The 227,839-nt window shown below is 61.6% G+C and carries 198 protein-coding genes, 2 tRNA genes, 1 other RNA gene and 4 pseudogenes (2 of these 205 cut by a window edge); 114 read left to right on the top strand and 91 right to left on the bottom strand.

Translation table 11 applies throughout. The annotated features are described in order from the left end of the window. Positions 1-328: the start of a tRNA epoxyqueuosine(34) reductase QueG gene (gene queG / locus AC3RCM_RS24910; RefSeq protein WP_492629236.1), read on the bottom strand. Its footprint begins 737 nt before the window's first position; the window shows 328 of its 1,065 coding nt (coding positions 1-328); the start codon lies at positions 326-328; the stop codon falls past the left edge of the window. 65 nt (positions 329-393) lie between these two features. Between queG and AC3RCM_RS24905 the strand changes: the two genes are divergently transcribed. From AC3RCM_RS24905 to AC3RCM_RS24845, 13 genes are all read left to right on the top strand, one after another. Then, positions 394-1,254, top strand: coding sequence for an NAD(P)H-hydrate dehydratase (locus tag AC3RCM_RS24905; RefSeq protein WP_064492376.1), 861 nt, complete (start codon positions 394-396; stop codon positions 1,252-1,254). Beyond that, complete coding sequence (tsaE, locus tag AC3RCM_RS24900; protein ID WP_003249523.1) at positions 1,242-1,715, top strand: tRNA (adenosine(37)-N6)-threonylcarbamoyltransferase complex ATPase subunit type 1 TsaE; 474 nt, start codon at positions 1,242-1,244, stop codon at positions 1,713-1,715. Before AC3RCM_RS24905 ends, tsaE begins: the two co-directional genes overlap by 13 nt. 11 nt (positions 1,716-1,726) lie before the next feature. Beyond that, on the top strand, positions 1,727-3,157 hold the full coding sequence (locus tag AC3RCM_RS24895) for an N-acetylmuramoyl-L-alanine amidase (RefSeq protein ID WP_010955485.1): 1,431 nt from the start codon (positions 1,727-1,729) through the stop codon (positions 3,155-3,157). After that, complete coding sequence (gene mutL / locus AC3RCM_RS24890; RefSeq protein WP_104886985.1) at positions 3,157-5,055, top strand: DNA mismatch repair endonuclease MutL; 1,899 nt, start codon at positions 3,157-3,159, stop codon at positions 5,053-5,055. The genes AC3RCM_RS24895 and mutL overlap by 1 nt, the downstream gene beginning before the upstream one ends. A gap of 1 nt (position 5,056) precedes the next feature. Next, on the top strand, positions 5,057-6,028 hold the full coding sequence (gene miaA / locus AC3RCM_RS24885; protein ID WP_010955483.1) for a tRNA (adenosine(37)-N6)-dimethylallyltransferase MiaA: 972 nt from the start codon (positions 5,057-5,059) through the stop codon (positions 6,026-6,028). A gap of 94 nt (positions 6,029-6,122) precedes the next feature. Further along, positions 6,123-6,383, top strand: coding sequence for an RNA chaperone Hfq (gene hfq / locus AC3RCM_RS24880; protein ID WP_003249532.1), 261 nt, complete (start codon positions 6,123-6,125; stop codon positions 6,381-6,383). A gap of 12 nt (positions 6,384-6,395) precedes the next feature. Beyond that, complete coding sequence (gene hflX / locus AC3RCM_RS24875; RefSeq protein WP_492629235.1) at positions 6,396-7,697, top strand: ribosome rescue GTPase HflX; 1,302 nt, start codon at positions 6,396-6,398, stop codon at positions 7,695-7,697. Positions 7,698-7,793: 96 nt separating this feature from the next. Next, a complete protein-coding gene (gene hflK / locus AC3RCM_RS24870; protein WP_014592593.1) occupies positions 7,794-8,975 on the top strand; it encodes an FtsH protease activity modulator HflK in 1,182 nt (393 codons plus the stop codon). Beyond that, on the top strand, positions 8,975-9,844 hold the full coding sequence (gene hflC / locus AC3RCM_RS24865; RefSeq protein ID WP_003249538.1) for a protease modulator HflC: 870 nt from the start codon (positions 8,975-8,977) through the stop codon (positions 9,842-9,844). The genes hflK and hflC overlap by 1 nt, the downstream gene beginning before the upstream one ends. A gap of 301 nt (positions 9,845-10,145) precedes the next feature. Further along, complete coding sequence (locus AC3RCM_RS24860; protein ID WP_010955481.1) at positions 10,146-11,333, top strand: ATP phosphoribosyltransferase regulatory subunit; 1,188 nt, start codon at positions 10,146-10,148, stop codon at positions 11,331-11,333. A gap of 56 nt (positions 11,334-11,389) precedes the next feature. Next, positions 11,390-12,682, top strand: coding sequence for an adenylosuccinate synthase (locus AC3RCM_RS24855; protein WP_003249542.1), 1,293 nt, complete (start codon positions 11,390-11,392; stop codon positions 12,680-12,682). A gap of 331 nt (positions 12,683-13,013) precedes the next feature. Beyond that, complete coding sequence (locus AC3RCM_RS24850; RefSeq protein ID WP_020193403.1) at positions 13,014-14,948, top strand: methyl-accepting chemotaxis protein; 1,935 nt, start codon at positions 13,014-13,016, stop codon at positions 14,946-14,948. Positions 14,949-15,107: 159 nt separating this feature from the next. Then, positions 15,108-15,575, top strand: coding sequence for a DUF2867 domain-containing protein (locus tag AC3RCM_RS24845; RefSeq protein WP_104962642.1), 468 nt, complete (start codon positions 15,108-15,110; stop codon positions 15,573-15,575). An 84-nt stretch (positions 15,576-15,659) separates the two neighbouring features. On the opposite strand, the gene AC3RCM_RS24840 is transcribed toward AC3RCM_RS24845, so the two are convergent. From AC3RCM_RS24840 to AC3RCM_RS24825, 4 genes are all read right to left on the bottom strand, one after another. Next, complete coding sequence (locus AC3RCM_RS24840; protein ID WP_409320337.1) at positions 15,660-17,225, bottom strand: ABC transporter permease; 1,566 nt, start codon at positions 17,223-17,225, stop codon at positions 15,660-15,662. Further along, a complete protein-coding gene (locus tag AC3RCM_RS24835; protein ID WP_003249550.1) occupies positions 17,225-18,238 on the bottom strand; it encodes an extracellular solute-binding protein in 1,014 nt (337 codons plus the stop codon). Before AC3RCM_RS24835 ends, AC3RCM_RS24840 begins: the two co-directional genes overlap by 1 nt. A 170-nt stretch (positions 18,239-18,408) precedes the next feature. Further along, a tRNA-Leu gene (locus AC3RCM_RS24830) sits at positions 18,409-18,495 on the bottom strand. Between the two features lie 88 nt (positions 18,496-18,583). After that, positions 18,584-18,670: transfer RNA gene (locus tag AC3RCM_RS24825), tRNA-Leu, on the bottom strand. Between the two features lie 272 nt (positions 18,671-18,942). Here AC3RCM_RS24825 and rnr point away from each other — a divergent pair. The 7 genes from rnr (at position 18,943) to dnaB (ending at position 26,109) form a co-directional block, all read left to right on the top strand. Next, entirely contained in the window at positions 18,943-21,516 is a 2,574-nt protein-coding gene (gene rnr, locus AC3RCM_RS24820; protein WP_064492370.1) for a ribonuclease R, read from the top strand. After that, positions 21,513-22,259: a 23S rRNA (guanosine(2251)-2'-O)-methyltransferase RlmB gene (gene rlmB, locus AC3RCM_RS24815; RefSeq protein WP_003249554.1), complete on the top strand. Its 747-nt coding sequence runs from the start codon at positions 21,513-21,515 to the stop codon at positions 22,257-22,259. The genes rnr and rlmB overlap by 4 nt, the downstream gene beginning before the upstream one ends. Before the next feature lie 290 nt (positions 22,260-22,549). Continuing rightward, positions 22,550-22,975: a 30S ribosomal protein S6 gene (gene rpsF, locus AC3RCM_RS24810; RefSeq protein ID WP_003249557.1), complete on the top strand. Its 426-nt coding sequence runs from the start codon at positions 22,550-22,552 to the stop codon at positions 22,973-22,975. A gap of 28 nt (positions 22,976-23,003) precedes the next feature. Next, entirely contained in the window at positions 23,004-23,234 is a 231-nt protein-coding gene (gene rpsR / locus AC3RCM_RS24805) for a 30S ribosomal protein S18 (protein WP_003249563.1), read from the top strand. Positions 23,235-23,267: 33 nt separating this feature from the next. Further along, positions 23,268-24,131 carry a hypothetical protein gene (locus AC3RCM_RS24800; protein ID WP_003249565.1) on the top strand — a complete coding sequence of 288 codons (864 nt, stop codon included), beginning with the start codon at positions 23,268-23,270 and terminating at the stop codon, positions 24,129-24,131. Positions 24,132-24,151: 20 nt separating this feature from the next. Next, positions 24,152-24,598: a 50S ribosomal protein L9 gene (rplI, locus tag AC3RCM_RS24795; protein WP_003249568.1), complete on the top strand. Its 447-nt coding sequence runs from the start codon at positions 24,152-24,154 to the stop codon at positions 24,596-24,598. A gap of 113 nt (positions 24,599-24,711) precedes the next feature. Beyond that, the gene (dnaB, locus tag AC3RCM_RS24790; protein ID WP_003249571.1) at positions 24,712-26,109 is read left to right on the top strand and encodes a replicative DNA helicase; all 1,398 of its coding nucleotides are present in this window, start codon (positions 24,712-24,714) and stop codon (positions 26,107-26,109) included. Positions 26,110-26,133: 24 nt separating this feature from the next. On the opposite strand, the gene AC3RCM_RS24785 is transcribed toward dnaB, so the two are convergent. Both AC3RCM_RS24785 and AC3RCM_RS24780 read right to left on the bottom strand, forming a co-directional pair. Further along, positions 26,134-27,789: an ATP-binding cassette domain-containing protein gene (locus tag AC3RCM_RS24785; protein ID WP_104886987.1), complete on the bottom strand. Its 1,656-nt coding sequence runs from the start codon at positions 27,787-27,789 to the stop codon at positions 26,134-26,136. A gap of 1 nt (position 27,790) precedes the next feature. Continuing rightward, positions 27,791-28,945, bottom strand: coding sequence for a YcaO-like family protein (locus AC3RCM_RS24780; RefSeq protein ID WP_492629234.1), 1,155 nt, complete (start codon positions 28,943-28,945; stop codon positions 27,791-27,793). A 627-nt stretch (positions 28,946-29,572) separates the two neighbouring features. On the opposite strand from AC3RCM_RS24780, the gene AC3RCM_RS24775 reads away from it, so the two are divergent. Together AC3RCM_RS24775 and AC3RCM_RS24770 are read left to right on the top strand one after the other, a co-directional pair. Then, entirely contained in the window at positions 29,573-29,788 is a 216-nt protein-coding gene (locus tag AC3RCM_RS24775; RefSeq protein ID WP_019438726.1) for a DUF3077 domain-containing protein, read from the top strand. A 284-nt stretch (positions 29,789-30,072) separates the two neighbouring features. Then, complete coding sequence (locus AC3RCM_RS24770; protein ID WP_014592586.1) at positions 30,073-32,373, top strand: YgiQ family radical SAM protein; 2,301 nt, start codon at positions 30,073-30,075, stop codon at positions 32,371-32,373. Positions 32,374-32,494: 121 nt separating this feature from the next. On the opposite strand, the gene AC3RCM_RS24765 is transcribed toward AC3RCM_RS24770, so the two are convergent. Next, positions 32,495-33,082, bottom strand: a complete 588-nt coding sequence (locus tag AC3RCM_RS24765; RefSeq protein ID WP_003249578.1) for a cytokinin riboside 5'-monophosphate phosphoribohydrolase — start codon at positions 33,080-33,082, stop codon at positions 32,495-32,497. Positions 33,083-33,430: 348 nt separating this feature from the next. Here AC3RCM_RS24765 and azu point away from each other — a divergent pair, with 348 nt between their 5' ends. Then, entirely contained in the window at positions 33,431-33,880 is a 450-nt protein-coding gene (gene azu, locus AC3RCM_RS24760) for an azurin (RefSeq protein WP_003249580.1), read from the top strand. A 102-nt stretch (positions 33,881-33,982) separates the two neighbouring features. On the opposite strand, the gene nadE is transcribed toward azu, so the two are convergent. Beyond that, complete coding sequence (gene nadE / locus AC3RCM_RS24755; RefSeq protein ID WP_003249583.1) at positions 33,983-34,810, bottom strand: NAD(+) synthase; 828 nt, start codon at positions 34,808-34,810, stop codon at positions 33,983-33,985. A 3-nt stretch (positions 34,811-34,813) separates the two neighbouring features. Then, complete coding sequence (pncB, locus tag AC3RCM_RS24750; protein ID WP_049586710.1) at positions 34,814-36,019, bottom strand: nicotinate phosphoribosyltransferase; 1,206 nt, start codon at positions 36,017-36,019, stop codon at positions 34,814-34,816. 512 nt (positions 36,020-36,531) lie between these two features. On the opposite strand from pncB, the gene AC3RCM_RS24745 reads away from it, so the two are divergent. The 5 genes from AC3RCM_RS24745 (at position 36,532) to AC3RCM_RS24725 (ending at position 41,625) form a co-directional block, all read left to right on the top strand. Then, positions 36,532-37,668, top strand: a complete 1,137-nt coding sequence (locus tag AC3RCM_RS24745; RefSeq protein ID WP_003249588.1) for a branched-chain amino acid ABC transporter substrate-binding protein — start codon at positions 36,532-36,534, stop codon at positions 37,666-37,668. Positions 37,669-37,821: 153 nt separating this feature from the next. After that, positions 37,822-38,736, top strand: coding sequence for an ABC transporter permease subunit (locus AC3RCM_RS24740; protein WP_003249590.1), 915 nt, complete (start codon positions 37,822-37,824; stop codon positions 38,734-38,736). Positions 38,737-38,738: 2 nt separating this feature from the next. Beyond that, positions 38,739-40,040 carry a high-affinity branched-chain amino acid ABC transporter permease LivM gene (livM, locus tag AC3RCM_RS24735; protein ID WP_104886990.1) on the top strand — a complete coding sequence of 434 codons (1,302 nt, stop codon included), beginning with the start codon at positions 38,739-38,741 and terminating at the stop codon, positions 40,038-40,040. Beyond that, positions 40,037-40,912: an ATP-binding cassette domain-containing protein gene (locus AC3RCM_RS24730; RefSeq protein WP_010955466.1), complete on the top strand. Its 876-nt coding sequence runs from the start codon at positions 40,037-40,039 to the stop codon at positions 40,910-40,912. The genes livM and AC3RCM_RS24730 overlap by 4 nt, the downstream gene beginning before the upstream one ends. Continuing rightward, complete coding sequence (locus tag AC3RCM_RS24725) at positions 40,909-41,625, top strand: ABC transporter ATP-binding protein (protein ID WP_004576969.1); 717 nt, start codon at positions 40,909-40,911, stop codon at positions 41,623-41,625. The genes AC3RCM_RS24730 and AC3RCM_RS24725 overlap by 4 nt, the downstream gene beginning before the upstream one ends. A gap of 64 nt (positions 41,626-41,689) precedes the next feature. Here AC3RCM_RS24725 and AC3RCM_RS24720 read toward each other — a convergent pair whose 3' ends face one another. Further along, entirely contained in the window at positions 41,690-42,193 is a 504-nt protein-coding gene (locus tag AC3RCM_RS24720) for a hypothetical protein (RefSeq protein WP_155741817.1), read from the bottom strand. A 25-nt stretch (positions 42,194-42,218) separates the two neighbouring features. On the opposite strand from AC3RCM_RS24720, the gene AC3RCM_RS24715 reads away from it, so the two are divergent. After that, the gene (locus tag AC3RCM_RS24715; RefSeq protein ID WP_003249597.1) at positions 42,219-42,983 is read left to right on the top strand and encodes an SDR family oxidoreductase; all 765 of its coding nucleotides are present in this window, start codon (positions 42,219-42,221) and stop codon (positions 42,981-42,983) included. 48 nt (positions 42,984-43,031) lie between these two features. Here the strand turns inward: AC3RCM_RS24715 and AC3RCM_RS24710 are convergent, their stop codons facing one another. The 4 genes from AC3RCM_RS24710 to AC3RCM_RS24695 form a co-directional block, all read right to left on the bottom strand. Continuing rightward, positions 43,032-43,280 carry a hypothetical protein gene (locus tag AC3RCM_RS24710; RefSeq protein WP_064492504.1) on the bottom strand — a complete coding sequence of 83 codons (249 nt, stop codon included), beginning with the start codon at positions 43,278-43,280 and terminating at the stop codon, positions 43,032-43,034. A gap of 105 nt (positions 43,281-43,385) precedes the next feature. Continuing rightward, complete coding sequence (locus AC3RCM_RS24705) at positions 43,386-44,486, bottom strand: AGE family epimerase/isomerase (protein ID WP_492629233.1); 1,101 nt, start codon at positions 44,484-44,486, stop codon at positions 43,386-43,388. A gap of 52 nt (positions 44,487-44,538) precedes the next feature. Beyond that, on the bottom strand, positions 44,539-45,174 hold the full coding sequence (locus AC3RCM_RS24700) for a TetR family transcriptional regulator (protein ID WP_003249603.1): 636 nt from the start codon (positions 45,172-45,174) through the stop codon (positions 44,539-44,541). Between the two features lie 122 nt (positions 45,175-45,296). Then, positions 45,297-45,794: a hypothetical protein gene (locus tag AC3RCM_RS24695; RefSeq protein WP_010955463.1), complete on the bottom strand. Its 498-nt coding sequence runs from the start codon at positions 45,792-45,794 to the stop codon at positions 45,297-45,299. Between the two features lie 340 nt (positions 45,795-46,134). Between AC3RCM_RS24695 and AC3RCM_RS24690 the strand changes: the two genes are divergently transcribed. Then, positions 46,135-48,201: an AsmA family protein gene (locus tag AC3RCM_RS24690; RefSeq protein ID WP_198747889.1), complete on the top strand. Its 2,067-nt coding sequence runs from the start codon at positions 46,135-46,137 to the stop codon at positions 48,199-48,201. A gap of 39 nt (positions 48,202-48,240) precedes the next feature. Here AC3RCM_RS24690 and AC3RCM_RS24685 read toward each other — a convergent pair whose 3' ends face one another. Beyond that, complete coding sequence (locus AC3RCM_RS24685) at positions 48,241-48,771, bottom strand: ferritin-like domain-containing protein (RefSeq protein ID WP_020192925.1); 531 nt, start codon at positions 48,769-48,771, stop codon at positions 48,241-48,243. Positions 48,772-48,813: 42 nt separating this feature from the next. Continuing rightward, on the bottom strand, positions 48,814-49,155 hold the full coding sequence (gene osmE / locus AC3RCM_RS24680) for an osmotically-inducible lipoprotein OsmE (RefSeq protein ID WP_003249613.1): 342 nt from the start codon (positions 49,153-49,155) through the stop codon (positions 48,814-48,816). Between the two features lie 123 nt (positions 49,156-49,278). Here osmE and AC3RCM_RS24675 point away from each other — a divergent pair, with 123 nt between their 5' ends. Beyond that, a complete protein-coding gene (locus tag AC3RCM_RS24675) occupies positions 49,279-50,169 on the top strand; it encodes an esterase/lipase family protein (RefSeq protein ID WP_064492500.1) in 891 nt (296 codons plus the stop codon). A 1-nt stretch (position 50,170) separates the two neighbouring features. Here AC3RCM_RS24675 and AC3RCM_RS24670 read toward each other — a convergent pair whose 3' ends face one another. Continuing rightward, positions 50,171-51,052: a DMT family transporter gene (locus AC3RCM_RS24670; RefSeq protein ID WP_010955459.1), complete on the bottom strand. Its 882-nt coding sequence runs from the start codon at positions 51,050-51,052 to the stop codon at positions 50,171-50,173. Between the two features lie 225 nt (positions 51,053-51,277). Between AC3RCM_RS24670 and AC3RCM_RS24665 the strand changes: the two genes are divergently transcribed. The 3 genes from AC3RCM_RS24665 (at position 51,278) to AC3RCM_RS24655 (ending at position 53,494) form a co-directional block, all read left to right on the top strand. Continuing rightward, complete coding sequence (locus tag AC3RCM_RS24665; protein ID WP_064492499.1) at positions 51,278-52,066, top strand: AraC family transcriptional regulator; 789 nt, start codon at positions 51,278-51,280, stop codon at positions 52,064-52,066. 63 nt (positions 52,067-52,129) lie between these two features. After that, positions 52,130-52,417, top strand: coding sequence for a PsiF family protein (locus AC3RCM_RS24660; protein WP_014592571.1), 288 nt, complete (start codon positions 52,130-52,132; stop codon positions 52,415-52,417). Between the two features lie 69 nt (positions 52,418-52,486). Next, entirely contained in the window at positions 52,487-53,494 is a 1,008-nt protein-coding gene (locus AC3RCM_RS24655) for an AI-2E family transporter (RefSeq protein WP_014592570.1), read from the top strand. A 656-nt stretch (positions 53,495-54,150) separates the two neighbouring features. Here AC3RCM_RS24655 and AC3RCM_RS24650 read toward each other — a convergent pair. Beyond that, the gene (locus AC3RCM_RS24650) at positions 54,151-55,422 is read right to left on the bottom strand and encodes an Hsp70 family protein (protein WP_492629232.1); all 1,272 of its coding nucleotides are present in this window, start codon (positions 55,420-55,422) and stop codon (positions 54,151-54,153) included. A gap of 164 nt (positions 55,423-55,586) precedes the next feature. Here AC3RCM_RS24650 and cbpA point away from each other — a divergent pair, with 164 nt between their 5' ends. Together cbpA and AC3RCM_RS24640 are read left to right on the top strand one after the other, a co-directional pair. Then, positions 55,587-56,543, top strand: coding sequence for a curved DNA-binding protein (gene cbpA / locus AC3RCM_RS24645; protein WP_064491164.1), 957 nt, complete (start codon positions 55,587-55,589; stop codon positions 56,541-56,543). 2 nt (positions 56,544-56,545) lie between these two features. Beyond that, positions 56,546-56,851 (top strand): chaperone modulator CbpM, encoded by a 306-nt coding sequence (locus tag AC3RCM_RS24640; protein ID WP_020191746.1) that lies wholly within the window; start codon positions 56,546-56,548, stop codon positions 56,849-56,851. 135 nt (positions 56,852-56,986) lie between these two features. Here the strand turns inward: AC3RCM_RS24640 and AC3RCM_RS24635 are convergent, their stop codons facing one another. The 17 genes from AC3RCM_RS24635 to cbiE form a co-directional block, all read right to left on the bottom strand. After that, on the bottom strand, positions 56,987-57,502 hold the full coding sequence (locus tag AC3RCM_RS24635; RefSeq protein ID WP_064491163.1) for a GNAT family N-acetyltransferase: 516 nt from the start codon (positions 57,500-57,502) through the stop codon (positions 56,987-56,989). 31 nt (positions 57,503-57,533) lie between these two features. Next, positions 57,534-58,232 (bottom strand): urea ABC transporter ATP-binding subunit UrtE, encoded by a 699-nt coding sequence (gene urtE / locus AC3RCM_RS24630; protein ID WP_003249634.1) that lies wholly within the window; start codon positions 58,230-58,232, stop codon positions 57,534-57,536. Between the two features lie 153 nt (positions 58,233-58,385). After that, positions 58,386-59,243 carry an urea ABC transporter ATP-binding protein UrtD gene (gene urtD / locus AC3RCM_RS24625; RefSeq protein ID WP_010955450.1) on the bottom strand — a complete coding sequence of 286 codons (858 nt, stop codon included), beginning with the start codon at positions 59,241-59,243 and terminating at the stop codon, positions 58,386-58,388. Next, positions 59,240-60,319, bottom strand: a complete 1,080-nt coding sequence (gene urtC, locus AC3RCM_RS24620; RefSeq protein WP_064491162.1) for an urea ABC transporter permease subunit UrtC — start codon at positions 60,317-60,319, stop codon at positions 59,240-59,242. Before urtC ends, urtD begins: the two co-directional genes overlap by 4 nt. Further along, on the bottom strand, positions 60,319-61,806 hold the full coding sequence (urtB, locus tag AC3RCM_RS24615) for an urea ABC transporter permease subunit UrtB (RefSeq protein ID WP_064491161.1): 1,488 nt from the start codon (positions 61,804-61,806) through the stop codon (positions 60,319-60,321). The genes urtC and urtB overlap by 1 nt, the downstream gene beginning before the upstream one ends. 140 nt (positions 61,807-61,946) lie before the next feature. Further along, entirely contained in the window at positions 61,947-63,212 is a 1,266-nt protein-coding gene (urtA, locus tag AC3RCM_RS24610; RefSeq protein WP_003249642.1) for an urea ABC transporter substrate-binding protein, read from the bottom strand. A gap of 250 nt (positions 63,213-63,462) precedes the next feature. Beyond that, positions 63,463-64,869 (bottom strand): D-serine/D-alanine/glycine transporter, encoded by a 1,407-nt coding sequence (gene cycA, locus AC3RCM_RS24605; protein ID WP_104886997.1) that lies wholly within the window; start codon positions 64,867-64,869, stop codon positions 63,463-63,465. A 203-nt stretch (positions 64,870-65,072) separates the two neighbouring features. Further along, positions 65,073-66,440: a PepSY-associated TM helix domain-containing protein gene (locus tag AC3RCM_RS24600; protein ID WP_198747892.1), complete on the bottom strand. Its 1,368-nt coding sequence runs from the start codon at positions 66,438-66,440 to the stop codon at positions 65,073-65,075. 55 nt (positions 66,441-66,495) lie between these two features. Continuing rightward, positions 66,496-68,562, bottom strand: a complete 2,067-nt coding sequence (locus tag AC3RCM_RS24595; protein ID WP_064491158.1) for a TonB-dependent copper receptor — start codon at positions 68,560-68,562, stop codon at positions 66,496-66,498. Positions 68,563-68,628: 66 nt separating this feature from the next. Beyond that, the gene (locus AC3RCM_RS24590; RefSeq protein WP_014754592.1) at positions 68,629-69,060 is read right to left on the bottom strand and encodes a DUF2946 domain-containing protein; all 432 of its coding nucleotides are present in this window, start codon (positions 69,058-69,060) and stop codon (positions 68,629-68,631) included. Between the two features lie 22 nt (positions 69,061-69,082). Then, positions 69,083-69,568, bottom strand: coding sequence for a copper chaperone PCu(A)C (locus AC3RCM_RS24585; protein WP_003249653.1), 486 nt, complete (start codon positions 69,566-69,568; stop codon positions 69,083-69,085). Between the two features lie 47 nt (positions 69,569-69,615). After that, positions 69,616-70,005 carry a DUF2946 domain-containing protein gene (locus AC3RCM_RS24580; protein WP_010955443.1) on the bottom strand — a complete coding sequence of 130 codons (390 nt, stop codon included), beginning with the start codon at positions 70,003-70,005 and terminating at the stop codon, positions 69,616-69,618. Positions 70,006-70,126: 121 nt separating this feature from the next. Continuing rightward, a complete protein-coding gene (locus AC3RCM_RS24575; protein WP_104887000.1) occupies positions 70,127-70,981 on the bottom strand; it encodes an SPFH domain-containing protein in 855 nt (284 codons plus the stop codon). Between the two features lie 26 nt (positions 70,982-71,007). Next, positions 71,008-71,445 carry an NfeD family protein gene (locus AC3RCM_RS24570; protein WP_003249659.1) on the bottom strand — a complete coding sequence of 146 codons (438 nt, stop codon included), beginning with the start codon at positions 71,443-71,445 and terminating at the stop codon, positions 71,008-71,010. A 128-nt stretch (positions 71,446-71,573) separates the two neighbouring features. Continuing rightward, entirely contained in the window at positions 71,574-72,293 is a 720-nt protein-coding gene (locus AC3RCM_RS24565; RefSeq protein ID WP_064491157.1) for a cobalt-precorrin-6A reductase, read from the bottom strand. Next, entirely contained in the window at positions 72,290-73,384 is a 1,095-nt protein-coding gene (locus AC3RCM_RS24560; protein WP_003249663.1) for a cobalt-precorrin-5B (C(1))-methyltransferase, read from the bottom strand. The genes AC3RCM_RS24565 and AC3RCM_RS24560 overlap by 4 nt, the downstream gene beginning before the upstream one ends. Next, positions 73,377-74,588 (bottom strand): precorrin-6y C5,15-methyltransferase (decarboxylating) subunit CbiE, encoded by a 1,212-nt coding sequence (gene cbiE / locus AC3RCM_RS24555; protein ID WP_492629231.1) that lies wholly within the window; start codon positions 74,586-74,588, stop codon positions 73,377-73,379. Before cbiE ends, AC3RCM_RS24560 begins: the two co-directional genes overlap by 8 nt. A 243-nt stretch (positions 74,589-74,831) precedes the next feature. Here cbiE and cobG point away from each other — a divergent pair, with 243 nt between their 5' ends. The 7 genes from cobG (at position 74,832) to AC3RCM_RS24520 (ending at position 81,340) form a co-directional block, all read left to right on the top strand. Beyond that, positions 74,832-76,163 carry a precorrin-3B synthase gene (gene cobG / locus AC3RCM_RS24550; protein WP_081273153.1) on the top strand — a complete coding sequence of 444 codons (1,332 nt, stop codon included), beginning with the start codon at positions 74,832-74,834 and terminating at the stop codon, positions 76,161-76,163. Continuing rightward, positions 76,156-76,782 (top strand): precorrin-8X methylmutase, encoded by a 627-nt coding sequence (locus AC3RCM_RS24545; RefSeq protein WP_003249670.1) that lies wholly within the window; start codon positions 76,156-76,158, stop codon positions 76,780-76,782. The genes cobG and AC3RCM_RS24545 overlap by 8 nt, the downstream gene beginning before the upstream one ends. Further along, positions 76,782-77,513, top strand: a complete 732-nt coding sequence (locus AC3RCM_RS24540) for a precorrin-2 C(20)-methyltransferase (protein ID WP_047604704.1) — start codon at positions 76,782-76,784, stop codon at positions 77,511-77,513. Before AC3RCM_RS24545 ends, AC3RCM_RS24540 begins: the two co-directional genes overlap by 1 nt. Then, positions 77,501-79,198: a precorrin-3B C(17)-methyltransferase gene (gene cobJ / locus AC3RCM_RS24535; RefSeq protein WP_492629230.1), complete on the top strand. Its 1,698-nt coding sequence runs from the start codon at positions 77,501-77,503 to the stop codon at positions 79,196-79,198. The genes AC3RCM_RS24540 and cobJ overlap by 13 nt, the downstream gene beginning before the upstream one ends. A gap of 92 nt (positions 79,199-79,290) precedes the next feature. Continuing rightward, complete coding sequence (locus AC3RCM_RS24530; protein ID WP_012053823.1) at positions 79,291-79,971, top strand: hypothetical protein; 681 nt, start codon at positions 79,291-79,293, stop codon at positions 79,969-79,971. 59 nt (positions 79,972-80,030) lie between these two features. Continuing rightward, positions 80,031-80,720 (top strand): hypothetical protein, encoded by a 690-nt coding sequence (locus AC3RCM_RS24525; RefSeq protein ID WP_012053822.1) that lies wholly within the window; start codon positions 80,031-80,033, stop codon positions 80,718-80,720. Continuing rightward, entirely contained in the window at positions 80,717-81,340 is a 624-nt protein-coding gene (locus tag AC3RCM_RS24520) for a hypothetical protein (RefSeq protein ID WP_012053821.1), read from the top strand. Before AC3RCM_RS24525 ends, AC3RCM_RS24520 begins: the two co-directional genes overlap by 4 nt. On the opposite strand, the gene AC3RCM_RS24515 is transcribed toward AC3RCM_RS24520, so the two are convergent. From AC3RCM_RS24515 to AC3RCM_RS24475, 9 genes are all read right to left on the bottom strand, one after another. Continuing rightward, positions 81,337-81,933, bottom strand: coding sequence for a MarC family protein (locus AC3RCM_RS24515; RefSeq protein WP_012053820.1), 597 nt, complete (start codon positions 81,931-81,933; stop codon positions 81,337-81,339). The two genes, AC3RCM_RS24520 and AC3RCM_RS24515, sit on opposite strands and share 4 nt — an antisense overlap. A gap of 75 nt (positions 81,934-82,008) precedes the next feature. After that, positions 82,009-84,780 (bottom strand): hybrid sensor histidine kinase/response regulator, encoded by a 2,772-nt coding sequence (locus tag AC3RCM_RS24510; protein WP_492629229.1) that lies wholly within the window; start codon positions 84,778-84,780, stop codon positions 82,009-82,011. A gap of 135 nt (positions 84,781-84,915) precedes the next feature. Continuing rightward, entirely contained in the window at positions 84,916-86,211 is a 1,296-nt protein-coding gene (gene purD / locus AC3RCM_RS24505; protein WP_003249685.1) for a phosphoribosylamine--glycine ligase, read from the bottom strand. Between the two features lie 146 nt (positions 86,212-86,357). After that, a complete protein-coding gene (gene purH / locus AC3RCM_RS24500) occupies positions 86,358-87,965 on the bottom strand; it encodes a bifunctional phosphoribosylaminoimidazolecarboxamide formyltransferase/IMP cyclohydrolase (RefSeq protein WP_003249687.1) in 1,608 nt (535 codons plus the stop codon). 81 nt (positions 87,966-88,046) lie between these two features. Continuing rightward, the gene (fis, locus tag AC3RCM_RS24495; protein ID WP_012274390.1) at positions 88,047-88,367 is read right to left on the bottom strand and encodes a DNA-binding transcriptional regulator Fis; all 321 of its coding nucleotides are present in this window, start codon (positions 88,365-88,367) and stop codon (positions 88,047-88,049) included. Further along, on the bottom strand, positions 88,364-89,377 hold the full coding sequence (gene dusB, locus AC3RCM_RS24490) for a tRNA dihydrouridine synthase DusB (protein WP_003249695.1): 1,014 nt from the start codon (positions 89,375-89,377) through the stop codon (positions 88,364-88,366). Before dusB ends, fis begins: the two co-directional genes overlap by 4 nt. 207 nt (positions 89,378-89,584) lie before the next feature. Beyond that, positions 89,585-90,940, bottom strand: a complete 1,356-nt coding sequence (locus AC3RCM_RS24485) for a DUF3426 domain-containing protein (RefSeq protein WP_064491152.1) — start codon at positions 90,938-90,940, stop codon at positions 89,585-89,587. Positions 90,941-90,982: 42 nt separating this feature from the next. Then, complete coding sequence (gene prmA, locus AC3RCM_RS24480) at positions 90,983-91,861, bottom strand: 50S ribosomal protein L11 methyltransferase (protein ID WP_492629228.1); 879 nt, start codon at positions 91,859-91,861, stop codon at positions 90,983-90,985. Positions 91,862-91,977: 116 nt separating this feature from the next. Then, on the bottom strand, positions 91,978-92,433 hold the full coding sequence (locus AC3RCM_RS24475) for a MaoC family dehydratase (protein ID WP_003249703.1): 456 nt from the start codon (positions 92,431-92,433) through the stop codon (positions 91,978-91,980). 143 nt (positions 92,434-92,576) lie between these two features. Between AC3RCM_RS24475 and AC3RCM_RS24470 the strand changes: the two genes are divergently transcribed. The 3 genes from AC3RCM_RS24470 to AC3RCM_RS24460 are packed head-to-tail and all read left to right on the top strand — an operon-like array spanning position 92,577 to position 94,252. Continuing rightward, positions 92,577-92,939 (top strand): CidA/LrgA family protein, encoded by a 363-nt coding sequence (locus tag AC3RCM_RS24470; RefSeq protein ID WP_049586734.1) that lies wholly within the window; start codon positions 92,577-92,579, stop codon positions 92,937-92,939. Further along, positions 92,936-93,652, top strand: a complete 717-nt coding sequence (locus tag AC3RCM_RS24465; protein WP_492629227.1) for an LrgB family protein — start codon at positions 92,936-92,938, stop codon at positions 93,650-93,652. Before AC3RCM_RS24470 ends, AC3RCM_RS24465 begins: the two co-directional genes overlap by 4 nt. A 9-nt stretch (positions 93,653-93,661) precedes the next feature. Then, the gene (locus AC3RCM_RS24460; RefSeq protein ID WP_003249708.1) at positions 93,662-94,252 is read left to right on the top strand and encodes an LON peptidase substrate-binding domain-containing protein; all 591 of its coding nucleotides are present in this window, start codon (positions 93,662-93,664) and stop codon (positions 94,250-94,252) included. Positions 94,253-94,362: 110 nt separating this feature from the next. Here AC3RCM_RS24460 and AC3RCM_RS24455 read toward each other — a convergent pair whose 3' ends face one another. After that, positions 94,363-95,679, bottom strand: a complete 1,317-nt coding sequence (locus tag AC3RCM_RS24455; protein WP_492629226.1) for a bifunctional DedA family/phosphatase PAP2 family protein — start codon at positions 95,677-95,679, stop codon at positions 94,363-94,365. Between the two features lie 2 nt (positions 95,680-95,681). Continuing rightward, positions 95,682-96,350, bottom strand: a complete 669-nt coding sequence (locus tag AC3RCM_RS24450) for a DNA-3-methyladenine glycosylase (protein WP_010955424.1) — start codon at positions 96,348-96,350, stop codon at positions 95,682-95,684. A 305-nt stretch (positions 96,351-96,655) separates the two neighbouring features. On the opposite strand from AC3RCM_RS24450, the gene AC3RCM_RS24445 reads away from it, so the two are divergent. The 13 genes from AC3RCM_RS24445 to AC3RCM_RS24385 all read left to right on the top strand — a co-directional run bounded on the left by AC3RCM_RS24445 (position 96,656) and on the right by AC3RCM_RS24385 (position 109,039). Further along, positions 96,656-97,927, top strand: a complete 1,272-nt coding sequence (locus AC3RCM_RS24445) for a glutamate-5-semialdehyde dehydrogenase (RefSeq protein ID WP_064491148.1) — start codon at positions 96,656-96,658, stop codon at positions 97,925-97,927. Beyond that, complete coding sequence (gene nadD / locus AC3RCM_RS24440; protein ID WP_064491147.1) at positions 97,896-98,588, top strand: nicotinate-nucleotide adenylyltransferase; 693 nt, start codon at positions 97,896-97,898, stop codon at positions 98,586-98,588. Before AC3RCM_RS24445 ends, nadD begins: the two co-directional genes overlap by 32 nt. Positions 98,589-98,631: 43 nt before the next feature. Continuing rightward, the gene (gene rsfS, locus AC3RCM_RS24435; protein WP_009685825.1) at positions 98,632-99,051 is read left to right on the top strand and encodes a ribosome silencing factor; all 420 of its coding nucleotides are present in this window, start codon (positions 98,632-98,634) and stop codon (positions 99,049-99,051) included. Between the two features lie 10 nt (positions 99,052-99,061). Continuing rightward, on the top strand, positions 99,062-99,529 hold the full coding sequence (gene rlmH / locus AC3RCM_RS24430; RefSeq protein ID WP_003249722.1) for a 23S rRNA (pseudouridine(1915)-N(3))-methyltransferase RlmH: 468 nt from the start codon (positions 99,062-99,064) through the stop codon (positions 99,527-99,529). 16 nt (positions 99,530-99,545) lie between these two features. Beyond that, the gene (mrdA, locus tag AC3RCM_RS24425; protein WP_492629225.1) at positions 99,546-101,435 is read left to right on the top strand and encodes a penicillin-binding protein 2; all 1,890 of its coding nucleotides are present in this window, start codon (positions 99,546-99,548) and stop codon (positions 101,433-101,435) included. Positions 101,436-101,473: 38 nt separating this feature from the next. Further along, positions 101,474-102,577 carry a rod shape-determining protein RodA gene (gene rodA, locus AC3RCM_RS24420; protein WP_050545941.1) on the top strand — a complete coding sequence of 368 codons (1,104 nt, stop codon included), beginning with the start codon at positions 101,474-101,476 and terminating at the stop codon, positions 102,575-102,577. Between the two features lie 17 nt (positions 102,578-102,594). Continuing rightward, positions 102,595-103,605, top strand: coding sequence for a lytic murein transglycosylase B (gene mltB / locus AC3RCM_RS24415; RefSeq protein ID WP_014592536.1), 1,011 nt, complete (start codon positions 102,595-102,597; stop codon positions 103,603-103,605). Beyond that, positions 103,605-104,606: a septal ring lytic transglycosylase RlpA family protein gene (locus AC3RCM_RS24410; RefSeq protein WP_064491146.1), complete on the top strand. Its 1,002-nt coding sequence runs from the start codon at positions 103,605-103,607 to the stop codon at positions 104,604-104,606. Before mltB ends, AC3RCM_RS24410 begins: the two co-directional genes overlap by 1 nt. Before the next feature lie 220 nt (positions 104,607-104,826). Further along, the gene (locus AC3RCM_RS24405) at positions 104,827-105,987 is read left to right on the top strand and encodes a D-alanyl-D-alanine carboxypeptidase family protein (RefSeq protein WP_010955418.1); all 1,161 of its coding nucleotides are present in this window, start codon (positions 104,827-104,829) and stop codon (positions 105,985-105,987) included. 73 nt (positions 105,988-106,060) lie between these two features. Then, complete coding sequence (locus AC3RCM_RS24400; protein WP_010955417.1) at positions 106,061-106,336, top strand: DUF493 domain-containing protein; 276 nt, start codon at positions 106,061-106,063, stop codon at positions 106,334-106,336. Further along, positions 106,336-106,983 (top strand): lipoyl(octanoyl) transferase LipB, encoded by a 648-nt coding sequence (gene lipB, locus AC3RCM_RS24395; RefSeq protein ID WP_003249738.1) that lies wholly within the window; start codon positions 106,336-106,338, stop codon positions 106,981-106,983. The genes AC3RCM_RS24400 and lipB overlap by 1 nt, the downstream gene beginning before the upstream one ends. Before the next feature lie 2 nt (positions 106,984-106,985). Next, positions 106,986-108,002: a lipoyl synthase gene (gene lipA, locus AC3RCM_RS24390; protein ID WP_003249742.1), complete on the top strand. Its 1,017-nt coding sequence runs from the start codon at positions 106,986-106,988 to the stop codon at positions 108,000-108,002. 98 nt (positions 108,003-108,100) lie between these two features. Further along, positions 108,101-109,039, top strand: a complete 939-nt coding sequence (locus AC3RCM_RS24385) for a S66 peptidase family protein (RefSeq protein ID WP_064491145.1) — start codon at positions 108,101-108,103, stop codon at positions 109,037-109,039. A 33-nt stretch (positions 109,040-109,072) separates the two neighbouring features. Here the strand turns inward: AC3RCM_RS24385 and AC3RCM_RS24380 are convergent, their stop codons facing one another. From AC3RCM_RS24380 to leuS, 5 genes are all read right to left on the bottom strand, one after another. After that, complete coding sequence (locus AC3RCM_RS24380; RefSeq protein ID WP_010955414.1) at positions 109,073-110,389, bottom strand: lytic murein transglycosylase; 1,317 nt, start codon at positions 110,387-110,389, stop codon at positions 109,073-109,075. A 60-nt stretch (positions 110,390-110,449) separates the two neighbouring features. Next, positions 110,450-110,614 (bottom strand): alternative ribosome rescue factor ArfA, encoded by a 165-nt coding sequence (gene arfA, locus AC3RCM_RS24375; RefSeq protein ID WP_003249747.1) that lies wholly within the window; start codon positions 110,612-110,614, stop codon positions 110,450-110,452. 350 nt (positions 110,615-110,964) lie between these two features. Next, positions 110,965-112,002, bottom strand: coding sequence for a DNA polymerase III subunit delta (holA, locus tag AC3RCM_RS24370; RefSeq protein ID WP_003249749.1), 1,038 nt, complete (start codon positions 112,000-112,002; stop codon positions 110,965-110,967). 39 nt (positions 112,003-112,041) lie between these two features. After that, positions 112,042-112,647: an LPS-assembly lipoprotein LptE gene (locus AC3RCM_RS24365; protein ID WP_020193850.1), complete on the bottom strand. Its 606-nt coding sequence runs from the start codon at positions 112,645-112,647 to the stop codon at positions 112,042-112,044. Positions 112,648-112,708: 61 nt separating this feature from the next. Further along, the gene (gene leuS / locus AC3RCM_RS24360; protein ID WP_064491246.1) at positions 112,709-115,315 is read right to left on the bottom strand and encodes a leucine--tRNA ligase; all 2,607 of its coding nucleotides are present in this window, start codon (positions 115,313-115,315) and stop codon (positions 112,709-112,711) included. A gap of 227 nt (positions 115,316-115,542) precedes the next feature. On the opposite strand from leuS, the gene AC3RCM_RS24355 reads away from it, so the two are divergent. Both AC3RCM_RS24355 and AC3RCM_RS24350 read left to right on the top strand, forming a co-directional pair. Further along, positions 115,543-115,857 (top strand): hypothetical protein, encoded by a 315-nt coding sequence (locus tag AC3RCM_RS24355; RefSeq protein ID WP_010955411.1) that lies wholly within the window; start codon positions 115,543-115,545, stop codon positions 115,855-115,857. Between the two features lie 134 nt (positions 115,858-115,991). Further along, the gene (locus AC3RCM_RS24350; RefSeq protein WP_492629224.1) at positions 115,992-116,753 is read left to right on the top strand and encodes a YdcF family protein; all 762 of its coding nucleotides are present in this window, start codon (positions 115,992-115,994) and stop codon (positions 116,751-116,753) included. A 146-nt stretch (positions 116,754-116,899) separates the two neighbouring features. Here the strand turns inward: AC3RCM_RS24350 and lnt are convergent, their stop codons facing one another. From lnt to AC3RCM_RS24330, 4 genes are read right to left on the bottom strand one after another with little or no spacing between them, the layout of a single operon-like run. Next, entirely contained in the window at positions 116,900-118,417 is a 1,518-nt protein-coding gene (lnt, locus tag AC3RCM_RS24345; RefSeq protein WP_019437045.1) for an apolipoprotein N-acyltransferase, read from the bottom strand. A gap of 8 nt (positions 118,418-118,425) precedes the next feature. Then, positions 118,426-119,265, bottom strand: a complete 840-nt coding sequence (locus AC3RCM_RS24340) for a CorC family transporter (RefSeq protein ID WP_003249762.1) — start codon at positions 119,263-119,265, stop codon at positions 118,426-118,428. A gap of 25 nt (positions 119,266-119,290) precedes the next feature. Further along, positions 119,291-119,764, bottom strand: a complete 474-nt coding sequence (gene ybeY / locus AC3RCM_RS24335) for an rRNA maturation RNase YbeY (RefSeq protein WP_010955408.1) — start codon at positions 119,762-119,764, stop codon at positions 119,291-119,293. Next, a complete protein-coding gene (locus AC3RCM_RS24330; protein ID WP_014592526.1) occupies positions 119,757-120,755 on the bottom strand; it encodes a PhoH family protein in 999 nt (332 codons plus the stop codon). The genes ybeY and AC3RCM_RS24330 overlap by 8 nt, the downstream gene beginning before the upstream one ends. A gap of 256 nt (positions 120,756-121,011) precedes the next feature. Here AC3RCM_RS24330 and AC3RCM_RS24325 point away from each other — a divergent pair, with 256 nt between their 5' ends. Then, entirely contained in the window at positions 121,012-121,338 is a 327-nt protein-coding gene (locus tag AC3RCM_RS24325; RefSeq protein WP_104887007.1) for a DUF1820 family protein, read from the top strand. Between the two features lie 3 nt (positions 121,339-121,341). On the opposite strand, the gene AC3RCM_RS24320 is transcribed toward AC3RCM_RS24325, so the two are convergent. The 4 genes from AC3RCM_RS24320 to AC3RCM_RS24305 form a co-directional block, all read right to left on the bottom strand. Next, positions 121,342-121,887 carry a tetratricopeptide repeat protein gene (locus AC3RCM_RS24320; RefSeq protein ID WP_004576914.1) on the bottom strand — a complete coding sequence of 182 codons (546 nt, stop codon included), beginning with the start codon at positions 121,885-121,887 and terminating at the stop codon, positions 121,342-121,344. A 244-nt stretch (positions 121,888-122,131) separates the two neighbouring features. Then, positions 122,132-123,415, bottom strand: a complete 1,284-nt coding sequence (hemL, locus tag AC3RCM_RS24315) for a glutamate-1-semialdehyde 2,1-aminomutase (protein WP_492629223.1) — start codon at positions 123,413-123,415, stop codon at positions 122,132-122,134. Between the two features lie 16 nt (positions 123,416-123,431). Next, positions 123,432-124,055, bottom strand: coding sequence for a thiamine phosphate synthase (gene thiE, locus AC3RCM_RS24310; RefSeq protein ID WP_064491243.1), 624 nt, complete (start codon positions 124,053-124,055; stop codon positions 123,432-123,434). Positions 124,056-124,068: 13 nt separating this feature from the next. Next, positions 124,069-124,866 carry a hydroxymethylpyrimidine/phosphomethylpyrimidine kinase gene (locus AC3RCM_RS24305; protein ID WP_010955404.1) on the bottom strand — a complete coding sequence of 266 codons (798 nt, stop codon included), beginning with the start codon at positions 124,864-124,866 and terminating at the stop codon, positions 124,069-124,071. Between the two features lie 265 nt (positions 124,867-125,131). On the opposite strand from AC3RCM_RS24305, the gene AC3RCM_RS24300 reads away from it, so the two are divergent. From AC3RCM_RS24300 to AC3RCM_RS24285, 4 genes are all read left to right on the top strand, one after another. Beyond that, the gene (locus AC3RCM_RS24300; RefSeq protein WP_020192284.1) at positions 125,132-127,120 is read left to right on the top strand and encodes a sensor histidine kinase; all 1,989 of its coding nucleotides are present in this window, start codon (positions 125,132-125,134) and stop codon (positions 127,118-127,120) included. A gap of 422 nt (positions 127,121-127,542) precedes the next feature. Further along, positions 127,543-129,195 (top strand): acyl-CoA dehydrogenase family protein, encoded by a 1,653-nt coding sequence (locus AC3RCM_RS24295; protein WP_409263381.1) that lies wholly within the window; start codon positions 127,543-127,545, stop codon positions 129,193-129,195. A gap of 105 nt (positions 129,196-129,300) precedes the next feature. Next, complete coding sequence (amn, locus tag AC3RCM_RS24290) at positions 129,301-130,764, top strand: AMP nucleosidase (RefSeq protein ID WP_014592520.1); 1,464 nt, start codon at positions 129,301-129,303, stop codon at positions 130,762-130,764. 6 nt (positions 130,765-130,770) lie between these two features. After that, the gene (locus AC3RCM_RS24285) at positions 130,771-131,403 is read left to right on the top strand and encodes a pseudouridine synthase (protein WP_492629222.1); all 633 of its coding nucleotides are present in this window, start codon (positions 130,771-130,773) and stop codon (positions 131,401-131,403) included. A gap of 113 nt (positions 131,404-131,516) precedes the next feature. Here AC3RCM_RS24285 and AC3RCM_RS24280 read toward each other — a convergent pair whose 3' ends face one another. Beyond that, positions 131,517-131,720 (bottom strand): DUF2788 domain-containing protein, encoded by a 204-nt coding sequence (locus AC3RCM_RS24280; protein WP_003249787.1) that lies wholly within the window; start codon positions 131,718-131,720, stop codon positions 131,517-131,519. Between the two features lie 53 nt (positions 131,721-131,773). Further along, positions 131,774-132,250 carry an Lrp/AsnC family transcriptional regulator gene (locus AC3RCM_RS24275; RefSeq protein WP_003249795.1) on the bottom strand — a complete coding sequence of 159 codons (477 nt, stop codon included), beginning with the start codon at positions 132,248-132,250 and terminating at the stop codon, positions 131,774-131,776. A gap of 395 nt (positions 132,251-132,645) precedes the next feature. Between AC3RCM_RS24275 and AC3RCM_RS24270 the strand changes: the two genes are divergently transcribed. Beyond that, on the top strand, positions 132,646-133,482 hold the full coding sequence (locus AC3RCM_RS24270) for a DUF6515 family protein (protein ID WP_064491241.1): 837 nt from the start codon (positions 132,646-132,648) through the stop codon (positions 133,480-133,482). Between the two features lie 619 nt (positions 133,483-134,101). Here AC3RCM_RS24270 and AC3RCM_RS24265 read toward each other — a convergent pair. The 3 genes from AC3RCM_RS24265 to AC3RCM_RS24255 form a co-directional block, all read right to left on the bottom strand. After that, positions 134,102-135,160, bottom strand: a complete 1,059-nt coding sequence (locus AC3RCM_RS24265) for an IS110-like element ISPpu11 family transposase (RefSeq protein ID WP_104887826.1) — start codon at positions 135,158-135,160, stop codon at positions 134,102-134,104. Between the two features lie 153 nt (positions 135,161-135,313). Then, entirely contained in the window at positions 135,314-136,186 is an 873-nt protein-coding gene (locus tag AC3RCM_RS24260) for a cation diffusion facilitator family transporter (protein WP_010955399.1), read from the bottom strand. Positions 136,187-136,208: 22 nt separating this feature from the next. Further along, a complete protein-coding gene (locus AC3RCM_RS24255) occupies positions 136,209-136,628 on the bottom strand; it encodes a hypothetical protein (RefSeq protein WP_014592516.1) in 420 nt (139 codons plus the stop codon). A 116-nt stretch (positions 136,629-136,744) separates the two neighbouring features. Between AC3RCM_RS24255 and AC3RCM_RS24250 the strand changes: the two are divergent. After that, a pseudogene (locus AC3RCM_RS24250) lies at positions 136,745-137,125 on the top strand (DEAD/DEAH box helicase); the annotation flags it as partial. 393 nt (positions 137,126-137,518) lie between these two features. Then, positions 137,519-138,628 carry a hypothetical protein gene (locus tag AC3RCM_RS24245; protein WP_492629221.1) on the top strand — a complete coding sequence of 370 codons (1,110 nt, stop codon included), beginning with the start codon at positions 137,519-137,521 and terminating at the stop codon, positions 138,626-138,628. 128 nt (positions 138,629-138,756) lie between these two features. Here AC3RCM_RS24245 and AC3RCM_RS24240 read toward each other — a convergent pair whose 3' ends face one another. Next, positions 138,757-138,972, bottom strand: a complete 216-nt coding sequence (locus AC3RCM_RS24240) for a hypothetical protein (protein WP_492629220.1) — start codon at positions 138,970-138,972, stop codon at positions 138,757-138,759. Then, complete coding sequence (locus AC3RCM_RS24235; RefSeq protein WP_492629219.1) at positions 138,965-140,158, bottom strand: hypothetical protein; 1,194 nt, start codon at positions 140,156-140,158, stop codon at positions 138,965-138,967. Before AC3RCM_RS24235 ends, AC3RCM_RS24240 begins: the two co-directional genes overlap by 8 nt. Before the next feature lie 116 nt (positions 140,159-140,274). Between AC3RCM_RS24235 and AC3RCM_RS24230 the strand changes: the two genes are divergently transcribed. The 10 genes from AC3RCM_RS24230 to AC3RCM_RS24185 all read left to right on the top strand — a co-directional run bounded on the left by AC3RCM_RS24230 (position 140,275) and on the right by AC3RCM_RS24185 (position 152,221). Further along, on the top strand, positions 140,275-140,466 hold the full coding sequence (locus AC3RCM_RS24230) for a hypothetical protein (RefSeq protein ID WP_492629218.1): 192 nt from the start codon (positions 140,275-140,277) through the stop codon (positions 140,464-140,466). Positions 140,467-140,592: 126 nt separating this feature from the next. Continuing rightward, entirely contained in the window at positions 140,593-141,066 is a 474-nt protein-coding gene (locus tag AC3RCM_RS24225; protein WP_492629217.1) for a hypothetical protein, read from the top strand. Then, on the top strand, positions 141,063-142,091 hold the full coding sequence (locus tag AC3RCM_RS24220) for a serine/threonine-protein kinase (RefSeq protein ID WP_253230380.1): 1,029 nt from the start codon (positions 141,063-141,065) through the stop codon (positions 142,089-142,091). Before AC3RCM_RS24225 ends, AC3RCM_RS24220 begins: the two co-directional genes overlap by 4 nt. Before the next feature lie 676 nt (positions 142,092-142,767). After that, on the top strand, positions 142,768-144,639 hold the full coding sequence (locus AC3RCM_RS24215; RefSeq protein ID WP_253230381.1) for a KAP family P-loop NTPase fold protein: 1,872 nt from the start codon (positions 142,768-142,770) through the stop codon (positions 144,637-144,639). Further along, complete coding sequence (gene qatB / locus AC3RCM_RS24210; protein ID WP_492629216.1) at positions 144,620-145,531, top strand: Qat anti-phage system associated protein QatB; 912 nt, start codon at positions 144,620-144,622, stop codon at positions 145,529-145,531. Before AC3RCM_RS24215 ends, qatB begins: the two co-directional genes overlap by 20 nt. Beyond that, entirely contained in the window at positions 145,528-146,796 is a 1,269-nt protein-coding gene (gene qatC / locus AC3RCM_RS24205) for a Qat anti-phage system QueC-like protein QatC (RefSeq protein WP_492629215.1), read from the top strand. The genes qatB and qatC overlap by 4 nt, the downstream gene beginning before the upstream one ends. Positions 146,797-146,856: 60 nt before the next feature. Next, entirely contained in the window at positions 146,857-149,391 is a 2,535-nt protein-coding gene (hrpB, locus tag AC3RCM_RS24200) for an ATP-dependent helicase HrpB (protein WP_492629214.1), read from the top strand. 191 nt (positions 149,392-149,582) lie between these two features. Further along, entirely contained in the window at positions 149,583-150,236 is a 654-nt protein-coding gene (locus AC3RCM_RS24195; protein WP_492629213.1) for a hypothetical protein, read from the top strand. 39 nt (positions 150,237-150,275) lie between these two features. Next, the gene (locus tag AC3RCM_RS24190; protein WP_492629212.1) at positions 150,276-151,772 is read left to right on the top strand and encodes an SIR2 family protein; all 1,497 of its coding nucleotides are present in this window, start codon (positions 150,276-150,278) and stop codon (positions 151,770-151,772) included. Between the two features lie 140 nt (positions 151,773-151,912). Then, the gene (locus tag AC3RCM_RS24185; RefSeq protein ID WP_492629211.1) at positions 151,913-152,221 is read left to right on the top strand and encodes a hypothetical protein; all 309 of its coding nucleotides are present in this window, start codon (positions 151,913-151,915) and stop codon (positions 152,219-152,221) included. A gap of 136 nt (positions 152,222-152,357) precedes the next feature. Here AC3RCM_RS24185 and AC3RCM_RS24180 read toward each other — a convergent pair whose 3' ends face one another. The 4 genes from AC3RCM_RS24180 to AC3RCM_RS24165 are packed head-to-tail and all read right to left on the bottom strand — an operon-like array spanning position 152,358 to position 158,942. Continuing rightward, positions 152,358-153,791: a tyrosine-type recombinase/integrase gene (locus tag AC3RCM_RS24180; RefSeq protein WP_492629210.1), complete on the bottom strand. Its 1,434-nt coding sequence runs from the start codon at positions 153,789-153,791 to the stop codon at positions 152,358-152,360. A 3-nt stretch (positions 153,792-153,794) separates the two neighbouring features. Continuing rightward, complete coding sequence (locus AC3RCM_RS24175; protein WP_132844285.1) at positions 153,795-154,418, bottom strand: hypothetical protein; 624 nt, start codon at positions 154,416-154,418, stop codon at positions 153,795-153,797. Continuing rightward, positions 154,415-156,520: a site-specific integrase gene (locus AC3RCM_RS24170; protein ID WP_492629209.1), complete on the bottom strand. Its 2,106-nt coding sequence runs from the start codon at positions 156,518-156,520 to the stop codon at positions 154,415-154,417. Before AC3RCM_RS24170 ends, AC3RCM_RS24175 begins: the two co-directional genes overlap by 4 nt. Beyond that, complete coding sequence (locus AC3RCM_RS24165) at positions 156,498-158,942, bottom strand: hypothetical protein (RefSeq protein ID WP_492629208.1); 2,445 nt, start codon at positions 158,940-158,942, stop codon at positions 156,498-156,500. The genes AC3RCM_RS24170 and AC3RCM_RS24165 overlap by 23 nt, the downstream gene beginning before the upstream one ends. 1 nt (position 158,943) lies before the next feature. Between AC3RCM_RS24165 and hrpB (AC3RCM_RS24160) the strand changes: the two are divergent. Further along, positions 158,944-161,091 (top strand): annotated as a pseudogene (gene hrpB / locus AC3RCM_RS24160) (ATP-dependent helicase HrpB); the annotation flags it as partial. A gap of 69 nt (positions 161,092-161,160) precedes the next feature. Here hrpB (AC3RCM_RS24160) and AC3RCM_RS24155 read toward each other — a convergent pair. Together AC3RCM_RS24155 and AC3RCM_RS24150 are read right to left on the bottom strand one after the other, a co-directional pair. Beyond that, on the bottom strand, positions 161,161-161,679 hold the full coding sequence (locus tag AC3RCM_RS24155) for a hypothetical protein (protein WP_336090070.1): 519 nt from the start codon (positions 161,677-161,679) through the stop codon (positions 161,161-161,163). An 85-nt stretch (positions 161,680-161,764) separates the two neighbouring features. Next, a complete protein-coding gene (locus AC3RCM_RS24150; protein ID WP_010955396.1) occupies positions 161,765-162,421 on the bottom strand; it encodes a YciC family protein in 657 nt (218 codons plus the stop codon). Positions 162,422-162,588: 167 nt separating this feature from the next. On the opposite strand from AC3RCM_RS24150, the gene AC3RCM_RS24145 reads away from it, so the two are divergent. The 5 genes from AC3RCM_RS24145 (at position 162,589) to rhlE1 (ending at position 167,055) form a co-directional block, all read left to right on the top strand. Next, positions 162,589-163,347, top strand: coding sequence for a DUF2076 domain-containing protein (locus tag AC3RCM_RS24145; RefSeq protein ID WP_104962605.1), 759 nt, complete (start codon positions 162,589-162,591; stop codon positions 163,345-163,347). A 160-nt stretch (positions 163,348-163,507) separates the two neighbouring features. Continuing rightward, positions 163,508-163,987 carry a LabA-like NYN domain-containing protein gene (locus AC3RCM_RS24140; protein ID WP_004576858.1) on the top strand — a complete coding sequence of 160 codons (480 nt, stop codon included), beginning with the start codon at positions 163,508-163,510 and terminating at the stop codon, positions 163,985-163,987. Between the two features lie 9 nt (positions 163,988-163,996). After that, the gene (locus AC3RCM_RS24135) at positions 163,997-164,608 is read left to right on the top strand and encodes a 3'-5' exonuclease (RefSeq protein ID WP_020192908.1); all 612 of its coding nucleotides are present in this window, start codon (positions 163,997-163,999) and stop codon (positions 164,606-164,608) included. A gap of 139 nt (positions 164,609-164,747) precedes the next feature. Then, complete coding sequence (gene yedA / locus AC3RCM_RS24130) at positions 164,748-165,668, top strand: drug/metabolite exporter YedA (protein WP_014592487.1); 921 nt, start codon at positions 164,748-164,750, stop codon at positions 165,666-165,668. A 55-nt stretch (positions 165,669-165,723) separates the two neighbouring features. After that, a complete protein-coding gene (rhlE1, locus tag AC3RCM_RS24125; RefSeq protein ID WP_492629207.1) occupies positions 165,724-167,055 on the top strand; it encodes an RNA helicase RhlE1 in 1,332 nt (443 codons plus the stop codon). A 104-nt stretch (positions 167,056-167,159) separates the two neighbouring features. Here rhlE1 and AC3RCM_RS24120 read toward each other — a convergent pair whose 3' ends face one another. The 3 genes from AC3RCM_RS24120 to pmrG all read right to left on the bottom strand — a co-directional run bounded on the left by AC3RCM_RS24120 (position 167,160) and on the right by pmrG (position 170,263). Beyond that, positions 167,160-168,398, bottom strand: a complete 1,239-nt coding sequence (locus AC3RCM_RS24120; protein ID WP_104887014.1) for a TIGR03862 family flavoprotein — start codon at positions 168,396-168,398, stop codon at positions 167,160-167,162. 148 nt (positions 168,399-168,546) lie between these two features. Then, the gene (locus tag AC3RCM_RS24115; protein ID WP_064491237.1) at positions 168,547-169,461 is read right to left on the bottom strand and encodes a histone deacetylase family protein; all 915 of its coding nucleotides are present in this window, start codon (positions 169,459-169,461) and stop codon (positions 168,547-168,549) included. 115 nt (positions 169,462-169,576) lie between these two features. Continuing rightward, entirely contained in the window at positions 169,577-170,263 is a 687-nt protein-coding gene (gene pmrG, locus AC3RCM_RS24110) for a lipopolysaccharide core heptose(II)-phosphate phosphatase PmrG (RefSeq protein WP_064491236.1), read from the bottom strand. A gap of 179 nt (positions 170,264-170,442) precedes the next feature. Here pmrG and AC3RCM_RS24105 point away from each other — a divergent pair, with 179 nt between their 5' ends. The 4 genes from AC3RCM_RS24105 (at position 170,443) to AC3RCM_RS24090 (ending at position 173,940) form a co-directional block, all read left to right on the top strand. Next, the gene (locus AC3RCM_RS24105; RefSeq protein WP_019438917.1) at positions 170,443-171,012 is read left to right on the top strand and encodes a GNAT family N-acetyltransferase; all 570 of its coding nucleotides are present in this window, start codon (positions 170,443-170,445) and stop codon (positions 171,010-171,012) included. A 149-nt stretch (positions 171,013-171,161) separates the two neighbouring features. Then, positions 171,162-172,031, top strand: a complete 870-nt coding sequence (gene tesB, locus AC3RCM_RS24100) for an acyl-CoA thioesterase II (RefSeq protein ID WP_014859384.1) — start codon at positions 171,162-171,164, stop codon at positions 172,029-172,031. Beyond that, positions 172,028-172,618, top strand: a complete 591-nt coding sequence (locus AC3RCM_RS24095) for an HAD family hydrolase (protein ID WP_003249853.1) — start codon at positions 172,028-172,030, stop codon at positions 172,616-172,618. The genes tesB and AC3RCM_RS24095 overlap by 4 nt, the downstream gene beginning before the upstream one ends. A 311-nt stretch (positions 172,619-172,929) precedes the next feature. After that, complete coding sequence (locus AC3RCM_RS24090; protein WP_064491234.1) at positions 172,930-173,940, top strand: zinc-dependent alcohol dehydrogenase family protein; 1,011 nt, start codon at positions 172,930-172,932, stop codon at positions 173,938-173,940. 71 nt (positions 173,941-174,011) lie between these two features. Here the strand turns inward: AC3RCM_RS24090 and AC3RCM_RS24085 are convergent, their stop codons facing one another. Next, complete coding sequence (locus AC3RCM_RS24085; protein ID WP_336089509.1) at positions 174,012-174,713, bottom strand: FadR/GntR family transcriptional regulator; 702 nt, start codon at positions 174,711-174,713, stop codon at positions 174,012-174,014. A 259-nt stretch (positions 174,714-174,972) separates the two neighbouring features. Here AC3RCM_RS24085 and AC3RCM_RS24080 point away from each other — a divergent pair, with 259 nt between their 5' ends. The 3 genes from AC3RCM_RS24080 to AC3RCM_RS24070 all read left to right on the top strand — a co-directional run bounded on the left by AC3RCM_RS24080 (position 174,973) and on the right by AC3RCM_RS24070 (position 179,603). Further along, complete coding sequence (locus AC3RCM_RS24080) at positions 174,973-176,325, top strand: MFS transporter (RefSeq protein WP_003249859.1); 1,353 nt, start codon at positions 174,973-174,975, stop codon at positions 176,323-176,325. Between the two features lie 19 nt (positions 176,326-176,344). Then, positions 176,345-177,691 (top strand): glucarate dehydratase, encoded by a 1,347-nt coding sequence (gene gudD / locus AC3RCM_RS24075; RefSeq protein WP_409319892.1) that lies wholly within the window; start codon positions 176,345-176,347, stop codon positions 177,689-177,691. A gap of 520 nt (positions 177,692-178,211) precedes the next feature. Beyond that, entirely contained in the window at positions 178,212-179,603 is a 1,392-nt protein-coding gene (locus AC3RCM_RS24070) for an amino acid permease (RefSeq protein ID WP_003249863.1), read from the top strand. 199 nt (positions 179,604-179,802) lie between these two features. On the opposite strand, the gene AC3RCM_RS24065 is transcribed toward AC3RCM_RS24070, so the two are convergent. Next, positions 179,803-180,672: a LysR family transcriptional regulator gene (locus tag AC3RCM_RS24065; protein WP_104962597.1), complete on the bottom strand. Its 870-nt coding sequence runs from the start codon at positions 180,670-180,672 to the stop codon at positions 179,803-179,805. Positions 180,673-180,911: 239 nt separating this feature from the next. Here AC3RCM_RS24065 and AC3RCM_RS24060 point away from each other — a divergent pair, with 239 nt between their 5' ends. The 7 genes from AC3RCM_RS24060 to AC3RCM_RS24030 all read left to right on the top strand — a co-directional run bounded on the left by AC3RCM_RS24060 (position 180,912) and on the right by AC3RCM_RS24030 (position 190,565). Next, entirely contained in the window at positions 180,912-182,453 is a 1,542-nt protein-coding gene (locus AC3RCM_RS24060) for an MFS transporter (protein WP_492629206.1), read from the top strand. Between the two features lie 189 nt (positions 182,454-182,642). Beyond that, a complete protein-coding gene (locus AC3RCM_RS24055; protein WP_104962595.1) occupies positions 182,643-183,128 on the top strand; it encodes a hypothetical protein in 486 nt (161 codons plus the stop codon). A gap of 138 nt (positions 183,129-183,266) precedes the next feature. Further along, the gene (locus AC3RCM_RS24050) at positions 183,267-185,660 is read left to right on the top strand and encodes a TonB-dependent siderophore receptor (protein ID WP_492629205.1); all 2,394 of its coding nucleotides are present in this window, start codon (positions 183,267-183,269) and stop codon (positions 185,658-185,660) included. A gap of 620 nt (positions 185,661-186,280) precedes the next feature. Then, the gene (locus tag AC3RCM_RS24045; protein ID WP_492629204.1) at positions 186,281-187,996 is read left to right on the top strand and encodes an HsdM family class I SAM-dependent methyltransferase; all 1,716 of its coding nucleotides are present in this window, start codon (positions 186,281-186,283) and stop codon (positions 187,994-187,996) included. Between the two features lie 47 nt (positions 187,997-188,043). Then, positions 188,044-189,072 (top strand): BsuBI/PstI family type II restriction endonuclease, encoded by a 1,029-nt coding sequence (locus AC3RCM_RS24040; protein WP_492629701.1) that lies wholly within the window; start codon positions 188,044-188,046, stop codon positions 189,070-189,072. A 240-nt stretch (positions 189,073-189,312) separates the two neighbouring features. Next, the gene (locus AC3RCM_RS24035) at positions 189,313-190,293 is read left to right on the top strand and encodes an integrase domain-containing protein (protein ID WP_492629700.1); all 981 of its coding nucleotides are present in this window, start codon (positions 189,313-189,315) and stop codon (positions 190,291-190,293) included. Further along, the gene (locus AC3RCM_RS24030; RefSeq protein ID WP_492629203.1) at positions 190,290-190,565 is read left to right on the top strand and encodes a hypothetical protein; all 276 of its coding nucleotides are present in this window, start codon (positions 190,290-190,292) and stop codon (positions 190,563-190,565) included. Before AC3RCM_RS24035 ends, AC3RCM_RS24030 begins: the two co-directional genes overlap by 4 nt. Positions 190,566-191,092: 527 nt before the next feature. Here the strand turns inward: AC3RCM_RS24030 and AC3RCM_RS24025 are convergent. Genes AC3RCM_RS24025 through AC3RCM_RS24015 form a run of 3 tightly spaced genes read right to left on the bottom strand, consistent with a single transcriptional unit; the run spans position 191,093 to position 195,128 of the window. Continuing rightward, positions 191,093-192,703: an arylsulfatase gene (locus AC3RCM_RS24025; protein WP_492629202.1), complete on the bottom strand. Its 1,611-nt coding sequence runs from the start codon at positions 192,701-192,703 to the stop codon at positions 191,093-191,095. Between the two features lie 14 nt (positions 192,704-192,717). Then, positions 192,718-193,533 carry an ABC transporter ATP-binding protein gene (locus AC3RCM_RS24020; RefSeq protein ID WP_492629201.1) on the bottom strand — a complete coding sequence of 272 codons (816 nt, stop codon included), beginning with the start codon at positions 193,531-193,533 and terminating at the stop codon, positions 192,718-192,720. Beyond that, on the bottom strand, positions 193,530-195,128 hold the full coding sequence (locus AC3RCM_RS24015) for an ABC transporter permease (protein ID WP_492629200.1): 1,599 nt from the start codon (positions 195,126-195,128) through the stop codon (positions 193,530-193,532). The genes AC3RCM_RS24020 and AC3RCM_RS24015 overlap by 4 nt, the downstream gene beginning before the upstream one ends. Positions 195,129-195,510: 382 nt before the next feature. Here AC3RCM_RS24015 and AC3RCM_RS24010 point away from each other — a divergent pair, with 382 nt between their 5' ends. Beyond that, the gene (locus tag AC3RCM_RS24010) at positions 195,511-196,524 is read left to right on the top strand and encodes an ABC transporter substrate-binding protein (RefSeq protein WP_492629199.1); all 1,014 of its coding nucleotides are present in this window, start codon (positions 195,511-195,513) and stop codon (positions 196,522-196,524) included. Between the two features lie 73 nt (positions 196,525-196,597). On the opposite strand, the gene AC3RCM_RS24005 is transcribed toward AC3RCM_RS24010, so the two are convergent. Further along, positions 196,598-197,518, bottom strand: a complete 921-nt coding sequence (locus AC3RCM_RS24005) for a LysR family transcriptional regulator (protein ID WP_492629198.1) — start codon at positions 197,516-197,518, stop codon at positions 196,598-196,600. A gap of 182 nt (positions 197,519-197,700) precedes the next feature. Between AC3RCM_RS24005 and AC3RCM_RS24000 the strand changes: the two genes are divergently transcribed. After that, complete coding sequence (locus tag AC3RCM_RS24000; protein WP_492629197.1) at positions 197,701-198,621, top strand: TauD/TfdA dioxygenase family protein; 921 nt, start codon at positions 197,701-197,703, stop codon at positions 198,619-198,621. Between the two features lie 107 nt (positions 198,622-198,728). Here the strand turns inward: AC3RCM_RS24000 and AC3RCM_RS23995 are convergent, their stop codons facing one another. Together AC3RCM_RS23995 and AC3RCM_RS23990 are read right to left on the bottom strand one after the other, a co-directional pair. After that, complete coding sequence (locus AC3RCM_RS23995) at positions 198,729-200,345, bottom strand: alkaline phosphatase family protein (RefSeq protein WP_492629196.1); 1,617 nt, start codon at positions 200,343-200,345, stop codon at positions 198,729-198,731. A gap of 231 nt (positions 200,346-200,576) precedes the next feature. Continuing rightward, positions 200,577-201,521, bottom strand: coding sequence for a LysR family transcriptional regulator (locus tag AC3RCM_RS23990; protein WP_492629195.1), 945 nt, complete (start codon positions 201,519-201,521; stop codon positions 200,577-200,579). A gap of 166 nt (positions 201,522-201,687) precedes the next feature. On the opposite strand from AC3RCM_RS23990, the gene AC3RCM_RS23985 reads away from it, so the two are divergent. From AC3RCM_RS23985 to AC3RCM_RS23965, 5 genes are all read left to right on the top strand, one after another. Continuing rightward, positions 201,688-204,060 (top strand): TonB-dependent receptor, encoded by a 2,373-nt coding sequence (locus AC3RCM_RS23985; RefSeq protein ID WP_492629194.1) that lies wholly within the window; start codon positions 201,688-201,690, stop codon positions 204,058-204,060. 23 nt (positions 204,061-204,083) lie between these two features. Continuing rightward, the gene (locus AC3RCM_RS23980; RefSeq protein ID WP_492629193.1) at positions 204,084-205,427 is read left to right on the top strand and encodes an aryl-sulfate sulfotransferase; all 1,344 of its coding nucleotides are present in this window, start codon (positions 204,084-204,086) and stop codon (positions 205,425-205,427) included. A 273-nt stretch (positions 205,428-205,700) separates the two neighbouring features. Further along, entirely contained in the window at positions 205,701-206,510 is an 810-nt protein-coding gene (locus AC3RCM_RS23975; protein WP_492629192.1) for an energy transducer TonB, read from the top strand. 44 nt (positions 206,511-206,554) lie between these two features. Next, on the top strand, positions 206,555-207,280 hold the full coding sequence (locus AC3RCM_RS23970) for a MotA/TolQ/ExbB proton channel family protein (RefSeq protein ID WP_019691759.1): 726 nt from the start codon (positions 206,555-206,557) through the stop codon (positions 207,278-207,280). A gap of 1 nt (position 207,281) precedes the next feature. Continuing rightward, positions 207,282-207,683, top strand: coding sequence for an ExbD/TolR family protein (locus AC3RCM_RS23965; RefSeq protein ID WP_008055381.1), 402 nt, complete (start codon positions 207,282-207,284; stop codon positions 207,681-207,683). 391 nt (positions 207,684-208,074) lie between these two features. Here the strand turns inward: AC3RCM_RS23965 and AC3RCM_RS23960 are convergent, their stop codons facing one another. Beyond that, positions 208,075-209,031, bottom strand: coding sequence for a LysR family transcriptional regulator (locus AC3RCM_RS23960; RefSeq protein ID WP_492629191.1), 957 nt, complete (start codon positions 209,029-209,031; stop codon positions 208,075-208,077). Positions 209,032-209,344: 313 nt separating this feature from the next. Between AC3RCM_RS23960 and AC3RCM_RS23955 the strand changes: the two genes are divergently transcribed. From AC3RCM_RS23955 to AC3RCM_RS23930, 6 genes and pseudogenes are all read left to right on the top strand, one after another. Further along, positions 209,345-211,804, top strand: a complete 2,460-nt coding sequence (locus AC3RCM_RS23955; protein WP_492629190.1) for a beta-glucosidase — start codon at positions 209,345-209,347, stop codon at positions 211,802-211,804. Between the two features lie 227 nt (positions 211,805-212,031). Beyond that, positions 212,032-214,230 carry a TonB-dependent receptor gene (locus AC3RCM_RS23950; protein ID WP_492629189.1) on the top strand — a complete coding sequence of 733 codons (2,199 nt, stop codon included), beginning with the start codon at positions 212,032-212,034 and terminating at the stop codon, positions 214,228-214,230. A 24-nt stretch (positions 214,231-214,254) separates the two neighbouring features. Beyond that, positions 214,255-215,079 (top strand): TauD/TfdA family dioxygenase, encoded by an 825-nt coding sequence (locus tag AC3RCM_RS23945; protein WP_492629188.1) that lies wholly within the window; start codon positions 214,255-214,257, stop codon positions 215,077-215,079. Beyond that, a complete protein-coding gene (locus AC3RCM_RS23940) occupies positions 215,076-216,149 on the top strand; it encodes an ABC transporter substrate-binding protein (protein ID WP_492629187.1) in 1,074 nt (357 codons plus the stop codon). The genes AC3RCM_RS23945 and AC3RCM_RS23940 overlap by 4 nt, the downstream gene beginning before the upstream one ends. Further along, positions 216,146-217,150 (top strand): L-glyceraldehyde 3-phosphate reductase, encoded by a 1,005-nt coding sequence (gene mgrA / locus AC3RCM_RS23935; protein WP_492629186.1) that lies wholly within the window; start codon positions 216,146-216,148, stop codon positions 217,148-217,150. Before AC3RCM_RS23940 ends, mgrA begins: the two co-directional genes overlap by 4 nt. A gap of 76 nt (positions 217,151-217,226) precedes the next feature. Next, positions 217,227-217,498 (top strand): annotated as a pseudogene (locus AC3RCM_RS23930) (hypothetical protein). Positions 217,499-217,627: 129 nt separating this feature from the next. Here the strand turns inward: AC3RCM_RS23930 and AC3RCM_RS23925 are convergent. From AC3RCM_RS23925 to AC3RCM_RS23900, 6 genes are all read right to left on the bottom strand, one after another. Then, positions 217,628-218,884, bottom strand: coding sequence for an integrase domain-containing protein (locus AC3RCM_RS23925; RefSeq protein WP_492629185.1), 1,257 nt, complete (start codon positions 218,882-218,884; stop codon positions 217,628-217,630). Between the two features lie 186 nt (positions 218,885-219,070). Beyond that, positions 219,071-219,462, bottom strand: a transfer-messenger RNA (tmRNA) gene (gene ssrA, locus AC3RCM_RS23920). Positions 219,463-219,561: 99 nt separating this feature from the next. Beyond that, positions 219,562-219,852 (bottom strand): PA2433 domain-containing protein, encoded by a 291-nt coding sequence (locus AC3RCM_RS23915; protein WP_004576166.1) that lies wholly within the window; start codon positions 219,850-219,852, stop codon positions 219,562-219,564. Positions 219,853-220,628: 776 nt separating this feature from the next. Then, positions 220,629-223,439, bottom strand: a complete 2,811-nt coding sequence (locus AC3RCM_RS23910) for an FAD-binding and (Fe-S)-binding domain-containing protein (protein ID WP_492629184.1) — start codon at positions 223,437-223,439, stop codon at positions 220,629-220,631. A 75-nt stretch (positions 223,440-223,514) separates the two neighbouring features. Then, positions 223,515-224,660, bottom strand: coding sequence for an FMN-dependent L-lactate dehydrogenase LldD (gene lldD / locus AC3RCM_RS23905; RefSeq protein WP_003249907.1), 1,146 nt, complete (start codon positions 224,658-224,660; stop codon positions 223,515-223,517). A gap of 62 nt (positions 224,661-224,722) precedes the next feature. Then, a complete protein-coding gene (locus tag AC3RCM_RS23900; RefSeq protein ID WP_010955372.1) occupies positions 224,723-226,393 on the bottom strand; it encodes a lactate permease LctP family transporter in 1,671 nt (556 codons plus the stop codon). Positions 226,394-226,649: 256 nt separating this feature from the next. On the opposite strand from AC3RCM_RS23900, the gene AC3RCM_RS23895 reads away from it, so the two are divergent. Both AC3RCM_RS23895 and AC3RCM_RS23890 read left to right on the top strand, forming a co-directional pair. Continuing rightward, the gene (locus tag AC3RCM_RS23895; RefSeq protein WP_010955371.1) at positions 226,650-227,417 is read left to right on the top strand and encodes an FCD domain-containing protein; all 768 of its coding nucleotides are present in this window, start codon (positions 226,650-226,652) and stop codon (positions 227,415-227,417) included. 172 nt (positions 227,418-227,589) lie between these two features. After that, a pseudogene (locus AC3RCM_RS23890) lies at positions 227,590-227,839 on the top strand (IS3 family transposase); it runs 1,105 nt beyond the window's last position.

Genomic DNA, 227,839 nt, shown 5'->3' with positions numbered 1-227,839 from the left:
CCCGGCCAAGCGCGTAGCGTGACACGTAGGCCTTCTCGGGCTGGGCCAGGCGCTGCGCCATCTGCGTGTCGCCTGGCAGGTAGTCCATACGTAGCGAGACCACGCGTACTGTGCCGGGGATCAGCTGGTCGGGATGTGACCTTTTGCTGCCGTGGGCGCCCAGGTATTCCATTTCACCCTGATAACCGGCGTCGAGCCAACGCTGCAGGTGGTGTTCGTGTTCGCCAAGGTCGACCCCGGCGATGCCAACATGGGCAAAACCGAGTTCCTGGCCCCACATCTTGATCGATTGGGCCAGTTGGGCGAGGTCAGGTGTAGAGGCGGACATGGATGGGCAAGGCAATACGGGCTCAGGTGCGTATAATTCTGCCAGACATTGGAGCCTTTGACCCCATGCCGCAGACCAAACACCCCAGTAATGCCCCACAATTGCTCAGCAGCGTGACGGTTGCCCGCCTGCCGGCACGGCAGGCGCATGCCCACAAAGGCGACTTTGGCCATGTACTGGTGGTCGGGGGCGACCTGGGTACCGGAGGCGCTGTGTTGCTCAGTGCCGAAGCCGCCCTGCGTTGCGGCGCCGGGCTGGTCAGCGTGGCAACCCGGCCCGAGCACGTGTCGGCCAGCCTGGCGCGCCTGCCCGAAGTCATGTGCCTGGGTGTCTGTTCGGCCAACCAGCTGATGGGCGTGCTGGAGCGCGCCTCGGTGCTGGTAGTCGGGCCCGGCCTGGGACAGGCGGCGTGGGGCCGCAGCCTGCTGTCGGCGGTGGCCAACGCCGAGCGGCCGCAAGTGTGGGATGCCGATGCCCTGAATTTGCTGGCGCGCACCCCGCTGGCCCTGCCCAGTGGCAGCATCCTTACTCCACACCCGGGGGAGGCGGCGCGGCTGCTGGGGATTGCCACCGAGGCGGTGCAGGCCGACCGCCCTGGTGCCGCGCGCAAGCTGGCGCGCCGTTATAACAGCGTCTGTGTGCTCAAAGGTGCTGGCACACTGGTGGCAGCCCCGAGCGGGCAGCTGGCGTTGTGCGAGCGCGGGCACCCGGCGATGGCCGGCGCCGGCCTGGGCGATGTGCTGACTGGCGTGCTGGCAGCCCTGTTGGCCCAAGGCCTGGATGCCTGGGGCGCGGGCTGTCTGGGGGTGTGGCTGCACGCCTGTGCCGGCGAGCGCCTTGGGAAAAAAGGTAGAGGCCTGGCGGCCAGTGATCTGGCGCCGGCCATTCGTGAGTTGTTGGAGGAGCATTCTGCGTGTCTGGCTTAAATCTGTTTCTGGCCGATGAAGAGGCCACGGTCAAATTCGGTGCAGCACTGGCTGAGGTGACCGGCGGTCGCGGCGTGATTTTCCTCGAGGGCGACCTGGGCGCGGGTAAAACTACCCTGTCGCGTGGCCTGATCCGTGGTCTGGGCCATACTGGTGCTGTGAAAAGCCCGACGTTCACCGTGGTCGAACCCTATGAAATCGGCGAGGTCCGAGCCTTTCACTTCGACCTGTATCGCCTGGTCGACCCGGAGGAGCTTGAGTTCATGGGCATTCGTGACTATTTCGAGGGCGACCCGCTGTGCCTGTTCGAATGGCCACAAAAGGGTGCGGGCGTTTTGCCAAAGCCTGACCTGACCATTACCATAAGCCCCCAAGCGAGTGGACGCTCGCTGAACCTTTCGCCGCAGGGGGCTCGCGGCGAGGCTTGGTGCGTGGCACTGGCCGAACACTATAAACAGTAAGTGGGGTAGGTATGCGCATACGCGCACTGGTCGCCATCGTTGGGCTGCTGCTGACAACGGTGACCGTTGAGGCTCTGGCCGTCACTCAAGTCAAGAGCATGCGCCTGTGGCGCGCACCGGACAACACGCGGCTGGTCTTCGACCTGTCTGGCCCCGTGCAGCATAGTGTCTTCACCCTGAGCGCACCCGATCGCCTGGTCATCGACATCAATGGCGCAACACTGGCCGCGCCACTGAATGTGGCCACCTCCAACACGCCGATAAGCAGCGTACGTTCGGCTCAGCGTACGCCAACCGACCTTCGGGTTGTGGTCGACCTGAAAAAGTCGGTTACCCCGAAAAGCTTCACCCTGGCGCCCAATGCACAGTACGGCAACCGCTTGGTGGTCGACCTGTATGACCAGGAAGCTGACGCCATCGCGGCCAGCGCGCCGCCACCTGCTCCGGCCCCGGTACAAACGCCTGCGACCACGCCGGCGGTACCAGTGACGCCGGCCCAGCCGGCGATCAAGCTACCACCGGTACCCAGTGGCAAGCGTGACATCGTGGTTGCCATCGATGCCGGGCACGGCGGCGAAGACCCTGGCGCTTCCGGCTCGCGTGGCCAGCACGAAAAAGACATCGTGTTGCAGATCGCCAAGGAACTGCAGCGTCAGATCAACAGCGAAAAAGGTTTCCGTGCAGAGCTGACCCGCACCGGCGATTACTTCATCCCGCTGCGCAAGCGTACGGAAATCGCCCGCAAGAAAGGCGCCGACCTGTTCATTTCGATTCACGCCGACGCGGCCCCGTCGCGCGCAGCCTTTGGCGCCTCGGTGTTCGCCCTGTCCGATCGTGGCGCCACCTCCGAGACGGCGCGCTGGCTGGCCGACACGGAAAACCGTTCTGACCTGATCGGTGGTGCGGGTAATGTCAGCCTCGACGACAAGGACCGCATGCTCGCTGGCGTGCTGCTTGATCTGTCGATGACCGCTACGCTCAGCTCCAGCCTCAACGTGGGGCAAAAGGTGTTGGGCAACATGGGGCGGGTGACTTCGTTGCACAAGCAGCGCGTGGAGCAAGCCGGGTTCATGGTGCTGAAGTCGCCGGATATTCCGTCGATCCTCGTTGAAACCGGGTTCATCTCGAACAACAACGAAGCAGCCAAGCTGGCCTCGTCGAGCCACCAGCAGGCGCTGGCCCGTTCGATCCGCACCGGGGTGCACCAGTACTTCCAGCAGAACCCGCCACCTGGCACCTATATCGCCTGGCTGCGTGACACCGGCAAGATCGCCGCCGGCCCGCGTGAACACACCGTACGCCCTGGCGAAACCCTGGCGATGCTCGCCGTGCGTTACCAGGTCAGTGTGGCCAGTCTGCGCAGCATCAACAGCCTGAAGACCGATGAGCTGAAGGTTGGCCAGCGCCTCGATGTACCCGCCACAACCTTGGCCGCGCAATGATGAGTGGCGGTTCGCGAATTCAGCTGCTCAGCCCGCGGCTGGCCAACCAGATTGCCGCCGGCGAGGTTGTCGAGCGGCCGGCGTCTGTGGCCAAGGAACTGCTGGAAAACAGCCTGGACTCCGGTGCCCGGCGCATCGATATCGAAGTCGAGCAGGGCGGCGTCAAACTGCTGAAGGTGCGGGATGATGGCAGCGGCATTTCTGCCGACGACCTGCCGCTGGCCCTGGCCCGACACGCCACCAGCAAGATCCGCGAGCTGGAAGACCTAGAAGGGGTATTGAGCCTGGGCTTCCGTGGCGAGGCCTTGGCCTCGATCAGTTCGGTGGCGCGCCTGACCCTGACCTCGCGTACCGCCAGTGCCAGTGAGGCCTGGCAAGTAGAAACCGAAGGCCGCGACATGACGCCGCGGGTGCAGCCGGCGGCGCACCCGGTCGGTACCTCGGTGGAAGTGCGCGATTTGTTCTTCAATACCCCGGCCAGGCGCAAGTTCCTCAAAGCCGAGAAAACCGAATTCGATCACTTGCAGGAAGTGATCCGGCGGCTGGCGCTGGCCCGTTTCGATGTTGGCTTCCACCTGCGCCACAATGGCAAGAGCATCCTCAGCCTGCACGAGGCCCACGACGAAATCGCCCGTGCACGGCGGGTGGGTGCCATCTGCGGGCCGGGCTTCATGGAGCAGGCACTGCCGATCGACGTCGAGCGCAACGGCCTGCGCCTTTGGGGCTGGGTCGGCCTGCCGACGTTCTCGCGCAGCCAGGCAGACCTGCAGTACTTCTTCGTCAATGGCCGGGCAGTGCGCGACAAACTGGTCGCCCATGCCGTGCGTCAGGCCTACCGGGACGTGCTGTTCAACGGCCGCCACCCCACGTTCGTGCTGTTCCTGGAGCTGGAGCCCAACGGCGTCGATGTGAACGTGCACCCTACCAAGCATGAAGTACGGTTCCGTGAAGGGCGCTCGGTGCATGACTTCCTGTATGGCACCTTGCACCGTGCCTTGGCCGATGTACGTCCGGAAGACCAGCTGGCCGCACCTGCTGCCGTACCTGAGCTGGTTCGCCCCACCGGCCAGCAGGCCGGTGAGTTCGGGCCCCAGGGTGAAATGCGCCTGGCCTCGCCGGTGCTTGAACAGCCTCGAGCCCCGCAACAGTCGTTTTCCAATGGTGGCAGTGGCGCCGGTTACCAGTATCAGTACACCCCACGTCCCTCGCAGCCGCTGCCGGCCGCAGAGGCACAGGCGGTGTATCGCGAGTTCTATAAACCGCTGGAAACCGGTGCAGCGCCTGCGACGGCACTGCCCGAAAGCCAGGGCGACATTCCCCCGCTAGGCTATGCCCTGGCGCAGCTCAAGGGTATCTACATCCTGGCCGAGAACGCGGTTGGCCTGGTGCTGGTGGACATGCACGCCGCCCACGAGCGGATAATGTACGAGCGCCTCAAGGTGGCCATGGCCAGCGAGGGCCTGAGTGGCCAGCCGCTGCTGGTGCCGGAAACCGTGGCCCTTAGCCAGCGTGAAGCCGACTGTGCCGAAGAGCATGCACAGTGGTTTCAGCGTCTGGGCTTCGAATTGCAGCGCCTGGGCCCTGAGACCTTGGCGATTCGCCAGATCCCGGCCTTGCTCAAGCAGGCTGAAGCCAACCGCCTGGTGCAGGACGTGCTTGCCGACCTTATGGAGTACGGCACCAGTGATCGCATTCAGGCGCACCTCAACGAACTGCTCGGTACCATGGCCTGCCACGGTGCCGTGCGCGCCAACCGGCGCCTGGCAATTCCCGAGATGAACGCCCTGCTGCGCGACATGGAAAACACCGAGCGCAGCGGCCAGTGCAACCATGGTCGTCCTACCTGGACCCAGATGGGTCTGGACGATCTGGACAAACTTTTCCTGCGCGGTCGATGAAATGAGCGGCAAGCCCCCTGCAATATTCCTGATGGGTCCGACGGCGGCCGGCAAGACCGACCTTGCCATCGAACTGACCACAGTGCTGCCGTGTGAACTGATCAGCGTCGATTCGGCACTTGTCTACCGGGGCATGGATATCGGTTCGGCCAAGCCGTCGAAAGAAGTCCTCGCTGCCCACCCGCACCGGCTGATCGACATTCTCGACCCGGCCCAGAGCTATTCCGCCGCGCAGTTCCGTGCCGACGCGCTGGAGGCCATGGCCGAGATCACCGCGCGCGGCAAGATCCCGCTGCTGGTCGGCGGCACCATGCTCTATTACAAGGCGTTGATCGATGGCCTGGCCGACATGCCGGCCGCCGATGCGACGGTGCGCGCCGAGCTGGAAGCGCAGGCTGAAGCCCTGGGCCTGGCCGAGCTGCACCGCCAGTTGGCCGAAGTCGACCCGGAGTCCGCGGCACGTATCCACCCCAATGACCCGCAGCGGCTGATCCGGGCATTGGAGGTGTACCGGGTGAGCGGCGAGAGCATGACAGCTCATCGTCGGCGTCAATTCGCGGAAAGTCGCGGCGCAGACGCAGGCGCCGGCGGACATTTGCCCTATACTGTCGCCAGTTTGGCGATCGCTCCTACAGATCGTCACATTTTGCATCAGCGAATTGCGTTACGATTTTCGCAGATGCTGGAACAGGGCTTCGTTGACGAGGTCCGATCGCTGCGAGCCAGAAGTGACTTGCACGCCGGGCTGCCGTCTATACGGGCAGTGGGGTATCGGCAAGTCTGGGATTACCTGGATGGCAAGCTGACTGAGAATGAGATGCGTGAACGCGGTATCATCGCTACCCGGCAGCTGGCCAAGCGGCAGTTCACCTGGTTGCGTGGCTGGCCTGAAGTGCACTGGCTTGACAGCCTGGCCTGCGACAATCTGTCCCGCACCTTGAAATACCTTGGGGCCATCTCCATATTGAGCTGAGTCCCTGCTGATTGCCGTCTATTCTTGCGAAGGGGCGGCCTAATTTATCGATTTTATTGATTTTCTATTATTTATCCTTACAGGAGTGCGGCATATGTCAAAAGGGCATTCGCTACAAGACCCTTACTTGAACACCTTGAGAAAAGAAAAGGTCCCGGTATCCATTTACCTGGTCAACGGTATCAAACTGCAGGGCTCGATCGAATCGTTCGACCAGTTCGTGGTGTTGCTGAAGAACACCGTCAGCCAGATGGTCTACAAGCACGCCATCTCGACCGTAGTTCCGGCCCGTCCGGTCCGCCTGCCAAGCCCGACCGACAGCGAGCACGGCGACAGCGAGCCAGGCAACGCCTGATAGGAGCCTGCATTGTTCTTTGAGCGCCACGGTGGTGGTGAGCGGGCGTTGCTCGTTCACTTGGAAGGTCAGAACCCTGAGGCGCGCGAAGACCCGCAGGAGTTTCAGGAGTTGGCATTGTCGGCCGGTGCCGACATCGTCTCGCTGGTCACGGTGACAAGGCATCAGCCTTCCGCCAAATACCTGATTGGCAGTGGCAAGGTCGAAGAGCTGCACGACCTGGTCCATGCCGAACAGGTAGACCTGGTGATTTTCAATCACACCCTCACGCCTAGTCAGGAGCGCAACCTTGAACATGTGTTCGAGTGTCGTGTGCTCGACCGTACCGGGCTGATCCTCGATATCTTCGCCCAACGGGCGCGTACCCATGAAGGCAAGCTGCAGGTCGAACTGGCCCAGCTGGAGCACATGAGCACGCGGCTGGTGCGCGGCTGGACTCACCTTGAGCGACAAAAAGGTGGTATCGGCCTGCGCGGCCCGGGTGAAACCCAGCTGGAAACCGACCGCCGCCTGTTGCGGGTGCGTATACGCCAGATCAAGTCACGCCTGGAGAAAGTGCGCAGCCAGCGTGAGCAGGCGCGTCGCGGGCGCAAGCGCGCGGATATCCCCTCGGTGTCGCTGGTGGGTTATACCAACGCCGGCAAGTCCACGCTGTTCAACGCCCTGACCGAATCCGAGGTGTATGCCGCGGACCAGCTGTTCGCCACCCTCGACCCGACCCTGCGCCGGCTCGAGCTCAACGACCTGGGGCCGATCGTGCTGGCCGACACCGTAGGCTTCATTCGCCACCTGCCGCACAAGCTGGTCGAGGCATTTCGGGCTACGCTCGAAGAGTCGAGCAACTCCGACCTGTTGCTGCATGTGATCGACGCCCATGAGCCAGAGCGCATGGAGCAGATCGAGCAGGTGCTGGCGGTGTTGGGCGAGATCGGTGCCGAGGGGTTGCCGATCCTGGAGGTGTACAACAAACTCGACTTGCTCGAAGATGTCGAGCCACAGATCCAGCGTAATGCCGATGGCAAGCCGGAACGGGTCTGGGTATCGGCACGCGATGGGCGTGGCCTGGAGCTGGTTGGCCAGGCGGTTGCCGAGTTGCTGGGGGATGATCTGTTTGTCGGTACCCTGTGCCTGGAGCAGCGTTTTGCCCGCTTGCGCGCGCAATTCTTTGCCTTGGGTGCCGTGCAGAGTGAAGAGCATGATGAAGAAGGGCGCAGCCTGCTGAGCGTGCGACTGCCCATGGTCGAACTGAATCGCCTGGTCAGCCGCGAAGGCATGGAGCCACAAGTGTTTGTCGAGCAACACACTTTGCAATAAATGCTCGTCGAGGTCGCCGGGCAGCAGTGACAGGCATTCTGTAGCATTGGACGGCGCGCCGTGGGCGCGTCTTTGCTTTATCAGATGGAGAGCGCTATGGCTTGGAACGAGCCGGGTGGCAACTCGAACAATCAGGATCCCTGGGGCGGCCGCCGTGGTGGCGGTGGCGGCGGTGGTGACAAGAAAGGTCCACCGGATCTGGACGAGGCCTTCCGCAAACTGCAGGACAGCCTGAATGGCATGTTCGGCGGCAGCAAGAAACGTGGCGGCGGTGATCGCAATGTCGGCAAGGGCGGTGGCCTGGGCCTGCTGGGCATCGGCCTGGCGGTGCTGGCTGCAATCTGGCTGTACAGCGCCGTGTATGTGGTCGACGAGCAGGAGCAGGCGGTTGTGCTGCGCCTCGGCAAGTACTATGAGACGGTCGGTCCCGGCCTGAACATCTACTTCCCGCCGCTTGATCGCAAGTACATGGAAAACGTCACGCGTGAGCGTGCCTACACCAAGCAGGGCCAGATGCTGACCGAAGACGAGAACATCGTCGAGGTGCCTCTGACCGTCCAGTACAAGATCAGCAACCTGCAGGACTTCGTGCTCAACGTCGACCAGCCTGAGGTGAGCTTGCAGCACGCGACCGAGAGTGCTCTGCGTCACGTGGTGGGTTCCACTTCGATGGACCAGGTGTTGACCGAGGGTCGTGAGCAGATGGCCGTGGATATCCGCGAACGCCTGCAGCGCTTCCTCGACACCTACCGTACCGGTATCACCGTTACCCAGGTCAACGTACAGAGCGCGGCAGCCCCGCGTGAAGTGCAGGAAGCCTTCGACGACGTGATCCGCGCCCGCGAAGACGAGCAGCGTGCCCGCAACCAGGCCGAGTCCTATGCCAATGGCGTGGTGCCGGAAGCCCGTGGTCAGGCCCAGCGCATCATCGAGGACGCCAATGGTTACCGCGACGAAGTCATCGCCCGGGCCAAGGGTGAGGCAGACCGCTTCACCAAGCTGCTTGCCGAGTACCGCAAGGCACCTGACGTAACCCGTGAGCGTCTGTATCTGGAGACCATGCAAGAGGTCTACAGCAACTCGAGCAAGGTCATGGTGGCAACCAAGGACGGGCAGAGCAACCTGCTCTACCTGCCACTGGACAAGATGGTCGAAGGCAGCCGCAAGCCGTCCATGCCAACCACCAGCGCGTCGCCATCGGCTAACGATGCGGCCGCTCGTGCCGCGCAGGACATGCAACAGCAACAGCAGCCGCTGCGTACTAGGGAGAGCCGCTGATGAGCAATAGATCGCTGATCGCCCTGATCGCCGCCGTGGTCCTGGCCATTGTGGCCTGGAACAGCTTCTACATCGTGTCCCAGACCGAGCGGGCGGTACTGCTGCGTTTCGGTAAGGTGGTCCAGGCGGATGTTCAGCCAGGCCTGCACGTGAAGATTCCGTACGTGAACCAGGTGCGCAGGTTCGACGCTAGGCTGATGACACTCGACGCTCCTACCCAGCGGTTCCTGACCCTGGAAAAGAAAGCGGTGATGGTCGACGCCTACGCCAAGTGGCGCGTCAAGGACGCTGAACGCTTCTACACCGCCACGTCCGGCATGAAGCAGATCGCCGACGAGCGTCTGTCGCGTCGTCTGGAAAGTGGCCTGCGCGACCAGTTCGGTAAGCGTACCCTGCACGAAGTGGTTTCCGGTGAGCGTGATGCACTGATGGCTGACATCACTGCATCGCTGAACCGCATGGCGAGCAAGGAACTGGGCATCGAGGTGGTCGACGTGCGCGTCAAGGCCATCGACCTGCCGAAGGAAGTCAACCGCAGCGTGTTCGACCGCATGAGCACCGAGCGTGAGCGTGAAGCCCGCGAGCACCGTGCCAAGGGTAACGAGCTGGCTGAAGGTATCCGTGCCGATGCCGACCGTCAGCGCCGTGTGCTGCTGGCCGAGGCTTATCGCGAAGCAGAAGAGACCCGTGGTGATGGTGATGCCCAAGCGGCCGCTATCTATGCCAAGGCTTACAGCCAGGACGCTGATTTCTATGCGTTCCACCGTAGCCTGCAGGCATACCGCGAGAGTTTCTCGAGCAAGAGCGACGTGATGGTCCTGGACCCGAAGAACGAATTCTTCCGTTACCTGGACAAGAGCAGACCGTGATGCTCAGGCCCTGATTTTCATGCAGCGGCACCCCGCCTGGCAGCTAATGCACCAGGCGGGGTGCATCCTGAATGAAAAGGGGTGTATGATGAGGCAGCCGGGAAATTTCCCGGCTTTTTTGCGTCTGCAAGGTTGATTGGCACAGCGCCGGTTGACAGTTTGGTCAGCTCGCAAGGCAATTTGAGGGTGTCGGGTACGGTGGCTGCGCTGGGATCAGTGCTGCCCGCTGCTGTGCGCGATACCGGCTTTTCTGACGGTTTGCCTGCTGGCAAGCCGCCCGGACCAGAGGGGAAATGGCGTAATGGCAACGGTAGACCGCTGGCTGCTGCCAGATGGCATCGAGGAAGTACTGCCACCTGAGGCTGCGCGCATCGAGATCGCGCGCCGCCAGGTGTTGGACCTGTTCCAGAGTTGGGGCTACGAACTGGTCGTCACCCCGCATATCGAGTACCTGGAGTCGCTGCTTACCGGCGCCGGCCAGGACCTGGATCAGCGCACCTTCAAGGTAGTGGACCCGCAGTCCGGCCGCCTGATGGGCTTCCGCGCCGACTTCACCCCGCAGGTAGCGCGTATCGATGCGCACACACTGCGCCGTGAGGGCCCGAGCCGCCTGTGCTATGCCGGCAGCGTGCTGCACGCCCAGCCGCGTGCCCTGTCCACCTCGCGCAGCCCGATCCAGCTGGGTGCCGAACTGTACGGCGATGCCAGCCCTACCAGCGACGTCGAAGTCATCAGCCTGATGCTCGCCACGCTGCAACTGGCCGATGTGCCGGATGTGCACATGGACCTGGGCCACGTCGGTATTTACCGCGGCCTGGCCCGTGCCGCCGGCCTGTCCGGCGCGGTCGAACAGCAGCTGTTCGACGCCATGCAACGCAAGGCTGTCGATGAAGTGCAGGCGCTGACCGCCGACCTGCCGAAAGACTTGGGCAGCATGCTGCGCGCCCTGGTCGAGCTGTGTGGTGGTCGTGAAGTACTGGCTGAAGCCCGCGTGCGCCTCGGTCGCGCCCCGGCCAGCGTGCTGGCGGCGCTGGACGACCTGCTGGCGATCGCTGATCGCCTGGCGTCGCGCTACCCGGACCTGCCGCTGTATTTCGACCTCGGCGAGCTGCGTGGTTACCACTACCACACGGGCGTGGTGTTCGCCGTGTTCGTGCCAGGCGAAGGCCAATCGATCGCTCAGGGCGGGCGCTACGACGATATCGGCGCCGACTTTGGCCGGGCGCGCCCGGCCACTGGTTTCTCCACGGATTTGAAGACCCTGGTCACACTGGGGCGAGCGGAGGTCGTATTGCCAACTGGCGGCATCTGGATGCCGGACAGTGGCGATGCGGCCCTCTGGCAGCAAGTCTGCCAGTTGCGCAACGAGGGCCAGCGTGTGGTTCAGGCTCTGCCTGGCCAGCCGTTGAGTGCTGCTCTCGAGGCGGATTGTGATCGGCAATTGATTCAGCAAGACGGGCGCTGGCAGGTTCTGCCGCTGGCCCAGTGAGTTTCTGCGTCGGCAACAGGCCGGCAACCAAGTTTGCGTGAATGAGGACCAATGTAATGGGTAAGAATGTCGTCGTCCTGGGCACCCAGTGGGGTGATGAGGGCAAAGGCAAGATCGTCGATCTGCTGACCGAACATGCTGCCGCCGTAGTGCGCTACCAGGGTGGCCACAATGCGGGTCACACCCTGGTGATCAACGGTGAAAAGACCGTTTTGCACCTGATTCCGTCCGGCATCCTGCGTGAAGGCGTACAGTGCCTGATCGGTAACGGCGTGGTCGTTGCCCCGGATGCACTGATGCGTGAAATCACCAAGCTGGAAGAGAAAGGCGTACCGGTGCGCGAGCGCCTGCGCATTTCCCCGGCTGCGCCGCTGATCCTGTCGTACCATGTGGCCCTGGATCAGGCCCGCGAAAAAGCCCGTGGCGAAGCCAAGATCGGCACCACCGGCCGTGGTATCGGCCCAGCTTACGAAGACAAGGTGGCACGTCGCGGCCTGCGCGTGGGTGATCTGTTCCACCGCGAGCGTTTCGCTGCCAAGCTGGGTGAGCTGCTGGATTACCACAACTTCCAGCTGGTGAACTACTACAAAGAGCCAGCCATCGACTTCCAGCAGACGCTGGACGAGTGCATGGCTTACGCCGAACAGCTCAAGCCGATGATGCTCGACGTCACCGCCGAGCTGCACAACCTGCGTCGCGCCGGCAAGGACATCATGTTCGAAGGCGCCCAGGGCTCGCTGCTGGACATCGACCACGGCACCTACCCGTACGTCACCAGCTCCAACACCACTGCCGGTGGTATTTCCACTGGTTCCGGCGTCGGCCCGATGTACCTCGACTACATCCTCGGCATCACCAAGGCCTACACCACTCGCGTAGGTTCCGGTCCGTTCCCGACCGAACTGTTCGACGAGACCGGTGCTACCCTGGCCAAGCGTGGCCACGAGTTCGGTTCCACCACCGGCCGTGCCCGTCGTTGCGGCTGGTTCGATGCCGTGATCCTGCGTCGCGCCATCGACGTCAACAGCATCTCGGGCATCTGCCTGACCAAGCTGGACGTACTGGATGGCCTGGAAACCATCAACATCTGCGTTGGCTACAAGAACGAGAACGGTGCCGTCATCGACGCGCCTTCTGATGCCGACAGCTACATTGGCCTTGAGCCGGTGTACGAAGAGATGCCAGGCTGGAGCGAGTCGACTCTGGGTGTGAAAACCCTGGAAGAGCTGCCGCAAGCTGCGCGTGACTACATCAAGCGCATCGAAGAGTTGGTTGGCGCGCCGATCGACATCATTTCGACCGGCCCGGACCGCAACGAGACCATCGTGCTGCGTCACCCGTTCGCCTGATCTGCCCTCCAGGCTGATCTGACGCCGCGGCCCTGAGAAGGGCCGCGGCGTTTTCATTTGTGGGCATGTCTGTGCTGGCCATTATCCACCGGCAATCCACCGTTGCTGCCGCTACTGTATTCGCGGGTAAACCCGCTCCTACACGGGGCACACAACGGTGGTTGGGCGCAGGCCGTTGTAGGAGCGGGTTTACCCGCGAATGGGCCTGCACACGAAACCCCTTTGCTAGACCTTGGCGCATTTCCCTGCTGCCTACGGCACAACCCTTGCTGTAAGAAGTTTCTGTAGATGCCATCAAAATAGTGGCGCCAGAAAACACGAGGGTTACACCGTGTCTGCCATCCTCTCACTGTTACGAAGCCGCCTATTGCGGCCTGTGTTTGTTGCCCTTGGTATCGCTCTTTTGGTGCAGGTGCTGGTTGCCGTTGCGCTCACCCGAAGCACGGTCACCGCTCTGGAGGCCGACCTTGGCGAACGGCTGGGTAATGACAGCCGCCAACTCGCAAGCGATCTGGAGCAAGCCGGGCAAGATGTGCGCTCTGGGCTCGACGGCCTGTCCAGCAGTACCCGTCAGCGCCTGAGCGCAGGGTTGTCGGAGCGCCTGCAAAGCGAACAGCAGCAACTGCGCAGCACCCTGGAAAAGAACCTGAAGGACTCCGCCAACGATATGGCCGAACTGCTGGCTTCGGTTGCGCCGCGGGCGATCTGGGACAACGATGTGCCAGTGCTCTCGGATTTCGCACGACGCGCTCAGCGCAACCCGAACGTGCTGTTCGTGGTGTACGACGACGCTCAAGGTCAGCACCTGACTCGCTACCTCAACCGGCAAAACCCGATCAACCAGGCTTTGATGGAAAAGGGCCAGGGCGAGCGTGCGCTGGACAAGGTGATTGATGCTGCCCGGCGTGACCCGGCGGTGTACTTCGTCGAAGCCTCGATCAGCCCCAATGGCACGGAAATCGGTAAGGTGGTGATGGGGGTTTCCACTGCCGGCATCGACCATGAGCTAAAGGCGTTGGACCAGCGCTTCGCAGCGCTGATCGCTAGCGGAGAGCAGTTGGTTGGCGACAGCCTGGTCGGAGCTGCTGCCGATAGCGGCAAGACCCTGCGTGAACGCCTGGAGAAGGCGCAGGGCAGTGCTGCCGCCATGCAGGCCAATACCGCGCAAACCGTGCGCGATGCCGCTGCAGAGCTGCGCTGGCGTATCGGTCTGGGCCTGGTGCTGGTCGGCCTCGGGGTGCTGGTAGTGGTGGCTTTGGTGCTAGGCCGCCGGGTACTGAGCAAGCTGCGCCTGTTGATTGCCGCTCTTGATGACCTGGCGGCCGGCGAAGGTGACTTGACCAAGCGCGTGCCGCTCGACAGCCGAGATGAAATCGGCGACATGGCCTCGGCAGTGAACCGCTTTGTCGACAAGTTGCAGCCGATTGTGCGCGAAGCCGGCGAGGTGGCGCAGCGCACGGGTGTGGAGATTGGCGCGATGGCCCAGCGCAACGCTGGCGCAGATGCTGCCGCCGCATTGCAGCGCGATGAAGTGGCCGCCAGCCTGCGCGACCTGTCGAGCATGGCCGATGAAGCACAAGCCGAAAGTCATGCGATGCAGGCGGCGTTGCAGCAAGTGGTGGATATCCGCCAGGCGACCGATGAAAACAGCCGCACCTCGACCCAGCTTGCCGGTTTGATCGAGAACCTGGCTGGGCAGGTGGATGCCGGCTCCCAGGTGATCGAGCGCCTGGCCAAGCAGAGCGAGCAGATCGAAGTGGTGCTGACGGTGATCCACGGTATCGCCGAGCAGACCAACCTGTTGGCCTTGAACGCCGCCATCGAGGCGGCCCGTGCTGGCGAAACCGGGCGCGGCTTTGCCGTGGTGGCCGACGAGGTGCGCGCGCTGGCGAGCAAGACGCAAAGCTCTACGGGCGATATCCAGGCGCACATCGCAGCATTGCAGAAGGGCGCCAAGGAAGCTGTGGCCACCATCAGCCAGGCTGGGCTCAAGGCTAGCGAAGGCTTGCTGGTGCTGCGTGACAACGAGCGTCGGCAGCAGTCAGTGCAGGCGGCGGTGGAGCAGGTGCATGCGGCCATTGGCTTGGCTACCCGTGCGGCCGAGCAGCAGGCGAATGGCGCGCAGGCGGTGCGTGGGCGGGTGGAGACTATCCATGCTCAGGCTGAGCGTTCGGCTGAGGTGGTGATGCAGACTACGGCCAGCAGCAAGGTGCTGGATGATCTGGCGGCTCAGCTGCGCGCCAGCCTGGGCCAGTTCCGGGCCTGAATCCTGCGCGGTCTCTTGTGAGAGCAATTGTCTTGCTCAATTTCTAAAAGCTGGCGCGATCCCTGTGGGAGCGGGCTTGCCCGCGAACACGGGCGAAGCCCGTGCCATCCACCACGGTGTTGCTATGCTGTCGGCGACACATGGCAAAAGGAGTTGCTAATGTCCGCCCAACTAATCGCCGCCCAGGCCGACCTGAATTTCCTGCACAGTGACAGCGTAAAGCTCACTGACCCGATGACCGCCCTGCAAGCCTACTGCGCTATGACCTCGGACGTCCCCTACTGGCTGGCCCGGGCCTTCCGCATTCGCGACTTCATCTCACGCCGTTTCAATGTCGCCGATATCCACGGCTTCACTCGCGGCGATCCAACGCATGTGCCAGCCGTCGGTGAGCGCCTGGACTTCTTCACTGTCGAGGCCATCAGCGACCAGCAACTGGTCCTGACCTCGCGTGACACGCACCTGGCTGTGATGGTGAGCGTAGATCTAGATGAGCAGTGGGAAGGGTGTCAGCGCTTGAGCGTGACCACCTCGGTGCAGTGCTTCAACACCTTCGGTCGGCTTTACATGTTGCCGGTCGGCAAGGCCCATGGGCCAATTGTGCGGCGCATGCTGCGTAACATCTGATGGCCTGATCACCGGCAAGCCCCCACAGGTACAGCGCAGGCCCTGAGACCGGTGCTGTACCTGAGGGCAAGCCCGCGAAGAAGTTCATGCCTTGTTCAGATACATCCGCGTAGTGAGCAGATATACCGGCAACCCCGACACCACGATCAGCAATGCCGCATACGGCGCCGCCGCCGCGAACTCGACATTGGCCGTATGCGCCCACACTTCGGTGGCCAGGGTTGTCATGCCGGTCGGGCTGAGCAGCAGGGTAGCCGTCAGCTCTTTCATGGCATCCAGGAACACCAGTGCAAAGGCCGCTGCCATGGCCGGGAAGATGATCGGCAAGGTCACCCGGCAGAATGCGGCAAAGCTACTGGCGCCAAGGGTGCGCGCAGCTTCTTCCAGCGTTGGTGAGGCCTTGTTCAGTGCGGTGCGCACCGGCGACTGGGCCAGCGGCAGGAACAGCAGTGCATAGGCCAGCAACAACAGTGCCGTGGTCTGGTACAGCGCCGGCACGTAGTGCAGGGCGAAGAAAACCAGGGTCAGGGCAATCACCAGGCCGGGCAGGGCGTGCAGGAGGTAGGGCAGACGCTCAGCCCAAATCGCCAGGCGGCCTTTGTAGCGCACCACCAGGAAGCTGATAGGCAGAGCCAGCAGCACACAGAAGCCGGCACCGCCCAGCGACACCGACAGCGAGGTGAACAACGCCTTCGAGATGGCCGCCACCGGGAATGCCGCCGACGAACCCACGCTCAGCCAGTAACCGAGCATCGCCAGCGGAATGCCGCTGCCCAGCACCGCCAGGCCCACGCAGAACAGTTGCGCCAGCACCGCCCAGCCGTGCAGCCGCACCGGTTGCGCACGCCGCGCTACGCCCTGGCCGATGCGTACATGGCGGGCTTTGCCGCGCACCCGCAGTTCCAGCCACAGCATTGCCAGGCACATCGCCAGCAGCACGGCAGACAGCATGGCCGCGTTGGCGTTGCTGAACTCCAGTTCGAACTGCTGGTAGATCGCCGTGGTAAAGGTTTGAAGGCCGAGTATCGACAGCGCGCCAAACTCCACCAGCATATGCAGGGCAATCAGTAGCGCACCGCCGAGCATCGACGGCCACAGCAGTGGCAGGGTGACTTTGCTGAACACGCCCCAGCGGCTGCAACCCAGAGTGCGTGCCGACTCCTCCAGCGAGGTGTCGAGGTTGCGCAGGGTCGCAGCAACGGGCAGGAACACCAGCGGGTACTTGGACAGGGCCATGACCATGATCGCGCCACCCAGGCCTTCAAAGTCCGAACTCAGCGACACCCAGGTGAAGCTGCTGACGAACGACGGCACGGCGAATGGCAGGCATAGCACCACGCCCCACAACCGGCGGCCGGCCAGGTTGCTGCGCTCCAGCAGCCAGGCCAGTGCCAGGCCGACCACCATGCAGGTCAGCGTCACCCCGACCATCAGCAGCAGGGTGTTGCGCATCAGCCCCCAGACAAAGGGCCGCCACAGCAGGTGCAAGGCTTCGCGCCAGCCGGCTTCCCAGGCTTTGATGGCGACATAAGCCAGTGGCAGCAAGCTCATTGCCACTAGGAACAGCACAGGCAGCACTACCCAGATGGAAGGGCGCTTGCGGCGCGGTACGAAGCGTACCGGCACCGGTTCGGACAGGGCGGCAGTCATCAGAGCAAGCCGACCTCACGCTCAAGTTCGATGGCTTCCTCGGCATTGCCCAAGTCAGCTGGCGAGATCTTCGGCGGGCGCAGCTCGTCGAACGGTTTCAGGCCGCGGTCAGAAACCATGCCCTTGTGCAGCGGGTACTCGGCGGTGGTCTGGGTGATCACGCGCTGGCCTTCTTCGCTGGCCATCCAGTTGAGCAGGGCCTGGGCTTCTTTCGGGTGTTTGCTGGCCTTGACCACGCCTGCGCCGGAGATAGTGACCAGGTTGCCAGCATCGCCGTCGGCCAGGTAGTAGAGCTTGGTGTCCAGCTTGCCGCGTTCGCGTTCAAGCGCGTACCAGTAGTAGTTGTTGACCAGTACCGCAGCCACTTCACCTTTTTCCACGGCTTTGAGGGCGACCATGTTGTTGGTGTAGGTCTTGCCGAAGGCTTTCAGGCCGGTCAACCATTCTTCGGTGGCTTCGCGCCCGTGCATCTTCAGAATGGCCACGGCCTGCTCCTGGAACGCACCACTGGTAGGGACGTAGCCGACGCGGCCTTCCCACTCAGGGTTGGCGAAGTCCATCACCGTGGTCGGCAGGTCTTTCTCGTCGACTTTCTTCGGGTTGTACACCACGATGCGCGTACGGGCGGTGATACCCATCCAGGTGCCGTTCGCGCCAACGTACTCCTTGGGCATCATGTTCAGCGTGGCGTCGTCAATCTTGGCCAGCAGGCCCAGCTCGCCCAGGTTGTTCAGGGGCGGGGACTCTTCGGTATAGATGATGTCGGCCGGCGAACGATCACCTTCCTCGATGATCTGGCTGGCCAGCTGGTTGCTGCTGCCTTTGCGGATGTCGATGTGAATGCCGGTCTTGGCCTCATAGGCCTTGGCAATGGCTTCACCAATTTCCTTGTGCTGACCGTTGTACATGGTCAGCGTGACCGGTGCGTCTGCCATGGCGGCCGGAGCGCCGATGACCAGGCTCAGCACTGCGGCGGCCAGGGTACGCATCAGCGGTTGCGGGCGGATCGTCATGCGGGTACTTCCTCGCTTACGGCTACATATTTGGAAACAATGGTAAACGAAATTGTTTCTCAAGTGGCCGGGTGACGAGAAATTCATGGTCAGACCATGGTGCAAGGGGGGAGGGGGCACAAAAATCGCAGGCAAGAAAAAACCCACTAGCAAGCTAGTGGGTTTTTGTATGGTGCCCAGGAGAAGACTCGAACTTCCACGACCTTGCGGTCACTGATACCTGAAACCAGCGCGTCTACCAATTCCGCCACCTGGGCAAAGCTTTACATCATCTGCAGAAGGCGACTATCGTTCGCTTTCACACAGTAGTAACAGATCCTTGGTCATCTGCTACTTGAAAATACTTGGTGCCCAGGAGAAGACTCGAACTTCCACGACCTTGCGGTCACTGATACCTGAAACCAGCGCGTCTACCAATTCCGCCACCTGGGCACACATTCGAGGTTACTTGATGCTTTACAGCGTCGTTCATCTCTACTACAACTTCGGGGTTGTCCGTCGTTGTGGTGCGCACTATACGGACGCTCCCCAAGGCTGTAAAGCCCCCAATCGAAAAAAAATTCAAAAAATTCAACTTGTTGATTCCACAAGCCTATTTCTGCTGTTTATGCACTGCAGCGGGGGCTGTCCAAGGCAGACATTTCCGGTTTCAATACGCCTATGCCAGAATTCCTATCTATATACCCCAAGGTGAACCCCTTCTGATGGCCGATTGGCAATCCCTCGATCCCGAGGCCGCTCGCGAAGCGGAAAAATACGACAACCCCATTCCCAGCCGTGAGCTGATCCTGCAGCGTCTCGCCGACCGAGGCGAACCTGCTGCCCGCGAGGAGCTGGCAAAAGAGTTCGGTCTGTATGAAGAAGACCAGATCGAAGCCCTGCGCCGCCGCCTGCGTGCCATGGAGCGCGATGGCCAGCTTATCTATACCCGGCGCGGCACTTATGCCCCGGTAGACAAGCTGGACCTGATCTGTGGTCGCGTTTCCGGCCACCGCGACGGCTTCGGCTTCCTTATTCCCGATGACGGCAGCGAAGACCTGTTCCTCAGCCCGTCGCAGATGCGCCTGGTGTTCGACGGCGACCGCGGCTTGGCCCGCGTCTCCGGTGTCGACCGCCGTGGCCGCCGTGAAGGCGTGCTGGTCGAAGTCATCTCCCGTGCCCACGAAAGCGTGGTCGGCCGCTATTTCGAAGAAGGCGGCATCGGCTACGTGACCCCGGACAACCCGAAGATCCAGCAGGAAGTGCTGGTGACCGCCGGGCGCAACGGCGGTGCCAAGATCGGCCAGTTCGTCGAGATCAAGATCACCCACTGGCCAACGCCACGCTTCCAGCCGCAAGGCGATGTGGTCGAAGTCATCGGCAACTACATGGCGCCGGGCATGGAAATCGACGTTGCCCTGCGCAGCTACGACATTCCGCACGTCTGGCCCAATGATGTGGTCAAGGAAGCACGCAAGTTCCGCTCCGAAGTCGAGGAGAAGGACAAAGAGAAGCGTGTCGACCTGCGCCATCTGCCGTTCGTCACCATCGACGGTGAAGACGCCCGCGACTTCGACGATGCCGTTTATTGCGAACCGTTGGGCAAGCTGCGTCTGTTCTCCGGTGGCTGGCGTCTGTACGTGGCCATCGCTGACGTCTCCAGCTACGTGCGTCTGGGCTCTGCCCTGGATGTCGAAGCCCAGCAGCGCGGTAACTCGGTGTACTTCCCCGAGCGCGTGGTGCCGATGCTCCCCGAAGAGCTGTCCAACGGCCTGTGCTCGCTGAACCCGCATGTCGACCGGTTGGCCATGGTCTGTGAAATGACCATGAACAAAGCCGGCCAGATGGTCGACTATCAGTTCTACGAAGGCGTGATCCACTCCCATGCCCGCCTGACCTACAACAAGGTCAGCAGCATGCTCGAGCACTCGCGTACCCGTGAGGGCAAGGCGCTGCGCGAAGAGTACAGGGAGGTCGTGCCGGACCTGAAGAACCTGTACAACCTGTACAAGGTGCTGGTGGAGGCGCGCCACACCCGGGGTGCCATCGACTTCGAGACCCAGGAAACCCGCATCATCTTCGGCGAGGAGCGCAAGATCGCCGAAATCCGCCCGACCGTGCGCAACGACGCCCACAAGCTGATCGAGGAATGCATGCTGGCGGCCAACGTGGCCACCGCCGAGTTCCTGCAGAAGCACGGCGTACCGGCCCTGTACCGCGTGCACGACGGCCCGCCGCCGGAGCGCCTGGAAAAACTGCGCGCCTTCCTAGGCGAGTTGGGCCTTAGCCTGCACAAGGGCAAGGACCCGTCGCCGAAGGATTACCAGGCCCTGCTGGCGAGCATCGCCGGTCGCCCGGACTTCCACCTGATCCAGACGGTGATGCTGCGCTCGCTGAGCCAGGCCGTGTACAGCACCGAGAACAACGGCCACTTCGGCCTGAACTACGAGGCGTACACCCACTTCACCTCGCCGATCCGTCGTTACCCGGACCTGCTGGTGCATCGCGCCATCCGCAGCATCATCCGCTCCAAGGTCGATACTCCGCACGTCAAGCGTGCCGGCGCCATGAGCATTCCCAAGGCGCGTATCTACCCGTACGACGAAAACACCCTGGAGCAACTCGGCGAGCAGTGCTCGATGACCGAGCGCCGGGCCGACGAAGCCACCCGTGACGTGGTCAACTGGCTCAAGTGCGAGTTCATGAAAGACCGCGTGGGCGAGACCTTCCCGGGTGTGATCACTGCGGTGACCGGTTTCGGCCTGTTCGTCGAACTGACCGATATCTATGTAGAGGGCCTGGTGCACGTCAGTGCGTTGCCGGGTGACTACTACCACTTCGACCCGGTACACCATCGCCTGGCCGGCGAGCGCACCGGTCGCAGCTTCCGCTTGGGCGACACCATCGAAGTCAAGGTCATGCGTGTTGATCTGGATGAGCGCAAGATCGACTTCGAAGTGTCGGAAAAGACCCTCGCCGCACCGATCGGCCGCAAGCAGCGTGGCGCCGCGCCGGTTGCCGAAAAAGCCGAGCAGCAGCCGGCAACCGAAGCGAAAGCCACGCCCAAGCCGCGCAGCCGCAAGAGCGAAGCGTCCGAAGCGTACTTCCCCAAGGATGCTGTGCAGCGTAACGCTGAAGTGCGTAAAAGCCGCGAGATGAAGAAAGCGCTGATGACCGACGCGCGCAGCAGTGCTGGCAGCAAATCGGAGAAAGGTGGCAAGCCGTCCGGCAAACCGACCAAGCACCGTAAAGGCCCGCCGAAGTCCGGCGCACCACGCAAAAACAAGAGCAATTCATGAGTCAGCTGGAAAAAATCTACGGCGTACACGCCGTGCAGGCATTGCTGCAGCACCATCCAAAGCGGGTCAAGCAGATCTGGCTGTCGGAAGGGCGCAGCGAGCCACGCCTCGAGACCTTGCTGGCGCTGGCCGCGGAAAACCGCGTGCCGGTCGGCCAGGCCGAGCGCCGTGAGATGGATGCCTGGGTCGAAGGCGTGCACCAAGGCGTTGTAGCCGAGGTCAGTCCGAGCCAGGTGTGGGGCGAGCTGATGCTCGAAGAGCTGCTTGAGCGCACAGAAACGCCGCCGCTGATCCTGGTGCTGGACGGCGTGACCGACCCGCACAACCTCGGCGCTTGTCTGCGTACCGCGGATGCGGCCGGTGCCACGGCAGTGATCGTACCCAAGGACAAGTCCGCAACGCTGACGCCGGTTGTGCGAAAGGTGGCTTGTGGTGCGGCCGAAGTCATTCCGCTGGTGGCTGTGACCAACCTGGCGCGTACGCTTGAGAAGTTGCAGCAGCGTGGCCTGTGGGTAGTGGGTACTGCTGGCGAGGCCGAGCAGGAGATCTACCAGCAGGACCTGACCGGGCCACTGGTGATGATCATGGGGGCGGAAGGCAAGGGCATGCGTCGGCTCACCCGTGAGCATTGCGACTTCCTGGTGAAGTTACCGATGGCAGGTAGCGTCAGCAGCCTTAACGTGTCGGTGGCGACCGGGGTTTGCCTGTTCGAAGCCGTGCGTCAGCGTCAGGCCAAGCGCTGATTCTCAGGCCTGTTCCGGCCTCTTCGCGGGTGAACCCGCTCCTACAGGGTGATTGCGTTCCCCTGTAGGAGCGGGTTCACCCGCGAAGAGGCCCGCAGCCTGTAAATATGTTTCAGGCTGTTCAAATATTCACCAATCACCTTGCTTGTGCGCCCCGGCTTCTCTACAATTGCGCCCCTTGCCGAGCTGGCAGGCGCTCATGTGCCTCCCCTCCGTGCAAGACATACAGTGTCATTCACTCCTTGTCTGACCAGATTCACTGGCAGACTACTAACCCGTAAGGAGCATTCATGCGTCATTACGAAATCATCTTCCTGGTTCACCCGGACCAGAGCGAACAAGTCGGCGGCATGGTTGAGCGTTACACCAAGCTGATCGAAGAAGATGGTGGCAAAATCCACCGCTTGGAAGACTGGGGCCGTCGTCAACTGGCCTACGCAATCAACAATGTTCACAAGGCTCACTACGTGATGCTGAACGTTGAATGCACCGGCAAGGCCCTGGCCGAGCTGGAAGACAACTTCCGCTACAACGATGCCGTTATCCGTAACCTGGTCATCCGTCGCGACGAAGCCGTTACCGGCCAGTCCGAGATGCTGAAGGCTGAAGAGAACCGCAGCGAGCGCCGTGAGCGTCGCGAGCGTCCTGAGCATGCTGACTCCGCCGAAGGCGACGACAGCAATGACAGCGACTCCAGCGATAACGCTGACGAGTAATCCACGGACCTTTAGAGGAGCCTATTAAATGGCACGTTTCTTCCGTCGTCGTAAATTCTGCCGCTTCACTGCTGAAGACGTGAAAGAGATCGACTTCAAAGATCTCAACACCCTGAAAGCTTACGTATCCGAAACCGGCAAGATCGTTCCAAGCCGTATCACCGGTACCAAAGCTCGTTATCAGCGTCAGCTGGCTACCGCTATCAAGCGCGCCCGCTTCCTGGCCCTGCTGCCCTACACCGACAGCCACGGCCGCTGAGACCGGGTCGTCGACAAGCAGTAAGGGATTAGCATGCGAGCGTTAGCAAGTTTCATCATGCGCGGTCGTGTGCAGGCCACCCTCGTGGTGGTCATCAGCGCGGTACTGCCGCTGCTGTTCTGGTTGAGTGCCGCTGCCGGCAGCCTCGTGCTGCTGCGGCGTGGGTTCAAGGATGCTACATCGGTCATCGCCGGCGGCTTGCTGGCCGGGCTGGCCGTGTGGGTCATGGGCGATCCCATCACCTTTCTGGTGATCGCGGGTGCCTTGGCCTTGGCCGCCATGTTGCGTGCCGAGCACCCCTGGAGCCGGGTGTTGCTCGCCAGTGCCGTGTTCGCCGTGGCTTTCAGCCTCGTGCTTGATCTGGCGCTGGCGCAAACCTTCGATGTGCTGGCCAAGGCGTTTGCCGAAGCCATGCCGAAAATCGAAGGGCAACCGGTGCTCTCCGGTGAGCTGATCCGCCCTGTGCTGGTCGCTTCCACAGCAGTGACGGTGCAATTGTTCAGTGTGCTGGCGTTGATGCTGGCGCGCTATTGGCAGGCAGCGTTGTACAACCCTGGAGGCTTCGGTCGCGAATTTCGCGAACTGAAGTTGCCGAAACAGACCATGGCGGTCTTGGTGGCAGTGATGGTGGTGGCGCCGTTTATCGGCCCGCAGTTCATCATCCTGGCATCGGCTTCCAGCCTGGTACTGGTGCTGGCCGGCATCGCCTTGATGCACGGGCTGGTGGCACAGGGCCGACTGGCCGGTTTCTGGCTGGTGGGGATGTACGTGACGCTACCGCTGATCATGCAGCTGATTTATCCGTTGCTGATGGTTTTGGCCATTGTCGACAGCCTGATTGATTTTCGCGGTCGCAAGTCCCCTCCGGGGAAAGACTCCGCGAACGGTGAAGGTTAAAAGTTAAGAGGTTTTACCAAATGGAACTGATCCTGCTGGAAAAAGTCGCTAACCTGGGCAACCTGGGCGACAAAGTAAAAGTTAAGGCTGGTTACGGCCGTAACTTCCTGCTGCCATTCGGCAAGGCCACCGTTGCCAACGCCGCCAACCTGGCTGCGTTCGAAGAGCGTCGTGCCGAGCTGGAAAAAGCAGCCGCTGACAAGAAAGCTTCGGCTGAAAGCCGCGCTGCCCAACTGGCCGAGCTGGAAGTGACCATCACTGCCACCGCTGGCGACGAAGGCAAGCTGTTCGGTTCGATCGGCACCCACGACATCGCTGACGCCCTGACCGCCTCCGGCGTTGAAGTGGCCAAGGCTGAAGTTCGTCTGCCGAACGGCACCATCCGTCAGGTTGGCGAATACGACGTAGCCGTGCACCTGCACAGCGACGTTGAAGCCACCGTACGCGTGGTCGTCGTAGCTGCCTAAGCTGCGCTAACTGGCTGGCTCCTTGCGAGTCAGGCGGTTAACATCGGGCACGGTCCTGTTTTCGACAGGCCGTGCCCTTTGTCTTTTTCATCCTCCAGAATTCTTTCGTGGCCATGAACGAGATCACCACCTCCGAACAGCTTGACCTGCAAACCGCAGCCCTGAAGGTACCGCCGCATTCCATCGAGGCCGAACAGGCCGTGCTCGGTGGCCTGATGCTGGACAACAATGCCTGGGAGCGGGTGCTGGACCAGGTGTCGGACGGCGATTTCTACCGGCATGACCACCGGCTGATCTTCCGCGCTGTGCACAAGTTGGCCGACGCCAACCAGCCATTCGACGTGGTGACCCTGCACGAGCAGTTGGACAAGGAAGGCCTGTCCTCGCAGATCGGCGGTTTGGCTTACCTGGCCGAGCTGGCCAAGAACACCCCTTCGGTGGCCAACATCAAGGCCTACGCCGCGATCATTCGCGAGCGGGCCACGTTGCGCCAGCTGATCAGCATCAGTACCGACATCGCCGACAACGCGTTCAACCCGCAGGGGCGCAACGCTGCCGAGATTCTCGACGATGCCGAGCGGCAGATCTTCCAGATTGCCGAGGCGCGGCCAAAAACCGGCGGCCCGGTGGGCGTCAACGAACTGTTGACCATGGCCATCGATCGCATCGATACGCTGTTCAACTCCGACAGCGACATCACCGGTATTTCCACCGGGTACACCGATCTCGACGAAAAGACCAGCGGCCTGCAGGCGGCGGACTTGATCATCGTCGCCGGCCGTCCGTCGATGGGTAAGACCACCTTCGCCATGAACCTGGTGGAAAACGCCGTACTGCGGACCGACAAGGCGGTGCTGGTGTTCTCCCTCGAGATGCCAGGGGAGTCGCTGATCATGCGTATGCTTTCGTCTCTGGGTCGTATCGACCAGACCAAGGTCCGTTCCGGTCAGCTGGATGACGACGACTGGCCGCGCCTGACCTCGGCAGTGAACCTGCTCAACGACCGAAAATTGTTCATCGACGATACGGCGGGTATCAGCCCCTCGGAAATGCGCGCGCGTACCCGCCGCCTGGCCCGTGAGCATGGTGAAATCGCCATGATCATGGTCGACTACCTGCAGCTGATGCAGATTCCGGGGTCGGCCGGTGACAACCGTACCAACGAAATTTCCGAGATTTCCCGCTCGCTCAAGGCCCTGGCCAAGGAATTCAACTGCCCGGTCATTGCCCTTTCGCAGCTGAACCGCTCGCTGGAACAGCGCCCGAACAAACGCCCGGTGAACTCCGACTTGCGTGAATCCGGTGCAATCGAGCAGGACGCCGACGTGATCATGTTCGTGTACCGCGACGAGGTGTACCACCCCGAGACCGAGCACAAGGGCGTGGCGGAAATCATCATCGGCAAACAGCGTAACGGCCCCATCGGCTTCGTGCGTTTGGCGTTTATCGGCAAGTACACCCGGTTCGAGAACTTGGCGCCGGGGATGTACAACTTTGATGATGATGAATAACCCATTGAGCTAGCAAGGCCGCTCCTACAAGGTTTGTGGTGCGCCTGCTAGCTCTGAAATCTGAGCGATGTTCGTTTGCCCTTGGCTGATGATCCGCCCCTCGCTCAGGGTGATCACCCGGTCAAACCGCGACAGTGCGCTCTGATCATGCGTCACGCAAATCAGCCCTCGCCCTTTAAGTGCTTCGAACAACAGGTCCCAGGTACGCTCTGCCGACGCGGCATCGAGCCCGGCTGTGGGTTCGTCAAAGAAATTGAATTCCCCAGGCTGATTAAGAAGGCGTAGCAGCGTCAGCCTGCGTGCTTCGCCGCCCGATATCGATTCTGCGCGTGCATCCAGATCAAGTTCGTACCAGTCTTTGCTCAGGCCCAACCGTTCAAGCCATCGTTCGATTTGAGCGCGATCATGAGCTTGCTCGAACAGCACCGCGCGGGGCAGGGGGCCGGGTATGAAATGCGCATCCTGAGGGCAGAGTCGTAATCGACTGAATTGTTCACTAGCGTCGAGCGACGCCAGGCACCTGCCGTGCAGCTGCACATTCTTGCGCAACGGGAATATCGTTCCCGCCAGCGTATGCAGAAGTGTCGATTTACCACATCCGCTGGGCCCGATCAGTGCGACCCGTTCTCCTTTGTGCAGTACCAAGGGTTCTTCGATGTGAAGTTGTACAGTATCTCGAGCGCTCAACTGGCACGGGGCGATGCTTAGGCCAGCGTCCTTGTCTTGGGACTTCGCCTCAGTAGTGCATGCTGGGCCGAACGAGGGGAGCTGGAGCCAGTGTTCGAGTTTGCGTTTGTCTAGCCGAAACTGGTCTAGCAATCGCCAGGCCTCAGCAAGTTGCGCAACCCCTGCCAGCAATCCGCTCACCAAGGTGAAGAGAGCAACCAGCTCGCCCAGGCTCAATTGCGGTGTTGCCAGAGCCTGATCATGGATACCCCACATGAGCAAACCGCCACTGCCCAGGCCTATGAACAGGGTGCGCAGGCTCTGAATCCAACCCCCACTGTGAGCTACCTGCACTGCTGAGTCGGCATAGTGCGAAAGTGTCTGGTTGACCGGGAGCATTGCGGCATCCTCGGCCTTTTCCAGTTTGACCGTTGCCGCGCTGGCGAAGGTATCGACCCATTGTTCCGCCAGTTCATCCTCGCGCGCGTTCACTGCCTCGATATGTGGCCGGCGCCAGCGCACCAGGCGATCGTTGGCCCACAGGTAGGCCAGGCTCAAAGGGATGAGGCCGATCAATACCGAAGTAGCCCCCAGGTAAGCGAAGAGCGTTATCAGCACTGCAGCTTCGGCTAGCACCGGCCATGCCGAGCCAATCAGAAAGCCTAACCACCGCTCCTGTGCGGTAATGCCCCTATCCAGTACTTTTACCAGTGTTCCGCCATGGAGTTGTCCATAGGCCTCGAAGCGCTTGTCCAGCAATTCGCGGCACCAGCGGATGGAAAGTTGCTTCACGCGTTCCTGGCAAAGCCGCGCCAGGCACCAGGCTTGTAGAGGGGTCATTGAGGCTTGTAATGCGACAAGGCATATGAAGGCTCCTAGCAGAAGCTGGGAAGACGCGGCTGAGGTGGCCAGGTTGTCAATGATGTCGGCCAAGACTAGAGCAGGTACGACGGTCGCGATTTTCAGGAGCAGTGTCGCGCCGAGGGCGGCGAGAATTCCTCTATAGATTTGCATGTCATTGCCTTATGCCTTTGAGTGCACTCTGTGGCGCGACTGGAATACCTGATCTGATCAGGTGGAAGCGTTCAAGTCCGGGTATGAACACCTGAACAACCGTAGCGAGATTCGGGTGCTCATAAAGTGTGCGATAGAATGCGACCTTATTATGTTTTTCCAAGTTGATCAGTGTTCGCTTGACTTGCCCGCGCACGCTGAGATCGGTATGCGGAGGGTGAAAAGCGGGTACAGCATATGTGGGGCATGGGTGTATAAGTGCTGAAAGGCGGGTTGAATGAGTAAGCATTTTTTCAGCAGAGAGATCTTCTTGTTTTTCTGTGGCCCCAGAAAGCTGCTCGCACTGAATCTGTTCCGTTACGGCGCGGTACATTGCAATGGAGGGGTTGATGGAGCTGCCGGAGCCAATGCTGCTGAGTGAGCCTTCTTTTTTACTACGAGAAACAGCAATGCAAAATGGAACTTCGTAGAAGTCGTGCGTCAAGTATATTTCTAGTTTTTTGGCTCGGCGGAGAAGCTCGGTATCATGGGCAAATGTTTCTTCCAGAAAATAACTCGAAGGTTGGTAAAGTTTGGGTGGGGAAGTCAGGCCACAAAGTGATAGGTAGTACATAGAAAGTGCGTGACGTTCGATAGTTTCATTGATGGCGTGGAGCAGAGCCTCGTTCTCCGTGCAGCCAAGTGCTGTACCAGAGTTAGTCGAATATTTGGAAAGAAAGCCCGCTGCAGTTTTTTCGATTTCATCAATGTTTCTGGAGGAAGGTGCTATCAATATCGCGGGAATGGCTATTTCGTCGTAGCTGTTCAATGCCTGAAGACTGAAATAAGGTATTCGGCAATCCGGGGGAATGGATTTTAGGAGCCAATCGTCAAATGGGGCTATCGATTGCAAAATTTGGTCGCTTTCGATGAGTGGTGGAGTGCTCTTGTCGACGAAGTAATGCTCTAGGCTCTCGGCAAGGGCTCCTAGTTCGCAATGTTCCCCTTTTCCTGCCCCGCAAGAAACTTCTTTGTAGGCGCTGTCGTATAAGTGGCATGTGGCGACCAGGCTACTCTTTTTTGATAGTGCTGTTTCCGATTGAAGCCCTAAGTGATGATGCAGCCTTGTCAGCCGGTTGTAGGCCTCTTCTATGTTCAGCTCGCGTTCGGTGATCATGTTCTGCTCCTTGGTAGAGCCAGAAGGGGCTAAGCCCCTTCTGGTTTGTCACTTACAGAAGGTTGAGAAATTCAACCTCGGACTCGGTGAATGTGTAGTTCATCACGCGTGGGATCTGCAGAGTGTGGATTTCAGAACGACGACGTCCCATGGCTAATGCTCCTATAGAGTTGGTTTGAGTGCGCCTTTCAGCGCGTCACTGTTGTAGCACTTGTTTTTTTTGGGGTTCAAGATCTTCTCGGGATTTGTTGAGGAAAGTTAATGTAGGATTTTTTACTAAGACTAGAAGGTTGATTCCTACAATTCTTAATAGATAAAGAAAAAAGCACCAATAATTAGCTGGTTAGCACTTTCTCAGGGTGGGGTAGGCTAAACATTCAGTAAAAATCTGAAGGAATTGCGATCGCTCAGCAGGGGGCGCGATCGCCATCGGTCTAAGCAGGCTCAGGTTTTCCTGTGAGTAATCGCCTTGCCCCGATCCACTCCACGATCCCCCTTTTCTTGAAGACAACCCGATGCAGGGGCAGGGGCCTGCTGTAAGGCTTCGTTGATTGCCTGGGCTGGCCCTTTCGCGGGTGAACCCGCTCCTACAGGTTCACCATAGGCTTCAAGAGTTGCACCGTACCTGTGGGAGCGGGTTTACCCCACCCGTTGTTCCGCATCGAGCCCGGGATCCAGTGTAGAGACGCCCGCGAGCAGTCTTCGGAGTTGATGGGCTATGTGCGCGAACTGACCATCACCGGGTTGATGGATGAGAAGCCGATGATGATCTGGGCTGCCCATTACCTGAGTGCGATGGCCAAGGCGCTGATGGATGATGCTGAGCTGTGGATGAGGCAGTGAGGGGTTGGCTTCAGGTTGCATGAAGGCCGCCAGGAGTTCGCCGCAACAGTTTCAGCGCCTATGAGATCGAGCGCCGCCCGCGCGGCGCTTGATCTCACAGGCGCTGCAAGGATTCTGTCGAACACCTGGCAACCCCACTACACCCCTCAAGCCAACCACCTGCCACGTCCATCCCCCAACCGTCGCCCCGCCCACCAATCCCCACGAATCCAGTCGGATTTGGTCAAAATTTGTGCTATATTCCGCGCCCGCGATTTCCCTGCACACCAGAACCGGTCACTGACATGCAAGCAGCCAAACCACTCTACGACTATCCCAAGTACTGGGCCGAATGCTTCGGGCCAGCACCTTTCCTGCCAATGAGCAGGGAGGAGATGGATCTGCTCGGCTGGGATTCCTGCGACATCATCATCGTGACCGGTGATGCCTACGTCGACCATCCGTCGTTCGGCATGGCCATCATTGGCCGTCTGCTGGAGGCCCAGGGCTTCCGCGTGGGCATCATCGCCCAGCCGAACTGGCAGTCAAAAGACGACTTCATGAAGCTCGGCGAACCGAACCTGTTCTTCGGCGTGGCCGCCGGTAACATGGACTCGATGATCAACCGCTACACCGCGGACAAGAAGATCCGTTCCGACGATGCCTACACCCCGGGTGGTCTGGCCGGCAGCCGTCCGGACCGTGCCAGCCTGGTGTACAGCCAGCGCTGCAAGGAGGCCTACAAGCATGTGCCGATCGTGCTCGGCGGCATCGAGGCTTCGCTGCGCCGCATCGCCCACTACGACTACTGGCAGGACAAGGTTCGTCACTCGATCCTGATCGACGCCAGCGCGGACATCCTGCTGTTCGGCAACGCCGAGCGTGCGGTGGTCGAGGTGGCCCAGCGCCTGTCCAACGGTGAGAAGATCGAGACCATCACCGACGTACGCGGCACCGCCTTCGTGCGCCGCGATACCCCGCAGGGCTGGTACGAGATCGACTCCACCCGTATCGACCGCCCGGGGCGCGTCGACAAGATCATCAACCCGTACGTGAACACCCAGGACACCCAGGCCTGCGCCATCGAACAGGCCAAGGGCGACCAGGAAGACCCGAACGAAGCCAAGGTGGTGCAGATTCTCGACAGCCCGGCCGTGACCCGGGAAAAGTCGGTGATCCGCCTGCCATCGTTCGAAAAGGTGCGTAACGACCCGGTGCTCTATGCCCATGCCAACCGCGTGCTGCACCTGGAGACCAACCCGGGCAACGCCCGCGCGCTGGTGCAGAAGCATGGTGAAGTGGATGTGTGGTTCAACCCGCCACCCATCCCCATGAGCACCGAGGAAATGGACTACGTGTTCGGCATGCCTTACGCCCGTGTGCCGCACCCGGCCTATGGCAAGGAGCGCATCCCGGCCTACGAGATGATCCGTTTCTCGGTGAACATCATGCGTGGCTGCTTCGGTGGCTGTACCTTCTGCTCGATCACCGAGCACGAAGGCCGCATCATCCAGAACCGCTCGCACGAGTCGATCCTGCACGAAATCGAAGAGATGCGTGACAAGGTGCCGGGCTTCACCGGCGTGGTCTCGGACCTTGGCGGGCCGACTGCCAACATGTACCGCATCGCCTGCAAAAGCCCCGAGATCGAGAAGCACTGCCGCAAACCGTCGTGCGTGTTCCCGGGCATCTGCGAAAACCTCAATACCGACCACAGCTCGTTGATCGAGCTGTACCGCAAGGCCCGTGCCTTGCCGGGTGTGAAAAAGATCCTGATTGCTTCCGGCCTGCGCTACGACCTGGCAGTGGAATCGCCGGAGTACGTCAAGGAACTGGTCACCCACCACGTTGGCGGCTACCTGAAGATTGCCCCGGAGCACACCGAGCGTGGCCCGCTGGACAAGATGATGAAGCCGGGTATCGGCACCTACGACCGCTTCAAGCGCATGTTCGAGAAGTTCTCGAAAGAAGCGGGTAAGGAGCAGTACCTGATCCCGTACTTCATTGCCGCGCACCCCGGTACCACCGACGAAGACATGATGAACCTGGCCCTGTGGCTGAAGGGCAACGGCTTCCGCGCCGACCAGGTACAGGCGTTCTACCCGTCGCCAATGGCCTCGGCCACGGCCATGTACCACTCAGGCAAGAACCCGCTGCGCAAGGTGACCTACAAGAGCGAAGGGGTGGAGATCGTCAAGAGCGACGAGCAACGCCGTCTGCACAAGGCGTTCTTGCGCTATCACGACCCGAAGGGCTGGCCGATGCTGCGTGAAGCGCTGCAGCGAATGGGCCGCGCCGACCTGATCGGGCCGGGCAAGCACCAACTGATCCCGCTGCACCAGCCGCAGACCGATACTTATCAGAGCGCGCGCCGGAAGAACTCGACCCCTGCAGGTAGCCACAAGGTGGGCAAGGATCAGAAGATCCTCACCCAGCACACCGGCCTGCCGCCGCGTGGCAGTGATGGCAGCAAGCCGTGGGACAAGCGCGAGAAGGCCAAGGCCGAAGCGTTTGCGCGTAACCAGCAGGCGGCCAAGGAGCGCAAAGAGGCGAGCAAGGGCGGCAAGGGCAACAAGAAGCCGCGTCAGCCTGTCATTCCCCGCTGATCTTGAAGGCTACATAGAGCCCTGTGGGAGCGGGTTCACCCGCGAATGCGTCGGTAGATCCACTATCGATTCGCGGGTGAACCCGCTCCTACAGGGTCAGTGTTCGGCCCATCCATCTGGGTCAATCAGGCTGCTTGTCGACCCACTTAGGCGCGACCGGCGCCACAAAGCTGTCCATCCCGTCCAGCAGCTCGTCCGGCTGCTGCCCCAGCAGCAACATCGCCCGGTGTTGCGGGCGCACGAAACCTTCTTCGACGATATGGTCGAGGAACCCGCCCAGCTTGTCGTAGAAGCCGTTCACATCCAGTAGCCCGAGCGGCTTGGCGTGATAGCCCAGCTGCCCCCAGGTCCACACTTCGAACAGTTCCTCCAGCGTACCCAGCCCACCCGGCAAGGCAATGAAGGCATCGCTCAGCTCGGCCATGCGGGCCTTGCGCGCATGCATGCCATCCACCACTTCCAGGCGGGTCAGGCCCTTGTGGCCGACTTCAGCGTCCAGCAGGCTCTGCGGGATGATCCCGACCACTTCGCCACCGGCCGCCATGGCCGCGTCGGCCACCACACCCATCAAGCCGACCGCGCCACCGCCATACACCAGGGTCAAGCCACGGCGGGCAATGGCCTGGCCCAGCGCGACGGCTGCTTCACGGTAGGCAGGGTTGGCGCCCATGCTGGCGCCGCAGAACACACAAACGGAACGTACGGGCATTGCTCATCTCCTGTCACTGAGGCGCACAGGTTACGGCGCATGCCGGTCACTTCCAAGGCCGGTTCATTCTGGCCGGGAGAATTCGCAGATGGCTCCTGTGGCCCCGTGGGCGTAGGCGGCGAGCAGGCTATTGAGGAAGTTGGAGATGGGCATTTGGTATTGCTCCTAAATGAGAGGTTGTCTCATCGTCCAATAAAAGGGCATGATGTGCCCTTAGATTTGTTGTATACAATCCATTGAACAATTCTACTGGCTGGCCTCTTGACGCCCCCTTGACCCATATCAGCAAGGGGCTGAACGGTTTCAGGCAGTCTCGCAATTGATAAAACCCTGCCAAGGAGATTCATGATGTTTGCGAAAGCTGTAGCGGTATCCCTGCTGACCCTCGCCAGCGCTTCTGTCTTCGCCGCCGAGTGCTCGGTCACTGTCGACTCGACTGACCAGATGTCCTACACCAGCAAGGAATTCACTGTCGACAAGAGCTGCAAGGAATTCACCGTCAAACTGACCCACTCTGGCAACCTGCCGAAGAACGTCATGGGCCACAACCTGGTGATCAGCAAGACTGCCGACATGCAGGCCATTGCCACCGAAGGCATGAGCCAGGGTCTGGATAAGGACTACCTGAAGGCTGACAACGCCGCGATCATCGCCCACACCAAGATGATCGGCGCGCCTGAGAAAGAAACCGAAGTGAAGTTCGACACTTCCAAGCTGGAAGCCGGTGGTGACTACAGCTTCTTCTGCACCTTCCCGGGCCACATCTCGATGATGAAAGGCAAGGTCATCGTCAAGTAATCAAAGGCTGACGGCGAACCCTGCAGGAGCGAGTTCACCCGCGAATGCGTCGGTGGGTTCACCCTCGTATTCGCGGGTGAACCCGCTCCTGCAGGCCACTTATCAAGGAGCGAACGGCAGTTCGCGCTTGTGCTGGGTCTTGCGGTAGGTGGCGACGATGATGTCGAACGCTGCCTGGTCAACCGGCTGCCCATGCAGGAAGGCATCGATCTGCGCGTAGGTCACGCCATGTGACGCCTCGTCCGGCTTGCCCGGCTCCAGGTCTTCCAAGTCGGCCGTTGGCACCTTTTCCACCAGTGACTCCGGCGCACCGAAGCTGCGCGCAATCGCCCGCACCTGATTCTTCACCAGCCCACTCAACGGCGCCAGGTCGCAGGCACCATCACCAAACTTGGTAAAGAAGCCCATCACCGCCTCGGCGGCGTGGTCGGTTCCTATCACCAGACCTGCGCGGGCGCCAGCGATGGTGTACTGGGCGACCATTCGGGTACGTGCCTTGACGTTGCCAACCACGAAGTCCACCAACGTCGGCGAGCCATTCTTCAACGCCGCCACTTCGGCTGCCAATGCACGCACTGCCGGGGCGATATCCACCGTGTGAACTTCATCTGCCTTGATCACATCCAGGCATGCCTGGGCGTCATGCTCGTCATGCTGTACCTGGTACGGCAGGCGCACGGCAATGAAGGTGTAGGCCTTGTCGCCGGTCTCGGCGCGCAGCTCGTTGATGGCACGCTGGGCGAGCAGGGCGGCAGTCAGTGAGTCGACGCCACCGCTGATGCCCAGCACCAAGGTCTTGAGTCGAGCGTTGGCCAGGCAGTCCTTGATGAACGCCACCCGCCGGGCGACTTCGGCCTCGAGCGCTGCCGCGTCGGCGAACGGCGGCTGTACCTTCAGCGCCTGGGCAATCTCTTGCTGAACCGCTTGCATGGGTTACTCCTTGCTGGGGACTTTGAATACGTGACGCATGTAGGCGACGAAGTTCTCGTCGCGGCACTGGGTCTTGGCGGCTTCATCAGAGATCTTGGCCACCGGCGCGCCGTTGCAGTCGGTCATTTTAAGCACGATGTTCATGGGTGCCACACCTGGGATGTCGCAGGTCAGGTTGGTGCCGATGCCAAAGCTGACGTTGATGCGTCCGCGCAGGGCGCGGAAAATTTCCAGCGAGCGGGTCAGGTTGAGGCCGTCGGAAAACACCAGGGTCTTGGTCATCGGGTCGATACCCAGTTTCTGGTAATGGGCAATGGCCTTCTCCGCCCAGGCTACCGGCTCGCCCGAATCATGGCGCAGGCCGTCGAACAGCTTGGCGAAGTACAGGTCGAAATCGCCGAGGAAGGCATCCATGGTGATGCAGTCGGTCAGGGCGATGCCGAGCAGGCCGCGGTACTCGCGTACCCAGCAGTCCAGCGCAGCGATCTGGCTGTCGATCAGCCGTGGGCCGAGCTGCTGGTGGGCCATGATCCACTCGTGGGCCATGGTGCCCAGCGGCTTGATATCCAGTTTCCATGCCAGGTCGACGTTGCTGGTGCCGACAAAACGGCCGGGGAAGTCGTCGCGCAGCACCCTTGCCACTTCCTCCTGCACGCGGCTGGAAAAGCGCCGGCGGGTGCCGAAGTCGGCCACCTGCAGTTCGGCCAGCTCGTCGTCGCTGGCATGCGCACGCAGCCAGTCGAACTTGCGGTACAACTGATCCCGCGCCTCGGCCAGGCGCATGTGCGGGTGCAGATTGCGGTTGCGTACTTCGCTGATGATGGCCAGCAGCGGCACTTCGAACAGGATCACATGCAGCCACGGACCTTTCAGGCGCAGGAACAGCTGATCATTTTCGATGCCGACGTGCACGTAACGCAGGTTGAAGCGGAACAGGCGCAGAAAGCGTAAAAAGTCGGGCTTGAGGAAGCTGATGCGTTCGAGGAAGGCCAGCTGGCCATCGTCCAGGGTGAGGTCGGCAAGCCGTTCGAGCTGATTGCGAATTTCGCCGAGGTAGGGGCGCAGGTCCTCACCGTTGCGGCAGCGGAATTCCCATTCGACGTCGGCGTCCGGGTAGTTGTGCAGCACACCCTGCATCATGGTGAGTTTGTAGAAATCGGTGTCGAGCAGGTTGTGCACGATGCGCTCGGCGAATGCGCTTTCGCTCATCAAGGGGGCTCCGGAAGCGGCGATTGGCGGACATTGTGCCAGCCTTTTCCACCTTGTGTGGTTGTTCCGGCCTCTTCGCGGGCAAGCCCGCTCCTACACGGTGCGGGGACCTGCTCCTATTGTGGGAGCTGGCGTGCCCGTGAAGAGGCCGAAACAGCCAAAACAGAGGTGTTTTTCCGTGCACCAGCTAGCCTTGAAACGGTGCCGCCTGTAGCAGTCGCGCACCAGCGGTGTGCAGTTCGGTGACGTCCGCTGTTACAGGGCGGTTGCACGTAAACACTTGCCAGGGTTGCAATGATGGCACTCGACGGTTGCTCCTTGTCTGTACGTGTGGTGGCGCCTGCCGCGTGGCAGACGGTTGCACGCTCAATAAAGAAAAGGCCGCCCGTCGCCTGCAGGCACCCTTCACAGTGTGTTTTCCCGGAAGACAAAACCGATGGCACGGCCCTTGCTCTGAGTACCGGGCTGAGAAGTTGTAGTGCCAACCAAAAAAACTCTAGGAGCACCACCTCATGTCGCAGACGTTTTACAAGAAAGGTTTCCTGGCTCTGGCCGTAGCTACGGCACTGGGTGTTTCTTCGTATGTTCAGGCCGACGTCAAGATCGGTGTAGCGGGCCCCATGACCGGGGCAAACGCAGCGTTTGGCGAGCAGTACATGAAAGGTGCGCAGGCAGCGGCCGACAAGATCAACGCCGCCGGTGGCGTGAATGGCGAGAAAATCGTCCTGGTCAAAGGCGATGACGCCTGTGAGCCGAAGCAAGCCGTGGCCGTGGCCAACCGCCTGGTCGATCAGGACAAGGTGATTGGCGTGGTGGGCCACTTCTGTTCTTCCAACACGATCCCGGCCTCCGAGGTATATGACGAGGCGGGCGTGATCGCCATCACCCCAGGCTCCACCAACCCACAGGTCACTGAGCGCGGCCTGAGCGCCATGTTCCGCATGTGCGGCCGTGACGACCAGCAGGGTATCGTCGCTGGCGATTACATCGTCGACGTGCTCAAGGGCAAGAAGGTCGCGGTGTTGCACGACAAGGACACCTACGGTCAGGGCCTGGCCGACGCGACCAAGGCGCAGCTGGAAAAACGCGGCGTGAAGCCTGTGCTGTATGAAGGCCTGACCCGTGGCGAGAAAGACTTCAGCGCGGTGGTCACCAAGATCCGCTCTACCGGTGCCGACGTGGTCTACTTCGGCGGCCTGCACCCGGAAGCCGGCCCGCTGGTACGCCAGCTGCGCGAGCAGGGCCTGAAAGACGTCAAGTTCATGTCCGATGATGGCATCGTCACCGACGAACTGGTGTCTACCGCCGGCGGCGCGCAATACGTTGACGGCGTGTACATGACCTTCGGTGCCGACCCGCGCCTGCTGCCAGACAGCAAGGCGGTGGTGGAGGAGTTCCGCAAGGCTGGCACTGAACCTGAGGGCTACACCCTGTACGCCTACGCTTCGCTGCAGGCCCTGGCTGCCGCGTTCAATGGCGCGAAGTCGAACAAGGGCGAAGACGCTGCCAAGTGGCTCAAGGCCAACCCGGTGCAGACCGTCATGGGTGAGAAGAAGTGGGACAGCAAGGGCGACCTGACCGTCTCCGACTACGTGGTCTACCAGTGGGACAAGACCGGTAAATACCACCAGCTGGAAAAACAAAAATAACAACGCCCGCGGCCCGGGCGGTTGCTCGGGCCCAAGCCCCGCGGTACCTGTCTTTATTCGTAGATCTGCACAGTTCTGCGCTGCGAGGGCCCCGCACAGGTGGCCCGCGCCGTGGTCGGCGCTCGTGCAATCTCAATCAGGTGAGATTGCGTTATGGATGGTATTTTCCTGCAGCAACTGGTCAACGGCCTGACCCTCGGGTCGGTCTATGGCCTGATCGCCATCGGCTACACAATGGTCTATGGCATTATCGGCATGATCAACTTCGCGCACGGCGAGGTGTACATGATCTCCGCTTACCTCGCGGCGATCAGCCTGGCATTGCTGGCTTACTTCGGTGTCGAATCGTTCCCCCTGCTGATGCTGGGCACCTTGTTGTTCACCATCGTCGTCACCGGCGTTTATGGTTTCACCATCGAGCGCATCGCCTACAAACCGCTGCGTAACTCCACCCGCCTGGCACCGCTGATCAGTGCCATCGGCATTTCGCTGATCCTGCAGAACTACGCACAGATCAGCCAGGGCGCCCGCCAGCAAGGCGTGCCAACCCTGCTGGAAGGCGCCATGCGTGTCGAAGTCGGATCCGGCTTCGTGCAACTGACTTATACCAAGATCTTCATCCTGGTGGCGGCCTTCGTCGGCATGGGCCTGCTGACCTACGTGATCAAGTACACCAAGCTCGGCCGCATGTGCCGTGCTACCCAGCAAGACCGCAAGATGGCCTCGATCCTGGGTATCAACACCGACCGGGTAATCTCCTACGTGTTCGTCATCGGTGCGGTGATGGCCGCCCTGGCCGGCGTGCTCATCACCATGAACTACGGCACCTTCGACTTCTACGCCGGCTTCATCATCGGTATCAAGGCGTTCACTGCCGCAGTGCTCGGGGGTATCGGCTCGCTACCGGGTGCCATGCTCGGCGGGATCATCCTGGGTATTTCCGAGTCGCTGTTCTCAGGCCTGATCAACTCCGACTACAAGGATGTGTTCAGCTTCTCGCTGCTGGTGATGATCCTTATCTTCCGCCCACAAGGCCTGCTGGGTCGCCCGCTCGTGGCTAAGGTGTGAACATGTCCGTTGCCAAAACTGCCTCTGTTAGCGAAACCAAGGGTTTCGACCTTAAACGCAGCCTGCTGGAGACCATTGTCGCTGGCCTGCTGGCACTTATCGTGTTTGGCCCGGTCGTTGGTGTGGTGCTCGACGGCTACACCTTCAATGCCGAGCCGCGCCGCGTGGCCTGGCTGGTCGGCGGTGTGATGGTGGGGCGCTTCCTGCTCAGCCTGTTCCTGCAGACTGCCCCCGGGCAGCGCATGCTCCTGGGCTTCGACAGCGGTGGCTCGGGCGTGCATGTGACCGCACCGGACTACAAGTCGCGCCTGCGTTACATCATCCCCGCGCTGATCGTGATTGCCATCGTTTTCCCGATCTTCGCCAACAAGTACCTGCTAACCGTGGTCATCCTCGGCCTGATCTACGTATTGCTGGGCCTTGGACTGAACATCGTGGTCGGCCTGGCCGGCCTGCTCGACCTGGGTTACGTGGCGTTCTATGCCATCGGTGCCTACGGCCTGGCGCTGGGTTACCAGTACCTGGGGCTGGGCTTCTGGAGCGTGCTGCCGCTGGCGGCCATCGCTGCGGCGCTGGCGGGGTGCATCCTCGGCTTCCCGGTGTTGCGCATGCACGGTGACTACCTGGCGATCGTGACGCTGGGCTTTGGCGAGATCATCCGCCTGGTGCTGAACAACTGGCTATCGTTCACCGGTGGCCCCAACGGCATGCCGGCACCTTCACCCACCTTCTTCGGCCTTGAGTTCGGCCGCCGGGCCAAGGATGGCGGGGTGCCTATCCACGAGTTCTTCGGCTTCGAGTACAACGCCAGCCTCAAGTTCGTGTTCATCTACGCGGTGCTGTTCTTGGTCGTGCTGGCAGTGCTGTACATCAAGCATCGCCTGACTCGCATGCCGGTCGGCCGGGCCTGGGAAGCGCTGCGCGAAGACGAGATCGCCTGCCGTTCGATGGGCCTGAACCACGTGCTGGTCAAGCTGTCGGCCTTTACCCTGGGCGCCTCGACTGCCGGTCTGGCGGGGGTGTTCTTCGCCACCTACCAGGGCTTCGTCAACCCGTCGTCATTCACATTCTTCGAGTCGGCGCTGATCCTCGCCATCGTCGTGCTGGGTGGCATGGGCTCTACCGTGGGTGTGGTCATCGCGGCGTTCGTGCTGACCGTGGCGCCGGAACTGCTGCGCAGCTTCTCCGAGTACCGGGTGCTGCTGTTCGGCGTGCTGATGGTGCTGATGATGATCTGGCGACCGCGTGGGCTGATCCGCATCAGCCGTACCGGTGTGACCCCACGTAAAGGAGTGGCGCCATGAGCGACGATATCATTCTCTCGGTCGACAACCTGATGATGCAGTTCGGTGGCATCAAGGCGCTCAGCGACGTCAGCCTGAAGGTCCGGCGCAACCAGATCTTTGCCCTGATCGGCCCCAACGGCGCCGGCAAGACCACGGTGTTCAACTGCCTGACCGGCTTTTACAAGGCCAGTGGCGGACGTATCGAACTGAACGTGCGCGGCAGCCACACCAACGTCATCCAACTGCTCGGCGAACGCTTCCAGGCGGCCGACTTCGTGTCGCCTGCGCGCTTTGCCAACCGTATGTACTACAAGATGTTCGGCGGTACCCACCTGGTCAATCGCGCCGGCCTGGCGCGCACCTTCCAGAACATTCGCCTGTTCAAGGAAATGTCGGTGGTGGAGAACCTGCTGGTGGCCCAGCACATGTGGGTCAACCGCAACTTGCTGGCCGGGGTGCTCAACACCAAGGCCTACCGCAAGGCCGAAAGCGATGCACTGGACCACGCCTTCTACTGGCTGGAAGTGGTGGACCTGGTTGATTGCGCCAACCGCCTGGCCGGCGAGCTGTCGTACGGCCAGCAGCGGCGTCTGGAAATCGCCCGGGCCATGTGCACGCGGCCGAAGATCATCTGCCTGGACGAACCGGCGGCGGGCCTTAACCCGCAGGAAACCGAGGCACTCAGCCGCATGATCCGTGTGCTGCGTGACGAGCACGACATCACTGTGGTGCTGATCGAGCACGACATGGGCATGGTCATGAGCATCTCCGACCATATCGTGGTGCTGGACCACGGCAACGTGATTGCCGAAGGTGCGCCGCAGGACATCCGCCACAACCCGACGGTGATTGCCGCCTACCTGGGTGCAGACGAAGAGGAACTGGTATGAGTGCACCCATTCTCGAGCTGAAAGACCTGGACGTGTTCTATGGACCGATCCAGGCGCTGAAGAAAGTCTCGATGCACATCAACGAGGGCGAGACGGTAAGCCTGATCGGCGCCAACGGTGCCGGCAAGTCGACCCTGCTGATGTCGATTTTCGGCCAGCCGCGGGCGGCATCCGGGCATATCGTGTACCGCGGCACCGACATCACCCGCAAATCCTCGCACTACATCGCCTCCAACGGCATTGCCCAGTCGCCGGAGGGGCGCCGGGTGTTTCCCGACATGACCGTCGAGGAAAACCTGATGATGGGTACCATCCCCATCGGCGACAAGCATGCCGACGAAGACATGCAGCGTATGTACGAGCTGTTCCCGCGGTTGAAGGAGCGGCGTAACCAGCGGGCCATGACCATGTCCGGTGGCGAGCAGCAAATGCTGGCGATTGCCCGGGCGCTGATGAGCCGGCCGAAGTTGCTGTTGCTGGACGAGCCCTCGCTGGGGCTGGCGCCGATCGTGGTCAAGCAGATCTTCTCGACTTTGCGAGAGCTGGCCAAGACCGGGATGACCATCTTCCTGGTGGAGCAGAACGCCAACCATGCGCTGAAACTGTCGGACCGGGCCTATGTGATGGTCAACGGGCAGATTCGCATGACCGGGACCGGGCAGGAACTGTTGGTCAATGAGGAAGTGCGTAACGCTTATCTGGGCGGGCACTGAGTTGTATGCAGGGGCTGCGATGCAGCCCCCTTCTCAATGTGGAAAACTTGTCGTTCCCTTCTCCCTAAACACACCCATATTCCTTCGCAAGCCATTGTTTCCACAGGCCAACTCTTTTCCACGGATAGTGTGGAGCCGCCTGTGGAAAACATGGTGGCATATCGCTCAAGGCCTTGAGTATCAAGCCCTGTAGCGATTTGATCATTTTTTGTTCATATCCCCGTTGTGGATGATTTTCCCAAGCTTTCAAAATCTCTGCGTGCGCTTCAAGTGCAGTGCCAATCCTGTGGATAACTCTGTGTAAAAACCTTGGACAGACCGCTGCAGGCGGCATGTTTGAAAGCCTTGCGCCATCATCGCCAAGATATCCACCGACCACAACCTGCTGAAAGGGTTCCGTGCAGTGGACAAGTTGCCCCCAATCCGTGGGGAAAGCCTTGTGGATAACATGCGTATACCTGGCGGCGAGCCCTCTGCCGCAAGGGTTTGCAGAATATGAACAAAAAATGAACAGCCCCTGAACGGCTTGCTGCCAAGGCCAGGCGCGGGCATGCTGCAAAGCTGCCATGACAACCTACCGTGAGGAACACAGCATGACGTCCACCGTATTCATCACTGGCGCGACTTCCGGTTTCGGCGAGGCCACCGCCCGCCGCTTCGCAGAAGCCGGCTGGAAGCTGGTACTCACTGGGCGCCGCAAAGAGCGCCTGGATGCCCTGTGCGCTGAACTGTCGGCCAAGACCGAAGTGCATGGCCTGGTGCTGGACGTGCGTGACCGCAAGGCCATGGAGCAGGCTATTGCCAATCTGCCGGCCGGCTTTGAAAAGATTCGCGGTCTGGTCAACAACGCCGGCTTGGCACTGGGTGTGGATGCTGCGCAGAACTGCAGCCTGGACGACTGGGAAACCATGGTCGACACCAACATCAAGGGCCTGATGTACACCACTCGCCTGCTGCTGCCACGGCTCATCGCCCATGGCCGCGGCGCGTCGATCCTGAACGTCGGGTCGGTGGCGGGCAACTATCCGTACCCGGGCAGCAACGTGTATGGCGGCACCAAGGCCTTCGTCGGCCAGTTCTCGCTGAGCCTGCGTTGCGACCTGCGCGGTACCGGCGTGCGTGTGAGCAACATCGAGCCGGGCCTGTGCGAGAGCGAGTTCTCGCTGGTGCGCTTCGGGGGTGACCAGGCCAAGTACGATGCTACCTACGCGGGTGCGGAGCCGATTCAGCCACAGGATATTGCCGAGACCATCTTCTGGATCCTCAACCAGCCGGCGCACATCAATATCAACAGCCTTGAACTGATGCCGGTGAGCCAGGACTGGGCAGGGTTCTCGATCGACCGATCAAAAGGCTAAGCACGAGGCGCGAACCGGAAAGATCCGGTTCGCGGAGCAACGCATCGCTCAGTTGATATAGTAAAAGCCGGTTCTTTCTTTAGGGATGATGCCTAACGCTTGAAGGACATCGTTGATGGCGTCATGCCGGCCCATGTCCTCGGCCGTTGCTTTGCAATTGATGACACGGCGCAGGCTTAGCAGGTAGCTGAGTTTGCCATGGGAGTGCTCGTCATAGCGGTGGCCGTGATCGATTATCTTCTGTGCCGCTCGGTTGATCTGCTCTTCGACAAATGCCTTGAAGGCTTCTGCTTCCATGTTGGTTACTCCTGAACGTTCGAGAAAGGAGCACCAACATAGGCGTGGGGAGATGCTTCCGGCAGAGGGAAACGCTCACCCCTGACAGGTTCGTTGTATGGACAGTCAGAAGTTCGCCTGATTCAGCCCTTCCAGGCAGGTAGCCAAGTGATAAGGCGTGGTCGATGGCATGTCATCCCTGCTCACCGCGCCGTCACCCCCTCGGCACTCATACCAGCCGGCGTCACGCAGGAACCGCGCTGAAAGGGCAACTAATTGCCCCGCGAGCTTTGCTTCACTGCCTTCACGCAATGTAAGCGCCCGCAGGTACTCGGCCTGCGCCCAGATACGCTGGGAGGCATCAAGCACCCGGCCATCCACATTCAGCATGGCCAGTACGGCCGCATCCTTCACCCCGAATTGCTCGGCAAAGCCGAAGGCCCGGTCTATCGACGCATGCAGCGGCGTGTCACGCAGCAGCGGGGAGGTATGCAGCAGATAGAACCACTCGAACTGGTGCCCAGGCTCGAACCAGTTATCCACAGCCCCGCGTGGCTTTTCCAGCATCAGGCCATGGGCCGGTTCAATGAAATGCGCCTCGAGCGCCTGACACAATTGCAGCAGCGACTGGCGGACATGTTCGTCGCCACGCACAGCCAGTACCTGCAGGAACGCTTCGGCCAGGTGCATCTGCGGGTTTTGCAGCGGGCCACTGCCGAGGTCGGCCCAGTCTTCGCCCAGGCAGGCTTCGTACAGGCCATCGTCACGGGCGAACTGCTGGTCGATGATGTCCAGCGCGGCATTCAACGTGGACTCCACCAGGTTTTCGCGCACTTTGCCCCAGTAGTGCGCGCAGGCGAACACGATGAAGGCGTGGGTATACAGGTCCTTGCGCCGGTCCAGCGGCTTGCCGTGGGCGTCGATGCTGTAGAACCAGCCCCCGTGCTCGGCATCGTGGAAGTGCTTTTGCAGCGAGCGAAACAGGGCTGCGGCGCGTTCGGCGGCGCCCGGTTGGCCGATACGGCTGCTGAACACGTACAGCTGGCGTGCACAGGCCATGGCCCGGTAGCGCTGCACCGGCAACGGTTGGTGCTGGGCGTCCAGCGCTTCGTAGGGCAGGGCCATGTCGGCGTTCCAGCCCGGGCCTTGCCACAGCGGCACGATGCGTTCGGCGAAGTGCTGGTTGAAGCGGGCCAGTTCGGGCAGGGTGGGGCGGGGGTCGGACATTTGGGCGCTCGTCGCTGTCGGGCAGGGCGCCATGGTAGCAGAAGTGGGGTTTTCAGTAGCCTGGGTTGCCGAGCCCCTGCCAATGCCGCGCCCCGACAAAGATGAAGCGCAATTGCTGGGTGATCTTTTCCTGCGGCGTCAGGGCCTGTGGATAACCCGCTTCCGGGTTGTCGATAAGCTCGGGCAGGGTGGCGAACACGGTCTTCACCACCAGGTCGGCCATCACCGCAAGCGCGGCGCTGTCCAGGTGTTGCCAGCGCTTCATGCGCGCAAGGTCGGTGGCAAGGTCGTCGCTGATATCCTGGCGCAGGCGGGCAATGGCCTGGCGCACGGCCTGTGCACCGCCGTACTGCTCGCGGGCCAGGAACAGGAACTGCGCGCGGTGGGCGGCTACCACGTCGAGGAAGATGCGCACCGAGGCGTCGGTGATGCCGCCCAGTTCGAATTCGTTCTGGCGCACCAGGCGGATGGTCTGGCGGAAGGTGGTGTCGATTTCGGCGACAAGTGCCAGGCCCAGGGCGTCCATGTCGGAGAAATGCCGATAGAAGCCGGTCGGCACGATGCCAGCGGTTTTCGCCACTTCGCGCAGGCTGATACTGCCGAAACCACGGCCACTCTCCATGAGCAGGCAGGCGGCATCGAGCAGGGCCTGGCGGGTCTGTAGCTTCTGTTCGGCGCGCGGCAGCATGGTGCGGGCTTCTGTAACGGTCAGGCTGGGCACTCTAGATAAAAAAACAAAGCCCGGTCAATGGACCGGGCCTGGAGGGGAGCAAGCGTTGTGACAGAAGTTGTTCTTTTCGGCCATGGCGATCAGCTCACACGGCTGAGTTCAACCAGGCGATCCGAGCCACCTTCAGCGACACGGCCAGCTTGTTCGATCAGACGATCGGAGCCGCCTTCGGCAACACGGCCAGCTTGTTCGATCAGACGATCGGAGCCGCCTTCGGCAACACGGCCAGAACGTTCGATCAGGCGATCGGAGCCACCTTCGGCAACACGGCCAGAACGTTCGATCAGGCGATCGGAGCCACCTTCGGCAACACGGCCAGAACGTTCGATCAGGCGATCGGAGCCACCTTCAGCAACGCGGCCAGAACGTTCGATCAGGCGATCGGAGCCACCTTCGGCAACACGGCCAGAACGTTCGATCAGGCGATCGGAGCCGCCTTCAGCTACGGTGTTCAGCGGCTGGGCGATTTCGGCTGCGCTGGAGCGCGCTTCGGACGTCAGGTGTTGCTCGGACGCCGGCAGGGCGAAAGCGTTGGCGGCCAGAAGGGACAGGGTCAGGGTCAGCAGATGGCGTTTCATGATTTCGGTGCTCCTCTCGGGGGCTGGAAAGTGGGTACGAAGCCAATGCTACGCCGCGTAACGCCAGAGAGAAGTTCATACGGGTAATGGTAACAATCGACCATATTGATAGAGGGTTGCAGTGCCTCTATTCCGGACCTTGCAGCCATTCAGGCAACCACCGGCCCCTGTTGGCGGTGGGTAACATGTGCAGTCTGGCGCGACACATTCCTGAGCAAAGGGCCAGGAAAAACTTCGCTATCATGGCGCCATTGATAAAACCTCACGGGTTTTCATCAGTCGGAGTTATTGAGGCCATCGCAGCGCCTGTTTTCTGTCATGCCGCAAGGAGAATTACGCAATGACGCGTCCCGCCAGAATCCTCGTCTGGACCCTCGCCAGCCTGCTTACCGTGCTGGCGATCCTGGTGGTAGTAATTGCCACCTTCGACTGGAACCGCGTCAAGCCACTGCTCAACGAGAAGGTCTCCGAAGCCTTGCATCGGCCCTTCGCGATCAACGGCAACCTCGCCGTGCACTGGCGTACCGAGCCCGAAGAGGGCGGTTGGCGTGCCTGGGTGCCTTGGCCGCACTTCATTGCCGAAGACCTGACGCTGGGCAACCCCGAGTGGCTCAAGGAGCCGAAGATGGTCGGCCTTGAGCGCGTGGAGTTTCGCCTGGCGCCGCTGCCGCTGGTGTTCCAGCAGATCAGCATACCCCGCATCAACCTCACCAAGCCCACTGCCAGCCTCACTCGCCTGGCCGATGGCCGCGCCAACTGGGTCTTCGACTTCGGCCCCAAGGATGAAAACGCCGAACCTTCCAAATGGCAGCTGGACATCGGCGCCATCGGCTTTGACCAAGGCAACGTCAGCTTCGACGACCAGACCCTGAAAACCAGCATGAAGGTGCAGATCGACCCGCTTGGCAAACCAATCCCGTTCAGTGAAATTGTCGGCAAGGCCAGCGCCGAGAAGGCCGGCGGTGCGCAGGACTATGCCTTCGGCCTCAAGGCCCAGGGCCGCTACAAAGGCCAGCCAGTGTCCGGCACCGGCAAGATCGGTGGCCTGCTGGCCCTGCAGGACGCCAGCCAGCCGTTCCCGCTGCAGGCCGACGTGCGCATCGCCGACACCCATGTGGTGCTCGCCGGCACCCTCACCGACCCGCGCAACCTTGGTGCCCTCGACCTGCGCCTGCGTTTGTCGGGTGCCAGCCTGGGCAACCTCTACCCATTGACCGGCGTCACCTTGCCTGACACCCCGGCCTATTCCACCGACGGCCACCTACGCGCCAACCTGCAGGCGGCGCAAGGGGCGTCGTTCAATTACCAGGGCTTCAACGGCAAGATCGGCGACAGCGATATCCATGGGGACCTGGCCTTCGTTGCCAGCCAGCCACGGCCCAGACTGTCCGGCAACCTGGTATCGAACCAGTTGCTGTTCAAGGACCTGGCGCCGCTGATCGGTGCCGACTCCAATGCCGAACAGAAGGCCCGCGGCGGTGCCAGCAAGCAGCCTGCAGGCAAGGTGCTGCCAGTGGAGGCGTTTCGCACCGAGCGTTGGCGGGCAATGGACGCTGATGTCACCTTTGCTGGCAAGCGCATCGTGCACAGCGCGCAACTGCCGTTCACTGACCTGTCGGCCCATGTGGTGCTCGAAGACGGCCTGTTGCGCCTGGAGCCCCTGCGCTTTGGCGTGGCCGGCGGCAGCCTGGCCTCCAACATCCGCCTGGACGGGCGAAGCGTGCCCTTGCAGGGGCGCGCGAAGTTGACTGCGCGGGGCTTCAAGCTCAAGCAACTGTTCCCCACCTTTGCGCCAATGCAGACCAGCTTTGGTGAGCTCAATGGCGACGCCGACATCAGCGGCCGTGGCAACTCGGTAGCCGCCTTGCTGGGTACCGCCAATGGCGACCTGCGCATGCTGATCAACGATGGCGCCATCAGCCGTAGCCTGATGGAAATCGCCGGGTTGAACGTGGGCAACTATGTGGTCGGCAAGCTGTTTGGTGATGAGGACGTGAAGATCAACTGTGCGGCAGCCGATGTAGGCATCAAGGATGGCCTGGCGACTACGCGGCTGTTCATCTTCGATACAGAGAACGCGATCATCTACATCGACGGCACGGCGAATTTCGCTTCCGAGCAACTGGATTTGAACATCACCCCGGAATCGAAAGGGCTGCGGTTGTTCTCGCTGCGTTCCCCCCTGTATGTGCGCGGACCGTTCGCCAAGCCGAACGCCGGTGTGCAGGCAGTGCCGCTGGCGTTGCGTGGCGCAGGGATGGTTGCGCTTGGGGTGGTGGCAGGGCCGGCGGCGGGGTTGCTGGCGCTGATTGCGCCCAGCAGCGGGGATGACCCGAACCAGTGCACACCGTTGTTGCAGCAGATGAAGGCAGGCAAGGCGCCGGCGGCGGTGAAAGCGCGGAAATAGCAAGGGGCCGCTAAAGCGGCCCCTTGAGGGTGTCAGAAATCAAAGGCCTTGCAACAGGTCGGACATATCGTCCGCGTGCTCCTCTTCCTGCGCCAGGATGTCTTCGAAGATACGACGGGTAGTCGGGTCTTTATCCCCGATGTACTGAATGATCTCGCGGTAGCTGTCGATGGCAATGCGCTCTGCCACCAGGTCTTCCAGCACCATCTCTTTCAGCGAATTGCCGGCCACGTACTGGGCATGCGAGTTCTTGGTCAGGTTGTCGGGGTTGAAGTCCGGCTCCCCGCCCAATTGCACGATGCGTTCGGCCAGCTTGTCGGCATGTTCGGCTTCCTGGTTGGCATGTTCCAGAAACTCCTCGGCAGCCACACTGGCCTTGATGCCGCTGGCCATGAAGTAGTGGCGCTTGTAGCGCAGCACACAGACCAGCTCGGTGGCCAGCGATTCATTAAGCAGGCGCAGGATCTGTTCACGGTCGGCGTGGTAACCCTCGGTCACTGCGCCTTGCTCCACATGCTGGCGTGCACGCTCGCGCAGGGTTTTCACATCGGTCAGTTCAACATTGCTCATGGTTATCTCCAGCAGGGGTCAGGGTCGGGTCGGAACACAGGCTTACGCGCCATGCAGGGCGTCGCTGTCCTCCTGGCGTTGCTTGCAGGTCTTGAAGCCTTTGGCATCCACATGGCCGGTGGCATCGAAGCGCACGTAATAGGGCTGCTGCTTGCCGTCGTGGTTGAGGATGTAGTCGTTGCAGGTGCCCCCGTGCGGCAGGTCGATCACGCTCGACGGGCTGCCGCCAATGGCGATGACCTTCTGCATGGTCATACCGTTCTCCACCTGCTTGACCAGCGGCTCATCGCGGTAGGTGACGTAATCCACCGGGTTTTCCGGGCGGCTGCCGCAGGCGGCCAGGGTGGCGCTTGCCAGAAGGATTGCCAGGGTCTGCTTGTACATGGTCCCGCTCCTTGCAAAGGGTCTGTGTGGTTTTGAACCACAGCGCGCGCCAGGAGTTCGATTGCGATGGTCATCATGGCCGCTGTAGTGTTGGCCCGTCCTACACGCAAAGGAGCTGCGGCAATGCAGCAGGATTTGGCCACGCGATACCCGCTGGTGCTGGTGCCGGGCATGCTCGGGTTTGTCCGGATGGTGCTCTACCCCTACTGGTTCGGCATTGTGCCGGCCTTGCGCAAGGGCGGGGCGCAGGTGTTTCCGGTGCAGGTTTCGCCGCTGCATTCCAGCGAGGTACGCGGCGAGCAGTTGCTGGCGATCATCGAAGATATCTGCCAACGTACCGGCGTTGACAAGGTCAACCTCATCGGCCACAGCCAGGGCGCCCTGAGCGCGCGTTACGCAGCGGCCAAACAGCCGGGGCGGGTGGCGTCGGTCACCTCGGTGGCGGGGCCCAATCATGGCTCCGAGCTGGCCGACCACCTGGAACGCACCGCACCGGGCGATTCACCCCAGGGGCGCATCCTCAAGGCCCTGCTGCATGGGTTTGCCGTGCTGCTGGTGTGGCTGGAAACCGGCTGGCGTCGCGACCCGCTGCCGGTAGATGTGCACGCCTCGCACCAGTCGCTGACCAGCGCCGGGGTGGCACTGTTCAACCAGGCTTATCCACAGGGCCTGCCGCAAACCTGGGGTGGGGAAGGGGCCTATGAGGTCAATGGCGTCCGCTATTACTCCTGGTCTGGCACCTTGCAGCCCGGCCTGACAGACCAGGGGCGCAACCGCTTTGACGGCAGCAGCCGCTTCTGCCGCCTGTTCGCACGCAGTTTCATCAAGGAAAAGGGCCATTGCGACGGCATGGTCGGGCGTTTCAGTTCGCACCTGGGGCAGGTGATCGGCGACGATTACCCGCTCGATCACCTGGACATCGTCAACCAGTCGCTCGGTGCCGTGGGCAAAGGCGCGGAGCCTGTGCGGCTATTCACCGAACATGCTGCCCGGCTCAAGGCGGCGGGGCTTTAGCTCAAGTGCCTTGGCGGCGGATCGGCGTGGTCCAGCGTTCGGCCAGCACTACGCCGGCCAGGGTCAGCAAGCCGCCGACGAGGTGGTAACTGGCCAGTTGTTCGTCGAGCACCACGGCGGCGATCAGCGCAGTGACAAGCGGCAGCAAGTTGAAGAACAGTGTGGTGCGGCTGGGCCCCAGGCGGTGTACGGCCTGCATCCACACCAGCGGCGCGATCATCGAAGCCAGTACGCAGGCATACAGGACCAGGCCGATGTTGTGGCTGTTCAGGCCGGTCTTGTCTGACAGCAGGAACAGCGGTAGCAACACGACGATGGCCACCAACACCTGCAGGTACAGCAGCTGCATCGGCGGCAGGCGCAGCTGCCATTTCTTCAGCAGGAAGCTGTAGAGCGCGTAGGCCAAGGTTGCCACCAGCATCAACAGATCGCCGCTGTTCAGCCCTTGCTGCAGCAGGCTGGCGGGATGGCCGGCACTGACCACTTCAAGCACGCCGAAGAATGACACCACCGCGCCCAGCAGGGCACCGTAGCTCAGGCGCTGGCCCAGCCAGGCGATGGACAGCGCCAGTGACATCAGCGGCATCAGCGAGAGGATGATGCCCATGTTGGTGGCACTGGTGATGCCGGCGGCGAAGTAGGCCAGGCTCTGGTACATCGCCATGCCCAGCACGCCGAGCACGAACACCTTGGCCAGGTGCGGGCGGATGGCTGCGCGGTTGCGCCACACGGCAGGCAGCAGGAACGGCGTGAACAGCAAGGCGGCCAGCAACCAGCGGTAGAAGCCGATCTCTGCAGGGTGGATGGCACCGGCGGACATCTTGGTGACCACGGTGTTGCCGGCCCAGATGAGGATGGCGGTGAGGGGGAACAGGTAGTTCATGCAGCAGGGTACTCGCTGGGGGCTGGAATGGGGCTGCTTTGCAGCCCTTCGCGGGTGAACCCGCTCCTACGGGGGATACACAGGCCTGGAGGCTGGCGCAGATCCTGTGGGAGCGGGGAGCCCGCGAAGGCCTGCAAGGCAGGTCCTCGATAGGCCTGTATTATCGAATGTCTGTCTACAAGCCTATACTTCTATCCAGACAACCGACCCTGCAAAGCAGACAGCATGCCGCGTAAATACCTCGATATCCCCCAGTTCACCCAACTGCCGGCCCCGGTGTACTTCCGCCACGACGAGTTCGTTGCCGACACCCACAGCGCCGTGCATCAACACGCCTGGGGCCAGCTGAACTACACCGCCCACGGCGTGATGCAACTGGATGTGGCCGGCCAGCGCTTCCTGTCGCCGCCGCACTACGCCGTTTGGGTGCCGCCCGACACCGAGCACGGCTGCTACAACCCCCAGGCCATCGTCTACCGTTCTATCTATCTCGACCGCAGCCTGTGCGCAGCGCTGCCACCGCACCCGTGCAGCCTGATGATCAGTGACATCCTCAAGGCCATCCTCGGTGACTTCGCCCGGCGCAATCTGAAGGTGGCCGAGGACGAGCGTGACCAGCGCCTGGTACAGGTACTGCTTGACCAGTTGCTGCTGGCGCCCACCTTGGCCTGCTACCTGCCGTTTGCCCACAGCGATGGCTTGCGCCAGGTGCTCGACGCGCTCAGCGCCGAGCCGGGGGACAACCGCCCGCTGGCCGACTGGGCCGCACGCGTACACGTCAGCGAACGCACCCTGGCCCGCCAGTTTCTGCGCGAGCTGGGCATCAGCTTTGGCGAATGGCGCCTGCGCCTGCGTTTTCTGCGTGCCATAGAAGCGCTGGAAGCCGGCCTGCCCATTCAGGCCATCGCCTTCGACCTTGGCTACAGCAGCGCCTCGGCGTTCATCGCCATGTTCCAGCGCCAGGCCCGGTGTACGCCGGAGCAGTACCGCCGGCAGGCGCGGGCGGGGCGTTGAATATTCTTGGCTACACTCAGCTCGACCCCCGTGCATCGGGCGCGGAGCCAAGGAGACCACTCCATGAAAGTGCTGCAAATCCCGTTACTGGCGCTGGCGGTGTTGTTCAGTGCCCAAGGTTTCGCTGCCAATACCGCGCAGCAGGAAAAGATGAAAACCTGCAACGCCGACGCCACCGCCAAGGCCCTCAAGGGCGATGAACGCAAAGCGTTCATGAGCACCTGCCTGAAAAAGGATGTGCCCCAAACCCAGCAAGAGAAAATGAAGACCTGCAATGCTGACGCCACCACCAAAGCCCTGAAGGGGGACGAGCGCAAGGCCTTCATGAGCGATTGCCTGAAGAAGAAATGACCTGCGCCTATGCCTGCGCCGCCAAGGCTGGCAGACTGCGGCATTCCCGCTGTCTGCCGTCGAGGCTGTATGACCTTTACCCCCCGTCAGATCACCCTGGCCAGCCTGATCATCGTCATGGCTGGGCTGCTGCTGGCTTTGCCCCTGAAGTTGCTGCCCAGCCTGCTGGCCGGTCTGCTGGTGTTCGAACTGGTCAACATGCTGACCCCGCGCCTGCAACCGCTGCTTGCTGGCCAACGCGCGCGCTGGCTGGCCGTGGCGTTGCTCGGCACGCTGGTGGTCAGCACCCTGACACTGCTGATTGCCGGTGCCTTCAGCTTCCTGCTGCACGAGGCGGAAAACCCCGGCGCCTCGCTGGACAAGTTCATGGCCTTGGTCGAGCGAGCCCGCAGCCAGTTGCCCCCTTTCATCGAGGGCTACCTGCCTGCCAGTGCCGCAGAGTTCAAGGTGGCCATCGGCGACTGGATCAAGAGCCACCTGAGCGATTTGCAGCTGGTGGGCAAGGGCATGGCGCACATGTTCGTGACGATGCTCATCGGCATGATCCTCGGCGCCATCATCGCTTTGCAGCGCATTCCCGATATTTCCCGGCGCAAGCCCCTGGCGGCGGCGCTGTTCGAACGTCTTAGCCTGCTGGTGAAGGCGTTTCGCAACATCGTGTTCGCGCAAATCAAGATCTCGCTGCTCAACACGATCTTCACCGGCATTTTCCTGGCCGTGGTGATGCCACTGTTCGACGTACACCTGCCGCTGACCAAGACGCTGATCGTGCTGACCTTCCTGCTGGGCTTGCTGCCGGTGATCGGCAACCTGATGTCCAACACCTTGATCACCATCGTCGGCCTGTCGCTGTCGATCTGGGTGGCGGCAGCGGCGCTGGGTTACCTGGTCGTCATCCACAAGATCGAGTACTTCCTCAACGCGCGGATCGTGGGTGGGCAGATCAGTGCCAAGGCGTGGGAATTGCTGCTGGCGATGCTGGTATTCGAGGCGGCGTTCGGGCTGCCTGGTGTCGTGGCGGGGCCCATCTACTATGCCTATCTGAAGAGTGAGCTGAAGCGGGCGGAGCTGGTCTGATCATGTAGTGGCCTGTACCGGCCCTTTCGCGGGTAAACCCGCTCCTACAGGGGCCTGTGGCCAATCACCGATGTGTGTCCACCCCCGATCGGGCGTAGGAGCGGGTTTACCCGCGAATACGGTAGCGGCGGCAACGGTGAACGGCGGGTGGTAATTGGCCAGCAGGCCCGGCCTCTTCGCGGGTGAACCCGCTCCTACACGGCGGCCTGCGGCCAATCACCGATGTGTGTCCACCCCCGATCGGGCGTAGGAGCGGGTTTACCCGCGAATACGGTAGCGGCGGCAACGGTGAACGGCGAGTGGAGATTGGCCAGCAGGCCCGGCCTCTTCGCGGGTGAACCCGCTCCTACACGCGGCCTGCGGCCAATCACCGATGTGTGTCCACCCCCGATCGGGCGTAGGAGCGGGCTTACCCGCGAATACGGTAGCGGCGGCATCGGTGAACGGCGGGTGGAGATTGGCCAGCAGGCCCGGCCTCTTCGCGGGTAAACCCGCTCCTACACGGCGGCCTCCGGCCAACCCCCGATGTGTGCCCACCCCCGATCGGGCGTAGGAGCGGGTTTACCCGCGAATACGGTAGCGGCGGCAACGGTGAACGACTGGTGGAGATTGGCCAGCAGCCCCAGCCCGTTCGCGGCTACAGGCTAATCGACAAATCAGGCCGCGCCGTAACGCTTGCGCGCCTCGATGGCCAGCCCGCTACCAATGCTGCCAAAGATATTGCCTTCCACATGCCGTGCATTCGGCAGCATCGCCGAAACACTGTTGCGCAGCGCCGGAATGCCGCTGGAGCCACCGGTGAAGAACACCGTATCGACCTGGCCTTCGCTTATCCCAGCCTTGGCCAGCAGTTCGGTCACGCTACCGCGCACGCGCTCCAGCAGGCCTTCGATCGCCTCTTCGAACAGCGTGCGGGTCAGTTCCGCACTCAGATCGGGCTCGACGCGGCGCAGGTCGATGTGGCGGCTGTCATGCTCGGTCAGCTCGATCTTGCTGGCTTCCACTTCCATCGCCAGCCAGTGCCCGGCGCGCTGTTCGATCAATTTGAACAGGCGATCGATGCCGAAGCTGTCCTCGATGTCATAGCGCATGCCGCCCAGCGCCAACTGTGACTTCTGCGAATACAAGGCGTTGATGGTGTGCCAGGTGGCCAGGTTGAGGTGGTAGCTGGTCGGCATCAGCGCACCGCTCTTCATGCGGCTGCCATAGCCAAACAACGGCATCACGCCCTGAAGGCTCAGTTGCTTGTCGAAGTCGGTACCGCCAATGTGCACACCGCCGGTGGCGAGGATGTCGCTTTGGCGCTCGGCGACCAGATGGCGCTCGGGCGACAGGCGGATCAGGGTGAAGTCCGAGGTACCACCGCCGATGTCGACGATCAGCACCAGCTCTTCGCGGCTGATGCTCGACTCATAGTCGAAGGCCGCGGCAATCGGTTCGTACTGGAACGACACGTCCTTGAAGCCGATTTTGCGCGCCACTTCGGCCAAGGTGTCCTCGGCCTCCTGGTCGGCAGCCGGGTCTTCGTCGACGAAGAACACCGGGCGGCCCAGCACCACCTGGTCGAATTCTCGGCCAGCGGCCGCCTCAGCGCGCTTCTTGAGCTCGCCGATGAACATGCCCAGCAGGTCCTTGAACGGCAGGGCGCTGCCCAGCACGCTGGTGTCGTGCTTGATCAGCTTCGAGCCCAGCAGGCTTTTCAGCGAGCGCATCAGGCGGCCTTCGTAGCCTTCCAGGTACTCGTGCAGCGCCAGGCGGCCATACACCGGGCGCCGCTCTTCGATATTGAAGAACACCACCGAGGGCAAGGTGATCTTGCCGTCTTCCAGGGCAATCAGCGACTCGACGCCAGGCCGATGCCAACCGACTGTGGAGTTGGAGGTGCCAAAGTCGATGCCCAGGGCGCGGGCCGGGGATACGTCAGACATGGGAAATGGGCTTCCGGAGGCAAAACGGCCGCGCAGTGTATGCCAGTTGGCTACAGAATCAAGACCAGTCGTCTGCCTTGAGGCAAACCCAAGTCGGTCTTGAAAGGCTATGCTTGACCCCTATCTTCAGTTGCAACATGCACATTCACATTGGTGATCCATAAATGGACTTCAAAGACTATTACAAGATACTCGGCGTAGAGCCCACTGCGGACGACAAGGCGATCAAGGCCGCGTACCGCAAACTGGCGCGCAAGTATCACCCGGATGTCAGCAAGGAGCGCGACGCCGAGGAAAAATTCAAGGAGGCCAACGAGGCCTATGAGGTGCTGGGCGACGCGCAGAAACGTGCCGAGTTCGATGAAATCCGCAAGTACGGCGGCCAGCATGGCCGGCCGTTCCAGGCACCACCGGGTTGGGAAAGCCGCGGTGGCGGCGGCTTCGAAGGCGGCGACTTCTCCGACTTCTTCAGCTCGATCTTCGGTGGGCGCAGTGCTGGTGGCAACCCCTTCGGTGGCGCCCGGCAGCAGCAACGCAGTGCTGGCAGGCGGGGGCAGGACGTGGAGCTTGAACTGGCAGTGTTCCTTGAAGAGACCCTGAGCAAGGAGTCCAAGCAGATCAGCTTCCAGGTGCCGCAAACCAATGCCATGGGCCAGCGCACCGGCTTCACCACCAAGACCTTGAACGTGAGGATTCCGGCTGGGGTGACCGACGGCGAGCGCATCCGCCTCAAGGGCCAGGGCGCGCCCGGCAGCGGTGGCGGGGCCAACGGTGACCTGTTCCTGACCATCCGCATGGCACCGCACCCGCTGTTCGATGTCGAAGGTCATGACCTGATCATCACTGTGCCGTTGGCACCGTGGGAGGCGGCCTTGGGCGCCAAGGTGGCGGTTCCGACCCTGGATGGCAAGATCAACCTGACCATCCGTCCTGACAGCCAGAGCGGCCAGCGCCTGCGTGTACCGGGCAAGGGCCTGGCGAACAAGCAGGGAGAGCGCGGCAACCTTTATGCGCAGCTCAAGGTGGTCATGCCACCCGCGTCGGACGAATCTGCCCGCGAACTCTGGACCAAGCTTTCCGAGAAAGCTGCGTTCAACCCGAGGACACAATGGAGTAAGTGATCATGAGCAGCACCCTGATCGTTCAACTGGACATGCGTACCCTGTGTCAGGAAGCCGATGTCACGGCTGAATGCGTGATCGAAATCGTCGAGCACGGCATTGTCGAACCTTCTGGGCGAACGCCGGAGGACTGGCTGTTTGACGATCAGGCGCCGTTGGTGACCAAACGAGCGGTAAAGCTGCACCAGGAGCTGGAACTGGAGTGGGAAGGGGTGGCGCTGGCGCTGGAGCTGTTGCAGGAAGTGCAGCAGTTGCGCAGTGAGAACAGCATGCTGAAGCAGCGGCTGGGCCGGTTTATCCAGATGTAGGTGGCCTTGCCGGCATCTGTGGAAGCGGCCTTGTGTCGCGATGGGCTGCTTTGCAGCCCCAGATCTTTGCTCCACCGCAAAATTGCCGGGGCTGCTTTGCAGCCCTTTCGCGATGCTCACACAATGGACCGCATTTCAGGTCGGTTCGGCGCCCGGGTTCAGCACCAGTTGCATGAAGGTCAGATCAAGCCAGCGGCCAAACTTTACCCCCACCTGCGGCATCTGGCCGGTCACCACGAAGCCCAGCCGCTCATGCAGGCGCACCGAAGCTGCATTGCCACGCTCGATCGCTGCCACCATCACATGCTTGCCACATCCGCGCGCGCGTTCGACCAGTGCCGCCATCAACACCGGCCCGAGCCCTTTGCCACGCTGGTCGTTGCGCACGTACACCGAGTGCTCAACGGTCAGGCGAAAGCCCTCGAAAGGCCGCCAGTCGCCAAACGAGGCATACCCCAGCACGCCGGTTTCATCGACCGCCACCAGAATCGGGTAGCCCTGCTGCGCACGCGCTTCAAACCAGGCCTGGCGGTTGTCGAGGTCCACCGGGGTTTCGTTCCAGATCGCCGTGGTGTTGAGCACCGCGTCGTTGTAGATGTCGAGTATGCCTGGCACATCGGTGGGCCGGGCATCGCGGATTTCGTAGCTCATGACAGCGTCTCGCAAGGTCGTTGCTCGCAGATTAAATGGTTACCAGCCCGCGTACACCTTCGGCTTGCATGTTTTCGCCGCGACCGCGCTGGATGATTTCGCCACGGGCCATGACCAGGTACTGGTCAGCCAGCGCTTCGGCAAAGTCGTAGAACTGCTCCACCAGCAAAATCGCCATGTCGCCACGCTCGGCCAGGCGGCGGATGACCGCGCCGATTTCCTTGATCACCGAGGGCTGGATGCCCTCGGTCGGCTCGTCGAGAATCAGCAGGCGCGGGCGGCTGGCGAGGGCGCGGCCGATGGCCAGCTGTTGCTGCTGGCCGCCAGACAGGTCGCCACCGCGGCGCTGTTTCATCTGCTCCAGCACAGGGAACAGTTCGTAGATGAAGGCCGGGACCTCGCGGGCTTCACGGGCGGGGAAGCGCGACAGGCCCATCAGCAGGTTTTCCTCGACGGTCAGGCGCGGGAAGATCTCGCGGCCCTGGGGCACGTAGGCGATGCCGGCCTGCACCCGTTGCTGTGGTTTGAACGCGGTGATCGGCTTGCCTTCCCATTCGATGCTGCCGTCGCGAGCGGGCACCAGGCCCATCAGGCAGCGCAGCAAGGTGGTCTTGCCCACGCCGTTGCGGCCCAGCAGGCAGGTCACTTCGCCGACCTTGGCTTCGAAGGACAGGCCGCGCAGGATGTGGCTGCCGCCGTAGTACTGGTGCAGAGTGTCGATCTTGAGCATGTGAGAGTTCCTGAAAGGGATGCTGTGCCTGTGCCGGCCTCTTCGCGGGCAAGCCCGCTCCTACGACGGGAACCGCCCCATGGCATTACGCCCACTGTAGGAACGGGTTTACCCGCGAAGAGGCCGGCACAGGCGCCAAAAATTCAAATCCGGTCAGCGGCCCAGGTACACCTCGACCACCCGCTCATCTGCCTGCACCTGCTCCAGCGAGCCTTCCGCCAGCACGCTCCCCTGGTGCAGCACGGTCACATGGTCGGCAATGCTGCCGACGAAGCCCATGTCATGTTCCACCACCATCAGCGAATGCTTGCCGGCCAGGCCCTTGAACAGCTCGGCGGTAAACTCGGTCTCGGCATCAGTCATGCCGGCCACCGGTTCATCCAGCAGCAGCAGCTGCGGCTCCTGCACCAGCAGCATGCCGATCTCCAGAAACTGCTTCTGCCCATGGGACAGCAAGCCGGCCTGGCGCTGGGCCAGCGGCAGCAGGCGCAAGGTGGTCAGCACGTCCTCGATGCGCTGGCGCTGGTCACCGCTCAGGCGCGCGGCCAGGCTGGCCCACACCGACTTGTCGGTCTTCAGCGCCAGCTCCAGGTTCTCGAACACGGTCAGCGCTTCGAACACTGTGGGCTTCTGGAACTTGCGGCCAATGCCGGCCTGGGCGATCTGGTATTCGCTCATGCGGGTCAGGTCGAGGGTATCGCCGAAGTAAGCCGTGCCGCTGTCGGGGCGGGTCTTGCCGGTGATTACGTCCATCATCGTGGTCTTGCCGGCGCCGTTGGGGCCGATGATGCAGCGCAGCTCGCCCACCCCGATGTACAGGTTCAGCGTGTTGAGCGCCTTGAAACCATCGAAGCTGACGCTGATGTCTTCAAGGCTCAGCACCGTACCGTGGCGGGTATCCAGGCCGGCCTTGCGGCTTTGGCCCAGGCCGATGGCATCGCGCCCGGCACCGAGGTTGTCGAATACCGGTTCCAGCATGAATTCCGGGTGGACTGGGGGCACGCCTCTCATGGCTGGCTCCTTTTCTTCAACAGGCCGACCACGCCCTTGGGCAGGTACAGGGTAACGAGGATGAACAACGCGCCGAGGAAGAACAGCCAGAACTCGGGGAAGGCCACGGTGAACCAGCTTTTCATGCCGTTGACCAGGCCGGCACCGAGCAGCGGGCCGATCAGCGTGCCGCGCCCGCCCAAGGCTACCCAGACGGCGGCTTCGATCGAGTTGGTCGGCGACATCTCGCTGGGGTTGATGATGCCCACCTGCGGCACGTACAGCGCACCGGCCAGGCCGCACAGCACGGCGCTCAGTACCCACACCAGCAGCTTGAAGCCGCGCGGGTCGTAGCCACAGAACATCATGCGGTTTTCAGCGTCACGCACGGCGGTGAGCAGGCGGCCGAACTTGCTGCGGGTCAGGCGCCAGCACAGGTACAGGCTGGCCAGCAGCAGGCCCACGGTCAGCAGGAACAACACCGCGCGGGTGCCCTGGGCTGCAATGTCGAAGCCGAGGATGGTGCGGAAGCTGGTGAAGCCGTTGTTGCCGCCGAAGCCGGTTTCGTTGCGGAAGAACAGCAGCATGCCGGCAAAGGTCAGGGCCTGGGTCATGATCGAGAAGTACACGCCCTTGATCCGCGAGCGGAAAGCGAACCAGCCGAACACCAGCGCCAGCAGCCCGGGCGCCAGCACCACCAGGCACAGGGCCCAGGCGAAATGCTGGGTACCGGCCCAGTACCAGGGCAGCTCGGTCCACGACAGGAAGGTCATGAACCCGGGCAGGCCGTCGCCGGCGGCCTGCCGCATCAGGTACATGCCCATGGCATAGCCGCCCAGGGCGAAGAACAGGCCATGGCCCAGGGACAACAGCCCGGCATAGCCCCAGACCAGGTCCAGGGCCAGGGCGACGATGGCGTAACAGAGAATCTTGCCGACCAGGGTCAGGGTGTAGGCCGACACGTGCAGGGCATGATCTGCCGGCAGCAGTGAGCACAGTGGCAAAGCCACCAGCAGCAGGACGACGACGGCACCGATGGCAAGGGTCAGGCGTGGGCCGGCCTTTTGCGTAGCAGTGACAAGCAGTGGCTGGTTCATCAGTCGATTACCCGTCCCTTGAGGGCGAACAGGCCTTGCGGGCGTTTCTGGATGAACAGAATGATCAACGCAAGGATGAGGATCTTGCCGAGTACGGCACCGATCTGCGGCTCCAGCAGCTTGTTGGCGATGCCCAGGCCGAACGCGGCCCAGAGGCTACCGGCCAGCTGCCCGACGCCGCCGAGTACCACCACCAGGAACGAATCGATGATGTAGCTTTGGCCCAGGTCCGGGCCGACATTGCCCACCTGGCTTAAAGCCACGCCACCGAGCCCGGCGATGCCCGAGCCAAGGCCAAAGGCGAGCATGTCGACGCGCCCGGTGGACACGCCGCAGCAGGCGGCCATGTTGCGGTTCTGGGTGACTGCGCGCACGTTCAGACCCAACCGGGTACGGTTGAGCAGCAGCCAGGTGAGCAGCACCACGGCCAGGGCGAAGCCGATGATGACCAGGCGGTTGTATGGCAGCACCAGGTTGGGCAGCAGCTGGATGCCGCCGGACAGCCAGGCCGGGTTGCTCACCTCGACGTTCTGCGCGCCGAACAGCAGGCGGATGGCCTGGATCAGGATCAGGCTGATGCCCCAGGTGGCCAGCAGGGTTTCCAGTGGGCGGCCGTACAGGTGGCGGATCACCGTGCGCTCCAGCGCCATGCCTACCCCGGCACTGACGGCGAAGGCCACCGGCAGGGCAATCAGCGGGTAGAACTCGATGGCGCCTGGGGCGAAGCGCTGCAGCAGTACCTGGACCATGTAGGTGCTGTAGGCGCCGAGCATCAACATCTCGCCATGGGCCATGTTGATCACCCCGAGCAGGCCGAAGGTGATCGCAAGGCCCAGCGCTGCCAGCAGCAGGACCGAACCCAGCGACAGGCCGCTGAAGGCCTGGCCGAGCAGTTCGCCTACCAGCAGTTTGCGTTTGACCTGGGCCAGGCTCGTTTCGGCGGCTGTGCGCACGCCCGGGTCTAGTTCTGCATCGGGCTGCAGCAGGGCTTCGAGGCGGGTGCGGGCCAGCGGGTCGCCGGTTTCACCCAGCAGGCGCACGGCGGCCAGGCGTACCGCAGGCTCGCTGGCGCCCAGCTGCAGGTTGGCCAGGGCCAGACCGAGGGCGGCCTGTACGGCGGCGTCCGGCTCGGCGGCGAAGCGCCGGTCGAGGAAGGCCATTTGCGCGGGTTGTGCGCTTTTCTGTAGTTGCTGGGCTGCGGCCAGGCGGGTTTCGCTGTTGTCGCTGAGCAACTGGTGGCTGGCCAGGGCGTTGTCGATCAGGCCGCGCAGGCGGTTGTTCAGGCGCACCTTGCGCGTGTCATCGGTGGCGATGCGGCCTTGGCGCAGGTTTTCCAGCAGTGGCAGGCGCGCGGCATCGGGTTGTGCTGCCCAGCCTTCGAGCAGGCCGGCCTGCTCGGCGGGCTTGGCGGTGAGAAAGAATTCGCCCTCGCTGGCGTGGGTTGCCAGGGGGATTAGCAGCAGGAGGGTGAGCAGGAGTCTGAGCATGCGGGCAATCCTGGAAATCGGTGTTGGATTCTTCGCGGGTAAACCCGCTCCTACACAGAGACGGTGCAAGGTTTGAAACCTGTGCGGTCCTTGTAGGAGCGGGTTCACCCGCGAATGGGCTGCAAAGCAGCCCCATGCACTCAGTTACCTTTCACGGCGTAATCTGGCCGCTTGTCATTGCCCGGAATGAACGGGCTCCATGGCTGCGCCCGCAGTGGCTGCTCGGTTTCCCACACCACGCTGAACTGCCCGTCATCCTGAATCTCGCCGATCATCACCGGCTTGTGCAGGTGGTGGTTGGTCTTGTCCATGGTCAGGGTGAAGCCCGACGGTGCTTCGAAGCTCTGCCCGGCCAGTGCTTCGCGGACCTTGTCGACGTCGGTGGACTTGGCTTTCTCCACCGCTTGTGCCCACATGTGGATGCCTACATAGGTGGCTTCCATGGGGTCGTTGGTCACGGCCTTGTCGGCACCCGGCAGGCCCTTGGCCTTGGCGTAGGCCTTCCAGTCGGCGACGAATTTCTGGTTGACCGGGTTATCCACCGATTCGAAGTAGTTCCATGCCGCCAGGTGGCCTACCAGCGGTTTGGTGTCGATGCCGCGCAGTTCCTCCTCGCCCACCGAGAAGGCCACCACCGGCACGTCGGTGGCCTTCAGGCCCTGGTTGGCCAGTTCCTTGTAGAAGGGCACGTTGGAGTCACCATTGACTGTGGAAATGACCGCGGTCTTGCCGCCGGCGGAGAACTTTTTGATGCTGGCGACAATGGTCTGGTAATCAGCGTGGCCAAACGGCGTGTACACCTCTTCGATGTCCTTGTCGGCCACGCCTTTGCTGTGCAGGAATGCGCGCAGGATCTTGTTGGTGGTGCGCGGGTAGACGTAGTCGGTGCCCAACAGGAAGAAGCGCTTGGCGCTGCCGCCGTCCTCGCTCATCAGGTATTCCACGGCCGGGATGGCTTGCTGGTTCGGGGCGGCGCCTGTGTAGAACACGTTCGGCGACATCTCTTCGCCCTCATACTGCACCGGGTAGAACAGCAGGCCGTTGAGTTCTTCGAACACCGGCAGAACAGACTTGCGCGACACGGATGTCCAGCAGCCGAACACCACGGCCACTTTGTCCTGGGTCAGCAGTTGACGGCTCTTTTCAGCGAACAGCGGCCAGTTGGACGCCGGGTCGACCACCACCGGTTCCAGCATCTTGCCGTTCACGCCACCCTTGGCGTTGATCTGCTCGATGGTCATCAGCGCCATGTCCTTGAGCGATGTCTCGGAAATGGCCATGGTCCCGGAAAGCGAATGCAGGATACCGACCTTGATGGTCTCGGCGGCCTGGATACTCCAGCTCAGGCCCATCGCCGCGATCGATGCGCTGAGGGTAAGGGCCTTGATCAGACTGCGACGCTTCATGTGCTCTCTCCGCTGAGTTTTTTATGGTGTTGGGCAAGCGGGGAGGGCGTTGCAAGGGCTGTGCCTAGTGGCGAAAGGTACGGTTTAGAGGGGTTGTGCGAGGTGTTGGGGCGTTGGTTGGATCCAGGTTGGTGCCTGATGGATTTGTGTGCACAGGATTGGGGCCGCGGTGCGGCCCATCGCGACACAAGGCTGTTCCCACAGCGGACGGCGTACACCGTTGCCTTCGTGGGAACAGCCCCCGAGGCGATCAGCCGTTATGCACAGCCGTGCGGGGATGGCGCCTGCTGCGTACGAGCTGGTAGGTCACCGCCAGCACGACAAACCAGATCGGCGTTACCACCAGCGCTGAACGCGTATCCGCCTCCAGGCTCAGCAACACCAGGATGAACGCAAAGAACGACAGGCACACGTAGCACATGAAGCGCCCGCCCGGCATCTTGTAGTTCGACGCCTGATGCAGCGCCGCGCGGTCTTTGCGGTACTTCAGGTATGACAGCAGGATCAGCGTCCACACGAACATGAACAGTACCGCCGACACGGTGGTGACCAAGGTGAATGCCTCGACCACGTTTGGCACCAGGTAGATCAGCACCGCACCGAGCAACAGGCAGGTACACGAGAAGTACAGGCCGTTGGCCGGCACCGAACGGCTGGACAGCTTCTCGAAGGCCTTGGGCGCGTCACCTTCCTGCGACAGGCCGTAGAGCATGCGGCTGGTGGAGAACACGCCGCTGTTGGCCGACGAAGCCGCCGAGGTCAGCACCACGAAGTTGATGATGCTGGCCGCCGCCGGCAGGCCTGCCAGCACGAACAACTCAACGAACGGGCTTTTGCCGGGCACCACATCGCGCCACGGGGTCACGGCCATGATCGCGATCAGCGCCAGCACATAGAACACGATGATACGGACCGGGATCGAGTTGATCGCCCGCGGCAGGGTGCGTTCCGGGTTCTTCGCTTCGGCGGCGGTGGTACCCACCAGCTCGATGCCGACGAAGGCGAACACGGCGATCTGGAAACCGGCGAAGAAGCCCATCAGGCCATTGGGAAACATGCCGCCGTCATTCCACAGGTTGGCCAGCTGGGCGGTGCGCCCGCTGGGCGAGGTGAAGCCGGTGATGACCATGTACAGGCCGGTAGCGACCAGGCCGAGGATGGCAACGATCTTGACCAGGGCGAACCAGAACTCCATTTCGCCGAACATTTTCACGGTGACCAGGTTCAGCGACAGCAGCAGCCCTACGCAGGTCAGCGCCGGTATCCACTGCGGCAGGTCGGGGAACCAGAACTGGGTGTAGGCGGCGATCGCGACCACGTCGGCAATGCCGGTGACCACCCAGCAGAACCAGTAGGTCCAGCCAGTAAAGTAGCCGGCCCAGGGGCCGAGCAGGTCGGCGGAAAAGTCGATGAACGATTTGTAGTTCAGGTTCGACAGCAGCAGTTCGCCCATGGCGCGCATGACGAAGAACAGCATGAAGCCGATAATCATGTAGACGAAGATGATCGATGGCCCGGCCAGGCTGATGGTCTTGCCTGAGCCCATGAACAGACCGGTACCGATCGCGCCGCCGATGGCGATCAGCTGGATGTGGCGGTTGGTCAGGTTGCGTTGCAGGTGCGGTTCATCTGTCGCTATGGGTGAGGTTTGCGTCATAGGCTGCAGTCTTCTTGTCAGAGGTAGCCGGCTAGGCTAACACGCGCGTTCCAGATCGGGGCGCGACAGATCGACTCTGCATTTTCGGCTCAGCATTTCGCCTGTACCGGCCTCTTCGCGGGTAAACCCGCTCCTACAAAGGAACACGGTCCCCTGTAGGAGCGGGTTTACCCGCGAAAAGGCCAGCACAGGCAACACAAGGCTCAAGCGCTGGCCAAGACCCGGCGGCGCCTCACCACCAAACTATCCACCCCCCACATCACCACCATCGACACCCCCACCAGCGGGAACATCACCCCCAGCACCAGCATCACGGCCACCGCCGCCTTCCAGCGTGGCAGGTCATGACGCAGAGGCGGTACGCCCAGGCCGCCTTCAGGCCGGCGCTTCCACCACATCACCAGCCCGCTCACCGACCCCAGCAGAATCATCAGGCACACCAGCAGGATGATGATCTGGTTCAGCGCCCCGAACATCTTGCCTTCGTGCAGCATCACGCCCAGCTCGGTGGCGCGGGCGACCGGGCTGTAGTCGTGCCAGCGCACATCGGCCAGAACCTTGCCGGTGTATTGGTCGACATGCAGGGTGGCGTCGTTGCGCGGGTTGTCGGCGAACACGGCAATGGTGAACACCCCGTCGGCAGTGGTGGGCAGGGTAATGCTGTAGCCCGGCTCGACCTGACGCGAAGTGGCAATGTCTTCGACCTGCTGCACGCTCACCTGGGGCGCTGCGGGCATGTCCGACATCATGTGGTGCCCGGCGTGCTCGGCGTGTGCACCGGACTGTGGCATCGGCGTGTTTTCCATGGCCCAGGGCACGGTCTGGCGGTGTGCGCTGTTCAACTCACGCGCCTGCTGGTCCGACTTGGGCACGTCGTTCCACATGGCTGCCGGGAAGCGGTTCCACAAATCAGCGTACTGCTTGCCCCACAAGCCGGTCCAGGTCATGCCGCTGACCAGCATCAACAACAGCAAGGCCGAACCCCAGAAACCGGTTACCGCGTGCAGGTCTCGCCAGAACAGCCGGCCGCGCGCCGACAGCCGCGGCCAAAGCACGCCAGCGCCACTGCGCCCGCGCGGCCACCACAGGTACAGGCCCGATACCACCAGCACGATGCCCCAGCCCGCTGCCAGTTCCACCAGCCGGTCACCGACCGTGCCGACCATCAGCTCGCCATGCAGGGCGCGGGCGATGGCCTGCAGGTTCTGCTTGCCGTCCTGTTCGCCGAGGACCTTGCCGCTGTATGGGTCGACGAACACGTTCAGTTCGCGCCCGCCGTCATGCACCACGAACTGCGCACTGCGCTCGGCGTTCAGTGGCGGCAAGTACTGGGCGATGTGGCCCTTTGGGTAGGCCTGGCGCACTTCAGCCAGCATCGTGTCTGCACCCTGCCGGTGCTGGCCGGCCTCGACCACCATCAGGTCGCGGTACAGCAGCGGGTCGAGCTGGGGCTTGAACAAGTAGATGATCCCGGTGATTGCCAACAGGATCATGAATGGGGCCACGAACAGCCCCGCATAAAAATGCCAACGCCAGGCCAGGTTATAGAAAGAGACGCGTGTTCCTCTCATGGGAACCTCCTTTTTGACCAGCTGAAGGGCGCAACCGAAGCTGCGCCCGTTGTTGTCAGAAGCTGAAGTCGACCTTGGTCCAGAAGGTCCTGCCTGGCTCGTTGACCGGTTGTGGATCTGTAGCCGGGTAGCCGAACCCGGCGTTCCCGGCCAGGTTCAAGTGCTCGGCGTAGGTTTTGTCGAACAGGTTGTCGACCCCTGCGCTGAGCTTGAGGTTGTTGTTCACCTTGTAGGCGCCGTTCAGGGAGAACACGCCGAAGCCGGCGCTCTTGTCGTAGTCCTTGCCGACGACGTTCCCTTGGTTTTCGGCAATGCGGTTCTGCGCCGCCACCAGCCGCCACAGTGCGCCGACGCTCCACACGTCGCGGCTGTAGGTCAGGCCCAGGCGGCTTTCCAGGGGAGGCATTTGAGGTAGCGCCTTGCCGTCACTGCTGTTCTTGCCCCAAGCGTAGGCAAGTGTAGCGTCGGCCTTCCAGTTGTTAGTCAGCTGGTAGGCGGCGCCCAGTTCGCCGCCCATGATGCGGGCGTCGATGTTCTGCGCCTGGGAGGTGCTCATGCCCATCATGCCGGTGCGGTAGTCGAACAGGATGTAGTCGCGAATCTGCCCGACATAGCCCGAAGCCCAGGCCTCCAGGCGCTCGGTGCGGTACTGGATGCCGAAGTCGAGCTGGGTGGTTTTCTCTGGCTTGATGCCGTCGAAGGCGTTGGCTGCCCCGGCGGATGCCAGCTTGGGTGAGAACAGCTCCCAGTAGTCGGGGAAGCGCTGGGCGTGGCCGAGGCCGATGTAGGTGGTGGCCGGGATGGCTGCCAGGTCGTGCTCGTAGCGGATGAAACCGCTCGGCAAGGTGTCGGCACGGGTGTCGCCTTCGGTGGCGCTGGTTTTGCGGAAGTCACGCGCCGAGGCGCGGTCCAGGCGGGCGCCGGTAATCAAGCGGTCCTCACCGCTGACGTACCAGGTCAGTTCGCTGAAGGCGCCGTAGTTGTGGAAGTCGGCGTCCTTGGTCCAGGCCTGGCCCTTGTGTGCGTCCACACCCATACCGCCACGCTGGCGATGTTCGTTGGTTTGCGCGTCAATCCCGCTGATCAGCTGCACGTCGGCCCAGCGCCAGGTGGCTTTGATGCGTGCACCCATGGTGCGGCGGTCGACGTTGCTGACCATCGGCATGCCCATCATGCCGCTACCCGACGGCGTGCGCAGGCTGTAGTTGTCCATCACATGGTCGGCGTAGTTGTAGTAGACCTGCGCCTCGACCTTGTCGAGCACCTCGCCGAGGTTGGACTTTTCAAAGCGCAGGCCCAGGCTTTCGCGCTTGAACTGCGAGCCGTCCATGCCGCGCCCGGCGTAGCGGGCTTCGCCGTCACCCTTGCCGGCAGTCAGTTCCAGCAAGGTGTCCTGGTCGGGTGTCCAGCCGAGGGCGACATCACCGTTCCACTTTTCCCAGCGCGACGGCACGGTGTTGTCGTTGCCGTCGTGGTAGTCGTCCGAGCGTGACTGGTTGCCGACGAAGCGGGCATAGCCCTGACTGTTGCCGGCCGCGGCATCCAGCACCTTGTCGAAGCGGCCGTTGGAGCCGGCCAGCAGGCTTGCGTTGACGCGGCTGCCGAGGGTGCCGAATTTCTCCGGTTCGCGCTCGAAGAGGATGGTGCCGGCCGAGCCGCCGGGCCCCCAGATGACGCTCTGCGGGCCTTTGATCACGGTCAGGCGGTCGTAGGTTTCTGGCGAGATATAGGACGTGGGCGCGTCCATGCGATTGGGGCATGCTCCAAGCATCAAGCCGCCGTTGGTGAGGATGTTCAGGCGCGAGCCGAACATGCCGCGCAATACCGGGTCGCCGTTGGTACCGCCAGCACGGATTGCCGAGAAGCCGGGGATGGTCTTCAGGTAGTCGGCGCCGTCGCTGGCCGGCACTGGCTGGCGCGGGTCTTTCGGGTTGGTGACCACAGTCAGCGGCGAACTCGGGGCCACGGCGGTGATCACCGTCGGGCTCAACTCGGGTGCGTCGTGCACATGGTCTTCATGGCCAGGGTCGGCGGCCAGGGCCATGGGCGCGAGCAGCGAGCCGCACAGGGCGGCGATGGTCCCACGCAGGGACAAGGCAAAAACAGGGGTGCAGCCTGACATAATGATTCCAGTCGATCAGTCATGAGTCAGCGCGAAGCCTCCTGGCTTCGTGCGCAAGATGTGGTTTCAGACGTTGATCGAAGAAGGCGGGGCGCGGCTGCGCGCACCAGGGAATACAGCCTGCCGGGCATGGCCCTGGTGCGTTGGCGCAAGCAGGTGGGTGGTGGGGACGATGCTGCCGGCGCTGAGCGGGCTGAGGGCCTGGGGCAGGGCCGGGCAGTTGAACAACAGGCTGCAGTAACCGCACTTTTCCCACATCACATGCAACTGGCCATCGCCGCCGTGGCCGTGATGGGCGTCGCCGCCATGCTGATGGGCAGCCGCCATCGGCATGTCCATCGGCATGTTCATGCCCGCGTGGTGGTCCATCGGCATCGACTGGGAAATCAGCGGGCCGATGAAGATCATCCACATGGCGAACAGGCTCAGCCATCCGCCACCGGCGCGCCTGAGGTCAGGGCGGGTGGTACGGCCGATGCTGTGGCGCGGCAGGCTCATGGCGCGTGCCTGTCAGCAGGTATCAGTGCGCGTGTTCGTGGGCTTGCGGCTGGTCCGCAGGCGCCTGCTTCTGCACGGCCACTTCGACGGTGATGTCGCCGGCCTTTTCGAAGTGCAGGGTCAACGGGAAGCGTTTGCCGTCGCTGAGCAGGCTGCGGTCCTTGGGCTGCATCAGCATCACGTGGTAGGCGCCAGGGGCGAAGGTCAGGTCCTTGCCGGCAGGCACTACCACGCTGGGCACCTGTTGCATCTTCATGGCGCCAGTGGCGCTCATGGCATGCTCGTGCAGTTGCGCGTCATCGCTGATGGGGCTGTCGACGCTGAGCAGGCGGTCATCAGCCTGGCCATTGTTGTGTACCACGAAATACGCGGCGACGTTAGGCGCGTTGGGTGGCAACTGCAGCGACCACGGGTGGGCAATGTGCAGGTCACCCACGCTGTATTCGTGGGCATTGGCAAAGGCGCCAGGCAGCAGCAGGGCGGCCATGACGAGGGCGTGCTTGAGCATGGTGAATCTCCGTTTCCGTTCTGGTTCAGGCAGACAGCATGATGAACTCAGGCTAGTGGAGAGGCACGAGGGTTTAGCCCAGGCCAGAGCTGGCGGGGCGTGGGTGTGTACTTGGCAGGTGGCGGCAGCAGCCCGCTGAGCAGTGTCGGCGGGTTGTGCAACTGTGGCGGGTAGCCGGGCAGGGCCAGCAGCGGCACAGCACCGGAGCAGCACCAGCAGTTCATCATGCCGACGCTGTCGTCACTTTGCGGGCCGAGGTCGATCTTGGCCAGGGCCTGAACGTCGACGTTGGCCTTGTTGGCCATGCTGGAACAGAAAGCCCCCCACAGCAGCTGCTCGGCCGTGCCCTTGGGCGCAGCAGAAGACAGCGGCATGGCCAGCAGGTTGAACAGCACTGCAAGGCAGGCTATCCAGGCAATGTGCCGACGTGGGGGCATGGAGAGATCCGGTCAGGAATCGTGGTGGCTATTGTACGGCGGAGTATAGGTAAAAATGCCGGGGTGCGGTGAAGTGACGCAGGGGCCGGGTATCGGGGCTGCGCAGCAGCCCCTGGCATGCTCAAACCTTGCCACGCCCCATCAAACCACGCACGGTCTCCTGCAGATCCGCGGGTAACACCACCACCTTGGCATTGCTGCTGCCCGCCAGGTTCTCCATCGCGCCCACATAGCGCTCGCCCAGCAGGTACATGGCCGGTACGGTCTCGTTGCCCACCGCTTCCTTCACCAGCGAAATCGCCCGCGCCGATGCCTCGGCCAGGCTGATCTGTGCCTCGGCATCCAGCCTGGCCGCCTGCAGGCGCGCCTCTGCTTCGAGGATCGCCGCCTGCTTGGCCCCTTCGGCGCGGGTAACGTCGGCCTTGCGCTCACGTTCGGCCGCGGCCTGGCGTTCCATGGCCAGTTGCATGTTTTCCGAAGGTTTGATGTCTTGAATCTCCACCGAGCGCACCGTCACGCCCCAGTCTTCGGTCTGCTCGGACATTGCATCGCGCAGGCGGGCCTTGATCTGCTCGCGGCTGGACAGCGCCTCGTCGAGGTCCATTGCACCGACGATGGCGCGCAGCGAGGTCATGGTCAGGCTGGTGACGGCGAACGAGAAGTCCTGCACGCCATACGAGGCTTTCTGCGGGTCGACTACCTTGGCGAAACACAGGGCGTTGGCGACGATTACCGCGTTGTCCTTGGTGATGATTTCCTGCTGCTGCACATCGAGGATGATGTCCTTGGTCGGCAGGCGGTAGGCGACCACGTCCATGTAGGGGATGACAATGTTCAGGCCCGGCTTGAGGGTGCTGTGGTAGCGACCCAGGCGTTCGACGATCCACTCCTCGCCCTGGGGCACGATGCGCACCCCCTTGAACACGGTGATCAGGACGAACAGGGCGATGGCGCCGACGACGATGAGGCTGGTCATGCTGCAAAATTCCTTTTAATGCGGATTCAGGCCCGGATAACGCGGGCGGTGTTCCCCTCGATGGCGGTCAGGCGTACCCGCTCGCCGGCGGCGATCTGGCTATCGGCGATGCAGGTCCATTCTTCGTTGCCGAGGATCGGCTTCTGGAAGCGTACGCGGCCTTTCTGGAACTCCGACACGGGAGCGGTCAGCAGGCCCACTTCGCCGATCACGCTGTCGGCGGTCCAGCGCACATCCGGCTGCTTGCGTCGGAACACTTTGAACCACAGCACGGTGGTGGCCGACGACAGCAGTACCCACAGCAGGACCTGCATGTCCAGTTGCAGGCTGGGTGCGGCGAGCGAGATAAGCGAGACCAGCACGGCGCCGATGCCGAACCAGAGTATGAAGAACGTTGGCAGGACCAGTTCAAGCAGGATCAGCGCGATGCCGAAGACCAGCCAGATCCACCATTGCATTTCCATATGGGTGAAACCTTCCGGGGGAGGGGCGTCGAGTTTAAGGCAGCAGATCGGCAACGGGCCACTGGGTTAGTTGGAAGAAAAGTCTGAAATCCTTGTAGGAGTGCCTTTGTGTTGCGAAAGGGCAGCGCTTAAAGGGCGAGCGCTGTGGCCAGATCCGTCAGTGAGTCGAATGCCCTGTCCACCTCCGGCAGCGTCGGACGTTTCAGGACAAGCACCGGCACGCCAAGCTCCCGCGCCACTTCCAGCTTCGGCTCGGTCGCCACACTGCCGCTGTTCTTGCTGATCAGCACATCGATGTGGCGGCGCTGGAACAACACTCGCTCATCCTCGATATGGAACGGCCCACGTGCGCCAATCACTTCACAGCGCTCGTTGCCAGGGCACGCCTCCAGCGCACGCAAGGTCCAGAACTGCTCCGGCGGAATCTCGTCCAGGTGCTGCAGCGGCTCGCGCCCCAGCGTGAACAGTGGCCTGCGGAACGGCTTCAGTGCTTCGATCAACCCTGCCCAATCCTCGACTTCACGCCAGTCGTCCCCCGCTTGCGCCTGCCAGGCGGGGCGACGCAAGGCCCAGCACGGGATGCCGGCGTTGCGTGCGGCGCTGGCGGCATTGCGGCTGATTTGCGCGGCATAGGGATGGGTGGCGTCGATCAGCAGGGTGATGCCCGCTTCGCGCAGGTAACGGGTCAGGCCCTCGACGCCGCCATAGCCGCCGACCCGTACCTGGCATTGCAAGCCCTGTGGCACGCGGCCGATACCGGCCAGGCTGTAGACATGTCGAGGCCCGAGCCGGCGGGCGATAGCCAGGGCTTCAGTGACACCCCCCAGCAACAGGATGCGCGCCGTCATTGCACACCCGCCTGGCCGACGATGCCGCCTTGGCGGTCGATGGCGAACACTTCCACGTGCACCTGCGCCGGCACGACGCTACGGGCGAAGGCCAGGGCGTGGGCACACACCGCGTCACCCAGGGCAATGCCAGCCGCATGAGCCAGGGCGAGCGCTTGCTGGCTGGTGTTGGCGCCGCTGATGGCAGCCTGCAACGCCTCGTCAGCGCCAATGTCTGCGGCCCAACCTGCCAGTTGCGGCAAGTCGATGCTGGAGTGACGGCTGTGCAGGTCCATGTGCCCGGCGGCCAGTTTGCTGATCTTGCCGAAGCCGCCGCACAGGGTCAGGCGCGGCACCGGTACCTTGCGCAGGTGCTTGAGCACCGCGCCGACGAAATCGCCCATTTCGATCAGGGCGATTTCCGGCAGACCGTAGACGCGGCGCATAGTGTCTTCGCTGGCATTGCCGGTGCACGCGGCTATGTGCGTGTAGCCATTGGTGTGGGCCACGTCGATGCCTTGATGAATCGAGGCAATGTAGGCCGCGCAAGAGAACGGCCGGACGATGCCGCTGGTGCCGAGGATCGACAGCCCGCCGAGGATGCCCAGACGCGGGTTCATGGTTTTCAGGGCCAGTTGCTCACCACCTTGCACATTGACCGTGACCTCGAAGCCGCCAAGGTAGCCGCACGCGTCGGCCAGGTGTTGCAGGTGTTCACTGATCATGCGCCGAGGCACCGGGTTGATGGCCGGTTCACCCACAGCCAGCACCAGCCCCGGCCGGGTCACCGTGCCCACGCCGCTGCCAGCGACAAAACCAATGCCAGGTTCCGCCAGCAGGCGCACCTGGCTATAGAGCAGGGCACCGTGGGTCACGTCCGGGTCGTCACCCGCATCCTTGAGGGTGCCGGCTTCGGCGCACTCCCCGATCAGGCGGCAGAATTCCAGGCGCATCTGCACGACCTTGCCTTTGGGCAGGGTGATGTCCACCGCATCGTCACGCTGCCCGGTGAGCAGCAGCTTGGCCGCTGCCAGGCTGGTGGCGGTGGCGCAGCTGCCGGTGGTAAGGCCGCTGCGCAGAGGTGCGGGCTGTTCGCGGGTTTCTTCACGCATCGGCGGGTTTCAGTACTTCGAGAAGGGTGATCGGCAGCGCCTGGCGCCAAGTGTCGAACGCACCCAAGGGCTGGGCATGCGCGACATGGATGCGGGTCAGCTCACCACCGTGCTGTCCGCGAAAGTGCGCCAGGGCCAGTTCGCTTTGCAGGGTGACGGCGTTGGCCACCAGGCGGCCGCCGGGGCGCAGGCTTGCCCAGCACAGGTCCAGTACACCTGCGCGGGTAACGCCGCCTCCGATGAAGATTGCATCCGGTTGTTCCAGGCCTTGCAGCGCCGCTGGCGCCTTGCCGCGAATCAGTTGCAGGCCGGGTACACCCAGTGCATCGCGGTTATGCTCGATCAAACCCTGGCGGCCTTCGTCGGCCTCGATGGCCAGGGCGCGGCATGCCGGGTGGGCGCGCATCCATTCGATGCCGATCGAGCCGCAGCCCGCACCGACATCCCACAAAAGTTCGCCGGGTTGCGGTGCCAGGCGCGCCAGGGTGATGGCGCGGACATCGCGCTTGGTCAACTGGCCATCGTGCCGGTATGCGGCGTCTGGCAGCCCGGCCAGCCGGTGCAGGCGGGGCGCATCGGGCGTAGCCAGGCATTCGATGGCGACCAGGTTGAGCGCCGCGATACCGGTGTGCGGCCAGTCCTGGGCGGTGCCGGCCAGTGCACGTTCGTCCACACCCCCCAGGTGCTCGAACACCTGCAGGCGGCTTGGGCCGAAGCCTTGCTCGCGCAGCTGCGCGGCAATTGCCGCCGGGCTGTCGCCATCGTTGCTCAGCACCAGCAGGCGCATGCCGCTGTACAAGTGGGCATTGAGCGCTGCCAGGGGGCGGGCCACCAGCGACACCACCTGCAGGTCCTGCAGCGGCCAGCCCAGGCGGGCAGCGGCCAGGGCGCAGGAAGAGGGCATCGACAGCACGCGCATTTCTGCAGCAGGCACCTGGCGCGCCAGGCTGGCACCGACGCCGTAGAACATAGGGTCACCGCTGGCCAGCACGCACACCGGCTCGCCGCGAAGGGCCAGCACCGGGGCCAGCGAGAACGGGCTGGGCCAGGCCAACTGTTCAGCGGTCACGCAACGTGGCAGCAAGGCCAGCTGGCGCGGGCTGCCGAAGACCCGGCCAGCGCCCAGCAGGGCGCGCCGGGCCTGTTTGCCCAGGCCGCTGAAGCCGTCTTCGCCGATGCCTACTACTGTCAGCCAGGGTGTCATGTATTTCGATCCGCCATTTTTGGGGCCGCTTCGCGCCCCTTCGCGGGCAAGCCCGCTCCTACAGATACAGGGCAGCCTGTGCAGCCTGCAGTGATCCTGTGGAAGCGGGCGAGCCCGCGAAGAAGGCGACGCGGTCCTGAAATTCTACTTAATCGCCGAGGATGCTCGACCACCGGCTTTTCATGCCGCCGGACAAAGCAGGCATAATACCGCGCCTTCTACACTCAAGCGCATTTTCACAGACTGCCGGATGCCCCTTTGACGCAGGCCCATGCCCCCCACGTATCGCCCCGCCCCTCGGCCTGCCCGGGGTTGTGGCGCATTGTCAGTGCCCGTGATGGCGGTATCTGCCGCATCAAGCTGCCGGGTGGCCTGCTGCTGGCCGAGCAGGCTGAAGCCGTGGCGGCGGCGGCGGAGCGTTTTGCTGGCGGCGTGATCGAGGCCACCAACCGTGGCAACCTGCAGATTCGCGGCATTGGCAGCGAGCATCGCGCTTTGGTCGAGGCACTGCTCGCAGCCGGCCTGGGACCACGCGATGCCGCGGGTGACGATGTGCGCAACGTGATGCTCAGCCCGCTGGCCGGGCATGACCCGCTCATGCTGCTGGACGCCCGGCCGCTGGCCGGGCAGATCCTCGACCTGTTGGAAGGCACCCCGCGCTTTCACCAGCTGTCGGCCAAGTTCGCTGTGCAGCTGGATGCCGGCGAGCGCCTGGCGATGCTCGAACACCCCCATGACCTGTGGCTGTCGCCCCTGCACCTGGATCAGCAGACCTGGCTGGCGTTTGGCCTGGCAGGTTGCCCGGCAGAGGGCCAGGCGCTCGGTGCGGTGCCGCTGGCGCAGGGCCTGATGCTGGTGCGCGCCGTGCTGGAGCGCTTCCTCTATCTGGCATCCCCGACGCAGACGCGCATGCGCCAGCTGCTTGAGGTGTACCCGCCAGCTGATTTTGTCGCTGGGCTCGGCCTGGACATCCGCCGCGATGCCGCCGTGCTCACGTGGCGGCGTGAACAGCACCGCGCCTCGTGGTTGGGCAGGTTGCCCCAGGCGCAGGGCGTTGCCCTTGGCGTTGCCCCGCCGCAAGGCCGCCTGACCCCCGCGATGCTGCGTGGCGCCGCACGTATTGCCCGTGAACTGGGCGATGCCAGCATGCGCCTTAGCCCTTGGCAAAGCCTGGTGCTGACCAACCTGCAAGCGCAGCACATCGATCAGGCCCTGGCCGAACTGTCTGCGCTGGGGTTGCTGTGCCACGACCATGAACCCCTGGCGCGTATCAGCGCCTGCACCGGTGCCAGCGGCTGCGCCAAGGCCCTTGCCGAGACCAAGGCCGACGCCGTTGTCCTGGCCGCGCTGCTGGGCCCTGGCGTGCCGGCCAGCGTGCACCTGTCCGGCTGCCCCCGTTCCTGCGCCGTGGCCCATGTTGCCCCGGCCACCTTGCTGGCCCGTTCGCCGGGCCGTTATGACCTGTACCTGCGTGATGCGCGCCAGCCAGGTTTCGGTGCCCTGCGCGCCACCGACCTTACCTTGAATGAAGCAGGCGCCATGCTCGACCTGCCGACGGAGCACCTTGATGATTGACTACATCCGCGATGGTCAGGAGATCTATCGCAATTCCTTCCGGATCATCCGCGAGGAAGCCCGACTCGAGCGGATCCCCGCAGACCTTGAAAAGCTCGCCGTGCGCGTGATCCACGCCTGTGGCATGGTCGACGCCATCGATGGCCTGCAGTTCTCCGACGGTGCCGGCCGGGCCGGGCGCGAGGCGCTGCTCAACGGCGCGCCGATCCTCTGCGATGCGCACATGGTGGCCGAAGGGATCACCCGGGCCCGCTTGCCAGCTGACAACAAAGTCATCTGCACCCTGCGTGACCCCAGCGTGCCGGGCCTGGCCAAAGACGCCGGCAACACACGCTCCGCCGTAGCCCTGGAACTGTGGCGCCCTTACCTGGAGGGCAGCGTGGTGGTCATCGGCAACGCCCCTACTGCGCTGTTCTACCTGTTGGAAATGCTCGACGCCGGTGCGCCCAAGCCGGCGCTGATCCTCGGTTTCCCGGTCGGTTTCGTCGGCGCTGCCGAGTCCAAGGCCATGCTCGCCGCCGACAGCCGTGGCGTGCCGTTCGTGATCATGCAAGGCCGCCTGGGCGGCAGCGCGATGGCCGCCGCGGCGGTCAACGCCCTGGCCACGGAGGTGGAATGATGGCGCCGCGCGGACGACTGCTTGGCCTGGGCGTGGGCCCTGGCGATCCTGAACTGATTACCCTCAAGGCCCTGCGCCTGTTGCGTGAGGCGCCGGTGGTCGGCTACTTCGTGGCCAAGGGCAAGCGTGGCAATGCCTTCGGCATTATCGAGGCGCACCTGCAGCCCGAGCAGACCCTGCTGCCGCTGGTCTACCCGGTCACCACCGAAGTGCTGCCGGCACCGCTGTCCTACGAGCAAGTGATCAGCGACTTCTACGACGAAGCCAGCGTACAGGTGGCCGAGCACCTGGATGCCGGGCGCGACGTGGCGGTGATTTGCGAAGGCGACCCGTTCTTCTATGGCTCCTACATGTACTTGCATGACCGCCTGGCACAGCGCTATGAGGCAGAAGTGATCCCCGGTGTCTGCTCCATGCTCGGTGGCGCTTCGGTGCTGGGGGCGCCGCTGGTGTACCGCAACCAGAGCCTTTCGGTGTTGTCCGGTGTGTTGCCCGCTGAAGAGCTCAAGCGCCGTCTGGCCGACGCCGATGCAGCGGTGATCATGAAACTTGGGCGCAACTTCCCCAAGGTGCGCGAAGTGCTGGCCGAACTGGGCCTGGACGGGCGTGCGCTGTATGTGGAACGGGCGACCATGGCCAACCAGAAGATCGTGCCGCTGGACCAGGTCGACCCGCAGTCGTCGCCCTACTTCTCGCTGATCATCGTGCCGGGGGAAAAATGGCAGGGCTGAACATGCACAAGGCACCAGCCATCGTCATTCTCGGCCCGGGCAGCCTGGCGACGGCGCAGCGTATCCAGGCCTGTTATCCACAGGCCGCGATCCATGGCCTCGAGGGGCGTGTCGAGGGTGCGGACCAGTCGTACGTGTCGTTCGGCGATACCCTGCGCGGGTTGTACCAGCAAGACACGCCGATCATCGCGTTGTGCGCCGCGGGTATCGTCATCCGCAGCCTGGCCAGCCTGCTCAGCGAGAAGGGCAGCGAGCCGCCGGTCCTGGCCGTGGCCGAAGATGGTAGCGCGGTAGTGCCGTTGCTCGGCGGCCTCGGTGGGGTGAACGTGATGGCGCGCGAAATCGCTGACGCGCTGGGCGTTTCCGCCGCCATCACCACCAGTGGCGAGCTGCGCTTCGGGACTTGCCTGCTGAACCCGCCGCAGGGCTATGCATTGGCCGACATCGAGCAAGGCAAGCGCTTTGTATCCGACCTGCTGGCGGGTGAGTCTGTGCGCATCGAAGGTAACGCCCCGTGGCTGCAGCTGGCGCAGTTGCCCGCCAGCGAAGCGGCGCAGCGCACCATCCATGTGGGGCATCAGGCGCGCCCGGCCAACCGCGACGAGCTGCTGATCTACCCGCGCCTGGTGGTGGTGGGCGTTGCAGGTGGCAATCTGCACAGTATTCGCGCAGCCCTGCAGCAGGCCGGCATCGCCGAGCCCTCGGTAGCCTGCGTGCTGGCAGACGAGCGAACCATGGCCGACAGCGCGTTGCACGAAGCTGCGCAGGCCCTGGGTGTTCCCTTGCGCTTCGCCACCCGCTCTGGCGATGTGGCCAGCATGGTCGCTGCGGCGGTGCCCGATGCTGAGTTGATAGCGCTTGAAGAGGTCGTGGTTGCGGTGGCGCCTGCCCCGGTCGACGTAGCGCAGGTCGGCCGCCGTCGCGGTCGCCTGGCGGTCATCGGCCTTGGCCCAGGTGCGGCGGAACTGATGGTGCCGGCGGTCAAGGCCGAACTGGCGCAGGCCGAAGATGTGCTCGGTTACGAAACTTACGTGCGCATGGCTGGCCCGTTCCGCAGCGACCAGGTGCTGCACTGCACCGACAACCGCGAAGAGATGCAACGCGCCCGACATGCCTTCGAACTGGCGGCCCAAGGCCGTTCGGTGGTGGTGGTGTCGTCAGGTGACCCGGGCGTTTTCGCCATGGCCGCTGCGGTGCTCGAAGCATTGCACGAATCCAGCGACCCCACTTGGCATCGCGTTGACCTGCAGATCTTGCCGGGGGTATCCGCCTCGCTGGCAACCGCCGCCCAGGCAGGTGCACCGCTGGGGCATGACTTCTGCGTGATGTCGCTGTCGGACAACCTCAAGCCCTGGTCGATCATTGAAAAGCGCCTGGACCTGGCTGCCCAGGCCGACCTGGTGCTGGCCTTCTACAACCCGATCTCCAAGGCCAGGCCGCACCAGCTCGGTGTGGCCCTGGAAGTTGTGCGTCGCCACCGCGAGGGGAGCACGCCTGTAGTCCTTGGGCGCGACATCGGTAGGCCGGGGCAGACGCTTAAGGTAGTCACCTTGGCCGAGCTGCTGCCGGAAATGGTCGATATGCGCACCATGGTTCTGGTTGGCTCCTCTACAACCTGTGTATTCCCTCGCCTGTCGGGTGGGGTGTGGGCCTACACGCCGCGTTGGTACCCCACCGCCAACTAGTTGCGTCGGAAACTCTTCAGCGCGCTTTGTGGCCAGCGCGCTGGCTAAGGTGATTGCCCTTGACTCAAGGGGCAACCATCAAGGAGTTTCCAATGTCCGATGCAACCCAAATCACCACCACCGATGCCGCCATCCTGGTAGACGGCAACCTGCTTGCCTTCGGCGCGGGCATGTCTGCGCAAAGCCGTCATGATGTGAAGAATGCCTTCCACTTCGCCACGTTGGTCGCCGACAAAGCTTTTGACGCCGAAAAGCAGAGCCGGGAGTGGTACGACAAATTCATCGATGTCATGCGAGACCTTGGCTTTACCATCCCACGCCGTACCTTCGAACTTGAAACCTCGGTGGAACTGTCCGTCACCGTAGGCGCCGTGGCCATCCGCGCGATAGGTGTGGTCGGCAATGCGATGCTGGGCGGCACCAAGCTGGGTGAAGTGGCAAAGCGGGCGTTTGACAAAATGACCACAGTCGAAAACGACGCCAAGGTGCTCCACCACAAGCGCAAGAACAAAGCCAGGGGCCTGGTCGGCCTGGCCTCCTGCATTGAAACCTCAAAAAACGATGTGGTCATGGTGGTGAGCTGCATCCAGGCATCTGCCCCAGCACTGGACGACGATGTGCTCGGCATCCAGTGGAAGCTGGACAGGTCCGCTTACTACGCCGGCACGGCAGTGCTCACCCTCAATAACTTTGTCTACGACAAAGTCCGCGAAACCGTAGAAAACAAACTCGGCGTGCGCAGTGTCGAGAACGTGCTCGAGTACGACATCTGATTGCTCGGCGGCGTAGTCGCAACGCCGCCTTGTTCGGTTCTTTGTGACGAGGTAACACGATGGATAGAGCAGATGAGCAACTGATGTTGATTGGCGGAACAGCATTGCTGTATTCGCCAGGCGCAGTCGAGGCACAACGCCAGGCCGCTTTCGATTCAGTCCTGTACGCGCAGTTGGTAGCCAACAAGCACGCCGGTTCACGCGTGGACAATTATGAAAACTGGTATGCCGCGTATCGGGAGGCCTACCGCCAACTGGGCTGGATCAAGCTGGCCAGTACTCATGACCTGAAACCGTTGGGGCGACCTGTGCGCAACGCGCATATACAGCCACTTGAAGCGTGGCTGAAGATGCGTTCGCTTCGCCATGAGGCCGTGCTGGCGGCGATAAAGACGGGCCTTGGCCAGTCTGCTGAAGGCTTCCGGCACTTGCTGAGTTTCTGCGCGCATGATCAGGCGCAGTGCTCCACCCTGGTCATCGAACTTGGCGTACTCAAGCCGGGCCCGGCGCTGGACTTGTGCAGCATCTCGCTGCAAATCGACAAGCCACTCTCGCTAGTTTCGCTGGAGACATTTCTGGGCGAACAAGTACTTGAGGGCGAGGCCGAGTTCAACGGCGTTTCCCTGGCATTGGATGAAGGACGCTTCCAACGCCAGCGTGATGAATTGCAGGCCTTGATGAAAACCAAGGATGCACAGGCCGTTTACCGGTTCGACCCTTACGCACAACCTACAGGAGCAGCATCATGAGTGAAGCCACGTCTGCCGTGATCGGCGCTGGGATTGTTTCGTTCTTGCCGGGCGTCGACGCCGCGCAGAAAAACAAGGTGAAGCTGGCCTTGGCAATGGCCGAAAGAGCCACCGAGGCCGCTTTCAAAGAGGGGCTGATTAAAGACTGGTTCGCTTATTACCGTAACCAACTCAAATTCATGGGGTGGGATGCGGTAACGGCTGAGCAGATCCATTGGCCGGACAAGACGCGTACGCAACAGACGGATCAGGTGCTGCAGACCCTGTCCAAAACTGCCGGGGACAGCTTTGCATCGTCGGTCAAAGTGTCCATTCAAGCGTTGCTGACCAAGCCGTCGGTGCTGAAGGAACTTGAGAAAAAGGCATTCGAGATGCAGCACTTTCAAGTGTTGGCCTGTGCGCCGGCCGGTAATAACCGTGTCGACATGGTGATTTACCACGAAACGGACAAGCAGTCTGTTTTCAGTGCAGGGTTCATCAGCCGCAAGCGCAGTTACAAGAATGTGCGTGCGGAGCTGGTCCGGTTCAATATTCTGGCCTTCGAGAACAGCGTAATGCCAAAAGTGCAGGAAAGCGTCGTCAAGGTATCCCTGGCGCGCATTCATGACTATGCCATCTAAGGCACCAGGTACCCTTTGATCCCTGTAAAAATGATCTGCGCCGCCAGGGCACAGACGAACAGCCCCATCAAACGGCTGACGATCTGCAGGCCCTGGTCGCCCAGGATTCGCTCGATACCGTGGGACAGGTAAAGCACTAGGCCGACAGTGAAACTGGCCAGGGCAATGCTGACGATGGCCAGCAGTTTTTCATCCCAGTGCGGCTGGCTCACCCCCATCACCAGCAGGGCACCGATGGTACCGGGGCCAACGGTCAGCGGAATGGTCAGCGGTACGATGGTTACATCCTGCTGCACGTTGTCGGCCTGTACCGCCGGCTTGCCCTGGGCCATGCCCAGGGCCGAAATGAACAGCACGCTGCCGGCACCGATGCGGAAGGCATCGGCGGTGATGCCGAAAATTCCGAAGATCGCGCGCCCGAACAGGTAGAGCATCACGCTGGCGACCAAGGCTGCGAACGCGACCTTCCAGGCCAGTTGCTTGCGCTCCTTGCTGGAGTGGCCGCGGGTCAGGCTGATGAAACACGACAGCACGAAGAACGGGCTGTAGAGCACGAGCATTTTCAGGTAGACGCTGAACAACTCATGGAGCATGAGCAGTGTTCCTTGGGTTTATGCCGGCGCGGCCTTGTGTCGCGAGGCCGCTCCTGCAAGAGCATTGGATATCGGTCAGGACGTATGTGCCGGGTCCACCTTGGCTTCCCGGTGATTGGCCCAGTATTGAATCAGCTCACGCAACTGCGACAACTCCACCGGCTTGGCCATGTGTCCGTCCATGCCTGCCAGCCGCGCGCGCTCCTTGTGTTCGGCCAGTATGTGCGCTGTCAAAGCCACCACCGGCGTGCGCTGGCGCTGGTTTTCAGCTTCCCAGGCCCGCAACTGCTGGGTGGCCGAGAAACCGTCCAGTATCGGCATCTCGCAGTCCATCAACACCAGGTCATAATGCTGCGCTTTCATTGCCTGCAAGGCCTCTTCGCCATTGCAGGCGGTATCGGGCCTGAGGTTGAGCTTGCCGAGCATGCTGCGGATCACCTTGGTCGAGATGCTGTTGTCTTCGGCGACCAGCACGCGGAAGTCGCCTGGCAGGTCCAGCGCCTGCGGGATGCCAGGCAGGCTGGCAGGCATCGCCTGTTCGCGGCCGCGCTGGGCCAGCTCCTCGGCCAGGGTGGTCTTCAATGTATAACCGGCCACCGGTTTGGCCAGTATTCGCTTGACCCCGGCGTTGCGCGCGATGACTTTGCTCGGCGCATTGCTGATGCCGGTGAGCATCACCACCAGGATGTCGTGGTTCAGGCTCGGGTCTTCCTTGATCTTGGCGGCCAGCTGCATGCCGGTCATGCCGGGCATGTTCTGGTCCAGCAGCACCGCGTCGAAGTAGTCGCGCAGGTGTGCCTTGGTGCGCAAAAGGGCCAGAGCCTCCTTGCCTGACGGCACCGCGCTGACGTTCATGCCCCAGGCGCTGCACTGCTGTACAAGCACCTTGCGGCACGTGTCGTTGTCGTCGACCACCAGCACGCGGGCATCGCGCAGCGGGCTGTCGAGGTCCGCCGGTGGCTGTTCCAGGCGCGAAGGGTCCAGCGGCAAGGTCAGCCACAAGGTGTTGCCCATGCCGGTGCTGCTCTTGATGCCGAACTCGCCCTGCATCAGACCGATCAGCTGTTTGGCAATGACCAGCCCCAGATGGCCGCCCAGCTTGTTGCTGGAAAGGAAGTGGTGGCTGTGCAACTCGGCCTGCAGCAAGGCTTCACGGTCGGCGGCGGGCAACGGCTCGCCGCTGTCCTGCACGGCGATACGCAGGCGTGGCACATCGCCGCGTTGATCCAGCGCCACCACCAGCAGGATCTCGCCCTGGTCGGTGTTTTTCAGGGCGTTTTCCAGCAGGCTCGACAAGGCCTGGCGCAGGCGCGTCGGGTCTCCGCTGATGACCCGCGGTACTTGTGGCTGGGTGAAACTGATCAGCTCGATGTTCTGTTGCTCGGCCTTGGCGCGGAAGATGTTCAGGCAATCCTCGATCAGCGCGTTAAGGTCGAACTGCACATCATCCAGCTCGATCTGCCGGGATTCCAGCTTGGAAATGTCCAGAATTTCGTTGATCAGCGTCAGCAGCTCGTTGCCGGCGCTGTGGATGGTCTGCACATAATCTCGTTGCTTCACCGACAGCGGTGTGCCCAGCAGCAGTTCAGTCATGCCGAGCACGCCGTTCATCGGGGTGCGGATTTCGTGGCTGATCTTGGCCAGGAACTCGGCTTTGGCGTTGATTTCTGCATCGCTGGCGGCCAGCGCGCGGCTGGCGCTGAAACGCTCCTCGCTTATGCGCCGCAGCCGTTCACTGACCGCCAGGTTGAGCAGCAGGCCACTGACCACGGTCAGGCCCAGCAGGATACACAGCAGCCAGGGTGTCGAGGTGCGTGTCAGGCCCAGCAGGGCTGGCAGCAGTACCAGGCCTCCGAGGTTGAACACCACCATTGCCAGGCTGAACAGGCGTCCGGGCGCATAACCCTTGTACCAGTGGTAGCTGCTGACCAGCAGCATGCTCACGCTGCCCAGCGCCATCAGGGCGTAGGTCATCAGGTTCAATGGCAGGGTATCGACGAACAGCAGCACCAGGCCACTGAGCCCGACAATCAGCATCTCACCCTGCAGCAGGCGGTTAAGCCGTGGCGAATTGCACGGCGAAAAGAAATGTTGGGTGAAATACAACCCGGACAGGCCGGCCAGGACCAGTGTCAGATAGGCGGCAGGCGTTTGCGCACTGTGCCACACATGCCACCAAGGGCCGCTGAGGTTCAGCAGGATCAGACCGCTGAGCAGCATCAGGCCGTGGTAGAGCGCCAGAATCAGGGTGGTGCTGGAGCGGGTGTAGAGGAAGCGGATCAGGTTGTGCATGATCAGCATGATCAGGCCGCCGAACAGCATGCCGAACAGCAGCGGCTGGCGTTGGTCCGAGGCTGCCTCGGCCGCAGGTTCAAGGCTGATGGCCGGACGCAGCTGGTGCTCTGAGGCCAGGCGCAAGTAGATGTCCAGCGGTTGCCTGCTGTTGGGCAGGGGCAATACATGGTCGCTGCCTCGCAGGGTCGGGCTGGCATTGCCGGCCTGGCGCCCGTGGTGCAGCTGACGCAGAAGTTGTTCGCCTTCGAGGGCGTAGAGGTCCAGGCCAGAAAGGTCCGGGGCAAATACCCGCAGCAGCTGCTCCTGGTCACCTGGTGCCAGACGATAGTGCAGCCACAAGGCCTGTCCAGCCGGGGCAGCATCAAGGTCGGCGAGAGGCAGTGGGCTGAACTGGTTGCGATAGCGCTCGGAGCGCACATCGCTCAGTTGCAGGTTGGCCTGTTCGTCGAGCAGAACGGTCCAGCCACCGTCATGTTCGGCCGCAGCCGGAAACATGCAGAGCAGGGTCAGCAAGCTGACGATCAGAGCTGAGGCAATCCGAAGCCGACGCACTACGAAATCCCTTCTTGGCCGATGTGCCGGGTACTCACTATGCGCGGCGCGCCAAGTCGAAGGCAAGGCCCATTCCGGGCCCTGTCGACGAGCCGGATGCCGCAGGCTGAAACCGCTACGGCATACCGGTAGTACTTACTGCTGGTGCTCACCGCGCTCGCGGGCGATGGCCCGATAGCCGATGTCGGAACGGTAGAAGCTGCCGTTCCAGCTGACTTCCTTGGCCAGGCGGTAAGCCTGCTGCTGCGCGTCGGCAACGGTGCTGCCCATGGCGGTGGCACACAGCACGCGCCCGCCGTTGGTGGTTACCTTGCCATCCTTGAGCGCAGTACCGGCATGGAATACCTTGCCTTCGATCTTGGCGGCAGCGTCCAGGCCGTTGATCACGTCGCCCTTGGCGTAGTCGCCCGGGTAACCGCCCGCTGCCAGGACCACGCCCAGGCTCGGGCGCGGGTCCCACTGGGCTTCGACCTTGTCCAGTGCCTTGGCGAATGCAGCTTCCACCAGCAGGACCAGGCTCGACTCCAGGCGCAGCATGACCGGCTGGGTTTCCGGGTCGCCGAAGCGGCAGTTGAACTCGATGACCTTGGGGTTGCCCGCCTTGTCGATCATCAGGCCGGCGTAGAGGAAGCCGGTGTAGACGTTGCCTTCCTCGGCCATGCCGCGCACGGTTGGCCAGATCACCTGGTCCATCACGCGCTGGTGCACGTCGGCGGTAACGACCGGGGCAGGGGAGTAGGCGCCCATGCCGCCCGTGTTCGGGCCGGTGTCCTGGTCGCCGACGCGCTTGTGGTCCTGGCTGGTGGCCATGGGCAGCACATTGTGGCCGTCGACCATGACGATGAAGCTGGCTTCCTCGCCGTCGAGAAACTCTTCGATCACAACACGCGAACCTGCTTCACCGAAGGCGTTGCCAGCCAGCATGTCACGCACGGCGGCTTCGGCTTCTTCCAGCGTCATGGCGACGATCACGCCTTTGCCTGCCGCCAGGCCGTCGGCCTTGATCACGATTGGCGCGCCTTTTTCCTGCAGGTAGGCCAGCGCTGGCTCGATCTCGGTGAAATTCTGGTAGTCGGCGGTCGGGATCTTGTGACGCGCCAGGAAATCCTTGGTGAAGGCCTTGGAGCCTTCCAGCTGGGCCGCGCCCTTGGTTGGACCGAAGCAGTCCAGGCCGCGGCTGCGGAACAGGTCGACCACGCCGATAACCAGCGGTGCTTCCGGGCCGACGATGGTCAGGTCGACGTTTTTCTCGGCGAAGTCGGCCAATTGCTCCAGGGCGCACACGTCGATGGCGACGTTCTCGCACTTGGCTTCAATGGCGGTACCGGCGTTGCCCGGGGCAACGAAGACTTTCTCGACGCGTGGGTCCTGGGCGACTTTCCAGGCCAGGGCGTGCTCACGGCCGCCGCTGCCGATGATCAAAACTTTCATGTCAAAACCTCGATTCAAGTGATCCCGTGGCTTGCGCCGAACACTGTGGGAGCGGGCTTGCCCGCGAATGCGGCGGTGAATCCACCATCGTATTCGCGGGCAAGCCCGCTCCCACAGGATCTCGACTCGCCTCGGGATCCGCGTAATTAGTGGCGGAAGTGGCGCATGCCAGTGAAGACCATCGCGATGCCGGCCTCGTCGGCAGCAGCGATGACTTCAGCATCACGCATCGAACCACCCGGCTGGATCACGGCGCTGATACCCACTTTAGCTGCATTGTCGATGCCGTCACGGAACGGGAAGAATGCATCCGACGCCATGACCGCGCCCTGCACCTGCAGGCCAGCGTGCTCGGCCTTGATTGCAGCGATGCGGGCGGAGTTGACGCGGCTCATCTGGCCGGCGCCGACGCCGATGGTCTGGCGCTGCTTGGCGTAGACAATGGCGTTGGACTTGACGAACTTGGCCACTTTCCAGGCGAATACCAAGTCGTGGATCTCTTGCTCGGTCGGGGCACGCTTGGTGACGATCTTCAGATCATCGGCGGTGATCATGCCGATATCGCGGCTTTGCACCAGCAGGCCACCGTTGACGCGCTTGAAGTCCCAACCGGCAGCGCGCTCGGCTGGCCACTCGCCGCACTCCAGCAGGCGTACGTTCTGTTTGGCAGCCACCACGTCGCGGGCGGCCTGGGAGATTTTCGGGGCGATGATCACTTCGACGAACTGGCGGTCGACAATGGCCTTGGCGGTTTCGCCGTCCAGTTCACGGTTGAATGCGATGATGCCGCCGAACGCCGATTCGGTGTCGGTCGCGTAGGCCAGGTCGTAGGCTTTGCGGATGCCGCCTTCGTCTTCAGGTACTACCGCCACGCCGCACGGGTTGGCGTGCTTGACGATGACGCAGGCCGGCTTGACGAAGCTCTTTACGCATTCCAGCGCAGCGTCAGTGTCGGCCACGTTGTTGAATGACAGTTCCTTGCCTTGCAGCTGGACAGCGGTGGAAATGCTGGCTTCGCCTTTCTTGGCTTCTACATAGAACGCCGCGCTCTGGTGCGGGTTCTCGCCGTAACGCATTTCCTGTGCCTTGACGAACTGGCTGTTGAAGGTGCGCGGGAATTCGCTGCGCGCCTCGGTGCTCAGAGTGTCCTTGGCCTGGTCGATGGTGCCCATGTAGTTGGCGATCATGCCGTCGTAGGCGGCAGTGTGCTCGAACGCCTTGAGCATCAGGTCGAAGCGCTGGGCATAGGTCAGGCCACCGGCCTTGAGGCCTTCGACGATGCCGGCGTAGTCGCTGGCGTTGACCACGATGGCCACGTCCTTGTGGTTCTTGGCTGCCGAACGGACCATGGTCGGGCCGCCGATGTCGATGTTCTCGATGGCGGTCGGCAGGTCACAGCCAGGCTTGGAAATGGTGGCTTCGAACGGGTACAGGTTGACCGCAACCAGGTCGATCGGCTTGATGCCGTGCTCGTTCATGATGGCGTCGTCGGTGCCACGACGGCCGAGGATACCGCCGTGGATCTTCGGGTGCAGGGTTTTGACCCGGCCATCCATCATTTCGGCGAAGCCGGTGTAGTCGGCCACTTCCACCGCGTTTACGCCGTTGTCCTTGAGCAGCTTGTAGGTGCCGCCGGTGGACAGGATCTCGACACCGAGCTGCTGCAGCTCACGGGCGAATTCGAGGATACCGGTCTTGTCGGAGACGCTGATCAGGGCGCGGCGGACTGGCAGGCGGGTAGTCTGGTCGGTCATTTCGGGTTCCAATAACGCGGTGGAGTCAGCAAAAAAGGCGCCTCTGTTCAGGGAGTCGCCTTTTCTGGATGGGATTCTGGCTTACAACAAGTCGTACTGCTTGAGCTTCTTGCGCAGGGTGCCTCGGTTCAGCCCGAGCATCTCGCTGGCCTTGGTCTGGTTGCCCTTCACGTAGTTCATCACGCTTTCGAGCAGGGGCGCCTCGACTTCGGAGAGCACCAGGTTGTACACGTCCGTCACGGTCGCGCCTTCCAGGTGGGCGAAGTAGTTGTGCAGCGCCTTCTCGACGCTGTCGCGAAGGGTCTGGCCCTCTTCGCTCGGCGTGTTGAGGTGCTGTTTCAGGTTGGCGTTGTCGCTCACGGGCGTTGTTCCACTCACAAATGTCTCGGTCATCATCGTCATGCGGCCACCCCTTGTCCGTCCTCTGTCTCAAGGCTCTGTCGACGTTCGCTGAAAAACGCGCGAACGTTGGCGCACTGCGCTTGTGTGTCTTCCAAAGCGTTGAACCGGGCGCGAAACTCCTTGCCGCCGGGTCGTGTTGCCAGGTACCAGCCAACGTGCTTGCGGGCGATACGTACGCCCATCACATCGCCATAGAAGGCATGCAGCGCGGCCAGATGCTCCAGCAGGATGCGTTCCACTTCGTCCAGTTGCGGCGCTGGCAGATGTTCGCCAGTGCGCAGGTAATGCTCGATCTCGCGAAAGATCCATGGCCGCCCCTGGGCAGCCCGGCCAATCAACAGGCCATCGACCCCGGTGGTTTCCAGCACCGCCCGGGCCTTTTCTGGCGAGGTGATATCGCCGTTGGCAAAAACCGGGATTGACACCGCCTGCTTGATGGCAGCGATGGTGTCGTACTCGGCTTCGCCGGTGTACAGGTCGGCACGTGTGCGGCCATGCACCGCCAGCGCCTGGATGCCAGCCTGTTCGGCGATCTTCGCCACGTTCAGGCCGTTCTTGTTCGCCCGGTCCCATCCGGTGCGGATTTTCAGGGTCACCGGTACGTCCACGGCGCTGACCACGGCGTGGAGGATCTCGCTGACCAAGGCTTCATCTCTCAATAAAGCAGAGCCTGCGGCTTTGTTGCAGACTTTTTTTGCCGGACAGCCCATGTTGATATCGATGATCTGGGCACCCGCCTCGACATTGGCCTTTGCCGCCGCTGCCATCATCTGCGCATCGCCGCCGGCGATCTGCACCGAGCGTGGCTCGGGATCACCTTCATGGATGCGGCGCAGGCTCGACTTGCGGCTGTTCCACAGGCTCATGTCGCTGCTAACCATTTCCGACACCACCATACCGGCGCCCAGGCGCTGGCAAAGTGTACGGAAAGGCTGGTCCGTGACCCCGGCCATGGGCGCGAGGATCAGGTTGTTACGTAGTGTGTATTGGCCGATGCGTACCGCCGACATAGGTGATCCCTGTTGTGGGGCCGAATCTTGGAGTTCGAAAAAGGGTTGGCATGATACCCGCTCTCGATGACTGGATAAAGATGGATTTGGATAAAATCTGAACAGTTATCGGCTTATGCCTTTGCGCTTCAAGCAGCAGGCGACAGGACGAAAAGCGGTCGCGGTTGGGGCTTCTTGTCTTGTCGCTCGCTGCTGGCCGCTTGTCGCCTACTCCGGCGAACGGAAGCTCAGGCTGTAATTCACGGCCTTCGGGCCAGGGTCGAGGATGTCCAGGGCAATGTGGATTGGCGTCTGGCTGGGCATTTCGCCACGCCCTGCCAGTTCGCCCGACAGGTACTCGCTGGGCTTGAAGCGACGGCTGGCGATCAGTTGGCCATTGAGGTCGGCGAAGCGCAGCTCCAGCAACGGGAATGGCTGGGCGAACGGCGCGCGGTTGTAGATGATCGCGTCGACAATCAGCGCGCCCTTGAAGTCCGGGTGGCTGCGTACCACCAGATTGCTGCTCTTGATGCGTGCAATATCGACGCGGGTAGGCACCTGGCAACCGACCATCGGGCAGATCTGCTGGAAAATCGGCCGATACTGGTCCTGGCGGGCCATTTCGTCGAAGTGGAACCACACGTACTGGAACGCGAGCAGGCCGGCAGCCAGCAGGGTCAGAAAGCCCCACAGCAGGCGCTTGCCCCAGTTGGGTGCGGGTTTTTCCCAGCCTAGCTGCAAGGGGTCGTCGACCACATCGACCAGCGGCTCCTTGCGCGAGGGGCGCTCGGGTTTGCCGGCAAGGCCTGGTTCCAGGCGCTCTCCGGGCAGCGGCTCGACGGGCTCGTCGTCATGCGCCGACAGGCGCAGCGCCAGTGGCTCGTCGTCGCGGGCGCTCAGGCCCGTTTCCGGGGTTTCGTCATCGCTGATGCGCAGCGGTTCGCTGAATGCGGGCTGGTCATCGCGTTCGGCCGCACCGTGCACGGGGGGCTCGCCATCGATGTCCAGGTCAAGGTTGCTGCCCAGGGTAGGCTCGGTGCGTTCGCCGGGTGCAGGCTCCAGGTCGAGCTCCAAAGGTTCCGGTTCCAGCAGCACCGGGGTAGGCTCTGCCGGTTCCTGCGGCACGTAGGGCTCATCGGTAGCCGTGCCGAAAAGGTCTTCTGCGTGCTCGTCCGGGTGAAGTTCATCGCGCCGTGCCTGCAGCTTGTCATCCTGGCTGGCCGGGTGGGTCGGGGCCGGTTGGCCACGACGCTCCAGGCGCTCCAGTTCCTTGTCGAGGTCGAGCTCGTCCAGCGCCTGGGCAGTCAGCGCCCAGTCCTGGTCAGGGGGGGTGCCGCGTACGCTGGTGGCAGGCTCTTGCGCCGGCTCGGCCAGCGGCTCGGCAGGCACTGCAGGTACCGGTGCCGGCACCACGGGGGCGCTGGTGGTGGCGGCGCGGTTTTGCTCCAGCAGCTGCTTGGCGGCATTGAATACCTGCAGGCAGTGACCGCAGCGCACCACGCCACGGGCCACGCCCAACTGGTGGTGGGTGACGCGAAAGCTGGTCTGGCAATGCGGGCACTGGGTGACGAAACTGTCGGTCATGCGGCGATCCGGGAGCTGTGCAGAAAAGTATTCTAGGCCCGCTTAGCGACGCCGACCACTGATGCGCACCCAGCCGTCGCGCACGACGATCGGGTCCAGTTCAAAGTCGGCGGCATAAGCGGCGGCCACGTCTTCACCTTGCTCGGCGAGGATGCCCGAAAGCGCCAGCAGGCCACCTGGGCGAACCAGGCCGGACAACTGTGGCGCCAGCGACACCAGCGGGCCGGCGAGGATGTTGGCAACCAGCACGTCGGCCTGCATCGCCGGCATGTGTTCGGGCAGGTACAGCGCCAGTTTCTCGTCGGCAATGCCGTTGCGTTGGGCGTTGTCGCGCGAAGCCTCGATGGCCTGCACGTCGATGTCGGTGCCTACCGCTTCGCGGGCGCCCAGCAGCAGCGCAGCGATGGCCAGGATGCCCGAACCGCAGCCAAAGTCCAGCACCTGGGTGCCTTCAAGCTGCTGGCCGTCGAGCCATTCCAGGCACAGGGCCGTGGTGGGGTGGGTGCCGGTGCCAAAGGCCAGGCCCGGGTCGAGCCGCAGGTTCACGGCGTCCTTTTCCGGGGCATCGTGCCAGCTGGGCACGATCCACAGGCGGCGGCCGAAGCGCATCGGCTGGAAGTTGTCCATCCAGCTGCGTTCCCAGTCCTGGTCCTCGATCACCTCGGCCTGGTGCTCGGGCAGCTCGGCGCCGGTCAGCAGGCGCAGGTGGGAGAACACCTGTTCAGGGTCGGCATCGGCCTCGAACAGCGCCAGCAGGTGAGTGTGCGACCACAGCGGGGTGGTGTTGAGGTCTGGTTCGAAGATCGGTTGATCTTCGGCATCCATGAACGTGACCGAGACGGCGCCTACTTCAAGCAGCGCATCTTCATAGGTTTCGGCTTGTTCCGGGCTGATGGCCAGGCGTACTTGCAGCCAGGGCATGGCGGGCACCTTTGATAAATCGACAGGGGCAGCCCTAGGCTGCGCGAAGGCTGGCAGTTTACGCGAGTGCGGGGGATTTGTGGATCGGGGGCTGCACTGCAGCCCCCGGGCATGTATCAGACAAAACAGAGCGACAGCGACTCGGCTATATAAGCAGGCTTCTCTTCACCCTCGATCTCCAGCGTGGCAATCGCCTTGAGTAGCCACTGCCCCGGTTTTTTCTCGGTCACCTCGCCCAGCTTTACCTTCAGCCGAACCCGGCTGTCGACCTTGACCGGCTGAATGAAGCGCACGCTGTCCAGCCCGTAGTTCACCACCATCTTCAGCCCTTGCGGCAGAACGAGGATGTCCTCGATCAGCTTGGGGATCAGCGACAAGGTCAGGAAACCATGGGCAATCGTGCCGCCAAACGGGGTTTTTGCTGCCTTCTCGGGGTCGACATGGATGAACTGGAAGTCGCCGGTCGCCTCGGCGAACAGGTTGATGCGCTGCTGGTCGATCTTCACCCACTCCGAGTGGCCCAGCTCCTTGCCAACGTACTGCGAAAGCTCTGTAACCGGTACATGGGGCATCGCGGACTCTCCGGGTTGTCAGTTGGTACGAAAGTACAAGATCAGCACGGCGAACCGTTTCAGTCAAGTTGCCCGCTTTTCGGCGAATGTCGGTCTACAGCCGAGCGTGCTTATAATGGCGGCCATGCCCGAGGGAGATGCTTATGCTGTTGCGTGGTTTGACCTGGCTGGTACTGTTCCAGCTGCTGGGGACGGCGATCAATCACCTGTTCGTGCCGTTTTTGCCCGGGCCGATCATCGGCCTGTTGTTGCTGCTGCTCTTCCTCATGGCCCGCGGTGAGGTCGGCAAGCCGCTGAATGAGGCCGCCAGCAGCTTGCTGCGCTATCTCCCGCTACTGCTGGTGCCGCCGGCAGTCGGGGTGATGGTATATGCCAAGGACATTGCCGCCGACTTCTGGGCGATTGCCGGGGCCTTGCTGATCTCCTGTCTCGTGACCCTGGTGTTCGTCGGTGTGCTGATGCAAAAGCTCATCCAGCGCCAGGGCAAGCGTGAGGAGCAGCCATGATGCTCGATTGGCAGGGCGCGCTCGATGCGGTCATTCATCACCCATTGTTCGGTATCGGCATCACGCTGGGGGCCTATCAGGTAGTGCTGGCAGCCTACGAGAAAACCCGCTGGATCTTCCTGCAACCTGTATTGGTATCGATGCTGCTGGTGATCGGTGTGTTGCTGCTGTGCGGCATCGATTACAGCGAGTACCGCAGAAGCACCGAAATCATGAACATCCTGCTGGGGCCCGCTACGGTGGCCCTGGCTGTGCCGCTCTATCTCAACCTGCGGCGGATCCGCCAGCTGTTCTGGCCTACATTTACTACGCTGGTAGTCGGAGGCCTGTTCGCCACGCTCTGCTGCCTGGTGCTGGGTTTGTGGTTCGGTGCCGAGCACATGATCCTGATGACCATGGCGCCGAAGTCCGTCACCTCGCCGATCGCCATGCTGGTGGCTGAGCAGATTGGTGGCGTGGCGGCCCTGGCGGCAGTGTTCGTGTTGATTACCGGGGTGATCGGGGCGATCTTCGGCCCGGCGTTGCTGAGCCGCTTCGGCGTGCACAGCCCTGAGGCGCGCGGCATGTCGCTGGGCGTGACCGCGCACGCAGTGGGCACTTCGGTGGCCCTGCAGGAAAGTGACGAATGCGGCGCCTTTGCCGCGCTGGCGATGAGCCTGATGGGAGTGGCTACAGCGGTGTTCCTGCCGCTGGCGGTCAGCCTGGTGGCTTGAGGAATTGTGATGACGCTACCGCTGTTTCCGCTCAATACCGTGCTGTTTCCTGGCTGCTTTCTCGATTTGCAGATTTTCGAGGCGCGCTACCTGGACATGATCGGGCGCTGCATGAAGCAGGGCGAAGGGTTTGGTGTGGTGTGCATCCTTGAGGGCGAGCAAGTCGGCAAGGCGCCGCCGGTGGTCGCCTCGATCGGCTGTGAAGCGGTGATCCGCGACTTCGTGCAGCAGGATAACGGCTTGCTGGGTATCCGCGTCGAGGGCGTGCGGCGCTTCAATCTGGAAAGCTCCGAGGTGCAGAAGGACCAGTTGCTGGTGGGCCAGGTGCAATGGCTGCCGGAGCAGGCCGACAGCCCGTTGCTGGAAGCCGATGACGACCTATTGGCGCTGCTGGTGGCTCTGGGTGAGCACCCCATGGTCGAAGCGCTGGGCATGCCGCGGCCGGTGGACGGGCGTCAGGCGCTGGCCAATCAGCTGGCGTACCTGTTGCCGTTCATGGAAGAGGACAAGCTGGACCTGCTGACCCTCGATTCGCCACAGCAGCGGCTGGGCGAGATTCAGAAACTGCTGGAGCGGATTCAGGGTGAGTTGTTCGCCTGATGGTTCTGTATTGCCTGTGCCGGCCCCTTCGCGGGTAAACCCGCTCCTACGACAGGCGCGATCCCCGCGTAGGAGCGGGTTCACCCGCGAATAGGCCCGCACAGGCAACATCAATATTGATACCTGACCAACGCCTGCGGCAGCGCATGCATGGCGAAGAACGCCAGCAGCGCCACGCATGCCGGCAACACCAGCCACCACACCCGCAGCGGCAGGGCTGGCAGGGTCTGCTGGCGTTGCACCAATGTCAGGCTGAGTGCGCACACGCAACAAGCCAGCAGGGCCCCGGCCAGGATATCGGTTGGCCAGTGCGCCCCCAGGTACACCCGCGACAGGGCAATCGCCAGCGCTGGAATGCACCCCAGCATCATCCAGGTCAGGCGCATCCGTGGTGGCTGGCCACGCCCTGCCAGCACGGCCATGACCAGGAAGAACGCGAACGATGCCGAGCTGTGCCCGCTGGGCATGCTGTAGCTGGTCAGTGGGTCGGTCAGTACTTCCGGCCTGGCCCGGGCAAATAGCCATTTCAGTGTGCCGTTGGCGATCGCCGTGCCCATCAACGCGCCCGCCGCGAAAAATGCGTGTCGCCATTGACGGGCAAGCAGCAGCAGGCCTGTCAGCAGGGCGCCGAGGAACAACTGGGTGCGGAAATCGCCTAGCCGTGTCACCAGCACCACGGTGCTGTCGATGGCCTGGCTGCGATGCTCCTGGACCAGTGTCATCACGCCTTGGTCGAACTCATGGAAGTAGGGCCAGCCGAGGAATACACCGGCCAGGGTGATGAAGCTGAGCGCGGCAACCAGCCTGGTGCCGTGGCGCTGGTCACGCAGGCTGGTATTGAGGCTCAGGCCGATCAGCACCGCGAGGGCGCCGGCGATGATCCCGGCGTCCAGCCAGAAGCCTTCCGGCAGGGGCAGGCGCATGGCGGCGCCGGTGGCCCAGCCGGGCAGCAGGTAGGCGACCGACCAGCCGGCGCCCGCCAGCAGGCTGACGGCGATGAAGCGCGGCAGGGGCATGTCGAACATGCCGGCGACCATTGGCAGCATCGGCCGCAGCGGGCCGATGAAGCGGCCTACCAGCAGGCTGGCGATGCCATAACGCTGGAAGTAGCTTTCGGCGCTGCCGATCCATTCCGGATGGTGGCGTAGCAGCGGCAGGCGGCGGATGTTCTGGTGGAAGTACTTGCCCACTGCGTAAGACATGGCGTCGCCCAGCAGGCCGCCGAGAAAGCCGAGGAGCAGCGTTTCGCCCAGGCTGAACGTGCCGTTACCGGCCAGTACCGCAACGGCGAACAGCAGTACGGTGCCCGGCACGATAATGCCGGCGATGGCCAGGCATTCGATGCAGGCCACCAGGAAAATCGCCAGGCCAAGCCACTGCGGGTTGGCGCTGAGCCAGCCGGTCAGGCTGTCGAGCCATTGGCCCATGTTCAGCTTCCTTGTTCGAGAATGAAGAAATCACGGCCTTCGACTTGGCCGCGGCGTAACGGGTTCCGTGTGCAGAAACGGGCGTACTCGGCATCGACGAAGCGGTACGGCAGGTGCTCGTCGCGCCCGTGCGGGATGCCCAGGCGAGCAGCCTGGATCACCCGGGGCACGGCGTTGCCGCAGTCCTCGACGTACAGGCGTTCGGCGTCGAAACGCTGGGCGTCCCAATGCGGCACTTTCAGGCCCAGGGCCCGGCATAGCAGGGTCTGGCCGGCGCACAGGCGCTCTTGCGGGCGGATATTGCCGCTTGCATCGGGATTGTTCAGTTGCATCTGCGCCAGGCTGTCGGGCCCCGAGAGGGTGTCCTGCCAAGGATAGGCAGACTTGATCAGCACCGCGTTGCCCGGCCCGTGGGCGCTGAAGTTCAGCGAATCGCCGCCGCGGGCGTAGTACATGTAGATGTGCCCCCCATCCAGGAATAGCGCCTTGCGTTTTTCGGTGTAGCCGAGCGAAGCGTGGCTACCTTTGTCGGAAAGGTAGTAGGCCTCGGTCTCGATGATTCGCGCGGCCAGCCACAGGTCGCCGTGGCGGTGACGGATGACCTTGCCCAGCAGTGCCTTGGCCAGGGTCTGGGCGTCGCGGTCGAAAAAGCTGTCGGGCAGGGCTGGCATGCGGGGCAGTTCGTGGCTGGAGAGGCGGGGATGATAGCAATGAATGGCTTAATCGAGGCTGAATCGGATGGTGATGTGGGCAGTGCCGGCCCGTTCGCGGGTAAACCCGCTCCTACACAAATCCCTGTGGGAGCGGGCGCGCCCGCGAAAGGGCCGCAACAGGCGATGGAAATCTCGATAACCCCGGTTACATCTTTCCTACACATTGCCCCATCCATTTTCGACCATCCGCCACCCGCCGCTGGGCGTACACCTGCGCGGCAGTTATAATCAGCCGATTTCCCCTTCGCCAAGACACCGAACCCATGACTGAGTCCGTTCTTGACTATATGACCCGCCTGGGTCGCGCTGCCCGTGAGGCTTCCCGGGTGATTGGCCGTGCCAGCACCGCGCAGAAGAACCGCGCCCTGCAAGCCGCCGCCGACGCGCTGGACGCTGCCCGTGCCGAACTCACCGCTGCCAACGAGCTGGACCTTGCCGCTGGCCGCGCCAGTGGCCTGGAGCCCGCACTGCTCGACCGTCTGGCGCTGACCCCGGCGCGTATCGACGGCATGATCACCGGCTTGCGCCAGGTGGCCAGCCTGCCGGACCCGGTCGGTGCCATCCGCGACATGAGCTACCGTCCATCGGGCATTCAGGTAGGCAAGATGCGTACCCCGCTGGGGGTGATCGGGATCATCTATGAATCGCGTCCGAACGTGACCATTGATGCCGCCAGCCTATGCCTCAAGTCGGGCAATGCAACCATCCTGCGTGGCGGTTCCGAAGCCATCCACTCCAACCGCGCCATTGCCACCTGCATTCAGCGTGGCCTGGCCGAAGCCGGCCTGCCGGCGGCGGTGGTGCAGGTGGTCGAAACCACCGACCGCGAAGCCGTGGGCGCGCTGATCAGCATGCCGGAATTCGTCGATGTCATCGTGCCGCGCGGAGGCCGTGGCCTGATCGAGCGCATCAGCCGCGATGCCCGCGTGCCGGTGATCAAGCATCTGGACGGCATCTGCCACATCTATGTCAGCCAGCATGCCGACCTGGACAAGGCCTGGAATGTGGCTTTCAACGCCAAGACCTACCGCTACGGCATCTGCGGTGCCATGGAAACGCTGCTGGTCGACCAACAAGTGGCTGAGCGCTTCCTGCCAGAAATGGCCCGCCGCTTCGTGGAGAATGGCGTGGAGCTGCGCGGTTGCGAGCGTACCCAGGCTATCATCAGCGCCAAACCGGCCACCGAAGCCGACTGGCACACGGAATACCTCGATGCGATCCTGTCGATTCGCGTGGTCGACGGCCTGAACCAGGCCATCGAGCACATCAACCACTATGGCTCGCACCACACCGACTCGATCATCAGCGAACACCAGGGTGAAGCCCGTCAGTTCATGGCTGAGGTCGATTCGGCGTCGGTCATGCTCAACACCCCGACCTGCTTTGCCGATGGCTTCGAGTACGGCCTGGGTGCGGAAATCGGTATTTCCACCGACAAGCTGCATGCCCGCGGCCCTGTCGGCCTGGAAGGCCTGACCTGCGAGAAGTATGTGGTGATCGGCGATGGCCAGTTGCGCGGCCAGGGGTCCTGCTGAGTTGAGCAAGGCCCAGGCAGTCCGGCGTATCGGCATTCTAGGTGGTACCTTCGACCCCGTGCATATCGGCCACTTGCGCAGCGCGCTTGAAGTGGCCGAGTTCATGCGGTTGGATGAGCTACGCCTGTTGCCCAATGCCCGGCCGCCGCACCGCGACACGCCACAGGTGGCCGCGCAGGATCGCCTGGCGATGGTCCGTGAAGCGGTGCAGGGCGTCGCTTGCCTGAGCGTCGATGCCCGCGAGCTGGAACGTGACAAGCCGTCGTACACCATCGATACGCTGGAATCGATCCGCGCCGAACTGTCTGGCAACGACCAGTTGTTCCTGGTGCTGGGTTGGGATGCCTTCTGTGGCCTGCCCGCCTGGCATCGCTGGGAAGAATTGCTGCAACACTGTCACATCCTGGTACTGCAACGTCCGGATGCCGACGTAGAACCCCCTGACGAGTTGCGCAACCTGTTGGCTGCGCGCTCGGAGAGCGATCCCACCGCCATGTCCGGCCCGGCGGGAAATATTTCGTTCGTCTGGCAGACGCCGCTTGCGGTGTCGGCTACACAGATCCGACAGCTGCTGGCCAGCGGCAAATCGGTGAGGTTCCTGGTGCCGGACGCCGTACTGGCCTATATCGAGGCGCACGAACTGTATCGTGCGCCCAACTGACGGTGCCTCTGGCGCCTCATCCAACGAGTTGAACGAGTTTTATATGACCAAGCAGAAAATTTACGGCGAAGAACTGGTCGCAGTGACCAAGGCAGCGCTGGAAGACGTCAAGGCCCAGGACATCCAGGTCATCGACGTGCGCGAGAAGCACAGCCTGACCGACTACATGATCATTGCCACCGGTACCTCCAACCGCCAGATCAACGCGATGGCCGAAAAGGTCCGTGAAGCAGTCAAGGCCAAGGGCGCCCAGCCACTGGGTGAAGAAGGCAAGGGCGACAGCGACTGGGTGCTGCTGGACCTGAACGACGTCATCGTGCACATGATGACCGCCGCTGCCCGCCAGTTCTACGACCTTGAGCGTCTGTGGCAGGGTGCCGAGCAAAGCCGTGCCGCCGATGGCAAGCACCACAGCCCGGACCATGCCCACGAGTACTCCGACAAGCTCAAAGACCGCGAATAAGGAAAGCGCTGTGCGTCTGCGCCTGATTGCGGTCGGCTCGCGCATGCCGAAGTGGGTCGAGGAAGGCTGGCATGAATATGCCAAGCGCCTGCCCGCCGAGCTGTCGCTGGAGCTGGTGGAAATCCCGCTGAATACCCGTGGCAAGAATGCCGACGTCGCCCGCCTGATCCGTCAGGAGGGCGAAGCCATGCTGAGCAAAGTGCAGCCTGGGGAACGCATTGTCACCCTCGAGGTCCATGGCAAGCCATGGAGTACCGAGCAGCTGGCGACCGAGCTGGACCGCTGGCGCCTGGATGCGCGCACGGTGAATTTGATGGTGGGCGGCCCGGAGGGCCTGGCGCCTGAGGTTTGCGCGCGCGCCGAGCAACGTTGGTCGCTGTCGCCGCTGACGTTGCCGCACCCGTTGGTAAGGATACTCATCGGCGAGCAGATCTACCGCGCCTGGACCGTGTTGTCCGGGCACCCTTACCACAAATGAGCCTTTAAGCAGTCCGATGTCGCAGCCGATCCGTCTCAAGGACCACGAGAAAGACGCCCGCCTGGTGCGCAAACGCGTCGTGGTCGGCGCAGTCGCGATCATGCTGCTTGTGTGCGTGTTGATCGCACGGCTGTACTACCTGCAGATCATCCAGTACGACTACCACTCCACGCTGTCGGAGAACAACCGGGTGCATGTGCAGCCGATCCCGCCGACCCGCGGGCTGATCTTCGACCGCAACGGGGTGATCGTTGCCGACAACCGGCCCAGCTTCAGCCTGTCGATGACCCGCGAACGTGCGGGTAACTGGCAGGAAGTGCTGGATACCATCGTCGAAGTGCTGGACCTCACCGCTGACGACCGTACCCTGTTCGAGAAGCGCATGCGCCAAGGCCGCCGGCCATTCGAGCCGGTGCCGATCCTGTTCGAGCTCAACGAAGAGCAGATCGCCCGCGTGGCGGTAAACCAGTTCCGCCTGCCGGGTGTCGAGGTGGTGGCCCAGCTGGTGCGGCATTACCCGCAGGGTGCGCATTTCGCCCATTCGGTGGGTTATGTAGGGCGAATCAACGAGAAAGAGCTGAAAACGCTCGACCCGGTGAACTACAGCGGTACCCACCATATCGGCAAGACCGGCATCGAGCGCTTCTACGAGGCCGCCCTGCACGGTCAGGTGGGTTACGAGGAAGTCGAGACCAACGCCCGTGGCCGGGTGTTGCGGGTGCTCAAGCGCACCGATCCGAAGCCGGGCAAGGACATTGTGCTGAGCCTGGACATCAAGCTGCAGGAGGCCGCTGAAGCCGCCCTGGGAGGCCGGCGTGGTGCAGTGGTTGCGCTCGACCCGCGAACCGGTGAGGTACTGGCGATGGTGAGTCAGCCTAGCTTCGACCCCAACCTGTTCGTCACCGGCATCAGCTTCAAGGCCTATGCCGAATTGCGCGATTCGATCGATCGGCCGCTGTTCAACCGCGTGCTGCGTGGCCTGTACCCGCCGGGGTCGACCATCAAGCCGGCGGTGGCTATTGCCGGTCTGGACAGTGGCGTCGTGAATGCCAGCAGCAGGGTGTTCGACCCTGGCTACTACCAGCTGCCCAACTACGACCATAAATACCGTAACTGGAACCGCTCCGGGGATGGCTGGGTCGACCTGGACACCGCCATCATGCGCTCGAACGACACCTACTTCTATGACCTTGCGCACAAGATGGGCATCGATCGCTTGTCCAGCTACATGAACAAGTTCGGTATCGGCCAGCGGGTTTCCCTCGACATGTTCGAGGAGTCTGCCGGGTTGATGCCGTCGCGCGAATGGAAGCGTGCCACCCGTCGCCAGGCCTGGTTCCCTGGCGAAACCCTGATTCTCGGCATCGGCCAGGGCTATATGCAGGCTACGCCGCTGCAACTGGCCCAGGCCACTGCACTGATCGCCAACAAAGGTGTGTGGAACCGCCCGCACCTGGCCAAGACCATCGAAGGCCTGCCGCCGGTGGACGACAACCCCATGGAAGACATCGTGCTGCGTGACAAGTCCGACTGGGCCAAGGTCACCCATGGCATGGAACAGGTGATGCACAACGCCCGCGGTACCGCGCGCAAGGCAGCTGCCGGAGCCCAGTACCGCATTGCCGGCAAGAGCGGTACCGCCCAGGTGGTGGCGATCAAGCAGGGCGAGAAGTACGATCGCAACAAACTCCAGGAGCGCCACCGCGACCATGCGTTGTTCGTCGCGTTTGCCCCAGCCGAAGCCCCGAAAATCGTGGTTTCGGTGATGGTCGAGAACGGTGAGTCCGGCTCGGGTGTCGCCGCTCCGGTGGTACGCCAGATCATGGACGCCTGGCTGCTCGACGAAAATGGCCGGCTCAAACCCGAGTTCGCGCCCGCCACCGTTACCCAGGAATCGGCCCTGTGATGAACAATTTCGATCGCATGCTCTCCAGCGAGGATGTGATGCGTCGGCGTGCGAGCTTTCTGCAACGCATCCATATCGACGGCCCCTTGCTGATCATTCTGCTGACCCTTGCAGCCGGCAGCCTGTTCGTACTGTATTCGGCCAGTGGCAAGAACTGGGACCTGCTGCTCAAGCAAGCCACCTCGTTTGGCATCGGTCTGGTGTCGATGTTCGTCATCGCCCAGCTGGAGCCGCGCTTCATGGCGCGTTGGGTGCCGTTGGCCTACCTGGCCGGGGTGCTGTTGCTGGTAGTGGTCGACGTGATGGGCCACAACGCCATGGGGGCCACACGCTGGATCAACATTCCGGGGGTGATCCGCTTCCAGCCCTCGGAATTCATGAAGATCATCATGCCGGCGACCATCGCCTGGTACCTGTCCAAGCGCACCTTGCCGCCCCATTTGAAGCACGTGGCGATCAGCCTGCTGCTGATCGGCGTGCCGTTCATGCTGATCGTACGTCAGCCAGACCTGGGGACCGCGCTGCTGATCCTGGCCTCCGGTGCCTTCGTGCTGTTCATGGGCGGCTTGCGCTGGCGCTGGATCCTCAGCGTGCTGGCGGCAGCCGTGCCAGTCGCGGTGGCAATGTGGTTCTTCGTCATGCACGACTACCAGAAGCAGCGGGTATTGACCTTCCTCGACCCTGAAAGCGACCCGTTGGGCACCGGTTGGAACATCATCCAGTCCAAGGCGGCGATCGGCTCGGGCGGGGTGTTTGGCAAAGGCTGGCTGCTTGGCACGCAGTCGCACCTGGACTTTTTGCCGGAAAGCCACACCGACTTCATCATCGCCGTGCTCGGCGAGGAATTCGGCCTGGTCGGCATCTGCCTGCTGCTGATTGTCTACCTGCTGCTGATCGGCCGTGGCCTGGTGATCACCGCCCAGGCGCAGACCCTGTTCGGCAAGCTGCTTGCGGGCAGCCTGACCATGACTTTTTTTGTATACGTGTTCGTCAATATCGGAATGGTAAGCGGCCTTCTGCCCGTGGTGGGCGTGCCGTTACCTTTCATCAGCTATGGCGGAACATCGTTGGTGACGCTGCTGTCAGCGTTTGGCGTTTTGATGTCGATCCATACGCACCGCAAATGGATCGCGCAGGTTTGAATAAGGTGAACAATTTCATGCAAGCAGTGCGTAACTGGGCTGCCCGTTGTGCGCCTTGGATCGGTGCGGTGGGCCTGTTCGGCGCTGTACAGCTGGCCCATGCCGGCGAATACGACGGCTCGCCCGAGGTAGCCGCGTTTGTTGGCGAAATGAGCCGCGACTATGGTTTTGCGCCTGAGCAACTGATGGGTGTGTTTCGTGAGGTGCAGCGCAAGCAGTCGATCCTCGACGCCATCTCGCGCCCGGCCGAGCGGGTCAAACCGTGGAAGGACTACCGGCCGATGTTCATCACCGATGCACGTATCGCTCGCGGTGTGGATTTCTGGCGTCAGCACGAGGCTGTATTGGCACGTGCCGAGCAGGAGTACGGCGTACCTGCGCAGTACATTGTCGCGATCATCGGCGTGGAAACCTTCTTTGGCCGCAATACCGGCAACTACCGGGTGATCGACGCCCTGTCGACGCTGGGCTTCGACTACCCGCCACGGGCCGAGTTCTTCCGCAAGGAGCTGCGAGAGTTCCTGCTGCTGGCCCGTGAGGAACAGCTCGATCCCTTGACGCTCAAGGGCTCGTACGCCGGCGCCATGGGGCTGCCGCAGTTCATGCCAAGCAGCTTCCGCAACTACGCGGTGGACTTCGACGGGGACGGCCATATCAATATCTGGAACAACCCTGACGATGCCATCGGCAGCGTGGCCAGCTACTTCAAGCGCCACGGCTGGGTGGCCGGTGAGGGTGTGGTCAGTCGCGCCTGGGTTGAAGGTGAGCGCGCCGACGAAGGCCTGACCACCGGCATCGAGCCGGTGAAAACGGTAGGGGAGTTGCGTACGCTTGGCTGGTCGGTTCATGATTCGCTGCGCGATGATCTGCCGGTTACCGCCTTCCGTCTCGAGGGCGAGAGCGGCCCCGAGTACTGGATGGGCCTGAAGAACTTCTACGCGATCACTCGCTACAACCGCAGCGTGATGTATGCCATGGCGGTACATCAGCTTGCGGAACAGCTGGTTCAAGTACGGGGCGTCAAGTAATGCGCGCAATCATCTCTGGCAACGCTTTCAAGCTGCTCACCTGCCTCGCCGTCGGTGTGGCGCTGGTCAGCTGCTCTTCCAACCGCCCGGCCCCGAAAAGCAGTGGTAATGTCGTGCGTAGCCAGCCGGGCCTGGACATCAACCGGGCGCACAAGGACGGCGCACCGTGGTGGGACGTGGATGTGAACAAGATCCCCGATGCCACCCCGACCGTGCACACCGGTAACTACAAGGCCAACCCGTACACCGTGCTGGGCAAGACCTACTACCCGATGCAGGACTCGCGCAACTACCGCGCCGAGGGTACGGCATCGTGGTACGGCACCAAGTTCCACGGGCAGAACACTGCCAACGGCGAGCTGTACGACCTGTATGGCATGAGCGCAGCGCACAAGACCCTGCCGCTGCCAGCCTATGTGCGGGTGACCAACCTGGCGAACGGCCGCAGCGTGATCCTTCGGGTGAACGACCGTGGCCCGTTCTATTCCGACCGAATCATCGACTTGTCCTATGCTGCCGCGAAAAAGCTCGGCTATGCCGAGATCGGCACCGCGCATGTGCGCGTCGAGGGTATCGACCCGCAGCAGTGGTGGGCTCAGCGCGGCCAAACGCCGCCGATGGTGCTGAAGGAGCCGCAAGTGGCGCAGACCCAGGCAATACCGGCCAGTACCGGGCGGGTCGAGCAGTGGACCCCGCCGCCACAGCAGCACGCAGCGCCCGTGGTACCCGTGCAGGTGGGTGGCAATAACGTGCCCGGCGGTAGCGGTGGCAGTTTCTTGCAGGTAGGCGCGTTCGCCAACCCGGACGCTGCCGAGTTGCTGCGCGCCAAGCTCAGCACCATGGTCAATGCACCCGTGTTCATCAGCTCGATCGTGCGTAACCAGCAGACCCTGCACCGCGTGCGCCTGGGGCCGATCGGCAGCCAGGGCGAGATCCAGCAAGCACAAGACAGCATTCGCCTGGCGAACTTGGGGCAGGCAAAGCTGGTCACAGCAGACTGACTGTGGGAGCGGGCGCGCCTGCGAAGACGGCAACACCAAACTATCGGTTTTGTCATGAATTGCCGGTCGCGGCCATGTACAATGACCGCTTTTGCCCGCAGCGACATAAAGCCGCACGTTCGCGGGCCAGGCCATTGGCCATAAAACTAGACTGACTGGCGCTGGGCACATGATCTTGCCCAGGGAACATCTCAGACCATTAGCGATTTTCGAGAGACGGATGAACATCACCAACCTTGCCAAACGACTTTGCCTGCCTGTACTGCTGCTGATCACGCCTGCCGCCTTCGCGGCGGAGCAGATGACGCCGGCGCCACCGCAACTGGCAGCCAAGTCCTACGTACTCATGGACGCGTCCAGCGGCAACGTGCTGGTCGAGAACAACGGTGACGAGCGCCTGCCGCCAGCCAGCCTGACCAAGCTGATGACCGCCTATATCGCCACCCTGGACATCCGTCGCGGCCAGATCGGTGAAAGCGACCCGGTTACCGTCAGCGAAAACGCCTGGCGTACCGGCGGTTCGCGCATGTTCATCAAGGTTGGCAGCCAGGTAACGGTCAGCGACCTGCTGCACGGCATCATCATCCAGTCCGGTAACGACGCCTCGGTCGCCCTGGCCGAGCACATTGCCGGCAGCGAAGACGCCTTTGCCGACATGATGAACAAGACGGCTGCCGACCTGGGCATGACCAACAGCCACTTCATGAACCCGACCGGTCTGCCGCACCCCGAGCATTACTCGTCGGCGCACGACATGGCGACCCTGGCTCGCGCGATCATCAACGTCGACCCGGCCCACTACGCCATCTACTCGCAGAAAGAGTTCTTCTGGAACAACATCAAGCAGCCTAACCGCAACCTGCTGCTGTGGCGTGACAAGACCGTCGATGGCCTGAAAACCGGTCACACCGACGAAGCCGGCTACTGCATGGTGGCTTCGGCCGTTCGTGACGGCCAGCGCCTGATCGCCGTGGTGTTCGGTACCAACAGCGAGCAATCGCGTGCTGCCGAAACCCAGAAGCTGCTGACCTACGGTTTCCGCTTCTTCGAAACCCAGACCTTCTACCAGAAAGGCACCGAGCTGACCCAGGCGCCGGTCTGGAAGGGCGCTACCAGCCAAGTCAAGGCTGGCCTGGCTGACGACCTGACCATGACTATGCCTAAAGGCCAATTGAAGCGCCTGCAGGCTTCGATGACCATGAACCCGCAGCTCACCGCACCGATCGCCAAAGGTGACGTGATCGGCAAAGTGGAAGTCAAACTGGACGAAAAAGTGATTCACAGCGCCGACCTGATCGCCCTTGATGGCGTCGAGGAAGGTGGTTTCTTCCGCCGTATGTGGGATAGCATCCGTCTATTCTTCTACGGGTTGTTCAACTGATACGTGACCTGCATGCCCCCGCGCCTACCGCGGGGGTGTTGTTGTTGCCACGGCTTACGAGGCCGTTTCCGCCATGAGCGAACCAGACGTCAAGTCGCACAAGATCGAATTCCCTTGCGACGATTACCCGATCAAGGTCATTGGTGACACCGTTGTCGGTTTCAAGGACATGGTCATCGAGGTTCTCAGCAAGCACGCCAAAGTCGACCTTTCCACCCTGGCCGAACGCCAGAGCAAGGAAGGCAAGTACACCACCGTGCAATTGCACATCGTTGCCGAAAGCGAGAACCAGCTGCACGATATCAACAGCGCCCTGCGCGCTACCGGCATCGTGAAAATGGTGCTTTGATGTCCGCCTGCCTCGGTTTTCGCGAGCTTGGCCTGCAGCCCTATGAACCGGTGCTGGAGGCCATGCGTCGTTTTACCGAGCAGCGCAGCCCGGACAGCCAGGATGAAATCTGGCTGGTCGAGCACCCTGCGGTCTTCACCCAGGGGCAGGCCGGCAAGGCCGAGCACCTGCTGGTGCCGGGCGACATTCCGGTGGTGCAGACCGACCGCGGCGGCCAGGTCACCTACCATGGCCCCGGGCAGCTGGTGGCCTACCTGCTGCTGGATGTGCGCCGGCTGGGCTTTGGCGTGCGTGAGCTGGTCAGCCGTATCGAGCTGGCCCTCATCGACCTGCTCGCCAGCTATGCTGTTCAGGCGTCTGCCAAGCCCGATGCCCCGGGTGTCTATGTCGACGGAGCGAAAATCGCCTCCCTCGGCCTGCGAATTCGCAACGGCCGTTCGTTTCACGGCCTTGCCCTGAACGTGGACATGGACCTTGCGCCATTCCGCCGAATCAACCCCTGCGGCTATGCGGGGCTGGCGATGACCCAGCTGCGCGACCTGGCAGGTCCGATCGAACTCGACGAGGTCAGGACAAGGCTGCGCGGACAGCTGGTCAAGCACCTCGACTACGCTGAGCAGACGACCCTCACGGGCGGAATCGACTGAATATGACAACTGTGCAAGAAGCCGTGCCGAACCTGATACCTACCCAGGATGCCACCCCGCGCCCAGCGCCGAAGAAGGTGGAAGCTGGGGTCAAGCTGCGTGGTGCCGACAAAGTCGCGCGCATCCCGGTGAAGATCATCCCTACCGATGAGCTACCCAAGAAGCCCGACTGGATTCGCGTGCGTATCCCGGTGTCGCCCGAGGTAGACCGCATCAAACAACTGCTGCGCAAGCACAAACTGCACAGCGTGTGCGAAGAGGCCTCCTGCCCGAACCTGGGCGAGTGCTTCTCGGGTGGTACCGCCACCTTCATGATCATGGGTGACATCTGCACCCGTCGTTGCCCGTTCTGCGACGTTGGCCACGGCCGACCGAAACCGCTGGATCTGGACGAGCCGAAAAACCTGGCTGTTGCCATTGCCGACCTGCGCCTGAAGTATGTGGTGATCACCTCGGTGGACCGCGACGACCTGCGTGACGGCGGTGCCCAGCACTTTGCTGACTGCATCCGGGAAATCCGCGCGCTGTCGCCGGGCGTGCAGTTGGAGACCTTGGTGCCTGACTACCGTGGCCGTATGGACGTTGCCCTGGAAATCACCGCGCAAGAGCCGCCGGATGTGTTCAACCACAACCTCGAGACCGTACCGCGCCTGTACAAGGCCGCGCGCCCGGGTTCGGACTATGACTGGTCGCTGGACTTGCTGCAGAAGTTCAAGCAGTTGGTGCCGCACGTACCGACCAAGTCGGGCCTGATGCTCGGCCTGGGCGAAACCGACGAGGAAGTGATCGAAGTGATGCACCGCATGCGCGAGCATGACATCGACATGCTCACCCTTGGCCAGTACCTGCAGCCGTCGCGCAGCCACTTGCCGGTGCAGCGTTTCGTTCACCCGGACACCTTTGCCTGGTTCGCCGAGGAAGGTTACAAGATGGGCTTCAAGAACGTTGCCTCTGGCCCGCTGGTGCGTTCTTCGTACCACGCCGACCAGCAGGCCCACGAAGCCAAGATCAAGCTCTGAGCTATGCTCTAGCCTAGAGCAGAGCCACAGATGCCGATGCGCGCCCAAGGGCGGCATCGGCATTTTTGTTTGTGTCCCATGCGCTGCAAGGAGCCGCGATGTATTGCGCCAAAACCTTCCAATCCACCCTGCCAGCCGCGCTGCCGGCCAACGCATGTTTTGCCATTGTCGCCCCGGCGGGCGCGGCGCGGCTTGATGCGCACAAGGTTAGCCAGTGGTTCGTTGACCGCGGCTACCGTTGCCATATCTACCCGGGTGCCCTGCAGGCGCAGGGCTACCTGGCGGGGCCGGACCAGCAGCGCCTGCAGGACTTGCATGCAGCGTTTGCCGATCCGGCCATGGACGCCATCCTGTGCATGCGTGGGGGCTACGGCAGCATGCGCCTGCTTGACCAGCTCGACTTTGAACTGATCCGGCGCAACCCCAAGCCGCTGATCGGCTACAGCGACATCACCGCGTTGCATACGGCGATCTACCGGCATGCCGGGCTGGTGACCTTCCATGGGGGGATGCTCAATGCCGACCTGTTGGGGGCCAAGTTGCCACCGACCGAGTCGTCGTTGCTGGCGCAACTGGGTGGGCATGTGAGGGCAGGCGAGCAGGTCGCGCACCCGGCGGGCTTCGCATTGGACTGCGTGCTGCCGGGGGTGGCCAGCGGACCGTTGCTGGGGGGCAACCTGTCGATGCTGGGGGCGACCATGGGGACCCTTGCCGAGCTGGATACCCAGGGCTGCATCCTGTTCATCGAGGATGTCAACGAGCCGTTGTACAGGGTGGATCGGCTGCTGACCCAGTTACGCCTGGCAGGCAAGCTGGAGGGGGTCAAGGGCGTGCTGGTGGGCGACTTTGCCGGGATTACCACTGCGGCGCTGACGCCGTTGCTGGAGGATACGTTTGCACCGCTGGGTGTGCCGGTGCTGGCGGGTTGGCGCAGCGGGCACTGTGACCCGAATGTATGCTTGCCCCTGGGGGCTCGGGTGAGGCTCGACAGTGTTCAGCAAACACTGGTGCTGGAGCAGGACCTGTTCAGGGCGTGAAACTACCGGGGCCGCGCAGCGGCCCCGAAATGCCTACTGCTGCCGCAGGCTCTCAAGCAGCTTATGGGTCGGGTAGCCATCCGCCGGCCAGCCCAGCCCTTGCTGGGCATTGCGAATCGCTTTGCGGGTATTGGCCCCGATAATGCCATCTGCATTACCCGCATCATGCCCGCGGCTGTTCAGCAAGTTCTGCAATTCCATGCGCTCGGTGCGGCTGAGCGGCAGATCCTCTTTCGGCCAGCTGCCGGCAATGAAGCCCCAGCCGCTGAAGCGATCCCCGAGCAGGCTCACCGCCAAGGCATAGGACGACGAGTTGTTGTATTTGAGGATGGCGCGGAAGTTGTCCAGCACCAGGAACGCCGGGCCGCGTGCACCGGCCGGCAGCAGCAGGGCGGCAGACAGCTGGTTGCTACCTGCCGGCAGCTGGGTGCCCGCTGGCAGTTTCACGCCCATCGCGAGCCATTCACTCACTGGTTTGCGCAGTGCGCCATCGGCCTGCCAGAAGTCGAAACCAGCCGGCACCTGTACCTCGAAGCCCCACGGTTGGCCGCGTTTCCAGCCCGAACTCTGCAGGTAGTGCGCTGTTGAGGCCAAGGCATCTGGTGTGCTGTTCCAGATGTCGCGGCGGCCATCGCCGTCGAAGTCCACGGCATGGGTGTTGTAGGTGGTCGGGATGAACTGGGTCTGGCCCATGGCGCCGGCCCACGAGCCACGCATGGCTTCAGGCTGGATGTCACCATGCTGGATGATCTGCAGCGCGGCAATCAGCTGATCCTGGGCGAACTGTGGGCGGCGGCCCTCATAGGCCAAAGTGGCCAGCGAGCGGATCACCGACTTGCTGCCTTGGAACTGGCCGAAGTTGCTTTCCATGCCCCACACCGCGACCAGCACCTGGCGGTCCACGCCATAGCGTTGCTCAAGGCGAGTCAGCAGCTCGGCGTTCTGCTCCAGCAGCTTCTTGCCGTTGCGCACACGCAGGGGCGACAGGGCGCCTTCGAGGTATTCCCACACCGGGCGGGTGAACTCCGGCTGGCTGCGGTCTGCCTTGATCACGTCCAGGTCGGGGGTGACACCGAGGAAGGCGCGGTCGAAGGTGCTCGGCGAAATGCCGGCTTGCAGGGCCTGCTCGCGGAAGCCCGCTTGCCATTGGGCGAAGGTTTGCAGGGGCTGGATGTCAGTGCTGACGTCGGGCGTTGCGCCGGGCACGGTCACCACGGGATTGGGTTGGGCAGGGGCCAGCGGCAGCGCGTCGGCGGCGGTGGGCTTTTCCGCACAGGCCACGAGCAGGATGAAGCTGGAGGCCGCGATCAGCTGGCGGGTTTCCCAGCGGGGGATAAGACGGAAGAGCATGCACAGATCCAGAGTTGCAGGTCAGGTGACGACCATACCATGCCTGCGCTTGCGATGCTTTCATGCAGCCAAAAAGTAGGAAGCCTCCCAATCTCTCGATTGGAAGGCTTCGCGGCGGTAGCTGCCTTTGCCCTTGTTCGGTTGTTCCTGGCGGCAGCGGAACAGTGGCTGGGCAACGATGGACTTGGCCTTGTTGGGGCCGTGCTTTTTCGGCTTTTTGCTCATGGCGGGCTTCCCGGGTTGGGTGAGTTTCGGGCGCACTGTAGGCTCCCCGAAGGGTGGGGGCCAATTGATTGTGTATATGGTCGAGGCGCTGGTGCCTATGTGTAGGAGCGGGTTTACCCGCGAATACGGTGGCGGCGGCAACGGTGAACGGCGGGTGGAGATTGGTTAGCAGGCCCGGCCTCTTCGCGGGTAAACCCGCTCCTACGACGGCCTGTGCCCAACCTTCGATGCGTGTGTAGGAGCGGGTTTACCCGCGAATACGGTGGCGGCGGCAACGGTGAACGGCGGGTGAAGTTTGGTTAGCAGGCCCGGCCCTTTCGCGGGTAAACCCGCTCCTACGACGGCCGCAGTTACTCGGGAGGCAGGGCCAGGCGTTGGCCAGCCATCAACAGCGACAGCCGCGCCAGGCCAATCCAGGGCGAACCTTCAGCCTGCCCTTTGATCTGCGCATCGATTCGCTGGGCATCCTGCAGCAGTTGCGCCCAACGCTGCGCCGAGAGGCGCTGCAGGGCCTTGCTGACCAGCGGTCGGCGTTTGTCCCAGATGGGCGGGCGGGCCTGGCTGAACGCTTTGTCCAATGGCACGCCTTGGCTGAACTGCTGGGCTAGCCCCGCCAGTTGGCGCAGCTCACGGGCCAACGCCCAGAGGATGACTGGCGGCTCCACACCTTCACCGCGCAAGCCTTCGAGCATGCGCAGGGCATGCGCAGCCTCGCCGTTGAGAATGGCATCGACCAGGCCGAAGACATCGAAGCGGGCACTGTCGGCGACGGCAGCCTGCACGGTTTCCACGGTGATCTGGCTGCCTTCGGCCAGCAGCTTGAGTTTTTCGATTTCCTGCGCGGCTGCCAGCAGGTTGCCTTCCACGCGCGCGGCAATCAGGTCGACGGCATCACGCTGGGCTGACAGGCCGGCCTGTTGAAGGCGCTGGTTGATCCACTGCGGGAGCTGGTGCACATCCACCGGCCAGATCTGGATGAACTGGCAATGAGCGCCTTCGATCAATGCCTTGCCCCACTTGGTCTTCTGCGCACTGCTGTCGAGCTTGGGCAGGCTGATCAGCAGCAGCGTGTCTTCGGCGGGGTTGGCGCAGTATTCCATCAGCGCAGCGGCACCCTTGTCACCGGGCTTGCCCGAGGGCAGGCGCAGTTCCAGCAGGCGGCGCTGGGCGAACAGCGACAGGCTTGCACCGGCCTGGAGCAGGGTGCCCCAGTCGAAGTTGGCGTCGGCACTGAATACCTGGCGTTCATCGAAACCTTGCTGACGCGCGGCATTGCGGATGGCGTCGGCAGCTTCCTGGCACAGCAGCGGGTCGTCGCCACTGACCACGTAGACCGGTGCCAGGGCGCCTTGCAGGTGCTTGTTGAGTTGGGCGGGGGCGAGTTTCATGGGGAACAGGCGGGGCGCCCGAGGGCGCCCCTCGCGGGCTTAGTTGCCCGGTACTTCCAGTGGCGATTGCTGAGGCGTCTCGGCTTGCTGGCGGCGGGCAGCCTCCAGCGCGGCAGCTTCGGCTTGGGCGCGCTCGTCGGCTTTACGCTGCAGCTCATCCAGTTGGGACGGGGACAGCATCTGCAAACGTACGACCATGGCGTTGACCAGGTCGCGGCGCATTTCTTCGCGGGCGCGTTTGGCTTCCTGCTCGGAGCCGGTGATGTTCGAGCCGTCACGCACGTAGACCTTGCGCACCTCCAGCTTGTCGCTCATCAGCTCCAGGTTGTTCAGGCCCAGGATGCTGTAGTCCAGCTTGGTGGTCAGCTCGTACTCGGCGGTACGGTTGCCGCTGTTGTAGGTCGCCGAGCGCTCGCGCTCCTGTTCGTTGGTCAGCACCAGGCGATACGGTGCGCCAGCGTGCACGTTAACGCCGCTACGTTCCAGCACTTCACGCAGCTGGAGCACGGTCGGGCCATAGGCATTGCGCGCGCTGACGTCCATTTCCTTCACGCTCAGCTCGGTGGCGCCGGTACCGCGCAGCTGGAAACCGCAGGCGCTGAGCATGACCGCCAGGCCGATTACCAGCAAATTGCGTTTGATCATGTTGTTGCTCCCTTTTGGGCCTGTTCCGCCCACCCGCAATCGATGCGGGTGGGCGTTTTCATCAGTTGGCGACGATGTTGACCAGCTTGCCCGGTACCACGATGACCTTGCGGATGGTCAGGCCATCGATGAAGCGCAGGACATTCTCGTTGCTGCGGGCAGCGGCTTCGACTTCTTCGCGGCTGGCAGCGGCAGGCATCTCGACCTGGCCGCGCAGTTTACCGTTGACCTGAACCACCAAGGTAATGGAGTCCTGCACCAGCGCCTGTTCGTCGACGCTTGGCCAGGCGGCATCGATCACCGAGCCTGCGTGGCCCAGGTGCTGCCACAGCGCGTGAGAGATGTGCGGAGTGATCGGCGCCAGCAGCAGGGTGACGGCTTCCAGGCCTTCCTGCAGCAGGGCGCGGTCCTGTTCGGTGGCTTGCGGGGCCTTTTCCAGTACGTTCATCACGGTCATCACCTGGGCGATGGCGGTATTGAACTTGTGGAACTGGCCCACGTCGGTGCTGGCCTGCTTGATGGCAGCGTGAATTGCGCGGCGGATGACCTTTTGTGCGTCGTCCAGGGCGGCAACATCCAGCTTGCCTGGCAGGCCCTGGCTGACGTGAGCCTGAGCCAGACGCCAGACCCGGCGCAGGAAGCGGCTGGCACCTTCGACGCCGGAGTCGGACCATTCCAGGCTCATGTCGGGCGGCGAGGCGAACATCATGAACAGGCGGCAGGTGTCGGCGCCGTAGGCTTCGATCATGGACTGCGGGTCGACGCCGTTGTTTTTCGACTTCGACATTTTCTCGGTGCCACCGATTTCCACCGGCAAGCCGTCGGTCTTCAGGCGGGCGCCAATGATCTTGGCTTTGGCATCACGCTCGATTTCGACATCGGCCGGGTTGAACCAGTCCTTGCCGCCGTTGCTGGCAACGCGGTAGTAGGTCTCGGCGACCACCATGCCCTGGGTCAGCAGGTTCTTGAACGGCTCGTTCGAGGTGACCAGGCCTTCGTCACGCATCAGCTTGTGGAAGAAGCGCGCGTACAGCAGGTGCAGGATCGCGTGTTCGATACCGCCGATGTACTGATCTACCGGCAGCCAGTGGTTGGCGGCTTTGGGGTCGACCAGGCCTTTGTCGTAGTTTGGCGAGGCGTAGCGGGCGAAGTACCAGGACGACTCGACGAAGGTGTCCATGGTGTCGGTTTCGCGCTTGGCCGGAGTACCGCATTTCGGGCAGCTGCATTCGTAGAATTCAGGCATGCGCGCCAGCGGCGAACCGGCGCCGTCCGGCACCACGTTCTCCGGCAGGGTGACCGGCAGCTGGTCTTCCGGCACCGGGACGTCGCCGCAGGACGGGCAGTGGATGATCGGGATCGGGCAGCCCCAGTAGCGCTGGCGGCTGATACCCCAGTCGCGCAGGCGGAACTGGGTACGCGATTTGCCCAGTTCCTTGCGGATCAGGGCCGCTTCGATGGCGTCGAAGGCGCCAGCAAAGTCCAGGCCGTCGAACTCTGCGGAGTTGATCAGCTGGCCGTGCTCGCCATAGGCGGCCTGCCACTCGCTGCCGACTTCATCGCCAGCGCTGGTGCGCACCACGGCCTTGACCGGCAGGTTGTACTTGTGGGCGAACTCGAAGTCGCGCTCGTCGTGGGCCGGCACGGCCATTACCGCGCCATCACCGTAGTGCATCAGCACGTAGTTGGCGACCCATACTGGCAGCTTCTCGCCAGTGAGCGGGTGCTCGACCAGCAGGGAAGTGGCCATGCCTTTCTTCTCCTGAGTGGCCATGTCGGCTTCGGCAACGCTGCCGCTCTTGCACTCATCGATGAACGCCTGCAGCGCCGGGTTGCCCTGCGCAGCCTGGGTGGCCAGCGGGTGCTCGGCGGCGACGGCGACATAGGTGGCGCCCATCAGCGTGTCCGGACGGGTGGTGAAGACCTTGAGGGTGCCTTCGTGGCCGATGCTGGCCTGGTCGTACGGGAACTGGACTTCCATGCCGCGCGATTTGCCGATCCAGTTGCGCTGCATGGTCTTGACCTGCTCAGGCCAGCCCGGCAGCTCGTCGAGGCTCTCCAGCAGCTCGTCGGCGTAATCGGTGATGCGGAAGTAGTACATCGGGATTTCGCGCTTCTCGATCAGCGCGCCCGAACGCCAGCCACGGCCGTCGATGACTTGTTCGTTGGCCAGTACGGTCTGGTCCGCCGGGTCCCAGTTCACGGTACCGTTCTTGCGGTAGATGATGCCTTTTTCGAACAGGCGGGTGAACAGCCACTGCTCCCAACGGTAGTAGTCGGGTTTGCAGGTGGTGACTTCACGTGCCCAGTCGATGGCCAGGCCCAGGCTCTTGAGCTGGGTCTTCATGTAGTCGATGTTTTCGTACGTCCACTTGGCCGGGGCGACGTTGTTTTTCATCGCCGCGTTTTCCGCGGGCATGCCGAAAGCGTCCCAGCCCATCGGCTGCAGGACGTTCTTGCCCAGCATGCGCTGGTAGCGGGCAATCACGTCACCGATGGTGTAGTTGCGCACGTGGCCCATGTGTAGCTTGCCGCTCGGGTACGGGAACATCGATAGGCAATAGTAGGTGTCTTTGCCTGGCTGTTCGGTAACAGCGAACGATTGTTGCTCGTCCCAGAACTTCTGGGCGGCGGCTTCGATATCACGGGGCGTGTATTGTTCGTGCATGGCTACTTTTGGCTGAGAGAGAAGAGACCTTGTTCCAGGCAGCGGAACCTCGCTGCGTCCGGCACTCCGGTGTCGTTTAGAGTGAACGCCGTAGCATACAGCAGCGCCGCGCATCGTGGGAAACCTTCGTTGCGAATGCCCGCTGGTCGCGGCGCACGGCTGCTTTTTGCAACGACGCTAAGCTCAGGTGTGGGGGGAGATATTCTTACCTTCAATGAGGTGAACGGATGGGAGAGACGCAGCTACCCGCAATCAGACCGGAGCTTTACGAGCGCCTGATCGACCGGCTTGGCCTGGCACTGGAAACGGCCAGGACCTCGGTGCGATTGCGCGACGAGATGCCAGCTGAGCTTGAGTTGCGTGGCCTGAGCCACGCAGAGTTCGAAGTGATCAAGGCCTACCTGGAATCCCTTCCGGAGCGCCACAATGCCCCTGTCGGCAGTTACCCACAAGCGGAGCCGACATCGGCCAAGATCATCTGGCTCAAGGACAAGAAACGCCCCGCCAGTACGGCGAGATCCAGGACGCTGCCACATCGCTAGCCGTTCAGGACGCCAGGCGCAGGCTATCGCGCGCCGGTTCTTCACTATCACACAACTCAAGATCGACGCCGGTAAGCACTTGTTGACCGGCGTCGATCCTTCTAGGCTGCACGCCTGCCAAGGAGGTGTGGCCGATGCCGATCCGATTCTTCATCAAACAATGGCTGATGCCGCCGGGCGTGCTGTTCTTGCTGCTGCTTGCGGCATGGTGGCTGCGTACGCGGCGGCCCCGGTTGGCGGCGCTTTGCTTTACCGTAGGGCTGGGTGGCCTGTGGTTGATGAGCCTGCCGCTGGTGGTGCAGGAAACCGCCCGTGTGCTGGAAAGTGAGCCGCCGCTGGCCGTGAGCGACTGGGCCGGCCTGGCGAGCCGGGCGGATGCCATTGTGGTGCTGGGCGCCGGGCGCGAGCGCGGGGACCCGGCCTGGGGTGGCGGTGACCAGCCCACGGCCACGGCACTGGAACGTATGCGCTTTGCCGCGCGACTGGCCAAAGCCTCGGGCCTGCCAGTGTTGACCAGTGGTGGGTTGCATTACGGCACGCCGCCCAGCGAGGCGAGGCTGATGGCGGAGCGCCTGCATGAAGATTTCGCTGTCGAGGTGAAATGGCGCGAAGAGGCCAGCCGCACGACCTGGGAAAATGCTCAGCTGACGGCCAAGGTGCTGCAGCCTTTGGGGGTTCGCCGGGTGGTGCTGGTGACCCAGGCCTGGCACATGCAGCGCTCACGCTGGAGTTTTGAACAGGCGGGGTTCGAGGTGGTGCCGGCGCCGGTGGGGTTCCTTGGGCGCGATCATGCGCGGCCGTTTGGCGGGCTGCTGCCAGAGAGCCGGGCGATGTGGCAGAGCGGGCAGTTGTTCAATGAAGTGGTGGGGTTGGTGGGGTATCGGGTGTTCTACTGATTCACCGGCTTACACAGTCGCCTGTAGGAGCGGGTTTACCCGCGAAAGGGCCAGCCCCGCTGGCCAATCTCCACCCGCCGTTCACCGTTGCCGCGACTACCGTATTCGCGGGTAAACCCGCTCCTACAGTGGTCGCGTATCGCCAATCAGACGGTTTTTGCAATACGCCCTGCCAGCAACGCCCAGCCCAGCAGCAATGCACAGACAATTGCCAGCGGCCATGAGCGCCATTGCAGGTAAGGCGTCAGCTGCTGCATCGGCACCACCTCGCCATACAGCACGGCCTGCTGGAACTGCGGAATCTGCGTGGTAATGCGGCCAAACGGGTCGATCAGCGCGGTCACGCCGTTGTTGGTGGCGCGGATCATCCAGCGGCCGGCTTCCAGCGCGCGCATCTGCGCCATCTGCAGGTGCTGCAAGGGGCCGATCGATTTGCCGAACCAGGTGTCGTTGCTGATGGTCAGCAGCAGGTCGCTACGCGCAGCCAGGCCGGCGGCGAACTCGGGGTAGACCACCTCGTAGCAGATGTAAGGCGCAATCTGGTAGCCCTTGGCCTGCAGCAGCGGCTGGTCTTCCGGACCGCGGGCGAAGTCGGACATGGGCAGGTTGAAGAACTCGATGGCCCCACGCAGCACGTCTTGCAGCGGCACATACTCGCCAAATGGCACCAGCTTCTGCTTGAGGTAGGTGCCATCGCCTTCGCCAGTGACGGTGATGCCGTTGTAGTAGCGGCGCTGGTGGTGCACTTCTTCACGCACCGGCACGCCCGTGATCAGCGCCGAGTGGCGCTCGGCGGCGAAGCGGCCCATCACGTCGATGTAGCCCTGGGCCTGGTCCTTGAGCACCGGAACGGCGGTTTCCGGCCACACCAGCAGGTCCACCGGCCTGGAGCTGAAGCTCAGGTCGCGGTATAGCGCCAGTTGCGCGTCGATGTGCGCAGGGTCCCATTTCAGGTCCTGCTCGACGTTGCCCTGGATCGCCGCCACTTTCAGCGGATCGCCTGCCGGAATGGTCCAGGCATGGCCCTTGAGCGCCAGGCCCAGCACCCAGGGGGCCAGCAACAGCACGCTGGCCACGGCCAGGAACGAGGGGCGGGTGCGCAGGCGGTGCAGGTTGCACAGCAGGGCGGCGGTGAGGGCGAGGCTGAAGGAAATCAGCCATACCCCGCCCAGCGGCGCAAGGCCGGCCAACGGGCCGTCCAGCTGGCTATAGCCGGCGTAGAGCCAGGGGAAACCGGTCAGGAACCAGCCGCGGAAGGCCTCTTGCAGTAGCCAGAGGGCGGCGAAGCACAGGGCGTCGGCCAGTGGTGCTTCGTTGCGCCGTAGCCAGCGCGCCCACAGCCAGGTGGGCAGGGCGAAGAACCAGGCCAGTGCGGCGAAGAACGCCAGCAACAACACGATTGCCAGCAGCGGCGAGGCGCCGCCGTAGGTGTTCATGCTGACGTAGATCCACCAGGTGCCGGCGCCATACAGGCCAAACCCAAACCACCAGCCACGCCACATGGCCTGGCGCGGGCTGAGCTCGCGCAGGCCAAGGTAGAGCACCGCGATGGACAGCACCGCCAACGGCCAGATGTCGAACGGCGCCAGGGCCAGGAGGGTGGAAGCACCGGCCGCCAGGGCCAGCAGGTTACCGGGCCAGCCGGGGCGGGTGATCCAACGCATGTTTGTCCTTAACGGGTGATCGGGGTCAGGCGCAGCAAGTGTATCCGCCGGCTGTCGGCGTTGAGAATACGGAACTTGTAAGACCCGATCTCAGTGGTTTCGTTGCGCTTGGGCAGGTGGCCAAAGGCGCTCATCACCAGGCCGCCGACCGTGTCGAACTCGTCATCGGAGAACTCGCTGTCGAAGAACTCGTTGAAGTTCTCGATCGGGGTAAGCGCTTTGACCAAAAAATCACCGCTGGGCAGTGGTTTGATGTAGCTGTCTTCCTCGACGTCGTGCTCGTCTTCGATATCGCCGACGATCTGCTCCAGCACGTCCTCGATGGTGACCAGGCCCGCCACGCCGCCATATTCGTCGATGACGATGGCCATGTGGTTGTGGTTGGCGCGGAATTCACGCAGCAGCACGTTCAGGCGCTTGGACTCGGGCACGAAGGTGGCCGGGCGCAGCAGGTCCTTGATGTTGAAGCTGTCGCCGTTCTCCTTGAGGATCAACGGCAGCAAGTCTTTGGCGAGCAGGATCCCGAGCACATCGTCATGGCTTTCGCCGATTACCGGGTAGCGCGAGTGCGCGGCGTCGATCACCGCCGGCAGGAACTCGCGAGGCGACTGGCCGGCCTTGATGCTGTTCATCTGCGAGCGCGGCACCATGATGTCGCGAACCTGCAGGTCGGCTACCTGAATGGCGCCTTCGACGATGGTCAGCGCTTCGCTGTCCAGCAATTTGTTCTGATGGGCTTCGCGCAGCAGCTCAAGCAGCTCCTGGCGGTTTTTCGGCTCATGGGCAAAAGCCTGGGTCAGTTTACCCAGCCAGGACTTCTGCCCGTTGCTCGATCGATCTTCGCTCATGGCGGTTCTCGTGATCCTTCGTGTATCAGTGTGTGATTGTGTCGGTTTCATCATCGGCATACGGGTCGGGGTGACCCAGTTCTGCCAGCAATTCCCGTTCCAGGCTTTCCATTTCCTCGGCTTCCTCATCCTCGATGTGGTCATAGCCGAGCAAGTGCAGGCAACCGTGGATGACCAGGTGCGCCCAGTGCGCTTCCAGCGATTTGCCTTGTTCGGCCGCTTCGCGCTCGACCACCGCTACACAGATGACCAGGTCGCCCAGCAGCGGGATATCGAGCAGGTCATCGGGCACATCGGCCGGGAACGACAACACATTGGTCGCGTAGTCCTTGTGCCGGTAGGTGTGGTTCAGCTCGCGGCCTTCGGCTTCGTCGACCAGGCGAATGGTCATTTCCGAGTCGGCGCTGCGCTGGCGCAACGCCAATTCGCACCAGCGGCGCAAGGCGGCGTCTTCTGGAGTGGCAGCATCCGTGGCCCGTTGGATATCAAGTTCAAGCATCTTTGCCGGGCGCCTCGGGCTTGGGCTGGCGGGCTTCGAAGCGGTCGTAGGCTTCGACGATACGCTGAACCAGTGGGTGACGAACCACATCCTTGGGTTGGAAATGGGTAAAGCTGATCCCCGGAACGTCCTTCAGCACCTCGATGACGTGCGCCAGGCCCGACTTGGTGCCACGGGGCAGGTCGACCTGGGTTATGTCACCGGTGATCACCGCAGTAGAGCCGAAACCGATGCGGGTCAGGAACATCTTCATCTGCTCGAGCGTGGTGTTCTGGCTTTCGTCGAGGATGATGAAGCTGTTGTTCAGGGTGCGGCCACGCATGTAGGCCAGAGGGGCGATTTCGATCACCTGGCGTTCGATCAGCTTGGCCACGTGTTCGAAGCCGAGCATTTCGTACAGGGCGTCGTACAGCGGGCGCAGGTACGGGTCGATTTTCTGTGCCAGGTCGCCGGGCAGGAAACCGAGCTTCTCACCCGCCTCGACCGCCGGGCGCACCAGCAGGATGCGGCGCACCTGTTCGCGTTCCAGCGCGTCCACGGCGCAGGCTACGGCCAGGTAGGTCTTGCCGGTACCGGCCGGGCCGATGCCGAAATTGATGTCGTTGGCCAGGATTTCCTTGACGTAGCGCTGCTGGTTGAGCCCGCGCGGGCGGATGTTGCCTTTGCGCGTGCGCAGCGACACGCTGACCTCGTTGACGGCCGGGTTGTCGATGTTCTCGACAGCCGACTCCTGCAGGTACAGGTGCACGGTTTCCGGTGACAGGTCGGTGGCCTTGGTCTCGCGATAGAGACGGCGCAACAGCTGTTCGGCAGCGGAGGTGGTCCTGGGTTCGCCGATCAGTTCGAACTGATTGCCGCGGTTGCGGATCTCGATGGCCAGGCGCTGTTCGATCAGGCGCAGGTGCTCGTCGAACTGGCCGCACAAGTTGGCGAAACGGTGGGCCTCGAAAGGTTCGAGGATGAAACGATGGGGTTCTATGGGTGCGTTCAAGGTCGTTTTTAGCCGCTCGACGGCGATGGAGTTGAACTCAAGAATAACCCTTGAATGGCAGTGGCGAAAGCACTGAAACGATCAAGGGTTGGCTCAAGGTATATAGTGCCTGTTCTGGCCTCTTCGCGGGCATGCCCGCTCCCACAGGTACTGCACGGGTTTGAAGGTGGGTGCAATACCTGTGGGGCTTGCCCGCGAAGGGGGCGGTGCAGGTATGATCCCCGTCTTTTCTTACGCATGTGTTATCTGGCCAAACATGAGCAAACGCGAACCCGCCATCTATAAAGTGATCTTCCTGAACCAGGGTCAGGTCTTCGAGATGTACGCCAAGCAGATCTACCAGAGTGACCTGTGGGGCTTTCTGGAAATCGAGGAGTTCGTGTTCGGCGAGCGCTCGCAACTGGTCGTGGACCCGAGTGAGGAGAAGCTCAAGAGCCAGTTCGACGGAGTGGTCCGCAGCTTCGTGCCGGTGCACTCGATTGTGCGCATCGATGAGGTGGAGCGCCTGGGCACGGCGAAGATCAGCGAGGCCAAGGGCGGCGGCAATGTGATGCCGTTCCCGATGCCAATGCCGGAAAAGTGACCTTCAGGGAAGCGGCGAGAACGGCGTGCGCCCTTCGGCGTTCTGCAGTTCGAGCAGGTACTTGCGGAAAATCTGGCCGAGCACCTGGGTGGCATGCTCCAGTTCGTCGCGGGGCATTTGCTCGGTCACTTCGTCGGCCATGTCCAGCGCATCTTCGGCGCCATTGACCGCAGCCATTTTCAGCAGGATGTAGGCCTGCACGTTGTTGGCCTTGACCCCTTCGCCATGGAAGAACATGGCACCCAGACGATATTGGGCGTCGGCTTGGCCCTGCAGCGATGCCTTCTGGAACCAGTCCAGGGCTTTGCCCAGGTTTTTTGGCGTTTGCGTGTAGTAATACTCGCCCAGTTCGAATTGCGCCTGGGCATCCCCCGCAGTCGCCGTCTGCTCGCAGGCCTTGAGGGCGTTTGCCAGGTCTTCAGGCTGAACGTTCAAGGTGCAGCGGCCCGTCGCCGGAATCAGCAACGAGTTACCGCCCTCCGCCAGGGCCAGCAGGGGCTGAAGAAGCAACAGGCAGCCCAGGGTCAGGGCGCGGCCGGTGCGGTTCATGGGGATCGACTTACCTCTGCAAAGCTGCGGCCAATGTCTCTGGTGGCACATTATGGGATAAGCAGCGCCAACCTTACAAAGTTTTACTCGAATTTCTGCTTGGTTGGGGAAGTCAGCTGAATGTGTGTGCGTAATTATTGCCTGTGCCGGCCTCTTCGCGGGTGAACCCGCTCCTACAAGGGGGTGTCGCTTTCATGAGTGTAGGAGTGGGTTGGCTCACGAAGAGGCCGGTACAGGCTGGCCATCACTTCAGGGCGGCAAAGGCTTTCTCAGCCGCATCCAGGGTGATCTGCAGCTCCTTGTCGCCATGGGCGATGGAGGTGAAGCCCGCTTCGAATGCGCTCGGTGCCAGGTACACGCCACCGTCGAGCATCAGGTGGAAGAAGCGCTTGAAGCGCTCGGCATCGCTGGCCATCACGTCTTCGAAGGTGACGATATCGTCGGCGCCGCTGAAGTACAGGCCGAACATGGCACCGGCCTGGGTGGTGACGAATGGCACGCCAGCGGCATCGGCGCGTTGCTGCAGGCCGTCAAGCATGCGGCTGGTGTAGTCGGTCAGCTCGGCGTGGAAGCCTGGGCGGCTGATCAGCTTGAGGGTGGTCAGGCCGGCGGCCATGGCCAGCGGGTTGCCCGACAGGGTGCCGGCCTGGTAGACCGGGCCGAGCGGGGCGATGCAGCCCATGATTTCACGCTTGCCGCCGAAGCAGCCGACCGGCATGCCGCCACCGACGATCTTGCCGAAGGTCGACAGGTCCGGCTTGATGCCGTAATGGCCCTGGGCGCCGCCGAGCGAGACGCGGAAACCGGTCATCACTTCGTCGAAGATCAGCACCACGCCATGCTTGTCGCATTGCTCGCGCAGGCCCTCGAGGAAGCCCGGTGCCGGTGGTACGCAGTTCATGTTGCCGGCCACTGGCTCCACGATGATGCAGGCCACGGTCTGGCCAACTCCGGCCAGGGTCTTCTCGACGGCGGCGATGTTGTTGAACGGCAGGGTCAGGGTGTGCTTGGCGAAGTCCGCTGGCACGCCTGCCGAGCTTGGCACGCCTTGGGTCAGCAAGCCGGAGCCGGCCTTTACCAGCAGGCTGTCGGAGTGGCCGTGGTAGCAGCCTTCGAACTTGATGATGGCGTCACGGCCAGTGTAGCCACGGGCCAGACGGATGGCGCTCATGGTGGCTTCAGTGCCCGAGCTGACCATGCGCACCATTTCCATCGACGGTACGATCGAGCAGACCAGGTCGGCCATCTCGGTTTCCATGGCGGTCGGCGCGCCGTAGGACAGGCCGTGCTCCAGCTGCCTGCGTACCGAGTCCAGCACGTCCGGGTGGCCGTGGCCGAGGATCATCGGGCCCCAGGAGCCGACGTAGTCGACGTAGCGTTTGTCGTCCTCGTCAACGACATAGGCGCCTTCGGCATGCTTGAAGAACAGCGGCGTGCCGCCAACGCTCTTGAAAGCGCGGACTGGCGAGTTGACGCCGCCAGGGATGTGCTTCTGGGCTTGGGCGAACAGGGCTTCGGAACGGGACATGGAAGTATCTCTCGAATCAGGATGCGAACAAGGCGTTGAAGGCGCGGGCGCGGCGGGTGACTTCCTGCGCGCTGTCGGCACCGAACAAGCCGTGGATCACCGCCAGCAGGTCGGCGCCGTGGGCGACCAACGGGGCGGCGTTGTCGAGGGTGATGCCGCCGATCACGGCGATCGGCAGTTTCACCTGGGCGCGGGCCTGCTCGAGCAGGCCGACGTTGGCAGCGGGCGCGCCCGGCTTGGTGACAGAATTGAAGAAGCGGCCAAAGGCCACGTAGCTGGCGCCTTCGCTGGCAGCCTGGGCGGCCAGTTCGAGGCTGGCGTGGCAGGTGGAGCCGATGATTGCCTGACGGCCGAGCAGTGCGCGGGCCGGGGTCAGCGGGCCGTCGGTCTGGCCCAGGTGCACGCCGACACCCAGGCGGGCGGCCAGTTCGGCGTCGTCGTTGATCAGCAACTGGGTGCCGTAACGCTCGCAGAGCGTCATCAGCCCTTCGGCTTCACGCAGGCGGCGCGCCGCATCGTCGCTCTTGTCGCGGTACTGCAGCAGACACACGCCGCCTTCCAGGGCCGCCTCGACATGGGACAGGAAACGGCCGGCGAGCAGCTGGCTGTCGGTGATGGCGTACAGACCGCGTAGCTTCATTGAAGGCCTCGTATCAGGAGCAGAAGTCCAGGGGCAGGCGGCGCGGCACGTATTGGCCTTTGCCCAGTTGCTCGGCGTCCCGCAGGGTGCGCCAGGTGTAGTCCAGGGCGGTGCGCACGGCGCTTTCCAGCTGCTCGCCGAGCGCCAGGCGGCCAGCCAGTGCACTGGCCAGGGTGCAGCCCGAGCCATGGTAGCTGCCCGGCAGGCGCTGGCAAGTCCAGGTGAAGTGCTGGCCGTCCTGGGTGTACAGGCGGTTGTGGATTTCGTCTTCGTCGCCGTGACCGCCGGTAATCAGCAGGTGTCTACAGAACGGCAACAGTTTCTCGGCACATTCGTCAGCGGTGCCCTCGGGCAGTTCGGCGAGGATGCGTGCTTCGGGCAGGTTCGGCGTGGCGATGGTCGCCAGCGGCAGCAACCGTTCACGCAGGGCGTAGCCCACTTCGTCCTTGCCCAGGCGGCCACCGCCACCGGCACGCAGCACCGGGTCGCAGACCAGCGGCAGGTGAGGGTGGGCGGCCAGCAGTTCGGCGACGGTGTCGACCATCTCGATCGAGCCGAGCATGCCCAACTTGACGGCGGCCACCGTGGAGTCGGCCAGCACGGCATTGGCCTGGGCCAGCACCCACTCGCGGTCGAGCACGCGGAAGTCGGAAACGTTGACGGTATCCTGCACGGTCAGGGCGGTCACTGCAGGTGCAGCGTGGCAGCCTTGGGCGATCAGGGCTTCGATATCTGCCTGCAAGCCGGCGCCGCCACTGGGGTCGTGGCCGGAGAGACAGAGGACAACGGGGCGGGAGCTGTAGGTATTCATGGTCGGCGAGCTTACCACCAAACCTGTTTGGGCGGATCGTCCGACAAACGAGTTTTACTGATCGATCGGTCAGGTTGCTGATTGGTTTTCTATTGAAAGCATTGATTTAGAGCCTTTTCTTTGTGTTTTTATGTGGCCGATTGCCAGGTTGTGAGGCTATGCTAGAGTGCTCGGATAACTCGACAAACGGGTTCTGCAGGATCACGTCGTCTCAAACGGATGGGAGGCTACCGCGACGCGACCGGACAGGCCATGCTGGGGCTGTATGCGCTATTTGCTGATTGTGCTTCTGGGTTTGCTGCCCGTGCTGGCCGGAGCGGTCGATTTCGACGACGCTACCCGGCATCTTCCACTGGGCAAGGCCATGCAGGTTTATGAAGACCCCGATGGCAATGCCAGCATCGCTCAGGTCAGTGCCCCCGGTTTCGCCAAACACTTTCAGCCCCACCATGAGGATGTGCTGAACGCCGGTTACTCCACCTCGGTGTTCTGGCTCAAGGTCGAACTGCGCCCCACTGCCGCGCCCAACGCTGCCCCGCGGTCATGGCTGCTGGAGTTGGCCTACCCGCCGCTGGATCACCTCGAACTGTATTTGCCTGACAGCAGCGGCCTGTACCGCCTGGCGCAGCGCACCGGCGATGCCTTGCCCTACGACAGCCGGCAGATCCGGCAGAACAACTACTTGTTCGAACTGCAACTGCCGCCAGGCAAGGTGACCACCGCGTACCTGCGGCTGCACAGCCAGGGTTCGGTGCAAGCGCCGCTGGCGTTATGGTCCCCTGAAGCCTACCTGGAAGAGCAGCCCACGCGCCTGTATGTGCTGGGGATGATCTACGGCGTTTTACTGGTGATGCTGGTGTACAACCTGTTCATCTACCTCAGCGTGCGTGACGTCAGCTACCTCTATTACATCCTTTACATCGCTTCGTTCGGCCTTTACCAGGTCTCGGTGAACGGCGCCGGTGTAGCCTATTTCTGGCCAGACAGCCCTTGGTGGGCGAATGCCTCCACGCCTTTGTTCATTGGTGCAGCCGGGCTGTTCGGTTGCCAATTCGCCCGGCACTTCCTGCAACTGGGCAGCCTCAACCGTGGCTTCGATCGCCTGTTGCAACTGCTGATGCTGGGGGGGGCGCTGGTCATGGTACTGGCGGTGAGCATGCCATACGGCATTGCGCTGCGCATGGCCACGCTGCTGGCGCTGCTGTTCACCATAAGCGTCTTCAGCGCCGGCCTGTATGCCTGGTGGCGCGGCTTGCGAGTGGCGCGCTGGTTCATCATCGCCTGGACGGCGTTCCTGCTTGGCGGACTGGTCAACACCTTGATGGTACTGGGCTACCTGCCGAACGTGTTCATCACCATGTATGCCAGCCAGCTGGGTTCGGCCTTGGAAGTGGCTTTGCTGTCGCTGGCACTGGCCGACCGCATCAACAGCCTGCGCGAGCAGCAGGCACAGACCTTGCGCGACACTGGGCGTACGCTGGAGCAACTGAACCTGCAGCTGGCCAGGAGCAATCGCCTGAAGGACGAGTTCCTGGCCAGCGTGACTCATGAACTGCGCACCCCGATGAATGGGGTGATTGGCTCGCTCGAGCTGATGCACACCTTGCCGATGGGGGCTGAAATGGCTCAGTACCATCACACGGCAGTGGGGTCTGCCCAAGGCATGATGGATATGGTCGATGCCATTCTTACCCTGTCCGAATTGCAGGCCGGCCGCCTGCGGGCGCAGCCGGCACCGTTCAGCCTGCGCGCCCTGTTGCAGGGTTTGCGCGCCGGTTATGCCGGGCAGGCGCTGGGCAAAGGCCTGTACCTGAGCCTGGACATTCCGGCCGACCTGCCGGACGGGCTGCTCGGTGACGGGCAGAAACTGGCGCACTGCCTGGGTTGCCTGGTGGACAACGGTTTGAAGTTCACCCATCAGGGCGGTGTGATGATCCAGGTGCGCGGCCGCCGGGTGGGGCCGGATGATCTGGCGTTGACCTTTACCGTCAGCGACAGCGGTATCGGTTTCGATGATCTGGAGCAGTCGACCCTGTACCAGCGGTTCTTCCAGGTCGATGGTTCGATGACCAGGCGGTATGGCGGTTTGGGGATTGGGTTGTCGATTTGCCGGCAGATGGGGGAATTGCTGGGGGCCAGATTGGCGCATGAATCGACGCGCGGGCTGGGTAGCCGCTTCGAGTTGAGTTTGAACATGGCGATTTCGCAGGCGCAGAGGAGCCCGCACATGTTGCAGGCGCGGCGCTCGCTGTAGGAGCGGGTTCACCCGCGAAAGGGCCGGGTCTGCTGGCCAATATCCACCCGCCGTTCACCGTTGCCGCCACCACCGTATTCGCGGGTAAACCCGCTCCTACACAGCACAGGTCGTTGTAGGAGCGGGTTCACCCGCGAAAGGGCCGGATCTGCTGGCCAATATCCACCCACCGTTCACCGTTGCCGCCACCACCGTATTCGCGGGTAAACCCGCTCCAACACAGCACAGGTCGTTGTAGGAGCGGGTTCACCCGCGAAAGGGCCGGGTCTGCTGGCCGATATCCACCCGCCGTTCACCGTTGCCGCCACCTACGCGCGCGCGCGCCAGCAATCACACGTTTAGTCATTAATACCCCTTTGACTACCCCGCAAGCAGTGCTTCACTGGGTCTCTCAAGCCTACCCGGATCCAGGAGCCCCCCCGATGAGCCTGCACCAGTACGCTGAAACCCACGAAGTCACCAATCAGCCGCCGCCACTCGACGGTGCCAACCTGTACCGCCTCGACATTCCACTGCAGGAATGGTCAAGGCGTTTTGGCGCGGGCTGGGCCGAGTCGCGGATCGACGCCTATGGTGCCCTGGCCGGCGGCCCGCTGATGCAGGCAGGCTTCCTGGCCAACGCGCACAAACCCGAGTTCAGCAGCCACGACCGCTATGGCCATCGCATCGATCTGGTCGAGTTCCACCCGGCCTACCATGAGTTGATGCGTACCGCCGTCGAACATGGCCTGCCTTCTTTGCCATGGGCCGAGCCCCGTGCTGGCGCCCATGTTGCACGGGCTTCGATGACCTACCTGCACAGCCAGGCCGAGGCCGGCACCGGCTGCCCGCTGACCATGACGTTTGCCGCCGTGCCGGCATTGCGCCTGCAGCCTGAGCTGGCTGAATACTGGCTGCCGAAAATCCTTGCCTGCGAATATGACCCGCGCAACGTTGGCGACCGGCACAAGGCCGGGGTCACCCTGGGCATGGCGATGACCGAAAAGCAGGGCGGCACCGATGTGCGCGCCAACACTACCCGGGCCTATCCGGTCGGTGCGCCGGGCCCGGGGCAGGCCTATGAGCTGGTTGGCCACAAGTGGTTCTGCTCGGCGCCGATGTGCGACGCTTTCCTGACCTTGGCGCAAACCGAAAAAGGCCTGAGCTGCTTCCTGCTGCCGCGCCACCGCCCCGATGACAACCGCAACCAGTTCTATATCCAGCGCCTGAAAAACAAGCTGGGCAACAGCTCCAACGCCTCCAGCGAGGTGGAGTTCCGCGGTGCGCTGGCGTGGATGATTGGCGAAGAGGGACGCGGCGTGCCGACCATCATCGAGATGGTCGCCATGACCCGGTTCGACTGCATGGTCGGCTCCAGCGCACTGATGCGCCAGGCGTTGACGCAGGCGGCTCACCATTGCGCGCATCGCAAGGTCGGCGGGCGGGTGCTGAACGAGCAGCCATTGATGCAGAACGTGCTGGCCGACCTGGCCCTGGAAAGCGAGGCTGCGCTCGCCCTGAGCTTGCGCATGGGCCAGGCGCTGGAGCAACTGGACGACCCGCAACAGGCGCATTTTGCCCGGCTGGTCACGGCGGTGGGCAAGTACTGGATCTGCAAACGTGCGCCGGCCATGATCAACGAGGCCGCCGAATGCCTGGGTGGCGCGGGTTATGTGGAAGACAGCATTCTGCCACGGCTGTACCGCGAGGCACCGGTCAACTCGACCTGGGAGGGCTCGGGCAACGTGCAGTGCCTGGATGTGCTGCGGGCCTTGTCCAAGGAGCCGGGCGTACTCGATGCACTGTTTGTCGAGCTGGGTGACGGGCATGGCGACCCGCGCCTGGCGGCGCATATCGGCAACCTCAAGGGGGCGTTTGCCGACACCGGTGACATGCAGTACCGCGCGAGGCAGCTGACCGAGGATATTGCCCTGGCGTTGCAGGCCAAGCTGCTGCTGGAGGCCGGGAATGCAGACGTCAGTGATGCGTTTATCGGCAGCCGCCTGGCCGGTGGTGGCCGGGTGTACGGGGCGCTGCCGCGAGGTGTGGATGTGATGGCATTGGTCACAAGGGCTACGCCTGCCTGGCCCCTGTAGCAGCGGGCTTGCCCGCGAATGAACCCAACACCGATCAATGGGGGTGTATTTAACCAAGAAGGCAGGCAAGATGGATCACATGCATGTCCAGACAGGAAGCACAGTGTGAGCCACGCTTTTGTAGTCGTTGATACCCCCGAACAGGCCGTCGACCGTCTGGCGGCCTTGCATGAACAGGCCACAGGTGCCCTGAGTCAGGCCCTGAAGCGTTACCTGAAGGACCGTACCGAGCCCGATACCGATGAGCGCGACCTGTTCCGCTACCCGGCTCTGCGCCTGACCTACTACAGCCATGGCGAAGTCGCCGCCACCACCCGCGCCTATGCCAAGGTCCAGGTTGCCGGCACCTACAGCGTCACCGTCACCCAGCCCGCTGCGTTCCGTGGCTACCTGCTGGAGCAACTGCGCCCGCTGATGCATGACTACACCGTCACGGTAGAAGTCGGCGTCAGCGAGCAGAACATCCCTTACCCCTATGTGGTCGACCAGGGCGACGAGCTGGCCGGTAGCGGCATTACCGCTGCGCAGCTGGCGCGAGTGTTCCCCAGCACCGACCTGTCGGCGGCCACCGACAACATCGCTGATGGCCTGTACGACTGGGACCGTGCTGAAATCATGCCACTGGCGTTGTTCGATGCCGCGCGCGTCGACTTCTCGCTACGCCGCCTGGTGCACTACACCGGCAGCGACTGGCGCCATGTACAGCCGTGGATCCTGCTGACCAACTACCACCGCTATGTCGACCAGTTCATCAGCCATGGCCTGGAACAACTGCGTGACGACCCACGCTTCGTGCGTATGGTGCTGCCGGGCAACGTCGTGATCGAAAAGGGCATGGACCATGGCGAAACCCAGGCCCTGGTGGCCAGCGTGGTCTGGCACCGCTACCAGATGCCGGCTTACCACCTGATCGCCGCCGACGGCGATGGCGTTACCTTGGTCAACATTGGTGTGGGACCGTCCAACGCCAAGAACATCACCGACCACCTGGCCGTGCTGCGCCCGCATTGCTGGCTGATGATCGGCCACTGCGGCGGCCTGCGGCAGTCGCAGACCATCGGCGACTACGTGCTGGCACACGCCTATATGCGCCGTGACGGCATTCTCGACCGGGTCGTGCCGCCGAATATCCCGATCCCGGCCCTGGCCGAAGTGCAAATGGCCTTGCAGGAGGCCGCCGCGCAGGTCACTGGCGAGCGTGGCGAGCAGTTGAAAAAGCGCCTGCGCACCGGCACCGTGCTGACCTACGACGACCGCAACTGGGAGCTGCGCTGGGCTCAGGAACGCCCGCTGATCAACCTGTCGCGTGCCGTGGCGGTGGACATGGAAAGCGGCACCATTGCTGCCCAGGGCTACCGTTTGCGCGTGCCTTACGGCACCTTGCTGTGCGTGTCCGACAAGCCGCTGCACAGCGAGATCAAACTGCCAGGTTCGGCCAACGCCTTCTATAACCGGGCGGTCAGCCAGCACCTGAAGATCGGCATTGCTGCCCTCGACCTGCTGCGCACCGAGCTCAACTCGCTGCACTCGCGTAAACTGCGCAGCTTCGATGAGCCGCCGTTCCGCTGAGGATTCATGTCACTGCCACCCCGTAACAAGCCGCGCCGCCCTCAGGCGCGGCCTGCCGCCGGCCCGCGTCGCCAGGCCAAGGCGCCACCCGCCGAGCCGCGCCTGATCCTGTTCAACAAACCGTTCGACGTGCTGACCCAGTTCAGCGACGGTGAAGGGCGCGCGACGCTCAAGGACTTCATCGACATTCCGGGCGTATACCCGGCCGGGCGGCTGGACCGCGACAGCGAAGGCTTGCTGTTGCTGACCAACGATGGCGGGTTGCAGGCGCGGATTGCCGATCCGAAGCACAAACTGGCCAAGACCTACTGGGTGCAGGTGGAAGGCGAGCCGAGTGACGAGCAGTTGCAGCGCTTGTGTGATGGCGTGGAGCTGAACGATGGGCCGACCTTGCCGGCTGAGGCGCGGCGCCTGGAAGAACCCGAGCTGTGGCCGCGCAACCCGCCGGTACGCTTTCGCAAAAGTGTGCCGACCAGCTGGCTGGAGCTGGTGATTCGCGAAGGGCGTAACCGCCAGGTGCGGCGGATGACGGCAGCAGTGGGCTTGCCGACCTTACGCCTGGTGCGCGTGCGGATTGGTGACTGGGCGCTGGATGGGCTGGAGCAGGGTTGCTGGCGGGAGGTCCCTGCCAGGCTTTAGTTAAGGTCAGGGCCTGTTCGCGGGCACGCCCGCTCCCACAGGGACGGTGCAGTACTTGAAGGCAGCGCCCAACCTGTGGGAGCGGGCGTGCCCGCGAATGGCCCTGAAATGTTTTATACGCCTTCCAGAAACCCCACCACCACGCTTTTGATGATGAAGGCCAGCACCCCCAGGCCCAGCACGAAGAACAGGATCAGCGTCCCGAACTTACCCGCCTTGGACTTTTTTGCCAGGTCCCAGACGATGAAACCCATGAAACCGATCAACACGGTGACCAGGATGATCATCATCCATTCTTCGAATACGGCGGGATCCATCGGTGTTCTCCAGGCGGGTTGAGCGTCCGATTATACGTCGGCTGGGTAAGCAATTAACGCAGGTGGGTCAATGGCAGCTCGGTGCTGGCCAACACCTGGTTGAGCACGAAGCTCGAGCGCACGCTGGTGACGCCTTCGATACGGGTCAGGCTGCCTAGAAGCAGTTTCTGGTAGTGGTCCATGTCCGGCACCACCACTTTCAACTGATAATCGGCATCCATGCCGGTGACCAGGCTGCACTCGAGCACCTGTGGCAGGTTGCGGATGGCGGCCTCGAATGTTTCAAAGCGCTCCGGGGTGTGGCGGTCCATACCTATCAACACATAGGCGGTCAGGCTCAGGCCCAGCTTCTTGCGGTCGAGCAGGGCCACCTGGCGCGAGATATAGCCGTCGTCCTCCAGTTGCTTGACCCGACGCGAGCATGGCGATGGCGACAGGCCGATGCGTTCGGCCAGTTCCTGGTTGGAAATGCGCGCATCGCGCTGCAATTCGGCGAGGATGCTCAGGTCGTAGCGGTCAAGTTTGCTCATGGCATTTGCCTTTTCTGTTCGGATTGCTGCGAATTATCAATCCAGGGTGAAAAATTGCGCAAGTGCTATTTATCTGAGCAATCTTCGCAATCCTCTGTCGCAACCCGTCCGGTATCTTTATCACCAGAATCACTGCCCGGACATCAGTCCACGGCGACGCGCCCTAGGCGGGCGGTCGCGGCCAGCCATCCAACAGGATCTGCAGGCCCCCGGGCTACACACCCTCCAGAAGACGGTGTGAGGTGAGCCGGCGCCACAAGTGCCGAGCACGGACGACAATTCCTGAAGGGAGGCCCTGTGGCCTCCCTTTTTTCATGTCGGGAATTTTAATTGGCCTGTGTGGTGGGCACGGTAGACTGGCGTTGGTTGCAGTTTTTTCTACCGAGAGGAACACCATGACGTCGCGCATCTGGCAGTTGGCAGGTGTTGGTTTACTGGGTTTGAGCATCAGCCTTGGGGCCTTGGCTGAAGGGCCCGGCGAGGGGCACGGTGAACGTGGCCAGCAGGTGCAAGGTGAGAGTGAACCGGGGCGCTCGCTCAACTCGCGCGACGAAGTGCGCCAGACCCAACCGCCGCGCCAGGGGTATTACCAGGACATCCCCCGCCGCCACGGTGATGATCACCACTGGCAAACCGGTGGCCCGGGGCAACGGCCCGGTGGCGACTGGCAGGGGCGCCCGGATGGCCATGGCAATGGCTGGGGGCCTGGGCCGCAGTATCGCCCAGGGCACACGGTGGATCATTTTCCTGACCGCTACTGGAAAGTACCCTACCGGGGCGCTGACTATTTCTACTCCGGGGGTTACTGGTACCGCCCGCACGGGGGCCGTTACATCGTGGTGACCCCGCCGTACGGCGTGCGGGTCAGTTATCTGCCGCCTTATGCGCGGGAAGTGTGGTTGGGTGGTGCGCTGTTCTTTCTGGTGGCCGATACCTATTACCAGTACCTGGCAGACAGCCAGGAATATGTGGTGGTCAACCCGCCGGTCGGCGTGCCGTCGCCCGTGCCGGTGGCCCCGGCAAATGGCGGGTATGACGTGGTGGCTTATCCGATGTATGGCCAGGGTCAGGAACAGCAGGAGCAGGACCGCTACCAGTGCCATCGCTGGGCGGTGAGCCAGTCGGGCTTCGACCCGGCGACGGCGACGTACGCACCGGCGGCCACTGTGCTCAGCCACTACCAGCGGGCGCTGGGGGCCTGTTTCAGTGGTCGGGGTTACAGCATCAACTGAGCCCTGCACGGAACCCCTGTAGGAGCGGGTTTACCCGCGAATACGGTAGCGGCGGCAACGCTGATCGGCGGGTTGAAATTGGCCAGCAGCCCCGGCCCTTTCGCGGGTGAACCCGCTCCTACAACGGCCTGTGCGTGTGTAATCGATGGACTCGGGTTTACCCGTGAATACGGTAGCGGCGGCAACGGTGATCGGCGGGTGGAAATTGGCTAGCGGCCCCGGCCCTTTCGCGGGTGAACCCGCTCCTACAACGGCCTGTGCGCGTGTAGGAGCGGGTTTACCCGCGAATACGGTAGCGGCGGCAACGGCAAACGGCGGGTGGAATTGGCCAGCAGCCCCGGCCCTTTCGCGATGAACCCGCTCCTATGTATGGACTCGCCCACACTGTCTAGCTGCTTTTTTGAACATAGGAACCCGGTTGCATCTATGTATCAGGCCTGTTCGAGGAAGCTTTTTGCTTCTGGCCAACATCGTGGTGAGCTCGCAGTGTGCCGTTTACATGGAGGCCACTATCAGGCCTGTAGGAGCGGAGGCATCGGTCTGCGACGGTCTTACCTAGGGTCAATGTTCACTAGCAGGGGTTGGAGCGCCTAGCGCCCCGGTGGCATTACCCGGTTGGTCAGAGGCTCATAGCCGCCTCCGGTTTTTCGTTCGGTTTGCGTTGGTAAACCTGATCGCTCTGTAACAGGGCCCAGATAATCCGCAGATTTCGATTAGCCAGCCTGATCGCCGCCTCCTTGCGCCCAAGGCGGGATAGCCAGCGCAAGAGGCGGCGATCATCTGGCTGATCGGAATCAGGCCTTAACTGACTCAAGACAGCATGCGCGCCCTGGATCATCAGGCTGCGTATGTAGCCGTCACCGCGCTTGCTCATCTTGCCCAATCTGATTTTGTTTCCGCTGCTGTGCTGATCGGGCACGATACCGAAGAAGGCGGAATACATTCGGCCACTGGCGAAGCGGCTGGGGTCGGTCTGTTTCGCCACGATCGCCGTGGCAATGATAGGGCCGACGCCGCGAATGGTGATCAGTCGCTGAGCGACTTTATCCTCTTGGGCAGTCGCTTCGAGCCGGCGGCTCAGCGCCGTTATGCGTTCACCTAGAGACAACCAGTCCATCAGCAACTCATCGAGCAACTCGCGCAACAGGTCGGGTAGAGGCAAGGAAGCATCCTCAAGCGCCTGAGGCACATGCTTATTGATCGCGGCATCGCCCTGGGGCATGGATACGCCATGCTCGAGTAGCAAACCACGGATCTGATTACCCAGCGCGGTATGTCGCTTGATGTTACCGCGCCGGATACGGTGCAGCGCTTGAATAGCCAGTGCTGTGGTGCTCTTGATCGGTATCGAAGCGATGCTCGTATCGCGACCGGCACGCAAAATGGCATAGCAGTCGTTACGATCGTTCTTAGCACCGCTGCGATGTTCGGCGACACGTTGCGCCGGCAGGATGCGAACCGGATTACCTTTGGCCTGCAGCAGTCTGGCCCAGGCTTGTGCACCTGGACCGCACTCCATCAAGACGGCCACGGTCGTTGGCAGCCTGAGCAGGAAATCGTGGAACGCTTGGCGGGATTTGATGCGATCTTCGTAGATCACCCGACCAGTAGCGTCCTCGCCTGCTAATTGGAAGACCTGTTTGGCCAGGTCTACGCAGATGGTTGTGCAAAGCTCCACATCAGTGGAAGACAGGGAATCGTGTTTCGAACTATGCTTTTTCATGGTCTCGCCCTCGCTGCCGTTGGCTTCTTCGAACACCACCGTGGCACTGTGATGCCTCGGCGGGGGCGAGTCCATCGATTACAAGGGGTGGGGCATGGGGTGGTTACCTCATACCGGGTCGGCGTGCACCATCACGTCTGCCTGTGGGTAACGCTGGCGGATCACCCGCGAGGCCTCCACGCACAAGCTATGCGCCTCATGCAGCGGCAGTTGCCCCGGCAGTTCCAGGTGCAGTTGCACAAACCACTGGTTGCCCGACACGCGCGTGCGCAGGTCATGCACGCCTTTCACGCCTGCAACGGCCAGTACCAGCGCGGTCATGTCCTCGCCAACATCGCCGGGTAACGCCTTGTCCATCAGGATGGCCGTACTTTCGCGGGCAATCTGCAACGCGCTCCAGAGGATGTAAAAGGCGATGCCCAGGCCGAACAGCGCATCCAGCTGCGGCCAGCCAAAACGCGTCAGCAACAGGGCCAGCAGAATGCTGCCGTTGAGCAACAAGTCAGAACGGTAGTGCAGGGAATCTGCCCGTACCGCAGTGGAGCCGGTGAGCCGGATGACCTTGTACTGCAGCGCCAGCAGGGCGACCGTCAGCACCAGCGACAGCAGCATCACCGCGATACCGATGGAGGTATCACCCAGCGGTTGCGGGGTGTACAGGCGCTCGACCGCCTGTACACCGATTAGCACCGCACTGCCACCGATGAACAGCGCCTGCGCCATACCGGCCAAGGCCTCGGCCTTGCCATGGCCGAACCGGTGATCGTCGTCGGCCGGGCGCAGGGCATAGTGCACCGCCAGCAGGTTGAGGAACGAGGCCACGGCGTCCAGTGCCGAGTCGGTCAGCCCGGCCAGCAAGCTCACCGACCCGCTCAGCCACCAGGCCAGCGCCTTGCTCAGCACCAGGATGCCGGCCACCGCCAGTGAAGCGCGCGTGGCCAGGCGGAGCAGGCGCTGGTGTTCAGCCGGGGTAGTGATCATCCGTGGTCAGTGTCCTTGTGGCTCAGGCTGCCGGGACCAGGCCCAGGCTGGCCAGTTGTTCGATGCTGCCGCGGTGCTGGATCAGCCGTGGGTCGTTCAGCGGCAGGCGCTGGCCCAGTTCGCTTTCCAGAATGGCCTGCAACTTCAGGTTGTCGACCTTGCCATCGGGGCTGACGGCTTCCTGCAGTTTGGCCGGGTCAACCTGGGCAGTGCGGCCACCTGGGTAGTAGATGGCGCCGGTGGCAAAGTCGATACCGAAGGCAATCAGCCCCGGGATTACATAGAACAGGATGCCAATGGCATCCATGGCGGCAACCACAGGGTCGATCTTGCCGCCGATCTGGCCGCGCCGGTCCGGGTAGAAAATGGTGCCGCAGGCCGTCAGTTGGGTCAGCAGGGTGGCGATGAGGGCGCCACCGATGACGCGGGTCGAGATACGCATGTAAATCTCCGAAAAGGTGTTCAGCAGGACAAGCGAAGCGCCTGCACCTGATGTTAAGACCATGATAGAGCAGGCTGGGTTCGCCGTTATACTCGCGAGACTGTTCGAGGACCACCATGATTTCATTACCCATTGATGCTGCCTTGCCCGCCCTGCGCCAGGCTCTGGAAAACCGTGACGAAGTGGTGCTTGAAGCGCCGCCTGGCGCTGGCAAGACCACCCGCGTGCCACTGGCGCTGCTGCACGAACCGTGGCTGGCCGGGCAGAGCATCCTAATGCTCGAGCCACGGCGCCTGGCTGCGCGGGCAGCGGCCGAACGGCTGGCCAGTGAGCTGGGCGAGCAGGTTGGGGAAACGGTGGGTTACCGCATCCGTCTGGACAGCAAGGTCGGCCCGAAAACCCGTATCGAAGTGGTGACCGAAGGCATCCTCACACGCCGCCTGCAAGCCGACCCGGCGCTGGAAGGTGTGGGCCTGCTGATTTTCGACGAATATCACGTTTTGCCATTTTCACCGAAATACCCTGGAATCTTGTCAAAACGCAGGACATTCTCCTGCCTAAACTGACCTCCCGCTAGGCCATCCCCGGCTTCCCTCTTAAGCCCCCCTTCCAGATCAACCTGGGCGAGATCCACAGTCTCACCTCCGGTAGGTGCCACGGTCTCGAATTCGATGGTTTTCCTCACGTCGTACACCTTGTCCCAGCTCATCCCAATGCACCACGAACCCGCATCGTGTGATCGGCCCTTGCCCGGTAAACCGAACTCTAGGCGCGGAGCCAATCGACGCTTTCGCTGATGGTTCAACATGCGATTCTCGGTATTAGCGATAGCTTTGATATCACCTGCTGGCGATGTACCGTAGCCGCCTTCTACGCCATAGGATCCGCACATGACTCTAATTTCCGGCTACAAGCTAAAGGATGGCGGCTTCCTTCAGGCTGACATTCTGCTTACCAGCCCCAATAAAGGGATGCGGTCTTCGCAAATCCCGTCGTTCAAGCCTGAGGCCGGTAACCTTGGGTTGCGTACGCACGCTGTGGCTGGTCTGTGCCAAAAGATTCTCGTGGTGAATGAGCATTTCGCTGTGGCTTTCGCTGGAGATGTTCCTGCAATTCAGGCCGTAGTGCGGCTAATCGAGAAACTCGTAGATGAAAACGAACTGCTGACGGGTAAGTGTTTTACAGATGCGGTTGTTGCCGATGAAGCAATCAGTAGTTCAAAAGTACAGATAATCGCGCTTAGTGTGGAGGGCGATGAGATCCACATAACCAGTGTTTATGCGGACTACGGGGACGGTAATGAGCATTTTGAATTGTGGGTTGGCGGTTCAGGTGCAGATCACGCTATTGCTCATTATCAGAGTTACCCTTTGCGTATGTTTGATGTTTGCGAGGATGAGATCGTTGTGCAAGGTACCTGCATGGCTCTTGATCAATTCGCAATGCATTTGAAGAATGAGTTCGAAGAAAAATTCAAGTCGGAGTCGATTTCGAATTTGTTCGGGGGTGGTTACGAGGTAGTGGCATTTTATGATGGGTGTTTTCGAAAGATATCCAACATCGTTTATGCCTTTGCTGACGCAAAGCTTAATACGAAGGGTGCACTTGAAATTGACTATCCGAAATGTCTAATTAAGTCCGAGTATGAGGGCGCAGACTTAAAGATCAGGAGCGTGGAGCTAGAGTTTGATGAGGAAGTTGATGAGTGGGTCGGTGTAAATGATCGGACATTCACGATTGCGCCTATATCACACTATCATGAAACTAGGGTTGAGGAAGGTGCTGGTGATCTTAGTTTTATGGGGGTGTTCCTCTGCTTTCTCATAAACATCAAGTCGGAGGGTAAAGATGTCACGATTCCGATTATCAGGAAGTTTGAAAGTAAGACCCACTTTTTGTATGAGGCGTTCACGGCTACAGTAGATCCAGACTTTGTTAGCGTGACCTACTCAGATCGGTTTCATGAATATATAGCTGTTAACGTGCTAGGGTTGAAGTAGAGAAGCAAAGCAATTTTCTTTTTCAAACGACGAGATGGTTCTCTGGGTCACTCGCCTTATCAGAGAGCCATATACAAGAAAGCCACCTTTCGGTGGCTTCCAAGTGGTAGCGGGGAGCGGCTGAGCCCTTATCGGTGCTCGACTACGGTAACGAGATCAAGGGTTCCGATACCCTTTTCTACTACATCTTTAGCCTTAGCCAACATAGAAGCCCTGAGCTCATCGCGAGACATCCGGCCACTGTAAATCTTCGCGAATGCTTTGTGCTTCAAAGCAGCGGAGGCGCACACTTTAGCGTCACCGGCTTTCTCGGCGACTACTGCAGCAACGGCAAGTTCACTCATCTTCACTAGCCTCCATGTCAATAAATGCACGGTATAATAATATCATATCATGTAAATACGCGCAAATCGGTTGCAGTAGCTGGACGAACTGTGCATTGCGGCTATCACCCATTAGGATGTTTGCCTTGTTGTTATAGATGTTAAGGCATCCAATTGGGGTTTTGGTGTCGTCGCCAGGTGCTAGCGGGATGGAGAGTATCGACGTCGCGTAACGGTGAGTGGTGTAGTACTTACCAATAGTCGTCTTGTAGTGCTCGGTCACATGAGGGTTTTGGCGAGCCTCGTCATCCAGCCACTCTTTAAAATGGGTGCGGGAATCTTGAATGTATTGTGACTCGTTGGTGGAGACGGCGACTGGCCCACCTGGCATGTTGGGGTGAGACTTTGCATGGTCGGACGTGTCGATTTTGAAGGGGAAACAGATCGGGCGGATTTCGTTATCCGGATCCGCAAGGCCTTGATTTCCAACAGAGGTAGACAGTTCAAGATCCGTGATATGCAGGATGCCGTCAGCATTATCCAAGCGGGCATCGATGTTTGAGCTGAACAGGAAAAACGGGCTCTCGTTCACCTGCTGCGCGAATTTGTTCCGGATGATGCCTTTGTCCAGCTCCACCATCATGACGTTGGCGCGGTACGTGTCGGTAGGAGCACTGTCCCAGTTTTGGGCTAGCACGAGGATCTTGGTCAGTACCACGCGGATGTCGCTTGCCAAGCTTTGCCTGCTCATCGGCTGGGAGTCATCCTGCGCTTGGCTCTCAAACAGGAACCGGATGTCGATCACAGCGTCGCTATAGGCCGCTAGAAACTGCTTGGGCGGCATGGTGGTCAGGCGATCTTGCAGTTCCTTTTCTTTTTTTCGAGTGGAGGTCACTACCCCAACTTCACGCAAGAACACCGCGATCACAGCGGCGATCGACAAAATGATCGAAGGCCACAGGTACTCGGTCTGGAAGAACTGGGCCCATGTCTGGGTGGCGGTGTACTCAGCCTTGATGTCGCCACTCATCACGGAAATCATGGCCGCGCTCCCGATGCTGAGCAGCGCGATGATCATGGAGCCGTAACTGGTGCCGACGAGCAGGCACAGGGCTAAGAAAGCTTTCTTAGACCAAAGGCCGGTGGAACGGGCGATGGAAACTGCCCCTGTTTTGAAGCTATCCCGACGTGTCGCGCTGCTGTTCAAGATTCGATTCCATTTTTGTTTGAGTAGTCGTCCGACTACCGCTCTCTCACCCTCACCGGGTGTTGCTCCTCCACCCGCCAGAATCTTTCCAGTAGGTGTTGACTCATAGTTCCTCAGTGAAGCTCATCCTGGCCGACCTGGCCGACCTGGCCGACCTGGCCGACCTGGCCGACCTGGCCGACCTGGCCGACCTGGCCGACCTGGCCGACCTGGCCGACCTGGCCGACCTGGCCGACCTGGCCGACCTGGCCGACCTGGCCGACCTGGCCGACCTGGCCGACCTGGCCGACCTGGCAATTTCCGGCTAATCCGAGCATAGGCGTGGGCTTTTGCACCCAAAAGCTGGGGCTTTCGACCGCAGAACGGGCGATTGACGAGGCCGAACGCTGTAATACCATTGGGTGATATTTAATTGCCTCCACAAGGAAAAGTATATGGCGTCACGCTGCGTAGGGCTGGTCATCACTGCAAGTGATGTGACGGTGGTTGACACGACGATCCCGGACGACCCGGATGCTCCGCTCATCCTGAACAGGGACGAGACCTGGAAGCTTGCAGGGGGGGATCGAGCGAAGGCCTATGAAACACTGTTCCACCGCTGCGCCGGGTACATCCAGCAGAACGGCGTAACCCAGGTCGTCATCAAGGCCAGCGCTCTGCCTCAGGGTGGTGGTGGCAGCGGAATCTTGGACGGTGCTGAACTGCGGGGCGTGATCATGTGTGCGGCAGCTTCGGCTTGTGCGACTCGCGTACTCGAAAAGAGCTGGATGAGCAGAACCTATAAGCGCAAGGTGGACGAGGTCGTCAAGGACGACGCGTTCTGGGAAAAGCAACTCGACGGGGCAAAGCTGCGTAAGGGAAGCCGCGAGGCCGCCATGTTGGTAGTCGCCCACAGGAACCGACCATGAGCAGCGTCGTACCGGAACTGGAAATCATCAGGAAGCTGGGTAACGGCCACTTCGGCGAGGTCTTCCTGGGCAAATGCGGGGTGCATGGAGACGTCGCGGTCAAGGTGCTGGCCCGAAAGCCCGAGCATGATGATGCGGCGTGGTTGACCACCAAGCAGGGGTTTCTGGCTGAAGCCAAACACCTTTCGACCGCCTCACATCGCAACGTAGTGCAGGTATACGGCATCGAGGAATTCGACAACAGTATCCGCTTCACGATGGCGTACTGCCCTGGTGGTTCGTTGCAGGCACTGTACGAGCAAGGCCCTATGACCCTGGCCCGTGTGCATAAAGTCGTGACGGATGTCTTGATCGGCCTCGGTGCATTGCATGGAAAGGGCATGCTGCATCGGGACATCAAACCGGGGAATATTCTGCTGGATCAAGCCGGCCTCGCGAAACTGGGCGACTTTGGACTGGTCACCGATGACCTGCTTCTGGGATATGGCTCCGCTGCAGGGTACCTGGATCACATTGCCTATGAGGTGTGGCAAGGTGCGGGAACGAGTGTCAAAACCGACATCTGGGCGCTTGGCATGACCATTTTCCGGCTGCTTCATGGCGAGACCTGGTACGTCCTTCAGAACGAGGCGCCTGCAGACATTGTTCGCAATGGCGGGCTCGCAGATCGCCTGCGTTGGTTACCCCACATACCCAAACCCTGGCGCCGGGTAATTCGCAAAATGCTCGCAGATGACTCTGCTGCCCGCTACGCCACTACGGGTGAAGTCCTGAACGCCATTTCGGGTCTGCCGATCGATCAATCCTGGGAAACGAATGTAACCCCGGAACTGGTGCGATGGGAGCTACAGTCGCCCAAGCGCCTGAATTTTGTTGAGTGGAATCTGCATTCTGAGCGGCGTCACGAGTGGAAAGCCTGGAGCGAGCCTGTAGGGGCCGGACGCAAGATGACGCTCGGCCAATCGCAAGGCGTAATAGGGCGCAAACAGGTTGATCGAGAGCTGGAAAGCCACTTCTCCCGCTAACGAGCGCTCTCAACCAGCTGCGCTGCGCATACGCCGGGGCAGCAGGTATCCGTCGACAAAGTCGGCAGCGCTCAATGGCTTGAGTTGGAAATGAGCTTGAGCAGCGGCCCGACGCTGATCCGCGCAATTCGGGCAATATGTCGCGAGTGCATCGATGCCTTCTGCCGGGTGCCATATGGCTCCGCAGAATGTGCATCGAGGCGACGTGAGCCTCAGGTTGGGATGGCGCTTGCTCATTTGGATCCTACCTGCCGCGAAGGCGACATATGTCGGGCATGGATGAACGAGTGTTTGTGGGCGGCAGAGCTTATACGAGTTCTTCTGCTTTGGCCTCCGTAATTGCCGAAAGGTCAATCACGGGAGCGCCCCTATCTACCTATACTGTATGCATGAACAGTCTTTGGTGCAAGTGGCAGTAACGGCTGCTTGTCCGTCGTCGCCATGTCAGGCACCTCTCACCATGAGGTTTAGCAGAGAAAATCATTTCCGGAGCTCCTGGTGATCTCAAACCACTGCCCGTGGTTGGCACACGAAGCCCTGCAATTTTCTGACGGGTGCCCCTTATTGATGCTGAGGGGCTGGCCCTCGTCGATGTAGTGGCCCTTTGCTCTGCTGGAGGGCTACTATGGCGCGTCACTGCCACCGCTTGACGCCATGACTTCCAGGGAGGGTCGCTATGTGGGTAGATAACGAGACAGAAACTGATTTTCTCAATTTCTCTGGTGTGGCAGATACGGTTGCCGAGATCATCTACTCCGCAAATGGCCGTCCCATTTCCATCGGGGTCTCGGGGGCCTGGGGTGCAGGCAAGTCGTCGATGATCAAGCTGATCCAGGCTTCGCTCAAAGACCCTCCCGAACGCAGTGAAAAGCCGGCCAAGGATTTCGTGTTCGTTGAATTCAATGCCTGGCTGTACCAGGGATATGACGACGCGCGAGCAGCCCTGATGGATGTAATCGCATCACAGCTTGAGGCTGAAGCCGAGAAGCGCAAGAAAGGGTTGGATAAAGTTGCTGACCTTGCTGCACGGGTCAACTGGCTGCGGGCGGCGAAGCTTGCAGGGAACACCGCGTTGTCCATCGCTACAGGTCTGCCAGCGCCCGGCTTGGTGGAAGGAATCGTCAGTCTCTATGACCGCCTCCGGTCTGGAGATGTTAGCCACGACACGGTGGATGCACTCCAAGATACGGCTGAAGACGCGAAGGGGGAGGCGGAAAAGCTCTTCCGTAGTGCGCCTGTCAAGAAATCGCCACCCAAGGAGATTCAGGCGCTCAGGGACAATTTTGAAGCCATCTTGGACGAACTGGGTGTGACGTTGGTGGTGCTGATCGACGACTTGGATCGGTGTCTGCCAGAAACGACCATTTCAACCTTGGAAGCAATTCGGCTCTTCTTGTTCTTACGCAACACAGCCTTCGTGATCGCCGCAGATAACGAGATGATCAAGCATGCGGTACGCAAGCATTTCAGTGGCGTGCCCGATGATTTTCTCGTAACCAGCTATTTCGACAAGCTGATCCAAGTTCCTATTCGGGTTCCTCCTCTTGGTACGCAGGAGGTCAGGGCCTACATGATGATGCTGTTCCTAGAGAACAGTACGTTGCCTAAACCCGTGATCGAGGCTATTCGTCTCAAAGTCCGGGATCAGCTCCGGACAACATGGCAAGGGAATCGGGTAGATCGAGGATTCATGCAAGGCCTCTACGATGATTACCCTGCCGAGTTGATTGGCAAGTTCGATACTGCCGAGCGCTTGGCTGCGGTTATGACCTCCGCCTCCGGCATCCAGGGCAATCCGCGACTCATCAAGCGTTTCCTCAACGCGCTTGCAATCCGGATGAGCATTTCTCGCGCCCAAGGGGTGGGGGTTGACGAAGCGGTGCTCGTCAAACTGATGCTTTTTGAGCGCAGTGGTAATCCGAAGGCGTACGAAGAGTTGATGAAGGCTGTAGGCGCGGATAAACACGGCAAGCCAACGCTGCTTGGTGACTGGGAAGCGGATATCAAGAAAGGCAAATCCTTCAACCTTCAGCAGCCTTGGGATCAGCCCTTTGTGAAGGAATGGTTAGCCTTGCCTCCCGCGTTGGCAGACAAGGATTTACGAGGAGCGATCTACGTCAGTCGTGAGCATGCTCCGATCATCACGGATGAAGATCGTCTGTCCTCAGAGGCGGCTGAACTGCTTACCGCGCTGCTTGATATGCCTGAGATGGCTTCGCAACTTAAAGCGCGTCTGGGGGCCATTGCCCCCGTTGAGATCAACGTCTTGATGGATCGCTTGCTCGATAAAGCAGGTGCCGAACAAGAGTGGGGCGTACCTGACATTCTCGAAGCATTGCTCGTGGTGTCACGACTCGATGCGCAGCAGGGCCTTCGGCTGGCGGCGTTTCTCAAGGAGCGCCCACCTGTGCAGATTCAGGCAGGTATTGTGCCGAAGCTGGCTGATGAGACGTGGAAAAAGTCGGTGTATGAATTCTGGCTCGGTGTTGATGTGAGCGGGCCGGTGAAGGCTGCGATAAGGAGAATCGATGGGAACGTCACAAAATAGCGATGGGCCAGGCAAAGGTGTGCCGCTGGTGCCTCCATGGACACCACCTTTGCCACCTTTGCCGCCGCCCGTGCCGCCTTATCCACCGGAGCCTCTCAAGCCGCCTGCGGATGACCCCACCGATGATGGCCCTACGGATTCGGATCAGGATTGGCCAGACGACGAAGAGCAGGGCGATAAAGACCCTCATGTATCTCCTGAGGCCCCTGAGCGCCTAGCACCGCCGGGAAGGTTTGGTGGTGCCCGTCGAGGGCTGGGCGATTACGCGAGCAGCGGCGATCGTACTAGCTTGCGAAGAAGCCTTGGTGATTACGTCCGACAGGGGTATGGCGGGGCGAAAACCACGACAGCACGCTTTGGTGGAACCGCCGCCATCGCGGGTGTGTTCAGCAACACTCTGGAGGCCATTGCGCAAGGCGATCAATCGGCGCCAGGTGCGCTCGATCCTACGCTTTGGAGTGGTCGATCGGCTTCTGAAGTGATGGATGCTCTGGTTGAAGCGGTGCGTCCGGTCGATGGCTCGCAGGACGCCGAAGCTGAGCGTGCATCCATTAGAGGTTCGCTTTCGGATGTGCTTGTGCGATATCCCGATGCTGACCTCCTCGATCTCTCCGCTGAACAGCGGGCATTTGCGATTGAGCGTTTCACCGCGATGGATGTGTTTCATCGATATGAGCTCGACTTGGGAAAAACCGTCCAGCAAAAAGCGGACTCCGCAACGATCGCCATGCGTCGACTGAAGGAGATCAAGGACTACATCAAAGAGTCCGTTTCGGCTTCGTTCCGCAAGATTGCTGCCACGGGTGCTCGTTTGACGTCAGGCCGGATTTCCGAAGTTGTTCGGGCAGCCCTCCAGGAAACATTTGAAGTGTTTGAGGGGTACGTAGAATGAAGTTCATATGCGGCCCTGCGGGTTTTCACGTGCCTGGTGATGATGGCGCGATGCAGGTTGTGATTTACGGAAAAGCTGAGCCGGGGCAAGTTAGCGTTGGCGGATATGCCCGGGAGCTCATTGACAGAGCGCATCTAGAGATCAGTCCCCGTGCTTGGGATTTCCTGAGCATCGCACTCTCAGTCGTCGCAGCAGACTTCACTGCGATCCGAGCGCAGAGCGCTGATGGCTGGACGCGAGTGATCGAGTTGGAGATATCTGTCCAGGATCCTGTGTTCTGGGATTCGCAGGCACGTGGACTGGAGAACGCATTGCGTTTCCTCACTACAGACAAGTGGACGCTGTCATTTCACCCTGGTGGATTCGGGCCACCTGCACAGTTGCAGGCGCTTCATCCCACCGAGGATTCGGTGGTGCTTCTTTCAGGCGGGCTCGATAGCCTGATAGGTGCAATTGATCTGGTTGCACAAGGCGTGAGGCCCTACGCCGTCAGCCAGATTGTTCGGGGGGATGGGGAAAAACAGGATCACTTTGCCCAGAGTCTTGGGCTATCCAGGATCGGGCTCAACCACGTCACCCGATCTCCAGATGCACAGGAGCCCTCCCAGAGGGCCCGCTCCATCATCTTCCTTGCCTTCGGATTAGCTGTCGCGACTTCACTTGATCGTTACCACCGTGGCGAAACGGTGCCGCTTTATATTTGTGAAAACGGCTTCATTGCGATCAACCCACCGTTGACCTCCTCTCGGTTGGGTAGCTTGAGTACCCGTACTGCCCATCCGGAGTATCTCGGGAGACTGCAAGAGATTTTCAACGCTGCCGGCATCAATGTACGAATTCAAAACCCGTACGCCTTGAAGACCAAGGGAGAGATGTTGGCCGAATGTCGGAACCAGGATCTGCTGAAGCGGCATGCTATTGCATCCACTAGCTGCGGACGATTCCAGCGTTTTGGATACAAACACTGCGGTCGATGCGTGCCATGTCAAGTGAGACGGGCTTCGTTCAAACGTTGGGCGGCGGTGAATGATGACACGCCATACGTGCATGAAAATCTGGGGCTGAGGGACAAGCAACATGCCTGGTTTGAGGATGTGCGCTCGGTTGGTATTGCCTTGGCTAATGTGGCTGAAAATGGTTTCGAGGAATGGTTGGGCCATAGCCTGTTCTCACCATTCATTCAGGATCGTGCCGGTTACAGGGCAATGCTTGCCCGAGGTTTGGAGGAGCTTGGGCAGCTTCACCGCAGCTATCAGCTGACCTAGTCAGCCTCCGATTCTGCAACTGAGTGAGCGTATACTGCCGCTCATGTTGCAGGAGTACACATGAGTTCGTTGCCTATCAACGCCGCCTTGCCGGCCCTTTTGAAAGCCCTCCATGAGCGGGATGAAGTGGTGCTTCAGGCACCACCAGGTGCGGGTAAAACTACCCGCGTCCCGCTTGCCTTGCTCGACGAAGCCTGGCTTCAGGGCCAGACCATCATCATGCTCGAACCACGCAGACTGGCAGCGCGTGCTGCAGCAGAGCGTATGGCAAGTGAGCTGGGTGAAAAGGTCGGCGAGACCGTGGGCTACCGCATCCGCCTGGACAGCAAGGTAGGCCCGAAGACCCGGATCGAGGTGGTGACCGAGGGCATCCTCACACGTCGCCTGCAGAGCGACCCAGCACTAGAAGGTGTGGGGCTTGTGATCTTCGACGAATTCCACCTGCGAAACCTCGATGCCGATCTCGCCTTGGCGCTGACGCTCAATGGTCGGGAGCTGTTCCGAGACGATGCTGCGCTGAAGGTGTTGCTGATGTCGGCGACGCTGGAAGGGGAGAGACTTTCGCGTCTTCTGAGTGATGCACCGATCGTGACGAGCGAAGGGCGGATGTTTCCGGTCACGACGATCTGGGGCAAGCCACAGCAGCCAGGAGAGTACCTTGAGCCTCGGGTAATCAGCGCTTGCCTTGACGCACTGTCTGATCAGCCAGGCAGCCTGCTGGTTTTCCTGCCGGGCCAGGCAGAGATTCGCCGCGTTGTGGCAGGGCTTGAGGACAGCCTCAATGCATCGGCGTCGCTGCAGAGGGACACTTTGCTCTGCCCATTACATGGTGAACTCGATCTGGATCAGCAGCGGGCAGCGATCGATCCTGCCCCGCCAGGAAAGCGCAAAGTGGTGCTGGCGACGAACATTGCTGAGACCAGTGTCACTATCGACGGTGTACGTGTGGTGATCGACGCGGGCCTTGAGCGTGTACCGCGCTTCGACCCTCGCAGCGGCATGACCCGCTTGGATACCCAACGGATATCCAAGGCCAGTGCTACCCAACGGGCCGGGCGTGCCGGGCGTTTGGAGCCTGGAGTGTGCTATCGCCTGTGGTCTGAAGCTCAACACGATCAGATGGCAGGTTTCAGTGCCCCCGAAATTCAGCAGGCAGACCTGACTGGCTTGGCGCTGCAGCTGGCCAAATGGGGCGTCAAGCCGAGCGAGCTCGTGTGGCTGGATGCACCGCCCACAGCAGCATTTTCTCAGGCATGTGAACTTCTACGACGGCTTGGCGCGATCCAAGAGGATGGTCAATTGACCAAGCACGGACAGGCGATGGCAGAGCTACCAAGCCATCCCCGAATCGCCCACCTGCTGTTACGAGGCCATGAGTTGGGGCTGACCGAGACGGCGTGCAATATCGCGGCCTTGTTTGGCGAGCAGGATATCCAGCGCGGAGGGGGGGCAGACTTACACAGTCGACTTGCCCTTTTGTCTGGAGAGCAGCGTGCACAGCGGGGTGAACAAGGCGCTATCCAGCGCGCGAGGCAGTTGGCCAGGCAGTTCCGGTCGTTCCTGCGCGGCTCGGCAGCGCTCGCCATCGCTGATCCAGATCACCCAAGGTGGGTAGGGTGCCTGCTTGCATTGGCGTATCCCGATCGGATTGCTCAACAGCGGCGTGCGGGTGGTGCTGAGTATCGTCTGGCGAATGGTCGGGCTGCGGCGTTCACCGATTCGGACGCACTGATGAAGCACGCCTGGATTGTGATTGCTGATCTCGGCAGTCGCCAGGGCCAGCGGGAGGAGAGGATTTACCTTGCTGCTGATCTAGACGAAGCGTTGTTCGACTCCGTTCTGAAAGAGCAGGTCGACCAGGTGGATGAGCTCGATTGGGATGAGCGAGAAGGTGTCTTGCGCGCTGAGCGGCAGTTGAAAGTAGGGGAGTTGATTCTGTCTCGGACGCCGTTGGCAAACATTGGAGAGGAGGCGCGCGTTCAGGCGCTGCTCAACTACGTACGCCGAAAAGGGCTGGAGCTTTTGCCGTGGACGCCTGAGCTTCGCCAGTGGCAGGCGAGGGTGGAACTGTTGCGCATACTCGATGAGGAATCGGGTAGCCAAAGTGAGTGGCCCGACCTTCGAGATGCGGCCTTACTGGCGTCGCTTGGGGACTGGTTGGGGCCATACGTTGGAAAGGTCACTCGGCTGAGTCATTTTAGTCAGCTCGACTTGTCATCCATCCTGCGTAACCTCTTGCCTTGGCCGTTGCCACAACACCTCGACGCACAGGCGCCTCAGACGATTTCGGTACCGTCGGGATCGAATATCCGCGTCGACTATAGCGAGCGTCCTCCGGTGCTTGCTGTCCGACTCCAGGAGCTTTTTGGGCAAGCTGATACGCCGCGCATCGCGAATGGTCGTCAGCAGGTGAAGTTACATCTGCTGTCGCCGGCACGAAGGCCGGTGCAGGTGACCCAGGATCTGGCGAACTTCTGGCGCACGACCTATGCCGAGGTCAAGAAGGATCTGAAGGGAAGATACCCCAAGCATTTTTGGCCTGACGATCCACTCGTTGCGCAAGCTACCGCGCGAGCCAAGCCCAGAGGTACCTGACTTCTAGACGGAGGCCTACGTAGCCAGCATCTGGGGCCGTCTTGTGGCCTGGGTTCGCATTACGCCTGGGTAGGCCGTCGAAGCTAACGCACATGACGCTGCGTCGTATGCCGTAGAGGAGATGCCTTGTGCACAGCTGCGGTCAATGAGGGTCGCTCAGCGACTGGATGCTTATAATTTGGACGTGACTGATGGATCAATCTGCTAACGAATCTCCCCGCCTCAAAAAATTTCGGAACAATCTCATCGCAGCCATTCCGAGATTCCCGAACAACAAGGCGACCCTTCAAGCGCTACAAGCCATGAGGCTTACGGATCTTCTGATCGCGTTCCTTGGCTGGAAAGTGCGATCAGTCGGCACGCGCCCTCGCCAAGTCATGCGCGCACATCTTTTAGACAAAGATCCAAGGGCGGCAACGTTGAAGCCAAACATCGAGGCGTTGTTCAATGCGGTAGAAGCCGGAGACGACCTGACACCCTACCTGTCGTTAGCTGCGACATCGGATGGCTTTACAATTCCTGACCGCAATCACCCCAAGGGGTTGTGGGCCGATAAGGACTTCCTCCTCAATGTGATGGGCTTTCATCACTTTCATCTGGGCATGACCCAGGAAGCCGCAGGGCATATCCAGCGCACTAACGAGGTGCTTTTTGCCTTGGTCAGTCGAAATGAGTTCGAGGTCGTAGGTTTGTTCACCCATGATGCCTTCGAACGTGATGCTCAGGGAAATATGAGCCCGGAGCGACGCCGGCTGTGGTCAACCTACGAGCGGAGGCTGGCAGAAGGAAGATTGCCGGGCGAGATGTATACCTCCTGTGGTAGCGTTTGGGAAACGTGCCTGTAAGCAGTCCTTTCTCTCTGGTTTTATCTCGTTGGGAGCGCCATGTACTTCGACGCATTGGAAGAGCGATTGTCCTCTTATGGTTCTGGAGGTTATTACTTTTTAGAAGCATTCATACTCAAGCTGTTAGAGCTTGAGGGTGAGCCGTTAGGGCAGAAGATTGTTCAGCATGGTGGGGGGGCGGCTCCTTTTGATGCTACTGCTCCAGATGGGATCGGTGAGATCAGAGAGCCGCTCGCTATAGAGATAACGTTTACTATAAGCGGAAAAAAGCTCCAGGCTATCATCGCAAATTACTCCCGAAGAGCCAGCCCGGGTTATCGCTTACTGGTAATTGCGCCCAAGGTGAAGGAGGATCAGCTCCCTTTAATCTTTGGTGCGATGGGTGGTGCGTCTCAGTTTCCGCTGTTTTTCTGGGGCAAAGAGAAAATAAATGAGCTGATTCTGAAACATGCAGATGCTGCAGGGGTTCTTGCTGAGAATATGTTCTCAGTTAGGCTAAAAATGGCCGCCGCTCGACCAACGAATGCTTGGCAAGAAGAGCGAGAGCAAATAATAAAAGAAATTTCGGAGCAGTACCGTGCTGGCAGCTTTTCACTGGCACTTGGGGCGGGCGTATCTAGCAGTGCCGGGTTACCTGATTGGAATACACTCCTTAACTCTCTGTTTGTATCCATGCTTTCTGAAGAGAATATCGGAGAGGGTGAGAGTAACAACTCTCAAGTGGCACAGATTGTGAGTCGCTTGATGGAGGTCGATGGGCCGTCAGCACTGATGTTAGCCCGGTACATTCGAAAGGGCTTGGCTGCAGGGTCGCCGACGGAACAGCAAGTATTCATCGAGGCCATTACCAAACAGCTGTATGAGCTGCGAAACACTGATTATCCGATTGAATCCATGCTCATTACAGCGATTGCCACGCTTTGCACGCCAACTCGTACCGGTGCGAAGATTAAATCCATTCTGACGTATAACTTCGATGACTTCATCGAGCGGGCTTTGAAGGCTAAGTCGCTCGTGCATAAAAGTGTTTTTGAGGAGTTTGAGACCGCTTCTGCTGAAGAACTCCCTATATACCACGTGCACGGCTTTTTGCCCCAGGATAGGTCTGGATACCCTAACTTGGATCGATGTACTTTAGTTTTTTCTGAGGAGGGGTATCATCAGATTTATCGTGACGCTTATCACTGGTCTAATCTGGCGCAGCTTAATATATTTAAAGAGACGTCATGTCTAATGATAGGTTTGTCGCTGACCGATCCGAATCTTCGTAGGTTGTTGGAGATTGCTTCAAAGTCGCTCGAAAAGCCAAAGCATTTTGCATTTATGCGTCGTTTAAATCCCGTTAAATTTAAAAGGGGTGAGGGTGGTGCTCCGCTCAAGATTCCAAATGCTGTGATCGAGCGATTCCTTGATCGCCATCATAGTACGAATGAAGAGCTAATGAGAGAGTTGGGAGTCACCATAATTTGGTATGAGGACTACAACGATATACCCATTATTCTCGATAGGGTCAGAGTAGGGCAGCGGAGCGGCTAGGAGGTCTCAATCGTCGGATAAGGCAAATTTGTCCAGGTCGAGTCTGGGTAGGCCAGTCGTTCTTTCAGCGTGACCCCGCCCGCCTCTATGCTGAAGTTGTACCCTCTGCGAATCATCTCCAAGCGAGTTCTGGGGCCGCATTGACTGAAGATCATCTCCAAAGCCTACGGGTTTACCTTGCCTGGCTCCTCGCGCTTATGGAGGATGTCGTCAAACACCATGCGCTTAAGCGTGGCATCCACAGCAAGGTTGATTACTCGCACGTCAGAATGGTCTTTGAAAGCTTCCACCTGCCACCCGGTGTGAATGCCCTGGAGGAAATGGGCATCCCTATCCAGACCCTGCACCGCCTGGCTGACCTCATGGATTTCCCTGAGAAGGCGGATGTGGATCAGCTTGGTCAGTTCATTCGAGACAACCAGCACGCCTGGGTGCGATCCGTGGGCTAAGTGGATCGGATGTTCATCCAGCGCGCGCTGCGTATTGGATGACTCCAGCCCAGCATTCTGGAAAAGGCGGGTGATGGCCGATGACGCCCTGGTTAGGTTGGCCAGGGCTCTAGTTGTTGCGCAGCCAGATCATCTGTTACGGCGTTCTCAGCGACGTGGTGCGCTTCTCAGCGCTTTCAGCATCCTGCTTGTACATCCGCTCCAGATCATTCAACTGTCTGAGGTAGTCGGCGACCGGTAGGCCTTCCTCCAGCTGGAGCTTGAGGTCGTTGGAGAGCGCAAAATACTTGTCCATGGCAAGCGCCTGGTGCACTGAGCTGAGCGTCTCGGAGTAATTGGCGAGATCTCGGAAGGCTAAGTGGATGTAGTGTTCGACGGACGTCGGATCCAGATGCCCTGTCCACTGCACAACCTCTGCAACAAAGGTTTTGGTGTCGAGCAGCGCCCGACGAAAATCGTCAGCGTTGTTTAGCTTGTGCTGCGCGATGAACTGGGTGAAGACGCGGGTGACCATGGCATGCCTGAACATGTGTGGGCAGATTTGCGACTCGATGCCCGCCAGTATTCGAAGGTAGCGAATTTCATTCGATAAGTGGGTATCGCGCAGTGGTTGACCGTTGCGAGTGGAGACGAATACGTAGCCGTGATCCTTGCCTCCCTTGTAAACATTACGCATCAATTTGCGTCGTGGGCCGTCAATGAACTCATCTAACTTCTTCAGCGTAGGTCTGAAAATCGCTATGAACCGCTCCGCCCCTTCCTCGCGTTTTAACGTATCCAGTCGCAGAACGGGCTTGTCCAACTTCACGGCGTTTCGCACATCTTGCACCTTCAAATTAGCTAGCTCACCCCGCCTTGGCCCCAGGTCGGTGAGCAGCTCGATCATCATCAGGCGGCGCATCTTCACAAAATCACAGGCCCTGTCCTTGCGGTTGGCCGCTTTGAGCATCTGAATCTGCTCGCTGGTAACGGGGTCGCGACGATGTTCTCGGTGTGACTTGCCAAAGGAATGATGCCAAAGGTAGGCCTTCGGAATCATTTTTCCGCCTCGGACTTTGACGTAAAAGGTCTCCTCGCGCGCCCGGATCGCACCGGTTGGCGAAACAAAGGTTTTGTTCCTGTAAAAGGTACCTACGAACACTAGGAAGTCGAGCCAAACCTTGCCGGTCGCGATCACTGCGTTCTGTGATTTCTTTGGCTGTGCCGGGTTGTAATCTGCCGTCTCCTTTCGGATTTCATCCACGTAGTCGGTGAACTTCATGTCGTTCAGGTTGATCGGGTCAACGCCATCCCGGTAGCACCGTTTAAGCAGTTGCCCCACATGCCCGGCATACGCTCCCATTGAGCCGCCTTTCGTACCTTTACGGGAAAGCCCGTTGCGCGTGCGACCTCGGCTGAGGAGCAGGCTCTGCATGTACAGGTTACCAATCAAGCAGGGAGAGCCGTTTGGCCAGCAAATGAACGGCATGTTTGATGCGTCGCGTGTGCTGATGCGATCCACTGAAAAGTGATTGAAAAAAGTGAAGTCGCCGAGCAACGAATGGAGCTTTTTGCTGGTCACTGCCTGCATGGTCTAGTCCTTCCTGTAGTCGGCGATATTGGGCACCTCTGCAGAAGGACTTGGCACTTCTACGGTATGCAGCGTGTTGAAAGGTGGCATGGCCATGCTCAGCACTGCGCGTACCGTATCGGCTGCGTCCTGGGCATCCTTCTCCCGTTGCAGTGCGCTGGACGCGTCACGAATGTTGTAAAACCACTCGTGGCATTCCGCGATGGCTTTGAGTAAAAGCATGTTGGTCTGCCGGTGAAGCTCCAATTCATGCTCCAGCTCGGCCACTTTGAGTGAGAGGCCAGAACGGGTGCGCTTGTTGGAGCGCTCGCCGCGCTTCGCTGCGATTTCAAGCGCTTCCAAGGCTTTGAGCCGCAGGTCATTGAGAGCCTTGAAACCGCCCGGCAGATGCGCGTCGGCATAGGTCTTCAAGGTGTTGAGGCTCATGGGGATGACTTGCAGCGTGTCGCCACGGTCGTCGGTAACCGCGCGCTCCAGTTTCGCAATGCCACCTTGGCTCTTCAGGGCCTTACGCAGATCTTGATCAGAGTGATACTGCTGAGCCCGCTTGATGGCATCCACCAGCAGTGCGTGCAGCCCACGCACCGATGGAGCGGCGCGTGTAGCGAGAGAAATACCTTGGCTCATGCAGCCTCCGGAGCACGCACCAGGCGCGCCACAAGTTTGAATTGCTTACCCCGATGATCTTTGAAGTACTCAGGCTCGATCTCCACCCAGCCTTCGTCCATCAACTCCCTGATCTGGTCTTCCAGGTCGTGGGCACTGATCAAGGTTAATTTCTCTGTGCCGTAACGATCCTTCAGCAACTGCGTCAGCTCAACGTAGTTTTCGATGTCACCATGGTGCAGTTGTTCGGCCACGGTCTGGGCCTTCGCGCTGGCCAACACCGCCCCGTCCGTGGACTCCGTGATGTACCGATAGACGTGTTGCGGGTCAGTATGTCCGAGCATCCACTGCAACGTGTCGAGCTTGGCGAAGCTGCCGCAGTAGAAGAACAGCATCGCGAAGAACCGACGCATCTGGTGCTGTCGGAAGTAGTAGCGTTCCCCCTTGGCATTCAGAGGGGTTTCAAAGTAGTCGCACATCAGATCCAGGTTACGATTGTACGTGTATGCGCTTGAGTCGGTCAGTTGTGCTGAACCTTTGAAATTGGGCAAGGCAAACAGCGTTTGCAACTTTGAAATGAAGCCAATCCGGCGCAACACCTTTTGCATACGAATGAGCGTCTTGATCATGTCTGCGGCAATCGGCTCGATCGGCCTAGCTTCGCGGCGACGCATGCCAAACAAGTGGCGTGTGCTCTTGGCATTGCGGAACAGCAGCCACTCTTGCGTCTCATCGAGGCAATCTTCCGCGTTCAGCCCGTATAGCTCACTGGCCCTGCGGGCCATAAGGACGCCTACCGTGAGCTGCACGCAACCCATATATACGGCCATGAGTTCATAGAGGCCGTTATTCGCCCTCAGGTTACCGAAGTAAGCTTCTTTCGTACCCTTGATAATAGAGTGGTAAACCCCAGTGTTGGTTGAGTTTACCGCCAGCGACAACCTTCGCACGCCGAAGGCCGACAGCTTCGGCCCGGCCAATTGTTGCACTTCCTCTGCGGTCAAGAAGCTCGGTGATACATTCCGTTTTTTGCATTCCAGCGCGATTCGGCAAAACGCTTTGGTGAGCTCTTGGCCATGCTCCAGGTGGAATTCGATAGCCTGTCGCAGCCCCGTGAACACCATCTCGGATGGAAGGGTGCGAAATCGCCCGATGGTCGACAGGTCAGGATTGAATTTTTCTGCTTTGACCAAGGCTTCAACCCTGGGGGCAGGTAACTCCAGCTCGTGCAGAACGCCTAGTTGATAAACTGCTCGGCGATAGGTGACATATGTGGTATCACGCATTTTTTCACGTGCACCACTGGTGACAGGAACCCCTCTGTATTCGCGATCTAATTGCGATGCATCATCATTATAAATGAGGATGCTATACATAACCTTCGATTGGTTTTTACCCCACAAAGTCTCCGAATAAATCTCCTGAGATATTTGAGCTGTGTTGGGTTGGTTGCCATGGATCTGTGCGTGATAAAAGCCCTGCAGATACAGTGCGGCTCGTACCTGCGGAATTAGTTCATGTGCGATGCCCAATTCATCTTCTGCACGCTGTTCGTCGGTGATCACGGCGAGTTGTGGCTTGGATTTGAGAAGGTCTACTAGCGTTGTCGAACAAGTGGCTTCTAACAATCGCATGCAGTAATCATGGAGACGTTCGCGCCAGTTATAGATCGACTCAGAAACTTGTGGGCTATTCGCCAATGTTTGAAGGATTTCCTGCAAGTTGCCCGCATTGAGACCTTCTAGGCCATACTTTGCAATTTGATATCGCTTGCCATTGATCAGCAGGAAGTCAATGATGTGGCAGGTACGGCAAAAACGTTGCAGTTGTTGACCCTGCAGCTCATTAGTTTCGGACAGATATCCCGACGAATCGCGCGTGCAGGAAGTAAGGTAATATTTGAAGCCAAGAAGCAGCTTCCTGTTTTTAGGGGCTGTCAGGAGGCTGCCATCTTCGAGTGTGATTCTCCAGTCTAGATATTTGGGCTTTTTGTAGTCAAAGCTATACTCCCAAATGTCCGAATCGAAGTCGTTAATTAGCCAAGTCGCATAGCGATATGCCTCAGTGGGTTCCACTAAGTATGGTGCTAGGAAGGAAAGCTCAGGCGGCAGTTGCTTTTGCATAGATCAAGTCTTCCATATGTGCGGCATTGGCATGTTGACGGGCTACTGCAAGGTATTCATGCATGGTAGTGTCTAAGCGGTCTTCGATTTCCTTTACTACCAAATCGCTGAAACGTGACCAGTAAACGGCTTTGGCACAGATCTGCTTAGCTTCTTTATGCTTGGCTTCTTCTGACTCGTTGGCATTCTGGGTAGCGTTGTTTACCGCAGCTTGAAGCGATAGCAGTGCCGTCAGTACGCCTGTGTCGATCGAGACTACGACTTGATCTGCTTTGCCTGACTGATTTGCGCCTGCCTTGGGCTTTGCTTCTGGCGCTTTGAGATAGTCAGGGTTCTGCAGGTGCTCCGGGATTTCCTTGAGCGCGTGATTTTCCAAGAACCTATGCAGTTCATCCATATCAGCGAAGCGAGCGACTTCCAGCAGACGAGGACTGTCCTTCATCGCGCGGCAGATGATCCCTCGCTGGAACAAGCGGATCCACCGGGTTTGGAAGAACGCCAGGATGGGTTCGGGTAGATAGTGGCTGAGCAGGGTGGACGTGTAACCCTTGTGGCCGAGCGCCCTCGCCATTTCCTCCACGTCGTGATTACGGAGGAAGATTTCAACCGCTGCCGAGGCTCGGAATGCAGTGACTGACAACTGAGTGATGAAGCGCTTGGTAGCTGTCTCGCCACGGTTGCCGAGCGCCATGAACTCATCCACCATTCTTCGCTGGTACTTGATGGTCTTTTGATTTAGCCTCACCGTGCTAGGTACGGTCGGTGTTATAATTGCTCCGCTGGTGTGCAGAAAAAAGTAACGCCATTGGTCGTTGCCTGCGTGCTTAAGTTCATCTCGCAGTACTTGGGTCATGGAGATCATCAACTTAACCCATTCCGCTTCTTCGTCAGAAAGCAGGATCTTGCGCTCGCTGTTAGGCCCCTGTGCGCGGTCTTTGTAGCCCAGTAACTGGTAGTTCCCTTTTTCTGTTTTAGTGAGTCCGGTTAATTGTCCTTGCTTATTGAATAATTCAAGGTTTACGAAGAAGCCGTCAGTAATATTTGGGTGCCCATGGGTTAGCAACATTTGCAGTGCGAAGATGGTGTCTACTGTAGGAATTCCTAGGAGCCTATGCACTTCGCCCTTTGGTATGGCGCCTAGGAGTGGCGCGTTACTCTTGAGGTAAGTGACGCCATTTTTGAGGTAAGTAGCGCAAATATTTTCTGCGCCCACCTGATCTAATCTCTTGGCATTGTAATTGCCGCCAGTAATAATGGTTCCTCGCGAGCCCAGTTCAAGGCACGCCTCGTAAGCCTCCTTGGCTTTTTGAAGGCGATGCCTTGCCCACTTTAAGACGAGCGAATTGTCCTCGTGAATATCTTTGAACAGAAGCTCAATAGCTTCACTGTCAGTAAGGTGCAGTGGGATTTCGGTGATCAGTTTGTTCTTGACTGTCGTACCATCTGCTTTCTTTTTTGTGTGGGTGAGCGCACCTGGTGTGCATTTCCCCGGGGGCTTTGGGAGCCCCCATGAAAACGGGCGCGCCCAAACTCCAGACTGGAGGAAGATTTCATCCATTGTGAAGATGAATTTAGAATAAGTTCTTGTCCTGGTTTTGACGTCAGTGCCGCTTTCCACCGCTTTCGTGAAATTGTGAAACATGAAATCAATAAATAACCGCTTGATTTCGAGTGGGCTTTGGAATGTTGATACGGGCCAGCGTTCTTTATGCTCTGATAGGTAGTATAAGAAGGTGTTGAAGTCAGTGTGGCTTGGACTCAGCCTTTTCGCCATGTTTTTGGAGTATCGGTCGAAAATGAGCTCGGCAAACTCTTGCCCATGTGAGTTCCACACGTGAGCGATCGGAAGATACCCACTATTTCCGTTGCGTCCTTGAATCTCCCACCCATTCCAATAGCGCAGCGCTACCGGATCCAGCTTCTGTTGGAGCTTCTTCCAGACGTGTTGGTACTTGCCAATTTTCCAGTCAGCATTGGTGAGCTCCGGAAGCATCGGAACCTCTTCCCGCATCTTGAGCATCAGCTTGACGAAGCCTTTTTGGTGAAGCGCTCTGGTTGGCTGTTGAAATTGGATCAAGGATTCATCATCGAACGCTCCTAGGAAGCCTTGAATGACCTTTTCAAAGCTTGGGTTGGACAGGGAGAGGAAGCTGATTGGAGTGGCTGTTACGTGGCAGTAGACATCAAAGAGCTTGATGAGGTTTACAACTTTTGTGATGAGGACTTTTTCTTCCAAAGCATCGAGGGAGCGTTGCATGAGCGCCAAGACATCAGGAGGGAGTACCGTGATGGGATAGAACTGAAAAATCTGCCTCGTCTTGATGATTGTCAAATCGCTATCCATCGGTGAATTCTCGCTAAAAGCCTTGTGATAGAAGGATTGTGAAACTGTTTGACAAGATGTTGCAAGTGGCAATCTCATGGAACGCAGCCTGGATGCCGATCTCGCACTTGCGCTGAGCCTTAACGGCCGCGAGTTGCTGCGTGACGACCCGCCACTGAAGATTCTGCTGATGTCCGCGACCCTGGAAGGCGAGCGCCTGTCGCGGTTGCTGGACGATGCCCCGGTGGTCAGCAGCGAAGGCCGCATGCATCCGGTGGATATCCGCTGGGGGCGGCCGTTTCAGCCAGGCGAATTCATCGAGCCACGGGTGGTGGACTGCGTGCTGCATGCGCTGGCTGACCAGGCCGGCAGCGTGCTGGTGTTCCTGCCTGGGCAAGCCGAGATCCGCCGGGTTCACCAAAGCCTTCAGGAGGCGCTGGGGACGCGCCCCGAGATTCTGCTGTGCCCGCTGCATGGCGAGCTCGACCTCAATGCCCAGCGCGCCGCTATCGATCCGCCGGCCAAGGGCCTGCGCAAGGTGGTGCTGGCCACCAACATCGCCGAAACCAGCCTGACCATCGATGGCGTGCGCGTGGTGATCGACGCAGGCCTGGCCCGGGTGCCGCGCTTCGACCCCGGCAGCGGCATGACCCGCCTGGACACCCAGCGCATTTCCCGCGCCAGCGCCACCCAGCGCGCGGGGCGTGCCGGCCGCCTGGAGCCCGGCGTGTGCTACCGCCTTTGGTCCGAGGCCCAGCATGACCAGCTGGCCGCCCATGGCAGTGCCGAGATTCTCCAGGCCGACCTGGCCGGGCTGGCCCTGCAGCTGGCGCGCTGGGGTGTAACGCCCGAGCAGTTGCGCTGGCTCGACCAGCCACCGGCTGCAGCGTTCGCCCAGGCACAGGACCTGTTGGCGCGACTCAGCGCCTTCAAGCCGGGCAGCCGCGACACCCTCAGCGAACATGGCCAGGCCATGGCCGAACTGCCGGCTCACCCACGCATCGCGCACTTGTTGCTGCGCGGCCAGGACCTGGGCCTGGCACAGATGGCATGCGATGTGGCTGCACTGCTGGGGGAGCGGGACATTCAGCGTGGCGGTGGTGCCGACTTGCACAGCCGGCTTGCGCTGGTCAGCGGTGAGAGCAAGGCTGCGCGTGGCGGCCAGGGGGGTGTGCAGCGTGCTCGTCAGCTGGCCCGGCAGTACCGTGGCCTGTTGCGTGGCAAGGTCGGTGCGCCGGTCGCCGACCCGGACCACCCACGCTGGCTGGGCGCCCTGCTGGCGCTGGCCTACCCTGACCGGGTCGCCCAGCAGCGCCGGGCGGGTGGGGCGGAGTATCGGCTCGCCAACGGCCGTGCGGCCCTGTTTGGCGAAGTCGATGCATTGATGAAGTGCCCATGGCTGGTGATCGCCGACCTGGGTAGCCGCCAGGGGCAGCGTGAGGAGCGGATCTATCTGGCAGCCGAATTCGATCCGGCGTTGCTCGAGGGTGTACTGGCCGAGCAGGTCGAGAGGGTCGATATCCTCGATTGGGACGAGCGCGAGCAGGTGTTGCGCGCCGAGCGCCAGGTGAAGGTTGGCGAACTGGTCCTCAGCCGTGAGCCGCTGCCCAGGCTGGATGACGAAGCCAGGGCCAGGGCGCTGCTTGGCCTGGTCCGGCGCAAAGGTTTGAACCTGCTGACCTGGACGCCGGAACTGCGGCAATGGCAGGCACGTGTGGCGCTGCTGCGTCAGCTCGACCTGCAGAAGGATGGCCACAGCGAATGGCCTGATCTGGGGGACGAGGCGCTGCTGGCCAGCCTGGAAGACTGGTTACAGCCTTACCTGAGCAAAGTATCGCGCCTCAGCCACTTTGCCGCGCTGGACTTGCCGTCGATGCTGCGCAACCTGCTGCCCTGGCCGCTGCCGCAACGCCTGGAAGAACAGGCTCCGGCGCATTTGGCCGTGCCGTCCGGCTCGAACATCCGCCTGGATTACAGCGAAACCCCGCCGATTCTCGCCGTGCGTCTGCAAGAACTGTTCGGCCTTGCCGACACCCCGCGCATCGCCAATGGCCGGCAGCAGGTCAAGCTGCACCTGCTGTCACCGGCGCGTCGGCCGGTGCAGGTGACCCAGGACCTGGCCAGTTTCTGGCGCACGACCTATGCCGAGGTGAAGAAAGACCTGAAAGGGCGATATCCGAAGCACTACTGGCCGGACGACCCTCTGGTGGCCGAGGCTACCGCCAGGGCCAAGCCGAGAGGGAGCTGATGCACACCACTGAGTGCGGCAGGCCGAAAAAATCATGCGCTGGCCACGACGTGTCAGTGGTCGTGCCATTCATCGTATTGCCCCCGCCAGTGAAGCTCGATCTGCCTGCCTCAATAGGAACGTGATCACTTCGCCTTCCTCGACGTTGAGCCAGGCTACCCACTCCCCACTCCTGTGCGGCGTATCCGGGAGGGCGCCGACCCTGTAGCCCCGCTGGTCGCGCAGATGGCAGACAAGGCCTTCATCTGTCAGCGCCAGCGGCTCGATTTTCCAGTATTCGCTAACGTCTGCATGCCAGTAGAAGCCCAGATAGCCATTGCGGCTGACCCCTAGTTTCTTGGTCTCCGGGCGCCCTGGCATGCTGATGCGGTAGTGCAGGCGATCGTTGGTCCGCGAGTGGTAATGAAAGTCCATCACCGGGGAGTCCTGCCTTCCCCCCGCCTGCAACCAGTCATCCTCAGGGGTAATGCCCCAGCCGAACTTGTCTGTACTGCGGCTGAGGCGTAGCGGGATGTCCCGGTCGACGGTGCGCATGTACAGCTTGCCGCGAAAAGACCTGGCGTACCCGGCCTGAATGGTTTCGTTCATGGTGCACTCCTTGAATAGCATTGAGGATGTGCACTCTGGCGCCAGGGCTGGGCAGCCGGCAGGCCGAAAACATTCCCCGGTGGCCTCAGGTGCTGGCTTCACCTTCCAGCAACATGAACAGGCGGTACAGCACCACGGTGCTGAACAGCTGCAGGAAGCCGCTGAGGCTGTCCATGGCCAGTTCCATCCCAGGTGATGGCTCGGGGAAGGCCATCAACAGCAGCCCGTCGATCAGCCAGATCGGTGCCAGCACGCCTAAAACGCAGATCATGATGCGCATGAAATGCCCGGTGGTCATGCTTGCGCTTTCGCGCATCGCCTGCACCACCGGCCGGCCGCGCAGCACCAGCAGGTACTCGGCGAACACCAGGTTGATCATGATCCACACCCCCGGGAAGATGAACAGCGCCAGGCCGGCCATGATCAATAGCGAGCTGATCAGGATCAGCAGGGCCAGTTGCGGCCACAGTTGAAGGGCGCGGGCGAACAGGTCGCGCTTGGCGATTTCCTGGCCGTTGCTGCGTGTGTCCAGGTACAGGATCAGGGCTGCGCTGTACAGCGGGTAGAACAACAGGCTGACCAGCATGCCGTAGGCCGGTGATGCCTGGTCGCCCAGCTGCCGGTCCAGCAATTGGGTGAGCAGGGCTTCCACCACCACCAGCGGCAGGCACAGCTGGAGGATGTTTGGCAGGTGACGGCGGAAGAAGTACAGGGAGTCGCGCAGAACGCTCAGCGGATTCATCAGTCAACATCGCATGGCAGTAAAAACAGGGGCCTAACTTTAGCCCAAAGCAGGCCTGTAGCTGTCACTTGCTGAAAAAAGTTTCACCGCAGCAGTGATTGAATCCCGCGCCTGTACGCCCCATCTTTGACGCTGTCCGATGTCCCGCTACCCCACGAGGTCGCCCCATGAACACTGAAGAACAAACCCTGATCGACGGCCTGTTCGGCCGCCTCAAGCAAGCCGAAGACCCGAGCCAGCCGCGTGACGCGCAAGCCCAGGCGTGCATCGAGCAGCACGTGCGTCAGCAACCGGCGGCGCCTTACTACATGGCCCAGGCGATTTTGGTACAGGAGGCCGCGATCAAGCGCCTCGACGAACAGAACAAGCAGCTGCAAGCCGAGCTGCAGCAGGCCCGTGCCCAGGCTCAGGCGGCACAAGCCGCCAGCAGTGCGCCGAGCAATGGCGGGGGTGGTTTCTTGTCCAGCATCTTTGGTTCGGGTGGGCGCAACGCAGCCCCGGCGGTGCAGCCACAGCGTCCTTCGGCGCCCCCTGTAGCGTCCGGTGGTGGCTGGCGCGAGCCGTCGGCACCTGGTTTCGCCCAGCCTCAGGCGCCGCAGCCTGGCTATGGCGCCGCGCCTGCGCGCAGTGGGGCCAGCAGCTTCCTTGGCGGGGCCATGCAGACCGCCGCCGGTGTGGCCGGTGGTGTGCTGCTGGCGCAGGGTATTAGCAGCCTGTTCAACCACAACTCGCAACCGGAAGAAGTGGTCGAGGTCATCAAGGAAGAGCCGGCGCCAGCCAGCGACAGTGGCGGCTGGAACGACCAGGGCGGGCAGCAGCAAGTGGCTGACAACGGTGGCTGGGGCAGTGACCAGGGTGGATACGCCGACGGTGGTTTCGGCAGCGATGACGGCGGGTTCTTCTCGGACGACGATTCTTACGTCTGACAGGTCTGGCATACTGCTGGCATTTCCGGGGTCGCTTTGCGCCCCTTCGCGGGCACGCCCGCTCCCACAGGTGTACGCGCGATACCTGTGGGAGCGGGCGTGCCCGCGAAGGGCTGCGCAGCAGCCCCCCAGCACTCCAGGCCAAAAATGAGGTTCCCAGGTGAAAAAGATCGCGCTGTTCGCCGATGTGCAGAACCTCTACTACACCGTACGCCAGGCCCACGGCTGCCACTTCAACTACACCGCCCTGTGGGCTGATGTCAGCCGCGAAGGCCAGATCGTCGAGGCCGTGGCCTATGCCATCGACCGTGGCGACAGCAAACAGCAGCAGTTCCAGCAGATCTTGCGCAACCTCGGTTTCGATGTGCGCCTCAAACCGTTCATCCAGCGCAGCGATGGCTCGGCCAAAGGCGACTGGGATGTGGGCATTACCCTGGATGTGATCGACGCGGCCAGCCGGGTCGACCAAGTGGTGCTGGCCTCCGGCGACGGTGATTTCGACCTGCTGCTGGAACGGGTAATCCAGCGCCATGGCACCGAAGCGGTGGTGTATGGCGTACCGGGGCTGACGGCGTTGTCACTGATCCGTGCTGCCACCCGCTACGTGCCCATCGAAGGCGCGCTGTTGCTCAAACACTAAGGTCTTTTCATGGAACGTATCGCTGTCATCGACTTTGAAACCACCGGCATTTCCCCCGGTACCGGCTGCCGTGCCACCGAGGTGGCGGTGGTAATGCTCGAGGGTGGGCGCATTGTCGAGCGCTACCAGAGCCTGATGAACGCTGGCGTGCCGGTGCCCGCCTTCGTCGCAGGGCTGACCGGCATCACCACCGCCATGCTGCGCAGTGCGCCGCCGGTGGAGAAAGTGATGAACGAGGTGGCCGAGTTTGTCGGTGGTACCCCATTGTTGGCGCACAACGCTGCTTTCGACCAGAAGTTCTGGGACTACGAGCTGGGCCGTATTGGCCGCAGCCGCAGCCAGCCCTTTGCGTGTTCCCTGTTGCTGTCACGGCGCCTGCTGCCCGCCGCGCCGAACCACAAGCTGGGCACTTTGACACGCTGGGCTGGGTTGCCGGACACGGGGACTGCGCACCGGGCCATGGCCGATGCCGAAATGGCCGCCAACCTGCTGCAGCATCTGGCGGGTGTGTTGCGCCAGGACCACGGGGTTCAGCAACTGTCGCACGAGCTGCTTTGCCGGCTGCAGAAGACCCCGGCTGCGAAACTGCGCGAAGCGCTGGCCAAGTACTGCAGGGATTAGCCAGTGAACGTCTGGGGGAGGGTCGCCTACGGCGAACGCACCAGAATTGTGCCGCTCATTTGAACCCGTTCTGTAACGTCCCTTCACCCAGGCAGGCCGTTAAACTGAGGCACCCGTAAACGGATTTCGAGTTTCCCCCATGCCTGCCTCCCGTCGTTTCCCGCTGCTGCTGATTGGCGCCTTCCTGGCCCTGTATCTGGTCTGGGGTTCCACTTACCTGTTCATTCGCATCGGCGTCGAGAGCTGGCCTCCGATGCTCATGGCCGGTGTGCGCTTCCTGATCGCCGGTGGCCTGCTGTACGGCTTCCTGCGTTGGCGCGGCGTGCCGGCACCTACCTGGCCGCAATGGCGGGCGGCAGGAGCGATCGGTTTCTTGTTGCTCAGCTGTGGCAACGGCGGGGTGACCGTGGCCGAGCATGCCGGCGTGGCTTCGGGCGTGGCGGCTTTGGCGGTGGCGACGGTGCCGCTGTTCACTTTGCTGTTCGGCCTGTTGTTCGGGCACCGCAATTCGAAGCTGGAGTGGGCAGGGATAGCCCTTGGGCTGGTGGGCATCGGCCTGCTGAACCTGGGCTCCAACCTGCAGGCAAGCCCGATAGGTGCGGCGCTGATCATCTTCGCGGCAGCGTCCTGGGCGTTCGGCTCGGTGTGGAGCAAGACCTTGCCGCTGCCCCAGGGGCCGATGGCCAGCGCAGCGGAAATGCTGGTCGGGGGGGCGGTGCTGTTGCTGGGCAGTGTGCTATCGGGCGAACGCATGACACAGCTGCCGACCGCCGCTGGCTGGGGGGCGCTGGCCTACCTGGTGTTCTTCGGTTCGATCCTGGCGTTCAGTGCCTACATGTACCTGCTCAAGCACGTGCGCCCGGCAGCGGCCACCAGCTACGCTTACGTCAACCCGGCGGTGGCGGTGCTGCTGGGGATCGTCTTTGCCGGTGAGCAGATTGGCGCGGAAGAGTGTGTGGCGATGGCAGTGATCATCGGCGCGGTGGTGCTGATCGGCTTGCCGCAGTGGCGCAAGGCACCTGAACCAGTGCCACCGTTGAAAGGTGAAATCTGCAAGTAGGCAGGGACGATGCGGTAAACTTGCCGCCTTCGCTGAACCCCCTGACGGTATTGCCATGAATTTCGCCAAACTCGGCCTGATCGAACCGCTGCTGCGTACGCTGCAGCAACTGGACTACACCACCCCGACCCCGGTGCAGGCCAAAGCCATCCCCGCCGTGCTGGCCGGCCGCGACCTGATGGCCGCAGCCCAGACCGGTACCGGCAAGACTGCAGGCTTTGCCCTGCCTGTGCTGCAGCGCCTGGCGCTGGAGGGCGAGAAGGTGGCCAGCAACTCGATCCGCGCCTTGGTGCTGGTACCCACTCGCGAGCTGGCCGAGCAGGTGCACAACAACGTGCGCGAATACGCCGAGAACCTGCCGCTGAGTACCTACGCGGTGTATGGCGGGGTCAGTATCAACCCACAGATGATGCGCCTGCGCCGGGGTGTCGACCTGCTGGTGGCTACCCCCGGCCGCTTGCTCGACCTGTTCCGGCAGAACGCCGTGAAGTTCAACCAGGTGCAGACCCTGGTGCTGGATGAAGCCGACCGCATGCTTGACCTGGGCTTTGCCGAAGAGCTGCAGTCGGTGTATGCGGCACTGCCGCGCAAGCGCCAGACGCTGCTGTTTTCCGCCACCTTCTCCGATCAGATTCGCATGCTGGCGGGGCTGGCGCTGAATGACCCGCTCAGTATCGAAGTGAGCCCGCGCAACGCCACGGCCGCCAGCGTCAAGCAGTGGCTGGTGCCTGTGGACAAGAAGCGTAAGGCCGACCTGTTCTGCCACCTGCTGCGCAAGCAGCGCTGGAAGCAGGTGCTGGTGTTCGCCAAGACCCGCAATGGCGTCGATCAGCTGGTGGAGCGCTTGCTGGCCGAAGGCGTGAATGCCGACGGCATCCACGGTGACCGCCCACAGGCAACCCGCCAGCGTGCGCTGGACAGCTTCAAGGCCCGTGAGGTGCAAGTGCTGGTGGCGACCGATGTGGCGGCCCGTGGCCTGGATATCGATGACTTGCCGCTGGTCGTCAACCTCGACCTGCCGATCGTTGCCGAAGACTACGTGCACCGCATCGGGCGTACCGGGCGGGCGGGCAACAAGGGCGAGGCGATTTCGCTGGTGTGTGCGGATGAAGTGCAACTGCTGGCGGCTATCGAGGTGCTGACCCGGCAGACCCTGCCGCGTCACGAAGAGCCAGATTTCATCCCCGAGCACCGGGTGCCGATGACCGATGCCAGTGGGCAGGTTATCAAGAAACCGAAGAAGCCGAAGAAGCCGGAAGAAAACAGCGCCAAGCGCGGGCTGGGGCGCTGGATGGACAGCACTGAAGCCGGCAGTGCGGAACCGGCGGTGAAGGCTGTGCGCAAGGTGCCGAGCTTCAATGGTGGGCCGCGCAAGCGCAAGCCTTGAGGTTTTGGGGCCGCTTTGCGGCCCTTTCGCGACGCAAGGCCGCTCCCACATGGGCTGCACAATCTGGATTGACGCAGTACTGTGGAAGCCGCCCCGGCAAGCTGTCAGGAAGCCCGCACCCAATCTGCCGCTGCCCGCCCGGCGCGCAAGCCGCTGGCAAAGCACGCCGTGAGCAGATACCCCCCGGTCGGCGCCTCCCAGTCCAGCATCTCGCCGGCACAGAACACCCCCGGCATGCCCTTGACCATCAACCCCTCATCCAGGCCCTCGAAGCGGACCCCGCCGGCACTGCTGATCGCTTCATCCAGCGGCCGCGTGCGTACCAGGGTGATGGGCAATGCCTTGATGGCCCGGGCCAGAGCATCAACGTCGGCAAAGGTCGCCTGATCGGTCAGTTCGCGCAGCAGTGCCGCCTTGACCCCATCAATCCCCAGCTGGCTGTGCAGGTGCTTGGCCATGGAGCGTGAACCGCGCGGTTTGGCCAGTGCCTGGGCAATCTTGTCCACAGGCTTGTCCGGCAGCAGGTCGAGCAACAGTACCCCGCGGCCTTCACGGTGGATGGCCTCGCGTACCGGTGCCGACCAGGCATACACCAGGCTGCCTTCCACACCTTGGGCGGTGAGGATGAACTCGCCTTTGCGCGGTGGGCTGCCCGGGACGCTGAGGGCGATGTTCTTCAGCGGTGCGCCCGCGAACTTGTCCTTGAGCAGCGCGCTCCAGCCCTCTACTTCAAAACCGCAGTTGCTCGGCTGCAGGGGCGAGATATCCACAGCCCGTTCTGCCAGCAGCGGTTGCCAGCTGCCGTCAGAACCCAAGCGCGCCCAGCTGGCGCCACCCAGCGCCAGCACCACGACCGAGGCTTTCACCTGCCGTTCGCCCTGTGGATAAGCAATTCGCAAGCTGCCATCGGTGTTCCAGCCCAACCAGCGATGGCGGGTGTGGATAACTACCCCGTTGTCGCGCAGGCGCTTGAGCCAGGCACGCAGCAACGGTGCGGCTTTCATGTCGGTGGGGAACACCCGGCCTGAGGTGCCGACGAAGGTTTCGATGCCCAAACCATGAATCCACTGGCGCAATGCGTCCGCATCGAAGTCGCGTAGCAGGGCCTCGATTTCGCCCTGGCGTTCGGCATAGCGTGCCACGAACGCCGGGTAGGGCTCGGAATGAGTGATGTTCATGCCCCCGACACCCGCCAGCAGGAACTTGCGGCCCACTGAAGGCATGGCATCGAACACCTCGACCGCCAGGCCTGCCTTGGCCAGTGCTTCGGCCGCCATCAGGCCGGCGGGGCCGCCACCGATGACGACAGCGGGGGGAGGGGATGCGGGGGTCAGATCGGGCATGGTGGGCAGCAGGCTGTGGAAAAGAGGCGCATTCTACCGCAGCGCTGCCCTTGGAAGCACTGGTCAAAAAATAGCCAGTGTCATGCAGGCCTTGCCAGTAAAGGGCTACAGCGCCTTTCGCGCAGGTTATCCACAAGCGGTTCCACAGTCATTGTGAACAACCTATGACACGTGCCGCGCTGTGGTGAAGGATGCCGTGGCGTCTGGCCAAGGCTGTGCGGTCCTTGCTGTAGCCTCCGCCGATCACGCCCATCACCGGGATATCGCGGCCCAGGCAGTGGCGCAGCACGGCTTCGTCACGGGCGGCAACGCCTGCGTCGGTCAGCTGCAGGTAGCCCAGGGCATCGTCCTTGTGCACGTCGACACCGGCGTCATACAGCACCAGGTCGGGTTGATAAAGCGGCAGCAGGTAGTTGAGGGCGTCGTCCACCACCTTCAGGTAGGCAGTGTCGCCCATGCCTCGGGGGAGGGGGATGTCCCAGTCGCTTTGTGCCTTGCGGGCGGGGAAGTTCTGCTCGCAGTGCAGCGACACGGTGATGGCCTCGGGCGTGTCGTGCAGGATGCGCGCGGTGCCGTCACCCTGGTGCACATCGCAGTCGAAGATCAGCACCCGGTGTACCCGGCCTGCTTCCAGCAGGTAGCGGCTGATGACCGCCAGGTCGTTGAAAATGCAGAAGCCGGCGGGGTGGTCGTAATGGGCGTGGTGGGTGCCACCGGCGAGGTGGCAGGCGATGCCGTGCTGCAGCGCCATCTCGGCGGTCAGCAGTGAGCCACCGACAGCGCGCACGGTACGCCGGGCCAGGGCCTCGCTCCAGGGCAGGCCGAGGCGGCGCTGGTCCTCGCGCGACAGCTCGCCGTTCATGTAGCGCTCAATGTAGCTGTGGTCATGGGCCAGGGCGAGGATGTCGTTGGGGCAGATGTCCGGGCGCAGCAGGGCCTGGTCGGTGGTCAGCCCGCTGCCGACCAGGTGGTCGTGCAGCAGGCGGAACTTGTCCATCGGGAAGCGGTGTTCAGCGGGGAACTCCGGGCTGTAATCTTCGTGGTAGATCAGCGGCAACGGCATGGATGGGGTCGCAATCAGGGCCAGTGCTGATCTTGCCATGACGGGTGACTGCAATGGGAGTACCTGTTTCTTGCGCCGGTACCGCTCCCACAGAGATGGCGTTTATGTTTGAGGGCTATTTTTCTGTGCTGGCCAATACGCGTTGCCAGTCAGGTTCGTTCAGTCGCCCGAGGATACGTGCCTTGCCATTGCCATCCACCGATACGAACAGGGCGCTGGCATAGTTGCTTTGACGTTCGCCGCCAGCAACGTGCTGCTGGCGGGCAAAGTGGTCGATGCAGCCGTTGTGAGTCACCAGCACCAGGTTGTGGCCCGCGCGTTTGTGTGCAAGCGCTTCGTTGGCGAACTGGCTGTCGCAGCTTTCGAGCCAGTCCTCGCTGGCCACCGCCTGACCCAGTATGAAGTGCGCGGTTTGCCGGGTGCGCAGTTTAGGGCTGGTGAGCAAGTCGGCGCTGTTCAGGCCCAGCCGTTGCAGCCCTTGGCCAACGCGGGCAGCGGCCTGGCTACCGCTCAGGGTGATCCCCGTGGGGTCTTCCAGGCAGGGGCCGGGGGCGCTGTCGCAGCGTTCGGCGTGGCGGATCATCACCATCACCGCACCGTCGGCCCAGTCCTGCAGCAGGCCGCTGTCACTCAGTTGTTGCTCGTTGCCAAGGTCCACGATATGCGTCCTCGTCGCCAGCCAGGTGGTCAACGCCGCCACGACCATGCACAGGCCCAGGGCGGTTCCGACGGCTTTGCGAGTCAGGCGTCGCTTGCGCCGGGCATGAATGGCGGGGTGCCCCAGGGTGTTGCTCGATAGCATGCGTTGCTCCGTTGGCAGTACCGCGGCTGGCGCGGTGGTGGATGGCGGCATCCTGCCAAGCGGCCTGTCGGGGGCCAGTGAAGGGCGTGTGAAAATTGCATTTGGCGGCTGCCGGCTGGGTGAAACCCGCGCCCGCGCCTACGCTGTAAACTGCAAGGCGGTAAACCGGAGCAGGCCCGATGACCCCCATCCTCGAACTGGAAAGCGCACGGCTGGTGCTGCGCCAATGGCATGACGATGACTTGCGCGAGTTCGCCGCGCTGTGCGCCGACCCACAGGTAATGCGCTACTTTCCGGCGCCGCTGACGCGCGTTGAGGCGGCTGCGTTGATCGGCCGCGTGCGTGGGCATTTCAATGAGTACGGTTTTGGTTTGTGGGCCCTGGAGCGCAAGGACAGTGGCGCGTTCATCGGCATGACCGGGTTGCTCAATGTCAACTTCGACGCGCCTTTTGCCCCGGCGGTGGAGATCGGCTGGCGTCTGGCACGCCGTCACTGGGGCCTGGGCTTTGCCAGCGAAGCGGCGTGGACCTGCCTGCGTTGTGCCTTTGCCCAGTTGCGCCTGGAAGAGGTCGTGTCGTTCACCAGCGAATGCAACCTGCCGTCGCAGAAGGTGATGCAAGCCATCGGCATGCAGCAGGACCTGCAAGGCAGCTTCGAGCACCCCCGCCTGCCCATCGGCCACCCGCTGCGCCCGCATGTGCTGTACCGGATCGATCGCGCGCACTGGGAGCGCACCCTGCGCGCCTGAATGCACAGCCATGCCCGGTGCGAATGACAAACGCTGTATCATTTGCCTACTTGGAAGGCGCTTGCCCGTAACACGTTCAGCGCCTGTGAAATCGAGCGCCGCTCGGGCGGCGCATCGCGAGCTAGGCTCGCTCCTACGGAGAACCGCCGATGAGTCATGTGTTGGACGACCTGGTCGACCTGTTGAGCCTCGAATCCATCGAGGAGAACCTGTTCCGTGGACGTAGCCAGGACCTTGGCTTCCGCCAGCTTTACGGTGGCCAAGTGCTGGGCCAGTCGTTGTCGGCTGCCAGTCAGACGGTCGAGGACGCGCGCCATGTGCATTCGTTGCACGGCTACTTCCTGCGCCCGGGCGATGCCAGCCTTCCAGTGGTGTACTCGGTAGACCGCGTGCGCGATGGCGGCAGCTTCAGTACACGGCGTGTGACGGCGATCCAGAAGGGCCAGACCATCTTCACCTGCAGTGCGTCGTTCCAGTACGACGAGGAAGGCTTCGAGCACCAGGCGCAGATGCCTGACGTGGTCGGCCCGGAAAACCTGCCTACCGAAGTCGAACTGGCCCGTGCCATGGCCGACCAGTTGCCCGAGCGCATCCGCGACAAGGTGCTGTGCGCCAAGCCGATCGAGATCCGCCCGGTCACCGAGCGCGACCCGTTCAACCCCAAGCCGGGCGACCCGGTGAAATACGCCTGGTTCCGCGCCGACGGCAACCTGCCTGACGTGCCTGCCCTGCACAAGTACATGCTGGCCTACGCCTCGGACTTCGGCCTGCTGACCACGGCGTTGCTGCCCCATGGCAAATCGGTGTGGCAGCGCGACATGCAGATCGCCAGCCTCGACCATTCGCTGTGGTTTCACGGCAACCTGCGCGCCGACCAGTGGCTCCTGTACGCCACCGATAGCCCCTGGGCCGGCAATTCCCGTGGTTTCTGCCGCGGCAGCATTTTCAACCAGGCCGGGCAACTGGTGGCATCGTCGAGCCAGGAAGGCCTGATTCGCCATCGCAAGGACTGGGCATGAGCCTGGGCGAGGTGCGCAACTGGGTGTTCGACATGGACGGCACCCTGACCGTGGCCGTGCACGACTTCGCCGCCATTCGGGTGGCGCTGGACATCCCGGCCGAACACGACATCCTCACCCACCTGGCGGCCTTGCCGGCAGAGGAAGCGGCGGCCAAGCATGCCTGGTTGCTGGAGCACGAAAGGGACCTGGCAACGGCCTCCACGGCGGCCACCGGGGCGGTGGAACTGGTGCGCGAGTTGGCCGGGCGCGGGTGCCGGCTGGGTATTCTGACCCGCAATGCGCGTGAGCTGGCGCATGTAACGCTGGAGGCCATCGGCCTGGCGGACTGCTTCCCGGTGGAACACATTCTCGGGCGTGACGAGGCTGCGCCCAAGCCGAGCCCGGATGGGCTGCTGAAGATTGCCAGCGCCTGGGGCGTGACGCCGAGCGAACTGGTGATGGTGGGGGATTACCGCTTTGACCTGGACTGCGGGCGGGCGGCGGGGGCGCGCACGGTGCTGGTGAACCTGCCGGACAACCCCTGGCCAGAGCTGGTGGATTGGCATGCAGCGGATTGCCGGGCGCTGAAGGTGATGCTGGGCTGACGCTTGTGTTGGCAATGCGGGCCTCTTCGCGGGCATGCCCGCTCCCACAGGTATTGCGCAAGTCTCGGGTCCTTTGGTGCCCCTGTGGGAGAGCTGGTGGATTGGCATGCGGCGGATTGCCGAGCGTTGAAGGTGATGCTGGGCTGACGCTTGTGTTGGCAATGCGGGCCTCTTCGCGGGCATGCCCGCTCCCACAGGTATTTGCGCAAGTCTCGGGTCCTGTAGTGCCCTGTGGGAGCGGGCGTGCCCGCGAAAGGGCCGGATCTGTCTATGCTGAACCCCATTCTTTGCTCTGATACGGAGACCCACCCATGAGCAGCAAAGCCATCTACGTACAACCCGGCGGCGGCTACGACAAGGTCGAGGTCGGCACCTGCGAGGCCCAGGCCCCCCAGGCCGGCGAGATTACCGTGCGCCTGCACGCCAGTTCCCTCAACTACCACGATTTTGCCGTGGTCAGCGGCATGTGGGGCCCAAGCGAGCGACGCATCCCCATGGCCGATGGCGCCGGCGAGGTGGTTGCGGTGGGGCCTGGCGTCACTGAGTTCCAGGTCGGCGACAATGTGGTCAGCACCTTCTTCCCCGACTGGCTCGATGGCCAGGCCAATGTCGAGGGCTTTGCCCGGGTGCCCGGCGACGGCATCGATGGCTACGCCCGTGAACAGGTGACTGCTCGCGCCACCGCCTTCACCCTGGCCCCCCAGGGTTTCAGCCATGCCGAGGCTGCCACCCTGACCACCGCCGGCCTTACCGCCTGGCGCGCGCTGATGAGCGATGATCACCTCAAGCCCGGCGACACGGTGCTGGTGCAGGGTACTGGCGGTGTTTCGATTTTCGCCCTGCAGTTCGCCAAGCTGGCGGGTGCGACCGTGATCGCCACCTCGTCCAGCGATGCCAAGCTGGAGCGCCTGAAGGCCCTGGGTGCCGACCACCTGATCAACTACAAGAGCACCCCGGCCTGGGGTGAGAAGGTGCGCGAGCTGACTGGCAACCGCGGTGTCGATCATGTGATTGAAGTGGGCGGCCCGGCCACGCTGGAGCAGTCGATGATTGCCGCGCGCATTGGCGGGCATGTTTCACTGATCGGCATCCTTACCGGGGTGGCCGGGCAGTTGCCGCTGGTGCAGGCGCTGGTGCGGCAGATTCGGCTGCAAGGGGTGCTGGTTGGCAGCCGAGCGCAGCAGCAGGCGATGGTGCGGGCGATCGATGCCAACGGCCTGCGGCCGGTGGTGGACAAGCATTTCGAACTGGAGCAGATCGTCGAGGCGTTCCGTTACCAGGAGAGCAACCGGCATTTCGGCAAGATCTGCCTGACTTGGTGAAGTGAGGGCAGGGTAGCTGGATGTAACGGCCACCCTGTACGCCAATATACTCGTTTTGCACTGCCTGACAGTCAGTCCGGCAATAGCCGGTCGCGGCTGTTGGACAGGTGCAGGCATATCGCCGCCCGTGCCGCATCCGGGTCTTGTCGGCGGATGGCATTGAGGATTGCCTCATGCTCCAGGTTGGCCAGGTACGCTTGCCGCGCCAGCTTGGCCCCCGCGCGCTCGGCCAGGGCCATGCGGTTGCGCGGTATCAGGCCGTTACCCAGTTGCAGCAGCATCTCGGTGAAATACAGATTGCCGGTGGCCTCGGCAATCAGCAGGTGAAAGCGCCGGTCGGCTTCGATGCAGCTGTCGCCGGCAGCGGCCAGGTCCTGATAGTCATCCAGCGCCTGGCGCATGCGCGCCAGTTGCCCCTCGTCACGACGCAGTGCGGCCAGCGCGGCAGCCTGGCCCTCAAGGCCAATACGCAGTTCCAGCAGATCGCGCACATTCGCCGCGCTCTCCGCCGCAACGCGCAGGCCGGCCTGGGCCTGGCGCTCCATCACGAACGTACCGATCCCGTGGCGCGGCTCCACCAGCCCAGAGGCCTGCAGCTTCGACAAGGCTTCGCGAACCACCGTGCGGCTGACCCCGTGCTCGCGCACCAAGGTGTTTTCCGAAGGCAGTTTGTCGCCTGGTTTGAAGGTGCCCAGCAGAATCTGCTGGGTCAGGCTGGAAACCAGGTCATGGGCACGGCTATGGCCGCGTTTGCGCGCGTGTTCGGGTTCCATATGTGATCCGCTTCTTGATTTGCTTGTACGACAAGTTAATCGATAGAAAAATTTTTTACCGATTTTTCGCGCATCCAATTCAGCATGTAATTGATCTGTTTTTGCACGTTCTGATCAAATTAGCATTGTGATAGCTTGTATTTTGCTATTTTGCCGACGTTAATGATCTTGTCGTACAACTTCGCTGCGAATAAGCTCCTCCCCACTGCCATGTCAGACAACCCGACCCGCACAAAAACAATTAGTGGGAGATCCGCAAGTGAACGACACCCTCGCTCCGTCTGCCCGGCATGAAGGCGACGCGTTGGCCAGTGCCGTGGCCAAGGTCAAGCGCCACGTCCTGCCGCTGTTCGTCATCATGTTCATCGTCAACTACCTCGACCGCGTCAACATTGGCTTCGTCCGCCCGCACCTGGAAAGCGACCTGGGCATCAGCGCTGCGGCCTTTGGCTTTGGTGCCGGGCTGTTCTTCATCGGTTACGCGCTGTTCGAAGTCCCTTCGAACATGCTGCTGCAAAAGGTCGGTGCCCGGCTGTGGCTGACCCGTATCATGTTCACCTGGGGGCTGGTGGCCACGGCCATGGCCTTCGTGCAGAACGAAACCCAGTTCTACGTGCTGCGTTTTCTGCTCGGTGTTGCCGAAGCAGGCTTCTTTCCGGGAGTGATCTACTACTTCACCCGCTGGCTGCCGGCGGCAGAGCGCGGCAAGGCGATTGCCATCTTCCTCAGTGGCTCGGCGCTGGCTTCGTTGATTTCCGGGCCGCTGGCCGGGGCGTTGATGCAGATCCAGGGCCTGGGCCTGCATGGCTGGCAGTGGATGCTGTTCATTGAAGGCATGGCCTCGGTGGCGCTGTGCTTCTTTGTGTTCTTCTGGCTCGACTCGAAGCCGCAGGACGCCAAGTGGCTGAGCAAGGCCGAGCAGGACGCGCTGGTCGCCACCATCGACCGCGAGCAGCAAGCGCGTGAGGCCATCGGTGCGGTCAGGCCGTCGGCCTGGAGCCTGCTCAAGGACCGCCAGATCGTGCTGTTCTGCCTGATCTACTTCTGTATCCAGCTGACCATCTACGCTGCGACCTTCTGGCTGCCTAGCATCATCAAGCGTATGGGCGACCTCAGTGACATGCAGGTCGGCTTCTTCAACTCGATCCCTTGGTTGATCTCGATCCTGGCCATGTACGCCTTCGCCGCCGGTTCCGCTCGCTGGAAGTTCCAGCAGGCCTGGGTGGCGGGCGCCCTGCTGGTCGCTGCCACGGGCATGTTCATGTCCACCACGGGTGGGCCGGTGTTCGCCTTCGTCGCTGTGTGCTTCGCCGCGATCGGCTTCAAGTCAGCGTCTTCACTGTTCTGGCCAATCCCCCAGGGCTACCTGGACGCCCGCATCGCTGCGGCGGTGATTGCCCTGATCAACTCGGTCGGCAACCTCGGCGGTTTCGTTGCCCCCACCACCTTCGGCTTGCTGGAGCAGCAGACTGGCTCGATCCAGGGCGGGCTGTACGGCCTGGCGGTGACCTCGGTGCTGGCGGCGATTGCCATCTTCTTCGTACGCATTCGCCCCAAGGGCGTCCCTTCCGATGACCTCAAGGCCCCTTCGGCCCTGGGCCAGACCCACTGATGACTGCGAGACAACCCTCATGAATATGCAGACCCTTCACACCAGTACCCCGGTGGTCACCGACCTGCGCGTGGTCCCCGTGGCCGGCCATGACAGCATGCTGCTCAACCTCAGTGGCGCCCATGGCCCGTACTTCACCCGCAACGTGGTGGTGCTGCGCGACAGCGCCGGCAACACCGGCCTGGGCGAAGTGCCCGGCGGCGAGAAGATTCGCCAGACCCTGGAGGACGCCCGCAGCCTGGTGGTCGGCCAGCCGATCGGCCATTACCAGCGTGTGCTCAATGCCATGCGCCAGACCTTCGCCAACCGCGACTCGGCAGGCCGTGGCCTGCAGACCTTCGACCTGCGCATTACCGTGCATGCGGTGACGGCCATCGAGTCGGCGTTGCTCGACCTGCTCGGCCAGCACCTGAATGTGCCGATGGCAGCATTGCTGGGCGAGGGCCAGCAACGCGATGCGGTGAAGATGCTCGGCTATCTGTTCTACATCGGCGACCGCCAGCAGACCGACCTGGCCTACCGCAACGAAGCCGACAGCGATGACGACTGGTTTCGCCTGCGCCATGAAAAGGCCCTGACCCCGGAAGCAGTGGTGCGGCTGGCCGAGGCCGCCAAGGCGCGCTATGGCTTCAGCGACTTCAAGCTCAAGGGCGGCGTGCTACGCGGTGAAGAAGAGATGGAGGCTGTGACAGCGCTGGCCGAACGCTTCCCCGAAGCGCGCATCACGCTCGACCCCAATGGCGCGTGGTCGCTCAAGGAAGCCATCGCCCTGTGCCGTGACAAGCACGATGTGCTGGCCTATGCCGAAGACCCCTGCGGCGCCGAGAACGGTTACTCGGGCCGCGAGGTGATGGCCGAGTTCCGCCGCGCCACCGGCCTGCCCACCGCGACCAACATGATCGCTACCGACTGGCGACAGATGGGCCATGCCATTCAGTTGCAGTCGGTGGACATTCCGCTGGCCGACCCTCACTTCTGGACGTTGCAGGGTTCGGTACGGGTGGCGCAGATGTGCAACGACTGGGGGCTGACCTGGGGTTCTCATTCCAATAACCACTTCGACATTTCGCTGGCGATGTTCACCCAGGTGGCGGCTGCGGCGCCGGGTGAAATCACGGCGATCGACACCCACTGGATCTGGCAGGATGGCCAGCGCCTGACCCGTGAGCCGCTGCGCATTGTCGACGGGCATGTGCGAGTGCCGGCACGGCCGGGTTTGGGCATGGAACTGGATGAAGACCAGCTGGCCAAGGCCCATGAGTGCTACCGCAACATGGGGCTGGGTGCGCGCGATGACAGCGTGGCGATGCAGTTCCTGATTCCGGGTTGGAGCTTCGATAACAAACGGCCCTGCCTGGTGCGTTGAGGCTGCTGGCCTCTTCGCGGGCAAGCCTGCTCCTACATCAACCGGTGGTGTCGCTACGCACCCTTGTAGGAGCGGGTTCACCCGCGAATAGGCCAGACCTGCCGGCCAATCCCCCCAGTCATTCACCGCTGCCACCGCATCCACCAATCGGTACCGTCGCCACCTACCCTTGTAGGAGCGGGTTCACCCGCGAAAGGGCTGGCACAGGCAACACACATTCAAATGAAAAACAAAAGCTCCATTTGGGCCTGTGGCGCGATCGGATATGCCATTCGCGACATCTGGCGTTGATGGAAATGCCCTGTCGTGATCGAACAGTTCCGTGGCGTTCTCGTGTAATTCCCCACAGCCATGCGGGGATTAAATGAACCCCGAACCGCACTGACACCTTGCTCTGTGACGCGTGCCAAATATCAACAGCAGCGCGCGAACAACGTGTCGACTTATTGATTTCAAAGGAGATATTTTTCGCCTACGCCTGCCCGTCCTTCCTTGTGTCAGCAAAAAGAGAACAACATCAATGAACACCGTGGGATCTGATGGCAACCTTGCACAAGGTTTCAAGCCACGTCACGTAACGATGCTGTCCATCGCCGGCATCATCGGCGCCGGACTTTTCGTAGGCTCTGGCCACGCCATCGCGGCAGCCGGGCCAGCAACCATAATTTCCTATTTCGTGGCCGGGACCTTGGTGGTACTGGTCATGCGCATGCTCGGCGAAATGGCCGTGGCACACCCCGACACCGGATCGTTTTCCACCTATGCCGACCAGGCCATTGGCCGCTGGGCCGGCTATACCATCGGCTGGTTGTACTGGTGGTTCTGGGTACTGGTCATTCCTATCGAAGCATTGGCCGCCGGGCATGTGCTGAACGCCTGGTTCCCGCAGGTGGACAGCTGGATCTTCGCCCTGGCTTCGGTGTTGCTGCTGGCCGGTACCAACCTGTTCAGCGTGGCCAAGTACGGCGAGTTCGAGTTCTGGTTCGCCATCCTCAAGGTCACCGCCATCCTGGGCTTCATCGGCCTGGGCTTCGCCGCGCTGATGGGCTGGCTACCCAACCGCGAGGTCAGTGGGCTGAGCGGGCTGATGGCCGAGTACGGCGGCTTTGCACCGAAAGGCTGGTCGGCAGTGGTGGGTGCGTTCATCACCGTGATGTTCAGCTTCATCGGTACCGAGGCAGTGACCATTGCCGCATCCGAGTCCAGCGACCCGTCGCGCAACATCGCCAAGGCCACCCGCTCGGTGATCTGGCGTATCAGCACCTTCTACATCCTGTCGATCTTCGTGATCATTTCGGTGGTGCCGTGGAACGACCCGCAACTGGCAGTGGTGGGTTCGTACCAGCGTGCGCTGGAAATCATGAACATCCCCAACGCGGCATTCATGGTCGACCTGGTGGTTCTGGTAGCCGTTACCAGCTGCATGAACTCGTCGATCTACATCGCTTCGCGGATGATGTTTTCGCTGGCCAAGCGCGGTGACGCCCCGGCCTTCCTCAACAAGACCTCCAAGGTCGGTGTACCGCGTGCTGCAGTATTCGGCAGCACCCTGATCGGTGCGGCCATCGCGGTCCTCAACTACTTCGCACCGAAGGGTGTGTTCGAGTTCCTGCTGGCCAGCTCCGGCGCCATCGCCCTGTTGGTGTACATGGTTATCGCCATCTCGCAGCTGCGCATGCGCCGCCGACTGGAGCGCGAGAACACCGAACTGAAGTTCCGCATGTGGCTGTTCCCGTACCTGACCTGGGCGGTGATCATCTTCATTGCCGGGGCGCTGGCGGTGATGATGTACACGCCTGAGCATCGGGCGGAAGTGAGCTCGACATTGGGCCTGGCGATCGTGATTTCCTTCCTGGGGATCGTGACGTCGAGGGGCCATGCGCAACCGGTGGCAGCGCGATCGATGGGGTGATTCAGTTCACCTGGCTGTAAGGCAAAGGGCACCCGAGGATGGGTGCCCTTTGTTTTTTTGAAACACTTGTCTGGCGGAAGATGCCTACGTGGTCGAATTCCTGGGCCTACCGGGTGGCCATGTCGAAGCGGATCTGCAACGTGCACTGATAGATGTGCTCAAACAGTTCCTGCAGAAGATCAGCGTACTTGAGCGGCCATCAAGTGCCGCCCATCACGCTTTGCACATATCGCATCACAGCCGGCGCTTTCTCGAAGCGCCGGTGAACCAGGCTCAGCCACGAGCTAGCCTGGCAATCGACGACCCGCCGGTAATTCACCTGCGGCAGGTTGATGCGCTGCACCACCGATTCCGGGACTACTGCAATGCCTTGCCCAAGTGATACCAAGGTAATCACGGCCACCAGGCTGCCGGGTTGTGGGCCAAGCATCGGGACGAAGCCACCTTGCGCCGCCACTTCCAGCGTGCCGGAAATCTGTTCGGGCAGAATGAAGGTTTCATTGGCCAGGCGCGAGGCCGGGATCTGCGGCACTTCGTTGATACGTGAGCTGGCGGGCAGGGCGAGAACGAAACCTTCCTGGTGCAAGGCGATGGCTTCCAGCTGGTCAGGAAGCTCCATCGGTGAGCGCACGTAGGCAAGGTCAAGTAAGCCGTCGCGGACCATGCCGGGTAGTTCGGCCATGGGCAGTTCACGGATATTCAGGCGCACGCCAGGGCAGGTTTCGCTGTAGCGGCTGACTTGCTGCTGGAGCATGCCCGAGTAGGCGGCCGAAGCCACGTAGCCCAGTTCGATACGCCCGCTTTCGCCACGGGCTGCGCGTTGTGCACCCAGCTGTGCGGCGTCGAACTGGCGCACGGCCTGTTCGGCCTCAATCAACAGCGCCTGGCCGGCGGCGGTGAGGTTGACCTCGCGCTGGCTGCGCTCGAACAAGCGCACACCCAGCTCGCGTTCCATGTCCTGGATCTGCCGGCTGAGGGTGGGCGGGGCGATGCCCAATTGCTCGGCGGCCCGGGTGAAATGGCCGTGGCGGGCGACGCAGAGAAAATAGCGGAAGTGGCGGATTTCCATCAGGTGTTACCTGCAGGGTAATGACGCGGGCCGTCGGGGCTAACAAGCCTTGGCGCAGGCGGCGGTATGGTAAGGCCAACACTACAAGGCTGGTGGCTTGGCGGCAAAGCCTGCCTGTGCAATTGCAGGGACCGCACAACATTCCAGGGCTATGCATTATCTGGAGCGCGCAGCGGTCCCGGCGATCCTGCAGGTTAAAGGCACTTCAAACCAACCAGCCCAGCTTCTGGAGCCCCACCATGCCCTCTGCACGCTTCACCCTGCTTACCGCCTCCCTGGTCTGCGCCCTGATCATCCTCGACACCAACATTGTCGCGGTCAGCCTGCCCAGTATCGCCCGCGACCTGTCTGGCTCGTTCGCCGATATCGAATGGGTGGTCAGTGCCTACCTGCTGGCCTTCGCCGCTTGCCTGCTGCCCGCCGGCAGCCTCGCCGACCGCTTTGGCCGCCGGCGCATGCTGCTGCTCGGCCTGGCCCTGTTCGGCCTTGCCTCGCTAGCCTGCGGCGCGGCGCCCAGCCTGCTATTGCTCGACCTGGCCAGGGCCGCCAAGGGCATCGGCGCGTCCCTGTTGTTGACCTCGGCACTGGCCGCCATCGGCAACCGCTTCCACCAGCCGCAGGAGCGCATGCGCGCCTGGGCCTTCTGGGGTGCCTGCATGGGCGCCACCATCACCTTTGCGCCGCTGCTCGGCGGGGTGATCGCCAGTACCCTGGGCTGGCGCTGGATCTTCTACATCAACCTGCCGTTGGTGGCGTTGCTGGCAGTGATGGTGCTGCGCAGTGTAGAAGAGTCCCGCGACAGCGCGGCGGCCCGGCTTGACCCATGGGGCAGCCTGACTTTTGCGGGTGCCCTGGGCTATCTGATCTGGGCGATGATCGATGCTAACCAGGTGGGCTGGGGCAGTGCTCAAACCCTGGGCCGGCTGCTAATCAGTGCCTTCCTGTTTGGCCTGTTTATCATGGTCGAGCGCAACCAGGAACGGCCGATGATCGACCTTCAGTTGATGCGCAGCGGGCGGTTCGTGGGTGCTTTGCTGGGCATGTTCGCCTACGCCGCCTGCGCCCAGGTGATGATGACTTTGCTGCCGCTGTACCTGCAAAACGGCCTGCAACTGTCCGCATTGGCAGCCGGGGCCGGCATGCTGCCGTTTGCCGTGGCCATGTTGCTGGCACCGCGCTTGGGCATGCGCCTGGCGGCGCACTTGAGCCCGGCGCAGGTATTCGCCCTGGGCCTAGTGCTGGTGGGGGTGGGCAACCTGCTGTGTGCCTGGGCCGCCGGGTTTGGCGGCTATGCAGCCTTTGCCCTGGCCAGCCTGGTGCTGGGGGCGGGTGCCGGGCTGCTAAATGGCGACACCCAGAAAAACATCATGGCTTGTGTGCCACGCCAGCGTACCGGGATGGCTTCCGGTTTGAGTACAACTACGCGCTTCGGGGCCATCGTCCTGGCTATCGGTTTACTGGGCGGCGTACTGGCCGCCCGCAGCGGGCAATTGCTTCACGAAGCCCTGGTTGCCGTAGCGCCATCGCAAGTGGGCCAGGTTGCTGCGATGGCCACGCGGGTAGCGGCGGGCGACCTGCAGGCGGCCCTGGCGCTGCTTGATCCGGGCTTGTGTGAAGCGGTGGCACCCTTGGCCCGCCAGGCGTTCATGGGTGGCTTCGAGGCCGTGTTGCAGGTTGCGGGCCTTGCAGCGCTGGTGTTCGCGGTGGTGGTTGGCGTGCTGCTGAGCCGCCCGCTGCCCGCTACGCAGGAAACGTTACTGGCGCAAAGCCCACCCCTGTAAAAGGCATGTATCCACACCGGCAAAACCGCTTTGGAGCCGCACTCGGATGAATAGGTAGCTGACCGCAGTTATTTCACCCTTGCGCGCAACTAATACAACCGGAAAATGTCATTTCACTGCGCGCCAGCAATGGCGCGTGGATGATGCTGGCGCTGGCCAGTAAAACTATACCGAGGCAAGGAGCTTCCCGTGCACAACGACGACTATTCCGACCCGCTATCAATCCCGGCGGACCAACTACCGCCAGGCGTTTTCCCGCCGATGCCGGGCTACACCATCGCCGACCTGCTTTATGTTGCCTACCAACCCACTGAAACGCTACTTGAAAAGCTCGATATCGACCCGGGCCTGATTCGCGAAACCAGCATCGCGTTTGCCAGCCATCTGTATCAGGCGCTGGAAAGAGACGATATCCAGTATCAGATCGCGACCTGGTACCAGAAGCCCTATGACCACCCTGAAATGCGTGTGCGCAGTGTGGAAATCATCGCTGAACAATTCGGGATCATAACGATAGAAGCTGTCGCTGACTCATTGGAGGGCTCACCGCTGCGGCAACTGGGTAAAGACTTCTTTGCGGAATACATCGAACTGGCCGGTTGTGCCATCAAGAACCACATCCTGAAGTTGAACGACCCCGAGTTTGACCCGTTTGCGAGCCGCGAAAGTGAATAAGGTTTAAGTGCTGGAGGCGCCCGCGATGTGGTGCCTCCAGCTACCCGAAAAATAAATGAGGTGTTTTCTCATTCTCGTTCGGCTTGTAGAGAAGGCCGGAATACAGGCCAGCCCGCCGACACTCTACGGAGCGAGAAAATGAGTTTGACCCCGGTTCCACAGCGCCATCCATTGAGCCGTGCCGTGCGCGGCGCGTTTTTGGGTATGGTTGTCAGCAGCTACGCGCTGCCATCGCTTGCACAACCCGTAAACGCTGAGCACACCAACCCGCTGCAGCAGTGGAACATTCCGGGTGGCCCTTTGGAACCGGCGCTCGACCGCTTTGCTCGCCAGGCGGGTATCAGCCTGTCCTTCGATGCCCAAAACGTCGCTAACCGCAGCACCCAGGGCGTACAGGGCAACCTGGAAACGTCGGCAGCGTTGTCGTCGCTGTTGCAAGGCACCGAATTACAAGTCGAGCAGCAAGGCCCCAACGCCTACCTGGTGATTCCACAACCAAAGCCTGCCGGCCCGCTGGAGCTGGGCGCGACCGAGGACTACCGCCTGGCGCCTGTCATCATCAATGCCAAGGTCAAGGCCAGCGCCGACGATGACGCCAACTCGGTGGTTGCCAAGGAGCTGTGGGTTGGGGGCAAGGTGGCGACCAGCATCCTCAACACGCCCGCGTCCGTGTCGGTGGTGACCAACAAGGAAATGCAGCAGCGCAGCGTCAGCACCACCGAAGAGGCGCTGCAGTACACCCCCGGCGTGGTCAGCGACTACTACGGTTCGGACGACCGCAACGACTACTTCCTGATCCGCGGCTTCCAGGCCACCACCTACCGAGACGGCCTGACCCTCAGCTCGATGCGCGGTGTGCGCGAAGACCCTTACGCCTACGAGCGTATCGAAATTCTGCGGGGTGCCAACTCCACCCTGTTCGGCCCGGCAGACCCGGGTGGCTCGGTCAACTTTGTGACCAAGCAACCACGCTTCGAGAAGTTTGGCCAAGGCTACGTGACCTATGGCTCCTATGACCATGCCGAAACCGGGATCGATGTAGGCGATGCGCTGAACGACGAACAAACCCTGGCCGGCCGCTTCACGGCCAAGATGCAGAACAGCGACCGCGAGTACGACCACTCCCAGGACGACAACCGCTTCGTGATGGGCGGCCTGACCTGGGCGCCGACCGACTACACCTCGGCTACCATGATTCTCGACTACCTGAAAACCAACAGCTCGCCGAACAGCGGTGGCTACCCGCTGGACAAGGAGTACGACCGCAGCGACTTCTACGGCGAGCCCGGCTACAACTTCCACGATGTCGAGCGCACCAGCCTGAGCGGCAACATTACCCACGACTTCGACAACGGCTTCGTGCTGCGCAGCAACCTGCGCTACAGCGAGCTGACCGATGACTTTGGCTACGCCTACCTGAGCGACAACGCCTCGCGTGTTGGCACCACCATTCCACGCTACGTCTTCGGCACCGACAGCGATGCCGATCAGCTCAATGGCAACTTGATGCTGCAGTACGATGCGCAGTTCGAGCACATCGACAGCAGCACGCTGGTAGGCGTCGAGTACCTCGACTCGACGACCAAACAGAGCTCGGTCTACGGCCTGGCGCCCTCCATCGACATCGCCAACCCGGTATTCACCGGCGTACCTGGCGGCATCACGCCCTATACCCGCAAAAAGAATGACGCCACCACCAAGGCGGTTTTCCTGCAGCAGAACCTGTCGTTCTTTGACCGCGTCATCGCGACCGCAGGCGTGCGCAATGACTCGATGGACCTGTCGAGCAAGGAATACATCGGTGGCGAGCAGACGGAAAAGGACAACTTCTCCGAAACCTCCTACCGCGCGGCACTGACCTATATCGTCAACGATGAAGTGTCGACCTACGTGAGCATGGTGGAGTCCGTCTCGCCCCCGCAAGTAGGCGTTACCCCGCAGACCGGCAAGCAATACGAAGTGGGCATCAAGTATTCGCCCATGGGCATGGACGCACTCTTCTCCGCCGCTGTTTACGACCTGACCCAGGAGAACGTCACCATTGCCGTGGTGTTGCCAAGCGGCATCATCGAGCAGCAGACGGTGGGCGAGTCACGCGTGCGAGGCCTTGACCTGGAAGCCAAGGCACAAGTCACGCAAGACATCAGCGTGATTGGTGCTTACTCCTACATGGAGTCCGAAGTGCTGCGCGGGTCGCTGTATGACGGCTCTTCCTTGAAGGGCAATGAATTCACCACTGCGCCCAAACACACCGCATCGCTGTGGAGCTACTACGACATACCGGGCACTGACGTGAGCGTCGGCCTGGGCGCGCGGTATGTGGGGGCGTACTACATGGATGCTGCCAATACCAAGAAGAGCGATGGGACCACGTTGTTTGATGCGGCGCTGAACTACAAGCTCGCCAAAGGGACCGACCTGGCGCTGAACGTGAGCAACCTGTTTGACGAGCAGCATGTGGTGGGGTCGGGGACGGCGAATTACTACAACCCGGGGCGTGAGGTGACGGCGAAGGTGAGTTATAGCTGGTAAGTCCAGGATCAGTGATGTGGTGCTCGCGGTGTGCGGGCATTCGTCAACTGGCATGTATGGCTATGAAGGCACGCACCAATTCTGCGGTAGATATTTCGGATGCATGGCGACGTGCCCAATTTTCTGCTACCCGCTACGAGGCCTAGAAAGAAATGGCCCGAACCCAATTTTGCTGTATATTTGAACAGTATTTGGGGTGGGGCTGGTCGGAAGTGAGAGCGGGACACATCCTAGGCATTGGCTGGTTCTTCAGTAGAAGGCCTTTGTGCTGCATTGGATCAGTCTTATTGGGTAATACCACTCGGTTTTACCCTCAGAAAAGACCTGGCAATCCATTTAGGGCGTGACTTTTACCAAGAGCTCGCTGAAGGTGTTGCGACCATCCGACCTAGCTCGAACCGAACGTAATTCGGTTGCATAACTGGCGCTCCTACGATTGTTGAGTATCAATTTATTACGCAATCTTGCGCAAAAGCGGTTGGCGGGGTGCCGAATCCTGTAGAATCTCGGCCCGCAAAAAAGGGGGAAATATGGCTCACACGGCACAGACAAAACAGGTACGGCAGGCAGACCAGACGGCTGCGGAATCACCGAGCCAGGTACTGGCCTCTGCGAGAGTCATGGCTCGCGCCCTGGCCACCACGTTTCCAGCGGATGACCAACTAGCCCTCGCGCGTGCATTTGGCGTTCGCCTGATAGAGGCGTGGTGGTGTGGACTGACCAGCGTAGACATTATCCCTCAGGAGCTGCGTTCACCACTCCAGCCGTTCCCTACTAAGCCGCTTCCAGAGGCTGCCGCCGCCCTTGCGGAAACCATCGGTCGCACTGCCGCGCAGTTTGACTCCGAGACCGCTGCCTATCAGATTGGCCTTACCTATACCGGTATGCTCCCAGCTGAACATCGCGGGGAGTTCGGCATTTTCTACACTCCACCTGCCTTGACTGCTCGTCTGCTCGACCAGGTCTCGGCAGCTAATGTTGACTGGGCGAAGTGTCGCGTGCTTGATCCAGCTTGTGGCGGAGGAGCCTTCTTGGCACCCATCGCCCAGCGGATAATGCGAGAGCAGAAGGATTGTAGCCCGAAGTTGCTGATGCAGAGCATCGGCAATCGCCTGCGAGGCTATGAAATTGATCCCTTTGGGGCGTGGCTCAGTCAGGTCACCCTAGATGCCGTGGTACTACCGATTAGTCGGCTCGCAGGACGCAAGCTGCCCGTTATGGTTACGGTTTGCGACTCGCTTCGCCGCTGTCAGCCGAAAGACCGTTTCGACCTTGTTATTGGCAATCCACCATATGGCCGGGCCAAGCTCGATACCGAGACTCGGGAGCGCTACAAACGCTCACTTTATGGCCATGCCAACCTATATGGACTTTTCACTGATCTGGCGCTGCGTCATACCAAGTTGGGTGGCGTGATTGCATATGTCACCCCGACTTCGTTCCTGGCCGGCATCTACTTTAAGAATCTGCGGGCTTTACTGGGGCGATCAGCGCCGCCACTGACTATCGATTTCGTTGCCGCCCGTAAGGGCGTTTTTGATGATGTGCTGCAGGAAACGGCATTGGCTACCTATCGTCGCGGCGGTAATAGTGCCCAAGTCGTCGTTGCCGAGGTCGCCCCTTCCCGTGACGGGCTGGAGGTTCAGCATACGGGCGATATCGCCCTCCCATCTGACCCATCTCTGCCTTGGCTTTTGCCCCGTACTACCGAGCAAAGCGCATTGGTCGAGCTTTTGACACACATGCCCCATCGTCTGGCCGACTGGGGGTATGGCGTGAGCACCGGACCTTTGGTGTGGAACCGTTTCAAGAACCAGCTCGCGCACCGCCCAAGCAGCAAACGCTTGCCGCTGATCTGGGCCGAGGCAATCACTGCCGATGGCCATTTCGTGTTCCGCGCAGACAAGAAGAATCACGCACCCTATTTCGAGCTGAGTGCGGGTGATAGCTGGCTGGTGACCACTAAGCCCTGCGTTCTGCTGCAACGCACAACTGCCAAGGAGCAAAGTCGCCGTCTGATTGCCGCAGCGCTGCCTGCTGAGTTCCTAGAGAAGCATGGTGGCGTCGTCATCGAGAACCACATCAATATGATTCGGCCGATAACCGAAGTGCCCCAGGTTAGCGCCAGTGTGCTGGGTGCATTTATCAACAGCGCGGCAGCAGACCGCGCGTTTCGCTGCGTTAGTGGCTCTGTCGCGGTCTCTGCCTATGAGCTGGAGTCGCTACCGCTGCCGGATCCCGAGGAACTCGTGGAGCTGACGCGGCTGGTCGATGCCGGCGCCGATCGCGAATCCATTGAGGCTGCATGCAGTCGATTGTTTGAAGGGGATATGTAGTGTTGCCACCGTACGTACCAAGGGAACTGGTCGCTGAAAGGCTTCCGATGATCTTCCCGGAGGGAACTCCGAATCGGATCTACTGCACTCGCGAACTAGCTGCAAGCACTGTATTTGCCATGCTGTATATTGGGGCTGTCGAGCACTCCTGCGTTCGGTTGGGGCCGGTACATGTTTATAGGATGACCGATGTACAGGCGGCGAATGGCAGTGACGAGGAGCGCCTCAGCTACAGGTCTAATTTGCGCAAGAAATCGTACGAGGTTCCCGGCAAGCGTTGGTACGCCGACAACACCCGTGAACCCATCCGCGACGAGACTCTCCGAGAAGGTCTTGTAGCAATTGGTGCTGTCATGGAAGACAAGGACGTGCCCACTACGTCCGGTAAGCCGCGCTATGCACTCAAGACTGATCTGGCTGCTTTGTTCGACCCTGCGCTCCAGGGTGAAGAGTTAGAGGGCGCTGTTCTCAAGTGGCAAGATGAACACTTGAACAAAGGCGCGCTTGCCCGGATTTCGCTGATGCGTATGGGCGCTGCCCACCAGGAAGGTGTGCTTGTTCGCTTCCCCAACGGTGAAACGCGCACACTCTCCCATGGCCCCAGCTCGCTGATTTCTCGGGCAGTCGTTGAGGTCTTCGCCAAGCAGTTCCTGGAGAAACCTGCGGTGCTTTGGCTCAGTGAGTCGAGTAACAAGGTAGCTATGCAGGATCTGCGCATGGCTTCCACCATTGGACTCGACATCGAGGCGCAGAAGAACCTACCCGATCTGATTCTGGTGGATCTCGGGCCGACCAATCCGCTGATCGTCTTTATTGAGGTTGTGGCCACCGATGGGGCTATCACCGCGCGCCGCCAAGATGCTCTGTTCGACCTGACGGACAAAGGCGGCTTCAAGCGCTCGCAAGTTGCATTTGTAACTGCATATGCGGATCGAGAGTCGGCAGGCTTCAAGAAGACTGTCACGGGCTTGGCCTGGGGCTCGTTTGCCTGGTTTATGAGTGAGCCCGATAAAATTTTCATGCTCCGTGACGGGAGCAGTCCTCTGTCTAGCTTGAACCCGCTGTTAGCTACTTAAGGAGTATGAGCAAGGCGCGAGAGGCAACCACTCAAATGGTTGAAGGCCTAATTCAAACGCTGCATCGATGTGGTGGGGATTTTTCATTGCGAGCTGGCCATCACTCGGTTCTGGGATATCGCTGCTAGAGCACTAACACGCTGTGTTTTCGCCCGACTGATTGGGCCCAGTTCGCAATCGTGGGTGCGAACTGGCGAGCCCTTTTGCATGAGCTCGCTGCCGTCGATCAGGAACAGAAAAATGGCTCGGGTCGGTAAGCGAGGTGGGCGCAATTTCGGCTTCGGTCGCCAGCTCAGCTATGCCGGACCGCAAGCCCTGAAAGATCTGTTTGGCGATGGCCATTTTAGTACCGTCAAAGCCCATAGCGATCGCTGGCAGGCCTTCGTGCGTTGGTGTCGATCCGATGAAGTACCGATGCTTAATGACGCGCGACAGATCGACCGCGCCATCCTCATGCGGTACGCCGCACACATACGAGAGCAGGTTAATCAGGGCAAGGTTGGCATTGCCACCGCGCAAAACCGCCTGTCCAGTGTGAACCGCACGATGGCCGCGCTGCGCGGTGATCAGTACGTCAAAATCCCCAGCCCGAGTAAGGCGCTGGGTCTTCAGCGCTCAGGTATTCGTAGTCAAGCGCCGCAGGGCCAAGACCGTGTGCAGGTCAGGCTGATTGCGCAAGCGCTGTCTGAGCATGAGCAATCGAGGGTGAGTGCCATTGTGCTCTTAGCCCGTGAGGCAGGTATGCGCCTGCGGGAGGCGATCTTGGCGGACTTGCCCCGGCTGCAGCGTGAGGCCCAACGACTGGGCAAGATCAACATCCAGGACGGCACTAAAGGTGGTCGGTCAGGCGCATCTGCACCGCGTTGGATTGCGGTCACGGATCAAGTTCGTGGCGCCCTGGATAGAGCCTGCGAGGCGTCACCCAGTGGCAGTCGGAATTTGTTGGCGCCCGACGAAAGCTACAAAGACTTCATACAGACAGTTGTGCGACCGGCTCGGGACCTCCTTCATGAGCAGGGATTGAAAGGCTTTCATGAACTGCGAGCGGCTTACGCCTGTGAGCGCTATGAGCAACTGACCGGCTTCCCTGCACCCGTTAATGGCGGTCGTGTTCATCGAAAGGAACGAGCACTCGATCAGCGAGCACGACAGCAGATCAGCCACGAGTTGGGGCATAACCGCATCGACGTGGTGAGTGCCTACATTGGAGGCAGAGCGTGACCAAGCCCTTCGATATGGCACTGTTCCTGAACGGCGTGCTGAGCGGCTCGAAGCTCACACAACAACGCCACTTACGGCAAGCCCGACTCATGCAAGCGGCTATTCAACAACGATGGCAGCGAGACAATCCCTGGACCTGGCAGCTCAAGCATGTGCGCTGGTTTTTCACTCAGCACCTGAAAGACCATTCCGACGCTACCCGGTATTACTATCGACTCACCGCTCTATTGATCTGGAAACGATTGGGGAATGACCGAGAATTGCTGATCTAACGCTCGACTCGTGAGTAGGCAGCCGTCCAGGCTCGCTTGTCCGCCGTCATCTATCTCAGCGTGGATGTTCTCTGCTGAATGAACCTGCTCGAAGAACCGCGCCGCAATGGCAAAAAAGCGACCCGGGTTGTTAGAAAGGAATCTTGTGGGCGGTTCAAATAACCGGCCAGGAATTGGACGTACTGAATGATCTGGGTCAGGTAAACCGGAACCATGATGATGAAACCGGCCACGCTGAGAACCCAGGCGTTAGGACGAACGTGGCAATTGATGAAACGTTGGAATTGTTGTTTAAAAGACCTGTTGATTACTCGTGCATGTCTTTTGTTTAGTGAGTTCTCCGTTAGAACTGACCTTAAAATGGGCCTTTTTTTAAGTTATTTTAATACGGTCATTTGAATTAAGGTCTCCGCACTATCCGGCAAAAAAGTCCCGCCGATTGGCGGGATTTTTTATGTGGCTTTTACCATCCGCCACGCTTGGCCTTGGTCGGTTCGTAGCGGCACAGCTCTTGAGGTCAAAAAAAATCAATCCGGCTGAAACGGCGACTTACTCAAAATCACCCCGGTCTCAGCCACATATTGCTGCCAATGCTCAATCAGTAGGTTGAGCTTCTCGGGTTGGCTCAATGCCAAATCATGAATCTCGCCCGGATCGCTTCCCAAATCATAAAGCTGCCAAGTCGCCGGCCCCACCGGCCCCGGGATGTAAACTGCTTTCCATTGCCCCTGACGAATCGCTCGTCGTCCAAACAGCTCCCAACCGGTGACGGTGTGTTCGTCATGCACCTGCGCCGTTTCGCCGGACAGAAACCCTAGCCACGACTTCCCACGCAATTCTGCCACTTCCTTGCCGCGCCACTGCTTGCCTGGATGACGTACCCCGGCGAGGTCAAGAATGGTTGGCGTGATGTCCATCACGGTGCCAAACCCATGGCTGATCTGTCCCGTGAGCGGCAGTTGCGGGTAGTGCACCAGCGCTGGCACCCGAATACCGCCTTCGGTGGTGAATGCCTTGAATAGCCGTGAAGGCGCAGTCGCCGTTTGCGCCCAGTTCGGTCCGTACCAAACGTAGGAGTTGGCGCGGCCGATATTATCCAGGCTGTTGTCGTAATGCTGATTGAGGTAGGTCAGCAGTTCCGGGCCGAACTTCGGAAACGCCTCCAGCAACGCACCTTCGGCGCCATTATCGGACATGAACAGGATGAAAGTGTTGTCCAGTTGCCCCTGGTTGCGCAGGTAGTCAACGACGCGACCGATGTTCCAGTCCATGCGCTCGACCATCGCCGCATACACCTCCATGGCCCGCGCGGAAATTTGCCGTTGTTGGTCGCTCAAGGCGTCCCATTGAGCGCTGAGCTGGATCAACGGATGCGGCTCGACATCCGCCTCGATCAGCCCCAGGGCCTTGAGTTTTTCCAGGCGTTCCAGGCGCAGCACTTCTGGACCTGCGTCATACCGGCCGCGATATTTCTCGACCACATCGGCAGGCGCCTGCAACGGCCAGTGCGGCGCGGAAAACGGCAGATAAGCGAAGAACGGCCGAGTCTGATCGCGCTCCTTGAGGTATTGCAGCAGCTTGTCGCCGAAGGCATCGGAGGAATAGAAATCATTCGGCAGTTCATCGATGAATAGATCGTCTTCGATGTACAACGCCGGGGTAGATTTCAGCAGGCCCGGCGTGTGTTCGTCATAGGCCGGTTCGAAACCGTAATGGTTGGCGGCGCCCGGCAGCAGCGAAAACGAACGCTCGAAACCCCGGGCATGGGGCGCCAGTTCGGCGGTCAGGCCCAGATGCCATTTGCCGCTCATCAACGTCTGGTAGCCGGCTTCGCGCAGCAGTTCAGGCAAGGCGACGACGCGGTCGTTCAGATACCCCTCGTAACCGGGTTTGCCGATCAGGTCCGGGGTCAGCGCTTCGGCCATGGTGCCGATGCCGGCAATGTGATGGTCGGTGCCGGTCAGCAGCATCGAGCGGGTCGGCGAGCAGGTGGGTGCGGTGTGAAAGTCAGTCAGGCGCAAGCCATTGTTGGCCAGGGCATCGAGGTTTGGCGTGGCAATCTCGCCGCCGAATGCGCCGATATCGGAAAAGCCCAGGTCATCGGCCAGGATCACCAGAAAGTTGGGACGTTGCGACATCAAAAATCTCCTGTTCAGCAGGCAATGAAGGACAGCGGCAGATCACGCACCTGCACCGGTTCCGGTGGTTGGTAGTGGTCGTCGCTGGTGAGTTCGTGCAGCAGTTCTTCGCGCAATTGGTGGAAGTCGAAACTGCTGCGCTGGCGTGGATGGGGCAGGGCAATGTCGACCACTTGCTTGATCCGTCCGGGACGCGGCTCCATCACCACCACGCGGTCGGCGAGGAAGATCGCTTCCTCGACATCGTGGGTGACCAGAATCGTGGTGATTTTTGCCCGTGCGCGGATCGCCAGCAGTTCGTCTTGCATCTGCTGGCGGGTCAGGGCATCAAGGGCGCCGAAGGGTTCGTCCAGTAGCAAAATCCGCGGGCTGGCCACCAGGCCGCGAGCGATCGCCACCCGTTGCGCCATGCCACCGGAGAGCTGATGCGGATAGGCGCGGGTGAAGTCGCGCAGGCCCACCAGGTCGATGAAATCACTGACGCGTTTCTGCTTTTCATCAGCGCTCAAGGGCTCGTTGACCAGCCCCAGGCCGATGTTGTCGGCCACAGTCAGCCACGGGAATAAACGGTGTTCCTGAAAGACGATGCCGCGTTCGCCACCGATGCCGGTGACGGCTTGGCCATCGACGGTGATCTGCCCGCGAAACTGCGTATCGAGGCCCACCAGCAGCCGCAGCAACGTGGATTTGCCGCAACCGCTGGAGCCGACGATGGCGACGAACTCGCCCTCGGCGATGTCCAGGTTGAATTCGCGAATGGCCTCCAGTTCAACGCCGTCGACGTCGAAGGTTTTGCTCACGTGGTTGAAGCTGACTATCGGTGCGTTCATGCGTGTCTCCAGCGGGTAGCGCGCGTTTCGAGGCGTTGGCCAATGAGGTTGAGCAGGGCACCGGTCAGGCCCACCAGCAGCATGCTGGCCATGATCAGGTCCATGCGCAGCAGTTGTTGGGCGCCGATCATCAGGCTGCCGATGCCGCCGTTGGACGGCATGAAGTATTCGGCACCGATGGTGCCGAGCCAGGCATAGATCAGGCTCAGTCTGAGCCCGGCAAAAATCCCTGGCGCGGCCCCCGGCAGCACCAGTCGGCCGAGGCGTTGTCGCAGGTTCAGGCGCAGCACTTGTGCGGCCTCGTTCAGTTGCGGCGAGAGGTGGGCGACGCTGCGTTGGGTGGCGATAAACAGCGGGAAAAATGCGGCGAGAGCAACGAACACCCACTTGGCCAGTTCCCCCAAGCCGAACCATGCGGTGAGCAGCGGTACCCAGGCGAAAATCGCGATCTGACGCAGTGCGGCGAGGGTCGGGCCGAGTACGCGTTCGCTGGTGCGCGACAGTCCCAGCAACAAGCCCAGGGCAAACCCGAGGCCACCGCCGAGCAACAGACCGCCAAGTGTGCGACCCAGGCTCAGGGCCATGCCGCTGATAAACGTGCCGTCGAGCAAACCGTTCCAGGTGGTCTCCAGCACCGCCAGCGGGCTCACCAGAATGTTGGCGTCGACCCATTGCTGATTCGTTACCAGTTGCCACAGCAGTAGTAACGCCAACGGCAGCAACCAGGGTTGCGCGCGCTGCCAGCCTTGATATTTCGGGCCACGGCGGATTTCGGCAGTGGCGGGATGCGGCCAGTGCACCAGTTTTTTGTCCAGCAGGCCGATGCCGCGATCCATGGCCACGCCGATCAACCCAATGACTACGATGCAGACGAATACGATGTCGAGCATGAACAACTGCCGGGCCCAGACCATCAGGTAGCCGATGCCTTCACTGGAGGCGAGCAGTTCGACCGCCAGCAACGAGGTCCAACCGGCGGCCAGCGCCAGGCGCACGCCGGCCATGAACGCTGGCAGAGCGGCGGGCAGCACCAGTCGGCGGATCAACAGCCGTGACGGCAGACGCAAGACCGCGGCGGCTTCACGCAGTTTGGGTTGTGCATCACGCACGCCCACCAACGTGTGCAGTGTAACCGGCACCACGATGGCCTTGATCAGCACCACCAGCTTCAACACTTCACCGATGCCGAAAAACACCATGAACAGCGGAATCCACGCCAGGGTCGGGACTTGCGCCAATCCGGCGAATGTCGGGAACACCAGGCGTTCGAGCCGACGACTGAAACCCAGCGCCGCACCGAAAATAGCCCCGGCGCTGATCCCGGCGAGCAGCCCCCAGAACAAGCGTTGCAGGCTGATCCACAGATGGCTCCACAATTCGCCTTGGGACAACTCCAGCGCACTGTTCCAGACCAGCGACGGCGCGGGCAGGATCTGCTCGCTCATCCAGTGATTGCGGCTGGCCAGCCACCACAGCGCAAACAGACTGATCGGTAACAACCACGGCAACAGTCGCTGGCTCAGGCTCGGCCACAGGCGCCGGCCGTCAAGCGGCGGCGCGGCCAGCGGCAGGGAGAGAAGGGAAACACGGGCCATGGGTGACCTCCGTTGTTGACCCTGTGGGAGCGGGCTTGCTTGCGAAAGCAGAGTGTCAGGCGCCAGCAATGTTGAATGTACTGACGCCTTAGCGAGCAAGCCCGCTCCTACAGGGTTGGTGGTGTATGCAAAATCGATCTATAAAAATAAAAATCAATACTATTGAGAGATAAGCCAAGCCATTTAAGGCCTCCAGGCCACACGCATCCAATGCATTCGAAGAATATTTTCGATGCTGGTGATGCATACCCGGCCGCGCCCCCCGCCCTGGCTGGCTTAGGTCTAAAAGATATAAAAATGTGAATTTATAGTATTTAAGTGCTGGAACCGATTAGGCCTACTTTCAGCTCATCAACGCCCGTGCCCTCAAGGAGCTGTACTCATGAATATCCCTTTCAAACGTGCCATCAGCCTGTTGGCTGTACCGGCTCTGGCGGGCTTGCTGGCTTTCACCGCCAGCGCTGCCGAACTCAAGGAAATCCGCATCGCCGTGCCCGACCTCAGCGCCGGCACTCAGCACAGCGGAGGAGGGGTGGTGGACGTGTTGCGCGACCAGCAGATTTACGAAAAAGCCTTCGCCGATCAGGGCATCAAGATCCAATGGAGTTTCTTCAAGGGCGCAGGTCCGGTAATCAATGAAGCGTTTGCCAATGGCCAGGTGGACCTGGCTTACCTCGGTGATCTGGCCGCGATCATTGGCAAGTCGAACGGCCTGGACACACGACTGCTCAGCGCCACCGCACGGGGCGTGAAGCAGTACTTGGGTGTGGTGCCGGGCTCCGGGATCAAAACGCTGCAAGACCTCAAAGGCAAACGGGTGGCGATCTTCCGTGGGACTGCAACCCAGTTGTCCTTCGATGCGGCGCTGGCCAGCCAGGGGTTGAGCGAGAAGGACGTGAAGGTCATCAACCTGGACTTCAACGGCGCCGTTGCGGCGCTGGCGGCCAAGCAGATCGATGCATCCTGGGGCAGCTCCGGGCTGACCGCGTTGCAAGCCAAAGGCCTGGCCGAGTTGCCGCTGAACACCAAGGACCTGGGCGGTGCGGGCAGTGTTCAGGCCGTGCTGGTGGGCACTGGAAAGTTTGTCGACGACAACCCCGAGGTGGTGGCGAAATTGCTCAAGGCCCAGCAGCAAGCGGTGCAATGGCTGACCCAGGACAGCAACAAGGAAGCGTACATTCAGTTGGTGTCGGGGCTGGCGAGTTACCCACCGGTGATTCTGACCCAGGATCTGCAGGATCAGAAATTGAGTGAGGTTTTTCCGTCGACCCTCGATGCAGTCTTCCTGGGCAAGTTGCAGGACGCGGTGGACTTGGCTTCGCAGCAGAAGCTGATTCGCAAGTCGTTCAAGGTAAGTGATTGGGTGGCGCCAGAGTTGGCGGCAGCAAAACTCTAGAAACCAAAAAGCTCGCAGCCTTCGGCAGCTCCATGGAGCTGTGGAGCTGCCGAAGGCTGCGAGCTTTTGCTCTTCAAACCGCCATGGCAACCTGCTGTGTATCCACCGCGACCAACATCTCAATCATCGCCCGCGCCGCCGGCGACAACCGATACCCGGTGCGACTGACAATCCCGCACCGGGCATTCATGCTTTCGATGTTCTGCGGCAGATTGCGCCAGTGCAGCAGCGCCAGCGAACCCTGGGCAATGTCCTCGACGAACGCTTCCTCTGTCCCCACGCCAATAGCATTCGATTGCAGCACGATTTTCACCAGCGCCGGGAAATGCTCAGTCTCGATGGTCGGGGAAAAGTCCTTGCGCCCGCTGAGGTTCGCCAGCAGTTTGCGAATGCCCGGTGGGATCAGGGTAGTTGCCATCGGGTAGTCGAACATGTCATTGGTCGACAGGCTTTCCTTGGCCAGGAGCGGATGCCCAGGACGGCAGAAAAATACTCCGCGCTTGGGGGTCAGGGCCTGGGTCTGGAAGTTGGGGTCGGCCTCGAAATGTCGGATGTCGGCGATGAAGAATTCGATCTCTTCGCGGCTCAGGGCACGGCTGAGTTTCTCCCAATTATCCACTTCGAAACAGGTGCGCACTTTGGGGTGCGCGTTGATGAATTGCGCCACCGCATCCGGAACCAGTTTCACCGCCGGGGCGGGTCCACAACCGAAGCGCAACTCACCGGCGTCGAGCTTGGTCATCTGCGTTACTTCGGCGCTGAGCAGCGCTGCGCCTTGCACCAGGCTCCGCGCATGTTGCAGCACAACGAGGCCTTCGGGCGTCGGGCGCAAATCCTTGTTGCCCCGATCTACAAGCACACAGCCGAACTCTTGCTCCAGCCCTTGAATGCTGCGGCTGAACGCCGGTTGAGTGATGCCCATAGCGTCCGCCGCACGGACGAAACTGCGGTGGTCGTTGAGGGCGATGAAGTAGCGCAACTGGCGAAGATCCATATGCTTTCCCGGCATCCTAAAAATAGCTCGAAGGCATTTGCGACGAAGGTTGGTTGAGGTTTTAAATGCAAGCTCTTATTCCGTCAACGAAGCATGCGAATATCTATTAGATCTAAATTGAATATAGATAGAGCGTTGTTTCGCTGCCGCTCAACCGTCAGCAGTCCGATGAGGGTCTACCCATGAGCAACGCCGCTTTCGCTGTAAAACCCGCTGTTCACGCGCTTGAAATCCATCCGGTGGCCGGTCGTATCGGCGCCGAGATTCGTGGCGTGCACCTTTCCGGTGAGCTGGATGCCGCCACCGTCGAAGCGATCCAGCAGGCGCTGGTGCAGTACAAAGTGATCTTCTTCCGCGAGCAGACCCACCTCGACGATCAGAGTCAGGAAGCCTTCGCCCACCTGCTCGGCGAACCCGTGGCGCACCCGACCGTGCCGGTACGTGATGGCACCCGTTTCCTGCTCGAACTGGACGGTGCCCAAGGCCAGCGCGCCAACTCCTGGCACACCGACGTGACCTTCGTCGACGCCTACCCGAAAGCCTCGATCCTGCGCTCGGTGGTGGCACCGGCCTTCGGTGGTGACACCGTTTGGGCCAACACCGCCACGGCTTACGACGAACTGGCGCCGGAGCTGCGTGAGCTGGCGGACAAACTCGTAGCGGTGCACAGCAACGAGTACGACTACGCGGGCGCCAAGCCGGACGTGTCAGAGGAGAAACTGGAGCGCTACCGCAAGATCTTCACCTCGACCGTTTACGAGACCGAGCATCCGGTGGTTCGCGTGCACCCGATCAGCGGGGAGAAAAGCTTGCTGCTGGGGCATTTCGTCAAGCGCATCAAGGGCTACTCCCAGGCGGATTCGGCGCACCTGTTCGGCCTGTTGCAAAGTCATGTCATCCGCCAGGAAAACACCGTGCGCTGGCGCTGGAGGGCCGCTGATGTGGCGATCTGGGACAACCGCTCCACCCAGCATTACGCGGTGGATGACTATGGCATTCAGGACCGTGTGGTGCGTCGTGTGACGCTCAAGGGTGAGGTGGCGATTGGGGTTTCGGGGCAGCGCAGTCAGACGGTGAAGGGGCCGGATATCGGCGGCGTCTGATCTGACGCCATCGCGAGCAGGCCTCGCTCCTACAGGGTTTGGGTCTGTCACGGGGATTGTGATCGATGCAAACCCAATGTGGGAACGAGCCTGCTCGCGAAGCTTTTCTACCAAACGCCGATCTGCACCATTTTCTCGGTTTCCGGCTCACCATAACGAAACCGCTGCCCACGCAAATCGATCTCCTGATGGCTGATCGTCGTCCGGCGCTTCAACCCCCGAACCCACTCGAACAGATACCCCGCATGCTCTTCTCGAATCGAGGCATACGCCGTATCCGCCCCCAGATCCTGCAACTCCTGCGGATCATTGAGCAGATCAAACAACTGCGGCCGAAAGCCGTCATACGCCAGGTATTTCCAGCGCTCGCTGCGCACCATGGTCATGCGGCAGCGATCAATCGGCTGTTGCAGCCGTTCCCGCGCCGGCGCCTGAAAGGCGTAGTCGTATTCGCTGATCGCAAAGCGGCGCCAGTCGGTTGTCACGCCGTGCAGTAGGGGAATCAGCGAGCGTCCTTCAAGTCGATGCTCGGCACCTGGCAATCCCAGCGCCTCAAGGAATGTTGGCAGTGCGTCGATGGTTTCCACCAGTCGCTCATCCACCGAGCCGCGCGTCGTATCCGCCGCCGGGCGCGGGTCGCGAACGATCAACGGAACGCCCACTGCCGGTTCCAGCAAAAACTCTTTTTCCCCGAGGTAATGGTCGCCGAGGAAGTCGCCGTGGTCGCTGGTGAACACGATCAGGGTGTCATCCCAGCGACCATTGGTTTGCAGAGAATCGAACAGCCGCCCGAGTTGGTCATCGACCTGTTTGATCAAGCCCATGTAGGTCGGGATGACGTTCAGCCGTACCTCATCCCTGGAAAAATTCAGGCTCTCTTCATGCTGGCGAAACGCGTTGTACACCGCATGATCACTGGCCTCGGCCTCGACTGCCCGCACCGGCTCGATCACCTGTTCTGCGCCATACAGCGCGTGATACGGCGCCGGGGCAATGTAGGGCCAGTGGGGCTTGATGTACGAGAGGTGCAGGCACCATGGCTGCTCACCTTGCTCGGCAATGAAGTCGAGGGCGCGGTCGGTGGTGTAGACGGTTTCCGAATGCTGATGCGGAACGCGCGCCGGCAAATGGGCGTTGCGCATTTTCCAGCCGCTGAGGATTTCGCCCTGTTCGCCTTCGGCAGCGTTGGCCCAGTCGTGCCAGGGGTTGTGCCCTTCGAAACCGAGGTCGCGGAGGTGGTGGGTGTAGGGCGCGGATTCGCGTTTGTCATCGAACAACGGATCGTCCGGGAAGATCCCGTCATGGCGGAAAAACGGCTCGAAACCGACTTCGTTTAGTACCGAAACCTGCTCGCTGAGCGGGTCGATGGCCAGCCGTTGCAAGGCATCGAGATTGGGTGTGGCGTGGGTCTTGCCGACCAGCGCGGTGCGGATGCCGTGGGGGCGCAGGTAGTCGCCGATAGTCAGTTCTTCCAGCGGCAACGGCACGGCGTTCCAGGCGACTTGATGGCTGCTGACATAGCGCCCGGTGTAGGCCGACATCCGCGACGGCCCGCAGATCGTGCCCTGGGTGTAGGCGCGGCTGAAACGCACGCCGGCGGCGGCCAGGCGATCAATGTTGGGTGTGTGCAAGTGCGGGTGGCCGTAACACGACAGGTAATCGCGGCGCAGCTGGTCGCACATGATGTACAGCACATTGCGCACGGGGTTTGGAGTGTTGGGCATGGGGTTCACCGATTGAAAGACAGGCGAGGTTTTTCGCTGCTGGAGCGGGGTCGAGGCAAGTGCGTTTGGGGAATGGTTTTTATGCAGGGGGTGCATCGGTGTCTGCGCTGACGCTATCGCAGGTAAGTCCACTCCCACAGGGATTTTCGGAGTGCTGGCAATCTGCGCCACGCCTCCGGCCCCTGTGGGAGCGGCGGTGCGACGATTCGACTTGCCCGCGAAGAGGTCCGTTCAGACTGCCAAATTCTCCAGTGAACACACCTCTTCATCTTGCGCATCAACCGCCTTAATCTGCGCAATCATCGCCTCGGCCAGCGGTGACAACCGATAGCCGGCGCGGCTGACAATCCCATAGCGGGTGTACAGCTCTTCCAGGTCATCGGCCAACCCTTCGATTTTCAAACGCACCAATTCACCCTTGGCGTTATGCAGCGCATCCGAATAGTCGCCGACGATGCCAATCGCGTCCGAACGCATCACCACGCCGAGCAGGCTGTAGCTGTTTTCGCATTCCACATTGGGCGTGAAATCCGGTCGGCCACTCAGGTCGACGATGACTTTGCGCAGGTTCGGCGGGCGGATGGTGACGGCCATCGGATAGCTCATCAACTCGGCGGCGCTGACGCTTTCACGAGCGGCCAACGGATGCCCTGCGCGGCAGCAGAAATGCCATTTGCGCGGGCGCAGGCGTTGGGTCAGGTAGTCCGGGTCGGCTTCGAACTGCCGCGTGTCGGCGACGAAAAATTCGAACTCTTCGCTGAGCAGGCGCTTGCTCAGGCTTTGCCAGTCATCCACCTGAAATTGCACCCGCGCCTTGGGGTAGCGGCCAATGAAACAGCCGATTGCCGTGGGGATCAATCCCGCCGCTGGCGCCGGGCCACAGCCGAAGCGCAACTCGCCGGCCTCCAGGCCGTTGAACTGGCTGATCTCGTTGGCCATCTGCTGCGCGCCGCTGACCAGCCGCCGCGCGTGTTCGAGCAACACTTGGCCCTGTTTGGTCGGCGCCAGATCCTTACGCCCGCGATCCACCAACTGACAACCGACGCTGTGCTCCAGCGCCTGAATGCTGCGGCTGAACGCCGACTGCGACAGGTTCACGGCCATGGCGCCCGCGACGAAGCTGCGCTGGTCGGCGAGGGCGATGAAGTGGCGAAGCTGGCGCAAGTCGATATGCATTTTTCACATTAAAAATATCGGGGAAATGCATTGGCTATGCATTAGGTCGTTTCCTTATAAAGGCAATCTCTTATGCAGTAAATATTTGTAAAAACATAAATAAATAACTTTAAAGAATATGCGCTGCTGAAAAGTCGCTGTGTGTTTTTTGCCCAGGAGCCGCCTCATGAGTCCGTTGAATCTTGCGTCACCTCTCACACCCCGACGGCTCAAACGCCTGCCTCTGGCCCTGTTGCTGGCGGGGTGCGCCAGTTGGACCCAAGGCTATGCGGCCGAGACCACTTCCCCGGAAGAGGCGCCGGCCAATACCGCGTCGGGCCAAACCAAGGCCGATGGCGCTCAGCTGGAAACGGTGACCGTCACCACCCGCCGTCGCGAGGAAAGTTCGCAGGATGTACCGACCCCGATGAGCGTGGTCAGCGGCCAGGTGCTGGAAACCCAGCGGGTGTATCGCATCCAGGATTTGCAGCAGTTGGTGCCCAGCGTCAACGTCGCCTACATGCACGCGCGCCAGTCCAGCGTGTCGATCCGTGGCCTGGGCAACAACCCGGCCAGCGATGGCCTGGAAGGCAGCGTCGGGCTGTACATCGACAACGTTTACCTCGGCCGGCCGGGCATGGCGGTGTTCGACTTGATGGACATCGAGCAACTGGAAGTGCTGCGCGGCCCGCAAGGCACGTTGTTCGGCAAGAACACCACCGCTGGCGTGATCAACATCAGCACGCGGGCGCCGTCATTTACGTCGGAACGCAGCATCGAAACCTCGGTGGGCGAGGACGGTTACTTCCAGACCAAGGGCACGATTTCGGGGCCGTTGAATGACGAACTCGCCGGGCGCTTTTCCGCGTACCGCACCCGCAGCGACGGCGACATCAAGAACGAATATGACGGCCATGACTTGAACGGAGGCTCGCGCGATGGCTTCCGTGGCCAGTTGCTGTTCAAGCCGAACGAGTCGTTCAACCTGCGCTGGATCGGCGATTACAACGAAGAGGATTCCAGCGCCGGCACCCGTGTGCTGTACAACACCGGGCCGACCATCAATGGCCTCAACCTCTACCAGGCCCGGGCCACTGCGGCGGGGGCCACGCTGGTCAATGGCACGCATCGCAAGGTCAACCTGAACAACGATCAGCACGTCACCGTGCACCAGGGCGGCACGTCGGTCGAGGCCAACTGGACGCTGCCGAGCGACTTCACCCTAACCTCGATCAGCTCCTATCGCTGGTGGAATTTCATCCCGCGTAACGATGACGGCCTGAATGTCTCGGCGGCATACAACGCAGGGGTCTCTGTAGAAGACAAACAGTACTCCCAGGAATTTCGCCTGGCCTCGCCCACTGGCGGCTTCTTCGATTACGTGCTCGGCGCCTATTACTTCGGCAACGACCTGGACAACAAATCCTTCGCCTATTACGGCCCGCAGGCGGACATCTGGAACGGTACGCCCGCGGGCGCGCTGGCCAACGTCACCAGCATCGGCAAAGGCCACATCGAAACCGACAGCTTCGCGCTGTTTGCCCAAGGCACCTGGCACCTTACCGAGCGACTGGACTTCACCGCCGGTGTGCGTGGCACTTATGAAGAGAAAAACGCCTGGGTCACCCGCAATGCGCCAGTGGGTGGTGCAGCGGTGAGCGGTGCGGCCGCTACTGCAAGACGCGGGCGCGCCGGGGCTTACGACTCCGGCGATTTGAATCAGTACAGTTCCAGCCCTTCGGGTTTGTTGAACCTCAGCTACCACTTCACCGATAACCTGCTCGGCTACGCCACATTGTCCCACGGTGAGAAATCCGGTGGGGTGAACCTGGCCGTCGGCACCGCCCCGGTCGCCGGCGCCGACTCGCTGCTGATTGGCACCGAGCGCGCCAACAACGCCGAACTCGGTTTCAAAAGCACGCTCTGGGACCGTCGCCTGCAGCTCAATGCCAACGTGTTCTGGACCCAGGTCAACGGCTATCAAACCAACGCCTACGACGACGTCAACCGCGTGCAATACCTGACCAATGCCGGCTCGGTGCGTTCGCGTGGCGTTGAGTTCGACAGCTCGCTGATCCCGCTGCGCGGCCTGACCCTGAACATCAACGGCTCGTACAACGACGTCAGCTACCTCTCGTACAAAGATGCGCCGTGCCCACCGGAAGTCAGCCTGGCGCCGGGCGCTCCGGCCTCTTGCGATCTCACCGGCCACCAGGTGGTCGGCGCTTCGAAATGGATCGGCAACGCCAATGGCGAATACAAATGGAACCTGAGTAACGGCTTCGAAGAGTACGTCACCGCCAGCTACGCGTTCCGCTCCAAAGCAGTGGGTACGGTTGAGGATTCCGACTTCGGCCAGATCCCGAGTTACGCCGTCGTCAATCTGTCCACCGGTCTGCGCGGCGACTTCAAGCAGGGTCAGTGGGACGTCTCGCTGTGGCTGAAAAACGCCTTTGATAAAACCTACTACACGACTCTCTGGACCGGTTCCAACGGCGGTTACGAGGGCTTGCTCGGCACACCACGGACCCTGGGCGTGACCGGTCGTTACGACTTCTGATCTGACATTCAAGGAGCACCATCATGTTGAGCATCAAAGCGGCTATATCCGTGTTGTTGTCCGGCGTAGTAGTCAGTGCCGGAGCCCTTGCGGCGCCTAGCGTTTACCCCACCGGTGTCACTCGCTACGATCCGGCGAAGGCCTTCAACCAGTACGTGATTTTCAGCGGCGCCGACAAACAGACGCACCTGATCGACATGAACGGCAACGACGTGAAAACCTGGCCGCTGGCCGGTTTTCCTTCGGCGATCATCGATCCGAAACTGGTGGGTGGTGAGCGCGGTCATGTATTGCTGCAACTGAGTGATAAGGACCCCGGCAAACTCGGTTCGGCCGGCAATGGTCTGGGCAATCAGAGCGTCGGCGAGCTGGACTGGAACGGCAAAGTGGTCTGGCAATGGGGCGACAAGGCACCCGGCGGAGCCGCGCAGCAGCACCACGACCAGCGTCGTTTGAGCAACGGCAACACCGTGGTGCTGGCGAACAAGGTGCACAAGGTTGCCGGGTTCAAAGTGCCCGAAGTCATCGACGACGCCATCTACGAAGTCAGCCCCAAGGGCGAGGTCAAATGGCAGTGGCTGGCGTCTGAGCACCTCGATGAATTCGGCTTTACCCCAGAGCAACTGAAACTGGTGCACGCCAGTGACAACCCGGACTACCTGCACATCAATAACCTCAGTCTCGTGGGGCCGAACAAGTGGTTTGACGCGGGCGACAAACGCTTCAGCCCGGACAACCTGCTGATCGATTCGCGCAACGCCAACTTCATCGCAATCATCGACAAGCTCAGCGGCAAAGTGGTTTGGCGCCTCGGCCCGAACCTGCCGCTGATCCACCCTAAAACTGCGCAAAAACTGCCGCGTCCGGTGGATCAGTTCGTCGGTCAGCATGACGCCCACATCATTCCCGCCGGCCTGCCGGGCGCAGGCAATCTGCTGGTGTTCGATAACCAGGGCTCGGCGGGTTATCCGTCGGTCACTCTGGGGCTGATTTCCGGCTCGCGGGTGTTGGAAATCGACCCGCTGAAAAACGAGATCGTCTGGCAATACAGCGCCGCCAACTCGAAACAACCAGGCTGGGCGTTCTACAGCTCATTCATCAGCAGCGCCCGACGCTTGCCCAACGGCAATACGTTGATCGATGAAGGCATGAACGGACGGTTTTTCCAGGTGACGGCCAGCGGTGAAAACGTCTGGGAATACGTCAGCCCTTATCTGGGCAAGGCGCCGGGCAGCGATGCCATCAGCAATTGGGTCTACCGCGCCCTGCCGGTGAGTTACGACTGGGTGCCGAAAGGTACGCCGCGCTCGGAAACGGCGGTGATCGCGCCGGAACTTGGTGTGCCGCAGACGAGTGCCAGTCGCTGATCCGCGTCGCTGGCGCGCCGAAAACGATGCCCTCCTGGAATATTTTCAATGCCCAAAAAGCATGTGGTTTCGATCACCTGGCCGGAGCCCTTACGGGGTAAGGCTTGCAGCGAATCGGGTGGTTTGTATATTCGTTTTAGGTCTAGCTTCAATAATAAAAATAACTTTCAGGGATAAGCGTCTAGCTCAATGATTAACCCATCGATACGTCGTTCGGGGATGTCGGGTTCGGCGTATCGGGTAATTCGCAAAGAAATCGCAGGGAGTAAATCAATGGGCAATGTCCAGACCGCCGCCAGCGCACACGAGGTGCTTTGGCGCCAGGCGCCAGGTGGCGAGTTGGTCGACCTCGGGCGGGCACACCGCGTGCCCTTGGGCCAGCTGCGTTTGCAGCGAGCGCCCAAGGGTATCCTGAGCCGACGCGAAGCGATCCTGCTCGGTGTGCTGGCGTTGCTGGTGCACGGCGCGGTGATCTACTGGGTCAATCAGCAGCCGACCACAGTTCTGCCGATCGTGCCGCCGGAAATTCCGCCGATGACCATCGAGTTTTCGCGTCCGGCGCCGCCAGTGGTCGAGCCGCCGCCACCGCAACCTCCGCAGCCGGTGGTGGAACCGCCGTCGCCAGTGGTGGATGAACTGGCGGCCAAACCGGCGCCGCCAAAACCGATTCCCAAGCCAAAACCAGTGGTCAAACCAGTACCAAAACCGGCGCCCAAAGCAATCGAGCAACCGCCCGCGCCGCCACAACCGGCTGCTCCGGTTGCGGCTTCGGCGCCACCTGCACCACCGGCGCCCGCACCTGTGACACCTGCCTCGGCCAACGCCGCGTACCTGAAAAACCCGGCACCGGAATACCCGTCGCTGGCCCAGCGTCGCGGTTGGGAAGGCACGGTGTTGTTGCGGGTGCATGTGCTGGCCAGCGGCAAACCCGGCGAGATCCAAATTCAGAAAAGCAGCGGCCGCGAAGCCCTCGATGAGGCGGCATTAAGCGCCGTGAAACGCTGGAGTTTTGTGCCTGCCAAGCAGGGTGATGTCGCCCAGGACGGCTGGGTCAGCGTACCCATCGATTTCAAGATCCATTAAACCGAAACCTAATTCGCGCGAAACGTTTACACGAGGAATTCACCATGACGTTATTGGCATCTCCACTTGAATCCATCGAAAGCGCGGTGATCTGGCTGCTGGTGGTTTTTTCCGTCGCCACTTGGGGCTTGGCGTTGCTCAAGGGTGTGCAGTTCGGTCGCCTGAAAGCTCAGGACCGCAAATTCCATAACCGGTTTTGGGCCGCTTCGAGTCTCGATTCGGCGGCAGAATTAGCCGAAACCCAACCCGGCGCGGCGGCGCGGGTGGCACAGGCTGGTTATGCGGCGATCCAGGTGGGCGAGGCGCCACTGGCGGCGGATTTGAGCCAGGCGATCAATCATCAGGATCGCCTGGAGCGGGCCTTGCGTCAGCAGATCGTGCGCGAGCGCCGTTCGCTGGAAACCGGGTTGGCGGTGGTTGCAAGTATTGGTAGTACGTCGCCGTTCATTGGTTTGTTCGGCACGGTGTGGGGAATCATGGAGGCGTTGAAAGGCATCAGCGCAGCGGGCTCGGCAAGCCTGGAAACAGTCGCCGGCCCCATCGGTGCGGCGTTGGTCGCCACGGGTGTGGGGATCGCTGTCGCCGTACCGGCGGTGCTGGTTTACAACTACTTTTTGCGCCGTTTGAAACTGACGGCGGCGGATCTGGACGACTTCGCCCACGACTTCTACAGCCTGGCGCAGAAGCATTCGTTCCGCGTGCTGTTGCACCCGGTATTGAGCAAGTCCGGGGCCACGGTCGCCGGTCAGAAAGTCAAGGAGGCCTCCTGACATGGCCTTCTCCACGCAAGACAGCGATGAAGTGCTCAGCGAGATCAACGTGACACCGCTGGTAGACGTCATGTTGGTACTGCTGGTGGTGTTCATTGTCACCGCGCCGCTACTGACCAACGCGATCCCGATCAACCTGCCCAAGACCGAAGCCGTGGCGCCGGTGGAGCAGAAGGACCCGCTGGTGGTGAGCATCGACGGGGCCGGAAAGCTGTTTATCAACAAGGATGAAATCCAGCCGGACTTGCTGGAGTTCAAGCTACAGGCGGCCAAGGCCAAGGACCCCGAAGTGCGGGTGCAACTGCAGGCCGACGACGGCGTGAATTACGGCGAAGTGGCGCGGGCCATGGCGTCGATTGAGCGGGCAGGGATTACCAAGTTGTCGGTGATCACCGCGCGCTGACAGATTTTCGATTTTCCGGGGCCGCCTCCTTGGCAGGGTGCGGCCCCACCTCTTCATCATCTAAAGACGTTCACGGACGTCTTTTTTTGTGCCTGAAATCCAGTAAATAGGGGGCAGCGCTACTGGGCTCCTTAAAGGTTTTTTGAGTTCTAGCTCGCCAGCAGTAATGCGAGACGTGTCGAATCGGTTTTGTCACGCCGATTGTCACGCGGTGTAGTACCGCAGGGCCCCATCAGACATGGGCTGCAGCAGGGTGCGGTCTGGCGCAATGAGGTGGGCCAAGGGAAAAGGTTGCTGCACCGCAGCGAGGAAGGTCCATCGTCTGCCGCAGTGCACAGATAAGTCGAGTAGGCAGTCATCACCCTTGGGGAGTGACCGTGCGAGCCGCCAGCTAGATGGCCAAATCGAACGTTTGTGCCGTGGCTGGATCGGTTGCGGTGTAGGTGGCGTCGATACGGCCGATGGTTTCGATAACGTCCATAGCCCGCGTGGACAGTCGCCTGTCAGCCCGGTAGACCACCCCGAAACACGTGCCGCCGATCAGAAGCCCTCGCGGCGCATCGACGAAACTCAAGCGTTCGACGATGCCGTGCGACACCAGATGGGCCACCACGTCTTCTGCCGCAATGCCCACCAAGTCGGAACTGGTCACCATCTGGATGAGGATGTCGGTGTGCTTGCATTCCATATTGATAGGCAATGAACCTCTGCCGGCGCGTTCCAACAGCAGCACCCGTAACTCAGCGGGCAGTGACGAACAGGCCAGCGGGTAGTCGGCCAGTGCACGAAAAGACAGGTCGTCCGCCGTCTGCAAGGGGTGATGCCGGCGGCAGAACAACTGGAAACGCCTCGGGCGCAAGGCCTGAGTGACGTAGCCTTTGCTAGTTTCGATATGCCGCAGGTCGGCGATCAAAAACTCGATCTCGCCGTTGTCCAGGTATTCCTTGAGTGCATCCGGTACATCCACCCGCAGGTCGATGCGGGTGTCGCGGTAGCGATCGACGAATTCGGCCAGTGCGGCGGGCACCAGGCGTGCGGCGGGCAAAGGACCGCAGCCCAGGCTCAGCAGCGGTGCCGGCACTTGTTCCAGACCGATGATGTCGGCGCGCAAACTGCTGACCCCGTCGATGATCTCGCGAGCGCGGCAGCGCAAGGCCCGGCCCTGGGCCGTCAGGGCAAAACCACGACCGCCGGTGCCGCGCTCCACCAACTGACAGCCGAGGTTCTGCTCCAGCGCTTGAATGCTGCGGCTGAACGCCGATTGGGTAATGAACGTGGCCTGTGCCGCGCGGGTGAAGTTGCCATGCTCGGCGAGGGCGAGAAAATGTCGAAGTTGATGCAAGTCCATGACCAGTCTCATAGGGAATGACGGTGATGCATAGAATGCGTTTCACAAGGCGTAGGGGCGCTGGCTATATCCCTGACTACAGCAGGCGGGTAGAAGGTACAGTAATAACTTTTTTGGTTTAAATATCATTTTTTTATAACCATATCCTTCCTCGCTGATTTCGTCGCTTGAGGACTTCCCCGATATGCCTTACCCATTCCGAGCACTGGCGCTTCTCCTGAGCGCTTGTGCATTAACCGTGGCGGCGGAGCAATCGCCTTGGTCCGATCAATCGCAACCGACTGCCACCAGAGCCCGACAACTGCTCGGCACCATGACCTTGGAAGAAAAGTCGGCATTGCTCTACGGCTATGGCAGCAAAGTTGAGGGCCATCAGCAGTGGCAGGTGTATGTCAAAGGCAACCCACGTTTAGGCATTCCCGCCATGACCCAGGGCGACGCGCCCAGCGGGATCATGATCGGCAGCACTGCAGTTACGCAGATGCCGGCCACGGTCGCCTTGGCGGCAACTTTTTCCCGCCCCTTGGCGCTGGCTTATGGCGATGTGATCGGCCGTGAAACCCGCGATCTTGGCTACGGTGTGATCCATGGCCCTAATGTCGATGTGCTGCGCGACCCGCGCCACGGGCGTGCCCACGAATCCTTCGGCGAAGACCCGGTGCTGGTCTCGGCGATGGCTACCGCGTATGTCCAGGGCGTGCAGCGCCATCAGGTACTGGCCGATGCCAAGCACTTCGCGGTCAATACCGTGGAAAAGGACCGGCTGACGGTCGACGCCAGAATTGATCCGCGAACGCTCAACGAGCTGTATCTGGCGCCCTTCCAGGACGTGGTGCAGGACGGCAAGGTCGCGATGGTGATGTGCGCCTACAACAAGATCAACGGCGTGCACGCCTGCGATGATCGGGACTTGATCGAGAAACTGTTGCGCACGCAGTGGGGGTTCAACGGCATTGTGCGCACGGACGCCGGCGCCAGCCACACCCTGGACTCGCTGCGGATTGGCGTGGATCAGGAGTTCCGTGTGGAAAGCCAATTCGGCCAGCGACTGATCGCGGCGGTTCGCTCTGGCGATTTCCCTGAATCAGCAGTGGACCGGGCGGTGTTGCGCATCCTCGAAACCATGATGCGCTACGGCATTTTCGACCACCCGCCGCAACGCATCGCCACCGACGTGCAAGCCCACGCGGTCCAGGCGCAACAGGTCGCCGAGCGCAGCATTGTGCTGCTGAAGAACAGCCACGACCTGCTGCCGCTTGCACCGGGTATCGGCACATTGGCGGTGATCGGTGCCAGCGCCGCCGACACCCGCACCGGCGGCGGCCCGGCCAACCCGGCCGTGCAGGGCAAGGACACACTGTTGCAAGCGTTGCGCGACAAACTGCCGGCGACGCGTATCCTGTTCGAACCAGGCACCGACACCGTGTCAGCGGTGTCGGTGGCGCCAGGTTACCCACCGGTGCCAGCGGCCATGCTGCAGACCGAGGGGCAGGGCATGCCAGGGATTCAGGCGATCTACCGCACGACGGGCAATCAAACGCTGAAGCGGATTGATGCTTGCCTGTGTTTCACCCCGTCACGAGGGTTTGAGGATTTCGCTTTGTCCAGCGTGTCCCGCTACCAACTGCCACCCGCGAATGTCCGGAGCGTTAATTGGCAGGGGCATCTACGCATCACGGCTGACGGCGACTATGGCGTTGACCTTGTCGGGGGAGGCGTGGCCCGCTTGCAGATCGACGGAAACACCGTGCTGACCCTCGACTCATCACGCCCGGACAGCCGGGTCCAGCGTTCGATTGCCCTCACGGCAGGTCTGCACCGGATCGAACTGGAGCACCAACCGTTGGCCGCTGGCAGCCACTTGAAAGTCGGCCTGCTGGCGCCCGCTGACGTGCTGGATGCGCGGATGCAGGCGGCGGTGGAGGCCGCGCGGCAAGCGGATGTAGTGATTGTGCTGGCGCGAGATCTGGCCAGCGAAGCCAACGACCGACCGAGTCTCGACTTGCCCAATGACCAGAACCGCCTGATCAAGGCCGTCGCGGCGGCCAACCCACGCACGGTGGTGGTGCTGACCACCGGCAGTGCGGTCACCCTGCCCTGGCAAGGGCAAGTGCCCGCGCTGATCGAAGCCTGGTACGGCGGCACCCGCGCGGGTGCGGCCATTGCTCGGGTACTGTTCGGGGAGGTCAATCCGTCTGGACGCCTTCCGGTGTCGTTCCCCGTGCGCGATGCTGACCTGGCCACTTCGGCCCTCAGCAGTTTTCCTGGAGTCAACGCCGTGGCGCGGTATCCCGAGGGCCTGGCAACCGGCTACCGCCACCACAATCGCGCCGCCGCACCGGCAGCAGCCTACCCGTTCGGTTATGGTTTGTCCTATACCCGTTTCGAGTATGCCGACCTGACACTCTCCAACACGCAGTTCGAGGTCGCGAAGCCCGCTGCCGATGGCACGTTCAAGGGCTTAAAAGCGCTGCAAGTGCGTTTCACCGTGACCAACACCGGCCCGCGCGCCGGCACCGTCGTGCCGCAGCTTTACCTGCGTCATCCGTTGCAGGCTCAGGTGCCGACGCCTTTGCTCAAGGCGTTCGACAGCCTGTACCTGGAACCGGGTGAACGCCGGGAAGTGGCGTTCGAGCTGGATCAGCGAGCGTTTTCCACCTTCGATCAAAACCAACGACGCTGGCAGGTGCTAGCCGGTAGCTACACCGTGCAGGTGGGGGATTCGTCCCGGGAGATCCTGCTTACGGGTGACGTGAGCGCCCGCCTCGAATGACGTCAGACGCGGAATGCATGAGAGGCATGAGATTTTCGGCTTGTACAGCCGGTGGGCCCCGCTGCTAAAACAGCGTCCAGCGGAAGCAACTGTGCTCCCGCTCACCACCGTGCCTTGCCACCTTACGACCTGACCCGATCACGGGAAGCCACAACACCGACCGCACGCCTCTAGCGTCGGCGAGTGTCGGAAGCGGCTGCCATAAAAAACACCCGGGGATCAGATCAATGAAGCCAATCACCACCACCCTCCATCGAGGCGCCTTGCTCGGGCTGTTATGCCTGCCCAGCGCATATGCCCAGAGCGACGAGCCGGCCGCCGAAAAAGGTAGCCAGGCCGCGCCGACGCTCAAGTCGGTGACGGTCACCGCTACACGCCGTGAAGAGTCGCTGCAAAAGGTCCCGGTGGCCGTCACGGTGGTGGACGGCGAGCAACTGGAGCGGGACAACCGCAACAGTGTCGGATCGATCGTTCAGCAGATTCCGACGCTGAACTACCGCACCAGCGCTTCGAACAAGGACAGCTCGCTGTTCGTGCGGGGCATCGGCACCATTTCCACTTCGCCTGGCGTGGAGCCGAGTGTCGCGACGGTGATCGACGGGGTGGTCTACGCCCGTCCGGGCCAATCGACCCTAGACCTGCTGGATGTGGACCGCATTGAAGTGTTGCGTGGCCCTCAGGGCACGCTGTTTGGCAAGAACGCTTCGGCCGGCGTGCTCAACATCGTCACCCGCGACATACAGGACGAGACCCACGGCTTCGTCGATTACTCGCACTTCGGCGGCGGCAACGAAAACCGTGTCCGCTTCGGCCTCGGCGGGCGCTTGAACGACACGCTCAAGGGCTCGCTCACGACCTCGTTCGGCGAGTACGACGGCAACGTCGAAAACGTCGTCAATGGTCACGACACCAATGGGTATGAGCGCAAAGGTGTGCGCGGCAAGTTGCAGTTCCAACCCCAGGACGACTTCAAGTTCACCTTGATCGGCGATTACAGTGACGGCGAAAACGATACGCCGTCGGTGCTGGTCAAACCCAGCGCCGCAGTGGCGGCGGCGATATCGCCAGTGGTGCCGGGCGACGATAACCGCAAGATCAAGAGTGACTACAAGACCTACGTCGAAGACACCAACCGTGGCTTGTCGCTGCAGGCGGATTGGTCGCTGGCCGACTACGCTTTGACCTCGATCAGCGCCTGGCGCGGATGGGACAACACCCAATACCAGGACAACGACTACCTGGCTGCCTTGCCCATTACCGCCGTGCACGACAAAGGTGAGGTCGACTATGACCAGTTCAGCCAGGAGTTTCGCCTGACCTCGCCCAAGGGCCAGTTCGCCGAATACGTGCTTGGGACTTACCTGTTCCATGGCAAGTCAGAAGAAACCTATCGGCGTCTGTCCGTCAACAATTCGGTGCCCAACAGTGGCCGCGCTGACTACAGCGCCACCAACAACAGCTACGCGGTATTTGGCGAAACGACCCTGAACTTCCGTGACGACCTGCGCGGGATCTTCGGCCTGCGCTGGACGTTGGACGAGATCGAATACGCCCATCGACGCGTCTCCACCTCACGCGTCGAAGTCAATTCCGTGCGCCCATCCTTCGCCAGCAAGGGGTCCCATGACGACTCGGGTGTGTCCGGGCGCCTCGGCCTGCAATACGACATCAACGACAACCTGACCTCTTACGTCACCTACTCACGGGGCTATAAAGGGCCGGCCTACAACGTCTACTTCAACATGCAAGCAGTGGACCTCGAACCGCTCGATCCGGAAACCTCCGACACCTATGAGCTGGGTCTCAAGAGCAGCGCCTGGAACAATCGCCTGACCGCCAACCTGGCGGTGTTCCATTCCAAATACGACAACTACCAGGCCAACTTTTTCGACGTGGTCGGCACTTCGGTGGTGACCCGCCTGATCAACGCCGGCTCGGTGACCAGTGAAGGCGTGGAATTGGACTACGCGTTGCAGGCGACCCAGCGCCTGAAAATTTCCGGCGCGCTGGCCTACACCCGGGCGCGTATCGACGCCTTCGAATGCCCGTCGGGCGCCGCTGCAAGCTGCAACATCAACGGCAAACCGTTGCCCTTTACGCCGGACTGGAAAAGCTATGTGCGGGCGGACTACACCATCCCGCTGGACAACGGTTGGGACGTGGAGCTAGGCACCGATTACAGCTGGCAGGGCGAGGTTCAATACAGCCTCGACCAGAACCCCAACAGCGTGCAGGGCGCTTTCGGCCTGTGGGGCGCCAGTGTGGCTCTGGCGGATTACAACGCCGGTTGGCGCGTAGCGCTCGTCGGCAAAAATCTGGCCGACAAATCCTATTCCCCCGTGCTGTCGTCGGGTGCCAGTACTACGCGTGTCGTTCCTCGAGACGATGAGCGCTACTTCGGCGTGCAACTGCGCAAAGATTTCTGACCCTCCCAAGGCTGGAGAAAAACCATGAGCTTGACCCTGGAACGTGTGAACCCGCTGCTCGGAGCCCGAGTCAGCGGTATCGACCTGGCCTCTGTCAACGACGGGACCCTGGCGCAGATCGAATCGGCCCTGGTGGCGCATAAAGTGCTGTTCTTCGAAGACCAGCACTGGAGCGCCGCGCAACAAAAGGCCTTTGCCGAGCGCCTGGGCGAACTGCACGTGCACCCGGTGTTCGACGCCGACCCTGCGGTGCGCGAACTGGCGGTCTTCGCCTACGACGACAAGCGCAAGGGTGCCAACGACACCTGGCACGCCGACGTGACCTTCGCCGAGCGCCCGTTGAAGCTGGGCATTCTGTACGCCGAGGAAATTCCCGAAGTCGGCGGCGATACCCTGTGGATCGACACCGAGGCCGCCTATCGCGCGCTGTCGGCACCGTTGCAGGAAGTGTTCGGTGGGTTGAGAGCGGTGCATGACTTCTGCAACGCGAGGAGTCCGGATGCCGCGCTGGACATCGAAGGGCTGGAAAGCCTGCGGCGGGTGATGCCGCGACCCACCGTGCACCCGGTGATCCGCACACATCCGGTGTCGGGCAACAAGTCGATTTATGTCAATCGCGCCTTTACCACGCACATTGCCGGCTTGTCGCGGTTGGAGTCCGAACATCTGTTGGCGTTGCTGCTGCAGCATCTGCAAATTCCGGAATTTCAGATGCGTTGGCGCTGGAAGCAAAATACCGTGGCGATTTGGGATAACCGCAGCACGCAGCACCTGGCGGTGGCCGACTACTTTCCGGCGCGCCGTCGGGTGCGGCGTGCGGCGGTATTGGAAGAGGCAAGACCTGTATGAAGTTGCGTAGATTGAAATATTGGCTGGCTGTGCCATTGACGGCGTTCATGGCGCTGGCACAAGCGGAGGATCTGACCATTCGCATCGCCGGCCCGGACCTGAGCGCTGGGGCGAAAGTCAGCGGTGGCCCGGTGGCAGATGTCCTGTACACCCGGCACATGCTCGAAGACGCCTTTGTCGCCGATGGCATCAAAGTGCAGTGGCACTTCTTCAAGGGTGCCGGCCCACTGATCAACGAAGCCATGTCCAACGGCCAACTGGATGTGGCGTTTCTCGGTGACCTGGCCTCGATCATCGGGCGTGCCAGTGGCTTGCAGACCCGACTGTTAATGGCAACGGGCCGCGCCACCAACGGCTACCTCGGCGTGGTTCCCGGCTCCGGCATTCAGCGAATCGAAGACCTGAAGGGCAAGCGCGTCGGCATTTTGCGCGGCACCGCCGACCATCTCGCCTTGATCGACGTCCTGGCCAGCGCCGGTTTGCAAGAACGTGACGTCAAGCTGATCAATCTCGACTTCAACGCGGTAAATGCAGCTCTGGCAGCTCGCCAGATCGATGCCAGCTGGGCGCCGGCGCGGCTGTTTGCGCTGAAGCAGAAGGGGTTGATCGAAATCCCGTTGGGTAGTCAGCAGCTTAATGGCAAGGGCGCGGGGCAGGGCGGATTGGTAGTGACTCAGGCGTTTATTGACGCCCATCCGAAAGCCGCACTCCGGTTGGTCGAGGTGGTTGCCCAAGCACTGGATTGGCTCTCGCAGGAAAAAAATCGCCAGGCGCAGATCGACCTCAGCGTCGAACAGTCGGCTTACCCGGCAGCGGTGCTGACCGAGGCGCTGGCCGGTGGCGATCTGGGTTTTATCTATTCGCCCTTGCTGGACGAGCACTACCTAAGTGTGCTGCGCAAGGACGTGCAGCTGGCCACGGATGCCCGACTGATCCGCAAGCCGTTCGATGTGGACCAGTGGGTTGAACCCTCCATTCTTCAACAGGCACTGCAGCAAACCCAGCTCAGCGATGCCTGGAAACCGGCGAGCGAGTATCGCTGGACGATCACCAAGGACACCGCGCAATGAGTCAACCGCACACCTCTTACACCGCCGACCCGCAACGCTATCAGGGTCGTGATTACCGTCGCGCCGGTCGCAGCGGCTTGTTGTTGCCAGCACTGTCACTCGGGCTCTGGCACAACTTTGGCGACGACACACCGCTGGCGCGCCAGCGCGACATTTTGCGTACCGCGTTCGATCACGGCATCACCCATTTCGACCTCGCCAACAACTACGGCGTGCCCTACGGCAGTGCCGAAAGCAATTTGGGGCGGTTGTTACGTCAGGACTTCGGTGCCCATCGCGATGAGTTGATCATTTCCACCAAGGCCGGCTGGGACATGTGGCCCGGACCTTACGGGCAGGGTGGCAGCTCACGCAAATACCTGATCGCCAGCCTCGACCACAGCCTGGCTCGGCTGGGCCTGGATTACGTTGACGTCTTCTACTCCCACCGCTTCGACCCCGATACGCCGCTAGAAGAAACCGCTGAAGCATTAGCCTGCGTGGTGCGCCAGGGCAAGGCCCTGTACATCGGCATCTCTTCTTACTCGGCAGAGCAGGCGGATGAAATTGCCGCGCTGTTGAACGCGCGCCAAGTGCCGCTGGTGCTCCAGCAGCCGCTGTACAACTTGCTGGATCGGTCGATTGAAACTAACGGCGTGCTGCAAGGTGCGCAGGATCGAGGGGCCGGGGTGATCAGCTTCTCGCCGCTGGCTCAGGGATTGCTCTCGGGCAAGTACGCCCTAGGTATCCCGGCGGACTCGCGTATTGGCAAGGGCAGCCACTATTTGCCGGAGCAAGTGTTGAACGACAGTCTAAACGCGCGTATTCAGTCCTTTGAGAACGTGGCGGCTCGGCGCGGGCAAACTCTCTCGCAACTGGCACTTTCCTGGACGCTGCGTGACCCGCGAATCACCTCGGTGTTGGTGGGTGTCAGCACACCTGAGCAATTGATGGAAAACCTGCAAGCCTTAACCAATCTGGAATTCACTGCAGAGGAGTTAGTGCAATTGGCCGATGCCTGATCCGGTCCACCACGTCTATGCGCAATCCCTCGAGAAGAGTTATCGACGTGGTGACTGCCTACATCGGAGGACGGCAATGAAGTCTGAGTTCGACATGACGTTGTTTCTGAGCCCCGTGCTCAAAGGTGCGCGCATGCCACGCGGCAGCGGCACATCAGGCAAGCAGAAAGGATGCACGAGGTAATCCGTGAGCGCTGGAGTTGCGCAACTCCCTGGTCCTGGAGGAGCAAACACGTGAGATGGTTTCTGGAGCACTATCTGCGTTGCTCAGCACCGGCGACCGTCTACTACTACGAATTAACAGCAGGGTTGATCCGCCGCAGAAAGGCGCGACTCGTGGTTGTCTGATAGACGCTTTTAAGCGTGAGGGGCTTGGCTGAAGAGGCGTAGGCATACCAGAGATTTAGCGACAGTCGTCACTCCTGTCGCCCTGCTGCACGACACGGATTGTAGCTGGCGTCGCGTACCTTTGGGTGCTCATCGAATCGGTACGACGTTGCGGTCCCTGGTTTGATTGATGGCCGATGCCGACAGGCTGCCGGTGGCCGCCTTCTGGATATGTTCACTCCACCAAGCCATCATCGGACGACGGCGTTCGATGTAATCCGTCCGGTTGTAGGCGCTACGAACTTCGTCCTTGTCGACATGCGCCAGCGCGACCTCAATCAGCTCCGGATCCCAGCCATGCTCATTCAAGATGGTGCTCGCCATCGAGCGCAGGCCGTGGCTGACTAGACGGTCCTGAAAGCCCATGCGCTTCAATGCCATGTTGGCGGTCTGGCTATTGGCATGGGTGCGGGGGTTTCTATCTGAGGGGAACACGTACTCTCTGTTACCGCTGAGTTGCTTGAGTGTCTCCAGTAAAGAAAGTGCCTGATCGGTAAGAGGGATTGTGTGCGGCCGACGCTTTTTCATGCGCTCTGGCGGAATGGTCCAAATGCGCTTGTCGAAGTCGATATCTGCCCATCGCGCGGTGGCTGCTTCGGCAGGGCGGGTCATCGTGTGCAGTTGCCATTCGATTAGGCAGCGGGTCGTGCGCTTGATGCTGGCGTTCGCGATTTCCATCATGAGCTCGGGAAGCTCCTCAGGTGGTAGCGCAGCCATGTTCTCTTTCTTGGGTTTCTTGAACACCGCCCGAATTCCATTGAGGGGGTTCGCGAATATCAGCCCGGAGTTGACCCCGTAGGTCATGATCTCGTTGAGTCGTTGGCTCAATCGTTTCACGGTTTCGAGGCTCCCTTTGGCCTCGATTGGACGAAGGATCTTGATAACCATCGGAGCAGTGATTTTAGAGAGCGGCGTTGTTTTCATGCTTGGGAAAACATGGAGCGTCAGCGATCTCCAAATGTCTTCGGCGTAGGCTTTGGTTACAGAGTCTTTCTTCAGCTCGAACCAGGCGGTGGCCACCTTCTCGAAAGTGTGTTCAGTCTCAGCAAGTTTGGCTTGCCTTACCTCATCACGCTGGGTTTTGGGATCAGTGCCCAAAGCGAGCAACTCACGCGCCTCTGCGGCTTTCTTCCGGGCGTTGGCTAGCGAGAGGTCGGGGTATGGACCAAGCGCCATGTTGATACGGCTTCTGGTCAACGGCTCGCGGTAATTGAAATTCCACATCATTGAGCCGCTCGCGCGTACTCGAAGCTGTAAGCCATCGCCGTCGCTGAGGACGAAATCTTTACCAGTTGCCTTGACTGCCTTGAGCTGGCGATCGGAGAGGCGGGTTGCGTTAGTAGGCATGGGGCTACCTCCAGCACCGTTTTGGTATCCTGAAAATAGCATTTGGCAGTCCGGGATACCACCTGGGATACCAAAGCGGCTGGAACTCAGAAACCCTCCAAAGCTCCCATAAGCGCTGAAACCCCTGTGTTTACTGGATTTCAGGCACAAAAAAAAGACGTCCGTGGACGTCTTTAGATGTTGAAGTGGTGGAGCCGGGGGGATTTGAACCCCCGTCCGCCAGTACTCCGCTGTCGGTACTACATGCTTAGCCGTGTCTACTGATTTAATCCGCAGCCGCCCGACGGGCAGGGTGCTTTGGATGAGTTGTGTAAGTTTTAGTCACTTCGCCCACAACGTGCTACGCGACGATCCTGTTCTGTATGACAATCATTTCGGGTTTACAGGCATCCCCTAGTGATTGCTGGAGCCGAAGCTACCAGAAGCAAAGGTCACTTACGCTGCGAGAGCGTAGGATTCCTCGCCGTAGGTTTCGTCATTGGCAACTATAGAAGTTGCAACAGTGGATTTACGAGTTCTGTTACCAACTCGGCATGCACCTAGAGTTTCGCTACCGGCGTCGAATCCTAATCGGCCCCGCACTAGCTCTTGGCTAACGCACCTTACGGCGCGTAGGACGGAGTATACGCCATTGCGCGGGCGACGTCGACAGCCGGTCCAGTCGCCCGCTTTTGGGCTTACGCGCCGCCGCTGCTGCTGCCGCTGCCTTTCTCGGTTTTTTCCAGGCGCTCCAGGACCTTGCTGGTAATGGCAATGCATTCCTTGGTATCGCCCGAGGCCTGGGCGGCCTTGGCTTTGTCGACGTGCTCGGTGATGGCTTTGTCCAGGCCTTCGGAAGTGGCGCCGGCGGTGGCCATGCTGTCGTCGATCTTTTGCAGGTTGGCGGCGCAGAGGTCATCGGCGGCGAACACCGGCGAAGCCAGCAGGGTGGCGGCCGCGAACAGGGCCGAAAGTGCGGTACCTTTCATGGGTGTCTCCTCTGGGGCCTCTGGAAGGTGGGCCTGTAAGGTGGACTGCGGGGGATTGGCGGGGGTTCCATCGGGATGTGGCGGGGCGATATTGAGGTGGGGATGGCACCGGCGTTGCCGGTGTTCGCGGGTGAACCCGCGGATACGGCGGGCTGTGTATAACCACCGATGTGTGGGCACCACCAATCGGTGTAGGGGCGGGTTTACCCGCGAATGCGGTGGTGGCTGCGACGGTGGACGACGGGTAGAGATTTGCCAGCAGGGCTGGCCTCTTCGCGGGTAAACCCGCTCCTACGGGGGGGCTGTGTATAACCACCGATGTGTGGGCACCACCAATCGGTGTAGGGGCGGGTTTACCCGCGAATGCGGTGGTGGCTGCGACGGTGGACGGCGGGTGGGGATTGGTCAGCAGGGCCGGCCTCTTCGCGGGTGAACCCGCTCCTACGGGGGGGGGGGCTGTGTATAACCACCGTTGTGTGGGCACCACCAATCGGTGTAGGGGCGGGTTTACCCGCGAATGCGGTGGTGGCTGCGACGGTGGACGACGGGTAGAGATTGGCCAGCAGGGCCGGCCTCTTCGCGGGTAAACCCGCTCCTACGGGGGGGCTGTGTACAACCACCGATGTGTGGGCACCACCAATCGGTGTAGGAGCGGGTTTACCCGCGAATGCGGTGGTGGCTGCGACGGTGAGCGGCGGGTAGAGATTGGCCAGCAGGGCCGGCCTCTTCGCGGGTAAACCCGCTCCTACACAGCGCTCCCCACCTATATCAACGCGTTAGAGGCTGCGGGGCCGGGTGACGCGGTCTACCAGGTAGACCAGGCCGTGGTAGTCGATGCCGCTGTGGCTCGACAGGCCAATCTCGCAGGTGCGGCTGGTGGAGATACCTTCGCTGCAATACTGCACGGCGTTCTTCAGGCTGCGGAGCGAGTGGGCGTTCAACTCGGGGGTGGTAAAGCCTTTGTCACCGGCAAACCCGCAGCAATGAATCCCTTCCGGGATCACCACCTGTTTGCTGCAGCGCCGCGCCAGGTCGATCAAGGCCTGGCTTTCGCCCAGGTGCTGGGTGCTGCAGGTCACGTGCACGGCTACCGGTTCGTCCTGGGGGGTGAACTCCAGTCGGTCAAGCAGGTGGGTGCGGATGAAGCGCACCGGGTCGTACAGGTCCAGCCGGGTTTCGCCCAGGTCCTGCACCAGGCGCAGGGTGCAGGGGCTGGTGTCGCAATAGATCGGGTCGAGGCCGCCGCGGCTGGCGTGCAGCAGGGCGGTGATCAGCTCCTGGCGTTTGTGTTCGGCCTGCTCGGGGTAGCCCTTGGAGGCGAACGGTTGGCCGCAGCACAGGCTGTCGGCGTTGTCGGGGAACACCACCTGGTAACCGGCCTTCTCCAGCAGGGCGCGGGTTTTGTCCAGCAGCGAGCTTTGCTCGCGGTCGGCATAGGCCGGGCCCATTACCCGGGAGACGCAGGCGGCCAGGTACACCACGCGGGGGCGGGCGTCGTTGCTGGTCGCGCCGAAGGCCAGCGGGCGCAGCGGTTGCGGCATGGCCGGGGTCCATTGGGGCAGGCGGCCTTTGCTGGCTTTGCTCAGCGAGGCGCTCAGGCGGCCCAGGCGCGGGGCGCCTAGCAGCTTGCGTGCGGTGTTGGCGGCGGTCAGGGTCAGGCGCGCACCGCTTAGGGCAGTGTGGAAATGCTCGGCCAGCCAGTCGGCGGTTTTAGCGTGGTCGGCGGCCTGGCTGCGCAGTTTCTTCACCAGCTCGCCGGTATTGATGCCGACCGGGCAGCGCTGGGCGCACAGGCCGGTAGCGGCGCAGGTGTCGATGCCCTGGTACTGGTAGCTTTGCATCAGTTCACGGGTATCGATGCCGGCGCGTTGCTTGGCCTGGATGTCACGCCACATGACGATGCGCTGGCGCGGGCTGAGGGTCAGGCCCTTGGACGGGCACACCGGTTCGCAGAAGCCGCACTCGATGCACTTGTCGACGATTTCGTCGGCGGCAGGCAGCGGCTTGAGGTTTTTCAGGTGGATATCCGGGTCTTCGCTCAACACCACGTCGGGGTTGAGGATGCCGTTGGGGTCGAGCAGGCGCTTGAGCTTCCACATCAGCTGGTAGGCATCGTGGCCCCACTCCAGCTCCACGAAGGGCGCCATGTTGCGCCCGGTGCCGTGCTCGGCCTTGAGCGAGCCGCCAAACTCCACCGCCACCAGCTGCGCCACATCGTCCATGAACGCCTGGTAACGGGCGACTTCTTCGGCGCTGTTGAAACCTTGGGTAAAGACGAAGTGCAGGTTGCCTTCCAGCGCGTGGCCGAAAATGATCGCTTCGTCATAGTGATGCTTGTCGAACAGCTGGATCAGGCGGTTGACGCCTTCGGCCAGTTGCTCGACGGGGAAGGTCACGTCTTCGATGATGACCGTGGTGCCGGTCTGGCGCACGGCACCGACGGCGGGGAAGGTGTCCTTGCGGATTTTCCACAGCTGGTTGTACACGGCCGGGTCTTCGCTGAAGTCCACCTGCTGTTCCAGCGGGAAGTCGGCGATCGAGGCCATGATCTGCTGCAGTTGCTCGTGCAGCAGGCTCTGGCTGGCGGCGCGGGATTCGATCAGCAGGGCGCAGGCATTGTCCGACAGGCCTTTTACCCACAGCGGCATGCCGGGCATGTTCTGCACCGAGCGCAGGCTGCGGCGGTCGAGCAGTTCCACGGCCGAGACCGGCTGCTGCTTGAGCACGGGTACCGCGCGGCAGCAGCTTTCAACGCTGGGGAACACCAGCAGGGCGCTGGCCTTGTGCGGGTGGTCGGGCACGGTGTCGTACGTGACGGCGCTGATGAAGCCCAGCGTGCCTTCCGAGCCGACCAGCAGGTGCTGCAGGATGTCCAGCGGCTGGTCGTAGTCCACCAGTGCGTTCAGTGACAGGCCTGTGGTGTTCTTCAGCCTGTATTTGTGCCGGATACGTTCGGCCAGCGCGGTGTTGGCGCGGGTTTCGCGGCCCAGGCGGGCCAGTGCTTCCAGCAGCTCGGCGTGGCTGCTTTCGAAGGCGGCGACGCTGGCCGGGTCTTCGCTGTCCAGGCGGGTGCCGTCGGCCAGCACCAGGCGCAGGCCCGCCAGGGTGTGGTAGGTGTTTTGCGCGGTGCCGCAGCACATGCCACTGGCGTTGTTGGCGACGATGCCGCCGATCTTGCAGGCGTTGATCGAGGCCGGGTCGGGGCCGATCTTGCGCCCGAAGGGGGCCAGCCAGGCATTGGCCTGGGCACCGATCACGCCGGGTTGCAGGCGAATCTGCTCGCCCTGGCGACGGATTTCGCGGCCGTTCCAGTTATCGCCGAGCACGATCAGCACCGAGTCGCTGATGGCCTGGCCAGACAGGCTGGTGCCGGCAGCGCGGAAGGTGACCGGCACCCGCTCGCGTTGGGCCAGTTTGATCAGGCCGACCACTTCGTCCTCGGACTCGACGCGCACCACCAGCTTGGGGATCAAGCGGTAGAAGCTGGCGTCGGTGCCGAAGGCCAGGGTGGAGGTGGGGTCGTCGAAGCGGCGTTCGGCGGGGATCAGGCGCTCGGCATCACGCAGGAACGCGGCGGGCAGGCTCATGCAGTCTCCTCGCGGGGCTGTGGCGTCTGTGCGCTACATGCCCCGGGTCATTCAGGCGGTGGTTCTTGCAGGCGTTCAGGCGCCCAGTTCGCGTACCAGCGAGTCGCGGGTGATCTCGCTGATCGACTTGGCACCGGTCAGCACCATGGCCACGCGCATTTCCTTTTCGAACAGCTCAAGCAGGTTTTTCACGCCGGCCTGGCCATGCACGGCAAGGGCGTAGAGGAAGGCGCGGCCGATCAGTACGGTGTCGGCACCCAGGGCGATCATGCGCACCACGTCCAGGCCACTGCGAATGCCCGAGTCGGCCAGAATCTTCAGGTCGCCTTTGACCGCGTCGGCAATGGCCGGCAGGGCGCGGGCGCTGGACAGCACGCCGTCGAGCTGGCGGCCGCCGTGGTTGGACACCACGATACCGTCGGCACCGAACTTGACCGCATCGCGGGCGTCATCGGCATCGAGAATGCCTTTGATGATCATCGGGCCGTCCCAGAACTCGCGGATCCACTCCAGGTCCTTCCAGGAAATGGACGGGTCGAAGTTGTTGCCCAGCCAGCCGATGTAGTCGGCAAGGCCGGTGGGGTTGCCACGGTATTTGGAGATGTTGCCCAGGTCATGCGGGCGGCCCATCACGCCCACGTCCCAGGCCCACTCGGGGTGGGTCATGGCTTGCAGCACGCGGCGCAGCGGGCCGTTCTTGCCGCTCATGCCAGAGTGGGCGTCGCGGTAGCGGGCACCGGGTACGGGCATGTCCACGGTGAACACCAGGGTCTTGACGCCGGCGGCCTTGGCGCGCTCCAGGGCATTACGCATGAAGCCGCGGTCCTTGAGTACATACAGCTGGAACCACATTGGCCGGTTGATGGCGGGCGCCACTTCTTCGATCGGGCACACCGACACAGTCGACATCGTGAACGGGATGCCGTGGGCCGCCGCTGCACGCGCGGCCTGCACTTCGCCACGGCGTGCGTACATGCCGGTGAGGCCGACCGGGGCCAAGGCCACCGGCATGCTCAGGGTTTCGTCGAACAGCTTGGTTTCCAGGCTGAGCTCGGACATGTTGTTCAGCACGCGCTGGCGCAGGGCGATGCCGGCCAGGTCCGAGACGTTGTGGCGCAGGGTGTGCTCGGCGTAGGCGCCGCCGTCAGCGTAGTGGAACAGGAAGGGGGGCAGCTTGCGTTGGGCCGCGGCGCGATAGTCGGTAGAGGCAGAAATGATCATGGATTCTCGCAGCGTTGCTTGTGGGATTGCCGGGCGCGCGACGGCGCCCGGCCCCTTTCACTTTAGTGATGAACCAGCATGCCGGTCAGCCAGTAAGCCTGGACCAGGGTGATCAGGCCGACGATGGTGGCGAAGAACAGGCTGTGCTTGACGGTGAAGCGGAACAGGTCGGATTCCTTGCCGACCAGGCCGGTAGCGGCGCAGGCCACGGCGATCGATTGCGGCGAGATCATCTTGCCGGTTACGCCGCCGCTGGTGTTGGCCGCCACCAGCAGGGTGTCGTTGACCCCGATCTGGTGCGCGGTGGTGGCCTGCAGCGAGCTGAACAGGGCGTTGGACGAGGTGTCCGAGCCGGTCAGGAACACGCCCAGCCAGCCGAGGAACGGCGAGAAGAACGGGAACGCGGCGCCGGTACCGGCCAGCACCAGGGCCATGGTCGAGGACATGCCCGAGTAGTTGGTGACGAAGGCGAAGGCCAACACCATGCCGATCGACAGAATCGGCCAGCGCAGTTCCCAGAAGGTTTCTTTGAAAGTGGTAAGACCAGTTTTGAAGTTGATCTTCAGCACCGCCATCGAGATCAGCGCCGAAAGGAAGATCGCGGTGCCGGTGGCGGAGATCGGGTCGAGCTTGAACACCGCTGGCATGGCGGTCGGCGCGGCAACGATCGGTGCGGTCTTGATCACCAGCTGGTCGAGGTGCGGGATGGCGAAGTTGAACACGAAGTTGTACATCGCGCCGCCCGGAGCGAAAGCCGCCTTGAACGGCTTCAGGGTCCAGATGGTGACAAGCACGGTGAGGATCAGGAACGGCGACCAGGCCTTGAAGATCTCGCCAAAGCTGTACGGGCTAGGCTGGCTGCCGCTTGGCTGCACAACGGCTGCGCCGACACTGCCTTTGGCCTCGCTGAACGCACGCTTGGGCTGCCAGACTTTCAGGAACAGGGTAAGGCAGATCAGGCTGGCCAGTGCCGAGGTGATGTCTGGCAGTTCCGGGCCGATGAAGTTCGAGGTGAAGTACTGGGTGACGGCAAAGCTCAGGCCGGCGACCAGGGCGGCAGGCCAGGTTTCCTTCACACCACGCAGGCCGTCCATCATGAACACCAGCCAGAACGGCACGAACAGCGACAGCAGCGGCAGCTGGCGGCCGGTCATGGCGCCGATGTGGAAGGCGTCGATACCTGTGACCTGGCCGGCCACGATGATCGGGATGCCTAGGGCGCCGAAGGCCACTGGCGCGGTGTTGGCGATCAGGCACAAGCCGGCAGCGTACAGCGGGTTGAAGCCCAGGCCCACCAGCAGTGCGGCAGTGATGGCCACCGGTGCGCCAAAGCCTGCCGCACCTTCGAGGAAGGCGCCGAAGCAGAAGCCGATCAACAGCACTTGCAGGCGCTGGTCGTCGGTAATCGACAGCACCGAGCTGCGGATCACTTCGAACTGGCCGCTCTTGACCGTGAGTTTGTACAGGAACACCGCGGCAACGATGATCCAGGCAATTGGCCAGAGGCCATAGAGGAAGCCGTAACCCGCGGCGGCGAGAGCCATGTCGACAGGCATCTGGAAGGCGAAGATCGCCACCAGGATCGACAGCGCGAGGGTGATGCTGCCCGCTACGTGGCCCTTGAGGCGGAACACGGCGAGGGCCAGGAAGAAGAACACGATAGGGATGACCGCCGCCAGTGCGGACAGGCCAAGACTACCAAGCGGGCTATAGAGTTGTTGCCAGGTTTGCATATGGGGTGGCCCCTAATTGTTGTTGGTCAGGCACTGGCATTGGATAATTGGTAATACCAATTTACAATGACTGGGCGCTAGGTTAAAAGCGCTGCCGTGGGTGTGTCAATTTGTCCTGTGCAAAACTTTGGTCGCGTACCGATGAGCGGGCATCTGATGTGCTGGGAAAATCGCGGCTTGATGGGTGTTTGCGTGGCCTGGATCGGCGAGAATAGACACCCCCTGAAATTTGCCGGGGGTTTGTGGAGAGCATGTGATGGTTTTTGATCAGGTACGCCAACGGCGCCTGTCCGACGACATTGTCGATCGGCTGGAAGGGATGATTCTGGAAGGCACGCTGACCTCGGGGCAGCGGCTGCCGGCCGAGCGCGTCCTGGCCGAGCAGTTTGGTGTGTCCCGCCCGTCACTGCGCGAGGCGATCCAGAAGCTGGTGGCCAAGGGGCTATTGGTCAGCCGTCAGGGCGGGGGCAATTTTGTGGCGGAGTCGTTGGGGTCCACCTTCAGCGACCCGTTGCTGCAGTTGCTCGAGCACAGTGCCGAAGCGCAGCGTGACCTGCTCGAGTTCCGCCATACCCTGGAGGCGTCCTGCGCCTATTACGCTGCCCAGCGTGCCACCGAGCCGGACCGGGCACGGTTGAAGGCGGCCTTCGATGCGCTGCAGGATTGCTATGCCAGGGTCGATGAGGTGACCCGTGCGGAAGAGGGCGCGGCTGATGCGCGCTTCCACCTGGCGATCGCCGAGGCCAGTCATAACGCGGTGTTGCTGCACACCATCCGGGGGCTGTTCGACCTGCTCAAGCGCAACGTGGTGACCAACATCGGCGGCATGTACCAGCAGCGCACCGAAACCCGGGACATGCTGATCAGCCAGCACCGGGAACTGTACCTGGCGATTGTCGAGGGCAGGGCGGAGGATGCGCGAGAGGTGTCCAGCCGGCACATTTTGTATGTGCAGGAGGTGCTGCATGAGGCGCACGAAGAAGCGCAGCGGGTGGCGCGGGCAGAGCGGCGCAGCGGGCGCTGAGACTTTTATGGGCAGTACCGGCCTCTTCGCGGGCAAGCCCGCTCCCACAGGATAGGCGCCGGGCTTGAATCTGGTGCCATTCCTGTGGGGCGGGCGTGCCCGCGAAGAGGCCGCTCCCACAGGATGGACTGCCCCCAAGAAGTTGGACACCAATCCAACCCTTGGGGGATCTATGGGTAAGTACACCGAGCAATTCAAGCTCACAGCGATCACAGCCTACCTGGATGGCAGCAACGGTTTCCGAAAGGTGGCTCAACACTTAGGTATCGATTTCAGCCTGCTTCGACGCTGGGTGGCCAGTTATCAGGCCAATAATGGCATTGGTCCAGGCTCGCATGGGCGGCGCTATACCAGTGATTTCAAACAGCAGGTGCTTAGCTATATGCACGAGCATCGGCTTTCGCTGCGCCAGACCGCTGCCC

The organism is Pseudomonas sp. GW823-FHT05G12, assembly GCF_058795575.1.
The sequence above is the reverse complement of the archived record's forward strand: the minus strand, read 5'-3'. Positions and strand labels throughout refer to the sequence as shown.

What these genes read in the sequence shown, in the direction of transcription:
- AC3RCM_RS24545 (WP_003249670.1), top strand. Translation starts at nt 76,156, where the DNA reads ATGATTGACTACATCCGCGATGGTCAGGAGATCTATCGCAATTCCTTC.
- miaA (WP_010955483.1), top strand. Translation starts at nt 5,057, where the DNA reads ATGAGCGGCAAGCCCCCTGCAATATTCCTGATGGGTCCGACGGCGGCC.
- AC3RCM_RS24255 (WP_014592516.1), bottom strand. Translation starts at nt 136,628, where the DNA reads ATGCGTATCTCGACCCGCGTCATCGGTGGCGCCCTCATCGCCACCCTG.
- AC3RCM_RS24120 (WP_104887014.1), bottom strand. Translation starts at nt 168,398, where the DNA reads ATGCCCGATCTGACCCCCGCATCCCCTCCCCCCGCTGTCGTCATCGGT.
- AC3RCM_RS24270 (WP_064491241.1), top strand. Translation starts at nt 132,646, where the DNA reads ATGACGTCGCGCATCTGGCAGTTGGCAGGTGTTGGTTTACTGGGTTTG.
- AC3RCM_RS24190 (WP_492629212.1), top strand. Translation starts at nt 150,276, where the DNA reads ATGTACTTCGACGCATTGGAAGAGCGATTGTCCTCTTATGGTTCTGGA.
- AC3RCM_RS24540 (WP_047604704.1), top strand. Translation starts at nt 76,782, where the DNA reads ATGGCGCCGCGCGGACGACTGCTTGGCCTGGGCGTGGGCCCTGGCGAT.
- AC3RCM_RS24660 (WP_014592571.1), top strand. Translation starts at nt 52,130, where the DNA reads ATGAAAGTGCTGCAAATCCCGTTACTGGCGCTGGCGGTGTTGTTCAGT.
- tesB (WP_014859384.1), top strand. Translation starts at nt 171,162, where the DNA reads ATGAGTCATGTGTTGGACGACCTGGTCGACCTGTTGAGCCTCGAATCC.
- urtB (WP_064491161.1), bottom strand. Translation starts at nt 61,806, where the DNA reads ATGCTCAGACTCCTGCTCACCCTCCTGCTGCTAATCCCCCTGGCAACC.
- AC3RCM_RS24635 (WP_064491163.1), bottom strand. Translation starts at nt 57,502, where the DNA reads ATGAGCTACGAAATCCGCGATGCCCGGCCCACCGATGTGCCAGGCATA.
- hflC (WP_003249538.1), top strand. Translation starts at nt 8,975, where the DNA reads ATGAGCAATAGATCGCTGATCGCCCTGATCGCCGCCGTGGTCCTGGCC.
- AC3RCM_RS24035 (WP_492629700.1), top strand. Translation starts at nt 189,313, where the DNA reads ATGGCTCGGGTCGGTAAGCGAGGTGGGCGCAATTTCGGCTTCGGTCGC.
- AC3RCM_RS24590 (WP_014754592.1), bottom strand. Translation starts at nt 69,060, where the DNA reads ATGAGCCTGCCGCGCCACAGCATCGGCCGTACCACCCGCCCTGACCTC.
- AC3RCM_RS24060 (WP_492629206.1), top strand. Translation starts at nt 180,912, where the DNA reads ATGCCCTCTGCACGCTTCACCCTGCTTACCGCCTCCCTGGTCTGCGCC.
- AC3RCM_RS24115 (WP_064491237.1), bottom strand. Translation starts at nt 169,461, where the DNA reads ATGCCGTTGCCGCTGATCTACCACGAAGATTACAGCCCGGAGTTCCCC.
- nadD (WP_064491147.1), top strand. Translation starts at nt 97,896, where the DNA reads ATGGCCAGTTGCGCGGCCAGGGGTCCTGCTGAGTTGAGCAAGGCCCAG.
- AC3RCM_RS24565 (WP_064491157.1), bottom strand. Translation starts at nt 72,293, where the DNA reads ATGACGGCGCGCATCCTGTTGCTGGGGGGTGTCACTGAAGCCCTGGCT.
- AC3RCM_RS23915 (WP_004576166.1), bottom strand. Translation starts at nt 219,852, where the DNA reads ATGAAAGGTACCGCACTTTCGGCCCTGTTCGCGGCCGCCACCCTGCTG.
- AC3RCM_RS24295 (WP_409263381.1), top strand. Translation starts at nt 127,543, where the DNA reads ATGAGCCTGCACCAGTACGCTGAAACCCACGAAGTCACCAATCAGCCG.
- AC3RCM_RS24515 (WP_012053820.1), bottom strand. Translation starts at nt 81,933, where the DNA reads ATGCTCCATGAGTTGTTCAGCGTCTACCTGAAAATGCTCGTGCTCTAC.
- AC3RCM_RS24835 (WP_003249550.1), bottom strand. Translation starts at nt 18,238, where the DNA reads ATGACGATCCGCCCGCAACCGCTGATGCGTACCCTGGCCGCCGCAGTG.
- AC3RCM_RS24570 (WP_003249659.1), bottom strand. Translation starts at nt 71,445, where the DNA reads ATGGAAATGCAATGGTGGATCTGGCTGGTCTTCGGCATCGCGCTGATC.
- AC3RCM_RS24045 (WP_492629204.1), top strand. Translation starts at nt 186,281, where the DNA reads ATGGCTCGCGCCCTGGCCACCACGTTTCCAGCGGATGACCAACTAGCC.
- AC3RCM_RS24260 (WP_010955399.1), bottom strand. Translation starts at nt 136,186, where the DNA reads ATGATCACTACCCCGGCTGAACACCAGCGCCTGCTCCGCCTGGCCACG.
- AC3RCM_RS24065 (WP_104962597.1), bottom strand. Translation starts at nt 180,672, where the DNA reads ATGGAAATCCGCCACTTCCGCTATTTTCTCTGCGTCGCCCGCCACGGC.
- azu (WP_003249580.1), top strand. Translation starts at nt 33,431, where the DNA reads ATGTTTGCGAAAGCTGTAGCGGTATCCCTGCTGACCCTCGCCAGCGCT.
- AC3RCM_RS24700 (WP_003249603.1), bottom strand. Translation starts at nt 45,174, where the DNA reads ATGCTGCCGCGCGCCGAACAGAAGCTACAGACCCGCCAGGCCCTGCTC.
- AC3RCM_RS24105 (WP_019438917.1), top strand. Translation starts at nt 170,443, where the DNA reads ATGACCCCCATCCTCGAACTGGAAAGCGCACGGCTGGTGCTGCGCCAA.
- prmA (WP_492629228.1), bottom strand. Translation starts at nt 91,861, where the DNA reads ATGCCCTGGCTGCAAGTACGCCTGGCCATCAGCCCGGAACAAGCCGAA.
- AC3RCM_RS24450 (WP_010955424.1), bottom strand. Translation starts at nt 96,350, where the DNA reads ATGCCAGCCCTGCCCGACAGCTTTTTCGACCGCGACGCCCAGACCCTG.
- AC3RCM_RS24020 (WP_492629201.1), bottom strand. Translation starts at nt 193,533, where the DNA reads ATGAACGCACCGATAGTCAGCTTCAACCACGTGAGCAAAACCTTCGAC.
- AC3RCM_RS24355 (WP_010955411.1), top strand. Translation starts at nt 115,543, where the DNA reads ATGGGAGAGACGCAGCTACCCGCAATCAGACCGGAGCTTTACGAGCGC.
- AC3RCM_RS24275 (WP_003249795.1), bottom strand. Translation starts at nt 132,250, where the DNA reads ATGAGCAAACTTGACCGCTACGACCTGAGCATCCTCGCCGAATTGCAG.
- AC3RCM_RS24800 (WP_003249565.1), top strand. Translation starts at nt 23,268, where the DNA reads ATGCGAGCGTTAGCAAGTTTCATCATGCGCGGTCGTGTGCAGGCCACC.
- AC3RCM_RS24785 (WP_104886987.1), bottom strand. Translation starts at nt 27,789, where the DNA reads ATGCAAATCTATAGAGGAATTCTCGCCGCCCTCGGCGCGACACTGCTC.
- AC3RCM_RS24525 (WP_012053822.1), top strand. Translation starts at nt 80,031, where the DNA reads ATGGATAGAGCAGATGAGCAACTGATGTTGATTGGCGGAACAGCATTG.
- gudD (WP_409319892.1), top strand. Translation starts at nt 176,345, where the DNA reads ATGAATATGCAGACCCTTCACACCAGTACCCCGGTGGTCACCGACCTG.
- lipA (WP_003249742.1), top strand. Translation starts at nt 106,986, where the DNA reads ATGACAACTGTGCAAGAAGCCGTGCCGAACCTGATACCTACCCAGGAT.
- AC3RCM_RS24150 (WP_010955396.1), bottom strand. Translation starts at nt 162,421, where the DNA reads ATGAATCCGCTGAGCGTTCTGCGCGACTCCCTGTACTTCTTCCGCCGT.
- AC3RCM_RS24840 (WP_409320337.1), bottom strand. Translation starts at nt 17,225, where the DNA reads ATGACTGCCGCCCTGTCCGAACCGGTGCCGGTACGCTTCGTACCGCGC.
- AC3RCM_RS24085 (WP_336089509.1), bottom strand. Translation starts at nt 174,713, where the DNA reads ATGGAACCCGAACACGCGCGCAAACGCGGCCATAGCCGTGCCCATGAC.
- AC3RCM_RS24215 (WP_253230381.1), top strand. Translation starts at nt 142,768, where the DNA reads ATGTGGGTAGATAACGAGACAGAAACTGATTTTCTCAATTTCTCTGGT.
- ybeY (WP_010955408.1), bottom strand. Translation starts at nt 119,764, where the DNA reads ATGCTTGAACTTGATATCCAACGGGCCACGGATGCTGCCACTCCAGAA.
- AC3RCM_RS24195 (WP_492629213.1), top strand. Translation starts at nt 149,583, where the DNA reads ATGGATCAATCTGCTAACGAATCTCCCCGCCTCAAAAAATTTCGGAAC.
- AC3RCM_RS23945 (WP_492629188.1), top strand. Translation starts at nt 214,255, where the DNA reads ATGAGCTTGACCCTGGAACGTGTGAACCCGCTGCTCGGAGCCCGAGTC.
- AC3RCM_RS24175 (WP_132844285.1), bottom strand. Translation starts at nt 154,418, where the DNA reads ATGAGCCAAGGTATTTCTCTCGCTACACGCGCCGCTCCATCGGTGCGT.
- AC3RCM_RS24485 (WP_064491152.1), bottom strand. Translation starts at nt 90,940, where the DNA reads ATGACCGACAGTTTCGTCACCCAGTGCCCGCATTGCCAGACCAGCTTT.
- hflK (WP_014592593.1), top strand. Translation starts at nt 7,794, where the DNA reads ATGGCTTGGAACGAGCCGGGTGGCAACTCGAACAATCAGGATCCCTGG.
- lipB (WP_003249738.1), top strand. Translation starts at nt 106,336, where the DNA reads ATGTCCGCCTGCCTCGGTTTTCGCGAGCTTGGCCTGCAGCCCTATGAA.
- AC3RCM_RS24670 (WP_010955459.1), bottom strand. Translation starts at nt 51,052, where the DNA reads ATGAACTACCTGTTCCCCCTCACCGCCATCCTCATCTGGGCCGGCAAC.
- AC3RCM_RS23995 (WP_492629196.1), bottom strand. Translation starts at nt 200,345, where the DNA reads ATGCCCAACACTCCAAACCCCGTGCGCAATGTGCTGTACATCATGTGC.
- AC3RCM_RS24010 (WP_492629199.1), top strand. Translation starts at nt 195,511, where the DNA reads ATGAATATCCCTTTCAAACGTGCCATCAGCCTGTTGGCTGTACCGGCT.
- AC3RCM_RS24770 (WP_014592586.1), top strand. Translation starts at nt 30,073, where the DNA reads ATGCAAGCAGCCAAACCACTCTACGACTATCCCAAGTACTGGGCCGAA.
- AC3RCM_RS23970 (WP_019691759.1), top strand. Translation starts at nt 206,555, where the DNA reads ATGACGTTATTGGCATCTCCACTTGAATCCATCGAAAGCGCGGTGATC.
- hfq (WP_003249532.1), top strand. Translation starts at nt 6,123, where the DNA reads ATGTCAAAAGGGCATTCGCTACAAGACCCTTACTTGAACACCTTGAGA.
- dnaB (WP_003249571.1), top strand. Translation starts at nt 24,712, where the DNA reads ATGAACGAGATCACCACCTCCGAACAGCTTGACCTGCAAACCGCAGCC.
- AC3RCM_RS24305 (WP_010955404.1), bottom strand. Translation starts at nt 124,866, where the DNA reads ATGAATACCTACAGCTCCCGCCCCGTTGTCCTCTGTCTCTCCGGCCAC.
- AC3RCM_RS24595 (WP_064491158.1), bottom strand. Translation starts at nt 68,562, where the DNA reads ATGTCAGGCTGCACCCCTGTTTTTGCCTTGTCCCTGCGTGGGACCATC.
- AC3RCM_RS24560 (WP_003249663.1), bottom strand. Translation starts at nt 73,384, where the DNA reads ATGCGTGAAGAAACCCGCGAACAGCCCGCACCTCTGCGCAGCGGCCTT.
- AC3RCM_RS24740 (WP_003249590.1), top strand. Translation starts at nt 37,822, where the DNA reads ATGGATGGTATTTTCCTGCAGCAACTGGTCAACGGCCTGACCCTCGGG.
- AC3RCM_RS23900 (WP_010955372.1), bottom strand. Translation starts at nt 226,393, where the DNA reads ATGCAAACCTGGCAACAACTCTATAGCCCGCTTGGTAGTCTTGGCCTG.
- AC3RCM_RS24475 (WP_003249703.1), bottom strand. Translation starts at nt 92,433, where the DNA reads ATGCCCCATGTACCGGTTACAGAGCTTTCGCAGTACGTTGGCAAGGAG.
- AC3RCM_RS24245 (WP_492629221.1), top strand. Translation starts at nt 137,519, where the DNA reads ATGACTCTAATTTCCGGCTACAAGCTAAAGGATGGCGGCTTCCTTCAG.
- AC3RCM_RS24855 (WP_003249542.1), top strand. Translation starts at nt 11,390, where the DNA reads ATGGGTAAGAATGTCGTCGTCCTGGGCACCCAGTGGGGTGATGAGGGC.
- AC3RCM_RS24530 (WP_012053823.1), top strand. Translation starts at nt 79,291, where the DNA reads ATGTCCGATGCAACCCAAATCACCACCACCGATGCCGCCATCCTGGTA.
- AC3RCM_RS24280 (WP_003249787.1), bottom strand. Translation starts at nt 131,720, where the DNA reads ATGGATCCCGCCGTATTCGAAGAATGGATGATGATCATCCTGGTCACC.
- AC3RCM_RS24585 (WP_003249653.1), bottom strand. Translation starts at nt 69,568, where the DNA reads ATGCTCAAGCACGCCCTCGTCATGGCCGCCCTGCTGCTGCCTGGCGCC.
- AC3RCM_RS23940 (WP_492629187.1), top strand. Translation starts at nt 215,076, where the DNA reads ATGAAGTTGCGTAGATTGAAATATTGGCTGGCTGTGCCATTGACGGCG.
- AC3RCM_RS23990 (WP_492629195.1), bottom strand. Translation starts at nt 201,521, where the DNA reads ATGCATATCGACTTGCGCCAGCTTCGCCACTTCATCGCCCTCGCCGAC.
- cbiE (WP_492629231.1), bottom strand. Translation starts at nt 74,588, where the DNA reads ATGACACCCTGGCTGACAGTAGTAGGCATCGGCGAAGACGGCTTCAGC.
- AC3RCM_RS24895 (WP_010955485.1), top strand. Translation starts at nt 1,727, where the DNA reads ATGCGCATACGCGCACTGGTCGCCATCGTTGGGCTGCTGCTGACAACG.
- AC3RCM_RS24520 (WP_012053821.1), top strand. Translation starts at nt 80,717, where the DNA reads ATGAGTGAAGCCACGTCTGCCGTGATCGGCGCTGGGATTGTTTCGTTC.
- AC3RCM_RS24405 (WP_010955418.1), top strand. Translation starts at nt 104,827, where the DNA reads ATGAACATCACCAACCTTGCCAAACGACTTTGCCTGCCTGTACTGCTG.
- AC3RCM_RS24600 (WP_198747892.1), bottom strand. Translation starts at nt 66,440, where the DNA reads ATGAGAGGAACACGCGTCTCTTTCTATAACCTGGCCTGGCGTTGGCAT.
- yedA (WP_014592487.1), top strand. Translation starts at nt 164,748, where the DNA reads ATGCCTGCCTCCCGTCGTTTCCCGCTGCTGCTGATTGGCGCCTTCCTG.
- AC3RCM_RS24575 (WP_104887000.1), bottom strand. Translation starts at nt 70,981, where the DNA reads ATGACCAGCCTCATCGTCGTCGGCGCCATCGCCCTGTTCGTCCTGATC.
- purD (WP_003249685.1), bottom strand. Translation starts at nt 86,211, where the DNA reads ATGAAAGTTTTGATCATCGGCAGCGGCGGCCGTGAGCACGCCCTGGCC.
- AC3RCM_RS24225 (WP_492629217.1), top strand. Translation starts at nt 140,593, where the DNA reads ATGGCGTCACGCTGCGTAGGGCTGGTCATCACTGCAAGTGATGTGACG.
- AC3RCM_RS24155 (WP_336090070.1), bottom strand. Translation starts at nt 161,679, where the DNA reads ATGAACGAAACCATTCAGGCCGGGTACGCCAGGTCTTTTCGCGGCAAG.
- AC3RCM_RS24135 (WP_020192908.1), top strand. Translation starts at nt 163,997, where the DNA reads ATGGAACGTATCGCTGTCATCGACTTTGAAACCACCGGCATTTCCCCC.
- AC3RCM_RS24325 (WP_104887007.1), top strand. Translation starts at nt 121,012, where the DNA reads ATGAGCAAACGCGAACCCGCCATCTATAAAGTGATCTTCCTGAACCAG.
- AC3RCM_RS24465 (WP_492629227.1), top strand. Translation starts at nt 92,936, where the DNA reads ATGATGCTCGATTGGCAGGGCGCGCTCGATGCGGTCATTCATCACCCA.
- AC3RCM_RS24220 (WP_253230380.1), top strand. Translation starts at nt 141,063, where the DNA reads ATGAGCAGCGTCGTACCGGAACTGGAAATCATCAGGAAGCTGGGTAAC.
- AC3RCM_RS24675 (WP_064492500.1), top strand. Translation starts at nt 49,279, where the DNA reads ATGCAGCAGGATTTGGCCACGCGATACCCGCTGGTGCTGGTGCCGGGC.
- AC3RCM_RS24695 (WP_010955463.1), bottom strand. Translation starts at nt 45,794, where the DNA reads ATGAAACGCCATCTGCTGACCCTGACCCTGTCCCTTCTGGCCGCCAAC.
- AC3RCM_RS24445 (WP_064491148.1), top strand. Translation starts at nt 96,656, where the DNA reads ATGACTGAGTCCGTTCTTGACTATATGACCCGCCTGGGTCGCGCTGCC.
- AC3RCM_RS23980 (WP_492629193.1), top strand. Translation starts at nt 204,084, where the DNA reads ATGTTGAGCATCAAAGCGGCTATATCCGTGTTGTTGTCCGGCGTAGTA.
- hemL (WP_492629223.1), bottom strand. Translation starts at nt 123,415, where the DNA reads ATGTCCCGTTCCGAAGCCCTGTTCGCCCAAGCCCAGAAGCACATCCCT.
- thiE (WP_064491243.1), bottom strand. Translation starts at nt 124,055, where the DNA reads ATGAAGCTACGCGGTCTGTACGCCATCACCGACAGCCAGCTGCTCGCC.
- AC3RCM_RS24090 (WP_064491234.1), top strand. Translation starts at nt 172,930, where the DNA reads ATGAGCAGCAAAGCCATCTACGTACAACCCGGCGGCGGCTACGACAAG.
- AC3RCM_RS24640 (WP_020191746.1), top strand. Translation starts at nt 56,546, where the DNA reads ATGAGCAGCACCCTGATCGTTCAACTGGACATGCGTACCCTGTGTCAG.
- fis (WP_012274390.1), bottom strand. Translation starts at nt 88,367, where the DNA reads ATGACGATGATGACCGAGACATTTGTGAGTGGAACAACGCCCGTGAGC.
- rsfS (WP_009685825.1), top strand. Translation starts at nt 98,632, where the DNA reads ATGACCAAGCAGAAAATTTACGGCGAAGAACTGGTCGCAGTGACCAAG.
- AC3RCM_RS24860 (WP_010955481.1), top strand. Translation starts at nt 10,146, where the DNA reads ATGGCAACGGTAGACCGCTGGCTGCTGCCAGATGGCATCGAGGAAGTA.
- lldD (WP_003249907.1), bottom strand. Translation starts at nt 224,660, where the DNA reads ATGATCATTTCTGCCTCTACCGACTATCGCGCCGCGGCCCAACGCAAG.
- mrdA (WP_492629225.1), top strand. Translation starts at nt 99,546, where the DNA reads ATGTCGCAGCCGATCCGTCTCAAGGACCACGAGAAAGACGCCCGCCTG.
- AC3RCM_RS23910 (WP_492629184.1), bottom strand. Translation starts at nt 223,439, where the DNA reads ATGAGCCTGCCCGCCGCGTTCCTGCGTGATGCCGAGCGCCTGATCCCC.
- rodA (WP_050545941.1), top strand. Translation starts at nt 101,474, where the DNA reads ATGCGTCGGCGTGCGAGCTTTCTGCAACGCATCCATATCGACGGCCCC.
- leuS (WP_064491246.1), bottom strand. Translation starts at nt 115,315, where the DNA reads ATGCACGAACAATACACGCCCCGTGATATCGAAGCCGCCGCCCAGAAG.
- AC3RCM_RS24745 (WP_003249588.1), top strand. Translation starts at nt 36,532, where the DNA reads ATGTCGCAGACGTTTTACAAGAAAGGTTTCCTGGCTCTGGCCGTAGCT.
- AC3RCM_RS24095 (WP_003249853.1), top strand. Translation starts at nt 172,028, where the DNA reads ATGAGCCTGGGCGAGGTGCGCAACTGGGTGTTCGACATGGACGGCACC.
- rlmB (WP_003249554.1), top strand. Translation starts at nt 21,513, where the DNA reads ATGAGTCAGCTGGAAAAAATCTACGGCGTACACGCCGTGCAGGCATTG.
- urtE (WP_003249634.1), bottom strand. Translation starts at nt 58,232, where the DNA reads ATGCTCAAGATCGACACTCTGCACCAGTACTACGGCGGCAGCCACATC.
- AC3RCM_RS24380 (WP_010955414.1), bottom strand. Translation starts at nt 110,389, where the DNA reads ATGCTCTTCCGTCTTATCCCCCGCTGGGAAACCCGCCAGCTGATCGCG.
- rnr (WP_064492370.1), top strand. Translation starts at nt 18,943, where the DNA reads ATGGCCGATTGGCAATCCCTCGATCCCGAGGCCGCTCGCGAAGCGGAA.
- qatB (WP_492629216.1), top strand. Translation starts at nt 144,620, where the DNA reads ATGGGAACGTCACAAAATAGCGATGGGCCAGGCAAAGGTGTGCCGCTG.
- urtA (WP_003249642.1), bottom strand. Translation starts at nt 63,212, where the DNA reads ATGAAGCGTCGCAGTCTGATCAAGGCCCTTACCCTCAGCGCATCGATC.
- AC3RCM_RS23950 (WP_492629189.1), top strand. Translation starts at nt 212,032, where the DNA reads ATGAAGCCAATCACCACCACCCTCCATCGAGGCGCCTTGCTCGGGCTG.
- AC3RCM_RS24780 (WP_492629234.1), bottom strand. Translation starts at nt 28,945, where the DNA reads ATGATCACCGAACGCGAGCTGAACATAGAAGAGGCCTACAACCGGCTG.
- AC3RCM_RS24350 (WP_492629224.1), top strand. Translation starts at nt 115,992, where the DNA reads ATGCCGATCCGATTCTTCATCAAACAATGGCTGATGCCGCCGGGCGTG.
- AC3RCM_RS24165 (WP_492629208.1), bottom strand. Translation starts at nt 158,942, where the DNA reads ATGAGATTGCCACTTGCAACATCTTGTCAAACAGTTTCACAATCCTTC.
- arfA (WP_003249747.1), bottom strand. Translation starts at nt 110,614, where the DNA reads ATGAGCAAAAAGCCGAAAAAGCACGGCCCCAACAAGGCCAAGTCCATC.
- AC3RCM_RS24180 (WP_492629210.1), bottom strand. Translation starts at nt 153,791, where the DNA reads ATGCAGGCAGTGACCAGCAAAAAGCTCCATTCGTTGCTCGGCGACTTC.
- AC3RCM_RS24455 (WP_492629226.1), bottom strand. Translation starts at nt 95,679, where the DNA reads ATGGGCCAATGGCTCGACAGCCTGACCGGCTGGCTCAGCGCCAACCCG.
- AC3RCM_RS24710 (WP_064492504.1), bottom strand. Translation starts at nt 43,280, where the DNA reads ATGGAAGCAGAAGCCTTCAAGGCATTTGTCGAAGAGCAGATCAACCGA.
- AC3RCM_RS24665 (WP_064492499.1), top strand. Translation starts at nt 51,278, where the DNA reads ATGCCGCGTAAATACCTCGATATCCCCCAGTTCACCCAACTGCCGGCC.
- AC3RCM_RS24000 (WP_492629197.1), top strand. Translation starts at nt 197,701, where the DNA reads ATGAGCAACGCCGCTTTCGCTGTAAAACCCGCTGTTCACGCGCTTGAA.
- AC3RCM_RS23955 (WP_492629190.1), top strand. Translation starts at nt 209,345, where the DNA reads ATGACCTTGGAAGAAAAGTCGGCATTGCTCTACGGCTATGGCAGCAAA.
- pmrG (WP_064491236.1), bottom strand. Translation starts at nt 170,263, where the DNA reads ATGCTATCGAGCAACACCCTGGGGCACCCCGCCATTCATGCCCGGCGC.
- AC3RCM_RS24050 (WP_492629205.1), top strand. Translation starts at nt 183,267, where the DNA reads ATGAGTTTGACCCCGGTTCCACAGCGCCATCCATTGAGCCGTGCCGTG.
- AC3RCM_RS24070 (WP_003249863.1), top strand. Translation starts at nt 178,212, where the DNA reads ATGAACACCGTGGGATCTGATGGCAACCTTGCACAAGGTTTCAAGCCA.
- AC3RCM_RS24145 (WP_104962605.1), top strand. Translation starts at nt 162,589, where the DNA reads ATGAACACTGAAGAACAAACCCTGATCGACGGCCTGTTCGGCCGCCTC.
- AC3RCM_RS24705 (WP_492629233.1), bottom strand. Translation starts at nt 44,486, where the DNA reads ATGTCCGACCCCCGCCCCACCCTGCCCGAACTGGCCCGCTTCAACCAG.
- mutL (WP_104886985.1), top strand. Translation starts at nt 3,157, where the DNA reads ATGAGTGGCGGTTCGCGAATTCAGCTGCTCAGCCCGCGGCTGGCCAAC.
- AC3RCM_RS24715 (WP_003249597.1), top strand. Translation starts at nt 42,219, where the DNA reads ATGACGTCCACCGTATTCATCACTGGCGCGACTTCCGGTTTCGGCGAG.
- mltB (WP_014592536.1), top strand. Translation starts at nt 102,595, where the DNA reads ATGCAAGCAGTGCGTAACTGGGCTGCCCGTTGTGCGCCTTGGATCGGT.
- AC3RCM_RS23960 (WP_492629191.1), bottom strand. Translation starts at nt 209,031, where the DNA reads ATGGACTTGCATCAACTTCGACATTTTCTCGCCCTCGCCGAGCATGGC.
- AC3RCM_RS24690 (WP_198747889.1), top strand. Translation starts at nt 46,135, where the DNA reads ATGACGCGTCCCGCCAGAATCCTCGTCTGGACCCTCGCCAGCCTGCTT.
- AC3RCM_RS24320 (WP_004576914.1), bottom strand. Translation starts at nt 121,887, where the DNA reads ATGAACCGCACCGGCCGCGCCCTGACCCTGGGCTGCCTGTTGCTTCTT.
- AC3RCM_RS24285 (WP_492629222.1), top strand. Translation starts at nt 130,771, where the DNA reads ATGTCACTGCCACCCCGTAACAAGCCGCGCCGCCCTCAGGCGCGGCCT.
- AC3RCM_RS23975 (WP_492629192.1), top strand. Translation starts at nt 205,701, where the DNA reads ATGGGCAATGTCCAGACCGCCGCCAGCGCACACGAGGTGCTTTGGCGC.
- livM (WP_104886990.1), top strand. Translation starts at nt 38,739, where the DNA reads ATGTCCGTTGCCAAAACTGCCTCTGTTAGCGAAACCAAGGGTTTCGAC.
- hrpB (WP_492629214.1), top strand. Translation starts at nt 146,857, where the DNA reads ATGAGTTCGTTGCCTATCAACGCCGCCTTGCCGGCCCTTTTGAAAGCC.
- AC3RCM_RS24040 (WP_492629701.1), top strand. Translation starts at nt 188,044, where the DNA reads ATGATCTTCCCGGAGGGAACTCCGAATCGGATCTACTGCACTCGCGAA.
- AC3RCM_RS24765 (WP_003249578.1), bottom strand. Translation starts at nt 33,082, where the DNA reads ATGCCCGTACGTTCCGTTTGTGTGTTCTGCGGCGCCAGCATGGGCGCC.
- rpsR (WP_003249563.1), top strand. Translation starts at nt 23,004, where the DNA reads ATGGCACGTTTCTTCCGTCGTCGTAAATTCTGCCGCTTCACTGCTGAA.
- cycA (WP_104886997.1), bottom strand. Translation starts at nt 64,869, where the DNA reads ATGACGCAAACCTCACCCATAGCGACAGATGAACCGCACCTGCAACGC.
- mgrA (WP_492629186.1), top strand. Translation starts at nt 216,146, where the DNA reads ATGAGTCAACCGCACACCTCTTACACCGCCGACCCGCAACGCTATCAG.
- AC3RCM_RS24725 (WP_004576969.1), top strand. Translation starts at nt 40,909, where the DNA reads ATGAGTGCACCCATTCTCGAGCTGAAAGACCTGGACGTGTTCTATGGA.
- AC3RCM_RS24650 (WP_492629232.1), bottom strand. Translation starts at nt 55,422, where the DNA reads ATGTCTGACGTATCCCCGGCCCGCGCCCTGGGCATCGACTTTGGCACC.
- cobJ (WP_492629230.1), top strand. Translation starts at nt 77,501, where the DNA reads ATGGCAGGGCTGAACATGCACAAGGCACCAGCCATCGTCATTCTCGGC.
- AC3RCM_RS24845 (WP_104962642.1), top strand. Translation starts at nt 15,108, where the DNA reads ATGTCCGCCCAACTAATCGCCGCCCAGGCCGACCTGAATTTCCTGCAC.
- AC3RCM_RS24410 (WP_064491146.1), top strand. Translation starts at nt 103,605, where the DNA reads ATGCGCGCAATCATCTCTGGCAACGCTTTCAAGCTGCTCACCTGCCTC.
- AC3RCM_RS24470 (WP_049586734.1), top strand. Translation starts at nt 92,577, where the DNA reads ATGCTGTTGCGTGGTTTGACCTGGCTGGTACTGTTCCAGCTGCTGGGG.
- AC3RCM_RS23965 (WP_008055381.1), top strand. Translation starts at nt 207,282, where the DNA reads ATGGCCTTCTCCACGCAAGACAGCGATGAAGTGCTCAGCGAGATCAAC.
- AC3RCM_RS24580 (WP_010955443.1), bottom strand. Translation starts at nt 70,005, where the DNA reads ATGCCCCCACGTCGGCACATTGCCTGGATAGCCTGCCTTGCAGTGCTG.
- rpsF (WP_003249557.1), top strand. Translation starts at nt 22,550, where the DNA reads ATGCGTCATTACGAAATCATCTTCCTGGTTCACCCGGACCAGAGCGAA.
- AC3RCM_RS24365 (WP_020193850.1), bottom strand. Translation starts at nt 112,647, where the DNA reads ATGATCAAACGCAATTTGCTGGTAATCGGCCTGGCGGTCATGCTCAGC.
- AC3RCM_RS24905 (WP_064492376.1), top strand. Translation starts at nt 394, where the DNA reads ATGCCGCAGACCAAACACCCCAGTAATGCCCCACAATTGCTCAGCAGC.
- AC3RCM_RS23985 (WP_492629194.1), top strand. Translation starts at nt 201,688, where the DNA reads ATGAGTCCGTTGAATCTTGCGTCACCTCTCACACCCCGACGGCTCAAA.
- AC3RCM_RS24300 (WP_020192284.1), top strand. Translation starts at nt 125,132, where the DNA reads ATGCGCTATTTGCTGATTGTGCTTCTGGGTTTGCTGCCCGTGCTGGCC.
- purH (WP_003249687.1), bottom strand. Translation starts at nt 87,965, where the DNA reads ATGACCGACCAGACTACCCGCCTGCCAGTCCGCCGCGCCCTGATCAGC.
- AC3RCM_RS24385 (WP_064491145.1), top strand. Translation starts at nt 108,101, where the DNA reads ATGTATTGCGCCAAAACCTTCCAATCCACCCTGCCAGCCGCGCTGCCG.
- AC3RCM_RS24685 (WP_020192925.1), bottom strand. Translation starts at nt 48,771, where the DNA reads ATGAGCAATGTTGAACTGACCGATGTGAAAACCCTGCGCGAGCGTGCA.
- urtD (WP_010955450.1), bottom strand. Translation starts at nt 59,243, where the DNA reads ATGAGAGGCGTGCCCCCAGTCCACCCGGAATTCATGCTGGAACCGGTA.
- AC3RCM_RS23895 (WP_010955371.1), top strand. Translation starts at nt 226,650, where the DNA reads ATGGTTTTTGATCAGGTACGCCAACGGCGCCTGTCCGACGACATTGTC.
- cbpA (WP_064491164.1), top strand. Translation starts at nt 55,587, where the DNA reads ATGGACTTCAAAGACTATTACAAGATACTCGGCGTAGAGCCCACTGCG.
- dusB (WP_003249695.1), bottom strand. Translation starts at nt 89,377, where the DNA reads ATGTCGGCGGTACGCATCGGCCAATACACACTACGTAACAACCTGATC.
- AC3RCM_RS24025 (WP_492629202.1), bottom strand. Translation starts at nt 192,703, where the DNA reads ATGTCGCAACGTCCCAACTTTCTGGTGATCCTGGCCGATGACCTGGGC.
- AC3RCM_RS24720 (WP_155741817.1), bottom strand. Translation starts at nt 42,193, where the DNA reads ATGGCAGCTTTGCAGCATGCCCGCGCCTGGCCTTGGCAGCAAGCCGTT.
- AC3RCM_RS24400 (WP_010955417.1), top strand. Translation starts at nt 106,061, where the DNA reads ATGAGCGAACCAGACGTCAAGTCGCACAAGATCGAATTCCCTTGCGAC.
- rhlE1 (WP_492629207.1), top strand. Translation starts at nt 165,724, where the DNA reads ATGAATTTCGCCAAACTCGGCCTGATCGAACCGCTGCTGCGTACGCTG.
- holA (WP_003249749.1), bottom strand. Translation starts at nt 112,002, where the DNA reads ATGAAACTCGCCCCCGCCCAACTCAACAAGCACCTGCAAGGCGCCCTG.
- AC3RCM_RS24460 (WP_003249708.1), top strand. Translation starts at nt 93,662, where the DNA reads ATGACGCTACCGCTGTTTCCGCTCAATACCGTGCTGTTTCCTGGCTGC.
- osmE (WP_003249613.1), bottom strand. Translation starts at nt 49,155, where the DNA reads ATGTACAAGCAGACCCTGGCAATCCTTCTGGCAAGCGCCACCCTGGCC.
- AC3RCM_RS24240 (WP_492629220.1), bottom strand. Translation starts at nt 138,972, where the DNA reads ATGAGTGAACTTGCCGTTGCTGCAGTAGTCGCCGAGAAAGCCGGTGAC.
- AC3RCM_RS24730 (WP_010955466.1), top strand. Translation starts at nt 40,037, where the DNA reads ATGAGCGACGATATCATTCTCTCGGTCGACAACCTGATGATGCAGTTC.
- AC3RCM_RS24655 (WP_014592570.1), top strand. Translation starts at nt 52,487, where the DNA reads ATGACCTTTACCCCCCGTCAGATCACCCTGGCCAGCCTGATCATCGTC.
- AC3RCM_RS24015 (WP_492629200.1), bottom strand. Translation starts at nt 195,128, where the DNA reads ATGGCCCGTGTTTCCCTTCTCTCCCTGCCGCTGGCCGCGCCGCCGCTT.
- AC3RCM_RS23925 (WP_492629185.1), bottom strand. Translation starts at nt 218,884, where the DNA reads ATGCCTACTAACGCAACCCGCCTCTCCGATCGCCAGCTCAAGGCAGTC.
- AC3RCM_RS24340 (WP_003249762.1), bottom strand. Translation starts at nt 119,265, where the DNA reads ATGAGCGAAGATCGATCGAGCAACGGGCAGAAGTCCTGGCTGGGTAAA.
- urtC (WP_064491162.1), bottom strand. Translation starts at nt 60,319, where the DNA reads ATGAACCAGCCACTGCTTGTCACTGCTACGCAAAAGGCCGGCCCACGC.
- rplI (WP_003249568.1), top strand. Translation starts at nt 24,152, where the DNA reads ATGGAACTGATCCTGCTGGAAAAAGTCGCTAACCTGGGCAACCTGGGC.
- nadE (WP_003249583.1), bottom strand. Translation starts at nt 34,810, where the DNA reads ATGCAAGCGGTTCAGCAAGAGATTGCCCAGGCGCTGAAGGTACAGCCG.
- qatC (WP_492629215.1), top strand. Translation starts at nt 145,528, where the DNA reads ATGAAGTTCATATGCGGCCCTGCGGGTTTTCACGTGCCTGGTGATGAT.
- AC3RCM_RS24005 (WP_492629198.1), bottom strand. Translation starts at nt 197,518, where the DNA reads ATGGATCTTCGCCAGTTGCGCTACTTCATCGCCCTCAACGACCACCGC.
- pncB (WP_049586710.1), bottom strand. Translation starts at nt 36,019, where the DNA reads ATGAGCGAAAGCGCATTCGCCGAGCGCATCGTGCACAACCTGCTCGAC.
- AC3RCM_RS24170 (WP_492629209.1), bottom strand. Translation starts at nt 156,520, where the DNA reads ATGCAAAAGCAACTGCCGCCTGAGCTTTCCTTCCTAGCACCATACTTA.
- lnt (WP_019437045.1), bottom strand. Translation starts at nt 118,417, where the DNA reads ATGCGTTGGATCACCCGCCCCGGCTGGCCCGGTAACCTGCTGGCCCTG.